This window comes from Desulfonatronum lacustre DSM 10312, from assembly GCF_000519265.1.
Lineage (GTDB): Bacteria > Desulfobacterota > Desulfovibrionia > Desulfovibrionales > Desulfonatronaceae > Desulfonatronum > Desulfonatronum lacustre.
Window position 1 is genome coordinate 2,709,707 of the sequence record NZ_KI912608.1, and the last position, 229,166, is coordinate 2,938,872.

At 59.4% G+C, this 229,166-nt stretch carries 220 protein-coding genes and 2 pseudogenes (2 of these 222 running past the window's edge); 103 read left to right on the forward strand and 119 right to left on the reverse strand.

Going from position 1 to position 229,166, the window contains the following annotated elements; translation table 11 throughout:
* From DESLA_RS0112765 to DESLA_RS0112780, 4 genes are all read right to left on the reverse strand, one after another.
* Positions 1-282, reverse strand: partial view of a cysteine synthase gene (locus DESLA_RS0112765; RefSeq protein ID WP_028572753.1) — the 5' portion only. The gene continues 2,082 nt to the left of window position 1, outside the view; 282 of the gene's 2,364 nt are visible here — the first part of the coding sequence; the start codon lies at positions 280-282; the stop codon falls past the left edge of the window.
* Between the two features lie 48 nt (positions 283-330).
* On the reverse strand, positions 331-573 hold the full coding sequence (locus DESLA_RS0112770; RefSeq protein ID WP_028572754.1) for a hypothetical protein: 243 nt from the start codon (positions 571-573) through the stop codon (positions 331-333).
* On the reverse strand, positions 570-1,013 hold the full coding sequence (gene rsfS / locus DESLA_RS0112775; RefSeq protein ID WP_245590060.1) for a ribosome silencing factor: 444 nt from the start codon (positions 1,011-1,013) through the stop codon (positions 570-572). Before rsfS ends, DESLA_RS0112770 begins: the two co-directional genes overlap by 4 nt.
* A gap of 171 nt (positions 1,014-1,184) precedes the next feature.
* A complete protein-coding gene (locus DESLA_RS0112780) occupies positions 1,185-1,391 on the reverse strand; it encodes a twin-arginine translocase TatA/TatE family subunit (protein WP_028572756.1) in 207 nt (68 codons plus the stop codon).
* 190 nt (positions 1,392-1,581) lie between these two features.
* Here DESLA_RS0112780 and DESLA_RS22960 point away from each other — a divergent pair, with 190 nt between their 5' ends.
* The 11 genes from DESLA_RS22960 (at position 1,582) to DESLA_RS0112840 (ending at position 11,688) form a co-directional block, all read left to right on the forward strand.
* Entirely contained in the window at positions 1,582-1,989 is a 408-nt protein-coding gene (locus DESLA_RS22960; RefSeq protein ID WP_156932956.1) for a hypothetical protein, read from the forward strand.
* 2 nt (positions 1,990-1,991) lie between these two features.
* Complete coding sequence (locus DESLA_RS0112795) at positions 1,992-2,972, forward strand: hypothetical protein (RefSeq protein ID WP_156932957.1); 981 nt, start codon at positions 1,992-1,994, stop codon at positions 2,970-2,972.
* Complete coding sequence (locus DESLA_RS0112800; protein ID WP_028572760.1) at positions 2,969-3,619, forward strand: HAD family hydrolase; 651 nt, start codon at positions 2,969-2,971, stop codon at positions 3,617-3,619. The genes DESLA_RS0112795 and DESLA_RS0112800 overlap by 4 nt, the downstream gene beginning before the upstream one ends.
* A 37-nt stretch (positions 3,620-3,656) precedes the next feature.
* Entirely contained in the window at positions 3,657-3,956 is a 300-nt protein-coding gene (locus DESLA_RS0112805; RefSeq protein ID WP_028572761.1) for a YggT family protein, read from the forward strand.
* A 5-nt stretch (positions 3,957-3,961) separates the two neighbouring features.
* On the forward strand, positions 3,962-4,297 hold the full coding sequence (locus DESLA_RS0112810; protein ID WP_156932958.1) for a DUF167 domain-containing protein: 336 nt from the start codon (positions 3,962-3,964) through the stop codon (positions 4,295-4,297).
* Between the two features lie 5 nt (positions 4,298-4,302).
* On the forward strand, positions 4,303-4,533 hold the full coding sequence (locus DESLA_RS0112815) for a DUF465 domain-containing protein (RefSeq protein WP_028572763.1): 231 nt from the start codon (positions 4,303-4,305) through the stop codon (positions 4,531-4,533).
* A gap of 2 nt (positions 4,534-4,535) precedes the next feature.
* The gene (gene ilvB / locus DESLA_RS0112820) at positions 4,536-6,230 is read left to right on the forward strand and encodes a biosynthetic-type acetolactate synthase large subunit (RefSeq protein ID WP_028572764.1); all 1,695 of its coding nucleotides are present in this window, start codon (positions 4,536-4,538) and stop codon (positions 6,228-6,230) included.
* Positions 6,231-6,243: 13 nt separating this feature from the next.
* Positions 6,244-6,729 (forward strand): acetolactate synthase small subunit, encoded by a 486-nt coding sequence (gene ilvN / locus DESLA_RS0112825; RefSeq protein WP_028572765.1) that lies wholly within the window; start codon positions 6,244-6,246, stop codon positions 6,727-6,729.
* A gap of 134 nt (positions 6,730-6,863) precedes the next feature.
* A complete protein-coding gene (ilvC, locus tag DESLA_RS0112830) occupies positions 6,864-7,853 on the forward strand; it encodes a ketol-acid reductoisomerase (protein WP_028572766.1) in 990 nt (329 codons plus the stop codon).
* Positions 7,854-8,000: 147 nt separating this feature from the next.
* Positions 8,001-9,410, forward strand: a complete 1,410-nt coding sequence (locus DESLA_RS0112835; protein ID WP_028572767.1) for a sigma-54-dependent transcriptional regulator — start codon at positions 8,001-8,003, stop codon at positions 9,408-9,410.
* Positions 9,411-9,414: 4 nt separating this feature from the next.
* The gene (locus DESLA_RS0112840; protein ID WP_084032056.1) at positions 9,415-11,688 is read left to right on the forward strand and encodes a GspE/PulE family protein; all 2,274 of its coding nucleotides are present in this window, start codon (positions 9,415-9,417) and stop codon (positions 11,686-11,688) included.
* 136 nt (positions 11,689-11,824) lie between these two features.
* Here DESLA_RS0112840 and DESLA_RS0112845 read toward each other — a convergent pair whose 3' ends face one another.
* From DESLA_RS0112845 to DESLA_RS0112905, 13 genes are all read right to left on the reverse strand, one after another.
* Positions 11,825-12,232, reverse strand: a complete 408-nt coding sequence (locus DESLA_RS0112845; protein WP_028572769.1) for a F0F1 ATP synthase subunit epsilon — start codon at positions 12,230-12,232, stop codon at positions 11,825-11,827.
* An 18-nt stretch (positions 12,233-12,250) separates the two neighbouring features.
* Complete coding sequence (atpD, locus tag DESLA_RS0112850) at positions 12,251-13,657, reverse strand: F0F1 ATP synthase subunit beta (RefSeq protein ID WP_028572770.1); 1,407 nt, start codon at positions 13,655-13,657, stop codon at positions 12,251-12,253.
* A gap of 16 nt (positions 13,658-13,673) precedes the next feature.
* Positions 13,674-14,555: a F0F1 ATP synthase subunit gamma gene (locus DESLA_RS0112855; RefSeq protein ID WP_028572771.1), complete on the reverse strand. Its 882-nt coding sequence runs from the start codon at positions 14,553-14,555 to the stop codon at positions 13,674-13,676.
* A 17-nt stretch (positions 14,556-14,572) separates the two neighbouring features.
* The gene (atpA, locus tag DESLA_RS0112860) at positions 14,573-16,084 is read right to left on the reverse strand and encodes a F0F1 ATP synthase subunit alpha (protein WP_028572772.1); all 1,512 of its coding nucleotides are present in this window, start codon (positions 16,082-16,084) and stop codon (positions 14,573-14,575) included.
* A 5-nt stretch (positions 16,085-16,089) separates the two neighbouring features.
* On the reverse strand, positions 16,090-16,641 hold the full coding sequence (gene atpH / locus DESLA_RS0112865) for an ATP synthase F1 subunit delta (RefSeq protein WP_028572773.1): 552 nt from the start codon (positions 16,639-16,641) through the stop codon (positions 16,090-16,092).
* Complete coding sequence (gene atpF / locus DESLA_RS0112870) at positions 16,638-17,117, reverse strand: F0F1 ATP synthase subunit B (protein WP_156932959.1); 480 nt, start codon at positions 17,115-17,117, stop codon at positions 16,638-16,640. Before atpF ends, atpH begins: the two co-directional genes overlap by 4 nt.
* 116 nt (positions 17,118-17,233) lie before the next feature.
* Positions 17,234-17,659, reverse strand: coding sequence for a F0F1 ATP synthase subunit B (locus tag DESLA_RS0112875; protein ID WP_028572775.1), 426 nt, complete (start codon positions 17,657-17,659; stop codon positions 17,234-17,236).
* A 110-nt stretch (positions 17,660-17,769) separates the two neighbouring features.
* Positions 17,770-18,156 (reverse strand): bactofilin family protein, encoded by a 387-nt coding sequence (locus DESLA_RS0112880; RefSeq protein WP_028572776.1) that lies wholly within the window; start codon positions 18,154-18,156, stop codon positions 17,770-17,772.
* Positions 18,157-18,223: 67 nt separating this feature from the next.
* Entirely contained in the window at positions 18,224-19,336 is a 1,113-nt protein-coding gene (gene rodA, locus DESLA_RS0112885; RefSeq protein ID WP_028572777.1) for a rod shape-determining protein RodA, read from the reverse strand.
* Positions 19,323-21,140, reverse strand: coding sequence for a penicillin-binding protein 2 (gene mrdA / locus DESLA_RS20385; RefSeq protein WP_035261805.1), 1,818 nt, complete (start codon positions 21,138-21,140; stop codon positions 19,323-19,325). The genes rodA and mrdA overlap by 14 nt, the downstream gene beginning before the upstream one ends.
* Positions 21,124-21,609: a hypothetical protein gene (locus DESLA_RS20390; RefSeq protein WP_051434661.1), complete on the reverse strand. Its 486-nt coding sequence runs from the start codon at positions 21,607-21,609 to the stop codon at positions 21,124-21,126. Before DESLA_RS20390 ends, mrdA begins: the two co-directional genes overlap by 17 nt.
* 2 nt (positions 21,610-21,611) lie before the next feature.
* A complete protein-coding gene (gene mreC / locus DESLA_RS20395; RefSeq protein WP_051434662.1) occupies positions 21,612-22,415 on the reverse strand; it encodes a rod shape-determining protein MreC in 804 nt (267 codons plus the stop codon).
* 37 nt (positions 22,416-22,452) lie between these two features.
* Entirely contained in the window at positions 22,453-23,493 is a 1,041-nt protein-coding gene (locus DESLA_RS0112905; RefSeq protein WP_028572778.1) for a rod shape-determining protein, read from the reverse strand.
* Positions 23,494-23,634: 141 nt separating this feature from the next.
* On the opposite strand from DESLA_RS0112905, the gene mnmL reads away from it, so the two are divergent.
* The 4 genes from mnmL to DESLA_RS21855 are packed head-to-tail and all read left to right on the forward strand — an operon-like array spanning position 23,635 to position 26,835.
* The gene (gene mnmL, locus DESLA_RS0112910) at positions 23,635-24,552 is read left to right on the forward strand and encodes a tRNA modification radical SAM protein MnmL/YtqA (protein ID WP_035261807.1); all 918 of its coding nucleotides are present in this window, start codon (positions 23,635-23,637) and stop codon (positions 24,550-24,552) included.
* Between the two features lie 33 nt (positions 24,553-24,585).
* The gene (locus tag DESLA_RS20400) at positions 24,586-25,089 is read left to right on the forward strand and encodes a methylated-DNA--[protein]-cysteine S-methyltransferase (RefSeq protein ID WP_035261810.1); all 504 of its coding nucleotides are present in this window, start codon (positions 24,586-24,588) and stop codon (positions 25,087-25,089) included.
* 28 nt (positions 25,090-25,117) lie between these two features.
* Entirely contained in the window at positions 25,118-26,050 is a 933-nt protein-coding gene (locus DESLA_RS0112920; protein ID WP_028572780.1) for a TIGR01777 family oxidoreductase, read from the forward strand.
* The gene (locus DESLA_RS21855; RefSeq protein ID WP_051434663.1) at positions 26,047-26,835 is read left to right on the forward strand and encodes an acyl-[acyl-carrier-protein] thioesterase; all 789 of its coding nucleotides are present in this window, start codon (positions 26,047-26,049) and stop codon (positions 26,833-26,835) included. The genes DESLA_RS0112920 and DESLA_RS21855 overlap by 4 nt, the downstream gene beginning before the upstream one ends.
* Before the next feature lie 2 nt (positions 26,836-26,837).
* On the opposite strand, the gene DESLA_RS0112930 is transcribed toward DESLA_RS21855, so the two are convergent.
* The 20 genes from DESLA_RS0112930 to DESLA_RS0113025 all read right to left on the reverse strand — a co-directional run bounded on the left by DESLA_RS0112930 (position 26,838) and on the right by DESLA_RS0113025 (position 48,130).
* A complete protein-coding gene (locus DESLA_RS0112930) occupies positions 26,838-28,754 on the reverse strand; it encodes a sulfatase-like hydrolase/transferase (RefSeq protein ID WP_028572781.1) in 1,917 nt (638 codons plus the stop codon).
* 212 nt (positions 28,755-28,966) lie between these two features.
* The gene (locus DESLA_RS20410) at positions 28,967-29,485 is read right to left on the reverse strand and encodes a DUF2062 domain-containing protein (RefSeq protein WP_051434664.1); all 519 of its coding nucleotides are present in this window, start codon (positions 29,483-29,485) and stop codon (positions 28,967-28,969) included.
* Between the two features lie 19 nt (positions 29,486-29,504).
* Positions 29,505-32,204, reverse strand: coding sequence for a glycosyltransferase (locus DESLA_RS20415; RefSeq protein WP_051434665.1), 2,700 nt, complete (start codon positions 32,202-32,204; stop codon positions 29,505-29,507).
* Between the two features lie 117 nt (positions 32,205-32,321).
* On the reverse strand, positions 32,322-32,465 hold the full coding sequence (locus DESLA_RS22965; RefSeq protein ID WP_156932960.1) for a hypothetical protein: 144 nt from the start codon (positions 32,463-32,465) through the stop codon (positions 32,322-32,324).
* 114 nt (positions 32,466-32,579) lie between these two features.
* Complete coding sequence (locus tag DESLA_RS0112950) at positions 32,580-34,340, reverse strand: histone deacetylase family protein (protein WP_028572782.1); 1,761 nt, start codon at positions 34,338-34,340, stop codon at positions 32,580-32,582.
* A 5-nt stretch (positions 34,341-34,345) separates the two neighbouring features.
* Complete coding sequence (locus DESLA_RS0112955) at positions 34,346-35,371, reverse strand: TIGR03943 family putative permease subunit (protein ID WP_028572783.1); 1,026 nt, start codon at positions 35,369-35,371, stop codon at positions 34,346-34,348.
* Between the two features lie 13 nt (positions 35,372-35,384).
* Positions 35,385-36,326 (reverse strand): permease, encoded by a 942-nt coding sequence (locus DESLA_RS20420; protein WP_051434666.1) that lies wholly within the window; start codon positions 36,324-36,326, stop codon positions 35,385-35,387.
* A 101-nt stretch (positions 36,327-36,427) separates the two neighbouring features.
* Positions 36,428-36,667 (reverse strand): hypothetical protein, encoded by a 240-nt coding sequence (locus tag DESLA_RS0112965; RefSeq protein WP_156932961.1) that lies wholly within the window; start codon positions 36,665-36,667, stop codon positions 36,428-36,430.
* A gap of 68 nt (positions 36,668-36,735) precedes the next feature.
* Positions 36,736-37,548 (reverse strand): class II fructose-bisphosphate aldolase, encoded by an 813-nt coding sequence (locus DESLA_RS20425; RefSeq protein WP_156932962.1) that lies wholly within the window; start codon positions 37,546-37,548, stop codon positions 36,736-36,738.
* 111 nt (positions 37,549-37,659) lie between these two features.
* Positions 37,660-37,941: a type II toxin-antitoxin system ParD family antitoxin gene (locus DESLA_RS0112975; RefSeq protein WP_028572785.1), complete on the reverse strand. Its 282-nt coding sequence runs from the start codon at positions 37,939-37,941 to the stop codon at positions 37,660-37,662.
* Positions 37,942-38,130: 189 nt separating this feature from the next.
* Positions 38,131-39,291: a UxaA family hydrolase gene (locus DESLA_RS0112980; protein ID WP_028572786.1), complete on the reverse strand. Its 1,161-nt coding sequence runs from the start codon at positions 39,289-39,291 to the stop codon at positions 38,131-38,133.
* A gap of 3 nt (positions 39,292-39,294) precedes the next feature.
* Positions 39,295-39,579: a UxaA family hydrolase gene (locus tag DESLA_RS0112985; RefSeq protein ID WP_028572787.1), complete on the reverse strand. Its 285-nt coding sequence runs from the start codon at positions 39,577-39,579 to the stop codon at positions 39,295-39,297.
* Between the two features lie 343 nt (positions 39,580-39,922).
* Complete coding sequence (locus DESLA_RS0112990; protein ID WP_028572788.1) at positions 39,923-40,720, reverse strand: HesA/MoeB/ThiF family protein; 798 nt, start codon at positions 40,718-40,720, stop codon at positions 39,923-39,925.
* Between the two features lie 4 nt (positions 40,721-40,724).
* Positions 40,725-41,999, reverse strand: coding sequence for a nickel-dependent malate racemase, LarAH5 family (gene larAH5, locus DESLA_RS0112995; protein ID WP_028572789.1), 1,275 nt, complete (start codon positions 41,997-41,999; stop codon positions 40,725-40,727).
* Positions 42,000-42,003: 4 nt separating this feature from the next.
* Positions 42,004-42,279: a MoaD/ThiS family protein gene (locus DESLA_RS0113000; protein WP_051434668.1), complete on the reverse strand. Its 276-nt coding sequence runs from the start codon at positions 42,277-42,279 to the stop codon at positions 42,004-42,006.
* Between the two features lie 94 nt (positions 42,280-42,373).
* Positions 42,374-44,245: an aldehyde ferredoxin oxidoreductase family protein gene (locus tag DESLA_RS0113005; protein WP_028572791.1), complete on the reverse strand. Its 1,872-nt coding sequence runs from the start codon at positions 44,243-44,245 to the stop codon at positions 42,374-42,376.
* A gap of 48 nt (positions 44,246-44,293) precedes the next feature.
* Entirely contained in the window at positions 44,294-45,604 is a 1,311-nt protein-coding gene (locus DESLA_RS0113010; RefSeq protein ID WP_211239055.1) for a TRAP transporter large permease, read from the reverse strand.
* 19 nt (positions 45,605-45,623) lie between these two features.
* Entirely contained in the window at positions 45,624-46,130 is a 507-nt protein-coding gene (locus DESLA_RS0113015) for a TRAP transporter small permease (RefSeq protein ID WP_028572793.1), read from the reverse strand.
* Positions 46,131-46,165: 35 nt separating this feature from the next.
* On the reverse strand, positions 46,166-47,164 hold the full coding sequence (locus DESLA_RS0113020) for a TRAP transporter substrate-binding protein (protein ID WP_028572794.1): 999 nt from the start codon (positions 47,162-47,164) through the stop codon (positions 46,166-46,168).
* 105 nt (positions 47,165-47,269) lie between these two features.
* A complete protein-coding gene (locus DESLA_RS0113025; RefSeq protein ID WP_028572795.1) occupies positions 47,270-48,130 on the reverse strand; it encodes an NAD(P)-dependent oxidoreductase in 861 nt (286 codons plus the stop codon).
* A gap of 282 nt (positions 48,131-48,412) precedes the next feature.
* Here DESLA_RS0113025 and DESLA_RS0113030 point away from each other — a divergent pair, with 282 nt between their 5' ends.
* The 13 genes from DESLA_RS0113030 to minE all read left to right on the forward strand — a co-directional run bounded on the left by DESLA_RS0113030 (position 48,413) and on the right by minE (position 62,330).
* Positions 48,413-50,032 (forward strand): sigma-54-dependent Fis family transcriptional regulator, encoded by a 1,620-nt coding sequence (locus DESLA_RS0113030; RefSeq protein WP_028572796.1) that lies wholly within the window; start codon positions 48,413-48,415, stop codon positions 50,030-50,032.
* Positions 50,033-50,215: 183 nt separating this feature from the next.
* Positions 50,216-51,625, forward strand: a complete 1,410-nt coding sequence (gene kamA / locus DESLA_RS0113035) for a lysine 2,3-aminomutase (protein WP_028572797.1) — start codon at positions 50,216-50,218, stop codon at positions 51,623-51,625.
* Positions 51,615-52,562, forward strand: a complete 948-nt coding sequence (gene ablB / locus DESLA_RS20430) for a putative beta-lysine N-acetyltransferase (protein WP_051434669.1) — start codon at positions 51,615-51,617, stop codon at positions 52,560-52,562. The genes kamA and ablB overlap by 11 nt, the downstream gene beginning before the upstream one ends.
* Entirely contained in the window at positions 52,559-53,422 is an 864-nt protein-coding gene (locus tag DESLA_RS0113045) for an ABC transporter permease (RefSeq protein ID WP_028572798.1), read from the forward strand. The genes ablB and DESLA_RS0113045 overlap by 4 nt, the downstream gene beginning before the upstream one ends.
* Positions 53,423-53,426: 4 nt before the next feature.
* The gene (locus DESLA_RS0113050) at positions 53,427-54,218 is read left to right on the forward strand and encodes an ABC transporter permease (RefSeq protein WP_028572799.1); all 792 of its coding nucleotides are present in this window, start codon (positions 53,427-53,429) and stop codon (positions 54,216-54,218) included.
* Between the two features lie 30 nt (positions 54,219-54,248).
* A complete protein-coding gene (locus DESLA_RS0113055) occupies positions 54,249-55,394 on the forward strand; it encodes an extracellular solute-binding protein (protein ID WP_035261813.1) in 1,146 nt (381 codons plus the stop codon).
* Positions 55,395-55,468: 74 nt separating this feature from the next.
* Complete coding sequence (locus tag DESLA_RS20435; RefSeq protein WP_035261815.1) at positions 55,469-56,584, forward strand: ABC transporter ATP-binding protein; 1,116 nt, start codon at positions 55,469-55,471, stop codon at positions 56,582-56,584.
* An 8-nt stretch (positions 56,585-56,592) separates the two neighbouring features.
* Entirely contained in the window at positions 56,593-57,687 is a 1,095-nt protein-coding gene (locus tag DESLA_RS0113065; protein ID WP_211239056.1) for a proline racemase family protein, read from the forward strand.
* Between the two features lie 219 nt (positions 57,688-57,906).
* A complete protein-coding gene (locus DESLA_RS0113070) occupies positions 57,907-59,523 on the forward strand; it encodes an amidohydrolase (RefSeq protein ID WP_028572802.1) in 1,617 nt (538 codons plus the stop codon).
* A 64-nt stretch (positions 59,524-59,587) separates the two neighbouring features.
* Complete coding sequence (larB, locus tag DESLA_RS0113075) at positions 59,588-60,349, forward strand: nickel pincer cofactor biosynthesis protein LarB (protein WP_028572803.1); 762 nt, start codon at positions 59,588-59,590, stop codon at positions 60,347-60,349.
* Between the two features lie 168 nt (positions 60,350-60,517).
* Positions 60,518-61,201 carry a septum site-determining protein MinC gene (minC, locus tag DESLA_RS0113080; RefSeq protein ID WP_028572804.1) on the forward strand — a complete coding sequence of 228 codons (684 nt, stop codon included), beginning with the start codon at positions 60,518-60,520 and terminating at the stop codon, positions 61,199-61,201.
* Positions 61,202-61,267: 66 nt separating this feature from the next.
* The gene (gene minD / locus DESLA_RS0113085; RefSeq protein ID WP_028572805.1) at positions 61,268-62,074 is read left to right on the forward strand and encodes a septum site-determining protein MinD; all 807 of its coding nucleotides are present in this window, start codon (positions 61,268-61,270) and stop codon (positions 62,072-62,074) included.
* 1 nt (position 62,075) lies between these two features.
* Positions 62,076-62,330, forward strand: coding sequence for a cell division topological specificity factor MinE (minE, locus tag DESLA_RS0113090; protein WP_028572806.1), 255 nt, complete (start codon positions 62,076-62,078; stop codon positions 62,328-62,330).
* Between the two features lie 287 nt (positions 62,331-62,617).
* Here minE and DESLA_RS0113095 read toward each other — a convergent pair whose 3' ends face one another.
* Genes DESLA_RS0113095 through DESLA_RS23215 form a run of 3 tightly spaced genes read right to left on the reverse strand, consistent with a single transcriptional unit; the run spans position 62,618 to position 66,026 of the window.
* Positions 62,618-63,985, reverse strand: coding sequence for a sigma-54-dependent transcriptional regulator (locus DESLA_RS0113095; protein ID WP_028572807.1), 1,368 nt, complete (start codon positions 63,983-63,985; stop codon positions 62,618-62,620).
* A complete protein-coding gene (locus DESLA_RS0113100; RefSeq protein ID WP_028572808.1) occupies positions 63,982-64,587 on the reverse strand; it encodes a hypothetical protein in 606 nt (201 codons plus the stop codon). Before DESLA_RS0113100 ends, DESLA_RS0113095 begins: the two co-directional genes overlap by 4 nt.
* 5 nt (positions 64,588-64,592) lie before the next feature.
* A complete protein-coding gene (locus DESLA_RS23215) occupies positions 64,593-66,026 on the reverse strand; it encodes an ATP-binding protein (RefSeq protein WP_028572809.1) in 1,434 nt (477 codons plus the stop codon).
* A 351-nt stretch (positions 66,027-66,377) separates the two neighbouring features.
* On the opposite strand from DESLA_RS23215, the gene DESLA_RS0113110 reads away from it, so the two are divergent.
* The 3 genes from DESLA_RS0113110 (at position 66,378) to DESLA_RS21860 (ending at position 68,789) form a co-directional block, all read left to right on the forward strand.
* A complete protein-coding gene (locus DESLA_RS0113110; RefSeq protein ID WP_028572810.1) occupies positions 66,378-66,623 on the forward strand; it encodes a hypothetical protein in 246 nt (81 codons plus the stop codon).
* Positions 66,624-67,112: 489 nt separating this feature from the next.
* On the forward strand, positions 67,113-67,784 hold the full coding sequence (locus DESLA_RS0113120; RefSeq protein WP_028572812.1) for a TIGR04211 family SH3 domain-containing protein: 672 nt from the start codon (positions 67,113-67,115) through the stop codon (positions 67,782-67,784).
* A gap of 138 nt (positions 67,785-67,922) precedes the next feature.
* The gene (locus DESLA_RS21860; protein WP_051434670.1) at positions 67,923-68,789 is read left to right on the forward strand and encodes an N-acyl amino acid synthase FeeM domain-containing protein; all 867 of its coding nucleotides are present in this window, start codon (positions 67,923-67,925) and stop codon (positions 68,787-68,789) included.
* 98 nt (positions 68,790-68,887) lie between these two features.
* On the opposite strand, the gene DESLA_RS0113130 is transcribed toward DESLA_RS21860, so the two are convergent.
* From DESLA_RS0113130 to cbiE, 3 genes are read right to left on the reverse strand one after another with little or no spacing between them, the layout of a single operon-like run.
* On the reverse strand, positions 68,888-69,859 hold the full coding sequence (locus DESLA_RS0113130) for a GDP-L-fucose synthase family protein (protein WP_028572813.1): 972 nt from the start codon (positions 69,857-69,859) through the stop codon (positions 68,888-68,890).
* A 12-nt stretch (positions 69,860-69,871) separates the two neighbouring features.
* Positions 69,872-70,657, reverse strand: coding sequence for a precorrin-4 C(11)-methyltransferase (gene cobM / locus DESLA_RS0113135; protein WP_028572814.1), 786 nt, complete (start codon positions 70,655-70,657; stop codon positions 69,872-69,874).
* Positions 70,654-71,997, reverse strand: a complete 1,344-nt coding sequence (gene cbiE, locus DESLA_RS0113140) for a precorrin-6y C5,15-methyltransferase (decarboxylating) subunit CbiE (RefSeq protein WP_028572815.1) — start codon at positions 71,995-71,997, stop codon at positions 70,654-70,656. The genes cobM and cbiE overlap by 4 nt, the downstream gene beginning before the upstream one ends.
* Before the next feature lie 174 nt (positions 71,998-72,171).
* Here cbiE and DESLA_RS0113145 point away from each other — a divergent pair, with 174 nt between their 5' ends.
* From DESLA_RS0113145 to DESLA_RS21865, 3 genes are all read left to right on the forward strand, one after another.
* Positions 72,172-72,741 (forward strand): helix-turn-helix domain-containing protein, encoded by a 570-nt coding sequence (locus tag DESLA_RS0113145; RefSeq protein ID WP_028572816.1) that lies wholly within the window; start codon positions 72,172-72,174, stop codon positions 72,739-72,741.
* A 231-nt stretch (positions 72,742-72,972) separates the two neighbouring features.
* The gene (locus DESLA_RS0113150) at positions 72,973-74,625 is read left to right on the forward strand and encodes an AMP-binding protein (RefSeq protein WP_028572817.1); all 1,653 of its coding nucleotides are present in this window, start codon (positions 72,973-72,975) and stop codon (positions 74,623-74,625) included.
* Positions 74,626-74,673: 48 nt separating this feature from the next.
* Positions 74,674-75,234 (forward strand): 3D domain-containing protein, encoded by a 561-nt coding sequence (locus tag DESLA_RS21865; protein ID WP_051434671.1) that lies wholly within the window; start codon positions 74,674-74,676, stop codon positions 75,232-75,234.
* A 215-nt stretch (positions 75,235-75,449) separates the two neighbouring features.
* Here the strand turns inward: DESLA_RS21865 and DESLA_RS0113160 are convergent, their stop codons facing one another.
* The gene (locus tag DESLA_RS0113160; RefSeq protein ID WP_028572818.1) at positions 75,450-76,481 is read right to left on the reverse strand and encodes a glycosyltransferase family protein; all 1,032 of its coding nucleotides are present in this window, start codon (positions 76,479-76,481) and stop codon (positions 75,450-75,452) included.
* 10 nt (positions 76,482-76,491) lie between these two features.
* Entirely contained in the window at positions 76,492-77,169 is a 678-nt protein-coding gene (locus tag DESLA_RS0113165; protein ID WP_028572819.1) for a phosphoadenosine phosphosulfate reductase family protein, read from the reverse strand.
* 403 nt (positions 77,170-77,572) lie between these two features.
* On the opposite strand from DESLA_RS0113165, the gene DESLA_RS23780 reads away from it, so the two are divergent.
* The 4 genes from DESLA_RS23780 to DESLA_RS0113190 all read left to right on the forward strand — a co-directional run bounded on the left by DESLA_RS23780 (position 77,573) and on the right by DESLA_RS0113190 (position 80,441).
* Positions 77,573-78,022: a flavodoxin family protein gene (locus DESLA_RS23780; RefSeq protein ID WP_051434672.1), complete on the forward strand. Its 450-nt coding sequence runs from the start codon at positions 77,573-77,575 to the stop codon at positions 78,020-78,022.
* 353 nt (positions 78,023-78,375) lie between these two features.
* A complete protein-coding gene (locus DESLA_RS0113180; RefSeq protein ID WP_028572820.1) occupies positions 78,376-78,942 on the forward strand; it encodes a hypothetical protein in 567 nt (188 codons plus the stop codon).
* Positions 78,943-79,132: 190 nt separating this feature from the next.
* Positions 79,133-79,615 carry a YbaK/EbsC family protein gene (locus DESLA_RS0113185; RefSeq protein WP_028572821.1) on the forward strand — a complete coding sequence of 161 codons (483 nt, stop codon included), beginning with the start codon at positions 79,133-79,135 and terminating at the stop codon, positions 79,613-79,615.
* Between the two features lie 202 nt (positions 79,616-79,817).
* Positions 79,818-80,441 carry an NAD(P)H-dependent oxidoreductase gene (locus DESLA_RS0113190; RefSeq protein WP_028572822.1) on the forward strand — a complete coding sequence of 208 codons (624 nt, stop codon included), beginning with the start codon at positions 79,818-79,820 and terminating at the stop codon, positions 80,439-80,441.
* A 42-nt stretch (positions 80,442-80,483) separates the two neighbouring features.
* On the opposite strand, the gene DESLA_RS0113195 is transcribed toward DESLA_RS0113190, so the two are convergent.
* Both DESLA_RS0113195 and DESLA_RS0113200 read right to left on the reverse strand, forming a co-directional pair.
* On the reverse strand, positions 80,484-83,123 hold the full coding sequence (locus tag DESLA_RS0113195; RefSeq protein ID WP_051434673.1) for an ABC transporter permease: 2,640 nt from the start codon (positions 83,121-83,123) through the stop codon (positions 80,484-80,486).
* The gene (locus DESLA_RS0113200) at positions 83,120-83,839 is read right to left on the reverse strand and encodes an ABC transporter ATP-binding protein (RefSeq protein WP_051434674.1); all 720 of its coding nucleotides are present in this window, start codon (positions 83,837-83,839) and stop codon (positions 83,120-83,122) included. Before DESLA_RS0113200 ends, DESLA_RS0113195 begins: the two co-directional genes overlap by 4 nt.
* Here DESLA_RS0113200 and DESLA_RS0113205 point away from each other — a divergent pair.
* The 3 genes from DESLA_RS0113205 to DESLA_RS0113215 all read left to right on the forward strand — a co-directional run bounded on the left by DESLA_RS0113205 (position 83,813) and on the right by DESLA_RS0113215 (position 85,200).
* The gene (locus tag DESLA_RS0113205; RefSeq protein ID WP_028572825.1) at positions 83,813-84,511 is read left to right on the forward strand and encodes an arylesterase; all 699 of its coding nucleotides are present in this window, start codon (positions 83,813-83,815) and stop codon (positions 84,509-84,511) included. The two genes, DESLA_RS0113200 and DESLA_RS0113205, sit on opposite strands and share 27 nt — an antisense overlap.
* 165 nt (positions 84,512-84,676) lie before the next feature.
* Positions 84,677-84,880 carry a hypothetical protein gene (locus tag DESLA_RS0113210; RefSeq protein ID WP_028572826.1) on the forward strand — a complete coding sequence of 68 codons (204 nt, stop codon included), beginning with the start codon at positions 84,677-84,679 and terminating at the stop codon, positions 84,878-84,880.
* Positions 84,862-85,200: a type II toxin-antitoxin system PemK/MazF family toxin gene (locus DESLA_RS0113215; RefSeq protein WP_035261820.1), complete on the forward strand. Its 339-nt coding sequence runs from the start codon at positions 84,862-84,864 to the stop codon at positions 85,198-85,200. Before DESLA_RS0113210 ends, DESLA_RS0113215 begins: the two co-directional genes overlap by 19 nt.
* Positions 85,201-85,229: 29 nt before the next feature.
* Here DESLA_RS0113215 and DESLA_RS22490 read toward each other — a convergent pair whose 3' ends face one another.
* Positions 85,230-85,460 carry a hypothetical protein gene (locus DESLA_RS22490; protein ID WP_245590063.1) on the reverse strand — a complete coding sequence of 77 codons (231 nt, stop codon included), beginning with the start codon at positions 85,458-85,460 and terminating at the stop codon, positions 85,230-85,232.
* Between DESLA_RS22490 and DESLA_RS0113225 the strand changes: the two genes are divergently transcribed.
* Entirely contained in the window at positions 85,452-85,679 is a 228-nt protein-coding gene (locus DESLA_RS0113225) for a hypothetical protein (protein WP_084032064.1), read from the forward strand. The two genes, DESLA_RS22490 and DESLA_RS0113225, sit on opposite strands and share 9 nt — an antisense overlap.
* The gene (locus DESLA_RS0113230; protein WP_169732631.1) at positions 85,676-86,083 is read left to right on the forward strand and encodes a type II toxin-antitoxin system VapC family toxin; all 408 of its coding nucleotides are present in this window, start codon (positions 85,676-85,678) and stop codon (positions 86,081-86,083) included. The genes DESLA_RS0113225 and DESLA_RS0113230 overlap by 4 nt, the downstream gene beginning before the upstream one ends.
* Before the next feature lie 137 nt (positions 86,084-86,220).
* Here DESLA_RS0113230 and DESLA_RS0113235 read toward each other — a convergent pair whose 3' ends face one another.
* The 3 genes from DESLA_RS0113235 to DESLA_RS0113245 are packed head-to-tail and all read right to left on the reverse strand — an operon-like array spanning position 86,221 to position 89,842.
* Positions 86,221-87,051 carry an FAD binding domain-containing protein gene (locus DESLA_RS0113235; RefSeq protein WP_028572830.1) on the reverse strand — a complete coding sequence of 277 codons (831 nt, stop codon included), beginning with the start codon at positions 87,049-87,051 and terminating at the stop codon, positions 86,221-86,223.
* A complete protein-coding gene (locus DESLA_RS0113240; protein WP_028572831.1) occupies positions 87,048-87,533 on the reverse strand; it encodes a (2Fe-2S)-binding protein in 486 nt (161 codons plus the stop codon). The genes DESLA_RS0113235 and DESLA_RS0113240 overlap by 4 nt, the downstream gene beginning before the upstream one ends.
* Positions 87,530-89,842: a xanthine dehydrogenase family protein molybdopterin-binding subunit gene (locus tag DESLA_RS0113245; protein ID WP_035261823.1), complete on the reverse strand. Its 2,313-nt coding sequence runs from the start codon at positions 89,840-89,842 to the stop codon at positions 87,530-87,532. The genes DESLA_RS0113240 and DESLA_RS0113245 overlap by 4 nt, the downstream gene beginning before the upstream one ends.
* 386 nt (positions 89,843-90,228) lie before the next feature.
* Between DESLA_RS0113245 and DESLA_RS20455 the strand changes: the two genes are divergently transcribed.
* On the forward strand, positions 90,229-91,452 hold the full coding sequence (locus tag DESLA_RS20455) for an MFS transporter (RefSeq protein WP_051434676.1): 1,224 nt from the start codon (positions 90,229-90,231) through the stop codon (positions 91,450-91,452).
* A 282-nt stretch (positions 91,453-91,734) separates the two neighbouring features.
* Here the strand turns inward: DESLA_RS20455 and DESLA_RS20460 are convergent, their stop codons facing one another.
* From DESLA_RS20460 to DESLA_RS0113265, 3 genes are read right to left on the reverse strand one after another with little or no spacing between them, the layout of a single operon-like run.
* A complete protein-coding gene (locus tag DESLA_RS20460) occupies positions 91,735-92,808 on the reverse strand; it encodes a hypothetical protein (RefSeq protein ID WP_051434677.1) in 1,074 nt (357 codons plus the stop codon).
* 17 nt (positions 92,809-92,825) lie between these two features.
* Entirely contained in the window at positions 92,826-96,878 is a 4,053-nt protein-coding gene (locus DESLA_RS22495) for an aromatic amino acid lyase (RefSeq protein ID WP_084032065.1), read from the reverse strand.
* A gap of 43 nt (positions 96,879-96,921) precedes the next feature.
* A complete protein-coding gene (locus tag DESLA_RS0113265) occupies positions 96,922-97,965 on the reverse strand; it encodes a hypothetical protein (RefSeq protein WP_035261825.1) in 1,044 nt (347 codons plus the stop codon).
* Positions 97,966-98,751: 786 nt separating this feature from the next.
* Here DESLA_RS0113265 and DESLA_RS0113270 point away from each other — a divergent pair.
* The 9 genes from DESLA_RS0113270 to DESLA_RS0113310 all read left to right on the forward strand — a co-directional run bounded on the left by DESLA_RS0113270 (position 98,752) and on the right by DESLA_RS0113310 (position 108,260).
* Positions 98,752-99,801: a hypothetical protein gene (locus DESLA_RS0113270; RefSeq protein ID WP_028572835.1), complete on the forward strand. Its 1,050-nt coding sequence runs from the start codon at positions 98,752-98,754 to the stop codon at positions 99,799-99,801.
* A 107-nt stretch (positions 99,802-99,908) separates the two neighbouring features.
* The gene (locus DESLA_RS0113275) at positions 99,909-101,453 is read left to right on the forward strand and encodes a P-loop ATPase, Sll1717 family (RefSeq protein ID WP_028572836.1); all 1,545 of its coding nucleotides are present in this window, start codon (positions 99,909-99,911) and stop codon (positions 101,451-101,453) included.
* Between the two features lie 177 nt (positions 101,454-101,630).
* A complete protein-coding gene (locus tag DESLA_RS0113280; protein ID WP_028572837.1) occupies positions 101,631-102,566 on the forward strand; it encodes a hypothetical protein in 936 nt (311 codons plus the stop codon).
* A 413-nt stretch (positions 102,567-102,979) separates the two neighbouring features.
* Entirely contained in the window at positions 102,980-103,903 is a 924-nt protein-coding gene (locus tag DESLA_RS0113285; protein WP_084032066.1) for a transposase, read from the forward strand.
* A 605-nt stretch (positions 103,904-104,508) separates the two neighbouring features.
* The gene (locus tag DESLA_RS23335; RefSeq protein ID WP_051434678.1) at positions 104,509-104,964 is read left to right on the forward strand and encodes a hypothetical protein; all 456 of its coding nucleotides are present in this window, start codon (positions 104,509-104,511) and stop codon (positions 104,962-104,964) included.
* Between the two features lie 215 nt (positions 104,965-105,179).
* Positions 105,180-105,638, forward strand: coding sequence for an Lcl C-terminal domain-containing protein (locus DESLA_RS21880; RefSeq protein WP_051434679.1), 459 nt, complete (start codon positions 105,180-105,182; stop codon positions 105,636-105,638).
* A 408-nt stretch (positions 105,639-106,046) separates the two neighbouring features.
* Positions 106,047-106,358, forward strand: a complete 312-nt coding sequence (locus tag DESLA_RS23340) for a transposase (RefSeq protein WP_245590107.1) — start codon at positions 106,047-106,049, stop codon at positions 106,356-106,358.
* 24 nt (positions 106,359-106,382) lie between these two features.
* Entirely contained in the window at positions 106,383-106,811 is a 429-nt protein-coding gene (locus DESLA_RS23345) for a hypothetical protein (protein ID WP_211239058.1), read from the forward strand.
* Positions 106,812-106,958: 147 nt separating this feature from the next.
* Positions 106,959-108,260: a C10 family peptidase gene (locus DESLA_RS0113310; RefSeq protein ID WP_169732632.1), complete on the forward strand. Its 1,302-nt coding sequence runs from the start codon at positions 106,959-106,961 to the stop codon at positions 108,258-108,260.
* Positions 108,261-108,759: 499 nt separating this feature from the next.
* Here DESLA_RS0113310 and DESLA_RS0113315 read toward each other — a convergent pair whose 3' ends face one another.
* Positions 108,760-109,791, reverse strand: a complete 1,032-nt coding sequence (locus DESLA_RS0113315; protein WP_028572840.1) for an IS110 family RNA-guided transposase — start codon at positions 109,789-109,791, stop codon at positions 108,760-108,762.
* A gap of 371 nt (positions 109,792-110,162) precedes the next feature.
* On the opposite strand from DESLA_RS0113315, the gene DESLA_RS0113320 reads away from it, so the two are divergent.
* From DESLA_RS0113320 to DESLA_RS0113330, 3 genes are all read left to right on the forward strand, one after another.
* Positions 110,163-111,668 carry a GH1 family beta-glucosidase gene (locus DESLA_RS0113320; RefSeq protein ID WP_084032069.1) on the forward strand — a complete coding sequence of 502 codons (1,506 nt, stop codon included), beginning with the start codon at positions 110,163-110,165 and terminating at the stop codon, positions 111,666-111,668.
* A 47-nt stretch (positions 111,669-111,715) separates the two neighbouring features.
* Positions 111,716-113,284 carry a tannase/feruloyl esterase family alpha/beta hydrolase gene (locus DESLA_RS0113325; protein WP_028572842.1) on the forward strand — a complete coding sequence of 523 codons (1,569 nt, stop codon included), beginning with the start codon at positions 111,716-111,718 and terminating at the stop codon, positions 113,282-113,284.
* Positions 113,285-114,095: 811 nt separating this feature from the next.
* Entirely contained in the window at positions 114,096-115,439 is a 1,344-nt protein-coding gene (locus tag DESLA_RS0113330) for a phenylacetate--CoA ligase family protein (protein WP_028572843.1), read from the forward strand.
* A 231-nt stretch (positions 115,440-115,670) separates the two neighbouring features.
* Here DESLA_RS0113330 and DESLA_RS22970 read toward each other — a convergent pair whose 3' ends face one another.
* Positions 115,671-115,946 (reverse strand): hypothetical protein, encoded by a 276-nt coding sequence (locus tag DESLA_RS22970; protein WP_156932964.1) that lies wholly within the window; start codon positions 115,944-115,946, stop codon positions 115,671-115,673.
* On the opposite strand from DESLA_RS22970, the gene DESLA_RS20480 reads away from it, so the two are divergent.
* Both DESLA_RS20480 and DESLA_RS0113340 read left to right on the forward strand, forming a co-directional pair.
* A complete protein-coding gene (locus DESLA_RS20480) occupies positions 115,917-116,180 on the forward strand; it encodes a transposase (RefSeq protein ID WP_245590108.1) in 264 nt (87 codons plus the stop codon). The genes DESLA_RS22970 and DESLA_RS20480 overlap by 30 nt on opposite strands.
* A gap of 62 nt (positions 116,181-116,242) precedes the next feature.
* Positions 116,243-117,187 (forward strand): DMT family transporter, encoded by a 945-nt coding sequence (locus DESLA_RS0113340; RefSeq protein WP_084032071.1) that lies wholly within the window; start codon positions 116,243-116,245, stop codon positions 117,185-117,187.
* Between the two features lie 269 nt (positions 117,188-117,456).
* On the opposite strand, the gene DESLA_RS0113345 is transcribed toward DESLA_RS0113340, so the two are convergent.
* From DESLA_RS0113345 to DESLA_RS20485, 5 genes are all read right to left on the reverse strand, one after another.
* Positions 117,457-117,750 (reverse strand): helix-turn-helix domain-containing protein, encoded by a 294-nt coding sequence (locus tag DESLA_RS0113345; protein ID WP_035261827.1) that lies wholly within the window; start codon positions 117,748-117,750, stop codon positions 117,457-117,459.
* 32 nt (positions 117,751-117,782) lie between these two features.
* Entirely contained in the window at positions 117,783-118,148 is a 366-nt protein-coding gene (locus tag DESLA_RS23705) for a type II toxin-antitoxin system RelE/ParE family toxin (RefSeq protein WP_353740157.1), read from the reverse strand.
* A gap of 4 nt (positions 118,149-118,152) precedes the next feature.
* On the reverse strand, positions 118,153-119,265 hold the full coding sequence (locus DESLA_RS0113350) for a pyridoxal phosphate-dependent aminotransferase (RefSeq protein WP_028572847.1): 1,113 nt from the start codon (positions 119,263-119,265) through the stop codon (positions 118,153-118,155).
* Positions 119,246-120,580 carry a hypothetical protein gene (locus DESLA_RS0113355; RefSeq protein WP_028572848.1) on the reverse strand — a complete coding sequence of 445 codons (1,335 nt, stop codon included), beginning with the start codon at positions 120,578-120,580 and terminating at the stop codon, positions 119,246-119,248. The genes DESLA_RS0113350 and DESLA_RS0113355 overlap by 20 nt, the downstream gene beginning before the upstream one ends.
* Positions 120,581-120,824: 244 nt before the next feature.
* Positions 120,825-121,358, reverse strand: a complete 534-nt coding sequence (locus DESLA_RS20485) for a hypothetical protein (RefSeq protein ID WP_051434680.1) — start codon at positions 121,356-121,358, stop codon at positions 120,825-120,827.
* Positions 121,359-121,758: 400 nt separating this feature from the next.
* On the opposite strand from DESLA_RS20485, the gene DESLA_RS0113365 reads away from it, so the two are divergent.
* On the forward strand, positions 121,759-122,481 hold the full coding sequence (locus DESLA_RS0113365; protein ID WP_028572849.1) for an OmpA family protein: 723 nt from the start codon (positions 121,759-121,761) through the stop codon (positions 122,479-122,481).
* A gap of 93 nt (positions 122,482-122,574) precedes the next feature.
* Positions 122,575-123,426, forward strand: a complete 852-nt coding sequence (locus DESLA_RS20490) for a motility protein A (RefSeq protein ID WP_051434681.1) — start codon at positions 122,575-122,577, stop codon at positions 123,424-123,426.
* 81 nt (positions 123,427-123,507) lie between these two features.
* Here DESLA_RS20490 and DESLA_RS0113375 read toward each other — a convergent pair whose 3' ends face one another.
* The 4 genes from DESLA_RS0113375 to DESLA_RS0113390 form a co-directional block, all read right to left on the reverse strand.
* Complete coding sequence (locus tag DESLA_RS0113375; protein ID WP_028572850.1) at positions 123,508-123,927, reverse strand: HI0074 family nucleotidyltransferase substrate-binding subunit; 420 nt, start codon at positions 123,925-123,927, stop codon at positions 123,508-123,510.
* Positions 123,903-124,205: a nucleotidyltransferase family protein gene (locus tag DESLA_RS0113380; protein WP_028572851.1), complete on the reverse strand. Its 303-nt coding sequence runs from the start codon at positions 124,203-124,205 to the stop codon at positions 123,903-123,905. Before DESLA_RS0113380 ends, DESLA_RS0113375 begins: the two co-directional genes overlap by 25 nt.
* A 116-nt stretch (positions 124,206-124,321) precedes the next feature.
* Complete coding sequence (locus DESLA_RS0113385; RefSeq protein WP_035263208.1) at positions 124,322-125,527, reverse strand: pyridoxal phosphate-dependent aminotransferase; 1,206 nt, start codon at positions 125,525-125,527, stop codon at positions 124,322-124,324.
* 19 nt (positions 125,528-125,546) lie between these two features.
* Positions 125,547-127,064, reverse strand: coding sequence for a sigma-54-dependent transcriptional regulator (locus tag DESLA_RS0113390; protein WP_028572853.1), 1,518 nt, complete (start codon positions 127,062-127,064; stop codon positions 125,547-125,549).
* Positions 127,065-127,192: 128 nt separating this feature from the next.
* Here DESLA_RS0113390 and pgl point away from each other — a divergent pair, with 128 nt between their 5' ends.
* The 3 genes from pgl to DESLA_RS0113405 all read left to right on the forward strand — a co-directional run bounded on the left by pgl (position 127,193) and on the right by DESLA_RS0113405 (position 130,787).
* Positions 127,193-127,933 carry a 6-phosphogluconolactonase gene (pgl, locus tag DESLA_RS0113395; RefSeq protein ID WP_028572854.1) on the forward strand — a complete coding sequence of 247 codons (741 nt, stop codon included), beginning with the start codon at positions 127,193-127,195 and terminating at the stop codon, positions 127,931-127,933.
* Between the two features lie 177 nt (positions 127,934-128,110).
* Complete coding sequence (locus DESLA_RS0113400) at positions 128,111-130,357, forward strand: NADP-dependent isocitrate dehydrogenase (protein WP_028572855.1); 2,247 nt, start codon at positions 128,111-128,113, stop codon at positions 130,355-130,357.
* Positions 130,358-130,439: 82 nt separating this feature from the next.
* Positions 130,440-130,787: a DUF4258 domain-containing protein gene (locus DESLA_RS0113405; RefSeq protein ID WP_051434682.1), complete on the forward strand. Its 348-nt coding sequence runs from the start codon at positions 130,440-130,442 to the stop codon at positions 130,785-130,787.
* Positions 130,788-130,919: 132 nt separating this feature from the next.
* On the opposite strand, the pseudogene DESLA_RS23710 reads toward DESLA_RS0113405, so the two are convergent.
* A pseudogene (locus DESLA_RS23710) lies at positions 130,920-130,976 on the reverse strand (cupin domain-containing protein); the annotation flags it as partial.
* 221 nt (positions 130,977-131,197) lie between these two features.
* On the opposite strand from DESLA_RS23710, the gene DESLA_RS20495 reads away from it, so the two are divergent.
* Positions 131,198-131,524: a type II toxin-antitoxin system PrlF family antitoxin gene (locus DESLA_RS20495; RefSeq protein ID WP_245590064.1), complete on the forward strand. Its 327-nt coding sequence runs from the start codon at positions 131,198-131,200 to the stop codon at positions 131,522-131,524.
* Positions 131,525-131,986, forward strand: a complete 462-nt coding sequence (locus tag DESLA_RS0113415; protein ID WP_028572857.1) for a type II toxin-antitoxin system YhaV family toxin — start codon at positions 131,525-131,527, stop codon at positions 131,984-131,986.
* A 24-nt stretch (positions 131,987-132,010) separates the two neighbouring features.
* Here DESLA_RS0113415 and DESLA_RS0113420 read toward each other — a convergent pair whose 3' ends face one another.
* The 16 genes from DESLA_RS0113420 to glpA all read right to left on the reverse strand — a co-directional run bounded on the left by DESLA_RS0113420 (position 132,011) and on the right by glpA (position 149,828).
* A complete protein-coding gene (locus DESLA_RS0113420) occupies positions 132,011-132,358 on the reverse strand; it encodes a DMT family protein (RefSeq protein WP_028572858.1) in 348 nt (115 codons plus the stop codon).
* Between the two features lie 58 nt (positions 132,359-132,416).
* A complete protein-coding gene (locus DESLA_RS20500) occupies positions 132,417-132,920 on the reverse strand; it encodes a GNAT family N-acetyltransferase (RefSeq protein WP_051434683.1) in 504 nt (167 codons plus the stop codon).
* Entirely contained in the window at positions 132,917-133,951 is a 1,035-nt protein-coding gene (locus DESLA_RS0113430; protein ID WP_028572859.1) for a D-alanine--D-alanine ligase family protein, read from the reverse strand. The genes DESLA_RS20500 and DESLA_RS0113430 overlap by 4 nt, the downstream gene beginning before the upstream one ends.
* Positions 133,948-135,093 carry a D-alanine--D-alanine ligase family protein gene (locus DESLA_RS20505; protein ID WP_084032073.1) on the reverse strand — a complete coding sequence of 382 codons (1,146 nt, stop codon included), beginning with the start codon at positions 135,091-135,093 and terminating at the stop codon, positions 133,948-133,950. Before DESLA_RS20505 ends, DESLA_RS0113430 begins: the two co-directional genes overlap by 4 nt.
* The gene (locus DESLA_RS20510) at positions 135,090-136,469 is read right to left on the reverse strand and encodes a KamA family radical SAM protein (RefSeq protein WP_051434684.1); all 1,380 of its coding nucleotides are present in this window, start codon (positions 136,467-136,469) and stop codon (positions 135,090-135,092) included. Before DESLA_RS20510 ends, DESLA_RS20505 begins: the two co-directional genes overlap by 4 nt.
* A gap of 526 nt (positions 136,470-136,995) precedes the next feature.
* Positions 136,996-138,189 (reverse strand): ABC transporter ATP-binding protein, encoded by a 1,194-nt coding sequence (locus DESLA_RS20515; RefSeq protein ID WP_035261833.1) that lies wholly within the window; start codon positions 138,187-138,189, stop codon positions 136,996-136,998.
* A gap of 22 nt (positions 138,190-138,211) precedes the next feature.
* The gene (serS, locus tag DESLA_RS0113450) at positions 138,212-139,495 is read right to left on the reverse strand and encodes a serine--tRNA ligase (protein ID WP_028572860.1); all 1,284 of its coding nucleotides are present in this window, start codon (positions 139,493-139,495) and stop codon (positions 138,212-138,214) included.
* 107 nt (positions 139,496-139,602) lie between these two features.
* A complete protein-coding gene (locus DESLA_RS0113455) occupies positions 139,603-140,853 on the reverse strand; it encodes an MFS transporter (RefSeq protein WP_035261836.1) in 1,251 nt (416 codons plus the stop codon).
* 200 nt (positions 140,854-141,053) lie between these two features.
* Complete coding sequence (gene fba / locus DESLA_RS0113460) at positions 141,054-142,118, reverse strand: class II fructose-bisphosphate aldolase (RefSeq protein ID WP_028572862.1); 1,065 nt, start codon at positions 142,116-142,118, stop codon at positions 141,054-141,056.
* 334 nt (positions 142,119-142,452) lie between these two features.
* A complete protein-coding gene (locus tag DESLA_RS0113470; RefSeq protein WP_028572863.1) occupies positions 142,453-143,253 on the reverse strand; it encodes an HAD-IIB family hydrolase in 801 nt (266 codons plus the stop codon).
* 3 nt (positions 143,254-143,256) lie between these two features.
* Positions 143,257-144,048: a phosphonate ABC transporter, permease protein PhnE gene (gene phnE / locus DESLA_RS0113475; protein WP_028572864.1), complete on the reverse strand. Its 792-nt coding sequence runs from the start codon at positions 144,046-144,048 to the stop codon at positions 143,257-143,259.
* Positions 144,041-144,826 (reverse strand): phosphonate ABC transporter, permease protein PhnE, encoded by a 786-nt coding sequence (phnE, locus tag DESLA_RS0113480; protein WP_028572865.1) that lies wholly within the window; start codon positions 144,824-144,826, stop codon positions 144,041-144,043. The genes phnE (DESLA_RS0113475) and phnE (DESLA_RS0113480) overlap by 8 nt, the downstream gene beginning before the upstream one ends.
* A complete protein-coding gene (gene phnC / locus DESLA_RS0113485) occupies positions 144,823-145,617 on the reverse strand; it encodes a phosphonate ABC transporter ATP-binding protein (RefSeq protein ID WP_028572866.1) in 795 nt (264 codons plus the stop codon). The genes phnE (DESLA_RS0113480) and phnC overlap by 4 nt, the downstream gene beginning before the upstream one ends.
* 129 nt (positions 145,618-145,746) lie before the next feature.
* Positions 145,747-146,697 carry a phosphate/phosphite/phosphonate ABC transporter substrate-binding protein gene (gene phnD / locus DESLA_RS20520; protein ID WP_084032074.1) on the reverse strand — a complete coding sequence of 317 codons (951 nt, stop codon included), beginning with the start codon at positions 146,695-146,697 and terminating at the stop codon, positions 145,747-145,749.
* Positions 146,698-146,935: 238 nt separating this feature from the next.
* Positions 146,936-148,225 (reverse strand): glycerol-3-phosphate dehydrogenase subunit GlpB, encoded by a 1,290-nt coding sequence (gene glpB / locus DESLA_RS0113495; protein WP_028572867.1) that lies wholly within the window; start codon positions 148,223-148,225, stop codon positions 146,936-146,938.
* On the reverse strand, positions 148,218-149,828 hold the full coding sequence (glpA, locus tag DESLA_RS0113500) for an anaerobic glycerol-3-phosphate dehydrogenase subunit A (protein WP_028572868.1): 1,611 nt from the start codon (positions 149,826-149,828) through the stop codon (positions 148,218-148,220). The genes glpB and glpA overlap by 8 nt, the downstream gene beginning before the upstream one ends.
* 185 nt (positions 149,829-150,013) lie before the next feature.
* On the opposite strand from glpA, the gene DESLA_RS22515 reads away from it, so the two are divergent.
* Complete coding sequence (locus DESLA_RS22515) at positions 150,014-151,324, forward strand: (Fe-S)-binding protein (RefSeq protein WP_084032075.1); 1,311 nt, start codon at positions 150,014-150,016, stop codon at positions 151,322-151,324.
* Here DESLA_RS22515 and DESLA_RS23560 read toward each other — a convergent pair.
* The 14 genes from DESLA_RS23560 to bamJ form a co-directional block, all read right to left on the reverse strand.
* Positions 151,315-152,976, reverse strand: coding sequence for a response regulator (locus tag DESLA_RS23560; protein WP_051434685.1), 1,662 nt, complete (start codon positions 152,974-152,976; stop codon positions 151,315-151,317). The two genes, DESLA_RS22515 and DESLA_RS23560, sit on opposite strands and share 10 nt — an antisense overlap.
* Positions 152,977-153,006: 30 nt before the next feature.
* Positions 153,007-155,631, reverse strand: a complete 2,625-nt coding sequence (locus DESLA_RS0113520; protein WP_028572871.1) for an ATP-binding protein — start codon at positions 155,629-155,631, stop codon at positions 153,007-153,009.
* Positions 155,632-155,645: 14 nt separating this feature from the next.
* Entirely contained in the window at positions 155,646-156,470 is an 825-nt protein-coding gene (locus tag DESLA_RS0113525) for a CheR family methyltransferase (protein ID WP_028572872.1), read from the reverse strand.
* A 92-nt stretch (positions 156,471-156,562) separates the two neighbouring features.
* Positions 156,563-157,018: a hypothetical protein gene (locus DESLA_RS22980; protein WP_156932967.1), complete on the reverse strand. Its 456-nt coding sequence runs from the start codon at positions 157,016-157,018 to the stop codon at positions 156,563-156,565.
* A gap of 316 nt (positions 157,019-157,334) precedes the next feature.
* Positions 157,335-157,607 (reverse strand): hypothetical protein, encoded by a 273-nt coding sequence (locus DESLA_RS22985; RefSeq protein WP_156932968.1) that lies wholly within the window; start codon positions 157,605-157,607, stop codon positions 157,335-157,337.
* Between the two features lies 1 nt (position 157,608).
* Positions 157,609-159,285: a hypothetical protein gene (locus tag DESLA_RS0113530; RefSeq protein ID WP_028572873.1), complete on the reverse strand. Its 1,677-nt coding sequence runs from the start codon at positions 159,283-159,285 to the stop codon at positions 157,609-157,611.
* Positions 159,286-159,348: 63 nt separating this feature from the next.
* Entirely contained in the window at positions 159,349-161,133 is a 1,785-nt protein-coding gene (locus tag DESLA_RS0113535; RefSeq protein WP_028572874.1) for an ATP-dependent nuclease, read from the reverse strand.
* A 635-nt stretch (positions 161,134-161,768) separates the two neighbouring features.
* Positions 161,769-162,554, reverse strand: coding sequence for a hypothetical protein (locus DESLA_RS21885; protein WP_028572875.1), 786 nt, complete (start codon positions 162,552-162,554; stop codon positions 161,769-161,771).
* Positions 162,551-162,895, reverse strand: a complete 345-nt coding sequence (locus tag DESLA_RS23715) for an ATP-binding protein (protein ID WP_353740158.1) — start codon at positions 162,893-162,895, stop codon at positions 162,551-162,553. The genes DESLA_RS21885 and DESLA_RS23715 overlap by 4 nt, the downstream gene beginning before the upstream one ends.
* A complete protein-coding gene (locus DESLA_RS0113545; protein WP_028572876.1) occupies positions 162,810-164,135 on the reverse strand; it encodes a type II toxin-antitoxin system HipA family toxin in 1,326 nt (441 codons plus the stop codon). The genes DESLA_RS23715 and DESLA_RS0113545 overlap by 86 nt, the downstream gene beginning before the upstream one ends.
* On the reverse strand, positions 164,122-164,472 hold the full coding sequence (locus DESLA_RS0113550) for a helix-turn-helix transcriptional regulator (RefSeq protein ID WP_051434686.1): 351 nt from the start codon (positions 164,470-164,472) through the stop codon (positions 164,122-164,124). Before DESLA_RS0113550 ends, DESLA_RS0113545 begins: the two co-directional genes overlap by 14 nt.
* Positions 164,473-164,573: 101 nt before the next feature.
* Positions 164,574-166,085: a glycerol kinase GlpK gene (glpK, locus tag DESLA_RS0113555; protein ID WP_028572878.1), complete on the reverse strand. Its 1,512-nt coding sequence runs from the start codon at positions 166,083-166,085 to the stop codon at positions 164,574-164,576.
* 285 nt (positions 166,086-166,370) lie between these two features.
* Positions 166,371-166,850 (reverse strand): hypothetical protein, encoded by a 480-nt coding sequence (locus DESLA_RS20535; protein WP_051434687.1) that lies wholly within the window; start codon positions 166,848-166,850, stop codon positions 166,371-166,373.
* Between the two features lie 249 nt (positions 166,851-167,099).
* Positions 167,100-167,879, reverse strand: coding sequence for a BamJ family beta-barrel-assembly machinery protein (bamJ, locus tag DESLA_RS0113565; RefSeq protein WP_035261842.1), 780 nt, complete (start codon positions 167,877-167,879; stop codon positions 167,100-167,102).
* A gap of 464 nt (positions 167,880-168,343) precedes the next feature.
* Here bamJ and DESLA_RS0113570 point away from each other — a divergent pair, with 464 nt between their 5' ends.
* The 19 genes from DESLA_RS0113570 to DESLA_RS0113655 all read left to right on the forward strand — a co-directional run bounded on the left by DESLA_RS0113570 (position 168,344) and on the right by DESLA_RS0113655 (position 185,473).
* Positions 168,344-169,498 (forward strand): ABC transporter substrate-binding protein, encoded by a 1,155-nt coding sequence (locus DESLA_RS0113570; protein ID WP_028572880.1) that lies wholly within the window; start codon positions 168,344-168,346, stop codon positions 169,496-169,498.
* 95 nt (positions 169,499-169,593) lie between these two features.
* Entirely contained in the window at positions 169,594-170,481 is an 888-nt protein-coding gene (locus DESLA_RS0113575; RefSeq protein ID WP_028572881.1) for a branched-chain amino acid ABC transporter permease, read from the forward strand.
* A 216-nt stretch (positions 170,482-170,697) separates the two neighbouring features.
* Entirely contained in the window at positions 170,698-171,750 is a 1,053-nt protein-coding gene (locus DESLA_RS20540) for a branched-chain amino acid ABC transporter permease (RefSeq protein WP_051434688.1), read from the forward strand.
* On the forward strand, positions 171,734-172,519 hold the full coding sequence (locus DESLA_RS0113585; RefSeq protein WP_028572882.1) for an ABC transporter ATP-binding protein: 786 nt from the start codon (positions 171,734-171,736) through the stop codon (positions 172,517-172,519). Before DESLA_RS20540 ends, DESLA_RS0113585 begins: the two co-directional genes overlap by 17 nt.
* Positions 172,512-173,219 (forward strand): ABC transporter ATP-binding protein, encoded by a 708-nt coding sequence (locus tag DESLA_RS0113590; RefSeq protein ID WP_028572883.1) that lies wholly within the window; start codon positions 172,512-172,514, stop codon positions 173,217-173,219. The genes DESLA_RS0113585 and DESLA_RS0113590 overlap by 8 nt, the downstream gene beginning before the upstream one ends.
* A gap of 34 nt (positions 173,220-173,253) precedes the next feature.
* Positions 173,254-173,457: a hypothetical protein gene (locus tag DESLA_RS0113595; protein ID WP_035261844.1), complete on the forward strand. Its 204-nt coding sequence runs from the start codon at positions 173,254-173,256 to the stop codon at positions 173,455-173,457.
* A complete protein-coding gene (locus DESLA_RS23720; protein WP_084032076.1) occupies positions 173,451-173,780 on the forward strand; it encodes a type II toxin-antitoxin system RelE/ParE family toxin in 330 nt (109 codons plus the stop codon). Before DESLA_RS0113595 ends, DESLA_RS23720 begins: the two co-directional genes overlap by 7 nt.
* A gap of 26 nt (positions 173,781-173,806) precedes the next feature.
* Positions 173,807-175,273 carry an IMP dehydrogenase gene (gene guaB / locus DESLA_RS0113600; RefSeq protein WP_028572885.1) on the forward strand — a complete coding sequence of 489 codons (1,467 nt, stop codon included), beginning with the start codon at positions 173,807-173,809 and terminating at the stop codon, positions 175,271-175,273.
* Positions 175,270-176,820 carry a glutamine-hydrolyzing GMP synthase gene (gene guaA / locus DESLA_RS0113605; RefSeq protein ID WP_028572886.1) on the forward strand — a complete coding sequence of 517 codons (1,551 nt, stop codon included), beginning with the start codon at positions 175,270-175,272 and terminating at the stop codon, positions 176,818-176,820. Before guaB ends, guaA begins: the two co-directional genes overlap by 4 nt.
* 4 nt (positions 176,821-176,824) lie before the next feature.
* Positions 176,825-177,418: a Sec-independent protein translocase protein TatB gene (gene tatB / locus DESLA_RS22525; protein WP_084032077.1), complete on the forward strand. Its 594-nt coding sequence runs from the start codon at positions 176,825-176,827 to the stop codon at positions 177,416-177,418.
* A gap of 56 nt (positions 177,419-177,474) precedes the next feature.
* Entirely contained in the window at positions 177,475-178,221 is a 747-nt protein-coding gene (tatC, locus tag DESLA_RS0113615) for a twin-arginine translocase subunit TatC (RefSeq protein ID WP_028572887.1), read from the forward strand.
* On the forward strand, positions 178,218-179,135 hold the full coding sequence (locus tag DESLA_RS0113620; RefSeq protein ID WP_028572888.1) for a YicC/YloC family endoribonuclease: 918 nt from the start codon (positions 178,218-178,220) through the stop codon (positions 179,133-179,135). The genes tatC and DESLA_RS0113620 overlap by 4 nt, the downstream gene beginning before the upstream one ends.
* 37 nt (positions 179,136-179,172) lie before the next feature.
* Complete coding sequence (locus tag DESLA_RS0113625; RefSeq protein WP_028572889.1) at positions 179,173-179,442, forward strand: DUF370 domain-containing protein; 270 nt, start codon at positions 179,173-179,175, stop codon at positions 179,440-179,442.
* A gap of 1 nt (position 179,443) precedes the next feature.
* The gene (gene gmk, locus DESLA_RS0113630) at positions 179,444-180,070 is read left to right on the forward strand and encodes a guanylate kinase (RefSeq protein WP_028572890.1); all 627 of its coding nucleotides are present in this window, start codon (positions 179,444-179,446) and stop codon (positions 180,068-180,070) included.
* Positions 180,071-180,085: 15 nt separating this feature from the next.
* Positions 180,086-180,853: an orotidine-5'-phosphate decarboxylase gene (gene pyrF / locus DESLA_RS0113635; protein ID WP_028572891.1), complete on the forward strand. Its 768-nt coding sequence runs from the start codon at positions 180,086-180,088 to the stop codon at positions 180,851-180,853.
* Positions 180,835-181,617 (forward strand): tetratricopeptide repeat protein, encoded by a 783-nt coding sequence (locus DESLA_RS20550; RefSeq protein ID WP_051434689.1) that lies wholly within the window; start codon positions 180,835-180,837, stop codon positions 181,615-181,617. Before pyrF ends, DESLA_RS20550 begins: the two co-directional genes overlap by 19 nt.
* Positions 181,618-181,693: 76 nt before the next feature.
* Positions 181,694-182,572 carry an HDOD domain-containing protein gene (locus tag DESLA_RS20555; protein WP_028572892.1) on the forward strand — a complete coding sequence of 293 codons (879 nt, stop codon included), beginning with the start codon at positions 181,694-181,696 and terminating at the stop codon, positions 182,570-182,572.
* Between the two features lie 95 nt (positions 182,573-182,667).
* Positions 182,668-184,338, forward strand: coding sequence for a single-stranded-DNA-specific exonuclease RecJ (gene recJ / locus DESLA_RS0113650; protein ID WP_028572893.1), 1,671 nt, complete (start codon positions 182,668-182,670; stop codon positions 184,336-184,338).
* Between the two features lie 4 nt (positions 184,339-184,342).
* The gene (locus DESLA_RS0113655; RefSeq protein WP_028572894.1) at positions 184,343-185,473 is read left to right on the forward strand and encodes a glycosyltransferase; all 1,131 of its coding nucleotides are present in this window, start codon (positions 184,343-184,345) and stop codon (positions 185,471-185,473) included.
* Here the strand turns inward: DESLA_RS0113655 and DESLA_RS0113660 are convergent.
* Genes DESLA_RS0113660 through DESLA_RS0113675 form a run of 4 tightly spaced genes read right to left on the reverse strand, consistent with a single transcriptional unit; the run spans position 185,449 to position 191,750 of the window.
* The gene (locus DESLA_RS0113660) at positions 185,449-186,717 is read right to left on the reverse strand and encodes a M48 family metallopeptidase (RefSeq protein ID WP_028572895.1); all 1,269 of its coding nucleotides are present in this window, start codon (positions 186,715-186,717) and stop codon (positions 185,449-185,451) included. The two genes, DESLA_RS0113655 and DESLA_RS0113660, sit on opposite strands and share 25 nt — an antisense overlap.
* 36 nt (positions 186,718-186,753) lie before the next feature.
* On the reverse strand, positions 186,754-188,655 hold the full coding sequence (locus DESLA_RS0113665; protein ID WP_028572896.1) for a GTPase domain-containing protein: 1,902 nt from the start codon (positions 188,653-188,655) through the stop codon (positions 186,754-186,756).
* The gene (locus DESLA_RS0113670; RefSeq protein ID WP_028572897.1) at positions 188,652-190,532 is read right to left on the reverse strand and encodes a hypothetical protein; all 1,881 of its coding nucleotides are present in this window, start codon (positions 190,530-190,532) and stop codon (positions 188,652-188,654) included. Before DESLA_RS0113670 ends, DESLA_RS0113665 begins: the two co-directional genes overlap by 4 nt.
* A gap of 54 nt (positions 190,533-190,586) precedes the next feature.
* Positions 190,587-191,750 (reverse strand): pyridoxal phosphate-dependent aminotransferase, encoded by a 1,164-nt coding sequence (locus tag DESLA_RS0113675; RefSeq protein ID WP_028572898.1) that lies wholly within the window; start codon positions 191,748-191,750, stop codon positions 190,587-190,589.
* Positions 191,751-191,849: 99 nt separating this feature from the next.
* Here DESLA_RS0113675 and DESLA_RS0113680 point away from each other — a divergent pair, with 99 nt between their 5' ends.
* The 4 genes from DESLA_RS0113680 to gyrA all read left to right on the forward strand — a co-directional run bounded on the left by DESLA_RS0113680 (position 191,850) and on the right by gyrA (position 198,705).
* Positions 191,850-192,326, forward strand: a complete 477-nt coding sequence (locus DESLA_RS0113680; RefSeq protein WP_028572899.1) for a hypothetical protein — start codon at positions 191,850-191,852, stop codon at positions 192,324-192,326.
* Between the two features lie 254 nt (positions 192,327-192,580).
* Positions 192,581-193,744, forward strand: a complete 1,164-nt coding sequence (gene dnaN, locus DESLA_RS0113685) for a DNA polymerase III subunit beta (protein WP_035261848.1) — start codon at positions 192,581-192,583, stop codon at positions 193,742-193,744.
* Positions 193,745-193,805: 61 nt separating this feature from the next.
* Complete coding sequence (gene gyrB / locus DESLA_RS0113690) at positions 193,806-196,184, forward strand: DNA topoisomerase (ATP-hydrolyzing) subunit B (protein WP_028572901.1); 2,379 nt, start codon at positions 193,806-193,808, stop codon at positions 196,182-196,184.
* Between the two features lie 76 nt (positions 196,185-196,260).
* Positions 196,261-198,705, forward strand: coding sequence for a DNA gyrase subunit A (gene gyrA, locus DESLA_RS0113695; protein ID WP_035263228.1), 2,445 nt, complete (start codon positions 196,261-196,263; stop codon positions 198,703-198,705).
* An 11-nt stretch (positions 198,706-198,716) separates the two neighbouring features.
* Here the strand turns inward: gyrA and DESLA_RS0113700 are convergent, their stop codons facing one another.
* Positions 198,717-200,318 (reverse strand): sigma 54-interacting transcriptional regulator, encoded by a 1,602-nt coding sequence (locus DESLA_RS0113700; protein WP_028572903.1) that lies wholly within the window; start codon positions 200,316-200,318, stop codon positions 198,717-198,719.
* 209 nt (positions 200,319-200,527) lie between these two features.
* On the opposite strand from DESLA_RS0113700, the gene DESLA_RS0113705 reads away from it, so the two are divergent.
* From DESLA_RS0113705 to DESLA_RS0113720, 4 genes are all read left to right on the forward strand, one after another.
* Positions 200,528-200,815, forward strand: a complete 288-nt coding sequence (locus DESLA_RS0113705; RefSeq protein WP_028572904.1) for a hypothetical protein — start codon at positions 200,528-200,530, stop codon at positions 200,813-200,815.
* 22 nt (positions 200,816-200,837) lie between these two features.
* The gene (locus DESLA_RS0113710; RefSeq protein ID WP_028572905.1) at positions 200,838-201,110 is read left to right on the forward strand and encodes a hypothetical protein; all 273 of its coding nucleotides are present in this window, start codon (positions 200,838-200,840) and stop codon (positions 201,108-201,110) included.
* A gap of 110 nt (positions 201,111-201,220) precedes the next feature.
* The gene (locus DESLA_RS20560; RefSeq protein ID WP_156932969.1) at positions 201,221-202,420 is read left to right on the forward strand and encodes an efflux RND transporter periplasmic adaptor subunit; all 1,200 of its coding nucleotides are present in this window, start codon (positions 201,221-201,223) and stop codon (positions 202,418-202,420) included.
* Positions 202,420-205,557, forward strand: a complete 3,138-nt coding sequence (locus DESLA_RS0113720; RefSeq protein WP_028572906.1) for an efflux RND transporter permease subunit — start codon at positions 202,420-202,422, stop codon at positions 205,555-205,557. Before DESLA_RS20560 ends, DESLA_RS0113720 begins: the two co-directional genes overlap by 1 nt.
* 405 nt (positions 205,558-205,962) lie before the next feature.
* Here DESLA_RS0113720 and glnQ read toward each other — a convergent pair whose 3' ends face one another.
* The 3 genes from glnQ to glnH form a co-directional block, all read right to left on the reverse strand.
* The gene (glnQ, locus tag DESLA_RS0113725; RefSeq protein WP_028572907.1) at positions 205,963-206,685 is read right to left on the reverse strand and encodes a glutamine ABC transporter ATP-binding protein GlnQ; all 723 of its coding nucleotides are present in this window, start codon (positions 206,683-206,685) and stop codon (positions 205,963-205,965) included.
* A 2-nt stretch (positions 206,686-206,687) separates the two neighbouring features.
* The gene (gene glnP, locus DESLA_RS0113730) at positions 206,688-207,344 is read right to left on the reverse strand and encodes a glutamine ABC transporter permease GlnP (RefSeq protein ID WP_028572908.1); all 657 of its coding nucleotides are present in this window, start codon (positions 207,342-207,344) and stop codon (positions 206,688-206,690) included.
* Positions 207,345-207,476: 132 nt separating this feature from the next.
* Positions 207,477-208,232, reverse strand: coding sequence for a glutamine ABC transporter substrate-binding protein GlnH (gene glnH / locus DESLA_RS0113735; protein ID WP_028572909.1), 756 nt, complete (start codon positions 208,230-208,232; stop codon positions 207,477-207,479).
* 431 nt (positions 208,233-208,663) lie between these two features.
* Here glnH and DESLA_RS20565 point away from each other — a divergent pair, with 431 nt between their 5' ends.
* From DESLA_RS20565 to selB, 9 genes and pseudogenes are all read left to right on the forward strand, one after another.
* On the forward strand, positions 208,664-209,680 hold the full coding sequence (locus DESLA_RS20565; protein WP_051434690.1) for a 4Fe-4S dicluster domain-containing protein: 1,017 nt from the start codon (positions 208,664-208,666) through the stop codon (positions 209,678-209,680).
* Positions 209,673-210,149 (forward strand): hypothetical protein, encoded by a 477-nt coding sequence (locus DESLA_RS23220; protein WP_035261850.1) that lies wholly within the window; start codon positions 209,673-209,675, stop codon positions 210,147-210,149. Before DESLA_RS20565 ends, DESLA_RS23220 begins: the two co-directional genes overlap by 8 nt.
* A 192-nt stretch (positions 210,150-210,341) precedes the next feature.
* Positions 210,342-210,638: a secondary thiamine-phosphate synthase enzyme YjbQ gene (locus DESLA_RS23600; protein WP_492207365.1), complete on the forward strand. Its 297-nt coding sequence runs from the start codon at positions 210,342-210,344 to the stop codon at positions 210,636-210,638.
* Positions 210,604-210,750, forward strand: a pseudogene (locus tag DESLA_RS23605) (YjbQ family protein); the annotation flags it as partial. The gene DESLA_RS23600 and the pseudogene DESLA_RS23605, both read left to right, overlap by 35 nt.
* 24 nt (positions 210,751-210,774) lie before the next feature.
* On the forward strand, positions 210,775-211,665 hold the full coding sequence (locus tag DESLA_RS21890; RefSeq protein WP_051434691.1) for a hypothetical protein: 891 nt from the start codon (positions 210,775-210,777) through the stop codon (positions 211,663-211,665).
* Positions 211,653-212,057, forward strand: coding sequence for a JDVT-CTERM system glutamic-type intramembrane protease MrtJ (gene mrtJ / locus DESLA_RS20580; RefSeq protein WP_156932970.1), 405 nt, complete (start codon positions 211,653-211,655; stop codon positions 212,055-212,057). The genes DESLA_RS21890 and mrtJ overlap by 13 nt, the downstream gene beginning before the upstream one ends.
* Positions 212,058-212,078: 21 nt before the next feature.
* Positions 212,079-212,885 (forward strand): glutaminyl-peptide cyclotransferase, encoded by an 807-nt coding sequence (locus DESLA_RS0113765; RefSeq protein WP_051434693.1) that lies wholly within the window; start codon positions 212,079-212,081, stop codon positions 212,883-212,885.
* Between the two features lie 2 nt (positions 212,886-212,887).
* Positions 212,888-213,352 carry a metallophosphoesterase family protein gene (locus tag DESLA_RS0113770; RefSeq protein ID WP_028572912.1) on the forward strand — a complete coding sequence of 155 codons (465 nt, stop codon included), beginning with the start codon at positions 212,888-212,890 and terminating at the stop codon, positions 213,350-213,352.
* Between the two features lie 47 nt (positions 213,353-213,399).
* Positions 213,400-215,301 (forward strand): selenocysteine-specific translation elongation factor, encoded by a 1,902-nt coding sequence (gene selB, locus DESLA_RS0113775; protein WP_028572913.1) that lies wholly within the window; start codon positions 213,400-213,402, stop codon positions 215,299-215,301.
* 162 nt (positions 215,302-215,463) lie between these two features.
* Here selB and DESLA_RS20585 read toward each other — a convergent pair whose 3' ends face one another.
* The 15 genes from DESLA_RS20585 to DESLA_RS0113855 all read right to left on the reverse strand — a co-directional run bounded on the left by DESLA_RS20585 (position 215,464) and on the right by DESLA_RS0113855 (position 228,829).
* Positions 215,464-216,021: a hypothetical protein gene (locus tag DESLA_RS20585; RefSeq protein WP_051434694.1), complete on the reverse strand. Its 558-nt coding sequence runs from the start codon at positions 216,019-216,021 to the stop codon at positions 215,464-215,466.
* A 107-nt stretch (positions 216,022-216,128) separates the two neighbouring features.
* Entirely contained in the window at positions 216,129-217,376 is a 1,248-nt protein-coding gene (locus tag DESLA_RS0113785; RefSeq protein WP_156932971.1) for a PAS domain S-box protein, read from the reverse strand.
* Positions 217,377-217,483: 107 nt separating this feature from the next.
* A complete protein-coding gene (locus DESLA_RS20590) occupies positions 217,484-218,170 on the reverse strand; it encodes a Vat family streptogramin A O-acetyltransferase (protein ID WP_084032082.1) in 687 nt (228 codons plus the stop codon).
* Between the two features lie 68 nt (positions 218,171-218,238).
* Complete coding sequence (locus tag DESLA_RS0113795; protein WP_051434696.1) at positions 218,239-219,135, reverse strand: alpha/beta fold hydrolase; 897 nt, start codon at positions 219,133-219,135, stop codon at positions 218,239-218,241.
* Between the two features lie 658 nt (positions 219,136-219,793).
* Positions 219,794-220,066 carry a type II toxin-antitoxin system YafQ family toxin gene (locus DESLA_RS0113810; RefSeq protein WP_028572916.1) on the reverse strand — a complete coding sequence of 91 codons (273 nt, stop codon included), beginning with the start codon at positions 220,064-220,066 and terminating at the stop codon, positions 219,794-219,796.
* A complete protein-coding gene (locus tag DESLA_RS0113815; protein WP_028572917.1) occupies positions 220,066-220,326 on the reverse strand; it encodes a type II toxin-antitoxin system RelB/DinJ family antitoxin in 261 nt (86 codons plus the stop codon). The genes DESLA_RS0113810 and DESLA_RS0113815 overlap by 1 nt, the downstream gene beginning before the upstream one ends.
* Before the next feature lie 412 nt (positions 220,327-220,738).
* Entirely contained in the window at positions 220,739-220,927 is a 189-nt protein-coding gene (locus DESLA_RS0113820; protein WP_028572918.1) for a hypothetical protein, read from the reverse strand.
* Between the two features lie 78 nt (positions 220,928-221,005).
* Positions 221,006-221,569 carry a recombinase family protein gene (locus DESLA_RS0113825; protein WP_028572919.1) on the reverse strand — a complete coding sequence of 188 codons (564 nt, stop codon included), beginning with the start codon at positions 221,567-221,569 and terminating at the stop codon, positions 221,006-221,008.
* A 258-nt stretch (positions 221,570-221,827) separates the two neighbouring features.
* Positions 221,828-222,283, reverse strand: a complete 456-nt coding sequence (locus tag DESLA_RS0113830) for an Lcl C-terminal domain-containing protein (RefSeq protein ID WP_028572920.1) — start codon at positions 222,281-222,283, stop codon at positions 221,828-221,830.
* A gap of 778 nt (positions 222,284-223,061) precedes the next feature.
* Positions 223,062-223,298, reverse strand: a complete 237-nt coding sequence (locus DESLA_RS23725; protein WP_211239059.1) for a UPF0175 family protein — start codon at positions 223,296-223,298, stop codon at positions 223,062-223,064.
* A gap of 52 nt (positions 223,299-223,350) precedes the next feature.
* Entirely contained in the window at positions 223,351-223,686 is a 336-nt protein-coding gene (locus tag DESLA_RS0113835; RefSeq protein WP_028572921.1) for an addiction module antidote protein, read from the reverse strand.
* Entirely contained in the window at positions 223,673-223,909 is a 237-nt protein-coding gene (locus DESLA_RS20595; protein ID WP_281172417.1) for a type II toxin-antitoxin system RelE/ParE family toxin, read from the reverse strand. Before DESLA_RS20595 ends, DESLA_RS0113835 begins: the two co-directional genes overlap by 14 nt.
* A gap of 164 nt (positions 223,910-224,073) precedes the next feature.
* Positions 224,074-226,554, reverse strand: coding sequence for a radical SAM protein (locus DESLA_RS0113845; protein WP_028572922.1), 2,481 nt, complete (start codon positions 226,552-226,554; stop codon positions 224,074-224,076).
* A gap of 536 nt (positions 226,555-227,090) precedes the next feature.
* Positions 227,091-228,314, reverse strand: coding sequence for an MFS transporter (locus DESLA_RS20600; protein ID WP_051434697.1), 1,224 nt, complete (start codon positions 228,312-228,314; stop codon positions 227,091-227,093).
* Between the two features lie 125 nt (positions 228,315-228,439).
* Entirely contained in the window at positions 228,440-228,829 is a 390-nt protein-coding gene (locus tag DESLA_RS0113855; protein ID WP_028572923.1) for a hypothetical protein, read from the reverse strand.
* Positions 228,830-229,068: 239 nt separating this feature from the next.
* Between DESLA_RS0113855 and DESLA_RS0113860 the strand changes: the two genes are divergently transcribed.
* Positions 229,069-229,166: the 5' end (the start) of a hypothetical protein gene (locus DESLA_RS0113860; protein WP_028572924.1), read on the forward strand. The gene runs 325 nt beyond the window's last position; the window shows 98 of its 423 coding nt (coding positions 1-98); its start codon is at positions 229,069-229,071; the stop codon falls past the right edge of the window.

Below are 229,166 nucleotides of genomic sequence, written 5' to 3' on the forward strand. Positions count from 1 at the left end.
GGGCATGAGCAGCATCAGTTTGTACCCCTTGACCGCGCAGACCATGGCCAGGCCGATGCCGGTATTGCCGGAGGTGGCTTCGATGATCACCTTGTCCGGGGTCAGGATACCGGATGCTTCGGCCTGTTCGATCATGGCCAGGGCCACCCGGTCCTTGATGGAGCCGCCGGGATTGAACTCTTCGATCTTGGCCGCGATCCGGACCCCGGGAAAGGGGTTCAGCTTGCGCAAGGCCACCAGGGGGGTCTTGCCGATGAGCGAGAGAACATGGTCGTGAATCATGGCGATCCGGTGGGGCGTTGGGAAGCGGTTCGGCGAATGGCGCGATGATTAGAGATAGTCCTGGTCAATAGCGGCCTTGCCGTCCGCGTTGACCAGTTTCAGAAAGCGGGTCATCCGTTCGTCCACGGGAACGATGGGAAATTGGTTCTTGCAGACGTCGCATTGCGCCAGGGACGCCTGGGTCGGGGAGGACAGGGGCAGTTCGCGTCCGCAAAACGGACACGGATAGAGATAAATGATTTCCATGCGCGCCGGCTTGACCGGCAACAGGGCTTTTTGCCTGGCGTTCATGGCTTATCCGCGGGCGGTTCGGGGGTCGGAGCGTCGAGCAGGTGACGGGCCCGGGACCAGAGGCCGTCCAGGTTGTAGAATTCCCGGGCTTCTTCCTGGAAGATGTGCACCAGAACGTCGTTGCCGTCCACGAGAATCCATCGTCCTTCGGTATAGCCTTCCATGCCCAGATAGCCGATGCCCTGCTCGGCATAGCGTTCCAGAAGCCAGTCCGCCAGGGCTTGGGCGTGCCGGGCGCCTTGCGCCGAGCAGATGACCATCACGTCGGCCACGGCGGAAAAAGGGGTGACGTCCAGAACGGAGACGTCTTGGGCCTTTTTTTCTTCCAACCACCCGGCCACGGCCAGGGCCTTGCTTCGCGTGTCCTCGCTCAGGGCGCCGGGCATCTCGCGAGGTGTCGCTGCCAGGGTTTGCTCTTTTGTCGTGGGGCGTGTCTTCATGGGTGCGATTTTGGGCAATGTTGCGGTTTTGCGTGGTGTTGAAGTGGTGAATCAGGTATTGAGGATGCACGAAAAAAAACGGGCAATCCCCCGATTTCCGAGGAGGATTGCCCGGGAGTTTTGATTTCAGAGTGATTGGTCGGAGTCAATGGTAACTCTTGGGAGAAACTCTTAGGATTCTTTCGCGGTTTCCTTGGATTCCGTCGTCTCCTTTTGCTTCGCCGAAACCTCGATTTCCTCGGGTTCGGTGGTCGCCTTCTTGAAATTCTTGATGGCCCGGCCCATGCCGGAGCCGATTTCCGGGAGCTTGTTGGCTCCGAAGATGATCAGGATGATCACCAGCACCACAATGAGTTCTGTCATGCCTATTCCAAACATGCGATTTCCTCCTTGAGAAACATGGATGATCCCTACTCCGCCTTGGCCGAGAGGTCAATGATTCCGACCGGGAAAACATGCTTGGCCATCCGAGCGCGTTGTGGTAATTTGTATTCTTTCATTTCTTGCAAGAATGCCAGTTCGCGCCCGGCATGTGTTTGGCTTGAGCTTGGCTTGCATCTGATCCGTCATGTTGCCCGCATCTCCCAAGATTCTTCACTTTCCAGCTCGGTCGTGCCGCTTCTCCGTCCGGGATCGCTGCCTCAAGGCCTGGGCATGGCACCCTCTGGGGTCCGACCGGATGCAATGCCGGGTGGTTTCCATCTGGGAAGACGCCCATGATCGGGTCGTGGAGCAGGCCGACCAGTTGGCCTTGTCCATGGCCGACGCAGACGGGCTGCTCGCGGAGGTTGTCGCTCATCGACTCCAACCGGGCCTGCTTTGTCACGCGCACCGTCCGGCGGGGACGAGGACGGATTTGGATTGCATCTTTTTGCATGGACATTTATGTATGCGGCAAATGCCGCTGTGCACCGGTTCGTGTCCGAGTTACGCGACGCGCCCCGCCAGATCGTCCGAACAACCGGAGTCCGTTTGAACATGCCCCACATCCAAGAGGGTTCGCCCGAGCCTCTTGAGTCTCTTGATCACGCCCCCGGCGTTGCCGCGCCGTCGACTCAACCCGACCAGCCCCACGAGAACACCCAGCCGTTGATGCTCGTCGTTCCGTGGCTCCATCCGGAGATGGAGCCGGTTACGCTCCCGGCCGAAGCGCGTTTTTTCGACCCCGGCACCAGCCCAACGAGTGTCCCGGTGGGCACTCCGGGCAGATGGCTCCCGGCCGACGCACCGCTTTCCGAAGCCATGGCCGCGGCGTTTCTGCGCGAGTCCGCCGCGTTCGCCCTGGAGCGTGGTGGAAGCCGAGGCGCGCTGAACGTCAATGCTCTGACCGGCAATGATTTTTATGCCGGCTCGGCCCTTTCCATCCAGTCCGAACTGACCGGAGGAGCGCGGCGTCGAGACGATCCGGCGGTGCGGTGTCAGCAGCTTTTGCTGCTGGCTTGGCAGGTGGAGGAACAAGCATTGGAACTTCGAAGCTTGGACCAACATGTTCAAGCTGGATGGCGGGAACTGGACGAGGCGCTGGGCGTGGACGACACGGACGAGATTGAGGATCTTTCCGGAGAGCGCTTCGCGTTGGTTCCCGGAGATCGGGAGTCGATCCCGTCTTGGCGGCTGGTGCTGGAGGCCATGCTCTTTTTTGTTCCGCAAGGGACACTGCTGATGACGTCGCATCGGGAGATTATCGAAACCCTGGCCGACGAGCCGGATTGCTCCCTCGCCGATTGTTCCGGGAACGAGTCGAGCGATCTCGAAAGATTGCTCGCCAGCGTTCAGACCGAGGTGGCCAGGACCGTTCACGCGCCCGGCTGGAAGCTGGTCGGTGCGACGCGCTGTCCGACGGATAAACCGTGGCTGGAGCGGGAACACTTTTTGATCTGTCTTGGCCCCGATGTTTCCGGAACCCAAGGTCGTTCAGGGGCAAGCCCAAGAATGAACCCAGGAGCAAACCTGAAATGAGGACCGGTCCAAGCCAAGTCGCCGACCCTCGGCTCAAGGGCATCGTCCTGGACTGCGACGGCGTGATCCTGGACTCCTTTCAGGCCAATACGGTGTTCTACAACGCGCTGCGTCGCGGGGTGGGGCTTCCGGCCATGAACTCCGAGGAGGCGGCGTTCGTGCACAGCCATTCGGTGCATGAATCCCTGCTCCGGATCATTCCCGCCGACCGCTGGAACGAACTGGAAGCCGTCAAAAAGACAATTCGCTACCTGGACCTGATGCCTTATCTCCAACTGGAGCCGGGTCTGGAGCGGTTCCTGAAGACGGCCCGGTCCAAGGGGTTGCGTTTGGCCATCTGCACCAACCGGACCGACACCATGGGGGCGATTTTGGACCATTATCACCTGTCCGGCTTCTTCCACCCCGTGGAGACGGCGGCAACGGTGACCTTTCCCAAGCCGCATCCGGAGGGACTGAACAAGATTCTCGGCAAGTGGGGGCTACGTCGCTCGGAAATCGCCTTTATCGGCGACTCCGCTGTGGACGAACAGACCGCGGCCTCGGCCAGTGTCCGGTTTTGGGCCTACAAGAACGAACGGTTGCGCGGCGACGTCCTGATTCCGAACTTTGACATGCTTAGCCGGTGGCTGCTCAAGCGCGGCTGAGCCAACAAAAAACAAGCCAGCACCTCAAGGAGGTTGAATGGGTCTCACGGCCAACTTTATCTTTGCGGTGGCGTTCGTCTTGAACTCGATCCTGACCGTCTATTTCTGGATCGTGATCATTTCCGCCCTGATGTCCTGGATCAACCCCGATCCGTACAATCCAATCGTCCGCGCCTTGCGCTCGCTCACCGAGCCGGTCTTTCACAAGATCAGGAGCGTGATACCGTTCGTCATGGTCGGCGGGCTGGATCTCTCACCCATCGCGGTGCTGTTGGGGATCAAGTTCCTGCAAATTTTCCTGGTACAGTCCCTGTATCAATTCGCTGCCGGATTCTAGCCGCCGTGACCAAGGCCGTGGACCGGATTCTTCGCGACGACGGGCAGGGGTGGTTGCTGCCCGTCTGGGTGCAGCCCGGAGCCAAACGGGATCAGGTGTCCGGGATCGTCGACGGGCGGCTGAAGTTGCGGATCACCGCCCCGGCGGTGGACAACAAGGCGAATACGGCCTTAGCCGCGTATATCGCCGGACAGTTGGGGCTGCGTCGGAATCAGGTGGCGTTGGTCGCCGGGACCACCGGCAGAAAAAAAACGTTGCGCATTGTCGCGGAACAGGAACCCGACTGGGAGCGCTTGGCTCCCGCGGGCACGGAGCAACATGTACGAACAACCAAGGAGTAATGCCCATGGAACAGCATGAAATGGAACTCATTACCCGACTGGTGCCGGAAAACCCGGAGCTCGCCGAACTGTGGAACGATCACCAGGAATATGAAAAACAGCTGGCCAGGTTCGAGGGCAAGCCCTATCTTTCACCGTCGGAGGATGCCGAACTGAAGCTTTTGAAGAAGACGAAATTGGCCGGTAAGACGAAAATCCAGGTCATCCTGGACAAGCATCGAAAATCGGAGGCGTAATCATGGAACGGACGGGGGCGCAAGTCCTTCTGGAGTGTCTGCTCCAGGAGGGTGTGGAGTCAATCTTCGGGTTTCCAGGCGGCGCGGTCATCGATATCTACCACCATCTGCCGGAATACCCCGCGTTGCGGCATTTTCTGGTCCGCCACGAACAGGGGGCCATTCATGCCGCGGACGGGTACGCCCGAGCCACGGGCCGGGTCGGGGTCTGCCTGGTCACCAGTGGCCCGGGCGCGACCAACACGGTCACCGGCATTGCCACCGCCTACATGGACTCCATCCCCGTCGTGATTATCACCGGCCAGGTCCCCACGCCCTTGATCGGCAACGACGCATTCCAGGAAGTGGACATCGTCGGCATCTCAAGACCGTGCGTGAAGCACAATTATCTGGTCAAGGACGTGAAGGACCTGGCCTGGATCATCAAGCAGGCTTTCTACCTGGCCCGCACCGGGAGGCCCGGACCGGTACTGGTGGATCTGCCCAAGGACGTGCTCCAGGCCAAGACCGTTTTCGAATATCCGGAATCCATCTCCATGCGTAGCTATAATCCCAACCTCGCCCCCAACCGTCGCCAGGTGCGCAAGGTCACGGAACTGTTGCGGCGAAGCAGGCGGCCTCTGGTCTATTCCGGCGGCGGGGTGATTTCCTCGGACGCCGGCGAGGAGCTGACGTGGCTGTGCCGGACCCTGCGCATTCCGGTGACCTCCACGTTGATGGGCTTGGGCGCGTTTCCCGGCGACGATCCGCTCTGGCTGGGCATGCTGGGCATGCATGGGACCTACGCCGCGAACATGGCCGTGGGGCATACGGACCTGCTTCTGGCCGTGGGGGCGCGCTTCGACGACCGGGTGACCGGGAAAATCAGTTCTTTCGCCCCATCGGCCCAGGTGGTGCATATCGACGTGGACCCCACCTCGATTCGGAAAAACGTCAATGTGGACGTGCCCATCGTGGCCGATTGCCGCCAAGCCCTGCGCGGGATTCGCGAGGAATTGGAAATCTGCCCTGATCTGCCGGACTGGAGCGAGGCGCACCAGCCCTGGCTGGAGCAGGTCGGAGAATGGCAACGCGACCACCCCCTGCGGTACACGTTCAGCGAAGAACCGATCAAGCCGCAATTCGTGGTGGAAAAGATCTACGAATTGACCAAGGGCGAGGCGATCATCACCACGGAAGTTGGGCAAAACCAGATGTGGGCTGCCCAATTTTCCAAATTTCACCGTCCTCGCACCTTCCTCACCTCCGGCGGATTGGGGACCATGGGCTACGGCTTTCCCGCGGCCATCGGAGCCCAGGTGGCCTTTCCGGACAAGCTGGTGATCGACATCGCCGGCGACGGTTCCATCCAGATGAACATCCAGGAAATGGCCACCGCGGTGAGCTACAACATCCCGGTGAAGATCGTGATTTTGAACAACGGTTACCTGGGGATGGTCCGGCAGTGGCAGGAGCTGTTTTACGCCAAGAACTACTGTTCCACCTGCATGCATCTCAATCCGGACTTCGTGAAACTGGCCGAGGCCTACGGCGCGGCCGGGTTCCGGGTGACAAGGGCCGCGGATGTGGAACGGGTGCTCAAGGAAGCCTTCGCGGTCCCCGGACCGGCCATCGTGGACGTGGTCGTGGAACCCGAGGAAAACGTTTATCCCATGGTTCCGGCCGGCGCCGCGCTGACCGACATGCTGCTGGTGTAAAGGAGGCCCTTCCATGCGTCATGTGCTGTCCGTACTTGTTGAAAATGAACCCGGAGTGCTGTCCCGGGTGGTCGGTCTGTTCAGCGGCCGCGGCTTCAACATCGAAACCCTGAATGTCGGTCCGACGTTGGAGGACGGTCTTTCCCTGATGACCATCACCACCTCCGGCGAAGAACAGATCATTGAGCAGATCACCAAGCAGCTGCGCAAGCTGGTGACCGTGGTCAAGGTCGTTGATTTAACCCACCTGCAGTCCGTGGAACGGGAAATGGTGCTGATCAAGGTTAACGCCGAGGACGAACGCCGGGCTGAAGTGCTGCGGATCGCGGACATCTTCCGTTGCAAGGTCGTTGACGTCAGCGGCAACGACCTGACCCTGGAAATCACCGGTGATCAGGGCAAAATCAGGGCCATCGTCAGCCTGTTGCAACGATTCGGCATCAAGGAGTTCGCCCGCACCGGCACCGTGGCCATGCGCCGCAGTATGCAGGTGGACTGATTTTTATACTATTTTTTCGGCAAGATACCATTGAGAATCGGCTCAGATCATTCGCGAATTCAAGTTCGTCGCTTTGGCGATTGCCTTGTTGTCGCGGGACACAGGTACGCATTATGAACAGAAAAGGAGAAGGAATGCGCGTATATTACGAACAGGACGCCCCATTGGAGCCGTTGATCGGCAAAACCGTGGCCATCATCGGATATGGCAGTCAGGGACATGCCCATGCCCAGAATCTGCGGGATTCCGGCTGCAACGTGGTCATCGGGCAGCGGCCCGGCGGAGAGAACTGGCGTTTGGCCAAGGAGCACGGTTTCGAGCCCATGAGCGCCGCGGACGCGGCCAAGACCGCCGACGTGATCCAGATCCTGGTCCAGGACCAGTATCAGCCCAAGGTTTACCAGGAGGAAGTTCTGCCGAACCTTACGGCCGGCAAGACCCTGGTTTTCGCTCACGGGTTCAATATCCATTTCAATCAGATCCTGCCTCCCAAAGACGTGGACGTGGTCATGGTCGCCCCCAAGGGGCCGGGACACTTAGTGCGCCGGGAGTATGAACGCGGAGGCGGCGTACCGGCCCTGGTGGCCGTGCATCAGGACGCCACGGGTCAAGCCCTGGCAATGGCCCTGGCCTATGCCCGGGGTATCGGTTCAACCCGTTCCGGGGTCTTGCAGACCACCTTCCAGGAAGAAACCGAGACCGATCTTTTCGGCGAACAGGCCGTGCTCTGCGGTGGGGTGAGCGCCCTGATCCGGGCTGGCTACGAAACCTTGATCGAGGCCGGGTACCAGCCCGAGGTGGCTTATTTTGAATGCATGCACGAACTGAAGCTGATCGTGGACCTGCTGTACGAGGGCGGGTTCAAGAAGATGCATCACTCCATCAGCGATACCGCTGAATACGGCGACCTGACCCGCGGACCGCGTTTGGTGGACGGACGGGTCAAGCAGGAAATGAAGCGGGTTCTGGAGGAGATCCAGCAAGGCCGGTTCGCCAAGGAGTGGATACTGGAGAACCAGGCTGGTCGTCCCGCCTTTTACGCGCTGCGCAGACAGGTGGAGGAGCATCCCATCGAGGAAGTCGGCGATCGGTTGCGGGGCATGATGGCCTGGCTGCAAAAGTAGCCTGTTGCGCACAGCGTAAACGGCTTCCGCCGTGCCCCATCCATCCGTCCCGCCTTCGCCCTGGTTCGAAGGCGGGATTTTTTTTATCACGCCCTTTGCCGGTATCCCCCCATGCCCCACACGTCCCCTACCTCCCATACTTCCCCAATGCCCCCCGCCAAGCCCGTTGTCCTGGTGATCGACGATGAACCCGGCCATCGGCTGATGATCCGCGCCGTTTTGGAGGACGTTGGCTGGGCGGTGCTGGAGGCCGCGGACGGTGGCGAAGGCCTGGAAGCGTGCAGCGGGAAGGCGAACCTGGATGCCGTCCTTTTGGACATCCGCCTGCCGGACCGGGACGGCATCGCGATTCTTCAGGAGATCAAGGCCCTGCATCCGCGATTGCCCGTGATCATGCTCACGGCCTTCGGCAGCGTCGGTTCGGCCGTGGAAGCCATGAAGTTGGGAGCGTTCGACTACCTGACCAAGCCGGCGGACAATGAAGAACTGAAGGCTGTTCTGCTTAAGGCCCGCGATTACCTGGGCCTGGTCCGGGAAAACCAGGACTTGCGCCGGGCCCTGGGGGAGGAGGATGGGAGCCCCAGACTGGTGGGCCAGAGCCCGGCCATGCAGCGGGTCCTTGATTTGATCCATCAGGTCGGGCCCACCGAGGCCACGGTCCTGGTTCTGGGCGAATCCGGCACCGGCAAGGAATTGGTAGTCAAGGCGATCCACGCATCCAGCCTGCGGCATGCCGGCCCGTTGGTGGAAATCAACTGCGCGGCCTTGCCCGGCGAACTCCTGGAGAGCGAGCTGTTCGGCTACGTCAAGGGCGCTTTTACCGGAGCGGTGAGTAACAAGCCCGGTCGGTTTCAACTGGCCGAAAAGGGGACCTTGTTCCTGGATGAAGTTGGTGACATGCCCCCATCCCTGCAAGCCAAATTATTGCGGGCGCTCCAGGAGCGCACCGTGGAGCCGTTGGGGGGGACCCAGACCGTACAGGTGGACGTGCGCATCATTGCCGCGACCCACCAGGATCTGCCCAAGCTGGTGTCCTCCGGGGCGTTCCGCGAAGATTTATACTTCCGGTTGAACGTCCTGGAGATCAAACTGCCTCCGCTTCGAGAACGGCTTGAGGATCTCCCCCTGTTGACCCGCCATCTTTTGCACAAATTGTCCTTGAAAAATCGCAAACCTTTTCGAGACATGGGGCCGGGATTTTTGGAAATCCTCACGGCCTACCTCTGGCCCGGCAACGTCCGCGAACTGGAAAACGTGCTGGAACGGGCCTTGATTCTGGCCCGCTCGGACATGCTGACGCCGGACTTGTTGCCGGATCATGTCCGGGAGACCGAAAAACCATCTCCGCTTTCCGCCGTATCTACCCAAAAATCCATCCAGCATGCCCGCTTCGAGGGTGTTGCCGATGAACCTTCATTCGACGCCGCTGAACGCCAGGTACTGGTTTCCGCCTTGGAAGCGCAGGGCGGCCATCGGGGCAAAACGGCCGAGGCGTTGGGGATAAGCCGCAGAACATTACAATACAAGCTGAACAAACACGGACTGACGTCACGGTGAAAACATGAGCGAGAATTCTCTCTCCAAGACCGCCCAAAGCCCGCAATCCGGGTGCGATGCCCAGGTCCTGTTCAATTCCGTGGTGGAGCGGATTTATCTGGCGGACCGCTTCCACGACCTGCTTCCAGATATCGAAGCCTCTTTGCTGCACTTATTGCGGGCCGAACGTTTGACGGTCTATCAGCGCTTGCGCGCCGACCAGGTGATCGTCTCCAAGTTCAAAAGCGGGGATGAGATCAAGGAGATTCGCGTCCCGCTCTCCCCCACCTCCATTGCCGGATACGTGGCATTGAATCAGGCCCACTTGTTGATCCGGGATGTATACGACGCCGATGAACTGCAACGGATCCATCCCGCCTTGCGCTTCAACATGGGCTTTGATCAGCGGACCGGTTTCCGGAGTCGGTCCATGGTTGTAGTTCCCATCACTCACAAAGGCGTCGGGCTCGGCGTGATGCAGCTTCTGAACTGCACGGCCGGGCCGTCATTTTGTGAGGTCGATCTACGCAACGCGGTCAAGCTGGCGACGATCCTTGGACAAAAATTCTCCGCGGAGTTTCAGGGCACGAACGGGCCTTTCGAATATCTTCTACTCAAGAACCGGATATCCAGGGAGCAAGTCGAGCAGGTACGTCGTCGCGTCGAGGAGGAGGGCGGAGATGTCTGCACGCTGCTGATCAACGAGGCCGGTCTGCGGCCCGACGAAGTGGGGCACTCCCTGGAACGGTTCTACCAAGTGCCCTTTCATGCCCATGATCCGAACCTGACCCCGGCCCTGGACTTGGTTCGCCACGTTTCCGTGGACTATCTGCGCAACCAGAACTGGATTCCCCTGTCCGGGAACGCGGACGAGGTCGTGATTCTGATCGACAATCCGTCGGACATGCAGCGGATCACGGAAATCCAGAAGATCGTCAAAGCCGAACGGTACGTCTTCCGTATTGGGCTGCCCGAAGACATTCAGCGTTACCTTGGGCAGGATCTGCGGGCCAAGGATGAGGCGGACATCTCGGACTTGGTTGTCCGCCTGGAGGAAGAGGGTGGGGCCTGTGAGCTGACGGAAGACGTGGACGACACCCTCAGCGAGAACACGGCCACGGTGATTCAATTGGTCAACAAACTGATCCTGGAAGCCCACCGCCAGAATGCCTCGGACATCCACATTGAACCGGAAAAAGGGGCTGCTCCGGCCCTGGTCCGGTACCGCGTGGACGGCTTGTGTCGTCCGACCTTGCGGATACCGGCCAGCCACGTCCGGGCGGTCATCGCCCGGATTAAGGTCATGTCCGGGTTGGATATTTCCGAGCGCCGCAAGCCACAGGACGGAAAATGTCTGGTCCGTCTGGCCGACACTCCTCTGGAGCTGCGCGTGGTGACCATGCCCACGGTGAACGGGGAGAGCGCCGTATTGCGGCTCTTGGCCGCAAGCCGGGCCCTGCCTCTGGAGAAACTGGCCTTGTCTCCAGGGAACATGGACCGAACCCTGGAACTGATTTCACGACCCCACGGCATCTTCCTGGTGGTCGGCCCCACCGGTTCGGGCAAGACCACGACCCTGCACGCGGTTCTTGGGCATATCAACAAACCGGACCGGAAAATCTGGGCCGCCGAAGACCCGGTGGAGATCACCCAGCCGGGGTTGCAGCAGCTTCAAGTCCAGCCCAAGATCGGGATGACCTTTGCCTCGGCGCTGCGCTCTTTCCTGCGAGCCGACCCGGACGTGATCATGATCGGCGAAATGCGGGACGCGGAAACGGCCCAAGCAGGGGTGGAAGCGTCGCTCACCGGGCACCTGGTCTTCTCAACCCTGCACACGAATTCCGCCCCCGAAACCCTGGTTCGACTTCTGGACATGGGCATTGAACCCATCATTTTTTCCGACGCCGTACTGGGCGTTCTGGCCCAACGTTTGCTGCGCACACTCTGCGAAAAGTGCAAGACGCCCTACACGCCGTCTTCCGATGAACTGGAAGCGATCGTGCATCAATACGGCGAAGAGTATGTCGACGAGTTGGGTTTGGCCGACGGCCCGCCGCCCCTGTATCGAGCGGTGGGTTGCCCTGCGTGCGGAAATTCCGGATACAAAGGGCGCATGGGAGTCCATGAGCTCCTGGTGGGTACCCCTGAAATCCGTGCCCTCATAGCAGGCAAGGCCGGGGCCGCGGAACTGCGTCGGCAAGCCATGGCGCAAGGCATGCGGACGCTGATGCAGGACGGGATTCAAAAAGTCCTGAGGGGCTGGAGCGATTTTGAGCAGGTCCGGAGAATCGCCGTGTGACCGACATCGCTCTGGTTTAGGATGAGCGATGGGGACGCCCAAAAAAAACGAAAGCGGATCAATTGATCCGCTTTCGTCATATCCGGCTTCCACTGTCATTATTGACGCCGGTTTTGGTTCATTTTGGCTGAAGAGACTAGACAGCCAGGTTGCGTGTCTTCATTCGCGCCAGGGCGCGTTGGAGTGCGGCCTGGGATCTGGCAAAGTCGATCTGGGCCTTTTGTTCGACAAGCCGATTTTCGGCTCGCTCCCTGGCCTTTCTGGCCCGTTCCAGGTCGATCTCCTCGGCCCGCTCGGCCACTTCCGCCAGGACGCTTATCTTGTTCGAGGAAACTTCGGCAAAGCCGCCGGAGAGAAAAATCCAGTGCTTTCGTCCGTCCTTGTTGTAGTGCAGACTGCCGACGCCCAGGGCCGACAGAAAGGGCGCGTGGTCCGGCAGGATGCCGAACTCGCCGTTGTACCCCGGAGCACCGACAAACTCGACGTCCTCACTGAGCAGCTTCCGGTCGGGAGTGACGATTTCCAAGTGTATGGTCTTGGCCATAATCTGCCACCTTCCAGCTTAGAAGTTCTTCGCGTTTTCCAACGCTTCCTCAATGGTGCCGACCATGTAGAAGGCCTGTTCAGAGATATCGTCGTGCTTACCTTCGATGATTTCCTTGAATCCGCGAATGGTATCCTCCAGCTTCACATAACGGCCTTCCTTGCCGGTGAACTGCGCGGCGACGAAGAAGGGCTGGGACAGGAAGCGCTGGATTTTCCGGGCGCGGGACACGGTGAGCTTATCATCGTCGGACAGTTCGTCCATGCCCAGAATAGCGATGATGTCCTGCAGATCCTTGTACTTCTGAAGGATCATCTGCAACTGCCGAGCGGTATCGTAGTGCTCGTTGCCCAGAACAAGCGGGTCCAGAATGCTGGACGTGGAGTCCAGCGGGTCCACCGCCGGATAAATGCCCAACTCCGCGATCTGTCGCGAAAGAACGATGGTTCCGTTCAAGTGGGCAAAGGTGGTGGCCGGCGCGGGGTCGGTCAAGTCGTCGGCGGGAACGTATACGGCCTGCACCGATGTGATGGACCCCTTGGTGGTGGAGGTGATCCGTTCCTGGAGTTCACCAAGGTCCGTGCCCAAAGTCGGCTGATACCCCACCGCGGAGGGCATACGGCCCAGAAGCGCGGAGACCTCGGAACCTGCCTGGGTGAACCGGAAGATGTTGTCCACGAAGAGCAGCACGTCCTGGCCTTCCTCGTCGCGGAAGTATTCCGCGGAAGCCAGAGCGGTCAGCGCGACGCGGGCCCGGGCTCCTGGAGGCTCGTTCATCTGGCCGTAGATCAACACGGCTTTTTCGATAACCCCGGCGTCTTTCATTTCGTGGTACAGGTCGTTCCCTTCACGAGTCCGTTCGCCAACACCGGCAAACACGGAAATACCGCCGTGCTGCTTGGCGATGTTATTGATCATCTCCATCAAGATAACGGTCTTTCCCACGCCGGCGCCGCCGAACATGCCGATCTTGCCGCCCTTGGGAAAGGGGATCAGCAAGTCGATGACCTTTACACCGGTTTCCAGCAGTTCAACCTTGGTGCTCTGCTCGGTGAAGCTGGGTGCCGCCCGGTGGATGGGCATCATTTTCGTGGAGTCGATGGGACCGAGTTCATCCACGGGACGACCGACCACGTTCATGATGCGACCAAGAGCGGGCTTGCCGACGGGAATCATGATCGGCTTGCCGGTGGCCTTGGCCACGTTGCCCCGAACCAGACCGTCCGTGGCGTCCATGGCAATGCAGCGGACCAGGTTGTTTCCAAGGTGCTGCGCCACTTCGACCACCAGGTCGGGAGCGTCTTCATTGTTGGTGTTGTTGATTTCCAACGCACTTAAAATGTTGGGCAACTTTCCTTCCGGAAAGGCCACGTCCACGACTGGCCCAATGACTTGCGCCACCTTTCCTTCCATAAGTTCACTCATCTACTACGCCCCCTCTTTAGGCTGATTTCAGAGCTTCAGCGCCGCCGACGATATCCATCAGCTCTGTGGTAATGGCGCTTTGCCTGGCCTTGTTATAGACCAACGTCAAAGATTTCGACAATTCGTCACAATTTTTCGTCGCGTTGTCCATGGCCCGCATCCGAGCGGCATGTTCGCTGGCGTTCGTATCCAGAAGCCCTCTGTAGATCTGCACGTTTACGAAACGAGGCAGCAATTCGGCGAGAATGCCTTCCACCGACGGTTCGTAAATGTACTCGCTGGCGGGTCCCTGAACTTCCTCCACCTCGGCTGCTTCCGAAGCGATGGGCAGAACACGCAGGGAGACGACCTCCTGCTTGGCGAAACTGATGAATTTTCCGAAGACGATGATCACTTCATCGAACTCGTGGTTCAAATATCCGTTCATCAGGCTTGTGCCCAGTTCCGTGCCCAGGGTGAAGTCGAAGGTGTTCATCACGTTGACGTGATCAGCACGGATGGGCCACGGCTGCTTGCGCATCACGTCCCGTCCCTTTTTTCCGACGCAGACGATCTCCACTTCTTTGCCGACGGCTTCTTTCTCCGCCGCCAGCTTACGGGCCTTGGTGATCAGGTTGACGTTAAAGCTGCCGCACAATCCGCGGTCCGCGGTGACCAGGACGATCACGACTTTTTTGATTGCCTCGCGCACCTCAAGCAACGGGTGAGCCGAGGTGTCCGTGCGGCCGCTCAAATCCGTGAGCATCTCGTATAACTTGTCCGCATATGGTCTGAACTGCTCAATGCGTTGCTGAGCCTTGCGCAATTTCGCCGAGGCCACCATGTTCATGGCCTTGGTGATCTGCTTGGTTTTCTTGACCCCGCCGATCTTGCGCTGAATGTCCTTCAAAGAAGCCATTGTACTCTCCTCAATGGTTATTCAGCCTGAAAGGTCTTCTTCATCGTCTCGATGGCTTCACGCAGCTTGGCTTCAAGATCCGCGTCCAGGGCCTGCTTGGTCTTGATGTCGTCCAGAATATCGGGACGCTGGTTGCGCATGTACTCTTGCAGTTCGGTCTCAAACTTGAACACTGCGGACACCGGGAGGTCGTCCATCAGGCCGCGGGTTCCGGCGTACAAGGAAATGACCTGTTCAGCCACGGTCATGGGCTGATACTGAGGCTGCTTCAGAAGTTCAACCAGTCGCATGCCGCGATTGAGGCGCTGCTGGGTGGACTTGTCCAGGTCGGAACCGAACTGGGCGAAGGCGGCCAGTTCGCGGTACTGGGCCAAATCCAGGCGCAAGGTTCCGGCGACCTGCTTCATGGCCTTGATCTGGGCGGCGCCGCCCACGCGGGAGACGGACAACCCGACGTTGATGGCCGGACGAACACCGGCGTAGAACAGACTGGGTTCCAGGTAGACCTGACCGTCGGTGATGGAGATGACGTTGGTCGGAATGTAAGCGGAGACGTCGCCGGCCTGGGTTTCGATGATCGGCAGGGCGGTGAGGGAACCGGCGCCCATGGCGTCGTTGACCTTGGCGGAGCGCTCCAGCAGGCGGGAGTGGTTGTAGAAGATGTCGCCGGGGAAGGCTTCACGTCCCGGAGGACGACGCAGCAGCAGGGACATCTGGCGGTAGGCCACGGCCTGCTTGGAAAGGTCATCGTAAATAATCAGGGAGTGCTTGCCGCTGTCCCGGTAGTATTCGGCCATGGTGCAGCCGGAGTAGGCCGCGATGTACTGCAGGGAGGCCGGTTCGGAAGCCGTGGCGGAGATGACCGTGGTGTATTCCATGGCACCGTATTTGCGCAGGGTGTCCACGACCAGGGCGACGGTGGACTTCTTCTGGCCGATGGCCACGTAAAAGCAGTGGATGTCGCTTTCCTTCTGGGCCAGGATGGCGTCCAGGCAGAGAGCTGTTTTCCCGATCTGACGGTCGCCGATGACCAGTTCGCGCTGTCCGCGACCGATGGGGGTCATGGCGTCGATGGCCTTCAGCCCGGTGTACATGGGCTCGTGAACGGACTTCCTGGCCACGATGCCGGGAGCCTTGATTTCAACTTTCCGGATTTCCTTGGCTTCGATGGGTCCTAGACCGTCCAGGGGATTTCCCAAGGGGTCGATGACCCGGCCGACCACCGCGTCGCCTACGGGCACGGAGAAAATCCGTCCGGTCCGCTTGACCGTGTCGCCTTCCTTGATGTTCGTGACTTCGCCCAACAGCGCGACGCCGACGTTGTCCTCTTCGAGGTTCAATACCATGCCGTAGACGCCGCCGGGGAATTCCAGCAGCTCCATGGCCATGGCGTTTTCAACGCCGTAGACGCGAGCGATTCCGTCGCCAACGGAGAGGACGACGCCGGTTTCGCTCATTTCCACGCGCTGTTCGTAATTCTGAATCTGGCTCTCAATAATTTTGCTGATTTCATCTGCTTTGATCTGCATGGCCGTTACTCACCCCTCTTGATGGTTTCTTTCATCGCGACCAGTTGGGCCCGAAGGCTGGCATCCAGTACCCTGTCCCCAATCTTCAACACGAGTCCCCCCAAAATTTGCGGGTCCACGGCATAATCGAGAATCAACTGGCGGCTGGTCTTTTCCTCCAGCGATTTCTTGAGCTTTTTTTGAATTTCCGGCTCCAGGTTGATGGCCGTGATCATTCGGCCTCGGGCCACGCCTTGGTGCTCGTCCAGCAACTCAGCATAGTAGGCCTGGATGTCCGCCAGAAATCCCAGTCTGTTGTTGTCCGCCAGCAGATGACAGAAGTTGACGACCATCTGCTTGGCTTTGATCTTTGAAAGAATCGCGTTGACCACAGCCTTCTTTTCTTCCACCTTGAAGACGGGATTGCGGAATATGCGGTCCAACTGCGGCGACTCGTTCAATGCCTTGGCCAACCCGGAGAGGTCCTTGCCGTAGGCGACAAGTTCCGCGTCCCCCTGGGGCACGCCCAAGGAGAAGAGAGCCCGGGCGTATCTGCGCGCCACGATGTTTCCAATCAATGCAGCACCACCCTTGTTAAGGATTGTTGGATCAATTTTTCATGGCCTTCCTTGGTCAACTGGCTTTGGATCATTTTCTCGGCTGTTTCCACAACCATGTCGGCCAGCTCCTCGCGGAGTCGTTCCGTGGCCAGCTTGTATTCCTGGGTTGCGGCCGTTTCGGCCTGGGCCTTGATCTGCGCCGCTTTTTCATGTGCTTGGGCGATGATGGTTCGCTTCAGCGTCTCTCCCTGGCTCTGGAAGTCGGCAAGCACCCGTTCGCGCTCGGCGTCCAGGTCCTTGATCTGGGCTTCGACTTCCCGCAATTTTTTATCGGCATCAATGCGGCGTTGATCCATGTCGATGAGATCGTCCCGAATTTTTTCCCGCCGGGAGGTGAGCATCTGGCCGATGCGCTTTCCGGCTGCCCAATAGAGAATCCCGACGAAGATGATGAAGTTGATGATTCGCCAAGCAAGATCTTTCCATTTCGCCATTGCGTCCACACCAGCGGATGCCCAAAACAAACCAATGCTTATCAGCACCAGGACAGCCGTGATTAAAATAGCCACGTTGCGTTTCAACTCCAAGCCCTCCTTACAATTGATTACGGTTACACGGCCCAGCTAACGACTTTTTCCGTGACCTGCCGGGCGAACCCGTCGACTCGGGATGTCAGGGTCTTCTTGCCGGCGCGCACCTGCGCCGCGGCGTCCTCGCGAGCCGCCTTCAATTCTTGAGCCGCTGACTTGTTGGCCCCGTCCAGCAACGTGGCCTCTTCTTGGTATCCTTCGGCCTTGAACTGGGAACGGATTTCCACGCCCTGTTGCTGGGCAACGGTCAGAGCGCCGGTATAGGCCGCCATTTTTTCTTGAGCTTGAGCCGTGAAGTTCTCCACGTCACGCAGCTGCTCCGACAAACGTTGGGCGCGCTTCTTGATGACCGCCCGGATCGGTCGATAGAGGATCGCGTTGAGCACAGCCAGAACAATGAAGAAATTGATCAGCTGAATGAGCATGGAAATGTTGACATCAATCATAGTCTGCCCTCCGGGTGAGTATGTGAATTTTAGTGCAAGCCAAACGGCCTCTACCGAATTTTACGTTCTCTGTCAAAAGGTTTTCATTTTTTTCACGTACTCTGTTTGACTCAAGAAGATGATTCGGAATCTTCTCGAGGCATTGGGAGTTCGGCGACGGTCTCGGTGGCGGTTGCGGACATCACCACGTCGCCGTCCAGGACCGCTCCTTCCTCGATGATCAGGGTCGGAGCACGTACCGAACCTTGCAGCCGGGCCGTCTTGTGCAGGACGATTTTGTCCTCCGCCGTGACGCGTCCCTTCAGCAGGCCGCTGAGGATCAGACTGCCCACGGCGACTTCGCCGTCGATCTTGGCGTCCTGTCCGACGATCAGGGTGCCTTGCGAATCGATTCTTCCGAGAAAGGCCCCGTCGATGCGTACCGCCCCTTGAAAGTGAAGTTTTCCTTCGTACGACGTTCCAGAGCCCAGGAAGGCGTTGATCTCGTCTTTGGCCATGGCTGGAGTTCCTTTATTGGTGTCTTTTGAAAAGAGCGCACACATGGATTGATGCTCTCCGGGTTGATCATTTTTTGAAAAAAAAGCGACGCATGGAGACATTGAGCACGAGACCGATCAAGCAGAAGCTGGTCAAGGTCGACGTGCCGCCGTAGCTGATCAGCGGAAGGGGAATGCCCACCACGGGCATCAACCCCAGTACCATGCCCATGTTGACGACTATTTGCCAGAAAAAATAGAAAAAGATGCCCACGGCCAGATAACAGCCGAACCCGTCCTTGGCCTCGGCCGCGGTTCGGATGATGCTCAACAGGAACAGGGAAATCAGCATCAAGAGGACCAGACAACCGATAAACCCCCATTCCTCTCCAAACACGGCCAACGCGAAGTCAGTATGCTTTTCCGGCAAAAATCGCAATTGACTTTGGGTCCCCTCCAAAAAGCCCCGACCCCACAGCTGCCCGGAGCCCACCGCGATCTGCGACTGGATAATATGGTATCCGGCACCCAGCGGATCATTACCTGGGTCGAGGAAGCCGAGAATGCGCTGACGCTGATAGTCGTGCAGCAGATACCAGCCCAGGGGGAGGGACGCCGGAACAAGCAGGGCCGCCACTTTGAGCACCGAGCCGCGAACTCCGCGGAACAGGGCCATGCCGCCCAGGATCAGCAGCAGGGTGACGGCCGAGCCGAGATCCGGCTGCTTGATCACCAGGAGTGCCGGCACAAGGCCGATGCCGCCGAGAATCAGAAGCCGACCCCAGTCAAGCTTGCCCTGGTCCCGGGAAAGCAGTTTGGCGGCGAGGATCAGCAGAGAAATTTTGGCGAATTCACTGGATTGGAAGTTGAAAAGACCCAAATCCAGCCAACGCCGGGCCCCCATGATGGTCTTGCCCCAAAGCAAGGTCGCGACCAGGGCGACCACGGTGGCCACGAACAGCGGCCAGGCCAGCATCCGCAAGTGACGATAATCGAAGACCAGGAAGGCGATCATTCCGGCCAGGCCGATCATGCCCCAGTAAAGTTGCTTGCGATAAAAGGAGGTCAGGGTGATGCCCTCCTCCATCCGAAACCCGCTGGCGGAGTAGAGATTGACGACTCCCAGGGCGAACAGGGCCATGGCGAAGCCGGCCAAGGCCCAGTCGAAGTGAGTGATCAGGCGGCGATCAATCAGGGTCACGGGCTTCTTCCACCTTTTGGGGGTCAGGGAACAGGTAGTCGTAAATGGATTTGATGATTGGTCCGGCGGTGGAACCTCCGCCTCCGCCGTGTTCGACCATGGCCACGATGACGTAGTTGCGTCCGTCCCGCTGGCCGAAAGAGTTCATCCAGGCATGGTCGCGGAGATGGTACGGGATATCCTTGAGCTTGGCCCGCTCGAACTCGCTCATCAGTCGAACCACCTGGGCCGTGCCGGTCTTGGCCCCGAGGCGCACGCCGGGCTTGGCGATCCGTCTCGCCGTGCCTCTCGAACCTTCGACGGTGTTGACCATGGTCTGGACAAGAAATTCCCGGTGTCCGGCCTGCAAGGGCAGCTCTCCCCGCACATCCGGGGACGCGCTGGCCAGGAGTTGGGGCTTGAGCAGTTTTCCGCCGTTGATCAGGGCCGCGGTGTATCTGGCCAGTTGGAGCGGCGTGGCCAGCATGTAGCCCTGTCCGATGGACATATTCAAGTTTTCTCCTCCATGCCAGGGTTCATTGAAGCGGCGGCGCTTCCAATCGCGGCTGGGGACCAAGCCCATGGACTCGTGGGGCAGGTCGATCCCGGTGCGCACGCCGAACCCGCTCTCCACGGCATAGGGGTGCATCCGGTCCACGCCCAGTTTGTCCCCGAGGGTGTAGAAGTAAACGTCGCAGGATTGGACCAGCCCTTGGTTCATGTCCATCCAGCCGTGCCCGCGTCGTTCCCAGCAGCGGAACAAGCGGTTGCCCAGCCGGAGTCCGCCGGAGCAGAAGACCCGGTCCGTGGGCACGGCGATGCGGTGCGTCAGAGCGGCCCCGGCTATGACCAGCTTGAAGACCGAGCCCGGAGGGTACGCGCTCTGGATGGCCCGGTTCTGCAACGGATGGGCTGGGTTGTCCCGGAGCAGGGCCCAATCCGCGTGGCTTAACCCAGAGACGAACATATTGTTGTCGAAGGCCGGTTTGCTGACCAGGGCCAACACCTGGCCGGTGTCGGCTTCCATGACGATCACCGAGCCGACATGCTCGCCCAAGGTCTGGTCGACGAATTCCTGCAGCTCCAGGTCGATGCTCAGCCGAACGTCGCCTCCGGCTTCAGGAGGGACCAACAACGCGGTCCCCAACTGGCGCCCGGCGGCGTCCACGTCTACCTGGCGCAGCCCCTTTTGACCCCGCAGAACCGTTTCCATGGTGAACTCGATCCCTTTCTTGCCGACGCTGTCGCCCAGGGTCAGGTCCGGATCGACGTTCATTTCCTGTTCGTTGGCCTCGGCCACGTACCCGATGACGTGGGCCAACAACGGACCCTGAGGATAAGATCGTCTCGGCTTGGTGACGATTTTCAGTTCCGGCCAGGTCATGGTGTTGGCTTCGATGGTGGCCAGTTGCTCGAAGGTCAGAGAGTGGACCAGGATTTGTGGCTCGAACCGCCGGATTCTCGGGCGTCCCTTTTCAAAAGTCTCCTGGAGATGGTCCAGGTCCAGGTCCAGCCAATCGCTGATTCGTCGGAGGGCCGCGGGGATGTCCTGGGAGTCCTCGCGAACGATGGCCAGGGCGTAGGCCGGTTCGTTCACGGCCAACAACGCTCCGCTCCGGTCCCTGATCAGGCCGCGTGGAGCGTAAACCTGCTGCTGGCGGATGCGGTTGTTTTCGGCCCGGTCCGCGAACTCCTGGCCCCGATGCAGTTGCAGATACCAGAAGCGTAGGGCGAAGACGACGAATATTCCCAGCACCAGCAGCTGGAGAAACAGCAGGCCGTTCTTCGGAAACTGCTGAGGCTCGGCGTCACGATTGAGATGCATGGCGGGAGATGAAACGGTAAACGGCGTCTAGAAACCACCAGCCTAGTACGGTCGTCGCGAACATGGTCAAACTTTCCAAGAATAGGCGCTGTCCTTGGATGTTCATGGACTGGAGGCCGGCCATGGTATGCAGGATGATCATCTGCGCGAGGGCAAAGGCGGCGGCCAGCAGCAGGATGAAGACCGGACTGCGGGCTTCGAACAGACCGCGCCCGATCAGGAACATGCCGACCAGGCCCCCGTACCGCAGGAGCCCGGCCCCGAACACCAGAGCTCCCGCGCCTTCCTGGATCAAAAGCGCCGGGAGGATCAGCGCGAGGACATGCCTGAATCGTTCACGCTGCAGGCAGAGAATGATGCCGGACACGAAAAAGTCCGTTCCGGGGAAAAACAGTTGAAGCCAAACCGCCAAAACGAAGAAGACGACCCAAAAAATGCGAATCGGGGTCACGCCGATGACGGAAAGCACGTCTATTCTTCGATGACCGGGGTAAGGTTCAGCACCAGGAATACTTCCTCCAGGTTGCGCAAGTCCACGAGCGGCGCGGCCTCCACTACTTGGAACAAAGAGGTGCTGGGCCGTTCGATGCGCTGGACCCGGGCCACGGGCAATCCCTTGGGAAAAACGCCGTCCATGCCGGAGGTGACGAGGATTTCACCCTCCTGGAGCAGGTCGTTCAACGGGACGTACTGCATTTGCAGTTCCCGTTGCGGCCCATTGCCCACCAGGATGCCCTGCGTGCGGTGGTCGCGGCCCATGATCGCCACTTTACTGTTGGGATCGGTGATCAAGAGTACGTTGGAAAAGGTGGGGGATCCGCGCAGCACCCGCCCCACGACTCCCAGGGGGGTGATCACGGGGGTGTTTTCGACCACGCCGACCCGGGTTCCCTTGTCCACCAGCAAGGATTCCACCACGGCGTGCGGTCCGAATCTCGCGGCCACCACCCGTCCGCCTTCCAGAGTCCAGTCATCGGGCGGCTGAAAATCGTGCAGGGCGCGCAGGCGGTTGACCTCGGCGGCCTCCTCATGCAACCGGGACAATTGCAGATAGAGATCGGTGACCTTGGCCCACAGCCGTTCATTCTCCTGGCGCACCTCTCCCAAGTTGACGTAGGAATCCCAAGAGGAACGGACCTGTTCCCCGGTCCATCGCAGGGGAAACGAAACCCAGGCCACGATTTCCAGGCCGGTCTTTCCCGTGATCCCATCCAGGACGCCGGTACGCCAGTTCCAGGTATAAATGCTCAGAAGCAGAAAGATGATCAGGAGCAAAAAAGCTATGAATCGCTTGGAGCGGACGGGAAATAGGCTAATCGATGGTTACCTCTCGCAAAATATCCAGGCTGTCCAGTGCTTTGCCCGAGCCCAGCACCACCGCGGAAAGCGGGTCGTCGACAACGGTGATGGGCAACGAGGTCTCTTCGCGCAGCAGGTTGTCCAGCCCGCGGAGCAGGGCGCCGCCTCCGGTCAAAACAATGCCGCGGTCGACGATGTCCGCGGCAAGCTCGGGAGGGGTCTGCTCAAGGGCGATGCGCACCGCCTGGACGATGACGTCCACCTGGTCGGCCAAGGCTTTGCGGACCTCCTCGGACGTGATCAAAATATTCTGGGGAATGCCCGTGACCAGATCCCGTCCCTTGACCTCCATTTCTTCTTCCTTGTCCAGCGGATAGGCCGAGCCGAGGCGCATCTTGATCTGCTCCGCCGAACTTTCTCCGATGAGCATGTTATATTTACGCTTCAGGTGCTGCATGATGGACTCGTCCATCTTGTCCCCGCCCATGCGCACGGACTTGCTGTACACCACGCCGGAGAGAGAAATGACGGCCACTTCGGTGGTGCCGCCGCCGATGTCCACGACCATGTTGGAAGTCGGCTCGGTGACGGGCAGGTTGGCGCCGATGGCCGCGGCCATCGGCTCCTCGATCAGGTAGACTTCCCGTGCTCCGGCGCTTTGCGCGGATTCACGCACGGCTCGTTTTTCCACCTGGGTGATGCCCGTGGGCACGCAGACGATGATCCGCGGCCGCACCAGATGACGACGGTTATGAACCTTGGAAATGAAGTGGCGGAGCATGGCCTCGGTGATTTCGAAGTCCGCGATGACCCCGTCCTTCATGGGACGAATGGCCTCGATGTTCCCGGGGGTCCTGCCGAGCATCCGTTTGGCCTCGGCCCCCACGGCCAAGACCTTGTTCTGGCCGCGGTTGTCCTTCTTCACGGCGACCACGGAGGGTTCGCGGAGCACGATGCCCTTGCCCTTGACGTAGACGCAGGTGTTGGCGGTGCCCAAATCAATCGCCAGATCGCTGGAAAACGGACCCAGCAGGATATCCAGAATTCTCGACATAGACCCTCGCTTGGGGATAATATAGGATGACGTCGCGACGAGCGCGCAAAGTCAGAGAATCTAGCAAATATGGTGGGTGCAAGCAAGGCGGCGAGTCGGCTTCGCGCCCTCCCCGCGAAATCTTCCCAAATCGATCCCGCTGTGCTCTCCTTCCGCTACAACTCCCTTTCCGCCTATTTACGGACAAAATACGGCGTCCGAGTGCGAAAAATTCCCCTGGACGCCGGTTCCACCTGCCCGAACCGAGACGGTCTTCTTTCTCGAAGCGGCTGCGTGTTCTGCAATCCATCCGGCTCGGGCACCGGCCTGTTTGATCGCGGCCTGTCCCTGGCCGAGCAATGGATTTCCTTAACCCGGCGCTTGGGGCAAAAATACAAGACGGACGCTTTTTGGGCCTATCTGCAATCCTTTTCCAACACGTATGGTCCGTTGAGCCGGGTCCGGCGGTTGATGGACGAGTTGGCCGACCTGCCCGGAGTTCGTCTGGTCGGTCTGGGAACCCGTCCGGATTGTTTGGATGATGAAAAACTGCGATACATCGCGGACTGTGGCTTTGCCGAAGTCTGGCTGGACATCGGGCTGCAATCCGCCAATGATCGAACCTTACGGCGCATCAATCGCGGCCACGACTTTGCCTGCTTCGCCCGGTGCGTGGGCCGGACCCACGCCCGGGGGCTGTCGGTCTGCGCCCACGTCATGCATGGGCTGCCCGGGGAAAACGATGTCGACTTTTTGGAAACCATCCGCCAGGTGAATCGATTGCCAGTCGCCGGCATCAAGTTTCACAATCTTTTCGTGGCCGCGGGCAGCTCACTGGAGACGATCTGGCGAAACGGCGGCTACATCCCGCCGACAAAAGATGCCTACGTTCAGTCCGTGATCGCGGGGCTGGAACTGCTCAGACCGGACATCATCGTGCATCGTCTGAACGCGGACCCTTTGTCCGACGAACTCCTGGCTCCGCAATGGGCCGGGGACAAGCGGGACGTCCTGGATACGCTGCGCCGACGCATGGAATCCGAGGACGCGCGGCAAGGTCGGAACTTTCCGAGTTCCTGACGGGCGAGACTTTTGCGACAAGGAGAATTCATCATGCCAACACGGGACAGCATCCGGGTCGATCCGTTTTTTCTTAATCTGACGTGGCGGGGGGACCGTCTGGAATCCATATCCCTGGAATGGTCGGAGAGGTCGGGTGCCGGGCCGCGATCCGCCTTGACCACCCCTTGGGCCGAGCCGTTCCGGAACAGTCTGGCCCGCTACCTGGCCAAGGAGGAGCCGGCTTGGCCGGAAGTTCCGCTGGCCGGAGACGGTTTGAGCGACTTCGCCTGGAAGGTTTTACGGCGCTTGCGCGCCTTGCCGACCGGAGCTTGGCTCAGCTACGGCCGATTGGCGGCGGAATGCGGGCATCCCAAGGCCGCCAGGGCCGTAGGGCGAGTCATGGCCCGTAACCCGTGGCCCTTGCTGTTTCCCTGCCACAGGGTGCTGGGACGCTCCGGCCAATTGACGGGCTTTGGCCCTGGTTTGGATATGAAACAATACCTGCTGGCCCACGAAGGTATTCCCCATGCTCCGGTGAGCCGGGCTGCCTTGTAATCAGAAACCAACAGATACTGGAGGATTCATGCGTTTTTTCATTCTGGGCGGAACCGGTTTCGTCGGCAAGCATTTGATCAACTCGTTATTGCAACAAGGTCATGACGTGGAAGTCCTGGGACGAAGTGCGAAAAGCTTGGAACGAATCCCTTCCGAATGCCGGACCGTCATTAACGACCCGATGCGGCCCGGAGACTGGCAGGGCCGGGCCGGCCAGGCGGACGTGGTGATCAACCTGGTTGGCCGGTCGATCATGACCCGCTGGAACGACGTGACTAAAAAGGAGATTCTGGAATCCAGGGTTCAGTCCACGCGCATGGCCGTGCAGGCACTGGCCGGAGATCACGGCAAGGGCAAGGTTCTGATCAACGCCAACGCCGTAGGGTACTACCCGTTGGACTCCAAAGCCGAGTATGCCGAGGACGGGCCGCGAGGCACGGGATTTCTGGCCGATGTGGCTCAGGCATGGCAAGAAGAAGCGGAAAAGGCCCGCGGGTTCGGGGTCCGGGTGGTCATTGCCCGGTTCGGGACCGTGCTGGGACCGGACGGCGGCGCCATGGCCCAACTGCTTCCGATTTTCCGCAAGGGTCTGGGCGGGCGCCTGGGTAGCGGAGAGCAGTGGTTCCCGTGGATTCACGTGCTTGATCTGTGCCGGGCCTTGGAGTTCATGGCCCGGCACGACGAGTTGGACGGTCCGGTGAACTGCTGCGCGCCCCAGGCCGCCACGAATACCTATTTTACAAGGGCGCTGGGAGGGCTATTGCGTCGGCCGACGATTTTCCCGGTTCCGGCTTTCGCCGTGAAACTAGCCATGGGAGAGGTCGCCCAGGTCGTGTTGCAAGGGGCAAAAATCGTTCCCAAGGTCCTGACCGACGCCGGATTTGATTTTCGATTCGGCATGCTGGAGGGAGCTTTGAAGGACATCCTCGCCCAGAAGCAAACTCAGGCGGAGTCCAAGTGAGCCGATCGGTCTGGACGGAATCCTTCCGGGTGCGGACCAGCGAGGCGGACATGTTCGGCCTGGCTCGCCTGGACGCCCTGTTCGGTTGTTTTCAGGAGGCTGCCGGGCATCACGCCCGGGATCTCGGCGTGGGTCGGGAACACCTGGACGCGCAAGGATGCTTCTGGGTGCTTTCGCGCTGCTGGATGCGCATCCGGCGGTATCCGGCCTGGGGACAAGAACTTGTGGTCCGCACTTGGCCCCAGGGGGTGCACCGGCTTTTCGCGCTGCGCCACTTTCGCCTTCTGGATCCGGGTGGCGAAGAATTCGGCTCGGGCATTTCTGCCTGGGTGATTCTGGATGCGGCAAAGCATCGACCGGTCCGTCCAGGTCCGTTTCTGGAGCACCTCGTCCTGCCCGACGAGCCGGACGTGGAGGGTGACGTCTTGGGAAAACAATCCGCCGTTTCCGATGTGTCGGAACTGTGCCGGGTGGTCGTGCCGTACAGCGACCTGGACGTCAACCGGCATGTCAACAACGCGGCCTACGTGCGCTGGATTCTGGACAGTTTCGATCAAGAGCACCATGAACGCCACCAACTCCGCTCCATCCGCATCGACTATCTCGCCGAAACCTTGCTTGGCGAAACCATTTCGATACAAAGCCACAGTGATTTTGAGAACAATGCCCAAGCTGTCGTCGGTCTGCGCGAGACGGAGGGTGCCCCCCTGGCTTCATCAACGCTACCTCCTGTTTTTCAAGCCAAAGTTGTCTGGGGTGAGCGAGCTCCCTGCTTCAGGCAATGATCTCAGGAATCGAGACAACCAACTTCATTCAGTCGATCTATACGCCGATCCGTAACCCAAGGCGTTGCTGGCCATTTCAAAAACTGGCCCAGCAACTCCATCGAGATATGCAACTCATCGGTTATGGGCGTTACAAACGGCTTTTCATCGTCGACCTTGCCCAAGTAAACACAAAATGAATCCTCTTCGAACTCCAAGTCCGGGCCTGTGAAATTCTGACAGAAATCGACCCAGACAACGATGTCGTCGTGTTGCATTCGCGCGAAGTAGGATGCCAGTTTCTCGGAGTAGTCAAAAAGTTGGTATTCGAAGAACACGTCAAGAATTTCACCGCCTTCACCCAAATGCAAAAGTGTCGGCAGCTGAAAAACCCGTTCATCGACATGCAACCGACGCTGCGAAACATTTATATGCATACCCTCCTGAACTACGGGGTACCCCCAAAGCAGGGCGAGCTCAGATCGCAAGCTGCTCAACGTCTGCTTTAAATCAGCCTCTTGCTCGACTAAGGTGGGCTCGACGCTGAGAAGGCCGCGGCCCAGACCAAATAAGGGCACTTCGAAGCCGAGCAATGAAAGGACGGTTGGGGCAATGTCCAGGGTCGTCCCCGGTTTGTCGATCGTCGTTCCGTTTCCGTGATCTGCATCAATAACCATGAACATGTTTTTCCGGTTCCCCTGATCTAAAAGATGGGTGGCTGTATTGCCCATGGCCAGATGATCCGAGGCGATGACGATCAGCGTGTTTTCCCAATGGGGAGAGCGCATCACGTCGCGGACGAATTTGGAAAGCAGATAGTCCGAGCATTTTACGGCATTGAGTACGGGGTTGTCGCCGGTCTGGTAGCGCATGCCGTCGCATTTCCTGGAAAGATGGCCCCTGGGATGATGGGTGTCCATGGTCAGAAGAACCAGGGCGAACGGACTGGACGCCTGGGACAGTTGTTCAAAGCGTTTAAAGGCATATTCCAGCAACACGTCGTCATACAGTCCCCACTCGTTCACGTAAGCCGGATCTTCCAACATGCTTTGCAGTTCGGATTTGCCCATAATTTCCGAGAATCCGTGGGTGGCATAAAACTTGCCTTTTCCGGCAAATTCCAGATCTGCTCCTCCAAGAAAGGTCAGAGCGTATCCCTGGGCTTGCAGCACGTCGCCCAGACAGGTTGCGCCGGGCAAAAATCGATCAATGCCGGACATGGAATTTCCCCCGGAAGCTGTAACCAACGGGATGCCGCACTGGCTGGCGACCATGCCGGCAATCGTCCAATGAGTGCCGCTGATCTGTTCCACCCCAGTGAAAGACAGGGCTTCTTGCTCCATCTCCCGGAGCCCCTGAATCAACCCGGGAAACAGGGACTCGTCGAAGTAGGTCCGTTCCAGGCTTTCGGCGTAAATGTAGACAAGGTTTTTTGGCTGCCCTGTCCCCGGGGCAATATGTGGTACATGGTAGAGGTCGAAAAAACGGTTTTTGTCCGAAGTCTGCTTCAGAGGCTGGGTCGCCAGCCTGGAAATGTCCTGGATGCCTGGATTGACCAGGAACGCCGCACCCAGCATCAGGGGAGCGGTCCAGCTTCTGGGATGTGCTGTTTTGCCCGGAATCGGCCGGAGCCTCCAGGCCGAGAGAAAGCCTACCGCGGTTGCGAGAGAAAGCATGGCCATCCCGGCGTATACGCTGCCGGAGTATTCCCCGAAGCCGGCTCCGGCAAGACCGAATCGGAGGTGATAGGTCACGGACTCATCGATCCCCACCGTGGTGAAGGAGTCGGCAATCAGAAAAACGCCTGTAGCCAGAATCAGACAGAAGCCGCTGAGCCCGAATCCGTAGCGGACCGGACGCACCCGGAGGCATCCGGAGAGCAGCCGTGCACTGATGGCGTAGCAAACCAGGGAGAGAAGAATCTGTTGCGCCGGGGTCATGAGTGGGTTGGTGAGGATATCCAGGGAAGGGTCACACTTCGTTTTTCTGGGATCGGTTTACCAGTCCGTTGAAAAACTCCCAATTGCTGCGTCGCTGCAAAAAGTTCAAACTCTCACGTATGAATAAATACGCTTCGACCTTGAACTTTTTTTGCTCCTTGCACTTGGGGTTTTTGAACGGACTGCCGGATAAGGACTTTTTCAACACTCAGTTACGGCACCCTGGCAAAGAAACCGACCTGCGCCCGCAGGGCTGCCAGGTAGCCAAAAACAGCCAAGGGAAAGGCCATGATCAGGCTGCCAAGGGCCGTGAACAGCAAATCATCGCCCACGTCCCAGGCTTGCGGGGCGAGAGAAGAGGCTGCGAACACCGGAAGGGTCTGAAAACAGGCTTCACCCAGGGCGTGGAAGCTCCAGTAGAGCGGGACGATGGTCAGGGGGTTGCAGACCCAGGACGCGGCCAGGGCAGTGCAGACATTCCCGCGCAACAGGATGCAGCCGGCAACGATGAGCGCGGTCTGCACGCCGAAGGTCGGGGTCAGGCCGATGAACAGGCCCACGGCCACACCCCGGGCCAGGGCTTCGGGATCAGTCCGTAGCGCACCGCTTTGGTTCAGGAGCCTGGCGACCCGGGGATGCCGAGCCAGCCAGCCCTGAAACCGGACGGAAACGTTCGGTTGTCGAATCCGCTCAGAGAGCCGTTGGGAAAAACTGATCGTGAAAGCAGTCATCAATATTCCTTTTCTCTCCTTATTTTGCCTTCAGCAACAGACTTGTCGCCAGTCGGGCCGCTGACCGATGACGCAGCCGCAATAGGGAGCTTGACGGGACTGGAATGGCGCTCCACTGCAGGTCGTCGTCCGATTGTGTCGATAGAGCGTTGGCCAGGGCCACGGCCACGGCGGCCAGATAGGGCGAGGACTGCATGACCAGTACGGCCATCCATAAATTGACATCCCCGTCCGCGAATCCACGGCTGAGGGCCAGCCCGCCGGCCGCCATCCAGAGCAGGAGTGCCAGGAGCGCCTCCTGGCGGACCATGGACACTCCCCGGAGCAGACCGGACGCCGTCTCGCTCTTGGGAGTACGCAGAAACGGCTTGTCCGAGGTTGTCAGTCCCGAAAGCACGGCCTTGCCGATGGTGTGCATCAGGGCGGTTCCGGCCAGGGCCGCGCCCAGAATGCGCGGCAGACCGCAGCGCACCCGGACTTGGTAGAGCCAGATGAACTGTAGCAGGCGGAAGCCGAAAGCGGCCACAACCGGCAGCAGGAAAACGGACATCGGGGTGCCGATCCAGTTCGGGACAAGCAGCATTCCCGAAGCCCAGAAAAGACTGGCCGTGACGCAGATCAGGTGCGCCGCATCCGCGAACCAGGGCAGCCAGCCGGTCAGGAAATGGTACTTCTGGGCGGGGGTCAGGCCGCTGTTCCGGTCCCAGGGCAGCAACCGCCGCCAATGCCGTTTCAATATCTGGACGGCGCCGTAGGCCCACCGGAACCGCTGACTACAGTAGCTGGAAAAGGTGTCCGGGGTCAGTCCCCACCCGAAGCTCTGGGGCACATAGAGGGTCCGGTGACCTGCCGCCATCAACCGCAGACCCAGCTCGGCGTCCTCGCAGATGCACCAGGTCGACCAGCCACCGGCAGCGCGCAAGGCTTCATGGCGGATCAGGGACATGGTGCCGTGCTGAATGATGGCGTTGTCCTCGTTGCGGTGAACCATGCCGATCTGGAAAAAACCGGCGTATTCCCAGTTGCACATGGTTTTGAACGTGTTTTTCTCCCATCCGCGGTGGTCCTGGGGAGCCTGGACCAGGGCCAGCTCCGGATCCTGGGCAAAAGAGGGCACAAGGGTGCGCAGCCAGTCCGGGCGGACAATGTAGTCGCTGTCCACGATGCCGACTATACCGGTGTCCGGATGGGTGCGGGACAACGCGAAATTCAGGGCGCCGGCCTTAAACCCCTTGCATTTCCGCAAATGGAAGAACCGGAACCTGTGGCCCCGGGCCCTGCAGAATTCCTGGACCGGACGCCACACAGCGGATGAGGTGGTGTTGTTGTCCACCACCAGCACCTCGAAGTCCGGATAATCCAAGGCATCCAGGCTGCTCAACGTTTCCAGAACCATGCCCACCGGCTCGTTGCAGATGGCCACATGCAAAGAGACTTTGGGCGGAACGGCAAGAGGGTCCACGAACGCTGACGGACCACGAAGGGGTCTTCCCGGGGTCAGCAGCCGTTCCATTTCCAAGCCGTTGGTCAGGACGACCGTGAGCAAGGCCAGATTCAGCGGGAACAGGCCCAGCCAGACGACCAGTTCCAGGCGGGAGAATGCCTCCCCCAGCGGCGCGCCCGCGTACCAGACCAACGTGGCTGCCGCGGCCTGGAGCAGTAGGCCGAAAGGGAGAATCATCATTGCCGAAGCATTGGAACGGCGACGCAGATAAACGGTCAGCATCAGCACGCCTAAAAGTGAGGCCGCGCCACATTCCAGGCCCCATGTCGCGGAGCGGACGATGGGTCCGGTCCAGGCGAACTTGGGCTGGCGGTTCTGGTCGAAGATGCCCCAGTGTCCTCCCACCAAACCTTCCATGGGCTGTTTCCAGGGTTGGTCAAAGGCCTCCATCACATAGTACTCGATGCCGAGCTTTTGAGCCGCGGGCAGGAACTCGCGAAGAAACCCGGCCTGCCTGTCCTGGCCGGGTTTGGCCGGGCCGTTGCGTTCGCCGTGACTGGGCCAGCCCACTTCGGCAACCAGAATCCGTTTGTCGGGAAAGGCGCCCGCCACGTCGGCGTAACGGTCCAGAGCCCACTGCACGGCCATGTCCGCCGGAATATCCTCCCAGTAGGGCAGGATATGGACGGCAATGAAGTCCACCTGCGCGGCAAGCTCAGGGTGGTCCATCCAGACATGCCAGGGCTCGGCGGTGCTCAGGGGCTTGGTGGTCCGCTCCCTGGCCTCCCGGAGGTAGCGTCCCAGTTCCGCCATGGTCAGATCCCCGCGCAACAGGCTTTCGTTGCCCAGGATCAACTGTTTCACATTGGCGTGGGCCTCGGCGTTGCGCAGCAGATTGCGAAGTTCCAGAACATTGTTTGATCGGTTTGCATCCAGCCAGGCCCCGGCGGTGACAGCCAGCCCGAATTCCGCGGCCAGGGCCGGGATCTGTTCCAGGCCATTGGTGGAACCGTAGGAGCGAATCTCCCGGACCTTTCCCTGGAGCAGCCGAAGGTCGGCGCGCAGATCCTGGGCACTGGGGTGGATGTCGAGAAACGGGTCCTGCCCTGACTGGTAGGGGCTGAAGGATACGCCATGAATTGGCCCCAGCCAGTCCTGCTGCTGGGTGATCGGGCGGTTGAAAAACCACCAGATTCCAGAATGAATGGCCAGAATGGTCAAGATGACTGCCAGATTCGTCGTGGCCTGGCCTGCTGGCAAATAGGATTTGGGCATGTGAAATGCTCGCTCGCATCCAGAGAGGATGCGCGACATAGAGGAATGGGCGTACGCCTGGGAAAAAACAGCGAAAAGAGACGGAGGCTCCGTCGATGTCCGGGTGCGACGGGATGTCTAGGGGGAGGAAAGGTCGTTGATGATCTTGTTCGAGCGGACGTGGTGGTCGCCTGACTGCGAGAATATCAGAATCATCACGGAGTGATGGTGATGCCCGGTGGGTTGGGCAGTGATGCGGAGCTGAGCGGGGTTGACAGGCATGGCCGAAGCTACCTTAGTGGTTGGGTAAGTGGAATTGCGGCTGAGCCATTGAGACTTTTTTCAGCGGATGTCAAGAGCTGGTCACGATTCGCGGCAAAGAGGAAAGGAGTCCGCCTAGCGACTGAAGAGCCCGGCGGCCAAGCCGACGAAAAAGTGCCTGGCGTTGGTTCCAAGGGAGCGGATGCGGTAGCCGCCCTCCTGGACCACCAGGGTCGGCAGGCGCAGTTCGCCGACCATCCGGCCGTTGCGCTCGAAATCCCTGGCCGTCAGCCCCCAGGTCCCGGTGGGATCGCCCTTGGCCGGATCCAGTCCAAAGGCGATCACCAAGGTCCGGGGGGCGAACTTGCTGATCCGACGCAGAGCCGCGGAAAGGGCCTCGCGGTACTCCTCGCCGCCGAGCCTTTCCGGCAGGGCAAAGTTCAGATTGAAGCCGACGCCCGGTCCTGCTCCTTTTTCCTCTTCATATCCGCTGAAATACGGGTAGGCGAAGCGGGGGTGTCCGTGCAGGGAAACGGTGAGCACGTCCGGGCGATGGTAGAAGATGTCCTGGGTGCCGTTGCCGTGATGGTAGTCGATGTCCAGCACCGCCACCCGACCGTGTCGGCTCAGGCTCTGAGCGGCCGCAGCGGCTGAGTTGAAGTAGCAGAACCCTCCGAAAACACGACGCTCCGCATGGTGTCCCGGAGGCCGCACCAGGGCGTAGGCGGCGCGGTAGCCCTCGCGCAGGGCCTGGGCCGCCGTCAGGGCGCAATCCACGGCCCGTTTAGCCGCCAGAAAGGCGTTACGGTTGATGGGCGTGAAGGTGTCGATGCAGAAATATCCGGCCCGAACCGGCAGCTCCTTGGGCGGTTTGGCCTGGTTGCGGATCGGAAAAACGTAGGGGTAGACCGACTCGCCCGGCTTGAGCCGCGCCGAGGCCCGTTTCAAATACTCCACCAGTTTCCGGTCGTGGACGGCCAGGATGTGCTCCTCGCCGAAGTGCCGGACGTTGATGCGCTGAAACAGTCCCGAAGGTTCGATTTTCTTGAGAATAGAATCGATACGCACCGGCGCTTCCACGTATCCCCGTTCATGGACGTGATGGATGTCGTGCCGATCGTTGACCACCAGGGCGATGCTTTTGTCCTGCTGCAGCACGGCCCCTTCCGGCCACGTCGGTGATGCTGGCCGATCCACATCCGCCGCGACGTATCGCGGATCGCGGATGCGCACCGGATCGTCCTCGAAAGATGCCACGACCATGTCCACGTATCCCGGCGGACAGCTTGCGGCGTATTTGCGCTCCAGGATGGCCTGGACAATCTTTCGCGCGTCCCGGCGGCGCAATGGCTTATTCCGGCCCAGGAGGTCGACCACCAGATACGGCGGACAGGTGTCCTCGGGTTTGAGGGGCGTCTCATAAGCCGTGCCCACGATGGGCCTGGCCCCGAAGCGTTCGTAAAAACGCAATCGGGCTTTGTTCTGGCGCACGATGGCCGGATCGGCGCACAAGGCCGGATCATCGGGCAGGCACTCGAAGAACACTCCCGTCAACTCCAAGGCTTTGGCCTCTTCCCGGACCCTGGCGTACAGCGCCCCGCCCACGCCCGCTCCGGTCTGCATGGTGGCCGCGGACATGAAATCCAGGTACCCGAAGCGCAGATCCGGGGCGTGCATGAACAGGGCAAAGCCCTTCAGTCGATTGTCCGATCCCTCCGCGGCGAAAAGGATGGTCCGGAAACGAAATTTCAGCGGATTGAGTAATTGCTCCGGCAATTTGGCCACGTCCTCGGGCCCAAGCAACGGAAACTGCTCGCGCAGAATTTCCTGGACCTGGGCGATGACCCGGGCGTCGCCCGGCCACGTAGCGTCCTGAACGCGACGAATGCGGAACATAATCGTCAGCTTCCGTCCTCGAAAACGTAGCTGGAATAGAGGCGGGGATAGACGTAGGGCTGGTCCGGGGCCGGGATGATTTCCAGGCGGTCGGCCAGAATCATCGGGATGTCCTCTTCCATGAACCGCGTCGCGCCGATCCGCCCATGAACCCGGACCCAGGAATCATTGGGCGGAAGCGGCTGCTCCGCTTGGACCAGCAGGCCGTAGACCGTGGCGTCGGCCAGACAGCAGGTAATGGAGATCCGGGCCACGGCCAGTTCGTTTTCCGCCATGGTCCCGTCGTGGTACACAAACCCGGTAAATACCACCGCTCGGCCCTGGAAGCGATCCAGGTAAGCGGAGATGATCAGCATGGCGTCCAGGAAGTCTTCATCGGTGACGCGCAAGGTTTCCCGGGCCAGGAGATCCTCGGTCAGTTCCTGGTAGATTTCGCGGTCATACCAGATGCCCAGTTCTTCTCGGAGCAGAGCCTGTTCTTCTTCCAGGTCCGTTCCCGTCGGCTCGTAATCCATGGCCTGTCCACTGTCCCAGGGCGTTTCCTCCTGGAAGAACAGATGGTTTTCCGGAGGCAGGCCGGGAATCCGTTCCGGACCAAAGACGCTCGGAGCCGGTGAACGGCTCAGCGCAATGCCTTTCTTTTCAGCCACCCTGCTGTCCAGAATCTGATGCGGCAAAAAAAAGCCAGTAATCAGGACCAGTCCGAACAAGACCGCCATGGCGATCTTGCCGACCGGGGACGGTTCATGGTCGTGGCTGCAACCGCACCGGGCGTCAGCCCCGGCCTTTGGAACCAGCAAAACCCAAAGACCGTGCAAAGCCATCACCAGGAACGCCGCGGTGGAAAAAATCACGAATGGTTGCATTTTCGGGGCCTGGTAGAGATGGATGGCCCCGCTGAACAACAAAACGGCTTGCAGGGCGGCCAAGCCCAAAAGCAACAAGACTTGGAACACCTCAAAAGAAAGCCCATGCCGTTCATGGTCGCGGTCTGGGCCGGCATCACGGGAGCGGCGTTTCACGGTGGTCATGCTTGGTAATATCTCACTGGACGCCCAGAAAATGCAAGCCCATCACCAAAAGAAAAACGGTCAGGGTTCCACTGAGAATGAACACGGCCACGAACCGGGCCGGGAAATAGCCCACGAGCATCGCCGTGTTTTTGAGATCCAGCATGGGGCCGAAGACCAGAAAGGCCAGCAGCGAGGGCAGGGTGAAGGCCGCGCCGAAGGATGCCGCCACGAAGGCGTCCGCCGCTGAGCACAGGGACAAGAGGTAGGCCAGGATCATCATCACCACGGTGGAGGACCACGGCGCGGAACCGATGTCCAGAAGCACGGCCTGGTGCAGAAAGGTCTGGAACAGGGAGGCGATCAGCGCACCGAAGATGAAATAGCAGCCCACGGTGAAAAATTCGGACGAGGTGTGCCGGGCGATCTCATGCCACGTCGCGGCCCGCCGCAGACTCTTGGGCGCATGGCCGTGGTCCATGGGCAGTTCACGGGGGAAGTCCTTCTCCAATCTACCGCGCAGCAGGCAGACCACCGAGCCGACAAGCAGGGCCGCCACGGCCGACAGGGCCAGCCGCAGGATAAGCACGTCCGGGTTCAGGCCAAAAGCGAACAAGGTGGACGCCGCCACCACCGGGTTGAGCACCGGCGCGGCCACCAGGAAGACCGCCCCGGCGGCCAACGGCATGCCCTTGCGCACCAGGCTGCGGATCACCGGAATAATGGCGCACTCGCAGATGGGAAACAGGGCGCTGAGCAGTACCGCCGGGAGCAGGGACAACCAGGGATTCTCCGGCAGCCAACGCCGGAAAAAATGTTCCGGAATGAGTACCAGCACCAGGGAGGAAAACAACGCTCCCAGGAGAATGAAGGGAAAGGATTCAAAGACGATGCTCAGAAAGATCATCTTGGCGTGTAACAGGGCGTCGAGCATGGGGCTGGGAGGGTTGTTGGTAAAGGAGAAAAGCGGAATCATCCTGGGAAGTACGGGGATGGCTCAGTATTGGTTGACAAATCGCAACGCCTTCTTTCCGTCATCCGCTTGGTGTAGGGGCGACCGGCCGGTCGCCCCTACGGCTATCGCCCCCTGAACAAAGCCGCGACGGGAATCAAGTCGACGTTGTCCACAGTGGCATAGTCTTCACCCGTGTAGAACAGGACACGTAGGACTTTCAATCCCTTGGGCGAGGAAAACTCATTCAGGTTTCTGACGTCCCTGGCGTCGGGACGGCTGGCGGCCTTGACTTCCACCGCATACAGCACCTCGCCCGCTTCAAATACCAAGCCGATTGAGTGGCTGTCGACGGCAATCACCACATAAAGCGTGGAAGCTTCGTCAACTCTTGCTCGGATGGCTTGGGTTAGTGGAACGAGTACAAGAGAAATCAAAGGGTGGACGACACAATTCCGGAATAGAACCGGATACGCTCGCGCACCACGCTTTGGACTTCCTCAGCGGCCGCTTCCAGCCAAACCAGGGGATTCTCCGCGCTCTCCCGGCGCTGTCCCTGCTGAATCCCCCGAGCCAGGGCGCGCAGGATTTCCGTATGCACGTTGATCTTGCGCACCCCGTGCCGCAGGGCTTGTTGCAACACGGGAACCGGCAAGCGGCTGGCCCCGTGCAGCACCAGGGGGACGGATGTCCTGACGGTCAGTTCGGCCAGCAGGGCGATGCGCTCGGCATATTCGGAATGAGGCAGCCCCTTGGGGACCGAAAAGGCCAGGAAGTCGACTCCGGTCCGCTCCAGAAAATCCAGCACTGGATCCATATCCTTGAATTGGACGAGGAGCGGGCCGTATTCGCCTTCGATCTCGGCCCCGGCTTCATGGGCCAGTTCACAAGCTTCACGGGTCAGGCGGATATTTTCTTCCAGGGCCAGACCGGAACCGTCGAACATCACCGACGGCAGCCCCAGTTCCAGGGCTTCGCGGATTCCGGCCAAAGACCGCCCGTGGTTCAGATGCACGGTCATGGGCACGTCCGCTCTCCGGGCCACGAACAAGGCGGCTTGGGCCAGAGGACCGAGTTTCCCGTCCCCCAGATCACTCTCATCCAAGGAAACGACGGCGGGCTTGCCCTCCGCCTCCGCCGCAGCCACCACGGCCAGCAGGCTTTCCAGGTTGGAGACGCTGAAACAGCCCACTGCCGCTTTCGAGGGGAGGGCGTTCAGGCATTGGGTGAGATTGCAAAGCGGCATGAGGGGGCTAAATCTGGGCTTGGCCCAGGCCAAAGTGCTCGGCAGTCCAGGCGAAAATTTCGGCAACGTCCTGCTCTGCCTTCCGGGCAAGTCGTATTGTCCAGGACGGCATCAGCAGGACTTTTCAGCATGCGCAAACAGCTCGGCAAAGTGAGCCTGTAAATCGTCCGCGGATGAAAAGGAGGTAAACAGCCCGGATTCAATATCGGCAATACCGACAGCAACGGCTTCACGCAAAGCTTGCAGACGCAAACCTTGTTCCTGTTCACGCCGTTCAACCAAGCGCAGTCCTTCCCGCAGCACCTCGCTGGCGTTTTGATAGCGGCCCGACGTGACGAGCTGTTCCACGAATTGAGTTTGATGGTCTGTCAGGACGACATTCCGTGTTGGCATGGCAACCTCCCGAAAAATGTTGGCGTATTCTGCCAACATGCCGACAAAGTTGCAATGGGGTCGATCTTTTTAAATATCTCTTACTTGATGTGCCACAAGGGAGGGAGACCCTCCCTTGTGGCATGTTCCGCCTAGTGCGGTTACTGCCCAGGAACAGAAGCGATTCTGGGCGAAGGCAGCGACAACGAACTATGCGCTCTCGTACAGCCGGGTGAAGATGAATTCCCGGTGTCCCAGGGCTTCGGCGGCGGTCAGGCGGCCGTTGGCCGTGCGCAGGGTCATGTCAATGAGTTTGTCGCCGGCCTGATCCAGGTTGATCTCCCGGCGCACCAGGCCGGACACGTCCACGTCGAAGTGTTCGCTCATGGTCCGCAGGGTCCGGGGGTTGGCGCAGAGCTTGATCACCGGGAGGATCGGGTTGCCGATGATGTTGCCCTGGCCCGTGGGGAAGTGATGGACCACGAAGCCGGCGGCGGCGCACAGGGTGACCATTTCCGCGGCCGCAGAGGAGGAGTCCATGAACCAGAGGCCGGGGCCGGTGGGCGTTTCGGCCTTGTCCAGGCAGCCGACCACCGGGGCCTTGGTCCCGATCTTCTGGATGTTGCCCAGGGCCTTTTCCTCGATGGTGGTCAGGCCGCCCTCGATGTTGCCCTTGGTGGGCTGGGAGTCGGACAGATCGCTGGTCTTGTTGTCGTCCACGACTTTGGCGTAGCGGTCGAAGTAGAACTGGAACTGTTTGCGCACCTCGTCATTGACGCAGCGCTCCAGCACCAGGTGCTCACCGCCGGTCAGCTCCGTGGTCTCACCGAAGAGCAGGGTCGATCCTTGCTCGTAGAGTTTATCGTAGGCATTGCCCACGGTGGGATTGGTGGCGATACCGGATGTGGTGTCGGACTCACCGCACTTGGTGGAGATCCACAGTTCCTTCACGTCGCACTCGGTGCGCTGGATTTCGCTGGCCCACTGCACGTATTCCATGGCCTTGCGGGACGCGGCGCAGATGGTGTTGAAATCCCCGTTCTGCTCAATGGCGAACCCGGTCACGGGTTTGCCGGTCTTGGCAATGCCTTCCACAACCCGGTTGGTCCACTGGGGCTCGATGCCGATGACCACCACGGCGGCCACGTTGGGGTTGGAGCCGGTGCCGATCAGGGTGCGGAAATGCAGCTCCAGATCCTCGCCGAACTGCAACCGTCCATAGGCGTGGGGTAGGGCCAGCGTGCCCTTGACATTGTTGCCCACGGCCTCGCAGGCCGAGTTGGACAGGTCGTCCAGGGGCAGGATGATCACATGGTTGCGCACTCCCACGCGGCCGTTTTCACGACGATATCCGAGAAACTTGGTCTCCATGACTTACCACCTTTTGGTTTTGATGTTGTGAACGTGGGCATGTTCGCCTTTCTTGATGGGCGCGACCACTTTTCCGATATCCGTGTTGTACTTGATGACCGTGTCGCCCGCGGCGAAATCCTTCAGGGCCAGCTTGTGACCAATGGGGATGTCGTTGAGGACCGTTGTCTTGACGGTCTGGTCTTCCTTCATCACCCAGCCGGTAATCTCCTGACCGGCCTTCACTCCCTCCACCACAACGACGCCCACGCCGTCTGCGGCCTCGTGCACAAGATAATCAATAGCCATACTGGCCTCCTTCAAGTGGTTGATACGTAATTACCCTGAGCAGGACCTCCATCCTGCCCCCTTGCCGGCCATCCGGCCCAAACCTTACCATAATGTTCCAACGCCCCACTCTCTCCGGTGAGGCCGCGTCGTCGAGCGACGCCCTTGGTCAGATCCCGGGCTTGACCAAGGAAATATCGTAACTGCTCAAAAAAGCCGGGCATAATATGAAAGTTCCCTTGCTCCCTGGATTCCCGCCTGCGCGGGAATGACTTGGAGAGACACGTTTTGCCAAGCTCATCATGCCCGCGCAGGCGGGCATCCAGGCCAAGCTCGCCACAAGTTTTTGAGCAGTTACGAAATATCAACCGTCCCGCGTGTGCAGACTGACCGTAGAGAATCGCATCTCAACCAGGTCGACCATCAGCAGGTTCCCGCGCAAGGCGGAGGGAATCCCGAGCAGGATGTGAATCAACTCCGTGGCTTGCAGAGATGCGGCCAGGGCCACCGTGGAGCAGGGATTGCCCTGAAGCTGTTCCGCCGAAGGCCCGGCACCGTTGCTCATGAACTCGCCCAGCCCCGGCTCTCCGGGCCACGCGCTGCCCACCAGCACGTTCCAGCCGGAGACAGCTGCGGAAACCAGGGGGATTCCGGCCTGGGCGGCCATGGTTTGCAGGCCGCGGCGATGCAACGCTCCTCCCAGACAATCGGCCACGACCTGAGCCCCGTGCAGCCGATCCAGGATCACTTCCTCGGCCACGGCCGTCACTTCGACCAGGGGATTGATCTCACCGGCCCGGGCCTGGGCCGCCTGGGCCTTGGAACGGCCCATGGTTCGCGTGGTGGCCAAGAGCTGGCGGTTGGCGTTGCTCGGTTCAAAGACGTCCGGATCGCAGGCCGTGATCCGGCCCACTCCGGTCCGGACCAAGGACTCCAGGACGTGCCCGCCAAGTCCGCCGCATCCGACCAAAACCACGTGCGCCCGGGCCAGGATGGCCTGATCCGAAGGACTCAGGCACTGGCCGTTGCGCTGGTAGCGCAGGGGCATTTCGCCGTGCTCCAGGGCCAGCAACACCTCCTGGCGAATCGTTCGACCGGACTCACGAGCACGCTCCAGAATCTCGCTGTCAGTAAGATGGGTTTGCGCCGAGGGCTGGGTCATAAGATCACCTCCGCCCTTCCGTGGGCCGATAGAAATAGGTGGTATTGGCGTTGGGCACCACGGCGATACGCGGACGTCCGTTCTCTGGGTACGTCGCCAGCCATGCGTCCAGGGTGGCTTGTGCATCTCCCTTGGTCAGATGGCACTGGGCCAGGGATCGGGCATCCATTTCCGAATCCACCACCACGGTGAACCTGGTCAGGGTCCGGCTGAACAGAAACGCTTTGTGCGCGCCCATCCGAAACCCCTGCTCCGCGAACTCCCGCATCTGTTCCACCGGACACGAAAACCGCCGGACATAGTTCTCGTAGTGCGGATCACCCACCCCTTGGCCGCAGGCCGCCAGAAGCAGGATTTTTCCGCCCTCTTCCGCGCACTGGGAAGCCATGTTCAATCCTTTCTGGGCCTGATACAGACAGATATCCTTGGGATCTCCGCCACAGGAGGCGATGACCATCTCAAAGGGCCGGTCCAAAGGCAGGCCGTAAACCTGCTCCGTAACCGCGGCTCCGGCCCGCAGCGCGGCCTCCGGCTCGCCCACGAACAAGCCCACGGCCTGTTTGCCCGGATTCAGGCAGACGTTCACGGCCAAATCAATGTCGATCATCCGCCCGGCCTCGTTCAAATCCAACCGGGTCGGATTGTCCGCGATGTTCCCGACCCGGGCCGCGGGATCGGCCATCAGGGAATGGTTGCGCTCGATCATGGCCTTGGATGCGCAGCCGATGGTGATGCCCTTGGAGCCGCCGGTCATGCCCTGGAACTGGTGCGGATCCACCATGCCCACCACGATCTTCAGATCCGCCTCGCCGATGGCCGCGTTGACCTCCACCGGCGTCCCCCGTGAGGTCGTCCCGAAGGAGGTCATGGGCGAGGTCAGGGCATCGTGGGCCACGACGGCGCAGCCGTGCAGGTCATCCGGCAGGATGCGGGCCATCTGGGCCGCGTCCGGGGCCGGATGCAGCCCGCCGCCCACCACCACGGCAACCTTCTCCGGACGCAGCTCCGGCCACGCCCGGAAAATGCGCTTGAGCAGCACCGGAAGCAGTCGTTTCAACGGCGCGGGCCGGGTCTCATCCGGAACGGCTATGGCCACACTTGAGGGCATGGACCGTTGCTCCAGGGGCAGGGCGTCCATTGGGGCGTCCAAGGCTTCATGCAGGGCTCCGGACAAATCCCCGATGACCGGCAGATCCCTGGGCGTCATCACCACCACCTCGACCCGGTCCGGCAGGCGAAGCATTCTGGTTCCTTTTCCATACTTGAGCAGAATTTCCATGATCTCATCCGCCGCAAATGAACGGGCAAAGCGAAACCGAAGCCTTGTCCGGAAGTCTGGTTTGCAATGTGGCCATGTGACCGTTGACAAAGGCGAACATCACCTGATCCTCACGCAGTCCCAACAACTGAATCAGCTCCGCCAGGGTGCAGTTCTCCGGAACTGGATACGCTTCCGGATTCGCCGGTGCATGTTCCGCCAGAATGGACTCCAGCCGCACCCTGACCGTCACCTCCGCCTCCCCGGCTCGTCCTGTTCCTTGACCCGTATCGCCCATCATTTTTTTCCCTTCGCGAGGGCGCACTTCGTACGCCCCCGCGCCTTCTGGCTCCTGAATTCCGGCTCCTGAATACTAACGCATGAACTCTCTCCCCTCACACCAGCCAATCCAAACTCAGCCTGTACAGCGTCCCCTTGTTCGGAACGCCGTTCTCGTCCCAGCCCATCATGGCATAGTAGAGATCCACGGCCTGCTGGAAGGAATCCGGGTCAATGGTCCGGCCCTTGAGCACGCCGTCGGGCAGCGGCTCGAACATCCGCCGGAAGAGCTTGTCGTCCTTGCTGGTCATGCCCTCGCGGACATTGAACATCCGGGCCAGGACAATGGAGCGCTCAGCCACCAGCATCAGTTCATGCAGGCTGGTGCGCCAGCCGGTGATGGCCTCCACGGCCTCGCCCAGCTTGTCGTAGGTCATGGAAAACAGGGGGGCGACCACGAAATTGCACAGGCCCAGGGTGTTGTTCATGGCCCAGGTCTTTTCCCCGGCAATGAAGTAGCGGACCTTGTCCGGCCCGTTATCCAGGGCCTGAGGCGCGACGAAGATGCCCAGCGGGTTGACCAGCTTCACTCCCTCGCCCTGAAAGGGCACTTCATGGGGAGCCTCGATATGGTCCGCGCCCGTGGGGGACAGGGCAAAGCCCAGGCCCACGCCGGTCTTGCCCCGGGGGTCGTGAAAAGCCGGTTCCTGGCCCTTGACGTGGAAGGCGTATTCCTCCGCGCCCTTGCCGATGCGCTGGGCCGCACGCTTGACGCCTTCGGCCAAAGTGTCGCCAATGCCGTCACGGGCCGCGATCTTCTCCACCAACTCCAGCATGCCGGGGCCGTCGCCAAAGGTAATCGCTCTGCCGCCCAGATCTTCGGCGGTAAGGATGCCCTTCTCCGCCAGTTCCATGGCCATGGCCACCACCGCGCCGGTGCCCACGGAGTCCAGCCCCAGGGCGTTGCAGCGCTCATGACCCTTGCAGACCGCGTCCAGGTCGCCCACGCCGCACATGGAGCCCAAGGCGGCCAAGGTTTCGTACTCCGGACCTCCGTAGCGCTTCTCCGATGTGTTATTCACCTTGCGCTTGCAGGCCACGGAGCATTTGTAGCAGGTGTGCGTCCCGTCCTGGATCTTCTCGTAGCCGTCCCAGCCCAGCTTGGCCGCATCCTCGAACTGACAGTCCTTCCAGTTACGGGTGGGCAGAATGCCGGAATTCTGCTGGGCCATCAGGTGCTGAACCGTGCCGAACTTGCGCATGTTCACCGAGGGCATGTGCTCGCCGATGCGCGCCCGGTGCCATTTGTTCAGCTCCTTGAGGGCCTCCGGATCGGCCAGGGTCATGCTTTCCGCATCCCCGCGAACAACCACGGCCTTCAGATTTTTTGAGCCCATCACCGCGCCCATGCCGCAGCGGCCGTTGGCATGGGCCAGCTCGTTGATCACGCAGGCCAGACGGACCATATTTTCCCCGGCCGGCCCGATGGAAGCGATGCGGACCTTCTTGCCTTCCGATGCTTCTTGGAGCTCCTCACGGATGGCGTCCAGGGCCGGAGCGTTTTCCAGCCCCCAGATCCCAGCGGCGTCCCGCAGCTCCACCTGGCCCTTGTTGATCCACAAATAAACCGGCTTGGGGGCCTTGCCGGTGAAGACCACGGCGTCAAATCCGGCATGCTTCAGTTCCGGTCCGAAATACCCCGCTGCCTCGGATTCACCGAAACCGTTGGTCAAGGGATTCATGGCCGCGACGGTGTAGCGGTTGAAACCCGACAGGCCGGAGCCGCAAAGCACGGAAGCGGCAAAGACCAGGACGTTGTCCGGACCCAGGGGATCGGCTTTGGGCGGAATATGCTTGAGCATGTACCAGGAGGCCAGGGCTCCGCCGCCCCAGTAGGTGCGGTACCAAGCCTCGTCGTGTTCATCCACGGACCAGGTTTGATTGGTCAGATCCACGATAAGAATTTTCCCATTGTAACCAAACGGCATGTGCGGACTCCTTGAGTGTTTTTTTCGTTTCCTATGCGCCGCGCAATGTTAGCGGGCGACGTACCCCAGGAAGATTTCGGGCAAAATGGTGGAGATTTTCGGGAAAAAGGAGATCAACAAAATACAGGCGAACAGAGCCACCAGATACGGCAGCACTCCCACCGCTATCCGCTCCACCGAAACATTGGCTATTCGCGAGGCCACAAAGAGGTTCACCCCGAGCGGCGGCGTGGACAGGGCCACCTGGTTGGTCAGCACGAGGACCACGCCGAAGTGAATCGGATCGATGCCCAGCATGTGGATCATGGGCATGAGTACCGGCACGAGGATGATGATCGTGGACAGGGTTTCCATGAACATGCCCAGAATGACCAGCACGCCGACTATCATCATCAGCACCATGAACGGATCCTCGGAAACCCCCAGGACCAATGCGGCAAGACGCTGCGGCGCCTCTTCGAAGGTCAGGATGCGTCCGAACAGGGTGGAAGTGCCCACGATGAGCAGTACCGCGCCGCAGATCAACGAGCCTTCCAGCAGGGATTTGTAGACCCCGGAGAGCGTCAAAGCGCGGTTGATCACGAATCCGACGAACAGGGCCCAGGCAATGGCCAGTACGGAAGCTTCCACCGGCGTGGCTAGGCCGGTGTAGATGGAACCCAGGATGATCACCGGCGTAATCAGGGAGAAAAAGCTTTTCAGGCAGCAGCGTAGAAAATTGCCCATACAAAAAGGCTCGATTTCTTCACTTAAGCCGAATCCTTTCTGTCGGGCCACCAGCCAGGCGGTCATGCACATGGAGAAACCGACGATGAACCCGGGCAGAAAGCCCGCGGTGAACATGGCCGTGACCGAGACGTTGCCCAGAATGGCGTAGATGATCATCGGATTGCTGGGCGGGATCAACAGGCCGATGGTTCCTCCCGAGGATGCCACGGATGCGGCGTAGTCCTTGCTGTACCCGGTACGGATCATGGCCGGGACCAGGATGGTGCCCACCGCGGCCACGGTGCCCGGGCCGGACCCGGATATGGCCGCGAAAAAGGTGCAGGCCAAGATCGTGGTCACGCCCAGGCCGCCGTGCATCCGGCCCACCAGTTGCTTGACAACGTTGACAATCTGGTTGGTGATGTTGCCGTACTCCATCAAGGTTCCGGCGATCACGAAGCAGGGAATGGCCAGCAGGGGGAAAATATTCAGGCCGTCAAAAATAGAGTTGTGAATTACGGACATGGGCAGATAGCCGCCGTAAACCAGGGCCACGGCCGAGGCCACGGCCAGGCTCATGAACACGGGCATGCCCAGCAGGAACATGGCTCCCAGGGACAGGAGGACCATTGCCAAGACACTGATTTCCATGTCGTCTCCTCCTTGGTCCTTATTGAACCTGTTCCACGAGTTGCAGAAGCGTACCTTGCAGCCATCGCCGGATGTACCCTTCGACGATTCTCCAGCTCATCAGTACGAAGCCGAAGGGAATGATCATTTCCACGTAGGCCCGGACGATGCCCAGGACCGGCGAAAGTTCCGGAAACAGCAGATTGCTCTGGATCACGTTCCAGCTCAGCCAGGCAATATAAAGGTTGAAACAGACCCAGAGCAGGTCCGTGAACATCCGAAACCCCAGACGGACTTTCAGGGGCATGAGCAGGTACTGGGCCGTAATCCGCACATGGGTTCCGTGCTTGGCCACCAAAGCCGCGCCGACAAATACGGTCCACAAAAAAGAATACCGGCTGAGTTCCTCTGTCCAGGCCATGCCGGAGCCGGTGGCCCAGCGCACCCCGACCTGAATCATCAGACAGGCGACCATGGTCCCCACGCTTAGTGCGCAGAATACTTCCTCGAAATTGTCATAGACATAACGTAGGCTTTTCAAAAACATGGCCGCCTGCCTCCTTGTTCAACGTTTTTTTTGAATTAGTCGGCCATGACCGCCAGGGCCTCGTTGATCACTTCCTCGCCACCCACCTGTTCATGGAACTTGGGCCACAAACCACGGGCGCGCTCCATCCAAACGTCCTCGTCTTCCAACTCATGGAATTCCATGCCGTTATCCAGGCACGCCTGCAACGCGATCTGGTCCTGTTCCGCGGCCCATTCCCACTCATAGCGAGCCGCCTCAGTGGCGGCCTTGGTGATCAGGTCTTTCACGGGTTGATCCAGACGCTGAAACCAGGGCTCGCTGACCAGCATCGGGCCCACCCAAAGCAGATAGTGCAACTGAGTGATGTACTTCTGGACTTCCCAGAACTTCTGGTCCCGGTTCACGGCATGGGGATTTTCCTGACCGTCGATGACTCCCTGCTGCAAGGCGTTGAACGTCTCGGTCCAGGCCAGGGGGTGCGGTTCCACGCCCCAGGAGCGGAAGCTCTCCATCTGGATTTCCACCGGGGGGGTGCGAATCTTCAAGCCCTGAAGGTCACCGATGGTGGTTACGGGCCGGACGGAATTGGTCAGGTGCCGGTAGCCGCCGATCAGCCAGGACAAGGGCCGGGTGCCGCTCTGCTGGGCGATCTTGTCGGCCATCTTGGCGTTGAAGGCCTCGTCGCTGAGCAGGGTGTAGGCCGTGTCGATGCCCGGAAACATGTAGGGCAGGTAGTAGATGTTGGCCTGGGGCGCGAAGGGCGTCAGGTTGCCCACGGCCAGCACGGCCAGGTGGATTTCCTGGGTGCGCAGCTGGCGGACGTTGGCCTGCTCGTCGCCCATGGAGCCGCCGTAAAAGGTTTGGACGCGGATCTTGCCGTCGGACTCGGCCTCCACGATTTCCTTGAATTTGTTGATGGCCGTCACATGCAGGCTGCCGTCAGGGTTGGCCGTGGCCGCCCGGATGGTCATGCTCGGATAGTCGGCCGCGGACGCGGGGAATGCGCCAAACAACAGGGCCAGGGACACGATGGTCAGAAGCACTCGTTTCATTCCGTCTCTCCTTCGGTTGGGGGTTGGTATGCCTTTTCACCGGATCAGCACGTGCCGATCAAGGATTTCGCCATTGTCAACACGAGACAGGAGCGGAGCAGGGCCCTACTTGCCGACGGCCTTGATCACCGCGTTGCAGTCCTCTTTGCCGAATCCCGCGGCGCTGGCCTCCTTGTAGTATTCCAGGGCCGCTTCCATGGCCTTCGGATCCAGGCCCCAGGCCCGGGCCATTTCCAGGCCGAGACGAACGTCCTTCAGGGCCAGATCCAGGCCGAAGCGCGGCGCGTAGTCGTCATTGGCGATCCACGGGCCGCGAACGTCCATCTGAAAGCTGCGCGCCCCGGTGTCCGTAAGCAGTTCCAGCAACAGCTTGCGGTCCAGTCCGGCCTTGTCCCCGACCCGGATGCCTTCGGCCAAAACGGCCAGGTTGGTCATCCCGATCATGTTGGAAATCAGCTTCACGGCGCAGGCCGCGTCAACGGAGCCCACGTAGTTGGGAATGCCGATGATCTTGAAAATGTCGCCCAGTTTGTCCACCAAGATCTTGTCTCCGCCGATGAACATGGGCTCCTCGGCCTTTTCGGCATGGGCCGGAGTCTTGCCCAGGGTGCACTGGATGTATCCCAGGCCGAGCTTCTCAGCCGCGGCCTTCAACTCGTTGGATGTGCCGGGGTCGATGGTGGAAAGCTCAATGTGCGTGGCCCCTTTTTTCATCTTGGCGTACAGGCCGCCGTCTCCGAGCATTACGCCCGTGACGTGTTGGGGCAGGGGCAGACTGGAGAAGACCGCATCGCAGCCCGCCAAATCGGGAAGAGCCTTGGCGGCCTTTCCCGTGGTCCCGGCATCCAGGGTCCGCTGAACGGCTTCCGCGCTCAGGTCATACACCAGGACGTCCTTCCCGGCGCGAATCAGGTTCCTGGCCAGGGGGCCCCCCATAAGGCCGGCACCGATGAATCCAATCTGCATGATACTCTCCTTTGTCTGATGAAATGGTTTATTTCCGTGATAAGCGCACTGGACTCCGGGCGTCCACGTCGCATGCATTCACGAAAGCAGTAGAGCAAAGACCATTCCAAGTTGAACCATTTTGTATATTTCAACTTAACAAATTGATATAATGAAATTAAAATAGTTGCCAACACAACAATTCTTTTCTTTTTATGCCCACATATGGACATTGTCGCCCACTTTCCGGTACACATGGGCACCACTTCAGGATGATCCACCACAGTGCAGTAAAGAGGCAGCATGCAGAAAAGCAAAACCCAGCGTCTGGTCGTTTCCCACATCTTGAGCAAGGAACTGGTCATGGAACTCTCCCGGGCCACGTCCCGGTCGACCTTTTTTCAATCCCTCTCCCGCCTGCTCCAACAGCAGTTCGCCTTCGACCGCCTGTGCATCAACCTTTACGACCCCAACAGCGAGATGCTCAGTTATTTTTCCGCGGCCGAGGGCACGGTGGTCAGCTCCCTGTCTCCGGTGCGCAAAGCCGAGCAGAACACCGTGGCCGGACACGTCATCGCCACGCGCAAGCCGGTGGTGATCACGGACATTGCCCAGCATTTCGCCGAATCCGTGCTGCACCCCATGGCCGAGGCCGGACTGACCACGACCATGGCTTTTCCCTTGATCCTTAACGATGAGATCGTCGGCACCCTGCACTGCTCGTTTGTGCGCAAGCCGGACAATCTTTACGGAATCATGGAGTTGTTTCTGGAACTCAGCCCATATGTGGCCGTCTGCCTGGGGGCTCTGCTGGCCTTGGAACACCTGGAACAGGGAGGAGCGCCAAGTTCCTTGCAATTGTCCTGTGCGCTTCCCGAAGCCAATGAGACCTTCATTTTCGAGAGTCCAAAGATGCGGCGATTCATGGCCATGGTGAACAAGGTCGCCCGACTGGACATCCCGGTGTTGTTGCTGGGTGAAACCGGGACCGGAAAAACCCATCTGGCCCGGTACATCCATGCTGTCGGCAAGCGCGCCACGCAGAATTTCGTCCGGGTCAACTGCCCGGCCCTGTCCACGAGCCTGTTTGAAAGCGAGATTTTCGGGCATGCCAAGGGAGCGTTCACCGGAGCGTCCACCAAACGAATCGGTCGGATCGAGCTGGCCCACGACGGGACCCTGTTTCTGGATGAAATCGCGGAATTGAGCCAGGAGATGCAGAGCAAGCTCCTGCATGTTCTGGATGAGCAGTGCTTCGAACGGGTGGGGGAAAGCGTGTCGCTGTCCGTGGACGCGCGCCTGGTGACCGCGACCAACGTGGACGTCCAGCAGGCCATGGCCCAGGGCAAACTGCGCCGGGATTTCTATTATCGGCTCTCGGCGTGCACGCTGGAACTTCCTCCGTTGCGTGAACGCCCGGAGGACATCCCGGTGCTGGCCAACTTTTTCATCAATCAGCTTTGCCCCCAGCACGGACTGCCCAAGCCGCGCTTGACTTCGGAGATGACGAACCGCCTGCTCGACCACCACTGGCCGGGCAATATCCGCGAACTGCGCAACGTCCTGAGCAAGATCCTGCTCAAGAACTGTATTTCCGGAGAATTGACCACCGATGACATCCGCGAGGTCCTGAACAAAGAGGGTGACGACATTCAGAAGCTGGAAAGCCTCCAGCCCGCCCCCGGAGAAGCCGCTTTCGAACACGATTCGGCCCGGACGACATCGAAGCCTGCTCGCTCCACGTCAGATGGTCCGCCACGGCTGGAGGACCTGGAGCGCCAACATATCCTGGAAACCCTGCGCCGAACCCGCGGCGTGGTCTCCGGCCCCAAAGGCGCCGCCGCCCTGCTCGGCCTCCCCCGCTCCACGCTCCAACACCGGATGCGCAAGCTGGGGATTGATTGGAAGAAAGAAGCGTGGTGACGCAGAGGCATTGCAAGTCACTCGCTTTGTCGGTGGTTGCTGTCCTTTCACATCGGGTAGACGCGCATACCCGAAAAATGCCCATTCTCCCCCCTTGCCTCCGGCCCCCAAGCCTGTTTTAGTCCCATGCTGGTAAAGAGGGACGGACAGCCCCGTCCTCTGAATGTATAACCAGGGAGGAGAATGTTTCAGTTAAGCGGGCGGCAACGCAGCGTCGCCAAGAAGATGACCACCGACCTGGCGGCCCGGAAGGCCAAGGCAGCGATCCAGCTCAAACCGCGGGTACTCAAAGCCGATCCGGACAGCCAGAATCTTGAAAAAACGACGGATTGGAAATCCCAATGGACCGATTGGAAATGGCATGTCCGTAATTCCATTCGAGACCTGGATACCTTTGAACGCCTGCTCGGGGTCCGCTTTCCGGACTTGCAACGCAAGGCCTTCGCCCGGACCACGGACAAGTTCCCCATGTCCGTCACGCCCTACTATCTCTCCTTGATCGATCCCGAGGACTACGCCGAAGACCCGGTCTTCCTGCAGGCCTTTCCATCGCCCAAGGAACTGATGGTCGGACGCAACGACATGAGCGACCCCCTGCACGAAGACGAGGACAGTCCTGCCCCGGGGATCACCCACCGTTACCCTGACCGGGTGCTCTTCCACATCAGCAACGTCTGCTCCATGTACTGCCGCCACTGCACCCGCAAACGCAAGGTGGGGGACCAGGACACCGAGGCCATGGCCGGAAAGCGGGAACTGCTCCAAGGGCTGGACTACATCCGCAAGACCCCCCAGGTCCGGGACGTGCTGCTTTCCGGCGGGGACCCGCTGATGCTCTCCGACGAGCGCCTGGACTGGATTCTGGGCGAATTGCGGACCATCGACCATGTGGAGGTGGTGCGCATCGGCACCCGGATGCCCGTGGTCCTGCCCTACCGGATCACCGACGACCTAGTGCGGATGCTCAAAACGCATCACCCGTTGTGGCTGAACACCCATTTCAATCATCCCCGGGAAATCACGTCCACGTCCAAGGCCGCTCTGGCCCGCCTGGCCGACGCCGGAATCCCCCTGGGCAACCAGTCCGTGCTGCTGGCCGGGGTCAACGACTGCCACCGCCTGATCCGCACCCTGAACCAGAAGCTGGTCAAGAACCGGGTACGGCCCTACTACCTTTACCAGTGCGACCTGTCCGAGGGATTGGAGCATTTTCGGACCCCGGTGGGCAAGGGCATCGAGATTATCGAAAGCCTGCGCGGTCATACCAGCGGCTTCTCCGTACCCACCTACGTTGTGGACGCCCCGGGAGGCGGCGGAAAGATCCCGATCATGCCCAACTACGTGGTTTCCTGGGGTGCGAACAAGGTCGTGCTGCGCAACTTCGAGGGCGTGATCACCACCTACGCCGAGCCGGAAAGCTACGAGGCCCGGTTTTGCGACCGCAAGTGCGATGCCTGCAATCTCCAGCTCAAGGAAGACGACGCCGTGGAGCAGTGCGTGGGCATCGAGAAGCTCCTGTCGGATTGGGACGACACGTGCAGCCTGACCCCCAGCGACAATGCCAGAATGGAGCGTCGCAACAATGTTGCCTAGCACCGCTTCCAGCGGAGATTTCAGGCCTTCCGCGGACAAGCTGGAGCGCATCGGCGCTTCCCTGGTCCAGCACGGGCCGTTGAATGCCAGGGCCTACCTGATGCATCTGGCCCCGCCCGAGGAACCGACCATCGTGCCCACCCTGGAAAAACTGGCGCGCGCGCACGGATACACCAAGATCTTCGCCAAGGTGCCCGAAGGCGCGGCGGCCCGGTTCACCAAGGCCGGATACGCGGCCGAGGCCGTGGTTCCCGGGCTGTATAACGGCCGCGAGGCCGGCGTGTTCATGGGCCGGTATTTCGCGGACTGGCGCAGAGAACCGGCCAATCCCCATGCATTGCGCGACGTCCTGTCGGTTGCCCGGAATAAGGCGGCCCAGGCCGGAACCTCCGCGGCTTCCGCGTCCCGTCCGGCCTCGTCTCCTTCCCTGCCTCGGGACGCACGCATCGTGCCCTTGGGGCCGGACCAGGCCGAGGACATGGCCAAGGTCTACCGCGCCGTGTTCGACTCCTATCCCTTTCCGATCTTTGATCCAGCCTATCTGCGCAACTCCATGACCGGGACCACGCGCTTCTACGGCGTCCTGATCCAGGACCGGCTGGCGGCCCTGGCCTCCGCGGAGGTGGACCCGGAAACCGGGTCAGCGGAAATGACCGACTTCGCCACCCTGCCTGAATTCCGGGGCCGAAAACTGGCCGGAATCCTCCTGGCGCACATGACCGAACGGATGCGGGACCTGGGGCTGAGCACCTTGTACACCATCGCCCGTGCCGAATCCTACGCCATGAACGTCACCTTTGCCCGAGCCGGATACGTCTTCGGCGGAACCCTGCCCAACAACACGCACATCGGCGGAGGATTGGAGTCCATGAACGTCTGGCACCTTGCTTTGCGTGAGGACCTTTCCCAACCCTTCACCCGGAACCCGAAAACATGAAAGAAAGCCGCTGGCGGCCATGGCTGTTGCTTTCGCCGTCCCTGACCGCCATCTTCTTCCTGCTGGTCGTCCCGGTGCTCTTCGTCGTGGTCTACAGCTTCTGGCTGCGCGCGCCCACCGGGGCGGCCATCCCGGCATTTCAGTTCGGCAACTATGCCCGCTTTTTCGAAGACCTGTTCTATCCGACCATCCTCTTCCGCACCCTGCGGGTCTCGGTGATCTGCGTCCTTTTGTGCCTGGTCATGGGCTACATCCCGGCCTATTTTTTCTACCGCAGCAAATCCCGCTACCGCCAGGCCCTGATCCTGCTGATCATGGTCCCGTTCTGGATCAGCTTCATCATCCGAACCATGAGCTGGATCAACATCCTCGGGGCCAACGGATTTTTGAACTATACCCTGATGCGCTTCGGGATCATCACTGAACCGCTCTCCCTGCTGTACAACGAAGCGGCCGTGCTCATGGGGCTGATCCAGTATTTGTTGCCGTTCATGATCCTGAACATCTACGTCAGCCTGGAGGCCATCGACAAAAATCTGCTGGAAGCGGCCCGGAGCATGGGCTGCAACGAGTGGCAGGCCTTCAGGGAGGTCACTTTGCCGCTGAGTCTGCCCGGAGTCAGCGCCGGATGTCTGCTGGTCTTCGTGCTTACCGCGGGCACTTACCTGCCGCCGATGATCCTGGGCGGACCTGGCAACGAAATGATCGCCAACCTGATCTTCAACCGGGTCATCGGCACCCTTGATTGGCCCTTCGGATCGGCCATCAGCGTGATCCTGCTGCTGCTTCTGGGATGCATCGTCTGGACCTACAACCGCTATCTGGGCATCAATACGCTGTTCAAGGCGTTCAAGAGCTAAGGCCATGAAACTTCCCTTTTCCGGCTGGTCCCTGATCCGACTGTACACCATCCTGGTGTACCTGTTCATGTTTTTGCCCATCGTGGTGGTGATCGTCCTCTCCTTCAACCCGCAGCAGTTCGCCAGTTTCCCGATGCAGGGCTTCAGCCTGAAGTGGTATGTCCAGCTGGCCCAGAACGAGGCCATTTTGCGGGCTTTCAAGAATTCCCTCGTCCTGGGCACCCTCACCGCGTTGATCGCCTCGGCCATCGCCGTGCCCGCGGCCATGGCCTTTGTCCGCTACAGCTTCAGGGGCAAGAACACCCTGAACACCCTGCTGCTCGCGCCGATCATGATCCCGGAAGTGGTCCTGGGCGTGGCCTTGCTACTGTTTATCCGCTGGCTGCAACAACCCAAGAGCTTCGCCCTGCTCCTGGCCGGACACGTGATCCTGACCCTGCCCTACGTGCTGCTCATCGTGCAGGCCCGGATGGTGAGCATCAAGCGGGTTTACGAGGAAGCCGCCTTGTCCTTGGGCGCAAGCCCGTTCCAGACCTTCAGGGAGGTCACGCTTCCGTTGCTCATGCCTGCGGTCCTGGCCGGAATGCTCTTCTCCTTCACCATTTCCTTCGACGACATCACGGCCACCCTGTTCTGGGCCACGGCGGAGCACCAGACCGTGCCCGTGCGTATCTTCGGCATGCTCCGCCATTCCATCAGTCCGGAAATCAACGCCCTGGGCACGGTGATGATCGTGTTCACGATCATGACCCCGCTTTTGGCCGGGTATTGCATCCGAAGATTTTCGAAGAATTGAACCACGAACCCATAACCCCTGGAGGGAACCATGCAGAAACAACTCAATGACGTTCGTGAACGGTACGTGTCCGGGGATCTGTCCCGGCGGGACTTCGTCAAGTACTGCGCCGTGGCCGGCGTGGCCGCGGGATTGGTGGGCGGGCCGTTCGGTCTGGCGCGCCAGGCCCTGGCCCAAGGCAGCATCCGCTTCGACGGCTGGGGCGGAACCACCTCCCAGGCATTCCGCCGCTATGCCTTCGAGCCCTTTAGCCAGGCCACGGGCGTGCGCGTGATCGACGGCGAGTTCGGGGACATGGACACCTACCTGACCCGGGTCATCGCCTCCTTTCCCCCTGGCGGCGAGTTCAACCTGGCCCACTTAAGCGGCGTGTTCGACTATGCCCGCTACGTGGGGCTGGAGTTCAACTCCGCCCTGGACGAGTCCAAGATCCCGAATCTGGCCCTGGTCATGGAATCCATGATCACGCCCTACCGCAAGCTCACCCCGGAGGCTCTGTCCGCCGTGCCCTACAACCTGGGCCAGACCGGCATCGCCTACAATACCAAGTACATTTCCAAGGATAAGGCCGAGGAACTGGGCGCTTCCCTGCTCTGGGACGAAAGCGTGCGCGGCAATCTGGGCAGCTGGGGCGACTGGCGGACGAACATCTGGTACGCGGCCCTGCATACCGGACAGAACCCCAACGACATCCAGGACATGAACGCGGTCTGGGACGCCCTGCGCGCCCAGGTGCCCATGGTCAAGAAGTACTGGGGCTCGGGCGCGGAACTGATGAGCCTGTTGGCCGGCGAGGAAATCTACGCCACCGTGGCCTGGTCCGGGCGCATCGCCCACCTGCAAAACGACGGCTATCCCATCGGCTTCCTGGCGCCGAAGAACTGCTATTCCTGGCAGGAATGCATTTTCGTGATGAAGGGCACGGACCTGGACGTGGCCCAGCAGCTGCTGGACTTCATGCTCGCCCCGGAAGCCTCCATTGCCGTGGCCGAAGGCCAGATGTATCCGCCCAGCCTGGATCCCACCAAGGTGGACCTGCCGGAGAGCATCCAAAAGCTGCCGGCCTTCGACCCCACCGGCAAACTGGACGGTTACCTCTTCGCCGATCCGCTGTACTGGAACGGCAACCAGATGGAATGGGCCGAGCGCTGGGATCGCATTCGAGCGACGAGCTAACGGATTCGGTAGGGTCGAACCTGCGGGTTCGACCCTACACTTCCACCTAACCACAACCCCAACAGGCGACCACCGTGACGACCACCCCAGAATACGCTGTTCAACTCAAAGGCCTTTCCAAACATTTCGGCAAGGTTCAGGCCGTAAAACCCATTGATCTGAACATCGAGCAAGGCTCCCTGGTGACGCTGCTCGGGCCCTCGGGGTGCGGCAAGACCACTATTTTGCGGATGATCGCCGGTTTGGAGCATCCCACCAGCGGAGACATCTTCATCAAGGGCCGACGGGTCAACGAGGTGCCCATCCACAGGCGCAACCTGGGCATGATCTTCCAGAACTACGCCCTGTTTCCGCACAAGACCATTTTCGACAACGTGGCCTTTGGCCTGAAGTATCGAAGCGTGCCCAAGGACGAAATTCGGGAAAAGGTCCGTCAGGCCCTGGAACTGGTCCGCCTGCCGGACGTGGAAAAGCGCCATCCGGCCCAGCTCTCCGGGGGTCAGCAGCAGCGCATCGCCCTGGCCAGGGCCATTGTCATCGAGCCGGACGTCCTGCTCATGGACGAGCCCCTTTCCGCCCTGGACGAGAATTTGCGCGAGGAAATGCGCCGGGAGATCGACAATCTCCAGCAGATGATCGGCGTGACCACCATTTTCGTGACCCATGACCAGCGCGAGGCTCTGAGCATGTCGGACAAGATCGTGGTCATGCACGACGGGGTCTTGCAGCAGGAAGGCCCGCCGGAAGAGGTCTACAACCATCCCGTGAACCGGACCGTGGCCGACTTTCTGGGCACGTCCACCTTTTTCCCGGCAACGGTCCTGGGCCGGGAAGACGGCTTGTATAAAGTCCGCCTGGACGACGGGACGCTCTTTCTGGTCAAGAACGGTCGCGATTGGGCCGACCAGAGCCGGGTGGAACTGGTGATCCGAGCCCAAAAGCCGAACATCGTTCCGGCCGGGGACGACGAGGCCATGGACCAGCCGAACCACTTTTCCGGGAAGATCAAGGACCGCAGCTACATGGGCGGCGAAGTCAGCTACTTCGTGGAGCTGAAGAACGGTCTGGAGTTGCACGTGGTCACCCTGGGCGACCAGCAGCCCATGAAAATCGGCCGTAAAGTGGACGTGCACATTCCCCCGGACCACTGCGGCCTGCTTCCCGCGTCTTCCCCCTCTATCGGTTCATGAACCTGCCCTTGCGAGCCGAAGACGTCGCCCGAGTCTTCTTCGCCAGGCACCCTCGCCGCGTCCAGACCGTGGACTCCCATACCTGCGGCGAGGCCACCCGCCTGATCGTCTCCGGAACAGGTCCAATCCCGGGACGGTCCATGGCTGAAAAGCGGCGCTGGTTTCAGGATAACCTGGACCCCCTCCGGCTGCGCCTGACCCGGGAGCCGCGCGGCCACCGGGACATGGTGGCCGCGGCCCTGACCGAGCCGGTCTCGCCGGGCGCGGCCTTCGGCCTGATCTACATGGACGCCTGCCGCTACCCCCACCTCTGCGGCCACGCCACCATCGGCGCGGTGACCTCCATGCTGGAACTGGGGCTGCTTGGTCCTGGCAGTGGCCCGGACAACACTCGGATTCAGCCGGCCCCCGAAGATCCGCTTGCCCTGACCCTCGTCGTGGACACGCCCTCAGGTCCCCTGCACGTCGAGGCCCGACTGGACCCAACGGACACGTCCCGCGTGTCCAGCGTGACCCTGACCTCGGTCCCGGCCTTCGTGTTCGCCGAAAACGTGTTCCTGGACGTCCCGTCCCGGCTCTTCGGTCTGGAACGACTGCGCGTCGATCTGGTCTGCGTCGGCGGCTTCTTCGCCATGGTGGACCTGGATCAGCCGGGGCTGGAGATCGACACGGCCTCCCCGCGCCGGATCATCGAATTGGGCATGGAAGTCATCCGGCTGGCCAACGATCAAATCCGCGTCCATCACCCCCTGCGCCCGGACGTCGCCACCGTGGACGTGACCGAGTTTTACCGGCACACTGGGTGCCGCGAAGGGCACGGTTTCGTGGTTTACGGCGAAAGCCACCTGGACCGCTCGCCCTGCGGCACCGGGACTACGGCCAAACTGACTTTGCTGTTCCACAAGGGGCTGCTCACGGACGACGCGGAGTACGTGAACCACGGCCCGCTGCGGACCGCGTTCACGGCGTGTATCCATGAACAGACAACGGTGGGGGAGTATCCTGCGGTCACCGTGCGCTTCACCGGCAGCGCGCACCTTACCGGGCTGCACGAATTCGTCCTGGATCCCGATGACCCTTTTCCGGAGGGGTATCTTCTTTGAATAATGTCATTTCTAGTCCAAATCTTCTTTTTCGGTGTCGGAATCGGTATCGGTATCGGAATCGGTATCGGAATCGGAATCGGAATCGATACTGTTTGTGCGTCAAGGATTCTAATTCGATCCCGATACCGATGCCGACGCCGACTCCGATGACAGCATTTTCTCGAGCGAAAAACGCATTGCCGAAGCAGAATTGGTATGACATCCTCGCGAGGACCAATGACCCAACCTGATCTGATTCTGGAAAACGCCCGGATACGGACCATGGACCCGGCCATGCCCTGGGCCGCCTCCCTGGCCATGCATGCCGGACGTATTGTTTCCGTTTCTCCGGAACGGAGGCACCCCGAACCGGCCTTTGCCAAGGCCCGCCGGATCGACCTGGAGGGGCGGCTGGTGCTGCCCGGCTTCTGGGATTCCCATTTTCATTACTACCAGTGGGCCATGGGCCGACAGGGCGCGGCCCTGGACCAGGCCCGAAACTTCGGCCACTGCATGGAACTCCTGCGGGAGTTGGCCGAGCGCCCCGGGGAAAGCTACTGGATCCAGGGACAGGGCTTCAATGAGTCCGACTGGCCGGAAAACCGCCTGCCCTTGCGCGGGGACCTGGACCAGGCCTGTCCGGATCGGCCCGTGTTGATCTGGCGCTGCGATCTGCACCTGGCCGTGGCCAGCTCCAAGGCCCTGGAACTGGCGGGGGTGGACGAGGCGGTGGCGGACCGGCATGCGGGGTTGATCGAGCGGGACCAGCAGGGCCGCCTGACCGGCATCCTGCGCGAGGAGGCCGTGAACTGCGTCAAACGGGCCATCCCTGAACCCACCTTCGCCCACACGCGGGAGATCATGGACCGAGCCCAGGCCGGGCTGCACGCCCTGGGCATCACCGGGGTGCACGACGTGCGCCTGGCCGGGAACATCTCCGAGTCCGCGCTGACCTTCCGGGTCTGGCAGGCCCTGCGCCAGGAGAAGCGGCTGCAACTGCGCTGCTGGACCAGCCTGCCCGGGGAGAACCGGGCCGCGGCCGCGGAAATCGGCCTGCGCACCGGGCTGGGGGACGAATACTTGCGATTGGGCCACCTGAAGTATTTCATGGACGGCGGCATGGGCGCCCGAACGGCCTGGATGCTGGAGCCGTACACGGACACCGGGAACACCGGGCTGTGCCTGATCCCGCCCGAGGAAATGCTTCAGGAGGTCCTCCTGGCCGAAGAGGCCGGGCTGGCCGTGATGGTCCACGCCATCGGAGACCGGGCCGGGCATGAGCTGGTGAGCGTTTTCGAGGAAGTTCAACGCCGCCGCCCCCCCTCGGCCATGCCCCTGGCCCTGGAGCACCGCATCGAGCACGTCCAGGTGCTCCGGGAGGAGGACATCCGCCGCCTGGCGGCCCTGAACATGCCGGTCACGGCCCAGCCGCCGAACATGATCCTGGACATCAACATGATCAACCAGTGCGCCGGAGACGTCGGACGCAACGCCTACGCCTTCCGCTCCATGCTGGACGCCGGGCTGTGCCTCCTGTTCAGCTCGGACTGCCCGGTCTGCGACCCCAACCCCCTGGTGGGCATCCAGGCCGCCGTAACCCGGGCCCGGGCCGACGGGACGCCCGAGGGCGGGTGGCATCCGGAGTTGAAAATCAGCCTGGACCAGGCCGTGGCCGCCTACACCAGTTCCCCGGCCAGGGCCTACAACCTCGCCCACCGACACGGCGCGATCAAACCCGGCGCGGCCGCGGACCTTGTGGTCCTGGACCGGGACATCTATACTTGCGACCCCGCCGACATCGCCGCCATCCCGGTGGCCATGACCGTCTTCAACGGCCGCATCGTCCACGAGTAATGCCCCCTCCTCGGCTGACCTTGCTGATGCAGACGCCCGGCGAGAGAAATGCGAGAGGATCATCATGATAAAGAACGAGATGCACCGCCTGCTGGACGACGTGGCCCAGGGAAGGACCACGCCGGACAAGGCCCTGGAACGCCTGCGCTACGCCCCTTTTTTGGAGGTTGGGTGCGGCGTGAACCTGGACACCCACCGAGCCTTGCGCACGGGCCACGGAGAAACGGTTTTCGGTCAGGGCAAGGACCCCGAACAGATGGTCAAGGCCGTGGGCGGCTTGGCCGCTTCCGGGCAGCCGGTGCTGGCCACCAGGGTGAATCGGGAACAGTCCGAAGCGCTGTGCGCGGCCTACCCGCAGGGCGTGTACTGGCCCCGGGCCCGGCTTTTCAGCCTGGGCGCGGAACTCCCCGTAAACGAGCCCTGGCCGAATCAGGGCAGGGTGGTCGTGGCCTGCGCCGGGGCCGCGGATATTCCCGTGGCCCTGGAAGCCTTCGGCACGGCCGCGTTTCTGGGGCTGGACACGGGACTCATCAGCGACGTGGGCGTGGCCGGACTGCACCGCCTGCAACCGCACATGGAGGCCCTGTTCCAGGCCAAACTGCTGATCGTGGTCGCCGGCATGGAGGGGGCCCTGCCCAGCGTGCTGGCCGGACTGACCGGAAAGCCGATCCTCGCCGTGCCCACTTCCGTGGGATACGGGGCAAGCTTCCAGGGGCTGGCCGCGTTGATGGCCATGCTCAACTCCTGCGCCCCGGGCATCGCGGTCCTGAACATCGACAACGGGTACGGGGCCGCCTGCATGGCCGCGAAAATCTTGGCCCAGTAGGGTCGCGACCGTCATATAGTCCCGACTCCCCACGTGCCTCCCTCTGGACTTGTCTTCAAACGCATCCCGCTGTAAACCTTGCCGCCATGACCAAGCACGACCCGCGCCCCTTTCAACCGCCCTCACGCCTGACTGGAAATCTCACCGGCATGCGTCGGAGACAGACGGGTGTCGGCTTTTGAGATCCGGGGCAAAGTCGCCCCGTGCACGCTGTTTCGCCCCTTGACGCCGAACCTGGAAGAACTGACCGCCGACGTGGACAGCCGTCTGAGCCGGACGCCGGAGTTCTTTCGCAACATGGCCGTCATCGTGGATCTGAGCGGGCTGGGGGAGTTACGCGAAAGCATCAATTTGCAGGCCCTGGTCCGGACCTTGCGCGAAAAAGGGCTGACGCCCGTGGGCATCCAGGGCGGGAACGAATATCAGGAGCGCCTTGCCCCGACCCTGTACCTGGGGGTTTTCCCCGCCGGGAAACAAGCCTCTTCGCCAGTGCAGACGGAACAGCCCGCCTGCCCGTCCCAGGAGAAGCAGGCCATGCTGGTGGAAAAACCGGTCCGGTCCGGACAGCAAATCTATGCCAAGGGCCGCGACCTGATCGTCCTGGCCCCGGTCGGGCCGGGGGCCGAAGTCATCGCCGACGGCAACGTCCACATCTACGCTCCGTTGCGCGGACGGGCCCTGGCCGGGGTAATGGGCAATGAAAACGCGCGTATCTTTTGCAAGGAACTGCGCGCGGATTTGATTTCCGTGGCCGGATTTTATCAGGTCAGCGAAGACCTGCCCGAGGACCTGCTCGGCCGACAGGTTCAGGTCAGACTGGTCGGACATCAATTGCTGGTCGAGGCGATCTGATCCGTCCGCCGCCAAGACTCGAAACACATTCAACACCCTGAACAGCGTTCTTGATCAGGAGGAACCGTGGGAAAAATTATCGTTGTCACGTCCGGAAAGGGAGGAGTCGGCAAAACCACCTCCAGCGCATCGCTGGCCACCGGCCTGGCACGGCGTGGTTTTCAAACCGCCGTCCTGGATTTCGACGTCGGCCTGCGCAACCTGGATCTGATCATGGGCTGCGAGCGGCGGGTGGTCTATGACTTCGTGAACGTCATCCAGGGCGACGCCACGTTGAACCAGGCCCTGATCCGCGACAAGCGCGTGGAAAACCTCTATATCCTGCCGGCCTCCCAGACCAAGGACAAGGAAGCCCTGCACCAGGACGGGGTGGCCAAGGTTCTGGAGGACCTGAATTCGCGCTTCGACTTCATCATCTGCGACTCCCCGGCCGGAATCGAACACGGCGCCCTGATGGCCATGCATTTCGCGGACGAGGCCATCGTGGTCACCAACCCCGAAGTATCCTCGGTGCGCGATTCAGACCGTATTCTGGGACTGTTGCAAAGCAAGACCGTCAAGGCCAAGAACGGCGAAGTGATCAAGGAACACCTGCTGCTGACCCGTTACGACCCCGAACGCGTCCAACGCGGGGACATGCTCAGCGTGGAGGACGTTCAGGAAATCCTGGCCATTCCCCTGCTCGGGGTCATCCCGGAATCCAAGTCCGTCCTGACCGCATCCAACTCCGGTGAACCCGTTATCCTGGACGAAGCCAGCGACGCCGGACAGGCCTATGCCGACGCGGTCTCCAGGCTGCTCGGGGAAGACGTCGCTCACCGCTTCATCCAGCCGGTCAAGAAGGGATTCTTCTCGCGGTTGCTGGGGGGTTGAGATGGGTATTTTCAGCTATTTTCGGTCCAAGAAGTCCACGGCCCAGGTCGCCAAGAACCGCCTGCAGATCATCGTCGCCCACGAACGCGCCCAGAACTCTGGCTATGATTTCCTGCCCAGACTGCGCCAGGAAATCCTGCTCGTGGTCCAGAAGTACGTCCATGTGGAACTGGAACACATCAACGTGGACGTGAACCGCGACGGGGACTGCGAAGTCCTGGAGTTCAACGTCACCTTGCCGGACAGCAAGTCATAGCTCGTGGCAACTATTCAGCACATCCTGGGTAACGTCTCCTTCCAACGCTGGATTTCCGCCTTCCCGGGATGTCGTTTTTTTCCCTGCCGTCCCGAATCAAAGTCATACCCGCGAAGGCGGGTATCCAGTCCGCTATCGCACGGATGAGCTGAGTAGTTCGCCCGTGAACCCTTTGCGCGTGAATCGCGCCTTCTGGGCATCCGCTTTGGTCAGCGATTGCCGTCTTTTGTCTCTTGCTCGCTGCAGCCCGATCTCCCTTGCCAATTTCCGAAACATTTGATGGCGGCTCAGACTTCTTCCCCCCGCTTGGGAATTTCAATCTGATATTTCCGCACCTTGTAATGCATCGCTCTTCGGCTGATGCCCAGCAGGTCGGCGGCATCCTTTTGCACCCAGTTCACGTGTTTGAGGGCTCGAACAATCGCGTTGCGCTCGCTTTCGTCCAGGGAAAGCACCGAGGCGTCAGGCTGCTGCGTGGATGGCTCCAGGAGTAGATTCTCGGCGGAGAGCACCGGATTGTCCGACAAAAGGGCGGACACCTCCAATACATGACGCAACTCCCGGACATTCCCCGGCCATGGATACTTCTCCAAGCGAAGCAGGGCGGCTTTCGAAAGGGAGGGGCAAGGCATGTTGGACTGTTCACAGAAGGATTTTAGAAAAAAATCCGCCAGAGCAGGGATATCCTCCCGACGATCCCGCAATGGCGGGACGTGTACCCGAACGACCTTCAGGCGGTAGTACAGGTCCTCCCGAAACGTCCCTTGCCCCACCATGGCCGCCAGGTCGGCATTAGTGGCCGCGACAACCCGGCAGTTGACCTTGGCGACATGAACATCACCAAGCCTGCGCACGGTCTTTTCCTGTAGAAAACGAAGCAACCTGGTCTGCATCTCCATGGATATATTGCCGATTTCATCCAGAAACAACGTGCCTTCATTCGCCGCTTGGATCAACCCCTGCTTTTCCCGCAGGGCATGGGTGAATGCGCCCTTGATGTGACCGAAGAGTTCGCTCTCCAGCAATGTCGGCTGCGTTGACCCGCAATCAACCACCACCAGCGGCCCGTTTGCTCGTCTGCTCATCCGGTGCAGCAACCGGGCGACAAGTTCCTTGCCTGTTCCGGATTCTCCTTCAACGAGCACGGTGACGTCACTTGGGGCAACACGCTTGATCAACGTCAACAGCTTGGCCATGGCCGGGCTTTGTCCCGTCACCAGCCCGATATCCCTCATGCCGGAAGGGACAGGACTCGTCTTTGGTGTGCTCGGCCTTCCGGCAAGCACCTCCTTGACCTTGGCAACGAGCTCCCGCCCATCGAACGGCTTGGTCAAATAGTCGGCTGCTCCCTGCTGAACGGACGCCACAGCCTCGGGGATGCGTCCGTAGGCCGTCAGCAAAATAACCGGCAATCCGGGCCATCCCTTCTGAACTTCTTTCAACAGTTCCTGCCCGTTCAGTCCGGGCATCCGGATATCGGAAAGAACCAGATCCACGGCCTGGTCGTGCAATTGCGCCAAAGCATCATGACCGTCCTGGGCGGTCAGCACGGAGAATCCAGCGGAAACCAACCTTGTTTTCAGAAGGTGGAGAATATTCGGGTCGTCATCCACTACCAGAACACAGTTTTCAACGAGATCTTCTACTTGGCTCAATTAACGACTCCAGGCGCGGAGAGTTGACGTTTTTGTTGCTCCAAAAATTGAAACAAGGCCTCCAGTTCCTCGACCTGGCTCCGCAGCAGGGAGACCTCTTTCTGTAACACCTCGGCCTGCCTGGATTTCTCCTCGTATTCCGCGCGTACCACCCGACTATCCTGCCGCACTGTGTGGAAATCCAAGACAACCTGGAGCACAGGGCGCATCAGGACCGGGGTAAGGGGCACATCTCCATCCTTGAGTCTCGGGGTGAAATTATCAAAATCGTGCAAATGCCGTGCGACCTCGTCCATATCCTCAGCGGACAGCAAGCCGGAAAGAGCCGCTCCCAGCATCGCTCTGTCCAAAATATCCACCGTATCCGTCTCCAGGGCAACCCTGAGGAACAGTGAGCGCGCCTCGACATAGTCCTCACGCTGGTAGGCGCTCAGCGCCCGCGCCAGCCGATCCTGACCCAGGCTCCAGTCCTCCTCGCCCAACGCAGGCCGAAACAAGGCCTGCTCCAGTCTCCACGGAGTCCCACCGGTGGTGCAGCCCAAGAACGCCGTGGCCAGCAAGACCGCCAAGACGAAAGCAATTGTACGAAACAGTCGCTGCATGAACCTTACGCCCTGCGGTCCGAGACCAGGGGGAGCGTGAAACAGAACGCGCTTCCGGTTGATGACGTATCCTCCAACCATATCTCTCCTGAATGCGCCTCGATGATCTGCCGGGAAATGCTCAATCCCAGCCCAGCTCCATCGGAAATTTTTTGTACGCCTTCTCCACGGTAGAAACGCTGAAAAACATACTTTCGTTCTCCCGGGGGGATTCCCGGACCTTGATCCATGACACAGGTCTTCACCATGTTGGATGCCTCCAGTACCGTGACGCTGATTGCGACCAATGAATCGCACGGGGCGAATTTCAGGGCATTTCCCAGCAGGTTGAAGAGCACCTGTTGGATATGTTCCTTGTCGGCTAAAACCCAAATCACTTCCCCTAGCCGAGGTGCCTCGACGGTGATGGATTTTTTCACGGCAATGGGTTGGATCCGCTGGACGGCTTCACGGACCAGATCCAGGAAGGGCAGGGCTTGCACATGGAGCTCGATCCGCTTTGAACCCAGGTTGGATATCTGCATCAATTTCGCAAGTAGATCGGAAAGCCTGTGCGCCTCTTTTTGCGCTATGTCCAGGTAGGCTGACTGTCTTTGATCAACCGCTCCCAGGACCCCGTCCTGGACAAGACTGACGGCCTCCCGGATGCTCGTCAACGGAGTGCGGATTTCGTGGCTGAGCATGGATATGAACTCCGCGCGCATCTGGGCTTCCACATCTAGGCGCTCGGCCATTTCGTTGAACGCCTCAGCCAGTTCCCCCAGTTCATCCGTGGAATTCGTCCGGATCGGCTGGAATTCTTCATCATTAGCCATTCTGCTGATGCCCAGACGAATTTCCCGTAGCGAACGGTTCAAATGCAGGGCGATTCCCAGGCTCGCTGCTACACCAAAAAAAGTCGCTGCCGCGAGCCCCACAAGACCCCAACGGTATGCGGCCTCTCCTCTGGCGTAAATCTCCTGAACGCTCCCATTGATCCTTTCAAAAAGATTCAGGCGATCCATCGAAATCAGGGTGATCCACCGCTCAGTACGTTCTTCGTCAGGAAGTTCGGCATGATCCCCATTGTGGAGATATTTTGCAAGGTCCGCCTGTAAGAAAGAAATTCCAGGAGAAGGATCACCTTGAGTGACAAATCCGTCTACCAGGAGACGGAGGGTTTCCAGGTGATCCCAAGAGGCCGAAAGATACTCCTCCCGACCCAAAATCTGGTACTTCCGAAGATTTTCAAGATAACTCAAAAGAGTACTCATGACTTGATCGGATCTCGCGACCATGGCGAAATCGTCATTGACGATCCGTCCCGATGTGGAGACGACGTCCTTGATTCCCAAGAAAAGGGAAAAGATTATGACGTAGAAGATCGTAATCAGAGCGAGACTCCATACCAGGAGTTTCGTCGTTACTCCGATGCGCAACGGAATCGATGCTCTCTCCATTATCCCTCCCACTCCGGTGTTGCTCCACGGCCCTTCGCTCCGGCTCTATCATGTCAGGCCACTTCACGGATCACAACCGCGTGATTTGACGATTCTCACCCCCCTGTCTTCTGTCAGACGCGGATCACTTGATGCCTCCGGCTTTCAAGCAAGAGGGGGCGCAAAAAATGAAACCTGAGTACCGAAACTGCACGACAACCCACAGGGGGACTCCAGCAAAACCATTTAAATTCAAACTGTTGAGTATGGCACGCGGATTGCTTTTTTGAGATTGTCTCCGATCATCGAGGTCTGGAGGTTTATTCCAAACCGTCACGTCATCATGGCGTGGCCTAATCAGGTGGAGGTTGTATGAGAGGCTTTCTGACTGGAATCGTTTTGGGCTTCGTTTTTATGGTTCCTTTTGCGCTGGTCGCTGGAACGTTCGAAAAAGGGCAGGATATGATTGTTTGCATTCATGAAGGAAGCATGAGCATCGTTATGACGGAAGCAGAGTGCCCAGGCGAAACCCGTGCGGGTACTCTGGTCGAAGTGTCAAGCGAACATGTCGATGTTCAGGTTGATGAGGAAGTGTTTCGCGTGCCTTTGACTCAATAACGGGAATTGGGTTCCGAGAGACGTTGTTTTCGTGGAACCATGTGCCAGAGCAGGAGGTTGCCGTAAAAATTGTCCTCACCTGGAAGAAGGGCATATTCACCGCAAGCAGTGCAATAGCACTGAAGGGTGCTCGCTTGGGAATGACCTGATTCGGAAGTCGGTGATAATTTGCGGCGACCTCCTGAAACTGCTCAAGAAGAACGCAATATCTTTCTCGATAATATTATCTTGGTTGCGTAACGAGAAAAGGAAGATAAAAAAATGCTTGTTCATAATGTCATTGGTATGAGCCTTGTGTTCCTTGCATGCATGATCATTGCAATGCATTCGCTCTTCCGATCAAACAAAAAACATCTCGGAAGAGCTACGCTTGCCGACAAGCGTTGACAACTCACGTTTCAGTCCGATGAAAATACGTCTCGGCTTCAAACCCTCGAAGCCTGCCTAGAAAAAAAACGTATAATCAAACAAGATGGAATCAAAAACACCATGAAGATGCTTTCACGGCTAGCCGCTCTTCTATTCCTATCGCTCCTACTGAACGCAGACGATCTGTTCGCCAGGTCGGTATACGTCGCGGAATTGCAGCAGATCACTCAACGGACCGGCACATCCACTGACCATCGGATCGTGAAGATGCTGCCCTCCGGAGCGTTGCTGACCGTCCTGGAAGAAAGTGATGGGTGGCTGCGCGTGCGGGATGCGGATGGCAGCACTGGGTGGGTACTGCAACGGTTCACTACAACCGAACTGCCTGCGCGGCTGCAACTGGAACAACTCCGGCAAGAACATGAGAACCTTCGAGAGACATCCGGCGGAGCTGTGGGCCGGATCGCCGAGCTGGAAGCGGCAAAGAATCAACTGGAGAGCGCCCTTTCTGAAACAATCAGGAACTATGATGTCTTGGAGCGGGAACACACGACGCTGCTCTCGGAAGCAGCCCATGTCGTGGAACTTCGGGAGCGCCACGATTCCACCATGGCGCAACTGGAGCAAGCGCAAGACCAAGTTCGAAGACTCAGTTCCGACAACGAGGAACTCCGAACATCGGAGCGTCTTCGTTGGTTTTTATCCGGTGGCGGGATCGTTTTCACGGCCTGGTTTTTCGGCTTCTTGAGCGGACGGGTGCAACGAAAACGTCGCGCCGGTCTGCAATACTGATCCCCGCCGGAAAGCTATCTCTCAACTATGCAACTATTTCAGTACATCGGTGCATGGCCATACACCTATTCTGGATTCCATTTAAAATTAGAAGGTTATACATGCGCACGATAACCATGCACGCAGGTTGGTAAAGAAATGTACCGACCCAAGCAAAGATGGCTGCCCTTTTCCAACGAATCGTTTCCGGAAACCATGTGCCGGCACACCCCGGATGATATTGACTACGTATTCAAAATCGCGGACGATTCGAACGAGCTTTGCCAAGCTTATCACCTTCTCTACAAGGAGTACCTGAACGCCGGCTACACTCAAGAAAGTCCACGAGAACTTCTGTTTACGCCACACCATCTGCTCCCCACAACCACGGTCTTCTTGGCCAAGGCCAAGGAAACCGTCTTGTCCACCGCCACCCTTGTCTACGATTCCAAGCCGTCCGGCCTGCCCATGGACGCCTTGTTCCACGCTGAATTGAATACATTGCGCAAAAAAAACCGAAGAATCCTGGAAGTCTGCTCTCTGGCCTCCAAGAGCTGCGTTTTTTCGCGGCGTGGCATCCAAAATTTCACAAAGCTGATTTTCCTATATTGCGTTTTTTTAGACATCGACGACGTCTGCATCATGGTCAATCCGAGACACGTCCACCTGTACAAAAACAGATGCGACTTCGAGATCTTCTCGGAAGAAAAATATTATCCAAAGGTCAATGCCATAGCCGTGGCTTTGCGTGCCGATGTGCACAAGGTAAGAGAAAAGCTCGGTCGAGTATTCTTAAAATTTTCCTACCAATATAAACTCTTCTCCTACTATCTTTCCTTGAGTATCGCCATTGACGCCAATATTTTCAGGGGAATCGACGACTCTCAATCCTCGAAAACTTGCCGCAATCCCCTGGACGCAAACCTTATCAACCGGATTATGGATAACAAGGGAGATGTCCTGTCAGAGCTTCCCTTGGCATTTAAAAAACTGCTCTATGAGACCTACCCCGGGATATGCATCTGAAAGCCGGCCGTGGATAGATGACGTTGAACAAGATACATAAGAAGCTTGTAGATGACTTCGCACGAGGCCGGTCTGTTTTCGGCCCTTTGTGCATCACTTTATTCACCATTCGATGATTGGTTGGAGAGGAAATCCCGGTAGGTCAGAGCCAATCCCTCCCGCAAACCCAGGGTGGGTCGCCAGCCCAAAGCTCTCATTTTCCCCACGTCCAGCAGCTTGCGCGGAGTGCCGTCCGGCTTGTCCGTGTCCCAGACGATCCTTCCTTCGTACCCGACTGTCTCGCGGACTATCAGGGCCAATTCCTTGATGGTCTGGTCCTCGCCGGAGCCGATGTTCAGCAGCGGCGCGATGTCCTCCTTCAGCAGCCCGGCATAGTCCTCCTCGGGCGAATCCATCAGGTACACACAGGCTCGGGCCAAGTCGTCCACGTGCAGAAATTCCCGGCGCGGCGCGCCCGTGCCCCAGAGCGTGACATGCGGCGCGCCGGAGGCCTTGGCTTCGTGGAACTTGCGGATCATGGCCGGGATGACGTGGCTGCCGGCCAAGTCATAGTTGTCATTGGGGCCGTAGAGGTTCGTGGGCATCACGGCCAGAAAGCGGGTCCCGTACTCCCGGTTGTAGGCCCAGCACATCTCGATGCCCGCGATCTTGGCCACGGCGTAGGGTCTGTTGGTGGGCTCCAGGGGACCCGTGAGCAGATACTTCTCTTTCATGGGCTGCGGGCAGTCCCTGGGAAAGATGCAGGACGACCCCAGAAAGAGCAGCCGTCGCGTTCCGCAACGCCACGCCTCGTGGATCACGTTGGTCTGGATGGCCAGATTGACGTGAATGAACTGGGCCGGATAGGTGTTGTTGGCCAGAATTCCGCCCACCTTGGCCGCTGCCAGAAAGACGGAGTCCGGACGTTCCTGCTCAAAAAACCGGCGCACGGCCCCTTGATCGGTCAAATCCAGCTCCGCGCTGGTCCGCTGAAGAACGTTCCGGCACCCCTTGGCTTCCAAAGTCCGCACCAGGGCCGAACCCACCAGGCCGCGATGGCCGGCTACGTAGATTTTTGCGTTGTTTTGCATGGCGATGTGTTTTTACAGGGTTTGGTTCTCTTCGTTTTTTCGAAACCCGTGTTCAAACTCCGGGGCGTAGAGTCTGGAGGTGGTGGCCAGTTCCTGGCTGGGGAGGACGAGAAAGATGGTCTGGCGCTCCCAGAGCGGTTTTGCCTCGGTCGTGGCCAGTTTGTCCAGGGTCAGGCGCTGGATGTTTTCTTCCGGCCAGCCGACGCGGTGAGCGGCGATGATCGTGGTGTCCGGGGGGTAGCCGCCGGCGAGCAGTTCCTGGGCCAGCTTTAGGTGGCTGGGGCCGCTGAGGTAGACGGCCAGGGCCGCCTGGTGGACGGCCAGCCCCCGGAGCTGTTCCAGCTCCGGGACCCGGGTCCGGCCGTCCAGGCGGGTCAGGATCAAGGTCTGGCACATCTTGGGGATGGTGAAGGATACGCTGGCCGCGGCCGCCGCGGCCATGGCCGCGGTCACGCCGGGGACCACGGCGTAGAAAATCCCCTCCGCGTCCAGGAGCCGAGCCTGTTCGCGCACCGCGCCGTACAGGCCGGGGTCGCCGGTATGCAGCCGGACCACCCGTCGGCCCGCATGGACCGCCTCGCGGATCAGTTCGTGGGTCTGGTCCAGGGTCAGTCCGGAGGAATCCACGATCCGGCATCCGGGCCTGGCTCCTTCCAGCGTGGCCATTGGAACCAGGGAGCCGGCGTAGATGATCAGGTCCGCTTCGCGGATCAGCCGTTGGGCCTTGAGGGTCAGCAGTTCCGGGTCACCAGGACCCGCGCCGACGAAGAAGACGTTGGGAGAAGGCGTTGAACTCATGGCTTGGGCTTGTGACTGCTGAGCAGAAAGACGGGGTTTTGGGCGCTGATGCGCAGGTCGTCGGCCAGAGGAACGCCGTGCCCGGCCTGGATCTGAACGATTTCCAGATCAAGGCCGCGGCGCTCCAGGAATGTTTTGGCCCGGTGCATGCTTCCCAGAAGCACGGTCGCGGCCACCAGCTTCCCACCGGGTTTGAGCCTGCCCCAGGCTGTTTCCAAAATATCCTGCGGAACATCATCCGGGCCGCTTTCCTGGGTGTTGCCCAAGCTGCTTTTGGGGCTGCTTTTTAGGCTGCTTTTTGAGCTGCTTTCCGGGCTGCATACTAAACTGCTTCCGAGGCCGCCGCCGAGGAAAATCCGATCCGGGTCGGGTAACGCTTCCAGACATCCGGGCATCAGCCCGTGGGCCACCTGGACCCAGAAGGCGTTGGTCCGCCGGACGTTCTCCCGAATCATCGCGGCGCGGCGCTCCTCACGTTCCACGGCCACCACGCCACCCCGGGACAGCAGCAGGCCAGCCTCAATGCCCACGGAACCGCATCCGGCCCCCAAATCCCAAAGCAGATGATCCGGCTCCAGGGCCAGGGCCGCCAGGGCCGCGGCCCGAACCGTCGGCTTGGTGATCAGGCCGCGCTCGTGAACGTAACTCTCAACGGCCATGCCCAGGGTCAAGGTGACTTCCGACTCCTGAACGCGCTCCAGAAGGACGAGGTTCAACGGAGAGAAGGCACGTTCGACGGCCTGTTCCAAGGTGTACGCATCCCAGTTCTGGCTGGGCAGTCCCAGGTCCTCGAAAACCCACATTCGGAAGCTGTCCGCCCCGCGTTCCAGGAGCATCCCGGCCAGGACCGCCGGGGTATGCCGCTCGTCCGTATACACGGCCACCCGCTGTTCGCGGCCCAGGGCCGCGAACAGCGGCGTGGTTCGATCCCGACCGTGCAGGGAGACCGCCGGGACGTCCTGCCAGGCGATGCCCAGCAGTGCCGCGGCGGCCTGGAGCGTGGTGGTTCCGGGATGCAGGCGAACGTTTTCACGTCCCAAACGGCGGACCAGAAGCGGACCGATCCCGTAAAAGCAGGGGTCCCCGCCCACCAGCACCACCACGCGGCGTCCGGCTTCCCAAGCCTGGTCCAATCGCTCCAGCGGCGAGGCCAGGGGAGCCTTGAGCACAACTCGTTGGCCGTGAAAATCCGTGTATTGATTCAAGATCCGTTCCCCGGCCAGCAAGAGATCGGCCTCCTGGATCAAGTGATCCAGCTCCGTACGGTCATGACGCGGGCTTTGCCCCAGTCCGAGGACTTCCACGGGGTGGCGGATCGGTTGGGCGGGATGAAGGGACATGGTTCGGGCCTGAGGGTTGCGCGAGGGCTGGATGCTGAATATGACAACCTTTCTTGACGGCTGGAGAACGTCTTGCCGGGGCGAAGGACCGTTTGCCAAAAATCCTTCACGACAAGGCGAAATATGTTTTCAACCGGACCGCCGCGGCGGTCATGCTTACCAAAGGTTCGGATCATGAGCAAAGAAAACGTCGGCGACAGAATCCGCAAGCTGCGGGAGGAGCGGGAAATCAGCCGGGAGCAGCTGGCCGAGCGCACTGGCTTGGCTCCGGAATTCATCGCCCGCATGGAAGACTCCGGAGACGTCCCTTCCCTCGGCCCGTTGTTGAAGGTCGCCCGAGGGCTGGGCGTGCGCTTGGGCACGTTTCTGGACGATCAGGTCAGCCGCGATCCGCTGATCGTGCGCCTTGAAGAGCGCCAGGCCGGACTGAACATGCACAAGGACCACGGCGGCCCGCTGGCCCTGCGCTTCTTCCCCTTGGGCCTGGGCAAGACCGACCGCCACATGGAGCCCTTTTTCATCCAGGTGCTCCCTGACCCGGCCCAGGAGAACCCTCTCTCCGCCCATGAAGGCGAGGAATTCATCGTGGTCGCCTCCGGAGAGATCGAACTCCGCTACGGTCAGGAGGTCCAGCGGCTCAAGGCCGGAGATTCGGTCTATTACAATTCCGCGGTTCCGCATCATGTGGGCGCGGTGGGCCCGGAATCCGCGGAGATCTACGCGGTATTGTACATCCCGGAGTAACGTTCAGCCTAAACCAGTATCACTACAGTGACACTTCCTTTTCCATCGTCTGATCAGGATTTTTAACCACGGGGCACACGGGGAACACAGGGAAAAAAGTTATGGATTGACGGAATACCTTCCCCCTGTCCCCCGTGGTTTAATCATCAGCGGCGGCAGAGGGTGCATCAACATGTCGAAGTAGTGATATATTTTGAGATCAACGAAATAAACGCCTCTCACGGAGCATTCGTGGACAAGCCAATCCTTCGAGAAATCACCCTGGGCCGGCTTCTGGACGAGGCCGTCAGGGATTATCCGGACAATGACGCCGTGGTCTACGTGGACCGCAACTTCCGCCTCACCTATCAGGAGTTCGGGGAGGTGGTGGATCAACTGGCCAGGGGCCTGATGCACCTGGGGGTGCAAAAAGGGGAGAAAGTGGCGATCTGGGCCACCAACGTGCCCTACTGGGTGGCGCTGCAGTTCGCCACGGCCAAAATCGGCGCGGTGCTTCTGACCGTGAACACCAACTACAAATCCAGCGAACTGGCCTACCTTCTGGAGCAGTCCGAGGCGGAAAACATCTTTCTGATCGACGGGTTCCGGGACACGGACTACGTGGCCACGGTCAACGAGCTGGTCCCCGAATTGCGCGTCGACCCTCGCGGCCATCTGCGCAGCAAGCGGTTTCCGCATCTGAAGCGTGTTTTTTTTCTGGGGCCGGAAAAGCACCGGGGCATGTACTCCATTCCCGAACTGCTGGCCCTGGGGCACATGGTCTCCCAGGCCGACTACCTGGCCCGCCAGACCACGCTGGATCCCCACGACGTGGTGAACATGCAGTACACATCCGGGACCACCGGCTTTCCCAAGGGGGTGATGCTCACCCACTACAACATCGCCAACAACGGCTTCTGGATCGGCGAAAACCAGCTCTTCACCCACAAGGACCGAATCTGCCTGCCGGTGCCGCTGTTTCACTGCTTCGGCTGCGTGCTGGGCGTGCTGGCCGCGATCAGCCACGGCAGCACCCTGGTGATCCTGGAAGGATTCAACCCGGTGCATGTGATGGCCTCGGTGGAGCAGGAGCGCTGCACGGCCCTCTACGGCGTGCCGACCATGTTCATCGCCGTGCTGGAACACCGCCTGTTTCCCAAGTTCGACTTCAGCTCCCTGCGCACCGGAATCATGGCCGGATCGCCCTGCCCGGTGCGGGTGATGCGCCAGGTCATGGACAAGATGTACATGCGCGACATCACCATCTGCTACGGCTTGACCGAGACCTCGCCGGTGATGACCCAGACCCGGGTGGACGACGACGTCAACCGCCGGGTGGCCAGCGTGGGACGGGCCATGCCGGCCATCGAGGTCCGGGTGGTGGACCCGGAAACCAACCAGCCCGTGCCGCCGGGCGTCCAGGGCGAGGTCTGCTGCCGGGGCTACAACGTGATGAAGGGCTACTACAACATGCCCGAGGCCACGGCCCAGACCATCGACGCGGACGGCTGGCTCCATTCCGGAGATCTGGGCGTGATGGACGACGACGGCTACCTGGCCATCACCGGACGGATCAAGGACATGATCATCCGGGGCGGGGAGAACGTTTATCCCCGGGAGATCGAGGAGTTCCTGTACACCATGGAGGGCATATCCGACGTCCAGGTCGTGGGCGTGCCCAGCCGCAAGTACGGTGAGGAAGTGGGGGCGTTCATCATTCCCAAGCCCGGCGTGACGCTCACTCCGGAAGAGGTCAAGGACTTTTGTCGAGGCAAGATCGCTCGTTACAAAACGCCGAAATACATCGCCTTCGTGGAGTCCTACCCCATGACCGCCAGCGGCAAGATCCAGAAATACAAGCTGCGCGAAACCGCGGGCAAGCTGTTTCCCGAGGCCATGCGCTGACCCGGCGCGACGGCCTTGTCCGCAGTCTGCTCCACCAGGGACCATTTCATGCGTTTCTCCCTTCCGATCATTGTCGTCCTTGCCCTGACGAACATCTACCTTCTGGCTCAGTCAGGCGCGCCCGTGCGGGATATGGAGCCGGTTTCGGGCGAGGAACGCTTGGTGAGCGCCGAGCATCAGCTGGAACTGCTCAAGGCCCAGGACAAGATCACGATTCTCAAGCTGATGCTGGACCGCTACCGCGAGGCCAATACCCACCGGCTGCGCCTGACCGCCTACACGGCCAGACCGGAGGAAACCAACGAAGATGTGGACAACACCGCGATCATGCAAACCCCGCGACCCGGGTGGACGGTGGCGGTCTCCCACGACCTGCGGGGCTGGCTGGGCAAACGGGTCTACGTGGAGGGCTTCGGAGTACGGTTTGTCGGGGACCTGATGAATCCCAGATTCACCAAATCCATCGACGTCCTGGTGGCGGACGTGGACGAGGCCCTGGCCATCGGCGTGATCCAGGACGTCTTCGTGACCCTGATCGAGCCTCTTCTTCCGGAGCACTACGACGGCGACTTCGATATCACGGCCGTGTTCAACTGGAATCGGGAATAACGGATCAATCCCGAAAGGGTTGTGTGTCCGCTCTTGCTCCGGCAATCGGGGTCGGTATCGGTGTCGGAACAGGAAGTAATATTGAACGCCTCCCGGCTTTTTCGATCCCGATTCCGACTCCGACCCCGACCCCGGCAACAGCATTACTCTGTGCTGAGTCGTTACGAGATTTGAGCCGCGACGCAACAATTGGAGTTTTTCTTCGGACTATTCGGTTATCCGAACGTCTCCAGGCAGGCGTCCCGAGCCATTTCGGCATAAAAATGACGATGTTCCAGGGGCAGGGGCAAGGCCTTGTCCGTGGCCAGGGAGGCGTAGGTCTTGAGCAGATGTTCGCGGACCAGCCTCATGCCGTTTTTGCGTCGGGTTCCGGCTCCGGAAGCCAGGAGTTCCTCGACCAGCTGGATAATTTCCCGGGCCCGGATCGTGGCGCTGTGATCCCGCTGCACCCGACGCTTGCCGCGCCGGGCGATTTCTCCCAGCCGTTCCGGATCGGCCAGGGCCTCGTGAGCGATGCAGGCCGCGGCTGAGGCATCGTTGCTGGGATAGATCAGGATTTCCTCACCAGGGACAAACGCATCGCGCAGGCCGTTTTCCACGTCCTCGGTGAGCACCGCCGCGCCGCAGGCCGCGGCCTGGAACAGGCGAAAATTCAACTCCCCCACCACGCTCTGGTTGATCACGATCCGACTGCGCCCGAAGATCGGGGCGTACGCGCCCTGCTGGACAATGGTCGGGCAAGTCTGACGGAACCGGCGCAGAAACGGCCCTCGATTTGGATTCAGCGGTGGATTCAGCGTCCCCACGAAACTGACCGGAATGTCCCGCTCCACGCCGGGATCCCGGTCCACGTCCAAACGACAGTAGAGCGGAAACCAACGGCATTCCCGCCAGGCCCGAGGGTCCCAAAACAGCTTCAGATAATCCTTCTGGGCCACCAGGAACAGGTCGAAGGCCCAGCTGTACGGCACATGCCAGGGGTTGCAGTACTGGTCGATGGAATACCCCACCACCACCCCCGGCAGTCGTTCCAGGCCAAAGACCTCCAGCGGTCGACAGCGGTCCACCCAGACGGTCAGCTCCGGCCGGAAATCCCGGGCCGAAAGAATCTCCCACAGTTCACGCGGACCGATGAGATGCTCCAGGGTTACGTCATGCCCCGCCCCCTTGCCCATGGTCAGAACGTGGTGCCCCATGTTCCTCCAGGCCGGGACGAAGTCCGTTCCGCCAACACTCAGAATGCGCATGCTTCGTGCCTCAGAAGTATCCCAGACTCCGCAGTGTTTCCATTTGCCGTTCCTTATCCTGATCCCTGCCGGCCCGCTCCCCCCCTCCCGCGGCCTGATCCGGCATCGCGGTACAGGGAATGCAACCCAGGGAGCGGTAGCCTTGGGTGTAGAGCGTGCAATACGGCAGCCCTTGTTCCATGATGCAGGCCCAAATGTCCATTTCCGTCCAGTCCAGGATCGGGTTGACCTGGAGATAGTCCGGGGCTTCGCGAAGCTCCATGGGCTTGCGCCCGCTTCGGCTGGCCGATTCGTCCCGGCGCAGCCCGGTGAGCAGGGCGGACAGGCCGAGATCGCCGACGGCCCGCTGTAAAGGGAAAATTTTCAGATCACGGCAACAGGCCAGCTTGTCTTGGGCCACGGGATAACCATCCAAAGGGATGTCCGGGCGCTGCACGTGCAGGTCAACATCCCACTCCCGGGCCACCTGATCGCGCAAGGCCAGCACCTCGGGAAACTTCAGCCCGGTATCCAGATTCACGGCCCGGCAGGGAGCCATGCCACGCTCCTGAAGCAAAGAACGCCACAGCCAGAGGACCACGGTGGAATCCTTTCCCCCGGTCCAGGCCACGGCGGTCCGTTCAGGACCGTGTCCGGCCAGAACCTGTTCAAGGATGTGCCGGGATTGGAGAATTTTTTCGTGAAGCATGGTGTTTCGCCGCAGTTTCATTCATTCTGTTGTATGGCTCCGGGCTTGAGGTGGCCGAGCCAAAATCCGGACGGGCCGCGTGGAGCTCCGTTGCCGGATAAACAGTCCACGGGGTGAGAACATGCCCAGGACGAAATCCGTTGTCCAGGTATAAGGTGGATCTGCTTTTGACCTTAACAGTTGAAAAATCCCCAATTGCTGCGTCGCTGCAAAAAATTCAAACTCTCACGTATGAATAAGTACGCTTCGATCTTAAGTTTTTTTTTGCTCCTTGCACTTGGGGTTTTTGAACGGACTGTGAATAGGGACTTTTTCAGCACTCAGTCAAAGACCGTACTTTTCAAAAACGTACGTATCTGCTCTATTCATCGCGGACGGCAACCATCAACGCAAAGAGAATAATATGTACGCCATCGCAGTCAACGGTAGCCCTCGCAAGGGCGGCAACACGGAATTCCTCTTGAATCGCGTCCTCGAACCCCTGGCCAAGGCAGGCTGGGAGACGGAATTAGTCCAGGTCGACGGGCAAAATATCCCCGGCTCGGTCTACAGAAACATGGGCTCTGGTCGGGACAAGGGCGAGGTGGAAAAGGACGCCGAGGGGCTTGGCAACATGAAGAATCTTGGTCAGGTTATCGCCTGGCTGGGTCAGGCGATACAACCGCATGTGGGCAGCTTCCCGGCCCTGGCCGTCTGTCCGGAAATCCGGGCCACCCTGCGCATCCCGGACGATCACGCCATCGGCTACGCCTTGCTCTTCGGACGCCCGGCGGTGCAATACCACCGCCCCGTCAAGCGGAGGCCGGCCAGGGTCAACATGCTTGGGTTAGGAGACCCTTCAAAATCATTTTGAACGGCCTCCCCATCCCCCTGAACGACATCGCCGGGGCGCCCAGCGCCCCGGCGCTCACCTCAACGCAAAAACTTTCATGGACACACAACCAGCATCATTCTTGCCCGGTTCCTTGAATGTGATTCGCCTCGTTTTTTTGACTCTTCGACCACTCCGCATAATACTGACCTCGGGAGGGGCAAAAAGGTGGTTTCAACGACTGAGAAGGTTGGTCCTGGGCAGCTAAATGTCATGAAAAGTAAGGCATTGTGCGCGGCCAGGTTTGTGTCCGAATAGGGTTTTGACAATCCGTGGCGAGGAGAGGTGGCTTTTTGCGAAGTCAGGATAATCATACTGTTAGGCTGCATAATCACATGCAAGAACATCTGGCTTCGGCGAACGCGAGAGCGGCTCAACTGATCTCAATAGCCGAGCAGTTGTTCGGCCCCATGAGCTCACCTTGGACGTACGCTGGAGTCACGTTTCGCGATCAGCCTCCGCATCTGTACTACTTTCCGGAGGCAACTTCGGTTCAAATCGCATTAAGTCTGCGTGCTGTTGGGGATGATCTGCAGCGAGACTTTCAGCTTTCTCACGAGGTATGTCATCTCCTGTATCCGTCGATCGACCCTATTCAGCCCGACGAGCCAAGAACAATCGTCCTGAATGAAGGTATATCGGCCTACTTTTCCGTGATTGTCGTCGCCACTGACTATGGCGACGAAGCTGCGGGGATCGCCCTCGAAAACCTGGCCACGCACTCACCCAATTACTTCAGGGCATTCAAGCTCGTGTTAGCGTTGATGCAGCGCGATAGAGACGCAATAAAGAAGTTAAGAGCCATTCAACCGATGATCAATGAGACTGTCACGCAAGACCTGCTTGCAGCGGACCTTGGACTGACGCAGGAAGAAGCCGAAGATCTGGTTGCAATATGCTGAGGTCAACGACATCTAAGGAGTTGATGGCTGCCGCGGTGCCGCCTAACAAATCGTTCGAGAGGGACGCTACGTCGGCAAGCCGACTTCGCGCCCCTCAACTCAAATGTTCCACACCCGAGAACAGCATGTCCCTGAAACTGGATGAACCACCGTTGACACCCGAACCCATTCAGATTGAAGGAAGCACCTCGTGAAGCCTCTGACTCCCAAAGATGTCCAGGCGGCGCTGGACGCCCTCGGATTGAACATCCGCGTACAACGCTTCAACGCCTCCACCGCCACGTCGCAGCAAGCCGCTGACGCCGTCGGCACTGAGCTTGGCAGTATCGTCAAGAGCCTCTGCTTCTTCATCGGCGAGGAGCCGGTCATCGTGCTCGGTTCCGGGGACCAGCGCATGGACGAGCGCAAGATTGCCGCGCTTCGAGGCGTGAGCCGCAAGAGGGTCAGAATGGCCACTGCGGCGCAGTCGGTGGAAGTGAGCGGCTACGCGCCCGGCGGTGTGCCGCCGTTGGGCCATCGGAACCGGCTGCCGATTTACATTGACGACATGCTGACGCGCTACGAAACCGTGTACGCGGCCGCGGGCGCGCCTGACGCCATCTTCCCGATCACGTTCAAGACGCTGGTGGAGGCGACCGGCGGCGCGGTGGCGGACATTGCGAAGAAAGACTGAGGCACGTCGTCCGTTCAACACCCAACGTCATCTTGCCCATCAGATCGACGACATTAAAAAACCGTCAAGGTCATTTGAATGGGGACGCGCTACGAGTAGGAGTGCCCCATAGCTGCGTGTCGATAAATCCGAATCCGCCGGCTCGCTTCCGTGTTCGCGGTTGATACGCTGGCCGCTGAGAATGGGAGGAACACAGACAATCATGAACATTTCGATCATTCTTGCTCATCCTGACAAGGCAAGCTTCAACCATGCAATCGCGGCGACCGTTGTCAAGCAGATCGAAAGCAATGGACACGCCGTGTCTTTTCACGACCTCTATGCGGAGAATTTTGATCCTTTGCTTGTTTGCGGGGAGATTCCGAAGCATGCCGTATTGCCGGAGTCGGTCAAAAGCCATTGCGAGGAAATCCGACAAGCCGACGGCATTGTTGTCATCCATCCCAACTGGTGGGGGCAGCCCCCGGCAGTCCTGAAGGGCTGGATCGACCGGGTGATCCGGCCGGGGATTGCTTACGAGTTCCTGGAAGGGGATTCCGGCGAAGGCGTTCCCAGGGGCCTGTTGAAAGCTCAAGTCGCCGTCGTCTTCAACACGTCAAACACCACGCCGGAGAGGGAAAGACAGGTCTTTGGCGACCCCCTTGAGACCATCTGGCGAAACTGCGTCTTCGGCCTGTGCGGGGTCGGCGAATTTCACCGCCGTACGTTCGGCATGGTCGTGACCAGCACGGAGAGCGAGCGGAAAGCATGGCTTGAAGAGGCAAGATCATTGCTCGACGGGATATTTCCGAAAACAGCAAGTTCAGATTTGCCTGCTCGGCAATAGTTCCATCTTTCCGCCGTGCCGGAACCACGGTCAATCCATCGTTCATTCATTCCGCAGCAAGACCCAGGGCCGGGCGGACAGGACCGAGCGCATTCCGGCCAGGCCGCAGCCCAGAACCACCAATAATCCCAGGGCCAGCACCGTCAGCAGGGTGCCGGGGAGAAACGTCCAGGGGTCGTCCAGGACGCGGCGCACGAACCACCAGGCAAGGCCCGTGCCCAGTCCGGCGGCCAGGGAGGCGGCCACGCCGCCCAGGAGCAGGAACTCCAGCCCCAGGGTGGTGACCACGTCCCGGCGGGTGGCCCCGCAGACCTTGAAGATCGCGGCTTCGTAGCGCCGCCGATCCAGCCCGGCCCGGACCACTCCGGCCAGCACCACGACCCCGGCCAGCAGGGTCATGGCCGCGATGGCCCGCACGCCCAGGCCGACCTGGTCCGTGACCCTGGCCACGTCTTCCAGGACGTCCCGGACATCCACGGCCACCACTCGGCTGAAATCCTCGGACAGGGCGGTCAGCAGGGCCGCCCGCCGCTCCTCCGGCGTTTCCGGCGCCAGGGAGACGGTGGCGATATGCGTGTACGGCGCGCCGTCCAGGATGCCGGGGGAAAAGATGATCGAGTGATTCAGGGCCAAGGATTCCCAGTCCACCTCCCGCAAACAGGTAATCTCGGCCTGGATTTCCCGGCCCAGAATGTTCATCATCAGGGTGTCGCCCAGTCCGGCGCTCAGGCCGCGGGCAATGCCCTCGTCCATGCAGACCCGAGCCGGGCCGCGATAGTCCTCCGGCCACCAGGCCCCGCCTACGATCCGGACGTCTTCCATGGGCCGGGCGGCAAAGCTCACCCCGCGTTCGCCGCGAATGGCCCATTCCACGGCAGGGTCCCGCAGGGCCTCTTCCGGGGTCAGGCCGCCGATGGCCGTGATTCGACCGCGAATGGATGGTTGATCCTTCCATTCCAGCAGCTCCGGCCAGGACCGCGCCGTCTCACGCAACGCCTCGACCCGATTCCGGGGAATGTCCACGAAAAAGAAGTCCGGCGCGTTCCGGGGCAGTTGACGGAGGAGCCGATCCTGAAAAGAGCCGTCCACCAGGGCCACGGTCACCAGCATGGTCAGCCCCAGGCCCAGGGAAAAGATCACGCTGGCGGTCATGGCTCCGGGTCGGTGCAGGTTGGCCACGGCCTGGCGCACCAGAGGGCCCGCCCAACGGGGACTGTGCCTGGCCCAATGACCACTGATCTTGGCAGCTCCCCATCCGGCGAGCCGGGCAGCCCCGTAAAACAGCACCACGCTGACCAGGGCGGCGCTGAAAAAAGCGAGCACGGTCCGGCCGTCGTCCACGGCCGCGGCCATCAACCCGGCCAAAACCAGCCATGTCACGCCGATCATGGCCCGTTCCCGGAAGCGCAAGGGCCGCGGAACGGGTTGGACATATCCACGGAACAGCTCCGCCGGGCGAAACCGCAGGGCGAGATACAGAGGCCGGAGCACGAAGGCCAGGGTGGTACACAGCCCCAGGATCAGGGCCGTGGCCAGCACTTTAGGGTACAGGCCCAAAACCGCTTGCAGGCCAAGACCCCGGGCCAGGGCCGCAGCCCCGAGGTTGGCCAGCCCGACGCCCAGGACCAGCCCCGCGAGGCCGCCGAGCAGGGCCATCACCAGGACCTGGGTCAGGCAGAAGATGAAGAGGGTCCGGGAGGTGGCTCCCAGGCAACGCATGGTTGCCAGGGTCGTTCGACGGCCCTCGAAATAGGCCTGAACGCTTCCAGCCACCCCCAACCCGCCGATGAGCAGGGCGGCCAGGCCCACGAGATTGAGGTATTTGGACAGATTTTCAATGGCCCGGGTCAGCCCTCTGGCCGCGGAGCCGTGCTCCCGGATCTGCCAGGAGGCTTCGGGAAAAGCGGTCTCCAGCTCGCCGCGCACGGTCCGCGCGGCTGCGGTCCGGTCGCCTTCAGGCGGCAAGGCCAGGCGCACCGCGTACCGGATCAGGCTGCCGGGCTGGACCAGTCCGGTGGCCTCCAGGTCGTCCAGGGAAATCATCAACCGGGGCCCCAGGCCGAAGAATCCCGCGGCCTTGTCCGGTTCCCGCTCCAGCACGTCCACCACCCGGAAGGCCGCATCCCCAACGACTATCAGGTCTCCCACCCCGGCCCCGATCCGCGCCAGCAGCCCGGCTTCGGCCACGGCCATGGGCTCGGCTTCCGGTTCGTGTTCCCTTGTGGCCAACACGGCCTGGAGGTCTGCCCCGGAACGGAGCCGGGCTTGGCCGTACAATGGATAGCCCTCATCCACGGCCTTGAGTTCGGTCAGGGTCGAGGCCCCGCCCGGTCCACGAGCCATGGCCCGGAGGGAGGCGACCCGGGACGTTGCCCCGAATGCCCGGAACGCTTCCACGGCAATGTCCGGAATGGGCGCATGGGCCTGGCGCAGTTCCAGGTCCCCGCCGAGAATGGCCCGGGTATTGTTCCGGATCCCGGCGTCCAGGGCCGCGGACAAGGTCCCGATCCCGGCCACGGCCCCTACGCCGAGGACCAGACAGAGCAGAAAGATCCCGAACCCCTTGGGCCGGTTGCGGATCTCCCGTAAGGCCAGGCCCAAGGTGGTGCTCAGCGGAGTCTCCGTTTCCACGGGATTCTCTTCATCCGCCTTGCCAAGGATGTTTCGAGCAATGTCGGTCATGGTCCGCCGTCCGCGCCGGGCTCCAGGCGACCGTCCCGCATCACCAGACGCCGTTTGCATTGCCCGGCCAGCGCGGCGTCGTGGGTCACCAGCACCAGGGCCGCGCCGTGCTCGTGTTGCAAGGCGAACATCCGGCGCATCACCTCGGACCCGGTGGCCGCGTCCAGGTTTCCGGTGGGCTCGTCGGCCAGCACGATCCGGGGAGCGTCGGCAAAGGCCCGGGCCAGGGCCACCCGCTGCTGTTCCCCGCCGGACAGTTGGGCCGGATAATGCCGCAACCGTTCACCCAGGCCGACCCGCTCCAGGGACTCCCCGGCCTTGCGCCGCGCATCCGACGTTCCGGCCAGCTCCAGGGGCAGCCGGACGTTTTCCAGCGCGGTCATGGTGGGCACGAGATGAAACCCCTGAAACACGATGCCGATCCGCCCGCGACGCAACCGGGCTAGGGCGTCCTCATCCATGCGGGTCACGTCCCGGCCCAGAATGTGGATTTCACCGGAGCTGGCCGCTTCCAGACCGGCCATGACCATCAGCAGCGAGGTCTTGCCGGAACCGGACGGGCCGGTCACGGCCACGGTTTCACCGGAGGCCACGCGAAGGTTCACGCCGCGCAGAATCTTGACCGTGCTCCCGCCCGCGTCTAGGTTCAGCCGCACGTCGCGCAACCCGATCACCGGATGATCCTCAACATGACTTCCCTCGTTTTCCGTCCGCATCACATTCTCGCCTTCCTGGTGGTGTTCATGACCTTCGCAACATCGCATACGCTTTCCGCTCCATCCACCGGCCACGCCGCTCCCGGCAACGAGGCCGTGCTCCTGGCCTTCGGCGACAGTCTTACCGCCGGATTCGGGCTGGCCGAGCAGGACGCCTTCCCCGCCGTGCTCGAAGCCCGCCTGCGCGGGCAAGGCTATCCCGTCCGGGTGGTCAACGCCGGGGCTTCCGGGGATACCACGGCCGACGGCTTGGATCGGCTGGAATGGGTGCTGGCCGGGTTATCGGCGGATCGCCAAATTTTGGCAATTCTTGAATTAGGCGCCAACGACGCCCTGCGCGGCGTAAACCCGGACATCACCCGCCGCAATCTTTCCTCCATCCTGAAAATTTTCCAGGAACGCGGCATCCCGGTCTTCCTGGCCGGCATGCTCTCGCCCCTGAACCTGGGCCGGGACTTCACCGCGCGGTTCAATGCCATCTTTCCAGACCTGGCCGAAACATTCGACCTGCCCCTCTACCCCTTCTTCCTGGAAGGCGTCGTCGGCAACCCGGCCCTGAACCTCGACGACGGCATCCATCCCAACGAGCAGGGCATCATCGTCATCGCGGAGAACATCCTGCCCCTGATCGCCGACTTCCTGCGGACCCACGATGTTGAGCCCGTTCCATAGCACAACTTGCCGGAAAAGGGCCGGATTGTCCTTGGCTTGTCGCCATCCGGGTTATGTTTTACTGTCACGGTGAGGCAATATCTTCGGCTTATTACTCCCAGTGGGTCCGGAAGAAAAATCCATACTTCGGAACTGAAAGTCTCTTCTTTTTGAGGAGGTTGCACCATGCTCAAATCAATAGAAGCCACTATCGATGTAAACGGGGAAGTACGCTTGCGGGAGCCCGTTCGAGTCGGGCATCCTTGCCGTGCCATCGTTACGATACTTGACGATCCGGCTATTCCCGAAACAGCCTTGTTGAGTGAAGAAAATCTGGCACGGGACTGGCAAAAACCGGAGGAGGATGCGGCATGGTCGCACCTTCAGTAGGAGATGTCGTCCTTGTCAAATTCCCCTTCTCCGATTTGTCCGCCAGCAAGTTGCGCCCCGCGGTCATCCTTGCCGCGGTTGACAAGAACGACTGGATTCTCTGCCAGGTCACCAGTAATCCCTATTCTGACGGAAGAGCCGTTGAGATCGCCGAGTCGGATTTCGATTCCGGCAGCTTGTCGCGAACAAGCTTCGCCCGACCCGGCAAGCTGTTCTCTGCCAACACGTCCATTATGCAACGTGTCATTGGCAGTCTGGCATCCTGGAAGCGGAAGGTCATCGTGGATGCAGTGGTGGCCATTCTTTGTCCGAAAAAGTAGAGCGTCCGTCTGAAGGACAACCCCCCGCGTCAGCCCAGGCGCAGCAGGAAATTTCCGGCGACTTGGCGGCGGTAGTCGGCCGAGGCGCGGATGTCGTCGATGGAGCTGACCGCTACGCGGATCAGGCGGGCTGCCTGGGTGAGGGCGCTTGGGCTTTCATTGACCTGGTGGAGTCGGACACATAGTTTGTAGTCAGTTTGATTACAAAGGGGGCGATCATGCAGATGACAATCCGCATACCTGAAGAATACATGACTCAAGTCCACGATATTTCGTTACGAACCGGTCTGAAGAAGTCAGACATCGCCAGATTGGCCATCAAGGACTTTCTCGAACGTTTCGACGTCGTCCCTGGACAGGAGGATAAACCCATCAACAAGGCGTCGGACCTGATCGGCGTTGTCAACAGCGGAATTCCTGATCTGGGCCGTAACCACCGTCGCTACATTCTCAAGGGAATCAAGGGCCACGAATCGTGAATGCATTGTTGGATACCGGACCCTGGGTTGCGCTGATCGACGCAAGTGAAACCTCTCATGGGGCGTGCGTTGAGTGGTTTGGTTCGTTTTCCGGCAAGCTTTACTCGACGGAGCCCGTGCTGACGGAAGTCCTGTATCTTCTGAACTTTTCCCTGAAAGCTCAGCAAGCTGCCCTGGATTATGTCCTTCGAGGCATTGTCACGCTCGTTCCAACTGATATTCAGTCACTGGAATCCGCCAAGACGCTCATGGGCAAATATGCCGACCTGCCCATGGATTTCGCTGATGCCAGCCTCGTTGTTCTGGCCTCGGAATCTCGGATATTGAATGTCGTGACCCTGGATGAGCGGGATTTCAAAGTGTATCGGACTCAGGACAAAAAGGCTTTTGCCATTTTTCCATGAGCATCATGATCAAGTTGCTCCCTGGGAATTGGATTTGCGGGGATGCTCGTCATTACCTGAACCATTGTCGAAATGCTGCGCGGCCGCGCCGTGAGTGAGGAAACATGAAGCGCCCGTCTGAAGGACAACCGCCCGCGTCAGCCCAGGCGCAATAGGAGGTTTCCGGCCACCTGGCGGCGGTAGTCGGCCGTGGCGCGGATGTCGTCGATGGGGCTGACCGCTTCGCGGATCAGGCGGGCGGCCTGGGTGAGGGCGCTTGGGCTGAGCTTGCGACCGACCAGGGCCTTTTCCGCCTCGATTGGACGAACCACCGTGGGGCCGACGCTGCCCAGGGCCAGCCGCGCTTCTTGGACGATTCCCCGCGGCCCGGTGCGGACCAGCGCGGCCAGGCTGACCACGGCAATGGCCAGGGCGTTGCGCCGGCCGACTTTCTCGAAGTGCTGGACCTGAAAACCCTCAGCCAAGGGGATTCGGACCTCGGCCAGAATTTCGCCGGGCCGCAGCGCTATCCGCCCTGGGCCGAGGATGAATTCAGCCAGGGACAGCCGACGTTCAGCGTCTTTGGAGTGCAGCGTGATCTCGGCTTCCAGGGCGTACAATGGGGGCAGGCCGTCCCCGGCCGGCGAGGCGGTGCAGATGTTGCCGCCAAGGGTGGCCATGTTCCGGATCTGCGGCCCGCCCAGATGGGCCAGGGCCCGGACCAGGATCGGCGCGTGTTCGCGGACCAGGGGCGAGTCCAGGCAGGCCCGGTGCGTGACGCAGGCCCCGATGCACAGCATGCCGCGCTCCACGCGGATGGTTTGCAGTTCGGGCAAGCGCTCCAGACAGATCGCGGTGTCGAATCGCTCCAGGCCCTTCCTGAGGCGGACCAGCAGATCGGTCCCCCCGGCCATCAGCGCCGCGCCGGGATTGTCCGCCAGCATGGCCCACAACTCGTTCATTTCGCGGGGCAACAGAACAGCTTTCATGCCTTTTCCTCCGGTTCGACCCGGTCTTGGTCACGGGCCACGGACTCCACCGCGTCCACGATTTTTTGGTACCCGGTGCAGCGGCAGAGGTTGCCGGAAAGGGCTTCGCGAATGGCCTGGCGGTCCGGACAGGGCTTTCGGGCCAGCAGATCCGCGGCCGTTACGACCATCCCGGGCGTGCAGTAACCGCATTGCACGGCCCCGTGTTCGGCAAAGGCACGCTGGACCGGATGTGGGTCCGTGCCCGACCCCAGCCCCTCCACTGTGACGATGGATCGTCCCTCCAACTGGACCGCGAACATCAGACAGGACAGCTTGGGCACGCCGTCAACCAGCATTGTACACGTCCCGCATTCCCCACTGCCGCAGCCTTCCTTGGTTCCCAACAGTCCGAGATCTTCGCGCAGCAGATCCACCACCCGCCGGTCGGGTTCGGTTTCCAGTTCCAATGGCCGACCGTTAAGAATGCAGCGCACGATCATTTCTTCCTCCGTTTCATGGCCTTCAGCACGCGTTCCGGGGTCAGCGGGGCCTGGCGCACGTCAGCACCGCACGCCGCGTGCACGGCATTGGCCACCGCGGGCAGGGGGCCGCTCATCCCCACTTCGCCCACGCCCTTCATCCCAAAGGGGCCGCTGGGTTCTTCCACGTCGCAGGCCGGCGAAACCATGTCCGGCACGTCCAGGGCAGTGGGAATAATGTATGTCGTCAGGGTGTCCGCCCGCACCCGGCCTTCCTGGATATGCATGTCCTCGCTCAGAGCGTAGCCCAGCCCTTGGGCCACGGCCCCGTGGACCTGCTGCTCAAAGGCCTGGGGATTGAGTACCCGCCCGGCCTCGGTCACGGCCAGATACCGGCAGACCTCCACCGCGCCGGTCAGCTCGTCCACTTCCACGAACGCCGCGTGAGCCGCATGAGCGAACAGCAGGTGCGGGAAACCGATCCGGAATTCCCGTCCGCCGCTGACGGCATCCGGGGCCACGGGCATGAACGCCTCGGCCACGGCCTGGCGGTCGGCCTGGGAAAAGAAGGCCCCCAGCCTGGTCAGGGGCAGGTCCCGGCCCGTGGGCAGATGGCGGATCAGCCCGGGCAGCAGGGCCAGGTCCCTGGGTTCCTCCAGAAAAAAGAACATCGCGGCCCGGGCCAGGAGCTTGGCCTTCAGGTCCTCACAGGCCGGAATCAGAGCCTTGCCAAAGGTGTATGTGGTCCGTCCGGCGGAAGAGGATCCCGACGGGTGGCAACGGCTGGTATCGGGTTGCACCATCTCCAACCGGGAAGCGTCCTGGCCGAGGATTTGTCCGGCGATCTGGGCATAGGCCGTGGCATTGCCCTGGCCCATGTCCGCTACCCCGCTGAAGATGCGGAACATGCCCTCCGGCGTCAGCTCGACCTTGGCTATGGCCGAGTCCGGCAGACCCCGGCCGTAGCCCATGGCATTGTGCACCGCGGCCAGGCCCACGCCCCGGCGCTTGAAACGCGGGGCCTGGGCCACCCAGGTTTCACGTTCGCGCCACAGGGAATGCTCGGCAACCTTGTCCAGGCAGTCCCTGATGCCGGTCGACCCGGTCACGGTCACGCCGCAGGCGTTGCGATCCCCCCGGTTCAGGGCGTTTTTGCGCCGCAAATCCAGGGGATCCATACCCAGTCGGTTCGCCAGGCGATCCATGATCCGTTCCATGCCGAAGCTGACCTGGGCCACGCCAAAACCGCGCATGGCTCCGGCCACCGGATTATTCGTGTATGCAGCCCGACCTTCGATCTGGACGTTGGGCACGCGGTACGGCCCGGCGGCATGTTCCAAACCCAGGGCCAGCACCTCCCCGCCCAGATGGGCGTAGGCCCCGGTATCCAGCAGCAGGCGGCAGTGCAGGGCCAGCAGGGTTCCGTCCTTGTCCGCACCCAGTTCATAGTTCATCCGGGCCGCATGGCGGGTGTATCCGGCCAGAAAGCTTTCCTCCCGGTCCCAGCACATCTTCACGGGGCGACCTTTGGCGTGCATTGCGGCCAGGACCAGCAGACACTGCACCGTGGCCCCGTCCTTGCCGCCGAAACCACCGCCGAGATAGGGCGCGACGACCCGGATCCGGGTGGGATCCAGGCCCAGGGCGTGGCCGATCTCGAAGCGATCCCGAAACGGGGCCTGGGTGGAGACGACCAGGTGCAATATGCCTTCCTCGTCCTGCCAGGCCACTCCGTTTTCCGGTTCCAGATAGGCGTGGCGCTGGGCCGGAACCGCATACCCGCCGCGCACCCGTACCGGACAGTCGGCCAGGGCCGCCTTGCCCCGGCCCGTGATGATGGACGAGCCGACCAGCAGATTGCCCTCGTCCCGCCCGTCATGCACCAATGGCGCGCCTTTTCGCAGGGCCGATTCCGGGTCGAACACCGCGGGCAAGGGCTCCAGGTCGACGCGGATCGCAGCCAGGGCCTCGGCCAGCGCGCTCTTGGTCTCCGCCAGGACCAGGGCCACGGGATCCCCGCAATGGCGGACCTTGGTTCCGGCCAGCACGGGCTGGTCCTTGTGCAGGATGCCCTGGCGGTTGGTTCCGGGCACGTCTTGGCGGGTCAGGATACGGATGATTCCGGGCAAGGACTCGGCCCGGGAGATGTCAACGCTTCGTATCCGGGCATGGGGAACCCCGGCGCGGCGAGCCCCTGCCCAGAGCAGGTTCGGCGGATACTCATCCACGGCGTAGCGTTCCGTCCCGCAAGCCTTGGCCAGGCCGTCGATGCGCGGCACGGAACGTCCGATTTCCAGCTGGGGAGCGGGCGCAAGGTGATTGAAGCTCATGAATGGGATTCCTGGTTGACGTTCAAACAGGCAAGGCATACCAAACGCAAACACGTCGTTGTCCATGATGCCTGCATGCAGCTTTGGCTACTGATTCCGTGATCTGTCAAGTGCCGGACCGGGAAGAATTTTCGGGATGATGCCCATGCATCCATTCGCGACGTGGGTTAACAGTCCGTTGAAAAATCCCCAAGTGCTGCGGCTGCAAAAAGATCAAATTCTCACGTATGACTAAATACGCTTCGATCTTGATCTTTTTTTACTCCTTGCACTTGGGGTTTTTGAACGGACTGTGGAGTAGGACTTTTTCAACTTTCAGGTAACACATAAATGTGCTGTAGGCCGGTGGTGCATGCCGGCACGACCTCCAGCATTCAGGCTGCATCATGTCCATGAACACCGCCGCCGAATCGCCGGATTCCCTGTTCAGCTTTGAATTCGTCGCCTTGAGCGCCATAAGCTTTCTGGCGTTCTGCAATCTGTCCCTGTTCTACGGCTTCAACGCCTACCTGGAGGGGCTTGGGGTGGCGGCGGCGTGGCGCGGCGTCCTGATCGGCCTGGAACCAGCCACGGCCTTTGTCCTGCGACCGATCATCAGCCCATGGCTCACGCCCCGCAACAGCGTCCAGATCATCGGCGTGGGCCTGGTCCTGATCATGCTTGCTCTGCTCGGGTACTCCCAGGCTGAAAATCTGTGGACCCTGGGCCTGATCCGGATGCTGCACGGCGCCGGCTTCGTGGTGATGATTTCGGCCTGTGTGAGCGTGCTCGTTCTTTTCATTCCTGAAGGTCGCAGCGGACAAGGGTTCGGGGTGTTCTCCATCACCACCCTCCTGCCGTACGCGGTGCTGCCGCCCCTTGTGGAGCCGCTGCTGGTCGCGTTCGGCGACGCCTCACGGGTTTACTCCCTGTTTTCGCCCTTGTTCGTGCCGGCACTGTTTCTGCTGCCGGCCGTAGGTCGCGGGGTCCGCCGCCGCGTGGCCGACCTGCCGGACAAGGCCATGCAACGTCCACGGCTCAAGGACCTTGTCGAGGATCTCCGCACGCCAGGTATTGCCAGGCTGCTGACGGCCAACCTGCTGTTGTTCATCGCCACCACCACGGTCTTCTTCTACATGAAGGATCATCTGTCGGCCCTGGGTGGCGGCAACCCAGGTTTTTTCTTCAGCATCTCCACCGGTGCGACCATTCTGGTGCGCATCGCCTGCGGCAAGCTTCTGGACAGGGTCAACCGGGCGGCCATGCTCGGGCTGTTTCTGCTGGCGCTGGCCGTGTGTTTTCTTCTCTTCAGCCTGGCTGAAACCCCGGACAATATCCTGATCCTGGCCGGACTGTACGGCGTTTGTCTGGGGTTTGTCATGCCCCAGCTCAACGCCGCCATGTTCGTCATCTCGCCGCGACATCTGCGCGGGTTGAACACGAACATGATGCTTTTCACCATGGACGCCGGCTTCTGGATGGGGCCGATGCTGGCGGGAACGCTGCTGGCCATGGGTGTGGCCTATGCGGAATTATTCCTGGCTTTCGCGGTTCTGCCCCTGGCTGGATCCGTGATCGCCTGGAGCATGGTCGGACTGCTGCGGGTCACGCAACACAACGCGGAAAAATGATCCGGGGGAGACGCTTTCCTGGTGCGTGGCCGCGTCAACCTTGGGGGAGAGGGGCTCAGGGCAATTTTGTTCTCACCAAATTTTTCCTGCAAAGACGGCTGGTTTGCCCTGTTTGGAACGGCTCGAAACTCCATCATCGGCCTCGTACCATCAAGCCGTTGCGCTTTAATAACAAGATGTTGTGCTCGCTGCGATGGGCAACGGCTTGATGAACGATTCCTGGTTCAGTCAGACAGTCGATCCGTCCCAAACAGGGCAAACCAGCCTCATAACTTCAGGTAGTTACGTGAGAACAAATTTGCCCTGGAGAGGGGCTGTTTTTTCCTGCTCCGCCCTGATCCGCTCCAGCAGGGCCCGGGCCTTGTCATTATGCAGCCTGATGGCGGCATAGTCCGGCCGCTCCAGGATCTTCTGCATCAGCAGACCGTCGCTGTCGAACCAGCGCGGCAGGTAGCCGCCCAGGAACCATCCCCCGGCGCACAGCCGTTCGACGGCCCCGCCCACCTCCGCCTGCCCCAGGTTCAGGAACGCCTGGAGCGTCACGCACCCTTCCCGCAGGGCCTCGCTTTCCAGCCCTTCCAGAACACGGGGAAAATCCGCGCCCAGTGAGGGGAACTGGAACCGGGCCGTGCCCGTGCCGGGAAAGGCCTGCACTTGGTGAACGGTCTGGCCGCCGGCCGGCAGGGTATTGGACGCCTCGGCAAACGTGCGCTGGAAATCCCGGTCCGCCAGGATGAAATCCAGAATATCCCGGTGCCTCTCAGGCAGGTGGACCCTGTGCGGTCGATCTCGGACGGTCTTGAACTGCAGGATGCAGGACATCCGGCCCGAGGCCCCGTCCCAGCCCTGGCTCGGGGGCAGCAGGCCCAGCTCCAGGGCGTAGTCGGCCATCTTCGCCTGGACGCCGAAGAGCTGGGTCACGATGTGATTGGTCACGGCCTCGGCGTAAATCCCTTCCACGGGCAGGCTTTCCGCCAAGGGTCCGTGGACGTACGTGTTGATCATATCGGCGATGTTTCGCCTCCGGTGGCTTTTCAGCACCAGATACTGCCCCACTTCCAGCAGCCCGGCAAAGGGCGGCGAGCTGCGGTAGAGCGCTCCGTGGGCGACAATCACCCCGTCCGCGGTCTTGCAGACCACGGAGCTGAGCTGTTGCTCCTGGTTCAATTCCAGAATCCGCCGCGGAATATAGTAGTCCTCCACGGGATAGGCGTCGCCGTACACCGCGTGGTAGAGCCGGGCCACGCCGGTTTCGTCCCCCGGGGCGAACAGGCTGAGCGCAACCTCCTGCTCCACGTCCGCCGTCAGCGGGTCGGCCGCGAAGCGTTCGACGAAATACTGCTTGTCTTCGGGCATGATCCATCTCCTTCCGGTCAGTGCAGGGCCGCGACAACGCCGCCCACCGCCTGCACGGTCCGGCCTTCAGCGGCAATGTCCCGGGTCAGTTTTTCCACCAGAACTTCCAGGGACTGCTCGTCGTCGTTCCAGATCAGGGGGCGGGAATCCTGCTGGGTATGGCCCAGGACATCCAGCACCGCCTGGTACAGGCCCGCGCCGGCGGGTGAGAGCAGGGGGCGCGGGTCGTGGCTGCCGGACATCCGGGCCGCGCGCAGGGACACGGCCTGGACCCCGAAGATCAGGGCCATGGCGGTGTAGGATTGCAGGGAGCGGATGGATGTGCGGGCCAGGACCGCGGAGTTGAAGCCCTGGCTGTTGATGTTCTGGTTGAACTGCTCGGCGTGGGTCGGGAAGCGGTCGGCAATGGGCGCGCCGTGGTAGGACAACAGGGGCATGATGGAGTTGGCCGCGATCTGCAGGCCCTTGAGCCCCATGTTCACCTTGCGCTCCGGGTTGCCCACCAGGGAGGCAGGCAGGCCGGCGTTGAATTCCGGAGCCGCGAGCAGGGCGATCTGGGTGTCCATGTGCTTGGCCGCCAGACCCAGGTAGTAGCGCAGATGGTCCATCCACACGGCCACGTACTGGCCGAGGAAGTTCCCGCTGTGCAGGCTCAGGCAGTTGTCGCCGTCAATGAGCGGGTTGTCGTTGGCCGAATTCATCTCGGTTTCCACGGCCGCGGCGGCCAGGCGCAGCCCGTCCAGCACCGGGCCCACGAACTGGGGCAGGCAGCGCAGGGAATAGCGGTCCTGGGCCGGCTGCCCGTCCAGCACCTCGTGGTGGCCGTCCAACTCGTTGCGGCACATGGCTGACCCGTCCAGGAGCCGGAGCATCAGCTCCGCGGCCAGGACCTGGCCGGGATGCGGCTTGAGCTTCTGGATGAAGGGATGAAAGGACTGGTTGGTGCCGCGCAGGGCCTGGATGACCAGGGCGTGAAAGCTCAGGCACAGGGCCGTCAGGCGGCGGGCGTCGTAAAGGCAGTTGGCCGCGATCCCGGTCATCACCGAGGTGCCGTTGACCATGCCCAGGCCCTCCTTGGGCCCCAGGGTGAAGGGCTTCAGGCCAAGGCGCTCCAGGGCCGTCAGACAGCTCACGGTTTCACCGCGCATGTCCACCTGGAAGCAGGGATCAGCCCCGACCAGGGCCCCGGCGATGGTGGCCAGGGGCGCCAGATCCCCGCTGGCCCCGATGGAGCCCATGTCCCGGACCAGGGGCGTCACGCCGTTGTTCAGAAAGAGCACGGACCGGTCAATGAGTTCCCGGCGCACGCCCGAGGCCCCGCGCAAGTGGGAATTGACCCGCAGGAGCATGGCCGCGCGCACGTCCTCCAGGGGGAGATATTCTCCGGCGCAGACGTTCAAAAAGCGCAGCAGGTTGTTTTGCAGGGCGCAGAGGTCGCTTTCGGGGATGGTCACGTCGGCCATGCCGCCGAACCCGGTGTTCACCCCGTAGATGGGTTCGCCGGTGCGCACGGCCCATTCGATGAACGAGGCCGAGGCCTCGACCCGGTCCATCACGGACCGGTCCGTGGTCAGCCGGACCGGCCTGGCGTGCCGGGCCCCGGCCACCACTTCATCCACGGTCAGCCCTTCGCCGGACAGAACCACTTCCTCGATCCGGGCGGCCTGGAGCCATTCCCGGTCCAGGGCCGCGGCCTTGGCCTGGGCGGGCCGCTTCAGCGCGGAGACACAGGCCGGATTGGACTCGATGTCGCGCAGGATCAGATCCAGGATGCGGTGCGCCCGCTGGGAATAGAGCTTGATGGAATCAGGCCCGGGCATGTCCAGGACCTTTTGCATCAGCAGGCCGTCGGTCTCGAACCAGCCCGGCAGCAGCCCGCCCAGGAAATAGCCCTGCTCGCGCAGGGCGGTCACGGCCTGGCCGCACCAGGACTCGCCGAGATTGACGAACACCTGGAGCACCCGGGCCCCGGACTTGCCGGTTCCGGCTCGGGAATCCGCGGCCAGGGCCTGGGACTCGAAACCGGCCAGGCTGCGCTCGAAATCCGGTCCCAGGGTCAGGACATGCATCCGGGCCACCTGGGCAAAGGCGAAGTATTCCGTGGAAACCCGGGTGGCGATGCCCGCCGGGGACTCGTCGTCGCCCGGCAGCACGAGGCGGTCCAGCCGGGCGTCCTGCAGCAGATAATCAACAGCTTCCTGGTAAACGGCCGGGACATGCAGCCGACGCTGTTCATCACGGGTGCGGCCGAACAGCAGGAGCGTGGAAACGCGGTCGTCCGGATGCTCCGTGGTCCCATAGGCGGCCGCGGGCATCAGCCCGATTTCCAGGGCCGTTTCCACCAGCCCGCACATGGCCGCGAACTTCTGGGTGACCACCTGATGGCAGGGGGCCTCGCTGAAAAAGACCTCCACGCCGTGCCGGGGAATGAGCGCGTCGCGGATGAACTCCTGCAGGGCCAGGGGAACCTGGGTGCCGCGGTAGGCCGGATGGATCACGTGGGAGCCGATTTCATAGACGCCGTGATGGGGCGCGGAGCTGCGGAACAGACTGCCGTAGCCGACGATGTCGCCGCCAGGGGTGCGGGCCACGGCGCTGTGGACCAGGCCCAGCCGGTTCTCCTCCAGCAGCCGCTCCGGGATGTAATAGGTCTCAAAGGGAAAGGAGCCGCCGAACACTTCGTAAAAGAGCCCGGCCACGCCCCAGGCGTCGTCCATGTCGTCGCCCATGTCGCCGTCCATGCCGCCGTCCATGCTTCCTTTTGAGCGCAGCCCGTCCACGGTGAATTTCTGGCCGGGTTCGATTGTCCGGGCTTCGGCTTGCAGCCTGGACAGGGCCTGGTCCAGGGTCATGGCCACCTGCCTGGTGTCAACGGTCCAGTCGGCCAGCTTGCCCATTTCGTTCTTGGGCAGTTCCGGGCCAAAGGTGACGGCGCCCGGCTGCTCGACCCGGTACAGCCGACCGGCCAGATGGACGCGCAACGCGTCGCGCATTGCCGGGCCCGGCGTGAACCCGTCCTTGAGCACCACGAAGGCCTTCAGCCGGTCGCCCTCCTCCCGGCGCATCAGCCGCACCGCGCAGTCGGCCACGGCCTCATGGGCCAGCAGCGCCTCCCGGACCCGGGCCGGATAGACGTTGATCCCGGCCACCTGGACCGCGCTGTCCAGGCGCTTCTTGACGAAAAACCGGGTCTCGTCCACCCATTCCAGGGCGTCCTGGAAGGCAAAGGGCTCGGACTGGCCGCCGTCTTCCAGATCGCGCACGAACTGGTCCTCTCCGAAGCGCTTCCAGGTGGCCATCAGGGTCAGCGGATCGTCGGGATTGGAGCGGTGGCCCATGGCCCCGCTTTCCGAGGATCCGTAGATCTCGAACATCACCTGCAGCCCTTGGCGCTTGAGGGTGCGGATGATTTCCGGCGGACACGGTCCGGTGGACGTGACCCCGATCACCCCGGCCGGAAAACGCTCCTTGGTTTCGGAACACAGCCTCCAGATGTGCGGGAACCCGATCAACGCATCGCCCGGGGCCAGATCCTTGATGATTCGCGCGGGCCGCTTGAAGCGCAGGTCGCGGAGTTGCGCCCCCAGAACCTTGGGAATCAGAACCGTGTAGATGAAGCCGTAAATATGGTGCGGCGGGACGAGGCCCAGAATCCGTTTGGTCCCCTGGAGCATTTCGGCCAGATGCAGGGCGTCCTGCTCCAGGAAGTAATAGTCCCGTACAATGGGCTTGGGCTCGCCGGTACTGCCCGAGGTGTAAAAGGTGATCACCTGGGGCCTGGGCCCGACCTGTTCCAGCAGATGCCCGGCCCACTGGCCCAGGGTGGCCAGCCCGCCCAGCCCGGCGTCAACCTCCCCGGTCAGTCCAAAAAATCCGCCCACCCGGGAAGCGATCAAAGCCAGCTGGTCCGGCGATGTGGCCAAAGGGTCCTGGGCCAGGGCGCTGTCCGGAGTGAGCAGCAACTCATCCCCGAACACGTCGGACGTTTTGCGCAGCTTCTTCAGTTCGGCATAGACAACGGCCCGCGTGAGATGAAAATAGTCGTCCAGGTCAAGAGATATCTGCCCCATGGCGAGGGTCCTCCGAGGTGAGTGGATGTGAGGGTGAACGGGGTTACTGGTTTTTTGCCGGACGGTCGCGGTCCGTGCGGATCAGCTCCAGAAGCATCCGCGCCTCTTCAGGGTAGAGTTTGATTCTGGAAAAGTCCGGTTCTCCGGCGACTTTTTGCAGCAGCAACCCATCCTGATCATACCAGAGCGGCAACAATCCGCCCAGGAAATACCCCTTGGTCCGGGCCGCGTCCACTGCCCCGGTGCAGCCCGGTCGCTCCAGGGGCAGCACGATCTGATAGACGTGACGCTCCGGGAAGTCCTGTTCCATCCGGGCCAGGACGGCGCCGAAGTCAGGCCCGATCCGGTCCACGGTCATTTTGACCAGATCAGCCTTGTCCATGGGCTGGATCGCGGCCTCGGTGGAACCGGTCGGGCCGGGATCGTCCCGGAATTCGCGATCCAGGTTACGGCTGGCGTAGAGGGCGCGCAAGACGTCGGCGTAGAGACGGGGAAGATGCACGGCGTGGGGCCGGTCCCGCAGGATGATGAACCCGTCCAGCAGGCTGATCCGGCCTGAGCCCGGTCCGGCGTGTTCTTCGGGCCTGGGCGGCATGGCCTCGATTTCCAGGGCGCCGTAGAAGCTGTTGTATTTGATGCCCATTTTCTGGGTGGTGACATGGTCGCAGACGGTCTGCCCGTAAATGACGTCCACTCCCAGGCGCTCGGGCGGGGCGGTATTAATCCTGGCGGCCAGACGCATGGCCAGGGAAGAGGTGCGGTAGGCCGGATGCACGATCCAGGATCCGGCCTCCATGATCCTGTGTCCCGGAGGGTTGCGGAACAGGGCGTACAGGCCGACGATATCGCCCTTGTCCGTGCGCCCGAGCACCTGGTACAGATCCGGCCCGGCATTCAGCCGGACCAGCTCCTCCGGATCATAGACATAATCCACCGGAAACATCTCGCCGTACACGGCGTGGAACAGCCGGGCCACGCCAAGTCCGTCTTCGGGCCGGAACTCGTCCACCACGAACTTTTGGCCGGGTTCGATGACATGGGGCGCGGCGCGCATGGCCGCGAGGCATTCTTCCCTGGATTTGGGCATGGGGTTCTTCCTTTTCAGTGCGATGGGCGATTGGCTGCGAGGCGAAAGCTTTTGGTAATTGCTCAAAAGGGCCGGGCAAACCCCCAAATTGCCTCTGCCCCTGGATTCCCGCCTGCGCGGGAATGACTGAAATGGCACGTTCTCTCAAGCTCGTCATGCCCGCGCAGGCGGGAATCCAGGTCATTTTGAGAAGTTACAGCTTTCGCCATGAACATGCCGGTTTCCGGAGGGGAAGCGGGAGTTCAATGTAATCATGCATCATCAGAAGCCGCAAGCCCCGCGACAAGTTCATACGGACTTTTGATTCCGATGCAACGGTTCTTGACTGATGGCGAAACGATCAGGAGCCAGATACGATTGCTTCCACCCCAAATGTCGTTTAAAGGCTTCAACATTTGGTACGTTATCGGTTTCCTGAAGCCAGTACCGGATTTGACGATGCGTGATAACGTTCCGGTGGGACACTGGCCTTCAAGACCTTCGCCCATTCGGCAAAAGTGATCACGGTGTATCCATCATTTCCTCCGAGGTTGGCTTTATGCCCCGCTCTTGTGGTGAGTATTTGGCTGCCGCATAAAGCTGACTTCAGCACGAAGCATGAAGCTGACCTCGGAGTCAAGATGGATTTGGCAGACACAACTCAAGGCGCTGAAATAACGTGGAAAATTCGGACTATTCTTTCAAAAAATACTTGCCGAATCAGCAGGTGTTAAGGCCGGGAATTTGGAGGGGCGGATTTTTGCGAGTTCCGTATAATAACACTGTTAGACAGGGGAGAAACAAGAAATGCCGAATGTTCCGACGTTCATCAAGCCGTCTCGGACTGTGGACGAGGTTCAACCGCTGTCACAGGCCGTCACAATCTTGAACAGCTTGCGTGGCGTCGAAACATCGGTGGTTCTTGACCTGAATATCCTAAACATGATGCGCAGTGTGATGTCGGGGGACAGCACACTGGACGAAGAGAATCTCTCTGGCCTTGTCGATTTCTTCAACAGCAATCCCGTTAGCATCACGCCGGGCTTCGCGTTCGGAGAAACTGACAAGGAGTATGTCACGGGACTCCGTGCTGACTACGAGAAGTTTATGTCGCGGTATTGTCCCGGATACATCGACACTCCTAACTGCACGCACGATTTCGGGAAACGAGCCAGGAGCAGAGAGTTCAAGAGGCTTGGCCGAGGCGACCGATACACTCTCGTAATAATGTACACGGCCATGTTGGCGATCCAAGTGATCAGCAAGGAGTCCCAGGGGGCGTCGCCGGAGCAAAAGTTCTCGGCATACTTGGATTTCATGAGAACCGACGCAGATATGGTTTCTGCCATTGAGGCTGAGGTGGCCAAGTACTGGTTCTTCGACAGAACCCGCGTCAGAGACGAGTCCTTCAGGTCTCGATGCAAAATAATACGCGACAACTTCAATAAAGGCGGAAAAGGGCGTGGGCGGCTGCAGTACACGTTGAACTACGCGAGAGATTTGGCCTATTACCGCTTCACGGCGCTTCAGGATGGCAAGCCGTTAGATGGCGTCGTTCAGGACTGCTGGCTCGTGACCGCTGATCAAGCTCTCATAGAAGTCGCGAAGTCGATTTACTTCTATCCTTGCGAGGGTGAGGCCGCGAAGTTTGTTGCGCTAGCGCGTAACGAGGAGCAAGAGCACAGTGATTACTGGATATACTGTGACGAACTTTTTCAAAGCGCTGTGGTAAGGCGGCAGAGGTCGGGGAAAGCTCTCGCCCCGATGACGAAGAAGTCTTGGGAAAAGTTGTTTTCATCCCAGCGGCGCCTCGAAAATAAGGTCCTCGAATATTGGCCTGAAGAAGAAAATGTCTAACAAAGCCATGGAGCGCGACGGCTGCTTCGCAGCCGCGGCTCATGGCTGGCGTTGTGCTTAAAACAAAAGTTTGACAATAATCTTAAATTTAAGGAACATCACAAAATATGTTGAAGCTAAAAGATATTTATGTCGGTGACGTTGATGCTAAGAATGAGTTAATTGAAGCATCAGATAGTGAAGCACTAAGATTTATCAAATCATTTACTGTCAATGATGGCATAGATATAGATGACTACTTCAGCGGAAAAATGTTTTTTATTACAGGATTAAAAGGGACAGGAAAAACAGCATTCCTGAGGTATCTTTCGCTATTGGCAAAAAGAAAACATATGAACTCCTTGTTTGTACTATTTAAAAGTAACATTAAGGAAACAGACAGAGCCAAGTTAAGTAAAAATTCTGATACAATTGTTATAGAGGAAAAGGGAAGCATAAAATATATTCAAGATTATGAAAAAATTTGGATGCTTTTTTTACACAAAACAATACTTAATCTTTTAGAAAAAACAGATCAACCTGTATTTATACATGATGATAATTGGAAGAAATATAAATATGCTGTTTTAGGGGCTGATTATGGAAACAAGGCATTAGGTGTACTTCGCTATTTCCCAACAATATCAAAGGGAATGATCAATTTTTTTATTCCAGAAGAATACAAAGATTACTTTCAAATTGATTTAGGGGAAAATAATGCAGGTCAGGTAAATTTTTCATTACTCGTTAATACAATAAATGAATTTTTCTCAAATCTTACACCATCCGAAGGAAAAGTTTTTCTTTTTGTGGATGAATTAGAATTGAATTTAGGAAGCCAAGAGCAATACAAAAGAGATATACTCTTAATTCGGGATCTAATTATCGCGGTTGAACATTTAAATAGAGAGATGGCTATTAAAAATTTCCCTGTCAAAATTTTTTGTGCTGCAAGAAGGGAGGTCATTACAGCTGTAGATGGTATCGGAAAAGAAATTGCTAAACCAACCGAAGACTTTGGTGTTGAGTTGATTTGGAATTCAAGAATTGGTAGCGAGAACGAATCATTTGATCACCCATTAATCCAGTTAATCGCAAAAAAAATAAATGTTTCTGAAGAAATTAAAGGAATTCAATCTGATTTTGAATGTGAAGAATTAATATATAAATATTTCCCCCAATCTATCAATGGTATTCACATTACCAAATACTTGTTAGATCGATCATGGTTCCGTCCAAGAGATTTTTCGAGAATGTTAAGACAGATTACGAAACAATATGGAAAAATGGATAAGGGGTTTACACAAGCCTGTTTCGAAGGAACGCAAAAAGCCTATGCTACAAGTAGTTGGACAGAAATCGCTGAAGAATTAGCGGCTAAATATAAAAAGGGAACGATTCGATCTGTAGAAAAACTATTCAGTGGTGTACCAAAACAATTTTCGTTTGAGGATATTCAAAAAATTGCTAAAACCAAATCAAAACACAGTAGGGATTTAGATGAATTTATCGATTCAAGAAACCTTTCCGAGCTTTTAGCAGATTTGTTTCAAATCGGATTTATTGGCAATTCAAACCCTTTCCGATTTCATTTTAGGGGGGATGCAAATCTTAATCTTGAAGCCGATATGGTAGTGCATCGAGCTCTTTGGCCCTATTTTTCGATTATTTAATTGAAAATTATCCTTGTCCAAAGTTTTGTAGCCAATTGAGTACATGTGTTATCTATCCGCAGAGTTAGAAAATTAATATACTATCGGACAAAATTGTACAACAAACGGGTCAACGCGGACTCGCTTAAGCTCGCCGGTTACCCTACACGTTAGCGCTCAACATACAGGGAGTCTTGGTTGATCGATTTCATTCTGGAAAATAAAGAATGGTTATTCTCCGGTGCAGGAGTGACTGCCATATTGGTAGTTGGAGGCTGGCTATTTAAGCATTCAAGATCGACGCCAACTGCATCCCAGCCAAACCTAACGTCAGCGGTGCGGGTCGCTCTCGTTCAAGCCCAGCTTCCACCTGCAAAAAACATTCTACCGAACTCCGAGGTCGCGAGCATCGTTATGAGGTTTAATCAGGTTCTCGATCTGATGAACGAGAAGAGAACTTATGGTAAATACACCATTGCTGGCTTGGCACAGCTGATGAAAATTCACTCCGTTGGCGAGCTGGAAAGTGTGTTTCTTGGTAGTCAAGAACCATCATTTGAATTTATTGACCATTTCTGCGATACATTTGGGGTTAATAGGAACTGGCTTATCGAGGGAAAGAGTGCACCTTTTACAGGGCTTGAAGAAACACATTACGATCCGCTGGAATATTTGGAAGAAATCGAGACTCTGGCGCCAAACAGAATCTACTTCATTAGGTCGGCATCGGAGATGGGGGAAGTCTTTCTGCTACTTAAGTTTTTCGATCATAAGTACAGGATTGTTGACCGAGTCTGGCACATTAGTGACCATGTTGGCGCTGGCGGTCAAAGTCAGATATTCGGAATGTATCGGCTAATATTGGCGCTTCAAAAGAGTGGACTCAACACCACCTGTGGCGGGAGAATTCTGCCGAAAGATAAGTTCAACGATCTTCTCAGTGGCAAGGTGTTTCCAGGATCGATAATCGATTTTCCAGCGCAAGAAAATCCATGGTGGGATGATTTCGTTGATGTTCACCATAAATATCCGATTTCATCAAGCTATGAGTCCCGGTACGGAAAGGGGTTCATGGCCGCCCAATCAATAGTTCGCTGGAAACTAAAGGAGAAGGGCAAAAAGGGACATCCATGATAAGAAAGTCAAGTGGGAAGATGGAGATTCCCTGAACATCCCGGTTTGAGAATTCCGGGTGTTATGAAATGTTGCCCGCAGCCGACGATTTTTTCTCTAGCTTGGGTCGAGTTTGGTTACCGACCAGACATCCATTTGCAGCATGAGGCTGGGAGATATGGCTCTATGCCCCTCCCTTGCGGAAATAGCCTTCGCTGAAGAGTAAGTTTGGGTTAACCCTGCCGGCCTCGAAACAGGCTTACAGAAGCATCATGGCAAGTGCCATTCGCATAGGCAAAAAGGGCAAAAAGGGACATCCATGATAAGCAAGTCAAAAGGGGAAAAAAGGGACAGGCTAAATATGCTTGACAGGCGCGGATATTCACGTTTACTTTCACTTTCACCTGCCAACTCAAGACCTCCCGGAGGAGAGCATGGGACGCATAGCCAGATTTGTACGAGATGACCGACCTACCATCTATCACGTCATGTCCAGAACGGCCTTGGACGGCTTTCCATTGCAGGACGTCGAGAAGGACCGCCTCATGGCCATTGTGGCCAGGCTTTGCAAATTCTATTTTGTGGATTTGCTTGGGTTTTGCCTGATGGGCAATCATTTTCATCTGGTGGTCAGGATGCACACCGAGGAAGCGGCTACGGATGCGGAAATCGTGAAGCGATTCAAGAAGCAGTTCGGGGAGGATGCCGTAATCTTGCCGCACCAAGTACAGGACTATCGGCGGCGGCTGGTTAATTTGGGGGCCTTCATGAAGGATATCAAGCAGGGTTTCACCCGGTATTTCAACAAACGCAGAAACAGAAAAGGCTTTTTCTGGGGCGATCGGTTCAAGAGTCTGATTGTCCAAGAGGGCGCCAGCCTGGTCAATTTGCTGGCCTATGTGGACCTTAATCCCGTCCGGGCCGGTTTGGTGCAGAAGCCCGAGGACTACCGCTGGTCCGGCCTGGGATATCTGGTGCAGCGAGGGAACCGGGACGGTCTGCTTGATCTGGACCTGGGTTTGAAGGAGTGGAATGAGCTTGAGCCGAAGGAGATCGTCCGAAAATATCGACAGTTCGTCTATGAAACCGGAGCTATGGACACCGGCAAGGGCAAGCAGCTCAATCCGGAAATTGTCAAACGCGAACGGAAGAAGGGCTACAAGCTAAGCCGCACCGACGTCTTCCGCCACCGCTGTCGATATTTTACTGATTCCGGCATCATCGGCTCCAAAGAGTTCGTGTCCGAGGTGTTCGACGGGGTAAAGCACCTGCTGGATTCCAAGGATGAGAGGAGGTTCACGCCGGTTGGCGGGATGGATGGGGTGTATTCGATGAAGCGGTTGGGGGCTGGGGGGTAATTGTTATCAGCTATTCGTTGCTTGGGAAGAGCAGGAAGGGACAGACTCAACTCTTTACTCTAAGATTCCCTCTGCTGAGAACTGACTGCACTGCCAATGCCAAGAGCCAATCGATACTTTGTTCCAGGTCATGTTTGGCACATTACCCACCGGTATCATAACAGTCCGTTGAAAAACTCCCAAGTGCTGCGTTGCCGCAAAAAGTTCAAACTCTCACGTATGAACAAATACGCTTCAACCTTGAACTTTTTTTGCTCCTTGCACTTGGGGTTTTTGAACGAACTGCCGGATAAGGACAATTCCAACACTCAGTAAGCGGGAGTTACTCCTCAAATTTTCCCGGGACAGGCAAAATTGGATCAATTGGCTTTTTGAGGCCAGGAAGCGATACCAGCTTCAGATCCTCAACGACACCGTCACCTCGAATCACATTCGCCTCTTGGTTTTCAGCGAGGAAGACATCACGGCCCTGCCCAGGTCAATCCAGTTGGTTGCCGGCAGAACCGCCCAGAAGTACAACCAGCGTAAAAGGTCGTAAGGGTGCGTTTTGGGAAGACCGCTACCATGCCACAGCCGTGGATACGGATAAGCATCTACTCAAGTGCATGCTGTACATCGATCTGAACATGGTCCGGGCCGGGATTGTGGAACATCCCCGACAATGGCATTTCACCGGATATCACGAAATCACTTCACCACCTGAGAGGTACCGACGCATCAACCGTGGCAAACTGCTCGAACTCCTGGAGGGCACGGACGAAGCCACTCTGACCCGTGATTATGCAACTTGGGTCGATGATGCACTTGGTTGCGGCGAAAGACGGGAACCGGACTGGACAAACAGCATTGCCGTGGGGACCAGGGCATTTGTGGAGAGGTTTCAGGCAAAGCTGGGATTCAAGGCGGTTGGGAGAAAAATTGTTGAGAACGGTAAAAGCTCTGGATCGGTGCTTCGCGAGACAACAGACTCTTACAATGCCCATTTTAATGATGAAATTGGGGTTCTAAGGCAAAATAACAGTCTTAGATGGAACGTATCATCAGAAAATTCAAATGATTAACTCGGTCCGACCCCGTCTGGTCCTTGACAGCTTCCGGACTACTCTCGGATCGCCACGAATTCTGGCAGTGCCAACCAAGTGGGCGCAAACAGTGCGGCTTTAAGCGGTTGGCGTTTTTTGTAATATATTGGATTTCTACAGTTTTACTCATGGCATGAATAGTGCTATAAGAGATGCAAGACCATAACGGTCCAACCTCAACAGGAGAAAAAATCATGAAAAAGCTTTACGCGGTTGCAACCATGGCTTTCGTACTCTGCCTGACCGGGCTGGTCCTTTCAGGCACGGCCTTTGCCGACAGGTGCGTGGACAATGGAGACGGAACAGTAACGGATAACGGAACCGGCCTGATGTGGCAGAAAGCAACGGCTGGACCAATGAACTGGGATGCGGCCATGAGCTATGCATCCGGCCTTTCATTGGCTGGGCGTTCCGACTGGAGGTTGCCGGGCAGAGATCGACTAGAAGAGCTGTACCATTCTCCCTGTAAAGGTATGATTGAATTGTCCTTCCCGGCCTACTGGTCGTCTACTACCAACGCCAACAATACGAACAACGCGTGGCACGTCAACTTCAACAACGGAAACGTGAACAACAACAATAAGTCGAATAGCAGCTACGTTCGTGCCGTGCGTGATGCACATTCAAATACCAAGGTTATAAGAAAATATTAATTACTGGATGTTCCTCCGCAGGCTGATTTGGAGCCTCGACACTTGCCTGGAGTATCTTTGTCCCTGGGTCAACTTATCTCCCCCCTGCTCAACGCCGCCTGTCCCTTTCGGGATGGGCGGTTTTTTTCTGGATCGTGATTATCACAAAAGCCGACGCCACTCTCCAGACTTTGGTCAGGAAGAAAGGACGGAGGCGGCCCGTCGCCCAGGCGCTTGCTGAGCTTGGTGTGGCGGGCTTGAGGGCGGTGCATCCTGGGAAATCGGGGTCAGGTCTTGTATTTTAATTTTCCTTCAGGGAAGGCGTTAGCATGACCAGACCGCTACGGTTGAGTTTCCCGGCGCCCTCTATCATGTGACTGCCCGGGGGAACGCTCGATCAGAGATCTTTCTGGGGGAAACGACCGGTTGTTGTTTCTCTCCATCCTTGCCGATCTGGTTGAGCGGTACAACTGGATCTGCCATGGATATTGCCTTATGGGCAATCACTATCACCTCTTGATCGAGACACCGGATGGAAACCTCTCGGAGGGCATGCGGCAGCTGAACGGAATCTACACGCAAAAATTCAACCGGAGCCACGCAAGGGTGGGGCATGTCTTTCAGGGACGTTTCAAATCCATTGTGGTCGAGAAGGACTCCCACCTGTTGGAGTTGTGCCGCTATGTCGTTCTTAATCCGGTCCGGGCCGGGATGGCTCGGCATCCCAAGGATTACCCGTGATCCAGTTATTGCGGCACTGCCGGGTTGAAAAAGAAGCTGGCCTTCCTCTCCGCGGACTGGACCCTTGCCCAGTTCGGGAATGACCGGAAGCATGCGCAACGAGAATACCGAAGGTTTGTCCTTGCGGGGATGGGTGAGGAGTCCCCCTGGAAGAAGCTTGTTGGGCAATGCCTCTTGGGGGAGGAGGCTTTCCTGGAAAAGCTCTTTCCATTTCTCCAGAAGAAAGCCGGATTCACTGAAATCCCTCGGGTTCAACGCTTTGCGCTGCGACCTCCACTGGGGAAGGTATTCCCTGGAGGGCAGTCAAAAACGAGCCGGAACAAGGCCATTGCAACCGCACACATTGAGCACGGCTACTCCCAGCAGTCTCTTGCCGCGCACCTCGGGCTTCATTATGCCACTGTCAGCAGGATCATCAAAAAAGAACAAGATAAGTTAAAAAACAAGACCTGACCCTATGTCAGATGTCAGGGAATCCATTGACACCAATTATCCAGCTATGCGAATTATCGAAAAATTCATTACTAACTTTATGGAAGTTTGCTCTGGAAATTTAAAGCCGCAGGGTGTGGCTAGCCATATGGTGCCATGATAGTATGCTTGAAAATTCTATCAACAGACAAGGAGAAGAAAGTAATGCTTGCATGTGACGGCATTTGTAAAAAAATCGGTTTGGTGGCGGCATCGTTTATTTTGGCACTGCTTATGGTTCAGACCTCCTTGGCCGCGGCTGTGGATCGTGATCTGGCCTTGAAGGTTGCTGGCAATTACCTTGAGTACTTGGTGCAGACCTTTGACCGCTGGCCGGAAGCGGACCCGTTTATCGAGTCCCTAACCCCGGTGTTTTATAAAGAAACCAAGGTTTTTTGGCATGTAGATGTGAGCCCTTCCGGTTTCCTCCTGATTTCCTCCCGTGACGAGTTGTCGCCAATAAAGCTCTACTCCGAAACCGGACAATTCGATCCCGATCGGGCCACCAAGCAGGGGGCTCCGGAGTCCTGGATCATTCCGGAACAATTCTTAAGCGTGGTCGCGGTTTCCTTCGCCACGAAGATCAGGGCACCTCTACAGGGCGATGAGGGCGTTAGCCGCCAAATCCGACAGGCTTGGGATCTGTTTGGCCAACCTCGGGCATGGAAGACCCTTTCCAAGACCTCCGCCCATCCCCCGCGCACTGTCGGTCCGCTTGTCACGGCCCGTTGGGGCCAGGCCCCCCCCTACAACCGGCGTACCCCGAAGGTCGAAGGGGAGAATACGAGGGTGGGATGCGTGGCTACAGCTTGGTCCATGCTTCTCCGGCACTGGCAATGGCCGAAGCGCGGACGGGGCGTGAAGACCCATGTCTGGCAAGGTCAGGAACTCACTGTGGACTTCGGAGCCCAGACTTGGAACTGGGACGTCATGCCCGACGTACTCACGACGGATTCGTCCCCGAAGGCCATCGGAAGTGTTGCTTTACTTGGTTATCAGGTGGGCGTGGCTGCGGAAATGAACTGGGGGCTTGAGACTTCAGGATCTGATCTGTATGCCAACGAGGTTTTACATCTGTATTTCCGCTACCGCGACGGGATGCGACAACTGCAACGCGGAGAGTTTTCAGCCGAGGACTGGTTCGCCGCATTTCGCGAAGAGTTCGATGCCCCGACTCCCCGGCCCATTATCATGTCCATTTTCGATGATAACGGCGGCCACGAAGTCCTGGCGGACGGTTACCAGACCGGACCAACCAACATGGTGCATTTGAACATGGGATGGGACGGCATGCAGAATGCGTGGTACGATGTGACCAGCGACTTCGTCACTGGCGAATGGTCCTGGAAAGGGATACGTTCGGTGATCGTGACTGGAATCGAGCCGGACAGATCCAATAATTGGGTGACTCCCGCGATCAACTTATACTGAATAATTATAATCAGGGGCAAAAAGGGACATCCATGATAAGAAAGTCAAGGGGGAAGACGGAGTTTCCCCGATCATCCCGGTTTGAGTAAACGGGTGCCTTGATTTTGCTCTCCTGCCGACCTTTTGACTCGCTTCTTTGGGTCGAGTTTGGTTACCGACCAGACATCCATTTGTCGCATCAGGCCGGGTGATATGGCTCTATGCCCCACCCTTTGTAAAATGGCCTTTGCGGAAGAGTAAGTTTGGGTTAACCCTGCCGGCCTCGAAACAGGCATACAGAAGCATCACGGTTTTGAGCCGTTCGCGTAGTCCCTTATTATGCGAGGAACGGCAGGGTGTCGGCAAAGCTTTTGGTCTTGATCCCGGTGTACGCCGTTGAACCTGGCTTGATCTGATTTGCTGCTGTTGCCTATTGCATTCTCATCGTTACGCCACAAACAAATTCGGCAACAGCGGCGAATCGGATCAAGCCAGGGCCGGGATTGTGTCGCAATGTCTTTTATGCTGCCATCTGCTGCTCCCTGTAGGCAAAGGGCTTTTCGCTTTTATCTACGGCCAGCAGGTAGGCCACCAGTTTTCTAGCCACGGCCAGGGTAGCGGTATTTCGATGTGCCTTGACCAACATGGCTTTGTGGACCTCGGCCAATTGCTCGTTCCAGAGAGGAGCGATCTTGGCGGCTTCGATCAAAATGCACTGCAGGTGTTTGTTGCGTTTCTTGGAAATTGGGCCGCGCGAGGATTTCCCCGCGGATTCTTTTTGGGCGCTGCACAATCCACAATAGCTGACCGCCTGGGTTACATTGGAGAAACGATTGTGATCGCCAATTTCCAATACCCAGGTCAGGGCCAAGATCTCACCGACTCCAGGAATGGTCATCAAGCGTTCAACACGTTCCCTGATGGCTGTGTGCCCACGCAACACGGAGATCAATCTTTTCTGGGCAGCCTTGAATAATTCCAAATTTGCTCTGCTCATTTTCAGCAGGTTGATCACGGATTCCGGCACCTCCTCAACTTTTTCGAGGTACTGGTGAAAATACTTTTTTCCGTGAATCCGCTGTTTGTCGTATTGGGCGCCGACTTCCATCAACAGACCTGAAATTTTGTTTTTGGTTTTTACGCCCATACGCATGACAAAATTGCGGTAACGCATGATTCTGCGCAACTCCCGTGTTTGTTGAGGAAGCATATAGCATTCCGGCAACAAATTGGTTCGGAGCAAATCGGCAAGTATTGCGGCATCCACCCGGTCGTTTTTCTTTTTTCCGGCAATTATGGCCTTGAGCATCTCAGGGTGGGCAACCTTGAGCTCAACTGCATGAGGTTTGAGATGGTCATAAATCCATCCTGTAAACATGGTGGCCTCCATTGCCCCGATCCAAGGCGTCGTAAATGTCTTCACCCAATCATTGATTGATTTTCTCTGAGAGGGAATAAAACCTTCCTTGATAATCTTCCCGGCAACGTCTTTGATGCAATAGGCGATTTTCCTCTTGTGAACGTCGAGTCCGATATAGTACAAGTTTTCCATGGAAGCCCTCCTCTGGTTGTGATTCTGGGCGAGCATGTTCTCGTCCCAGCAGAGCCTTGAGCCATTTCATACCACGGGGGCTTCTTTCCTCCAAGTACCTGTTCTTATACATTTAAACAGGCTAAATATGCTTGCTACTCGCTACGAAAAACTAGCTGCCACTTTTCTCGCGATGGTACAATCGCATCGCGCATCTGTGGCTGATAATTTTGAAACAGGCTCTAAAAGAGAATGCTCGAACAAATGTATGTAGATTAAGCTGTATTACAAGGAGCTGCTGCCGGACAATTTTCGCGCTATGCTACAAAATTGCCGCAGAGCGCGACGTTCGGCGCCATCATCACATCACCGATCCAACAGTGGAGGTTAGGTTGTCCATCAAGAAAGACAGCAAAGAGTTTCTGAAGAAGGCAAGCATTGCGAGTCTTGGATTGGCAGGATCATCGCCGAGCACAGTCATCCAGGGAGACACGGGTACGCACTCGCTGCCGAACCCCGCACTGCAGACTTTCCCACCAGGGTTCCTCTGGGGCGTCGCCACGGCGTCCTACCAGATAGAAGGATCCCCCGATGCGGATGGCAAAGGCAAGTCAATCTGGGATACCTATGCGCATACCCCCGGAAAGATGAAGAATGAGGACACGGGTGACGTCGCGATCGATCACTACCGCCGGTACAGGGATGACGTGCTGCTGATGAAGGACATGGGAGTCAACGCCTACCGGTTCTCCATCTCCTGGCCTCGCATCTTCCCGACAGGATGCGGTAGGCCCAACCCCGGGGGGCTCGATTTCTACAGCCGCCTGGTGGATGAACTGCTCAAGGCAGATATCAAACCGTTCGCCACGCTCTATCACTGGGACCTGCCACAGGCGCTGCAGGACAAGGGTGGTTGGCAGTCGCGGGTAACGTCGATGAACTTCGCAGACTATGCGGGGTTAGTGGCCGAGAAGTTGGGCGACCGGATCAAAAACTTCTTCACGCTCAACGAGTTGCAAAACTTCGTGGACATGGGTCACCGCGGTACCGAACTCACAGTCCAAGGCAAGCCTGTGCGAATTGAGCTTGCGCCGGGTCTTGCTCTGCCGATTGGTGCGCTGAATCAGGTGGCCCACCACGCCGTGCTTGCGCATGGGCTTGCGGTGCAGGCCATCCGGGCGCGGGGCTCTGCGGACATCAAGGTCGGCCCGGCTGATGTACTGTTCTCCGCCGTGCCCCTGATTGACGCGCCAAACCACGTGGCCGCCGCGAAGGCTGCGACACGGTCCTACAACTGGCGGTTTCTGGACGTGATGCTCTCGGGCCGCTATAGCGACGACTACCTTGTTTCAGCCGGGCCCGATGCGCCGCGCTTCAGCGATGAGGACCTGCGCGCCATCGCTTCACCGAACGATTTCGTGGGTATCAACATCTACGTGCTCAAGAACTACGTTCTGGCTTCGGACGTTGAGCCTGGGTGGCAGGAGATACCAACGAGTATCTCGCACCCCAAGATGTTCTCGCCCTGGCACAGCTTTTCGCCTGAGGTGCTCTACTGGGGGCCGCGCCTGCTCAACGAAATCTGGAAACCGAAGGCGATCTACATCACGGAAAGCGGCTGCGCCGCTGCCGATACGGTCACCTCCGATGGTCAGGTATATGACACGGACCGCATCATGTATCTGCGCGCTGTCATGGGAAACCTCCATCGGGCGATGGCCGAAGGAGCGCCCGTCAAGGGCAATTTCGTGTGGAGTGCTTTCGACAATCTGGAATGGACTAGCGGTTACGGCACCCGCTTTGGTCTTGTGCATGTGGACTTCAAGACCCAGAAGCGCACGCCGAAACTTAGTGCCGCCTGGTTCAGAGAGACGGCCCGGCGCAACACGATAGTGTAGTGGCAAGATACAAGGGGGCAGGGAAGGGGACGAAAAAGGGAATATAAATGAAAGCAAAAATAATTCAATTTCTAATGGTTTTAGTTTGGACAAGTTTCCTTCTGGTTGGCTGCGGGGGCAATTCGGCAACACCATCCATTCCGCTTGCGACAACCTGCGCTAATTTGAATGGCACAAGTATTGATGATGTCACCATTACGTCCACGAAGTGGTACGAAGCCTCAGGCGATCATCCTGCCTTCTGCCAGGTGAATGCAACCCGGCCGCCCTATCTGGACATGGAAATCGATCTACCGGCAAACTGGTCCGGCAGGCTCTGGCAGCAAGGTGGAGGCGGCTTCGACGGGAGAATCACTTCAGCCATCACCACGGATGCAACGACAGGCGCTATCACCAGCATGAGTATCGCCTTGAAAGAAGGGCTTGCAGTATATGCCGCATCGAATGGCGGAAATCGCGCAACAGCTCCAGCCCAGGCGGCGCCACTGGTCTGGTCGGATGGAACGCAAGACGGCGTCACGTCGGCCAGAGACTATGCCTATACGGCATTAAGCACGACCCGTGAATTCGCCCGGGCCGTCACTCTGAAATTCTACGGAAGATCTCCAAGTCATACTTACTTTAACGGCTGTTCCAACGGCGGTCGCAATGCCTACATAGCCGCCGATCGCTGGCCTGAAGACTATGACGGTATCGTGTCGGGCTGCATGGTCATGGACATTACAGGACAAACAGTTGCCTGGATGGATTTAGGTGCAAAGTCAGGCACAGAAACGATGCCCTCGGCAGCGCAGTGGCAAGCGGTGACGGCGGCTTCCATGGCGGCCTGCGATGCACTAGATGGCGTTACCGACGGCATGATTGCCAATCAGGCTGCCTGTGATTTCGATGCGGCCACGTTGCAGTGTGGTGAACCGACAGCGGATCCCGATCCTGCTATCTGTTTGACTGCCGAGCAGGTGCAGACTGTAAAAGACGTCACATCCGATCTGAAACTCGGGGACGGTACGACGGTCTATTCCGGCTACAATTGGACAGACTGGTATTCACATGTCGTTTATTATGGTCTTCTGGGCGGGGGAAATGCCTTGCTGGCGACGGGAGATGCGGCATGGTTCAGTGATTTGGCAAAACGGCAATCCTTCATCCTGGATCATGATTACCCGATATTTCAATATGGTTTGCGCATCATCGGAGCCAATCCCGATAAAAGCAGGGTCGCGGCTTTTGTAGCGTCGGGTCGGAAATTGATATCCTGGCACGCTGGATCGGACAACCTGAGCTCGTTTAACGATCATGTTCGCAATTATTCAACCATGATGAACTTGGCCGTGGGGCAGGGCCTCACCGATCCGGAAACCCATACCCGTTTCTTTGTCGTGCCCGGAGGAAGCCACACAGACGGCGAGGACTTGACGGAGATCAACTGGTTTAATGCCATCACTCAATGGGTTGAAATGGATATCGCTCCAGAACAATTGCTTTATAACAAACGCGATAAAACAACGGGAGAACTGCTGCGCACGCTACCCGTTTGTCGCCATCCCCAGTATCCAAGATATAACGGGGCAGGCGATGTGAATGACGCGGCAAATTATACCTGTACGACGCCCTAAAAGGTATCACTTCCCCAACCAATAAATAATTTGACAGGGCAAAAAGGGAAATATGATTGACAGGCGCGGATATTCACGTTTACGTTCACTTTCACCTGCCAACTCAAGACCTCCCGGAGGAGAGCATGGGACGCATAGCCAGATTTGTACGAGATGACCGACCTACGAGGGACAAAAGGGCTAATATGCTTGTTTATGAGTAACCGATTCTACCACACCCATGCCAGAGATTACTTCAATCAGACCATAGAGTCGATCCTTCCTCATTTCTTTCTCCCATGTCCGATATCCGACGTCTGATGTCCGACCACTGGCCACTGACCACTGACTACTGACCTCTGATCCCTGCCTACTGACACCTGATCACTGCCCTCTGCCCTCTGATCACTGATTATGGCTTGATTTGTGTGGGTTATTCTGTTCACTTCGCTTGTGAGAAAAAGTGATACCTGGATGAGTTTTGTTCTGTTCTGCACAGGCAGGTCTGTTTGTTTCTGGAAACCGGCTTGAACCCAAAGCATGTTCTGCCTGGTCAGGGATTAGAAAAATACTGATATACCTCCATAGTGATGTAATGAGCTTCAAGTTAACTCCTTTACAGCATATTGTATGAGTACCAAGGGCTATCGATATTCTAAGGCGGGCTGTGCCCGCAACCCAAGCAGCAAGAAAAGAATGCTGCACCACTGAGCTTGTCCAAGGACTTGATCATTTGCAAGTCCCGAACGGATAGGATCGGCTCAGCCCGAACGGATAGGATGGGCGCGTGCTATCAGAATAAAAAAGGAAATACAAAACAAATAAGTTTGAAATGAAAACAATTACCTTACTTACTCAGCTTCTTAAATTCAAAAACGATTCAAAACTAACTGCTCAGAAAGTACAGGAATTGTCTCGTCAAAGGTTTACATCTTTACTGGAAACGACCTATCACGCTTCGGTTTTTTACCGGGACCTTTACAGTTCTCACGGAATTAAACCCAGTGACCTGAGAGACATTACCCCTAAAGATCTTCCCATTATTTCCAGAACAATGGTGTTGGATAACTTTGATGCTTTGATTACCGACCCATCCATTACCCGTAAATCGGTCGAGGAATTCCTCAGCAATGACACCAATCCGCAAAACAGATTCAGAGGTAATACGGTGATGCATACATCCGGAACTACCGGTGTTCCAGGAATATTTTTATACTCAAAAAAGGAATGGAGTTTTATAGCGGCCCTTGTAGTTGCCCGGATTTCACAGCCTGTTTTTAGGCCTTTCAATAAACTCCGGCTTGCTTTTCTTGGAAAAACCGGGGGACATTATGGAGGAGTTACACTCACCAGTGATGCACCAAAACTTCTTTACAATACCAGTTTTTTTAACCCGGAGGATATTCAAAGCTTGATTTCCGGTTTAAATGAGTTTCAACCTGATATCATTTCAGGATATGCAGGCACAATATATCAGCTGGCACTGGCAAAAGCAGATGGCCGGTTAAAAATTAAGCCGGAGCGTTTACAATCCTCAGGAGAAGTGCTCACAGATAATATGCGGCAGGCAATTGAAAGAGCGTTCAACCAGGATGTAATTGACTTGTATGCCTGTTGTGAATCCATTGTAATGGGTATTCAAAAAAGTGGCAGTGAGCCTTTTCACCTTTTTAATGACTGGCACCACTTCGAAGTTATTGATGAAAAAGACAACTTAGTTCCGGAAGGTACGCAAGGGTCTTTGTTGGTCACGCCTCTCTACAAAACATTGCAACCACTTACTAGATACCGTTTGTCGGACACCATGGCAATTAAAACAACTGAGCCATTCATTACGTTAAACAGATTTTCAGGAAGAACCGGAGATACGCTCACATATATAGATCCACAAGGCATCAAACATACCATTCATCCTTATGATATGTTAGCGTTTTATGTTCCTGGATTGCGGCAATTTCAGTTTGAGCAAACCTCTCCCAACACCTTACTGCTTCGTATTTCTGTCCATGATGGTTATAGCGATACCAAACAGGTCGCAGAAAAAAAACTACAGGACATTCTTGTGAAGGTAAATATCCAAAAGTTCGTTACGGCAAAAGTAGAGCTTGTCGAAACGATAGGCGTGAATCCCAAAACAGGGAAATTCAAAACCGTAATACCATATCTTAGCAGCTAATCATGCGATAATAATTCCATTTTACGTGAGCCCACGGGGTCGGACCGAGCCAACCCTTTGATTAATTGAAGCAAATAGTTCAAATATGCTTGTTTTTCTCCTTAGAATGCCAATTTTGCCTTCAAAAATGCCATTCCAAGACTCCCTCTGCTGAAAACTGATTTCACTGCCAATTCCAAGAGCCAATCGATACTTTGTTCCAGGTCATGTTTGGCACATAACCCATCGGTGTCATAACAGTCCGTTGAAAAACTCCCAAGTGCTGCGTTGCCGCAAAAAGTTCAAACTCTCACGTATGAATAAATACGCTTCAACCTTGCCCTTTTTTTTGCTCCTTGCACTTGAGGTTTTTGAACGAACTGCCGGATAAGGACAATTCCAACACTCAGTAAGCTGGAGTTTCTCATCAAATTTTCCCGTGACAGGCAAAATTGGATCAATTGGCTTTTTGAGGCCAGGAAGCGATACCAGCTGAAGATCCTCAACTACACCGTCACCTCGAATCATACTCACCTCTTGGTTTTCAGCGAGGAAGGCGTCACGGCCCTGCCCAGGTCAATCCAGTTGGTTGCCGGCAGAACCGCCCAGGAGTACAACCAGCGCAAAAGTCGCAAAGGTGCGTTTTGGGAAGACCGCTACCATGCCACAGCCGTGGATACGGACAAGCATCTGCTCAAGTGCATGCCGTACATCGATCTGAACATGGTCCGGGCTGGGGTTGTGGAACATCTCCGGGAATAGCATTTCACCGGATCTAAATAACTACTTGACTTCCTTCCCAAAATAAAAAAGCTCGTTTCCGGGTGGAAACGAACAACTCCAAAGAGGTTATTATTATCAAACAGAATGGTGGGGTGAGTACGTCTTTCGTGGCACTTGCAGCGTTATGCTGGGGACTATCAGGCGGGATTGCCGGCATTCTCACGGCCCAGGGCTGGGATCCGGTTGTGGTGTCGTTCTACTGGGGCGCCATCGGGTTTTTGGTCGTTATCGTATGGCTATCGATTCGTCCGCGCGGCAGTGGACTAACAAGTCGTCGACTGTGGTTCTGGTCGGCGATTGCCGGTGTGGGCGTAGCTGGCAACCTGGGATTTTATTTAGTGAGCATCGCGCAGGGCAGTGTCGCGGTTGCGGTGACCCTGATGTACTGTGCGCCCGTGTTCGTCTATCTCGTTTCCTTCACACTCAAACTCGAAAGACCGGCTCTGTTCAAGTGGGCTGCTATCGCTCTGGTAATGTTTGGCGTGGTGCTGCTCACTGGCATCTATGAGGGCGAAGCGGGTGAGGTCACACCCATCGCCGCCGGTGCCGGGTTGCTTTCTGGCCTGTTTTATGCGGTATTCATCTTTGGATTTAAGTATGCGGCACCCCACGGCAGCCCACAAGCAATTCTTGTGATAGCCCTAGCTGTTCTTACAATCATACTGATGTGGCTGAGCGATGCCGATCAAGCCCTGGCAGTACTGAAAGCGCCGAGTTGGCCACTGTTCGTGGTCTTAGGGGTACTCGGCACCGGCTTGTCGTTTATTCTCTATATCGTCGGCTTGAACCATACTACACCGACGGTAGCGTCTATTGTGGCAATGGTCGAGCCGGCAACCGCTTCGCTATTCGGCGTGGTGATTTTAAATGAAACCCTGGCCTCACAGCAGATATTCGGCATGGGACTGATTTTGGTCACTGTTACTGCCCTGAGTGTATATTCGAGCGCTCAAAACGAGCCTCTTACGACTAAACCGCTTGCTTAACTCGGTCCGACCCCGAACCAACCGTGATCTTGGTTTTCGTCGTAGCGCATGTTTCTGACCTTTGCCGTTACTGAAACAGAACCCACGTTGGGATTGGAGATGGAGACAAGCCGACCGCGCCATCCTGACTTCGTCTTCCTCACCCGCGCCCCCGCGCCCCGGCGTTTCCCGCGTCCGCATTACCGAAATCGTGGAAACCTGGCCGCACTTGGTTCGGCCCGTGAGGTGGAGGAGGTAAGGTTTATCGGGCAGTTGGTAGCGGCACTGGGCTATCCAATAGCTCTCCCGATTTCTTGTCTCGAGGAACCGAGACCGATAAGGGCCCTCATCATCATTTCCAGTGAAACGGAAGGATCTCCATGCTCGACTTTGGCAATCCGAGACTGGCTTGAACCGATTGCTTCGGCCAATTTCGCCTGAGTCATCTTTAGTGCCTTCCGCTTTTGAACAATGGTATCGGCCAAAGCCAGCTTCATATCAATAATAGCCAAGTCAGCCTGATCAAGATCAAGAAACTCATCCACGTCTCCGACAACCCAGCCCTTTGATTGCAGATTCTTCATTTTTTTTTTGCTTCCATCACACCCTCCATCATTCAGTCGTCATAAGCGGCGAGCCTGGCTTTGCAGAGATCAATCGTCGCCTTGAGCGTTCTTCGTGTTTTCTTTTGTTCCCAGTGGATCAGCACAATGCAGTCTGCATCGATCCGATAGAAAAACCTCCAAGTGACATCTTCATCAACAATCCGTAGTTCATGACACCGCTTGCCGATTGAAGGCATTGGCCTGCTGTGAGGCAGGGACAAACTTTGTCCGGATTGAAGCGCCGAGGCAATGGCTGATACACCCGTTGTTTTAGTAGCCGGTCCTCGCGCACTTCCGTCTTCTGACCTCTGACCACTGACACTGGCCACTGACGGGCGAGAAATAACTTTTTGCACCCGACTCAGCCCATCCCGCACGACCTCACCCGCGCACAACCTCTTCCAGCGCCCGACAAAACTCCTCCATCACCGGCCGTTGCACCAGGCTGACCCGGATCCAGCCGGGAAAGCGAAACCCGGTCATGGTCCGGACCATGACGCCTTTGTGGGCCAGCTTGCGATAGAGCAGGGTGTCGGAGACCGGAGTGCGGATCATCATGAAATTTCCCTCGTGGCAGACATATTCCAATCCCAGCCTGGCGCATACGCCGCGCAGCAGTTCCTTGGCCTCGCCTACCATGGCCCTGGTGTCGGCGATGAACGGGCCGTCGTGCTCCAGGGCCGCGGTTGCCGCGATCTGGCCCAGGCTGTTCACGGAATAGACCACGTGGGTGCGGCGGATGATGTCCACCACCTCGGGTGAGCCGCACAAATAGCCCACGCGCAGCCCGGCCAGGGCGTACATCTTGGAGAAGGTCCGGAAGACCACGAGATTCGGAAACTCGCGCATCAACTCCATCCCGTCGGGGTAATCCTCCCGGTCCACGTACTCAAAATAGGCCTCGTCCAGAACCACGATCCGCTCGCCACCCACGGCCTCCAGAAAGCCGCGCATGGTCGCCGCGTCCCAGTACGTGCCCGTGGGGTTGTTGGGGTTGCAGACGAAAAAGATTTTGGTCCGCTCGTCAGCCGCGTCCAGCATGGCCTGGGGATCAAAGGCCAAATCCTTTAGCGGCGTCAGCCGGGCCTGGAAGCCGGAAAACTCGGCCACCCATTCGTACACGGCAAAGGTCTTGTCCGCGGTGACGATATTGTCCCCGCGCTCGCAAAAGGCCTTGATCACGCTGGCGATGACCTCGCAGGAGCCGTTGCCCACCAGGAACTGATCGGCGGACTTGTCGAATTTCGCGGCCAGAGCCTGGCGCAGATCATAGCAGTCCCCGCTGGGATAGATCGGCGTGCGTCCAGCCTCGAAATCTTCGATGGCCTGGCGGGCCGATGGCGGAGGCCCCAGCGCATTCTCGTTGTTGTTCAGGCGATGGAGATGATCCACCCCGAACAGTCGTCGCAGCTCGTGATCCGGCCGACTGGGGGTGTAGGGCTCAAAGGCCTGGATATAGGCGGGGACCAGACGGTCAAGGGGCAGTGTGGACATATTCCATCAGCAGCACGTCGGAGCGGTCGGCCTGCGGCAGAACCAGACTTGGTCTGCATCCCTGTTCCAGCAAATCGCCGCACAGCGCGGCCTGCCAGCCTTCGGCCAAATCAATGCGAAAAAGAATGCGCTGGTATCCTTCGCCGCGGAGCACGCGCAGATGCCGGGCAATGTTCTCGGCGTTGTCCGCGCCGTCCAGGAGCGGGCGGAGCACTATCTCCCCCAGTTCCCGGTTCATGGCCGCGGCGAACAGCGAACGGTCCCGGGCGTGGCTTTGGGGGCGGCCCACGGCATCAAGAGCCGGTAAAATGGTTCGCGGCAGAAACACCCGCTGGTAGGTTTCTTCCAGAAAGGGGATGCATCCGGGATGGGCCCAAACCTGCAACCCCTCGTCCTCCCGCAAATGCCGGAACCAGACCGGAATCCGCTGATCGCCGTCCTGTTCGGTCCGCGTGATCGTTGCCAGCAACTCGAAGCCATGCTTGGACAAGTCCAGTCCTGAAGGCGTGCCGTCCGGATTGCTGAACAGGCAGGAAACTTTGCTCCGGGCCAGGGCCAGAAGCATATGCTCCAGCAGGGGCGCAAGGCCCTGGTCGCAGGCGTCCAGCAGCCAGGGGCCGCTGAACGTCACGCTTTTTTCGGACATGTACTCCCAAAAGAGGAGGCCTCGCACCCGGTCCGCATCGTCCAGGGCCACGCTGACCTGGAATTTTCCAGCCGCGATCCTGTCCGTGATTTTGCCGGGAAAAGCAATCCAGGGCGGCAGCTCCCGGACATGGTAGCGCCCCATAATCCGGGCGCAGCCGTGGGCGATACGGTGATAATCCGTGGCGGCCTCCACCCGTACCGGGGCGCAGGGCAGGCCCTCGTCACCCTGCTGGGAGGATATCCGTGCATACACGTGATCCTGGCGCAAGGTCAGAAACAGTTGTCCGCCAACCCTGGAAACATGCAGGCCGTCGCTCATCCGCGAGGCCAGCAGCAGAGGCAAGGCATGATCATCTTCTTCGCCTGGATCGGCTCCGGCCACGATATTCATGGCCGAGAGGTCCAGGCTGTCGGCGGCCACGGAAAAAGTGGCCGATACCGCGCCGGGGGCCTGTCCCAGCAAGATCTGCACGGCCTCGCCGGGAAGCACCCGGGCCAGATACAGGAGCACTTCCTCCATGGACATGGCCAGGCGCAGTCCCTTTTCCCGGGCCAGCCCGAAAATCCGTGCCGCGTTTTCAGCTGCGGATTGCAGCAGGGGGACCCAGTCCGGCTCGGCGGGCACGGTCACGGTTATGGATGATTTGTTTTGTTGGGTGGCGGTCATGGTGGCAAGCCCCTTGGAAAAATAGTCTCAACCAGCCACTGCTTGCCATAAAACCTGCAACTTGCAAAGATAAGAGGCTGGGCTACCCTGGGATAATTTTAAGAAATTCAATCGACCCAACGGGGCTCCGTAAAACGCCCTAGCGCATGTTTTTCGGTGCGCGTCCGACCGGACGTCACGGCCCCGGTTTTTGACGGACCCCGTCCTGTGCAACGAACCCGGGATGAATCAGGGTTGTCGCCGCTCACTCCAGCAGATATCCGTACCGCCCCCTGACCCGATCCGTTTCCGCGACCAGCACCTCGGCCTCCTGGGCCACCACGTCCGCGTCCACGAACCCCAGGCGGTCGTTCAGATAGTAGGCCAGCACCTCCCTGGATTCCACGTACCGCCAGACCAGCACGTAGGCCGAGCCGAGATACGGCCGCTCCGCGAACTGGGGCCGGGTGACCAGGCGCAGGCTGAGATGCTTTTCATCCGGTTCGGCCAGCCGGAACAGAGCGGACTTCTGAAACGTCTCCTTGAGGTGCAGGGCCAGCCGCATGCCCACCGGGTCGGTCCCCTGGTGCTCCACCAACACGGGGATGCCTTGCTCCTTTGCCGCCTCCAGCGCCGGTTCCGCCACCGACTCCTCCTCAGGGACCACCTGTATGGGCTGGGCCGTGGGTTGTTCGACCACGGTTTCGCCCTGATCCTGGGCACCGGCCGTACCAAAGGCAACCAGCATCACCAACAGCCCCACCATCAGCAATACTCCGAAAAATGATTTGCTTCTCATCACTTCGGTCCCTCCCTGGGATATGAAGAGTTTCAACCATAATGTAACTACTCAGCACAGAGTAATTCTGTTGCCGGGGTCGGAATCGGAATCGGGATCGGGATCGAAAACGCTGGGATGCGTTCTAAATTCTTCCTGTTTCGATTCCGAATCCGATAGCGAAGCGCCGACCCCGACCCCGATTGCCGGAGCAAGATCGGACACAAAATGTACTGAGTAGTTACGAATTTCAAATAGCGATCGTCCGACCCGCTACGTTCCGCCACTTTCCCGAGCCCTGTCAACTCTTGGCGCACGTTCCCGCAAGCTGATGGCAAGAATTGCCGCCTGGACGGAAGCGAGGCCAGCAGAATCTTGGGCATTGAACTTGCAAGATATCAGCAAAAACAAGCGAGCTTCTATGCCCCAGCAAAATACTCCCATGGACAGCCAGTTGATCGGCCACCAGCACCCCTTGAACATCCCGGATTTCGCCCTGGAACGGGGGGAACAGCGGTCCGTGACCTGGGCCGTGCCCTGGTCCGACCTGATGATGGTCATGTTTATTCTGTTCCTGGTGCTTTTCGTCTTTTCCCTGCGCGAAAAGGATCGGATGGTGATCGGCCATCGCACTCCGGCGAGCATCCAGACCGTTTCCTCCTCTCCGGCCCAATTGAACATGCTCCCGCTCTACGAGGCGCTCCGGGACCGCCTGCTCGGCCACGAGCGTTCCGTGAACATCGCTCTTCTGGACGACGCCTCCATCGTCATTTCCCTGTTCGGCGAGAACCTTTTTCCGCCCCTGTCCCACGAGTTGGATTTTCGCTCCAGGCCCTTGCTGTCAAAAATCGGACACACGGTTGCCCTGGCCCAGGGCAACGTGGTGATCACCGGCTTTGCCGACGACGCCCGGACATCCTCGGAAGTGGCCGTCCCCTCCTCCGACGGTCGCGCCCGACACCCCGGCACTTGGGAGGTCGCGGCTCTGCGGGCCGCCGCGGTGGCCGAACACTTCGTGCGGGAAACCGGCCTGAATCCGGACATGCTGATCATCCAGGCCACCGGAGCTGAACGCCCCCTGACGCCACGACTGTCCGGACGGGAGCATTTCCAACGCCGCGTGGAGATCCGCATCGAGCCCTGATCGGCCCGGCACCTCGCCAACAAACGTGACATCCAGTCCTCTTTAACCAGTCCTCTTCAACCAGCGCAAATCGCTCCGGCCAAGGAGTTCATCATGAAAAGCAGAACCCTGATTACAGCGGCAATATGCTTCGCCGGCTTCATCGCCGTATTTTTCTTTTCCGGTCAGGCCCAGGTCTACTTCAACCTCACGGCCCTGCTCGTGGTGTTCACCGGAACCCTGGGTTCGGCGCTTCTGGGCAGCGGCCCGGACGGGCTGCGCCGGGCCTGGCGCTGCGTGCGTGCGGCCTATGCTGAAAACACGGTGCCGGAGCGAATCCTGGTCAAGGAACTGCTGCGCACGGCCCACGTCTACAAACGCACCCGTCGGCTCGCCCTGGAAGAAAACGCCCCGGACTACCCCCCGTTACGTCGCGGCGTGGAAATGCTGGAAGACGGCTATACCGAGGCGGAGATTCGGGAGGTTTTTCAGGCCGAAGCCAAGGCCTTCGTGCAGTACCGGGAGGAAATGGAGCGCATTTTTCGAAACATGGCCATCTACGCCCCGTCCTTCGGCGTGGCCGGAAGCGTCATCGGGCTGGTGGGCATGCTGGTGGGGCTGGGGGACACGACGCTGATTCTGAAGAGCATCCCGGTCACACTGATCTCCACGCTCTACGGCATCGTCCTGGCCAACTTCCTGCTGCTGCCCCTGGCCGAAAAGCTCCGGGAGAACACCCGCGAGGAACTGGCCCTGCGCCGCATCGTACTCGGCGGAATGGTGGGGATGATCCGGGGAACGGACTTCCTGAAGCTGCAAACCCTGCTTAACGCCATCACCACCAAGCACGGCGCCCAGGTGGACGGCCTCCAGGTCATCCGCGAAATCAAGGCCAACCTGTCCAGACCGACTCAGCCGACCGGGACAGGTCATCTGGAACTGGCTCCGGCGGTGAAGCGGCCTTGAAACAGCTCAAGTGCTAATTTCCCGGAATTTTTGCTAAAAGCCAAGGCTTGGACGCTGTGCGAAAATTCTTGCTGGAGGCAATTATGGTTTTGAGTTCGTTGGGTCGCATGGACTGTGGCGTTTCATCTCCTTGAGGCAGAAGTCCATCAGTTCGGCATAGCCGACCAGTTTTTCGTAAATCCCCTTCGCCAGTCCCTCATGATAGGTGTGCGTCGTCAGGTTGCGGTCATCCACCATTTCCAGGCCGAACGTTGTTTTCTCGTCATCAAGCAGCCCCACTGCGCGCAATTCCCGCAAAACCTTTTTGGGCGAGGCCGCGTCAATGCCTTCCACCTCCAGCAGGTAGGATCGCCCGGCCTTCCAAACAGCCTCGAAGGTATACTCGAACCTTTGAATGGCCGCGTCCCGCTCAACCGTGTCCACTGGATTCCGTCCGATCAGCTCCGTCAGGGTGACCAGGGCCTTTTCAGCGGTTGCTATGCGCCGTGGGTGGTTATCCATAGCTTGCCGTCCTTCTTGACCTGTTCGTGGAAAGCAGCGGAAGTCGAGGACAAATCCACCACGTCAATAGGAAAGGGAATGGTGCTTTCCTCCAGACGTTCCCGAAGCGAGGCCAATAGCCCTGCCGGAAGTTCTCGCAACGGCTCAATCCCCACATCGCAGTCCGAACCGTCCCGGAACCTTCCTGTAGCCATGGAGCCAAAGAGATAGACCCTGGACGGGTGGCCCTGGAGGTGGTTCTGAAGAATTGAATGGAGTTGGTTGAGGTACGGGTTCATCTCTGATTTTCCCAGGCCAGGATGATCGTAAAAGAGTAGTGGTATCCGCAGCTCACAGCGAATCTTGGGATATAAAGATGCGACTACTCTCCAGAACCGCTTCCTTTCACCGTGCCTTACTTGAACTTCGCCGCGGCCCGCTTGAATCCTTCGGCGGAGCGGCGGATGACGGTTTCGTCCACGCAAAAGGCCAGGCGGAAGTAGCCGGGGGTGCCGAAGCCGCGGCCGGGGACGGCCAGGATCAGTTCTTCCTGGAGGGCCTGGACAAAGGCCACGTCGTCGCCGCCGGGGGCCTTGGGGAAGAAGTAGAACGCGCCCTGGGGCTTGAAAAAGGGGATGTTCGCGCCTTCCAGGACTTCAGCCATGGCCGTGCGTCGTTGGGCGTAGAGCTGTACGTCGACCTGTGCGCCCAGGGCCTTTTGCATCAGGCGCTGTCCGATGGCCGGGGCGTTGACGAAGCCCAGGATGCGGTTGGTCAGGGTCAGACCGGCCAGCAGTTCCGCCTTGCCGGGCATGGTCGGATTGACCAGAGCGTAGCCGATGCGCTCGCCGGCCAGGGCCAGGCTCTTGGAAAAAGAGCTGACCACCACGGTGTGCGGGTACAGGGGCAGGAGCGAGGGCACGGGATGGCCGTCAAAGGTCAGGAAGCGGTAGGGCTCGTCCGAAAGCAGATAGATGGTCCGCCCCGTTTCCCGGCTCTTGGACCGCAGCAGTTCGGCCAGGGCGTGCAGTTCGGATTGGGCGTAGACCCGTCCGGAAGGATTGTTCGGGGTGTTGATCAGCACGACGCGGGTCTTGGGGCCGACGGCCGCGGCCACGGCGTCCAGGTCCAGACTGAAATCGTCCGGGTTCGTGGGCACGGGGTGGAGCTTGCCGCCGTGATTTTCGGCGTAAAAGCCGTATTCCACAAAGAACGGAGACGGACAGAGCACTTCATCCCCCGGCTCCAGAACGGCCCGGAAAAAGCTGTTCAGCGCCCCGGCCGCGCCGCAGGTCAGGATCACGTCCTGATCCGAGACGGGTACGCCCTGTTCCTGGGACAGAAAGGCGGCCAGAGCGGCCCGGGCTTCGGGATACCCGGCGTTGGGCATGTATCCGAAGCGCTGGTCCCGGCGGGCCAAATCTTCCAGGGCCTCGAACACCGCGTCCGGCGGGGAGAGGTCCGGGTTGCCCAGGCTGAAGTCGCAGACCGCGTCCACGCCGTGCCGGGCCTTGAGTTCCGCGCCGGTCTCGAACATTTTGCGGATCCAGGAGGACCGTTGGAGATAAGCCTGGATTTGCGGAGCCAGGGCGCTGGACTCTGTTGTCGTCGCTTCGGGCATGCTGTTTTCCTCCATCCGTTCAGGGGACCTGGAGTCCCATTTTTCGATATTCGTTGAGTTTGTTGCGCAAGGTGCGCACGGACACCCCCAGCAGCAGGGCCGCCTGGGTCCGATTGCCGGCGGTGTGGTCCAGGCTTTTGAAGATCAGTTGCCGTTCCACCTCGTGCAGCGGCAAAATCGGCCGCTGGGCGTCGGAAATGTCCAGAGTCGTCGCGTCCGAGGATCTGTCCACTCCGGCGGTTCCAGCATCTCCGACTTCGACTTCCATTTCGGTATCGTCCTCGTATTCGGCCTCGGCACTGGGCTCGCTTCGCGGCTCTTCAGCGCAAAAGCTCCTCAGGTCATTCCCGACGGCTTGCTCCTGCCAATCGCCGCTTTCATCCAGAAGAAAGTGCCTCGGCTCAATGGCCGCGCCGCCGCAGAGCAGCGCGGCCCGTTCCATCAGGTTCTGGAGTTCGCGGACATTGCCCGGCCAGTCGTGTTCCGTGAGCCACTGGCGGGCTTCCGGGCTGATGCTGATATCGCCCAGGGAGTACATTTTGGCGAATCGGCCGACGAAAAAATCGGCCAAAAGCTGGATGTCCTCCCCGCGTTCGCGCAAGGGCGGCAAACGCAAGGGGATGACGTTCAGACGGTAGTAGAGATCCTGGCGGAACTCCTTGGCCTCCACGGAAGCGGCCAGGTTACGGTTGGTGGTGGCCAGGACCCGCACGTCCACGGGAACCGTTTCGCTGCCGCCAACCCGGTCCAGTTCGCCTTCCTGCAAGACCCGGAGCAGCTTGGCCTGCAAGCCCAGGTCCATCTCCGAGATTTCATCCAAAAGAATCGTCCCGCCGTGGGCCAGCTCGAACTTGCCCAGCTTGCGGGTGATCGCCCCGGTGAAGGCCCCTTTTTCGTGGCCGAACAGTTCGCTTTCCAGAAGGTGTTCCGGCAGGGCCGCGCAGTTCACGGCAATAAAAGGCTGGGCCGAACGGTCGCTGAAGTTGTGCAGGAACCTGGCGAACATTTCCTTACCCGTTCCGGATTCGCCGGAAATCAGGATGGTCGCCTTGGAACGAGCTACCTGGCGGGCCAGGGCCAGGGCCCGCTTCATGGTGGGATGCCCGCCGATGATCGCGGTTTCCGGGTCGGACCGAGACGCATCAGGAGCTGATTTCTGGGCCTCTTTGGGCTTGGCCTCGGACGGAGCCGTGAGCAGGGTGCGAACCTTGTCCCAGAGCAGTGGCTCCAGCCAATAGTCCCTGGCCCCCAGATCCATGAACCGCTTGGCGTCCTCCGCCGAACCGTTGTCCGTGAAAATGATCACCGGCGGCATGGGTTCGCCGGCGTGTTGCATGGCTCGCAGCAGGTCCTCGGCTTGAAAGCCGGTCAGCCGGTCCCGGCAGAAGATCAGAATCGGCTGCTGGCGCTGGATGAACTTCAGTGCTCCGGGGATGGTTTCGGCCATTCCCACGTCCAGACCGGCGCGTTTGATGGGCTGAAAGAGCGGGGTGACCACGGAAGTGGGCGCCAAAAAGAGGATGCTCGCTACTGGCATGGCTTCATCTAACTGGAAGACGATTGTTTTTCAATCGTTTCGTGTTGATGCTCCAGTGCAAAGCGGATATTTGACCAAAGACGGACGACGAATCGAACACGCACGGTATGAAGCCATGAGGAGGACGGATGATTTCCCGAGACACGATCCATGATTTCCCGAACGTCGAAGCAGCCTACGCCCATGCGGCCCGGCGCATCGCCACCGCGCTACGCGTGCCCGGCTCACAACGGATCACCATTGCTTTGAGCGGAGGGCGCTCGCCCATCAAGCTCTTCGAATTGCTCCGCTCCGGCTCCGAGGGCCTTTCCAAAGACATTCCCTGGGAGCGGGTGGTCGTCTGCTGGGTGGACGAGCGGTTTGTCCCCATGGATCACCCGGAGAGCAACTTTGGTTTGGCCCGGAAATGGCTGCTGTCCAGCCTGCCCATTCCCGAGGAGCAAATTTTCCCCATGCCCACGGACCGCCCCTCGCCGGAACAATCGGCCCAGGACTATGAACAGACCCTGCGTGGACTGTTCGCCTCGGAGGTGGAGTCAGCCGCCGCGAACTTCCCCCGCTTCGACCTCGTGCTCCTGGGCATGGGCCCGGACGGCCACGTGGCCTCCCTGTTTCCGGGCAAACCGGCCCTGGACGAGCGCAAGCGCTGGGTCACCCACGTGCCCGAGCCGGGCATGGAGCCGAACATCCCGCGCATCACCCTGACCCTGCCCGTGCTCAACCACGCCCGCTCCACCGTGGCCCTGGTCACCGGGAGCAAAAAACAGCCCGCGTTTCAGGAAGCCCTGACCAACCCCCGAAGCGCCCTCCCCGCGGCCCTGCTCGCCCCCCAGGGGGACATGGCCTGGGTGACCTGCTTCACGGACTGAGCGAGTGACGAAACATCACGCTGCGCTCGACACCGCGACCTTTCAACTTTCCAACCGCCTCCCGGTCATGTACATCCGGCCCTTTGCGACGGAACCGATAGAGCGTCCCCGTCGCGACTTTTTTCTTCATCGCCCAGTCGAAGCACGTCAAAACGAATCTATTCAGGAGTACGGAATATGACGGAAAAACCAGCAACAGCAACGATCATCTACACCCTTGTCGACGAGGCCCCGGGGTTGGCCACGCGCTCCTTCCTGCCCGTGGTCACGGCCTATGCCGGGGCGGCCGGAATCGGCGTGGAAACACGGGATATTTCCCTGTCGGGCAGGATCATCGCCAAGTTTCCGGAGCGGCTGACGTCCGAGCAGCGCATCCCCGACGATCTGGCCGAGTTGGGCGCCCTGGTGCGCAAGCCCGAGGCCAACGTGATCAAGCTGCCGAACATCAGCGCCTCGATCCCCCAGCTCAAGGCCGCGATCAAGGAGCTGCAAGGCCAGGGCTACGACCTGCCGGACTATCCGGAGGAGCCGAAGACGGACGAGGAAGTTGAGATCAAGGCGCGGTACGACGCGGTCAAGGGCAGCGCGGTGAACCCGGTGCTCCGGGAGGGCAATTCAGACCGCCGGGCCCCGGATTCGGTCAAGAACTACGCCCGGAAGCATCCCCACTCCATGGGCGCGTGGTCCGCGGATTCCCGGTCCCATGTGGCCACCATGCAGCAAGGGGACCTGTGCTCCAGCGAGAAATCAACGACCATCTCCGAGGAAACGGCCGGGAAGGCCCGGATCGAATTCGTGTCCCCCAACGGCGGGGCGACGACCTTGAAGGCCGAGACGGCCCTGGCCGTGGGGGACATCGTGGACGCCGCGGTGATGCGCCGCAACGCTTTGCGAGCGTTCCTCGCGGAGCAGATCGCCGACGCCAGGGACCAGGACCTGCTCTTTTCCGTGCACCTGAAGGCCACGATGATGAAGGTCTCGGACCCGGTGATCTTCGGCCACGTGGTTTCCGTCTTTTTCCAGGAGGTCTTTGCTAAGCACGCCGAGACCCTCGCGGCCTTGCGCGTGGCTCCGGACAACGGCCTGGGCGACCTTCTGGCCAAGGTGGCCACCCTGCCGGAAGACCAGCGGGCGGCCATCGAAGCGGATATCCGGGAAGCCCTGGCCAAAGGGCCGAAGCTGGCCATGGTGGACTCGGACAAGGGCATCACCAACCTGCACGTACCCAGCGACGTGATCATCGACGCCTCCATGCCCGCGGCCATCCGCACCTCGGGCCGGATGTGGGGCCCGGACGGCAAGCCGCACGACACCAAGTTCGTCATTCCGGACAGCAGCTACGCCGGGGTCTACCAGGCCGTGATCGACGACTGCAAGGCCCACGGAGCCCTTGATCCCACGACCATGGGCACGGTGCCCAATGTCGGTCTGATGGCTCAAAAGGCCGAGGAATATGGAAGCCATGACAAGACCTTCCTGGCCCCCGGAGAGGGCCTGATCCGGATCGTCGCCGCCTCCGGCCAGGTGCTCCTGGAGCAGGAGGTGGAACAGGGGGATATCTGGCGGGCCTGCCAGACCAAGGACGTTCCGATCCGCGACTGGGTCAAGCTGGCCGTGACCCGGGCCCGGGCCACGGGCTGGCCCGCGGTCTTCTGGCTGGACGACCGGCGGGCCCACGACCGCGAACTCATCGCCAAGATCCGGGACTATCTGCCCGAATACGACACCACCGGCCTGGACATCCGGATCATGGCCCCGACCCGGGCCGCCAAGCTCAGCGTGGAGCGGATGCGGGCCGGGGAGAACACCATTTCCGTGACCGGCAACGTGCTCCGGGACTACCTCACGGACCTGTTCCCGATTCTGGAAGTGGGCACCAGCGCGAAAATGCTCTCCATCGTGCCGTTGATCAACGGCGGCGGCCTGTTCGAGACCGGGGCCGGGGGGTCCGCGCCCAAGCATGTCCAGCAGTTTCTGGCCGAGAGCCATCTGCGCTGGGATTCCCTGGGCGAGTTCCTGGCCCTGGCCGCGTCCCTGGAGCATCTGGGCCACGCGGCGGGCCATCCCGGAGCCAAAATCTTGGCGCACACCCTGGACAGGGCCAACGGCCGCTTCCTGGAAAGCAACAAATCGCCTTCCCGCAAAAGCGGCGAGATCGACACCCGGGGAAGCCATTTTTACCTGGCCCTGTACTGGGCCGAGGAACTGGCCCGGCACCAGGAAGACGCGGCCCTTGGGGCCGTATTCGCTCCCCTGGCCGCGAAGTTGAAGGAGAATGAATCTCGGATCACCGAAGAACTGCTGGCGGCTCAGGGCCGCCCCGTGGACATCGGCGGGTATTACCGCCCGGACGATGACCTGGCGAACGCGGCCATGCGCCCGAGCCGGACCTTCAACGCCCTGCTGGACTTGCTCGCTGGGTAGGCTTTTTTGAGCACAATCCTTGCATGGTTGAGGGTGCAGGCTGAACACGAAATGCCCACCCTCAACCATGAAGGAGGCGCTCATGCGACAGCCAACCCTCAACCGTCCCTCCCGACAGGACTCCCGCGCCCCTCAGGCATCCCGGGCCCCGCTGACCCGGCACGCCTGGCAGCGGATGACCGCCAGGGGCATCCCTTCCGACGCCGTGGAAGCCGCCTTGCAGTACGGGCGGATCGTCCACACCCGCGGCGCGGCCATCAGCGTCATCGGCCGCAAGGAAGTCGAGCAGTGCCACAAACACGGCATCAACCTCTCCGCCTACGAAGGCGTCCAGGTCGTCTGCTCCCCTGACGGGGCAGTGATGACCACCTACCGCAACCGGGATTTCCGTGGACTGCGCACACCAGGCCGCAAGAAGTCCCGGCGTTGATTTGCGAAAGTGCATCCCGGCATGACAAGCCCCAGCTCTAGCCGAACCGGTAGTGCTTCCGGCGTCCTTGAAGATCTTCCACTGACAGGACATGCCCTGGGGAAACGTGATCAGATCGCCGGCCCGGATGCGCACGGGCCGGCCGCCGTCCGGCGTGACCTCCACCTCTCCCTCCAGCAGATAACACATTTCCCGCTCGTCATAGCTCCAGGGAAACTCCGAAGCCTCCTTGGTCCAGATCGCCAGGAACGAACCCCAAGCTGAGCAAGGTTTTCCTCGGTGGGATTGGACGTGACCAGAGTTTCAGATTCCATGCGCGACCACCTTTGGCTTGAGTGTTGTTCGCGTCGAGATAGCCATCAATCTTTGACGCGGCTAGGAATTTTTCGTAGTTTTTTGAAAAAACGGAGATGACCATGGAAACCATATGTGAAGTCGCCACCATGACCACCAGGGGCCAGGTTACCCTTCCCAAAACAATCCGTCAGGCACTGGGGCTTGACGCTGGCACCAAGCTGTCTTTTACCCTTCGAGACAGTGAAATCATGGTTTCGCGTGTCGGGGCCGAAGAGCATAAGGATCCTGCAATCGGGGCATTTCTGCGCCTTCTGGAACAAGACGTCGCCCAAGGGTGCAACATTTCAGGGCCATCAAAGGCACTCACCGCGAGCCTGATCGCGGCGCTTGAGCCTACGCAAGAATCCACGGGGAACATTTCCGGGGATGTGGCCCTGTAAATGCAGCGCCACGGATGGACCTTGCTCTTTCATGACTGCCTGCTCCGGCAACTGGAACGTCTTTCGAAAGCCTGTGAGCGGGCCAGGGCGGCGAACCCCACGGACTGGCAGGATAATGCCAACACCAAGCTTTTCCGCGCACTCTCACGGCTGATGCTGGAAACCATCCCAAGCGACCCAAGCCGCCCTGCCTACCGTCAGGGCACAACCCTGGGCAAGGCTCATCGCCACTGGCGCAGGGCCAAGATCGGCAGACGCTTTCGTCTGTTCTTCCGCTACGACTCCACCGCGAAAATCATCGTCTATGCCTGGGTTAACGACGAAAAGACCATGCGGCAGGCCCATGGGAAAACCGACCCGTACGCTGTCTTTCAGAAGATGCTTGCCCAAGGCAATCCCCCCGATTCCTGGAACCAGCTCATCACCGATTCCAGGTCCGGCCGTCAATTCGATTTTGATTGAATTGCATTGGAGTCATGGAAAAAGCTACTGCACCGGACCGCCGCCCCGGAACATGAAGTACACCGCGCCCACCAGGCACAGGGCGGCCCAGAGATAGTCCAGGCGCAGCGGCTCCTTCATGTACACGAAGGCAAAAGCGGCGAACACGCTCAGGCTGATCACCTCCTGCATCACCCGTAACTGTCCCAGGGTGTAGAAGTTGATGCCGATGCGGTTGGCCGGAATCATCAGGGTGTATTCGAACAGGGCGATGCCCCAGCTGAACAGGATCGCCAGGACCAGAGGCTTGGCGGCCATGTGCTTGAGATGGCCGTACCAGGCGAAGGTCATGAATATGTTGGAGAAGAAGAGCAGGATGATGGGTTTGAGCATGGCGGATGCTTCATGAAGGAAAGGGTCGAAGCCAGACCGATAGGTATTGGCCGACGGATCAGACGCGGATCGCGGGGAGGGATTTGCAATAAATCAATTTGTCGTCCGCCGGAGCGTAAAAGTCCTTGAGCACGGCTACCTGGGCGTAGCCGCACCGTTCATAGAACCGCTGCGTGGGTTGGTAGAGCTCGCGGGAGGACGTCTCAATGTAGACCCTGGTTCCGCCCAGGGCCGGGATTTCGGCTTCGGTCGCCTGGATCAGGCGCCGACCCAGGCCGTGACCCTGGCGACGCGGATCGACGATGATCCAGTAGAGGTCAAAGCTGGAAATCGTGCAGGGAATGAGGCCGAAGCAGGCGTAGCCCAGAAGACCGTTCGCCGCGTCCTCGGCGAACAGAAAATGATACCCGCTGGCCGGGCCTTTGTTCAGGCGTTCCTCGGCCAGTTCCGCGGCCACGGCCACCTCCTCGGCGGTGAAGAAGCCCGTGGCCTCGGCCATGTGCGCAATGGCCGGGATGTCCGCGGCCCGGACCCCGCGGCGGAGCGTGACGAGGTCGCTCATGCGGCCTCCTTTGGAACCGCGGCGGTCCGGAAGATACGGTCCACCGCAGCGTCGAAGGTCAGGCCCGAGGCCGACAGCGCGGCCTGAAACCCGGCGTCCGGAGACAGACAGGGGTTGGCGTTGACGTCGATGATCCACGGACGCCCTCTCTTATCTACCCGAAAGTCCACCCGAAAATCGATTCGGGCGTACCCCGCAAGGCCGAAGGCCCGCCAGCAGTCCAGAGCCAGCCCGCTCAGTTCGGCCAGCAGTGGCGCGTCCCGTTCTGGAAATTCCAACTCCCGCACAGTGTTCCGGTACTCGAAGCTCTGCTCCAGCCATTTGGCCCGAAAGCCCACCACCTGGGGCTGGTCCTCCGGGAAGTCCAGAAAGCGGATCTCCGCCGGGGCCAGAACCTGAACCGGCGTTTCGTTCACGTCGGGGTCAGCCAGCAGGGCCAGATTGAATTCCCGGCCCGGAACATAGGCCTCGGCGAACCATTCCCCGCCCGGATTTCGTTGTCGTTCACCCATGGCGGCCCTGAGTTCCTCCGGACCGTTGACGGTCAGGACGTTGTCCGCATCCAGGCCGTGAGAGGCGTGTTCCCAGACGGATTTGACGATGTACGTGCCGGGAAAAACCGCGTTGCCTCGGCCCTGGTGGTCCAGCCAGACCGGCGTGGGCAGTCCGGCCTCCGCCAGATCGATTTTGGCCAGCAGCTTGCTGGTGGAGCGCTCCAGGGCCCTGGCCGGGCTGCCCGTGCTGGGCAGACCGTGCCGGGCCAGGACGGCCGGGACGTGATGCACGTGCCGGGCCGAGCCCTGAATGCTCTCCACCAGATTGACGACCAGATCCGCCGCGACGTCCGGGAATGGGCCAGGGCCATTGGAAAAAGCGCCGGGCGTGAGCGCGAGGTCGGGCCAGGGCCGGACCTGCACGTGATGGCCCAGCCGGGTCGCGGCCTCGGCCAGGGCCCGGACCTGGGCCAAAACATCCGCGTCGTCCAGCGAGGCCGCCTCTTTCAGCGGGCTGTGCGCCACCAGGATTTTCATGCGACCCGGACCAGCGGCTGATCGTACTCTCCCATATCCACTTCTGGTGCGTCACCAAGTTCCCGGGGATGGAAAGAGTCCGGCGCGAGCCGGACAGTGGATACGATCCCTTGGCCCGGGTCTTGGCCCAGAACTTGGCCCAGAACGTGGCCGGACGCCTCTTTTTGCACCTCCAGCCGCTCCAGGGCCGACTCCATGATCATCCGGATCAGATCCCGGTGGGCGATGCCTTGGAAGCCGCACAGAATGGACAGATCCGAGCGTATGGGATGCAGGCCGGGCAACGGGTTGATTTCCAGAATATTGGCTATGCCGTGTTCGTCCAGGCGGATGTCCACCCGCCCGCCGTCCCGGGCTCCCAGTCCGCGCCAGGCTTCCAGGGCCAGCAGGGACAACGAGATTCCTTCCTCGCCTCCCACCAGCCTGTAGCGGACCCGCTCCTCGTACTCTTCCTTGTTATCCTGGGAGTAGATCAACCGGTCCGCGCCTTCCAGAAGCAGCACTTCCATCACTCCCAGGGACTTGGCCCGCTTCCCCGTGCCGACAATGCCCACGGTGAACTCCCGGCCGGACAGAAAGCGCTCCACCAGCACCGGCTGGTCAAAGCGACGCAGCAGGTCCGCGCAGGTCCGGAACAGCTCTTCCCGTGTGTGAATCAGGCTGGAGCACTCCACGCCCTTGCTGGTGCCTTCGGCCACGGGCTTGGCGAACAAGGGAAACGCCAGGTTCACGGACTCCAGATCGGCCAATGACTCCACCAGAGCAAAATCCGGCGTGGGCAGCTTCAGGTCCCGAAGCACCCGTTTGGTCATGGCCTTGTGCAGGCACAGGCCCAGCAGCAGCGGATCAGAGAAAGTGCACCCAATCCCGTTCGCCTCCAGCAGGGCCGGAACCTGGGCCTCACGGCTGAAACCACGTAGCCCCTCGGCGATATTGAACACCAAATCCCAGCGCCGCCCAGCGGTCAGGGCGCGCATCACCTCGTCCAGATTGCCGACTCGCTCGGTTTCCAGGCCCATGGAATGAATCCCGGCCTCAATGGCCTCAATGGTCTCCGGGCTGTCGAACTCCGCGGTCTGTTCCAGCGTATAGCCCTGGGCCAGATAGTCCCGGCGCAGATCGTAGGTCAGGCCGATTTTCATGCCGCTCCTCCTGTTTCCCGCGAGACCAACGGCTCCGGATCATGCACGCGGAACGTCGCCCCTTCGAAGTTCTTGAACACCAGGTCCTCCCCGTCCCGTCCCCGGAGATACTCCGGACACAGCGGCGTCTTGCCTCCGCCGCCGGGCAGGTCCACCACGAAATGGGGCACGGCGTAGCCCGAAGTGTGGCCGCGCAGACCCTGAATCATTTCCAGGCCTTTGGTTACCGGGGTCCGGAAGTGACTCGTGCCCACCACCTGGTCGCACTGGTAGAGGTAATAGGGCCGGACGCGGTTGCGCAGCAGGCCTTGAAACAAGCCGGTCAGCGCGGGCACGGAGTCGTTCACCCCCTGGAGCAGCACGGTTTGCCCGCCCAGGGGGATGCCGGCATCGGCCAACCGGCCGCAGGCCACGGCCGCCTCCGGGGTCAGCTCGTCGGCGTGGGTGCAGTGGATGCTCACGAAAAGCGGGTGGTAGCGTTTGAGCATCTGAACCAGGGCGGTGGTGATCCGCTGAGGTAGAACCATGGGGACCTTCGTCCCGACGCGGATGATCTCCACGTGCGGGATGGCCCGCAGCCGCTGGAGCAGGTACTCCAGGGCGTGGTCCGTCATGGTCAGGGGATCGCCGCCGGAAATCAGCACGTCGCGCACCACGGGATTGCGGGCGATGTAGCGCAAGGCCGGTTCCCAGCGGTCCGGGCCCAGATCCGTCCCCTGGCCCTGAATTCGGCACCGGGTTTGGCACCGAGCTTGGCCGTGCTCCGTCCCTTGTCCGACGCGCCGGGAGCGGGTGCAGTACCGGCAGTAGGTGGAGCAAAAGTCCGTGGCCAGGAAGAGCACCCGGTCCGGATAGCGATGGACCAGCCCCGGCGCTGGACTGTCGTGCTCCTCGGCCAGCGGATCGCCCTGCTCGCAAGAAAGGACATGATGTTCGGCCATGGTCGGGATCACGCAGCGCCGCAAGGGGTCGGCGGCGTCCCGGGCATCCGCCAGGCTGAGGTAGTAGGGCGTCACGGCCATGGGCAGCATGCTCCCACCCGGGCGCAGAGCCTCGCGCTCCGCGTCGGAAAGCACGAGCTTCCGCTCCAGTTCCTCAAGAGAGGTGACCCGCTGCTTCAACTGCCAGCGCCAGTCGTTCCACTGGCCGGGCATGGTATGAGGGTAATGTTTGGCCAGAAAAGCCGCGGAGCGAGGATTAAGGGGGAAGGAAGGTTTTGTGGATTTGCGTGTTGCAAATCCACCCCAGGAACGGCCGAATGTTTGGCCGATCACGCCGTCCAGCAGTCCGGTGAACCCGGACTCCGGTCCAGAGCCGATGCCCGCGTCGCGCAATAGAGCGGGAGGCTCGCTGTCCATCTCCATGATTTCTTCCATGAGTTGGCCTCGTGATTCTCCGGAAGATCGTCCCGGAATAAAAGTGCCGAACGCTCGACACCCAAAAGACAACCACCTGTCATTCAAGGGGTCTTGACGTCGCCACACGCGACGTCCGAGGGAGTCGAAAAGGAGAAGCCATTTGAAACGAAATTTCGAAAAACACAAGAGGGGAGGACGGAATGAAGGGGGTGGCTGTCCGTGTCGTGAATGGACATCAACTCGTAGCAATCAGAAATAAAAGAAGAAAAATATCGCAACCAGGTAAAAAACAAGCCCGCGCGACCATGATCCAAGGACGATCAGGAGGGGAAAAACGCAAGATGCGGTGTCTTTTGGAAGCAAAAAAACAAACCCAAAAGGACCGAATGAGAACGTCTACAGCATTTAAGGTTCTGTTTTACAAAGAGAATCGACTTCAAACATTACCTTGAAGTCGTCGCCAACAGCACCAGCGATTTCCCGAAACCCGATTTTTTTGATTCGAGGCCTGCAATGGCGGAAAAGACTCGGTAAAGTCGGTGGTTCATCCGTCCGCCGCTTCCGGTTCCAGCCGCCACTCCGTGTTCAAATGCACCAAACCCGGCGATTCGCTGGCGTCCCGGATGACGAAGGGATACCAGTCCTCCCGGCGATGGAACTGGGTGGCGTGGTCCCAGGAGTGGATGGAGAGGGAAAGAAAAAAGTTGCCTCTTTTCAGGGTCAACGGCGCGATACGCAGACGCATCGTTCCGCGGCCGTCGATAAAATCGATGGACGTCTTGGAAATTTGGGTGTTGGAGCCGAAGACGTAGATTCCGTTGCCGGTCTTGATGTTGAAGCCGAAGACCGGCTTGTCGATCCGCTTTTTGGCCTTGTAGTGCATTTCAATGACCATCTCCCTGCCGGCCTCGAAGATATTCGTCTCCGTGCCGGTATCGTCCAGAAGCAGGGTTTCCTCGATCTCCACGTCCCTGGTGCCGTGCTCCTCCACGTTGAGCATCCCGATGCGCACCATGTAGGATTTCAGGTAGCTGAGGATCACGGTGGATGGGTCGCCCTGGTCCAATAGTTGACCCTCGTGGATCAGCATCACATCGTCGCAGAACTCGCCCACGGTTTCCAGGGCGTGGGAGACCAGAAACAGGGTCTTGCCCTTTTTCTGAAACTGCCGGACCCGGTCCAGGCACTTCATCTGAAAGGCCGCGTCCCCCACGGCCAGGACCTCGTCGATGAGCAGGATGTCCGGGTCCATTTCCACGGCCACGGCAAAGCCCAAGCGCACGTACATGCCGCTGGAGTAGTGCTTCACCGGGGTGTCGATGAAATCCCGCAACCCGGCGAAATCCACGATGTGGTCGAAGCGCTTCTGGATATAGTCCCGGGGGATGCCCAGGATCGAGGCGTTGAGATAGACGTTTTCCCGGCCGGAGAGGTCGGGGTGAAACCCGGCGCCCAGTTCCAGAAGCGAAGAAATCCGGCCATGAGTGCGAAGTATGCCCTCGGTGGGGGTGATGGTTCCGGCTACAAGGCCCAGAAGGGTGCTCTTGCCCGAGCCGTTGGGACCGACCACGCCCACGGTCTTGCCCTTGGGGATCTTGAAGTTCAGGTTGCGCAGAGCCCAGAACTCCTGCTTGGCCCCCCCGCTGAACACCCCGGACAGGGTGCTGAACAGGGTCTGCTGGCCCACGCCCTGGACATAATAGCGTTTGCCCACGTTTTCAGCTTCAATGGCGTACATGTCTACCTTTCATGTCCTCTGTTCACGATGTCCTCGGCTCCACGATTTCCAGCCCACCCATATAGGGCCGGAGCGCGGACGGAATGACCAGGCTGCCGTCTTGTTGCTGGCAGTTCTCCAGAATGGCCACCAGGGTCCGGCCCACGGCCAGGCCCGAGCCGTTGAGGGTGTGCACGAACCGGGGCTTGCCGCCGGTGGTCGGCTTGAAGCGGATGTCCGCCCGTCGGGCCTGGAAATCCTCGAAATTGGAGCAGGAGGAGATTTCCCGGTAGGTGTTCTGGCCCGGCAGCCAGACTTCGATGTCATAGGTCTTGGCCGCGGAAAAGCCCATATCACCGGTGCAGAGGGTGATCACCCGGTAGGGCAGTTCCAGCAGCTGCAAAATCCGTTCGGCATGACCCAGAAGCAGCTCCAGCTCCTCGTAGGAGGCGTCCGGGTGGACGAAGCGGACGAGTTCCACCTTGTTGAATTGGTGCTGGCGGATCAGGCCCCTGGTGTCCCTGCCGTGGGAACCGGCCTCGGAACGGAAGCAGGGCGTGTAGGCGGCATAAGCCAGGGGCAGGGCGTCCTCAGTGAGGATTTCGTCGCGGTGGATGTTGGTCACCGGCACTTCGGCCGTGGGGATCAGGAAAAAGTCCGTCCCTTCGAGCTTAAACAGATCATCGGCGAATTTCGGCAAATTGCCGGTGCCGGTCAAGCTGTCCCGGTTGACGATGAATGGCGGCAGGCATTCCAGGTAGCCGTGCTGCCCGGTGTGCTGATCCAGCATGAAGTTGATCAGGGCCCGTTCCAGTCTGGCGGCCCAGCCGGTGAGCAGGGCGAACCGGGCTCCGGTGATCTTGGCGGCGCGTTCAAAGTCCAGACCGCCCAAACGCAGTCCCAGATCCCAGTGCTCCAGGGGCGGGAAGTCCGGACGCGCGGGCTCCCCCCAGGTGCGCAACACAGGGTTGTCCGCCTCGGATCGGCCAAAGGGGACGGAATCGTGGGGCACGTTGGGCACGCCCAGCAGCCAGTCCTGGACGCGCTGATCCAATTCCTTGAGTTCAGCGTCCAGAGACTTGACCCGGTCGGACAGGACGGACAGCTCATTGATCAGGGCCGAGGCGTCCTCCTTGGCCCGCTTGAGCCTGGCCACCTCGCCCGAAGCCTGGTTGCGTCGGGCCTTGAGCGCTTCCACTTCCTGCAAGAGCTTGCGACGTTGCTCTTCCAGGGCCAGAAAGGTCTCCAGATCAACCCCGGCCCCCCGGTCCTCCAGGGCCTTGCGCACTCGCTCCGGAGTTTGACGGATCATTTTTACATCAAGCATGGACTATCCTCATAACGGTCTTGTGATCACGGGAAAGACCCAGCATCTACCACCCCGGGCCCCGTGCCGCAACCGCGCCGCCCCTCATGTTCGCGGCTTCAACGCGGTCACGCTTCCCCCGTTTTTCGCCCTTCCAACCAGGCCCCCATTCTGGCCAGCAACGCGGCAAGTACTGCGCATCCGGCCAGCCACAGCGCCAGAGTCGCGATCCCAACATGCTTATCCAGAAAGAATCCCAGTAAAATCGGGGATACCGCCGTGGACACGACCATGACCGCCTGGTTCATGGAGCGGATCGCGCCCAGGTGGAGAATGCCGTAGCGCTCCGCCCAGATCGCGCCGGAAGCCGTGGCGCTCAGCCCCTGGGTGGCCCCGACCATTCCCAGATAGGCATAAACGATCAAGGGGGAGGGAACCGAGGCCAGCAGCACCAGGCCGGTGACGATCGGGGCCAGGGCCAAGGGCAGGGCTCGGGCCGCGCCCAGGCGGTCCACCAACGGCCCGGCGATGAACAACGCACCGAGGTGGCAGGCCGCGTAGACGGAAAACCCGGCGGCCAGCAGTTCCAGGGACCAGCCGAGTTCCTCGGCAAAGGCCATCTGGTGAAAAAACAGGGCCGTGACCGTGAACGGGGTCAGCAGCGTAGCGGGTAGGATCAGGTAGTAGCCAGGGTCGCCAAGCACGTCCCGGCGGCTGAACCGGCTGCGATCCGTACCGGGGTTAGTCCCCGAGTGGTTCTTGGACGCGATTTCATGGGGCGGCGGCGCTCCTCGGGATAAAAGGATCAGCACCGGCAGAATCAGCAGACACAGCAGCCCCGCGCCCACGACCCAGGGCACCCGCCAGCCGACCCAGAGCAGAAGCAGCGCGGCTCCGGCCGGCAACAACGCTTCAGCCAAGGGAAAACCCATGGCGGCCAAGGCCACGGCCCGGCCTCGATGGGCCGTAAAGTACCGGGCCGCCGTGGTCATCCCGATATGCGAAATCATGCCTTGCCCGCCGAAGCGAATGCAAACGAACCCCGCGGCCAGCACCAGGGCTCCCGGAGCAAATCCGACCAGCAGACACCCTCCGGCCAAAACCCCGATGGCCAAGGCCGTCACCCTGGGCAAAGTCCATGTGTCCACCAGACCGCCGAACCGAAACAGCAACAGCGCACTGCACAGCGTGGCCCCGCTGTACAGGCTGCCGTAGGCCGTATGGGTCAGGTCAAAGGCCTGTCGGATTTCAGCGCCAAAAAGCGAGACGAAAAACGTCTGGCCGAACCCGGAAGCCGCCATGGCCCCCAGAGCGAACAGGGCCAGCCGAGGATTGACTCGCAAGACGGCTGGAAGGTGGCGGGAGAGAAACTGGAACATGCTGAAAACCTGTATGCTTGGCCGGACAAAGCGATTTCTCAAAAACGACAAACGCCGCGCAAACCTTCGTTTGCGCGGCGTTGAAGACTACTCGGATGGAACGTGAAGGTCTATCCGCGACGGGAGGTCTGCATCCGGCAGACCTCGTCCCATTCCGGGCAGTCGGTGCGAACCGTGTATGTGCTCATACACATGTCTCCTTACCGAACCAGCGCGGCCAACTCACCCTTGAGATAGCGCTCTTCCATGACTTCCATGGACATCGGCTTGATCTTGGAGGCGTAGCCTTCGGTGCCGAAAGCCCGGAGGCGGTCCAGACAAATCTGTTTCATGGCCTCCCTGGCCACGCCGAGGTACTTGCGCGGGTCGAAATCCTTGGGCTTCTGGGCCATGTGCCGCCGGATCGCCCCGGTGGAGGCCAGGCGCAGGTCCGTGTCGATATTCACCTTGCGGACCCCGAACTTGATACCCTGCTGGATTTCCTCCACCGGCACGCCGTAGGTCTGGCCCAGATCGCCGCCGTATTCATTGACGATGGCCAGCCAGTCCTGGGGCACGGAGGAAGAGCCGTGCATGACCAAGTGGGTGTTCGGAATCCGCTCGTGGATTTCCTTGATCCGGCTGATGGCCAGAACTTCTCCGCTGGGCGGGCGAGTAAACTTGTAGGCTCCATGGCTGGTGCCGATGGCAATGGCCAGGGCGTCCACCCCGGTCTTCTTCACGAAGTCCGCGGCCTGCTCCGGATCCGTGAGCATCTGCTCCCGGGACAGCTTGCCTTCCGCGCCCACGCCATCTTCTTTGCCCGCGATTCCGGTCTCCAGGGACCCCAAAACGCCCAGCTCGCCTTCCACGGACACGCCGCAGGCATGGGCCATCTCCACAACACGGGCCGTGACCTGAACGTTGTACTCGTAGGTGGAGGGCGTCTTGCCGTCGTCCATCAGTGAGCCGTCCATCATCACCGAGGAAAAACCGGACTGGATGGACCGGGCGCACACCGCCGGAGAAGCGCCGTGGTCCTGGTGCAGACACAGCGGAATATGCGGCCATTCTTCAAGGGCCGCCTGGATCAGGTGGCGGATGAACACGGACCCGGCGTATTTCCTCGCCCCGGCGGAGCTTTGCAGGATCACCGGGCTGTTGGTCTCGTTGGCCGCGTACATAATGGCCTGGACCTGCTCCAGATTGTTCACGTTGAAGGCAGGAACGCCGTAGCCGTGCTCCGCCGCGTGGTCCAACAACTGCCGTAATGTGATCAATGCCATGAGATACCTCCAAAAGGAAAAAAGTTCGGATCAAACCGCCGTGCCGGATTCCGAGCCGATGATGTTTGGTTACGGACCTTGTCGATCCTACGTCGGTGGGCGGTTAAAGTAAATGCAGGCTGATATTTTCTATCAGGACGGATATGCTCCCGCAGCATATCTGGTCTCCAAATCGAAATCGTGATCGAAATCGAAATCGATCTTGAACAAGCATGACCCCAAGACATAGTCAAACAGCATTTTTTCGATTTCGATTGCGATTTCGATTTCGATTCGGTTGAAGCTGGCCGGTCTTGGGCAAAGGCGGGGATACGACTCAGAGCTACGGAGGGGGTCAGTCGCGACGGGCCTGAAGCAGAACCTCGGTCAACTCGACGAAGCCCGCGCCGCCCCGGGACGGCGTGACCCAGGCCGGTTCGGCTTCCAGTTCTCCGGCGAAATCGAGAACATTGGCCACGCCCACGGCATGGGGGAAAAAGGCGAACATCGGGGCGTCGTTGGGCGAGTCCCCGGAAAAGACGATCCGGGAAGCCATGGCGTCCAGGTCCATGCCGAAGACTTCGGCCAGAAGCCGTCGGGTCATGGTCAACTTGTCCCAATCCCCGAACCAGCCGTTGACGTGGATGGAGCTGACCTTGGCCCGGGCCCCGGCCTGTTCGAACAGGGCCTTGATCCGTCGCACGTCTTCCGGCGGCAAGGGAGGAACGTCCTCGCAAAAATCAATGGCCAGGTCCGCTTCCCGGTAGGCCTGGTCCGCGGACAACCCGGCCCCGGGGACCTGGGCCAGGATCATGTCCCGCAGTTCGGCCAGACGCTTCCGATCCACGGCCCGCTCCGGCTCGCTCTTGAAAAACCGTCGGATCATGGTTCGTTTTTCCCGGTCATACCGAAAATAAAAGGCCCCGTTTTCCCCCACCACCGCGTCCACGGGCCACATCCTGGCGATCTGATCGCACCAACCCGCGGGACGTCCTGTTATGGGCACGACGATCAGCCCGGCGGCCTGGAGCCGCTCAAGGGCAGCATAAGCGGCAGCGCCCAGACGTCCATCGTCGGTCAGGGTATCGTCGATGTCCGTAAGCACGACCTGGACGGCCCGGGCCGCGTCGCGAGGCATGTGGTTCAGGGGGCGCATGGCTTAAATAATGCGCTGGCGAATCTTGGTCACTACGATTTCCGCGACGATCACGATGGCGAAGATGCACAAGAGGATCAAGGCCACCTGGTTCCATCGGAACAGGTTGATGGCCGTGTCCAGGGCCATGCCGATGCCGCCCGCGCCCACCAGGCCGATAACCGCGGATTCGCGGACGTTGATGTCCCAGCGAAACAGGCTGATGCCCCAGAAGGCCGGGGCCACCTGGGGCCAGTAGCCCTTGAGAATGATGCTCGTCCAGGGCGCGCCCGCGGCCTTGAGCGCCTCGATGGGGCCGGGGTTGCACTCTTCCAGGGCCTCGCCCAAAAGCTTCCCGCAAAAGCCGATGGACCGGAAACCAATGGCGATGGTTCCGGCCAGGGCCCCGGGACCGAAGACCGCCACGAACAAAATGGCCCAGACCAGGGTGTTCACCGAACGGGAGGAGACCAGGATCAGCTTGGCCAGCCAGTTCAGGGCCGGGACAGGCGTGATGTTCCTGGCCGCCATCAGCGCCACGGGCAGGGCCAGGATCAGGGCCAGAATGGTACCCATCCCGGCGATGTGCATGGTCTCCACCAGGGAGCTGTGCACGCCGGTCCAGTAATACCCCGTATCCGGCGGCCACATCCGGGAGAACATGTCCGCCATCTGCGTCGGGGCGTCGTACAGAAACTCCGGCACGACGTGCACCGTGCGCAGGGACACGGCCAGGGCGATCCCGGCCGCCAGAAAGACGCTGAACCGGGCCAGACGCTGCAAGGGGGTGAAGCGCTCCCATTTGCGGCTAGTCATTGAACACCGCCTTGACAATGGAGGCCAGATACTCGCCGAGCATGACCAGGGCGATGATGGAAAGCAGAATGGCCGCCAGGAAATCGTAGTCAAAGCGCTGGAACGCCGCGAACAGGGTTCCGCCGATGCCGCCCGCGCCCACGATCCCGACCATGGTCGAATTGCGCAGGTTCGCGTCGAACTGGTAGGTGGCAAACCCGATGAACCGGTTCAGGACCTGGGGCAGAACGGCCATGAAGATCACGCTCATGAAGGGCGCTCCCGCGGCCCGGCAGGCTTCCACGGGCTTCAGGGAGATCTCCTCAATGGCCTCGGCGAACAGCTTGCCGATGAAGCCGATGGAAGCGAAGACCAGGGTGATGATGCCCGCCAAGGGCCCGAATCCCACGGCCTTGACGAAAAGGATGGCGAAAATCACCGGATGGAAGGAGCGGCAGATGGCGATCAACGTGCGCGCCGGCCAGGTGGCCCAGGTCGGCATCAGGTTCCGGGCCGCGACCAGGCCGATGGGCAGGGAAAAGGCCACGCCGAAGGCCGAGGCGATCACGGCGATTTCCAAGGTCTCGATCAGGTTGTCCACCAGCATGCGCCACCGCGTGAACTCCGGAGGAAACATGGCCCCCAGAAACCTCGCCCCGTTGTCCAACCCGGACACGAAGCGAGCCCAACTGAAATCCAGGGACCACGTGGCGTAAACGCAGTACAGGGCCAGCAGGACCCAGCCGATGCGCGCGCCCCAGTTGGCCTTGAAGGGTCTTCGGACCGCGGCCGCGCTCATGTCAGCCAGCCCTCGCCGCCGTAAATTTGTTGCAGATGGGTGTCGCTCAGTTCCTTGGGCGGCCCGTCGAAAATGATCGCCCCCTGGGACATGCCGATGACCCGGTCCGCGAAGCGTTTGGCCAGGTTCACGTCATGGATGTTGATCAGCACCGGAATGCCCTGGGAACTGGAAAAGTCGTTGAGCAGTTCCATGATTTCCACGGAGGTCTTCGGGTCCAGGGACGACGTGGGTTCGTCGGCCATGAGCAGGGCCGGGTTCTGCATCACAGCCCGGGCAATGCCCACCCGTTGGCGCTGGCCTCCGGAGAGGGCGTCGGCCCGGGTGGTGGCGAAGTCCGTCAACCCGACCTTGTCGATCAGCTCAAAGGCCCGGTCGATGTCGGCCTGCTCGAACTTGCGCAAAAAGGCCCTCCAGACCGGCACGAAGCCCAACCGGCCGCACAGCACGTTTTCAATCACCGTCAGTCGTTCAACCAGATTGAACTCCTGAAAAACCATCCCGATATGGCGGCGCGCCTCGCGCAGGGCCCTGCCGGACAGCCTGGACAGCTCGAGGCCGGCCACGCTGATGGTCCCTCCGGTGGGATCAATCAGGCGGTTGATGCACCGCAACAACGTGGACTTCCCGGTGCCGGACGGCCCGATGATGGCCACCGTGGTTTGCCCGCCGACCGAGAACGAAACGTCGTTCAGGACCGGCTTGCCCGGAACGTATGCCTTGACCAGGTTGGAAACAATCAAGGAAGCTGGGGCCTTGCCCCCGCTTCCTTTCGTGGGTTGCTCCGTCACATTGTCCCCTGCGCGAATTTGCGCCGGGAGGCGTTGGCGGGCATTCCGCCAACGCCTCCCGGCGGCAAGAGTTGATGGGTTTGAGTAGGGGCGGTTCGCGAACCGCCCCTGCAATTTCGAGAACCGTCCCTACTTCAGCTCCTCGCCCAGAGCCTCGTTGATCGTGCGAATGATGCCCCAGTCCACCTTGTAGGTCACGGGATAGAACCGGTCCGCGCCGTCAAAGGCTTCCTTCATCTTGTCGGTATAGCGGTACGTGTGAAAGGCGCCGACGATCTTCTGAACCAGTTCCGGACAGAGTTCGCTGGAATAGCCGAAGGAGGAGGTGGGGAAGCGCTCGCTGGTGTAGATGGCCCGCAGTTCGCCTTCCTGCACCCGACCGGCGCGGAGCATCCGTTCGTAGACGTCGGAAGCCACCGGAGCGGCCTCATAGTCGCCATGGGCCACGCCAAGCACGGACTGGTCGTGCTTGCCGGAGTAGACGACCTTATAGTCTTCTTCCGGGGTGAGGCCCAATTCCGGGAACAGCACCCGGGGCGCCAGGTTGCCGGAGTTGGAGGAGGCCGAAGTGTGCGCCACGGTCTTGCCTTTCAGGTCTTCCATGGTCTGGATGGGGCTGTCCTTTTTGACCAGCATGACCAGATTGTAGCCCTGAAATCCCTCGGGGCCGCCCTTGACCGCGATGGGCACGTAGCCGGCCAGATTCACGGCAAAGACGGTCGGGCCGGTGGAAAAACCGGCCACGTGCAGCCGACCGGAACGCATGGCTTCCACCTGGGCCGCGTTGGAATGCACGGTATAGTAAATGACCTTCTTGCCGGTGGCCTTCTCCAGGTAGCTCATGAAGTCGGCGAACACGTCCTGGTACACCGCGGGATCTTCCACCGGGGTGTAGGTGAAGACCAGGGTGGAGGGGTCCTTGCACTGCCCGGCGGGCAACAAATCAGCGACCAGGTCCTTGTCGTTGTCGCAGAACCGTTCGTCCAGATTGCCGCGGTGCTCGCAGACCTGGGCAAAACCGGGCTGGGCCAGGGCCAGAATCAGGACCATCGCCAAAAAGCCGAACAACTTTCGCATCATGTTCACTCCTTGTTGGGGGGTTGTCGTCAACTACTATGTCCGCTCTTGCTCCGACAATCGGTGTCGGGGTCGGTATCGGAGTCGGTATCGAAGCAGGAAAAAATGAGAACGCATCCCGGCGTTTTCGATCCCGATCCCGATTCCGACCCCGACAACAGCATTACTCCGTGCCAAGTAGTTACTCTCGTTGATGACCGTCCCCCTCTAACCGGAATTCAGGCTCAGGTCATCATTTTTTTCACCGGCTCCGCCGCAGGGCTTCCACGGCCTTGTAGGCCGTGGCAATGGCCACTCCGGCGCCGCACTTCATCCGAATCCAGTCCTGATGCGCCAGGATCGAACCGGCGGCATACAGACCAGAATGGACCGGACGCCCGTCCTCGGCCAAAGGACGAAACATCCGGTCAACGACCAGGCCCGTCCTGTGCACCGGGTGGCCGCGTGGATCAAAATAATCCGGATGGTGCCATCCGGAACGGCTCTCCGGCTGCCGGACCGCGAGGTCGAAGACGGTTTCCACGATGCCGCGGTCCCGGCGGGCCGCAAGCCCGCCTCCCAGAAACCGGCCCGAGCAGAGCAACACCTTGGCGGCGCGTACCTGGCGCTCCACGGGCTGCCCGGTGATCCGCAGGACAAACGGGTCGTCCGGTCCCGGCACGATGCCGGACATTTTTTGCTGGCAAAACAGGGCCACCCCGCGCTCCGGCAAGGCGCTCTCAAAGGCTTCCTTCAGCCGGATTCCGGGCACTCCCGGGGGCATGGTCGGGATTTCGAACACCGGAACGGCCAACCGTTCGGCCAGGTCACGGGTCACATCTCCGGGTCGGTGCATGCCCAGTACTGCCGGAAACCCCACGGCTTTCACGCCGTGGACGTGCGGCGCCACCACTTCGGCCAGGGCTTTGCGTGCCGAAGCCGTCTCCAGCATCCGGGCCGCCTGCTCCGGATACAGCTCGCCCCCCGTGTGGCCGGGCATGGAGACGGACACGGCCTGAAGCCCCGGCCAGACTTCGGCGAGGTTCGCGGCGATCTGCCTGGACGAAAAGCCCTTCAAGCCATGCAGGGCGACGATCAAGGCAGGCTGCTTGCTCTCCAGGGCCAGACAGCCGGCCAGGGCTGTTTCCGGAACGCACCAGGAGTGCTTGATCGTGCCGGCGGGGGTCGGCAGGCTGAAATTTTTCTCTCCACCCGTTTGATACGGCAAACCGATGTCCGCGAGAAATGCCAGCGTTTCCGCAAAGGCGGCCCGAATCTCCTCGGGATGCAGCCCCGCATAGGGATGGCCGGGCTCGATCCGCAACAGATCGTTCAGCGCGGCAAAGGGCCGACGGACCACAGTGGGTCGTCCGTCCGCCGTCTCCGAGGGCAAGGCTCCGAGGACGTCGAAGACGCCGCTGGTATAGGCAACAGCTCCGGTGCTTCCGGCCTGGACCACGGACAGTCCCCGGTTGGCGGCGAAAAGAGCGGCGGCCATCCCCCCGATGCCCGTTCCAATAATGGCAAGATCGCAGTGCATCATGTCATTCATGTGACAATTCAGCCTCCGGGTCCTCCAGGGCCTCTGGCGCTGGGAATTCCAGGCCCAGCAAACCGCAATGCAGGGCTTCGGCCAATTCCGACTGCACCAGCTGCGCCCCCCAGAGAATCGGACGTTGCCCTTTGAAGCGCTCCTGAAAAAAATCGCGCACGGTTTCAAGCCCGCGCCGTGAGGACAGTGCTCCGGTGTCGTACAAATGCGAGGCCACGCGCAAACCGCAAAACGCACCCTGACAGGCTCCCTTGCCCACCCGGCTGCGCTTGCCCAGGGGCTGGAGTTCAGGGTCGGGAAAGTTGCCCCGGCAATCGTCCAAAAGGTCGTCCACCGCGCTGGCCGAAACCATTTCGCACTCGCAAAGGATCTCGTCGTCCGTGGCATGGCCCATGACCCAGACTTTGGCGGAGCGTCCCGGTTCGGTCCAGGCGCAGCGGTCAATGGAAGGCAGCGACACCTCTCGTGTCCGGCATGGTGCGGCATTGCCCAGACGACGGCAAACCAGATCGACGGTCTGCTCGGCCATCAGTCGAAAGGTGGTCAGCTTGCCGCCAACCACGGAGCAAAAATTGGTCAGTCCGTCACGTTCATGGTCAAAGAGCAGGAAACCCCGGCTCACGGCTCGCCCATCCTGGCCCGAATCCGAAGAACCCGCGGCAAGAAGAGGGCGCACACCGCAATAGGCCCGGATATACCTGACACCGGCCAAAGCCGGGACCATTTCCGCGCCGTGGACCACGTTGACGTCCGCCTCCCGGACCGTGGGCCTGGCCAGGTCGGGGTCGGCGATGGTCACGCTGGTGGTGCCCAGGATGGAAACCGTGCCTCCGGGAACGAGAATGTCGCCGTCTCCGGGAGGCCTGAGGCGATGCACGACCCGTTCGGCCAGGCGGTCATGGGTCACCAGCAGGGTCCCCTGGGAGCAAAGCAGAGGGATCACTGCTCCCGCGAGACCGGCCACGCGCCCGGCCCAGGCCCCGGCGGCGTTGATCACCTGGGAGACGACGACGGTCCGGGTTTCTCCTTGGGTCATATCCTTCAAGCGCACCCGGACAATCCGGCCGCGATCCAGTTCAAAGCCGTGAACCGCGGTCCGGGTCAGCAGGGTGCTCCCGGCCAGGGCCTTGGCATGGGCCAGGTTTTCCAGGGAAAGGCGGAACGGGTCCAGAGAGGCGTCGGGCAGGGTGTAGGCGGCGATGAGGTTTTCGCTCAGAGCGGGCTCCATGCTCCGGGCATCGGCCAAAGCGACGCTTTGCGCCTGAATCCCCGCAGCCTGGCACCATCCTGGAAAATCCGCGATGTATTGCTCGTCGTCCCCGGCCACGGCCACGTAAAGTCCTCCACATTCCTCGATGCATTGAGGGGCCAGACGTTTCAACAGCTCGTTCTCTTCCCGACACTCCCGAGCGGAATGAACGTCCCCGGCCACGTACCGCCCCCCGCTGTGCAGCAACCCGTGATTGCCCCCGGAGGCCCCGGAATTGATATCCCCGCGTTCGACGACCACGGAAGAAACTCCCCGCAAGGCCAGATCCCGGGCAATCCCCGTGCCCACGGCGCCCGCGCCGATGATCAGTACATCCGTTTGCATCTGTTGCATGGCTCTGATTATCGTGATGTTGAGGTGTTGGTGTTGAAATGAGCCGTGTGTATCCGAGCCGGGGAATATGCACAACCATTGCTTCAGGAAAAGGCCTGGGCTAAATTTGCGGGCTGGAGACGCCCGGCGGAATGACGTTCTTCCGTCGAGATACAACGCAATTCTTTAACCGTGAACGGTGAACCATGAATCCGGACCCCTCGCCCGAGATCACCTCCTCCGTCTTTCGACGCCGGGCCCACGACCTCCTTCCCCGGGACGGCAACTACACCATGTGTCTGAGCTGCGGCCTGTGCTCCTCCGGATGCCCGGCATCCGGCCTGGCGGATATGGATCCCCGCAAATTCGTCCGCATGGCCGCCCTGGGTCTGGGCGGAGAACTGCTCAAGACTCCCTGGGTCTGGATGTGCACCCTGTGCAAACGCTGCCAGCACGTCTGCCCAATGAACATCGACATCCCCAGCCTGATCTACCACGCCCGGACCTGCTGGCCCCGGGAGCAACGGCCCAAAGGCGTGGTCGCCTCCTGCGACCAGTCCCTGCGCACGAAAACCGGCTCAGCCATGGGAGCCAGCCCCGAAGATTTCGAGTTCGTCGTCGATGATGTCCTGGAAGAGGTCCATGCGGTTCAAAAAGGCTTTGAACTGTTGCGGGCCCCCATGAACAAGCCGGATTCCTTTTTCTTCCTGAATCAGAATTCCCGGGAACCCATGACCGAGCCGGATGAAATGGTCCCGCTCTGGAAAATCCTGGACCATGTCGGCGCGGACTGGACGTACGGTTCTTTGGGCTGGGCCGCGGAAAACTACTGCATGTTCGCGGCGGATGACGCAGCCTGGGAGCGGATTGTCCGGGAGAAGGTCAAGGCCGTGGAGGATCTGGGAGCCAAGGTCTGGCTGAACACGGAGTGAGGCCACGAATTCTACGCGGTCCGGGTCGGGCTGCAAAAATTCGGCATCACCCCGAACTTTCGCCTGGAAAGCATCATCACCTGGTACGCTCGCTGGATCCGGGAGGGCAAGCTGCCCGTGACCAGCGACTGGAACCGCGACCTGGGGATCAAGTTCACCGTGCAGGACCCGTGTCAATTGGTCCGCAAATCCCTGGGCGACGACATCGCCAACGATCTGCGCTTCGTGGTCAAAAGCGTGGTCGGCCCCGAAAACTTCGTGGAAATGTATCCCTGCAAGTCCAACAATTATTGCTGCGGAGGCGGAGGCGGCGCGCTCCAGGCAGGCTTTCCCGAAGCCCGCAGGGCCTACGGACTCCGCAAGCGGGATCAGATCCTGGCCACCGGAGCCACCTACTGCATCGCCCCCTGCCACAACTGCCACTCCCAGATCCACGACCTGGCCGACCACTTCGGCCACAACTGGCACACCGTCCACCTCTGGACCCTGATCTGCCTCTCCCTGGGCATGCTCGGCGAAAACGAGCGGACGTATCTTGGGGGGGATTTGAAGGGGCTGGCGGTGCGTCATGCCCTTCATGACTGACTGGGCGTACAGCGCTCCAGCACCATCTGCAGATCCTCCCTGCGCAAGGGCTTGGCCAGGTAGTCGTCCATGCCCGCTTCCAGGAACTTCTCCCGATCCCCGGTCATGGCGTAGGCTGTCACGGCGATGATGGGGATTGCGGCATTCTTTTCTGATCTGATCTCTCGTGTCGCCTGCACCCCGTCCATGACCGGCATCTGCACGTCCATCAAGATGCAGTCAAAGCAGTGGGGCTTCATCAACAGGTCCAGGACCTGTCGGCCATTCTCCGCCAGGGTGACCGTGTGTCCATCTTTTTCCAGTAGCCGTTGCATGGGGATCTGATTGGAGGGGTCGTCCTCGGCCAGCAGGATGTTCAGGCCTGATTCGGGACGCGGCGCTTTACGGACTGCGGAGCGCGGACTCTCCTCCTCCGGGTCCGCCAGCCCCACGGGCAGGATGACCCGCACGGTGGTCCCCTGGCCCACGGTGCTTTCAATGGCGGTCGTTCCGTCCAGCAGGTCCACCAGCCTGCGAACGATGGCCAGGCCGAGTCCGGCGCCCTGATATTTTCGGGTGTAGGACCCTTCGGCCTGGACAAAGGGGTCGAAGATGGCTTTCAGTCGGTCCTGAGGGATGCCGATGCCCGTGTCTTCCACGGTCAGGAGCAGGGGCACGACGTTTCCGGACGCGGGATAGGCCAGAGCAAGGGTCATTTTGACCTTGCCCTGGTCCGTGTACTTCAGAGCGTTGCCCACGAGATTGAAAAGAATCTGACGCAGCCGTACCTCATCCGTGTTGAGCAGCCTGGGCAGGGCCGGGTCGATGACGCATTGCAGGGCCAGTCCTCTCTCTCGGGCCGTGAGGGCGAAAAGATCGGTCACGGCGTCGCAGGTTTCCTGGATGTCGAAGTTGACCTTATTGATTTCCATTTTTCCCGACTCCATGCGGGAAAGGTCCAGGATGTCCGAGAGCAGGCGGGTCAGGCGGTGGGCTGAATTCATCGACAGTTCCACAAAGCGCTGCTGCTCGCCGGTCAGGTCCGTGGTCTGCAGAAGCTGCATCATGCCCATGATGCCGTTCAGCGGAGTGCGGATTTCGTGGCTCATGTTGGCCAGGAATTCGGACTTGGCCTGGTTGGCCGTCTCGGCCTGCTCCTTGGCCCGGCGCAAGGCCTGCTCGACCAGGCCGCGGCGGGCCAGTTCCTGTTCCAGTTCCTGGGTGCGTTCCAGCACCAGCGCGGCCAGTCGCTCCTGGTCCCGGCGCTTGGCGTTGTTGGCCGCCTTGATCTTGGCCATGGCCCTGATCTGGGCGCTCAGTTCCACCTCGTCGATGGGCTTGGGCAGGAAGCCCTCCGCACCGACGCGCAAGGCCTTGATGCGGCTTTCCCGGCCGGTCTTCAGGGCGGTCAGAAAGACCACGGGGATGTCCCGGGTGTGTTCGTCGTCCTTCAGCCGACGGCAGACCTCGAAGCCGTCCATCCCAGGCATCACGATATCCAGAAGGATCACGTCCGGATCCCGGGAGCGGGCCAGCTCAATGCCTTGCCGACCGTCCAGGGCGGTGAGCAGCACGCTGTCCGGGAATGCGTCCCGGACCACGGCCCGCAGCGTGATCAGGTTGTCCTGGTGGTCGTCAACAGCCAGCAGCGTCAATTTTTCAGCATTTTCCACGCAAGATCTCCTGAATGGTTCAACGGACTGCTAAGGGTGTTCCTGGTCTTGCCTGACGGCACCGGTCGTCAGCGCGCCGGTCGTGGGCGCGACCATGTTCGCCACGGCGGCCAGGAGGTGTTTCCTGTTGATGTCGCCCTTGCGGATCAACTGATGGATGTTGTTGCCGGTAAGAAAATGCAGTTCTTCCCGGGTGACGTGCTTGGCCGTAAGAATCAGCACGGGCAGAAGCCTGGTCCGATCCTGTCCGCGGATGGCGCGGAGCACGGCAAAACCGTCCACTCCCGGCATCATCAGGTCCAGGATCACCGCGTCGGGTACGGCTCTGTTGATTTCATCCAGAGCTTCCTTGCCGTTGCGGGCCGTCCGGATATCGTATCCCTGCTCTTCGAGCATGTCCCGAAGCTGGATAACCGCCGGTTCGCTGTCTTCCACCAGGAGTATGGACTTCCCTCGGCCGTCCTCCTCAGACAGAAGTCCTCGTCCTCGGGTGCGGGATCGGGTGCGGAAAAGGTCCGCCGGTTCTCGTCCTCCCGTGCCGATCTTGTCCGCGGAAAGGATCAGGGGCAGGGTCACGGTGAAGGTCGTACCCTGACCGGGAACGCTGCGCACGGCAATGTCTCCTCCCAGCATTTCGGCGTAGCGCCTGGCGATGGACAGCCCGAGGCCGGTGCCGCCGTAATTTTTGGAGGTGCTTTCGTCGGCCTGCCGGAATTCATCGAAGATCACGGACAGGCGATCCTCGGGGATGCCGATGCCCGTGTCCGTCACGGTGATGACCATTGCCTCCCCGTCCTGTTCGGCGGCAATCTCCACCTGCCCTTGTTCCGTGAACTTGACCGCATTGGCCGCGATGTTCTGGAGAATGTGCCGACACTTGGAGAAGTCGCTGGCCAGGGGGGGCAGGTTTCGGCCCATGCGCACGACCAGGGCGATGCCCTTTTCCCTCGCCTGGGGTTCAAGCACTTCCACGACCTGGTCCACCAGGTCCTTGAGCGGGAAGCGTTCAATGGCGACGTCCTCCTTGCCGGCCTCGATCCGCGCGAGGTCCAGAATGTCGTTGATCAGGGCCAGCAGGTGTCTGCCGTTCCGTTTGATCACACCCAGGTAATCGTATTCCTCCTCGGGCACGGCTCCTTGCAACCTGCGTTCAAGCACGCCGGCCAGGGCGATCACCGAATTCAGCGGGGTGCGCAGCTCGTGGCTCATGTTGGCCAGGAAGGTGTTCTTCAGCCGGTTGGCCTGTTCCAGCTGCCGTTTCTGCATGTCCAGTTCGATGTTCTGCTCGGTCAGCTCGTCGGCCTGCACGCCCAGCTCCTTTTTCTGGGCCTCCAGCTCGCGGTTCCAGTGCGCCAGCCTATCAGCCAGGGTCCGCGCCTCGCGAAAGGCCAGGACCCCCTCCATGCGCGCGGTGAGCACGCTCCAGACGTCCTGTACCAGACGCATGGTCGCGTCGTCGTACCCATGGATGGAGGACAGGGAGATCATGGCCATGACCTGGTGATCCGACCCCACGGGGATGGTCAGGATTTCCCGGGGGGAGAGTTCCCCGCTCACGGCGATGAAGGCGAAACGGGTGTCGTCGGGAATGTCCGTGATGCGCTGGATGCGGCGGGTGGCCAGGGCCGCGCCCAGTTCGCCCTCCAGATCCGCGGCGGAGAAGGCGGCGCGGGCTTTTTCGCCCAGGCCGATGGAAACCGAGTGCTCGTAGGCGGTCTTGGCCTCGTTCAGAAAATAGATCGCGCCCGCCTGGGACCCGGTCTGTTCGAGCAGGACCTTGAGCAGTTCGCGACAAAAGGAGCGGACTTCATTTTCCCGGAGCATGGTCTCGGAGAGCAGGGCCGCCTTGGCGTGGATCTGCATCTGGGTCTGGATCCCGGCGGCCATGACGTTGAAGGAGGCGGACAAGGCGCCCATTTCGTTGGCGGAGCGGTAGTCGCTGCGGGCGTTCATGTCTCCCTGATGAAAGCGATCCGTCGCGGCCACGAGCGTCTTCAGCGGCTCCCTGATTCCACGCAGCAGGAACCAGGCCACGGCCATGGAGCCGAGGATGATCGCGGCAATAGCGAAGGCCAGTTGGCCGTTCAGCGAATTGTGCAGGCTTCGCGCATCCTGGTAAAAAGCCTCGGCTTTCAAGCTGGCGAAATCGTCGATCACCTGGACGTGCCCCATCATTTCATTCAGATGATCGCTGCCCAGCCCCGTGGATGTATGGATGTCAATCGCCCGGGCCTGGGCCGACCTGTTGCCCAAGATCAGGCGCCGGACTTCTTCCCGGTTGGTCTTGCATTCCCTGTAGACCTGCTCCAGGCGGTCGATATCCGCACGCGGCCCGAGATAACGCTCGTAGAGAATGGCGAACTGCCTCTCGACGCTGGCTTCATGGTTCTGGATGAGGCGGGCGAGACGCAGTTCATCCGCCGCGGTTCGCGCTTCGTGCTGCTCTTCCGCGGCCCAGTGAATAACCAGAATGTCCACCTTCAGTTCGCTCAAGGCCCGGCGGACGGTCAAGGGATGGTCGTACAGGCCTTCGGTCTGCCGCCAGAGCAGGTCGGAATGGACCCAGGCCAGGGCGGCCAGTCCGACCACCAGAAGCAGGATGAGTCCCAGGCCGAGGCGCAGTTGCCTGCTGATTTTCATGTCTTCAAAACGCATGGGCGGCCTTTTTGTTATTTTTTTCGGAACACGGGCGCGGGCGTGAGGGTTGTTTGAAAGGCTCCGTACTGCTCCACCAGGGACCGTTCCGCTTCGCCCGTGACCAGGTAGCCGCCGGGCTTCAGGCAGCCGTGGAGCTTGTCCAGTATCCGAGCGCGGATTGCAGGGTTGTAGTAGTAGAGCAGGTTGCCGACGAAGACCAGATCAAAGTCCCCGTAGATGCTCATGGGCGGGCAGACCGAGTCCTGGGCGAGCAGGTCGTACACGGAAAAATCAACCCGCTCCCTGATCCTGGAGGCAAGGCTGTAGCGCCGGCCATGCTGAAAGAAACAGGCATGGATGTACTTCAGCGGCACGTTGCGTACCGCGGCGAGATCATAGCTGCCGGCCCGGGCCGCGGCCAGCTCCGTCTCGTCGATGTCCGTGGCGAAAATGCGAAAATGCGCGACGTCTTTTTGATCCGCGGTCAGCTCGTCCAGAAGGATGGCCAGGGAGTAAACCTCCTGACCGGCGGCGCAGGCGCAGGACCAGATCCGGATCTCCCCGCGCCCGCGTTTTCCGGCCCGATCCAGAAGACCCGGCAGGACAACCTGCTCAAGCAAGGCGAAGGTCAAAGGGTTGCGAAAAAATTCGCTGTACGTGATCCGCAGGGCCGCGCACAAGGCTTGCGCCTCAACCACGTCCAGCTCCAGTCGGCGACAATAGGCGTCCGGATTCAGTCCCGCGACCTCCAATCTGGAAGAAAGGGTTTTCTCCAGAAAGGAGTGGTCGAAACAGGAAACATCCAGCCCGATCGTCCGCTGCATGGTGTCGATCAGTTGCCTGAGATGCTGATCCATGAAAAAGCCTTTAATTGCAACAAACGGAATGCAGTCAGCGGGTTTTGAGCATCAATAGAAAAAAAGCGTCGTTGCGAATCATGATCCCTGATTCATTGCTTATTTTTGAATGAAAAATTTGACGGCTCTAACTTGAATAAGGTTTTTGATATCTCAAATGGAGCGATTTCTTTCCAGTCACATCCAAGACTTTTTCTGATTTTGAAGCACAGCCTCTTGAAAGATTGTAGCTCGCTCTCTTTTTCAAGTGTTCCTCCTTGCTCCCAAAATCTTGTTAATTCTTCTACAACGTCCTTATCGCCGCATATGCATATTCTAGCTTTAGCGTCATTTAGAACTGCAAGGCCTTCTAATTCATTTGTTTCTACACCGAGTCTCCTTGATGCAGCCAACCTTGTTGTCGCATTGATAAAATCAATATATGCTTTCAACCGTGTTTCTGCTAACTCATTTTTCCTTTCTCTTGCAGCTGTAAAAAAATGGCCTAAGATAGCAACGATTATAGCTGTAAAAAATGCGATTATAGATGATGTGAGTACGGATATCATTTCTTTCCAATATTAATCATTTATTGATGTCCCTCCTGCATTCCTTCGCGTGGCAGCCAGTGCAAAGTGAGCATGGTTGTGGGATTAAATAACTTGTTGAGGTTGGCGTGCCAAGGTCAATGTGGATGCCGAATATGATATCAATCCACGGGCTTTATTTCTTAAGCAAACCATTCCGTCAAGTAGCGGTACATTTCAACCGGCATTCTAACGCTTTCGAGATTCTCCCCGCGCTCATGAACGCGGTAAGAGCTGAATGTAGATATTACACCAACAAGTTCCCCAATGCTGCAGAACAGCGGCTGAAGTTGCTTTTTCAAAGGAACCCAAGGGCTGACCATTGTGTTGGAATGAGATTGGTTTGGAAGGGCGGCTCTGAGTCGTCTGTTGCGGCTTTTTCGTTATTATCATTCAGCAGAGCCGAAATTACAGCATGATGCTTCAAAAAGGATGTCTGGTTGTCGCACCAAACTCGACCCAAGCGAGAGAGTAAAACGCCGGCTGCGAGCAACACTTCATAGCCGGATTTCTCAAACCGGGAATTAGAGAAATTTTTAGCTTGACCCTTTTTGCTGCCTTTGGCAGCCACATCACAGGATCTCGAACATCCCTGGATGCACTCCGTAAATCTGTTCAAAATGACGGTCTGCATAGTTCTTCATATCAGCCTGTGTTCCTGACGATGTAAGCCAGCGATAATCATATTCAAAAGGCCCAGTTCTTGTGATCCATTGTCGTGTCATGTCGTAGCTGACATTAGTGGCATAGAAATTCTCAAATGTCGCTTGGATCAGTGTCTGGCTCTTGCCAGAAATTAGACGTGGATAAATTCCCCCGTCGTCTGCTTTGTCGATAAACGGTGCTGAGTGGCGCTCAAATAACCTACCAGTTTCAAGGGATACTCGCTCCTCGGTCATCCACACACCCGGCCAACAGAAAAATTCTGGTCTCGAAAGCTTGTCTTTGTTAAACTCTAAAAAATGTGAAAATAGGAAGTGTACGGGTAGATTGATTGTGGAGTAATCAAAATTTGCATACTCGGCAGCTAGAGACTCAAGAGCTTGGCTGGCGCCTATCCATCGAGTTACTGTTGCAGCTACAGTGTGTGGTGAGTCGATTAAAAGCATACTAGAGAGCGTCTCGCTCACCTCGATGTATTCAGCCTTTGAATATCGCTGAATTGTGCGTGCGAGATCTGGACGCCGCGCGATTGTGCGGCAGAGCGAAAAAAAACGAAAACCCGGATCAATATCTTTTATGAACGTTGTGAAGACCTGCAGAGGCATCGGAAATCCTGCACCCGGATTCAGCGCGATGTCACAGACCAATAAGAAGAGAGCGACAACGGGATGATCAATGTTTCGCGGCCAGTCAAGCTCGGTTAATTGTAGAAAAGATTCGAATGCATCCCCGTAGATTCCCTTGATCATCCTTTTGGAGCGTACATCATCCCAGGTGAACTTTCCACCCGAAGCGAAATATAGAAACTGCAATTGCGCAAACCGGGCCTGCCCTTCAAATATCTCATCAGCTCCGATTTGCGTAATTGCCACATCAGACCCCCAGTAGTATCCCTTCTCCTTCCGAGCTCGCATTGTGGCAAATTCCTTCTCCCACCCTCTGGGATCAGGGAATACGCATAAGGTTGGGTCGAGTGTGGAAGCGAGGACAAGGATGACATTTCCATAAGCGATTTCACACGAGTGACCAACGCAATCAAAGAGCGGGTGTTCGACAATTTGCCGAATTAATCGTGGATTCTTGGTGATGAGCCTAAAAAATTCAATGTCTAATTGGTTGTTAACAATGACGTTCGCCATTCCGACAGGCGTTTCTGGATCTCCCCCCGGAGCATTTGCCCCCTCAACCAAACGAAGGATTGATTTCTTTGGCCCAATACGCCTCGTAAGTTCTTTGAGATTATCGTAGTTCAGGTGCGCCTGGGCTGGATAGCTGAGGCTTAGCATCAAGCCTGTTGTTGACCCAACATGTTGCCACCAGTGGATCGTTTCATGAACGTAGGTCGAATACGCCTGTATATTGTCGAAGTCGATCCCGCCACCTACGATCCCTTTAGGCATTGCGGCGATTTTGTGGTGGATTACAGAGGATAGGCGCAACACGCACTGAAAAAAATTATAGAGTCCGTGTGCATTTAGGCATGCATTGAGGTCAATAGGTGAATCAATCATGCCAATGGAATTATCGAGCAAACCAGCATTCCATTCGATGTGTCGAAGCTTACCGTCACTCGAATTTTGCTGCACTCTTTTGCTCCATTGGCTGGCAGGGACTTGTCTGACACTACCTACAATTCAAGAACGGCACCCTTAAAGACTCCTGATCCAGTCAAAGCACGCCTTGAGGGCGGGCATCTGTTCTTCAATCTCGGCCGCACTCATGGCGCGCAGCCGCTGTTCCTGTTCAATAATGGCGTCTTCGCCCTTGTCGTCCGTATTGGTGATCTGCTCGATACAGCCTTGCGGCCAAACCCACACCCGTGTCGCCTTCAGTGCCTCATGACTGCTTTGGGCGATCGCGCCACCCTCGTCGTCCGCCGCAAAGCAGGCCCAGACATCGGCAGCCAGCCACCCTGCCTGCTTGTCAGTTTGTGGTAGCCCGTTACCGTTGAGCCTAAATCCATGCTCAGGTTGCAAGCGGGCAAGTACTTGTGTTGCGGCCTGAATGTCTGACCCGTCGCACTCCAGCAGCCCGCTTCGTCGCGCATTGGTATATGCAAAATCCAGGTCTGCCACAGCGCAGGCTCGAATCCCCATGGCCGCCAGCACCAACAACGCCTTGGGTATATCGGCGCAAGACCCCATCGAGACAAATGCGATATGATCTAGCTCCGGTGGCAGCCCGTTTAGCTGCTCGTAGGCCAGCGGCAGCAAGCGGCGGTCAGTCTTACCCTCGCAGAGCACAACCCGGTCGGCAAAGTAGATCTCGGCCAGATTGCTAAGTTCAAACAAGGTGCGTGACTGGCTCTCGGCACTTTCGATGGCCTCTTCTACTGCTTGCCGCAAGGGCTTCCGGACTGTTACGCCCTCCCCGGCGGTCTTGCCAACAATCACGGTGTAGGCTGCATTGTCGCGGCTGAGCATTAACGGCGAATGTGTGGAGAACACTACTTGAAAACCAGCACTGGAAAGATGCGCCAGTGCCTGCCGCAAGCGCCGCACCCCTTGCGGATGCAGATAAAGCTCTGGCTCGTCTATCAACAGCAACCGACGTGAAGGGCTGCCATTATCTTCCTTTCGCGTTTCAGCCAGGTAGCGGATCAACGCCATTTGAATCGCTCGCTGCGCACCGGTACCCATCTGATCAAAACGCCGCCGGTCACCTGTCAACTTGTCGGTCACATGCAGGTCTCCCGCCTTGAAAAACTCCTTAACGTCCACCATCTGCAGATCCAGCTCAAGGGCTAAGCCAGGAAAAAAGTGAGCAAGCGCATCAGTGGCGTCGGTATCGAATTGTTGCAAGTGATCGGATCGTTGGTCCCCGTTCGCTGTCAGGATGCTGCGGATCGTATCCAGTGCTCCATTAAGCTCGGCGTGTGCTTCAAGTAATGGCTCCATGATTTCGTCAAGCAGGTTCTTGATCGTCGTGCCCGCCTTGGCCTTTCCAAGGTCTTCGCCTATATCGTGCATTGCTTGAACTATCAGCGGTTCAGGCAAGAGAACGGAAACCGCCTGCGGGAGCCCTGTGGGGTAGTTTCGCCAACGGTCAGGGTAGTTACGATCCACACATTGCTCAATATCCCAAACTTCCTTTTTGAGTCCCTTCGCGGACGTGCCCTCTGCTGTTGCCCGAATCCACAATCGGCCACCACGACAATAGGGCTCTATGGCAGTTCGGTGCCTTTGTTCGGAAATGCGACTCAGAACCTCGTCCGTGATACCGTCAACACACGCGATGACTTCCACTGGCTGACTTGGATCATAATAATCCTGCTTTGAGAGCGCAGTTGGCTTCAGAACCCACCCAATAGCTTGCAGAATCGTTGATTTTCCAGTGTTGTTCTGGCCTACCAAAGGGGTATAGCCTTCAAGCGGTAATGAGACTTCACGGCAGGCACGGAAATTTTTAATTATCAAATGGTTGACACAATGCATTCAGGTTCCTTGATCCCTTTCGGAAGTAGGCGGATATGGATGTGGTAGATATCGTCGTCTATGCTCGGTAAAGGCCAGTTGTTTGGCCTCCAACCCAGTTATTTTCTGGAGTTATCACAGATTGTGATTGCAAGGCAGCAACCTCCTCTCGTTCAACTCAAATGAAACCTGCGGAAAATCTGGCAAGTTTTTTTACCGCCTGCTCGAGGGCGCGGGTTTCAGCGCATCCTGGGTTTAGCCAAATTCGAACTGGATTCCCGCCCTCGTGGGAATGACTTGTTTTCCATGTCGCCCCGAACCAATCATACCGCGAAGTCTGTCGTCATGCAGACGGGGAGCGCGTTATCCAGTCTGCTATTCTACGAATTAACTAATTAGATTCCCGAATGTTACCAATATTGGCTTGTGCCGTAGCCCAGAGCGGCTGCTTTTGCAAGCACTGTGATCATTAGTGTGTACATTGACGCCAGACGCGTCAGGCGGGGTCAGTGTAATGAAAAGGCCCGATTCCGCAGGCTGTTCAAAAAACCCGATGGAAAGCGCCAAAAGTTATCCGGACACTTCCTGTGTCCGGCCCTACGGGCTGTGGCTTCGCCACATCAACTTCTGCCTTCCGACTACCGACATCCCATCCGTCACCTGATCGTCCGGCTTCTTTCTTCTGAATTTGTCAGCCGGACAAATTCAACACTTTTCCCCAGGCGCCGATACGGTTCCAGATCCATAAGCTCGTAATCATCCGGAGCCAGCACATCCCGCACGCCAAACTTTGCCATGTCTTCAACGGAAAGCAGAAAAAAACTCCAGACACCGTACTCCTCGTTCCCCACTCGGCAGATGTACTCGTCGACGCCGATTTTTTCAAAAAAACGAGCTTGATTGGCCTTGCTGTTCTCCATGTATTCGCGCGTCTGTTGGATGGTTTGCGCGAGCAGAGCTTCCAGGTCAAATTTGTTTTTCGCCTGTTCATCAAGTTGATCGTAGGCTTGGATTATCTCTGCCCGCACATCCGCTTCGGACATTCCTTCCTTCTGCAACGCATTGCCATGCCACCCCACAATGGCGTTCGCGCGGATGATTTTGCGCCGCCCTGCCGTGAAGACGTAATTGGCGCAGGACGACATACACATCTTCTCGACCACGACATCCGCCTGATTGTCGAAGACCCACTCTCCCAGCCGCATGCCCGCATTGATTTCGCCGCCCCCGGAAGCGATGACCAGCGTCTCCACCACGCGCCCTTCGACCGAATCCAAAAATTTGGCCACATTCAGGTCGGTAATACTGCCGACAAAGGTCGCTGTCGTCCCTTCCAAGCTCATAGAGGCTTCTTCCGCGGAAGGATCGTAAACCGATCGCCCGAAAACCTGGGTCTGACTGAGCGCGAATAAAACCAAGGACATCATCAAAATATTTCTCATGGTTCACATTCCTTCATGGGTTCAGATCTTTTGCTTGGCTGCCGCCGATTGGAAGATGACTGATGCCGTGGCTCGCCCGCTGACTTGGGTCTCGACTTCCCTGACTCAGACTTTTTTCGCCGAATCGTCAACACGAAAAAACCACCGTCAATTCTGATTTCAGGTTCCGGAAGCCCTGCCTTCCCGCATCGCCGAATCATGTCGCGGATACCGGTTCCCATGCGTTCAACCCAAGTTGGCTGGGGCAAGTTTGCGTCAGCCCTGCCCGTGCGGAGTGTTGCGGACGTCTTCGGCAAGCTCGCGGATCCAGGAGCGCGATCCGCGTAGGTCTTCGAAGGCAAAAGGGTTCAGGAACTGGCGGCCCCACATCATTTTTTCATCCATCACGCCGCAGCCCGCCTCGTCGCACACAGTCCGCCAATGGCTGCCGATGGCTTTGATCTGCCCTCCGATCAGATTACAGGCACTGGCCTCGGACAGCAGAAAAAGGTGCGCGGCATCCAGACAGAGGGAGAGCTTGCTCAGCCGTTGGTTGCCCTGGATGAGCATGGCTTGGGAAGCTTCCTGGACCGTCCGGCCTTGAGGACAGATGTCGTAGGCCGGGGTGAGGGTAAGCATCCGGCCATCCCAGAAGGCTGAATGGTTGCGGGCGTGGTCGTCGGTATTGCCGACCAGGATGTTGAAGGTCAGTCGGCCGAAGAGTTCGCGCAAGGTTGCCGAGGCGTTCGTAAAACGGTGTCGGATCAGTTCGGCGAATTGCTCATAGGAGGCATACCGGGCCATCATCTCATCCAGTTCGAGCATGGTCAGGGCCGTGACCATGGCTTTGCGCCGCCAGCCGTCGGGGCCAAAGTCCCGGTCAAAGCGATCAATGAGCAGGACGTCCTTGTTCGCGGCCCGGGTCATGCGCACCGCCGCGACGTCCAATCCGCAAAAACGGGCCAGGCGCATGGCGATGAACTCGGCCTTGAGCACGGCGTAGAGGTCCGTGGAAGAGGCGAACTTGGCGATGCGTTTTGCGTCCGCATCTTCCACCAGAGCCTTGGGACGCGCTCCGCCGATGGACGTGCCGTGGTGCAGGGCCTGGTCAAGGTCCGGGGTGAGGGCGAGGCCTTTTTCCACGCGTTCGGCAGCTTCCAGAAGTTCCTCCAGGGAAACCGTTCCGGAGGATCGAGGTTCAAACAACGTGGCCGAATGTTGAAAATCCAGCGCACCGATTCGGTCGGAGCCGGAATGCAGCAGATAGGTCAGTTCATCCGCCTGTCCGGTATCCGTGGTCGTGCCGGACATCCCGAACAATCGCCCGAGAGTGACCTTTCGCCCCCAGGCGTCCGGTGAGGCGTCACGGATGCAGCCGGGCATGCGCATGCCCGGACGCGGCGACAAGCGACCGGATTGCAGGGACAGTTCCGGGGCGTAGAGAGAGATGGCATTTTCGCGAGCCAGGTAGCTCCGTCCGTAATTGAAGACCAGGGTTTCGCCCTGGACGCCGAGCCGTCCGGCGACCACGGGTTCCGTCTCGTCTGGAAGCCAGGTCCAGACAAAAGCTTCCGTGAACGTGCCGTGCCTAGAAATCGTCATGGACGTCACCTGACCCCAGGCGCACGGATTGTGGCAAGAGCGCGATCCTGGCCTCGATGTGCTCCCGCAGGTCATGCGGCGATTGGGACGTGTTCGCGAACAGGGGGACGCCGACCAAAGCCGCGACCTCGAACACGAGACCAATTTCACACTTCATGTCCCCGGATTCGATCTTGCGCAGCGTGGTCCGGGAGATCCCGGCCCGGTCCGCCAAATCCTTGGTCGGCATCCTGCGTTCAATCCGGTGCAGGCGGATCAGCCGCCCCAGGAGGCTCGCGGCTTCCTTACTATACAGCGAATAGGCCCTTGGAATCCGTCGCGTGCCTTGCGTGACCATTATACTGTCCTTAAAGTTGATTCAAGATCATTCTAATGATCACTACCTGGGGCACTGCGTCCTGTCAAACCACGGCGCAATGGGGCGTGGCCTGCCCGGGCTCATTCCACCCAATTATACGTCCGTTCCACGGCTTTCAACCAGCCTTTATACCCGGCCTCGCGGTCCGTCGCCGACATCCCGGGCTCCCAGACCTTGTCCACGGACCAGTTCCGGCACAGCTCCTCCTTGCTCTGCCAGTAGCCCACGGCCAGTCCGGCGGCGTAGGCCGCGCCCAGGCAGGTGGTTTCCGTGACCATGGGCCTGATCACCGGGACGTCCAGGACGTCGGCCTGGAACTGCATGAGCTGCTCGTTGGCGACCATGCCGCCGTCCACCTTGAGCTTTTTCAGGTCCACCCCGGAATCCTTGTTCATGGCCTGGACGATGTCCTTGGTCTGGTAGGCGCAGGCTTCGAGCACGGCCCGGGCCAGGTGATACTTGTTCACGTAGCGGGTCAGGCCGACGATCGCACCCCGGGCGTCGGGCCGCCAATAGGGCGCGAACAGGCCGGAAAAGGCCGGGACGATGTACACCCCGCCGTTGTCCACGGCGTGCTTGGCCAGGCGTTCGATATCCCGGGCCTGCTCGATCAACCCCAGATTGTCCCGGAACCACTGGACCAGCGACCCGGCCACGGCAATGGACCCTTCCAGGCAGTACACCGGCTTCTCCGCGCCGATCTGGTAGGCCAGGGTCGTCACCAGGCCGTGCTGGGAGGGCACGGGGGTCTGTCCGGTGTTCAGCAGCAGGAAGCACCCCGTGCCGTAGGTGTTCTTGGCCTCGCCCACTTCAAAGCAGGCCTGCCCCACCAGGGCGGCCTGCTGATCTCCCAGGGCCCCGCAGACCGGCACCCTGTCCCCCAACGGCCCGTCTTCCATGGTCGGCCCCCAGGACTCGGCCGCGCTGCTGGGCACGATCCGGGGCAGGCCCTGGCGGGGAATGCCCAGGACGGACAGGATTTCGTCGTCCCATTCCAGGGTGGCCAGGTCCATGAGCATGGTCCGGGAGGCATTGGTCACGTCGGTGACGTGCGCCCCTCCCATGGGCCCCCCGGTCAGCCACCAGATGATCCAGGTCTCCATGGTTCCGAACATGATCCGATCCCGATCCACGGCCTCGCGGGCCTCGGGAACGTTGTCCAGGATCCACTTGATCTTCGGGCCGCTGAAATACGTGGCCACGGGCAAACCGGTCCTGCTCCGAAACCGGTCCACGCCGCCGTCCGCGGAGAGTTCCTTGCAGATCTCGTGCGACCTGGTGCACTGCCAGACAATGGCGTTGTAAAACGGCTCACCGGTTCGTCGGTCCCAGGCCACCACGGTTTCGCGTTGATTGGTGATGCCCAGGCCAGCCAGGTCCCTGCCCCGGATTCCGGCCTTGCGCAGCGCCCCGGCGATCACGTCCTGGGTGTTGGTCCAGATCTCCAGGGGATCATGCTCCACCCATCCCGGTTTGGGGAAGATCTGGGCGTGCTCCTTCTGATCCATGGCCACGATTTCCCCATTCCTGTTGAAAATGATGAACCTGGATGACGTGGTCCCCTGGTCCACGGCGCCGATATACTTGCTCATTGCGGACTCCTCTTGCCGATGGCGGTGTTTGCTGTCACTGGTTGCCATTCGGAACTCATTTCTGGCGCGAAGGCCGCGTGCGCCAGACGCACCGACAACCAGGCAGTAACAATAAAGGGGCCGGGAGAATTCTCCCGGCCCCTTTATTTTACTATCAAAATTCGGGCTATGCAGACCGGCTGGTTCGACGACTCAGACGCTCCGCAAGGTGGAGTTGGGTTCGATCACCGACCCGGCCTGTTGCGGGCCATAGGCCGAAACAACGGAGACGACCATCTCGTTTTCTTACGCAGCCCGTTGGTATTCGTACTTATTCATGCGCATTTCCAGGGTTTGCACCTGCTGCCGCAACACCGCATGCTCCGTTCTGCCGACGATGACTTGTTGCAAACCGTCGATCCGCTTGTTGGTTTCGTCCATGCGCAGCGTCAGATCGGTGCGGACCTGGTCGATACGTTCGGTCAATTCGGTGCGAACCATGTCGATACGTTCGGTAAGATCGGTGCGGACCATGTCTATACGTTCGGTCAGATCGGTGCGAACCATGTCGATACGCCCGGTCAATTCGGTGCGGACCTGGTCGATGCGTTTGTTGGTGTCATCAATACGCCGGCTCTGGTCGACCAAGACCTGGAACATGTCGTCCAGGCGTTTATTGGTCATATCCATTTTTGATCGGAGTTCGGCGTTTTCCAGATGAATTTTTTCCAGTTCCGGAACGATCCATTCCTTGATCAATGAACGGAGGGCTTCTTTGACTTCCATGGCTGACCTCGCTTGAAGAGCTTGGTGAGGGAAAGAGTCACGATCGCCGACGAATGGCCTGGGCAAACGGCGGGGTGGCGCTTCCCCTCAGGACGGCTCCAGGGAAAATGCTCGATAATCACACAGCACGAACTGTTGAGAATTCCCCGCGCCATGTCAAGGGTCTTCTTTCCAAGGCCCCGTGCTCCAGAAACAAAGCCCCCGCCATGCATGGCGGGGGCTTTGTCGTTTTCAGCACGAGGAGAGCGTCTACTCCGCGCCCTGCTCTTGTTCGGAAGCTTCGGCCCGGATGACGTCCAGCAATTCGATCTCAAAGACCAGGGTGGAGTTGGGCTCGATCACTGGTCCGGCTTGTTGCGGGCCATAGGCCAGATCAGCGGGGATGACCACTTCCCATTTCGCGCCCTGGGGCATGAGCTGCAGGATTTCGGTCCAGCCGGGAATCACGCCCTGCAAGGGGAAGGTGGCCGGTTCGCCGCGGTCCACGGAACTGTCGAACACCGTTCCGTCCACCAGAGTACCGGTATAGTGCACCGTGACGATGTCCTCGGCCAGCGGGGTTTCTCCTTCGCCGTCCGCGATTACCTGGTACAGGATTCCGCTGTCCGTGGCCTGGACCCCGTCCCGCTCCCGGAACTCGGCCATGAAAGCCTCGCCCTTGGCGATGTTTTCCTCGGATTGCTTTTGAACCATCTCCATCTGCTTTTGCATCAGTTCCTGCTGCAAGGTCATCAGCACCTGCTGCTGCTCTTCCTGGGTCATCAGCGGTTCCCCGCCCAAACCCAATCCGTCGCGCAGTCCCTGGGCCAGCGCGTCCACGTCCACCTCAAGCTCGCCCATGGCGATATTGGTCCCGATATCCAGACCAATGGCGTAACTGGTCTTTTGGACCTGTGTATCCAGGCTCCGCACCGCGGTGGGTTCGGAAGCGGTCTGGGGCGCAGAAGCCTGTTGCTGGCCGCAGCCCAGGATGACCAGAGTCAAACCAACACCAAGACAAGACGCGATTGTCGTTTTTCGGAAGCTCATGCAATCTCCTTGAATCAAAAGAAAGTTTAATGTTAAAATGCCAGTATAGGATAGCCGTTCCTGCTTGTCCATGAGACATCCATGAACTGAAGCGGGAAGCCGGCGGGGTTCCTTGGTGGCGCAACCATCGCCGACACCCTTCAAAATACGGCAATTATTGCAATAAACTAAGGCTTTCCTTGCAAATTCCATTGACAGCGCTGTTTTGTTCATGGCATTGGCTTCTTTGTTCCATTCAAGGATTCGATCTCTGGTCGAGGCGATTCCTTATCGGGAGCCGCTTTTACCGAAACGTCATTTCAGGGTCCATGGTCAACCTAAACGAGGCTTGATTTGGTCATGCCCCTCGACGTTCGCCCGACGTTCGCCCATGTCCGGAAGGTCCTCGGGAACTGTTTTTTTGCTGTATTATTCGACTCTGTTCGGTTCAAAACCCCCAATCAACATCAACGTGGAGGAATGCAATGCGTGCAAAAAATTGGACCAAGGCCGTCCTGGCCGCCTGTCTGCTGGTTCTCGTCTGTTCCCCGGCCTGGGCGCAGAAGATCAAGATCGCCGTGGCCGCTCCCCTGACCGGCCCCGCCGCGTCCTACGGCGAAAACATCAAGTCCGGCGTGGAGACCAAGGTTGAGGAAATCAACGCCGCCGGCGGCATCAACGGCGTGATGGTCGAAGTCGCCTATTTCGACGAACTGTGCGAACCCCGCGAAGCCGCGGTCGTTGCTCCGCGGATCGTCGGCGACAAGGACATCGTCGGCGTGGTCGGCCACGTCTGCTCCTCGGCCCACCTGGCCGCCCTGCCCACCTACGTGCGCATGGGCATGCCGGTGATTTCCCCCACGGCCACCAACGTGACCATCAGCCAGCAGAACAAGGACAACCAGGGCCGCGTCTGGTCCTTCCGCAACGTGTATCTGGACGACTACCAGGGCTACTTCCTGGCCCATTACGTCAAGGAGATCCTCGGCCTGGAGCGCATCGCCGTGTTCTATGAAAACAACGACTACGGCATCGGCCTGAAGAACGCCTTCGTGGCCGAAGCCAAGAACGTCGGCCTGGCCATCGTCGGCGAGGAAGGCTACGTCAAGGGCGCCACGGACTTCGCCCCGCAACTGACCCGCCTGCGCGGCGGCAATCCGGACGGCCTGTTCATCTCCGGCTATTACAATGAAGGCGCGCTCATCGCGGCCCAGGCCGAGAACCTGGGCATGAACGTGGCCAAGTTCGGCGCGGACGGTCTGGACAACGTGGACTACATCAATCTGGGAGGCGCGGCCGCCAACAACACCTACATGACCGTGCCCTTCCTGGCCGAGGCCGCCCCGGAGCAGGCCCAGGACTTCATCAAGAAGTTCGAGGAAAAGTATCAGCGCGACCTGGACTGGATGAGCGCCAATGCCTATGACGCCGCCGGCAAGTTCGCCGCCGCCGTGGCCGCCGTGGGCACGGACCGGACCGCGATCCGCGACTACCTGGCCGGTATCAATTCCATGGAAAACGCCTACATCGGCATCACCGGAGCTACCTATTTCAGCGAAATCGGTGATCCGGAAAAGAGCGCCTTCGTGAAGATGGTCAAGGACGGCGCCTTCACCGCCGCCCCCAAGCAGATGCAATAAAGATCAAAATAACAACGAAACGGAAACAGGCCGGGCGCTCCCGGCCTGTTTCCGTTTCATCCAGCCCTTCCCCACCTCGCCGGCAGGAGTCCCACTTGCTTGAACAACAACTGATCAACGGTTTGACACTGGGCCTGATTTATGCCCTGATCGCCGTAGGCTACACCATGGTCTACGGAGTGATTCAGCTCATCAATTTCGCCCACGGTGAAATCTACATGCTCGGGGCCTTTTTCTGCGTGACCTTCATTACCGCGGCGGGCCTGCCTTTTTACGCGGCCATTCTGATGGCCATTCTCTGCTGCATGCTTTGCGGCATCCTGTTGGACATCATCGCCTACCGCCCCTTGCGCAAAGCCCCGCGCCTGGCCGCGCTGATCACGGCCATCGGCATGTCCATCTTTCTCCAAAATGTGGCCCTGATCATCTGGGGCAGCCGTTCCCGGCCCTTTCCGCAGTCGGCCCTGCCGCCCTTTTTCCGGGAAAAGGCCCTGGTAATAGGCGACGTCAGCCTGACCTGGCTGCAACTGTTCATCTTCGCCGTGGCCATCATCATGATGATCGGTCTGTATTTGACCATCAACAAGACCCGGATCGGCACGGCCATGCGCGCCCTGGCCCAAAACAAGACCGCCGCGTCCCTGATGGGCATCAACGTCAACTACGTCATCTCCTTCACCTTTGCCCTGGGTTCGGCCATGGGAGCGGTGGCCGGGATTCTCGTCTCGGTCTACTACAACACCCTGTACCCGACCATGGGCTACACCGCCGGGGTCAAGGCCTTTGCCGCGGCCGTGCTCGGCGGCATCGGCTCGGTTCCAGGGGCCATGGTCGGCGGGGTGGTCCTGGGCGTGGCCGAGGCCTTGGGCGCGGGTTACGTCTCGTCTCTGTACCGTGATGGAGTGGCCTACGCGGTGATGATCGCCGTGATCATCTTCCGGCCTTCGGGCATTTTGGGACGATCCGTGGTGGACAAGGCGTAACGTTGAAAAACTCCCAATTGCTGCGTCGCTGCAAAGAGTTCAAACGCTCACGTATCAGTAAATACGCTTCGACCTTTCACTTTGCTTGCTCCTTGCACTTGTGGTTTTTGGACGAACTGTCGACTTTAGGACTTTCAACACTCAGGTAATCCTTATCAAGATGCTTCTCGTCGCCAACAACGCACCTCATATACAGCTAATATTTCGGGGAATTTCGTGAATATCGGAAAATCACTCACCCTTCTGATCGTCGCCGCGGCGCTGACCTATCCTCTGGTGCCGCAATCCAGCGACTACATCATCCACGTGATGACCTTGGCCATGGTGTACATGATCCTGGCCATGGGTCTGAACATCGTGCCCGGATTCTGCGGCCTGCTGGACCTGGGCTACGTCGGCTTTTACGGCATCGGGGCCTATACCGCCGGCCTGCTGACCATTCACTACGACATGTCCTTCTGGGTGATCGTGCCCTTGGCCGCCCTGAACGGAGCCTTGTGGGGCGCGTTGCTCGGCGCGCCGACCCTGCGTCTGACCGGGGACTACTTCGCCATCGTCACTTTCGGCTTTTCCGAACTGGTGGTGCTCTTTCTGACCAATGAAATCTGGTTGACCCGCGGCCCCCTGGGGCTGCCCGGCATCCAGCCCATCACCGTGAACCTGACCTGGCTCAACGAGGCCTGGTACTTTCAGTTCTACGACAAGACCCCCAACTTTTATGTCGTGGCCCTGCTGGTGGGTCTGGTCTTCTTCATCATGCGCCGAATGGAGGACTCCCGCCTGGGCCGGGCTTGGTACGCCATCCGGGAAGACCCCCTGGCCGCGGCCAGTTGCGGAGTGAACATCCTCAATTACAAGGTCATCGCCTTTGCCATTTCCGCGGCCATCGGCGCGGTGGGCGGCTGTTTCTACGCCCGTTGGTCCATGTTTCTCTCCCCGGACATGTTCAAATTCTGGGAATCCTTCCTGGTTCTGTGCATGGTCGTGTTGGGCGGCTTGGGCAACATCAAGGGCGCGCTGATCGGCGCGGTGATCCTGGTCTGCCTGGGCGAGGTGCTCCGGGAAGTACTCACTTCCTTCGGCCTGCCGCCGGAGACCCGGTTCATGGCCTACGGCTTGATCATGGTCCTGATCATGCGCTTCAAGCCGGCCGGCTTTTTTCCGGCCATCGCCTCCAGCGGCCGATCAAACCCACTGCTGCTCGACCTGCAAAAGCGCTTGACCGCCCGAAACGCTCCCAAGGAAGAACCCCGTGACGCCGCTGCTTGAAATCGACGGAATCAGCAAACGTTTCGGCGGGCTTCTGGCCCTGACCGACGTCTCGTTCAACGTGATCGAAGGTGAGATCCTCGGCCTGATCGGTCCCAACGGGGCCGGAAAGACGACCATGTTCAACTGCATCGCCGGAGTGTACAAGCCCACGTCCGGCAATCTGGTCTTCACCCGGGACGGAAAATCCCTGCGCACCAACGGCCGCAAGCCTGAAAAGATGACGGAGTTGGGCATTGCCCGCACCTTCCAGAACATCCGTCTGTTCAGCGCCCTGACCGTCCTGGACAACGTGCGCATCGCCCGCCACTGCCGGACCACGTCCAACTTTTTTCGCTCCGTATTGCGCACGAAATTTCAACGGGCCGAAGAGAAGGACATCGTCGACGCATCCATGCGCTGGCTGGATTTCGTCGGCTTGGGCCATCAAGCCCTGGCCGACGCCAGCAGCTTGTCCTACGGCGATCAGCGCCGCCTGGAGATCGCCCGGGCCTTGGCCACGGAGCCGAAGCTGCTCCTGCTGGATGAACCGGCCGCGGGCATGAACCCCAGGGAAACCCGGATGCTCGTGGATCTGATCCACGCCATTTTGGACGCCGGGGTCTCCGTGATGCTCATTGAGCACGACATGAAACTGGTGATGAGCATCTGCAAACGACTGGTGGTCCTGGATCACGGCACACTGATCGCCGAGGGCGGCCCCAAGGAAGTCCGGGAAAATCCCCAGGTCATCGAGGCGTATCTGGGAAGGGGGGCGGCCCATGCTTGAGTTGCGGGACGTACAGGCCTACTATGGCAACATCCAGGCCTTGAAGGGCATCAGCCTGAATGTCCGGGCCGGCGAGATCGTCACCCTGGTCGGGTCCAACGGCGCGGGAAAGTCCACCACCCTGATGACCATCTCCTCGGTGGTGCCCGTGCGCTCCGGAAGCATCACCTTCCTGGGCAAGGACATCACCAAGACGGCCACGGACAAAGTCGTGGCCATGGGCATCACCCAGGTTCCGGAAGGCAGAATGATCTTTCCGGCTTTGACGGTGCTGGAAAATCTGCGGATGGGCGGTTATCTGCGCAAGGACAAGGCCGGATTGAAAGAGGACGAGGAGCGGGCTTTCGAAATGTTTCCGATCCTCAAGGAACGCCGCAAGCAATATGGAGGCACGCTTTCCGGAGGCGAGCAGCAGATGCTGGCCATCGGCCGTGCCTTGATGGCCCGGCCCAAGCTGCTCCTGCTGGACGAACCATCCCTGGGACTGGCGCCCATCGTGGTGGAAAACATCTTCGAGGTCATTGTCCAGATCAACAAGGAAGGCACCACGGTCCTCCTGGTGGAACAAAACGCCCAAATGGCCCTCCAGATCGCCCACCGCGGCTACGTCCTGGAAACCGGCCTGGTCACCATGTCCGGAAAAGCCTCGGATCTGTTGGAAGATCCCAAGGTTCAGGCCGCTTATCTTGGTATGGATTGAGAACTTATTATATGCAACAACTAGGTTGGCAATCATGGAAGACACGATCCTGGATGTGAAAGAAGCGTTGCACATCATTGCGGAACAACTTCCAGATGATGCGTCCTGGAATGACGCTCTAGACCGCATTCGTTTTCGCATGGCGATCGCAGAAGGGAAAAGAGCTGCAATTTCTGGAGAATTTGCTACAGATGAGGAAGTCCGTAGAGTTTTTGCAAAATATGGGGTTGAATGTTGATCCTTCGATGGACACTGATAGCTCTAGCAGATTTTGAGCATGCACACGACTATGTAGCGCAAGACAACTCTGAATCCGCGAGACGCATTGCGCAACGCATAATGGATGCGACAAAAAAAATATTACGTTTTCCACGAATAGGTCGAGTTGGCGAAGACGAAGAAACACGTGAATATCTGGTTCCCAAAACACCCTATATGCTCATTTATTCTATCAATGGCGACACTATAGAGCTTCTTCGGGTTTGGCATATGTCACAAAAATCAAAGGACTTCCAGCATCCGCCGCTTGACTCAAAAAGAACGAATCCTCCAAAATCATGACTCAATAACTCAAGGATACCTTTTCCATGCATCATGAATCAGAAATCCCTTTCGGCCTGACCTTTGACGACGTGTTGCTGGTTCCGAGCTATTCGGAGATTTTACCGGACAAGGCGGATGTGCGGACCCGGATCACGCCGGAGATCGAGTTGAATATTCCGTTGGTCAGCGCGGCCATGGACACGGTCACGGACGCGCGGATGGCCATTTCCATGGCCCGGGCCGGAGGCATGGGGATCATTCACAAGAACATGCCCATCGAGCGTCAAAAGATCGAGGTGGAAAAGGTCAAGAAGTCCGAGAGCGGGATGATCATCGACCCGGTGACCATCCATCCGGACGACAGCGTGGCCAAGGTCCTGGAAATGATGGCCGACTACCGGATCTCCGGCCTGCCCGTGGTGGAAAACGACCACCTGGTGGGCATCGTCACCAACCGGGACGTGCGCTTTGTCACGGACATGGAGATCAAGGCGCGGGAGATCATGACCAGCGAGAATCTGGTCACCGTGCCCGTGGGCACGACCCTGGACCAAGCCAAGAACCTGTTGCACGAAAATCGGATCGAAAAACTGCTGGTGGTGGACCACAATCAGAAACTGCGCGGTCTGATCACCATCAAGGACATCGAAAAAGTCAAGAAGTATCCCAACTCCTGCAAGGATTCCGTGGGGCGGCTGCGTGTTGGCTGCGCCGTGGGCGTGGGCGCGGACGGCGAGGCCCGGGTGGCTGCCCTGCTGCAATCCGGGGCTGACTTGTTCGTCGTGGACTCGGCCCATGGGCATACGAAGAACATCCTGGAAGCCGTCCGGAGGATCAAGGGCAGCTTTCCCCATTGCCAGCTGGTTGCCGGAAACGTGGCCACCTACGAGGGCGCCCGGGACCTGATCCGGGCCGGCGCGGACGCGGTCAAAGTGGGCATCGGCCCGGGCTCCATCTGCACCACCCGGATCGTGGCCGGGGTGGGCGTGCCTCAGGTTACGGCGATCATGGAAGCGGTCCGGGCCTGCCGCGAGGCGGACAAATGTCTGGTCGCGGACGGCGGGATCAAATTTTCCGGCGACGTGGTCAAGGCCATCGCCGCGGGCGGGGACTGCGTGATGATCGGTAGCCTGTTCGCCGGAACCGAGGAAAGCCCCGGAGAAACCATTCTGTACCAGGGCCGTTCCTATAAAATCTACCGGGGCATGGGTTCCATCGACGCCATGCGGGACGGCAGTTGCGACCGCTATTTCCAAGAAAAATCCTCCAAACTGGTTCCCGAGGGAATTGTCGGCCGGGTGCCCTTCAAGGGGCCGGTCACGGAAAGTATCTACCAACTCGTGGGCGGCCTGCGCTCCGGCATGGGCTACCTGGGCAGCCCGGACCTGAAGGCCCTCCAAACCCAAGCCAAGTTCATGCGCATTTCCCCGGCCGGGCTGCGGGAAAGCCATGTCCACGACGTCATCATCACCAAGGAAGCCCCCAACTACCGCGTGGAGAATTTTTCATGATCGATACCGACAAGGTCGTCATCCTGGACTATGGTTCCCAGTACACCCAGTTGATCGCCCGCCGGGTGCGCGAGGCCGGAGTCTATTCCGAGATCCACCCCTGCACCATCACCACCGAGGAACTGCGCGCCCTGAACCCCAAGGCGCTGATTCTCTCCGGCGGCCCGGCCAGCGTGATCAACAACGAAGCCCCATCCCTGGACCCGTCAATCCTGAACTGGGGGCTGCCCATTCTCGGGATCTGCTACGGCATGCAGCTTCTGGCGCACATCGGCGGCGGCAAGGTTGTGCCGTCCCAAGACAGGGAATACGGCCGAGCCGAGTTGTTTCTCACCGCGGACTGTCCGCTTTGGGACGGACTGACGATCACGGAAGGCCTCAAGGTCTGGATGTCCCACGGAGACAAGGTCCTGACACCGCCGCCGGGATTCACCCCCCTGGCCCGGACCAGTCGGGTGGACGTGGCGGCCATGGCCGACGTTTCCCGCAAGATCTACGCCCTGCAGTTCCATCCGGAAGTCGTTCACACCGAGGACGGCGACACGATCCTGCGCAATTTCCTGTTCCGGGTGGCCGGCCTGAACCCGACCTGGAACATGGCCTCCTTTCTGGAAGAAAACCTGGCCCGACTGCGCGATCAAATCGGTGACCAGGAACAGGTAATTTGCGCGCTGAGCGGCGGCGTGGATTCAACCGTGGTGGCCGTGATGCTGCACAAGGCCATCGGACGCCGACTGCACTGCGTCCTGGTGGACAACGGCCTGCTGCGCCAGGGCGAGGGCGAGGAAATCGTGGCGTATCTGCGCCAACATTTCGATCTGAACCTGCACTACGCCCAGTCCCAGGATATGTTCCTTTCCCGGCTCAAGGACGTGGAAGACCCGGAGCAGAAACGCAAGATCATCGGCCACACCTTCATCGAAGTTTTTGAACAGGAAGCCAAATCCCTCACCGGCATCAAGTACCTGGCCCAAGGTACCCTGTACCCGGACGTCATTGAAAGCATCTCCTTCAAGGGGCCTTCCGCGGTGATCAAAAGTCACCACAATGTCGGTGGGCTGCCGGAGATAATGAACCTGTCCCTGATCGAACCTTTGCGGGAGTTGTTCAAGGACGAGGTGCGCAAGGTTGCCGTGGAACTCGGCCTGCCGGATTTTATTGTTTGGCGGCACCCGTTCCCGGGCCCGGGGCTGGCCATCCGCATCCTGGGAGAAGTCACCCCGGAACGGCTGCACATCCTGCGGCAGGCCGACAAAATCGTGCACACGGAACTCATGGCCGCGGGTTGGTACTACAAGGTCTGGCAAGGCTTCGCCGTGCTTCTGCCCCTGAAGACCGTCGGCGTGATGGGTGACGAGCGGACCTACGAGCACGTCATCGCCCTGCGCATCGTGGACAGCATCGACGCCATGACCGCGGACTGGTCCCGAGTGCCCTCGGAAATCCTGGGCCAGATATCCAACCGGATCATCAATGAAGTCAAAGGAGTGAACAGGGTTGTCCTGGACATCTCCTCCAAACCGCCCAGCACGATTGAGTGGGAGTAGGCACATGTTCGGCATCGGCACAACGGAATTGCTCATTATCATGCTCGTGGCCCTGATCGTCCTGGGTCCGAAGCAGCTTCCCGGCATTGCCCGTTCCCTGGGCAAGGCCCTGGGAGAATTTCGGCGCGTGACCACGGATGTTCAGCGGACCTTGAATCTGGAAGCGGCGAAGATCGAGGAGGACGAACGGGAACAGAAGAAGGCCGCGACGGCCGTCAAAAAGGCCGAGGAACCTCAGGCGAAATCAGAGCCATTTTCAACGCCTCCTTCGGCTGCCGGCGAGGAGAGTATCCCGCCTTCGAAACACGCGGATTCAAATCCCTATGTCGCCGCGCGGGGCGAAACTTCACCAGAAAAAACTTCACCGGACGAAACTTCACCGGACGAAACTTCACCGGACAAAACACCAGCGGACAAAACACCAGCGGACGAACGTCAACCCCAACCAATGACTTCCCACGCTTCGTCCCAGGAATCGACTGCCTCGACGCAAACTCCCTCTGCTTCCTCCGTGGCGAGGGAGACCTCCCCGGCCGGAGAATCTGAAAAAGAGGCATCTGATTCGTCCGAATCATCACATTCCAAGGCCCAGGCATGAACGCGACGACCCAGAATACGGAGCAGCAAAAGGACGTCGCCGGGGAACTGAAGGAAATGACCCTCATGGACCATCTGGGGGAGTTGCGGTCCCGCCTGACCCGATCCGCGGTGGCCGCTGTCCTGGGCTTTCTGATCTGCTACGCCTTTTCCAAACAGCTCTTCGGGATCATGATGCTGCCGCTGATGGAGGTCATGCCGCCGGAGAGCACCCTGATCTTCACCGGCCTACCCGAAGCCTTCTTCACCTACGTCAAAACGGCCTTTGTGGCCGGTTTGTTTCTGGTCAGTCCGTATATCTTCTACCAGATATGGCAATTCATCGCCCCGGGACTGTACGAGCACGAACGCAAGTACATGATCCCCATCGCCGCGATTTCCGCCTTGTTTTTCATCAGCGGCGCGTTGTTCGGCTACTACATCGTCTTTCCCTTTGGCTTCGAATTCTTCATGGGCTATGCGGACGAAATGATCCGGCCCATGCCCAGCCTCAGGGAGTATTTCAGCTTTTCACTGAAACTGCTCCTGGCCTTTGGGGTGATTTTCGAACTGCCTCTGTTCATCTTCTTTCTGGCCCGGCTGGGCCTGGTCACTCCCGCTTCGCTGCGCAAAAAACGCAAGTACGCCATTCTGCTCTCTTTCGTGGTCGCGGCCATCCTCACTCCGCCGGACGGGATCACTCAGATTCTGATGTCCGGTCCCTTGATCATTCTCTACGAAATCAGCATCTACGTGGCCCACTTCTTCGGCAAGAAAAAGAAGCCCAAGCCCACGGACGACGAAGAAGAGGACGCGAAGCAATGATCACTCCAGGACAGGCCCGAAGCATGACCGGCTTTGGAACGTGCCAAGTCCAAGACGACCATGGACGGCAAAGCTGGGAGATTCGCACGGTCAATTCCCGGTATCTGGAAGTGAAATGGCGGATTCCCGGATACTGTCGCCGTCTGGAAAGCGCTTGGGAGAAAATCGTCCGCGACCACCTGGCCAGGGGCCGGGTGGAGATCAGCCTGGACCTTCGGCTCAGCCGTCCGGACGCCGCTTGCCCTACCCTGGACACGGCCCAGGCCAGGGGCATGGTGGACCAGATGCGCGCCCTGGCGGAACAGACCGATATTCCCTTTCACCCTGACCTGAATCAACTGTTTCATCACAGCGGCTTGTGGCGGGACCCTTCAGGAGATCTGCCCGAGTCATTGGTCGATTCCCTGGTCGCCGGTCTGCGGACCGCGCTGAGGGATGTCCAGGAAACCCGCTCCAGGGAAGGGCGAGCCCTCAGCGTGGATATCCTTGAACGGTTGGAGCACTTGTCGCGGATCTCGACCACTATCCGCGACCAGGTTTCCCAACTCGCCCCAAAACGCATGGAAGTGTTGCGCGAACGGGTCGATGCGTTGCTCCAAGGGTGCAATCAGCACCGGGAGTCGGCACCGCTGGTGTTGGACGAACCCAGGCTGCTGCAGGAATTCGCCCTGCTCGCGGATCGGCTGGACGTCAGCGAGGAACTCACTCGCTTGTCCGCGCATCTGAACGAAGCGGTCAGGATTCTGACCAAGCTCCCTGATCCCGGACGACGCCTGGATTTTCTGTTTCAGGAATGTCTGCGGGAGATCTCCACCTGCGGCAACAAGACCCAGGACGCGGACATCAGCCGCGACGTCGTGGCGTTCAAGGCGGAACTGGAAAAGTGTCGGGAACAGGTCCAAAACCTGGAATAACCGCTCCATCAACTTTCAGCCGAGGAGGAAGAGGTCCATGTCCAAAACAAGCCTGCTGAACATCGGGTACGGCAATTTCGTCGTCAGTTCCAGAATCATCACCATCGTCAACCCGACATCCTCTCCCATGCGCCGACTGCGCGAAGAGGCCAAGGCGGACAAACGACTGATCGACGCCACACAGGGCCGAAAGACGCGCTCCATCGTCATTACGGATTCCAATCACGTCATTCTCTCCGCCATTCAGGCCGAAACAATCGGACAGCGTTACACGGTCCGCGACGACGGCCCGGACGAAGACAAGTAGCATGGCCGGAGAACCAGGACGGTCCCGTCAGGGCATCCTTATGGTGATCAGCGCCCCCTCGGGTACGGGCAAAAGCACGCTGATCAACCGGTTACGCGCCGAATTCCCCCGCCTGGCCTTTTCGGTGTCCTACACGACCCGAGCTCCCAGAGCCGGTGAACAAAACGGACGGGAGTATCATTTCGTCGACATGGAGACGTTTATCCGCCTCCGCGATGCGGACGAACTGGCCGAATGGGCGGAAGTCCACGGCAATTTCTACGGAACCTCCAGACCGGCGGTCCAGGCGATGTTGGAACAGGGTCTGGACGTACTGTTCGACATCGACGTCCAGGGATCCCGGCAACTGCGCCAAGCCTTTGCCCAGGGCGCGTTCATTTTTCTCTTTCCTCCCTCAATGCGGGTTTTGGAACAACGACTGCGCGGCAGAGGCACCGAAACCGAGGAATCCCTGGCCAAACGCCTGGCCAACGCCCGCCGGGAACTGGAACAGGCGGATTTTTTCGATTACTGGATCGTGAACAACGACCTGGAGTCGGCCTATCGGGATCTACGCAGCGTGTACCAGGCCGAAGGCCTGCGCAAGTCGTGCAACGCCGGACTCGTGGAGCAGGTCCTGGCCAACTGATCTCCCGAGGAGCCCATGCCTGAACTGATCGTCGCCCTGGATACGCCGGATCTGAATTCAGCTCTGCATCTCGTCGACCGGCTGCGGCGGCACACGCGCTGGTTCAAGGTCGGTCTGGAACTGTTCTCCGCGGTCGGCCCTCGGGTCGTGGAGACCCTGCGTTCCAGGGACTGCGATGTTTTTCTGGACCTGAAATATCTGGACATCCCGAACACGGTCCAGGCCGCCGCCCGGGTCGCGGCAGGCCTGGGCGTGAACATGCTCACCATCCATTTGTCCGGCGGGCAACGGATGGTTCAGGCCGCCCTGGAGGGCGTCCGCCGAGGAACTCCCTCTTCCGCGTCTGTTCCCTTGGTGGTTGGGGTGACGATGCTCACCAGCCTGAATCAGGAAGATCTTTCCTGGATGGCGAAACCCGGTGACAAAGCCGCTCCCGATCCGGGCGGCCTGGCTCTTGTCTTGGCCGAGCACGCCCGCCGATGGGGCGTGGACGGCGTGGTCTGTTCCGCCCAGGAAGCGGCCGGGATCAAATCCATCACCGACGCGGCCTGTATCTGCGTCACACCGGGAATCCGCATGCCGTCCGACCAACAAACCAAAATCGCGCAGGACGATCAATCCCGGGCCCTCACTCCGGCCGAAGCCGTAGCCGCCGGCAGCGACTATCTGGTGGTGGGCCGCCCCATCACCAGAGCGGACGACCCGGCCCGAGCCGCGGAATCCATTATGCAATCCATGGCAGCGACGATTGAAAGGAGGCATCCATGGCCGAACCTTCCGTGAAAACTCCGTCCAATGAACACAGCCGACAAACCAAGGAGCGAATCAAAGGCGTTTTTTCTTCCCAGGTGCTGACCAAGATCGGTACCGGCACGACGATGCGCAAGAGCATCCAGAAAAGTTATTTTTTCGTCCAGGAACTGGACGACGGGACCATTGAAGTCCAGCCGCTGAACGTAAACTACGTGCCCTCCGGCCCGAAACAGATTTTGTCCAAGGATGAATTTCTGGAAAAATTTTCACCGGAGCCGGAATTCTACACCATTACGGTCATGCCCAAAATGCGGGAGTTGGAGAAGACCATTGCCCGAGGCGACCGGCACCGCAAGCGCGGCGAGACGTTCAGCGCGGAAATGGAATACGGCAGTGCCGTCAGGGTCGACGAAGAAAACGTCCGCGCCAATTTCGGATTGGGATTGACCTACCTGGAGCGTGGGGCCACGGACAAGGCCCAGGATATTTTCGAACGTCTGGTCAAACTGGAAGCGGCGTATGAGTCGGAGCACAAACATCTGTTCAATGAATTCGGCATCAACCTGCGCAAAAACAAGATGATCGACCAAGCCCTGGATTACTATGCCCGAGCCCTGGAGCTTTCGAAGAACGACGAGAACCTTTACTACAATATCGCCCGGGTCTGCCTCGAAAAAAAAGACATCCCAAAAACCGTCGAAATGCTGACCAAAGCCCTGGAGATCAACCCGGAAATGCCGGAAGCCCATAAATTTATGGACTTCCTTAAAAGCAAAGGCTTGGCCAAGACGTAATCCAACGAAACGCAATCTCACGATTCGCTCCGTCGGTCACGTCATGCTTCGAGACCTAACCTCAAAGGGAGTTTCGGTGGCCTTTCACACCAGAGGGCAGGATTTTTTAAACCAAATACCAGAAATCCAACAGGATCTTCCGGTTTCCCCGCAACTGTTCCAGACGCTGTTTTTGCTGACCAGCGAGCAATCCAGTTCGTCGCTGGTGGACATCGCCAAGGTCGTCGAGAAAGATCAGGGACTGACCGTTCGCATTCTGACCATGGCCAATTCGGCCTATTACGGATTGCAGTCCCAAGTCGGCTCCGTGCATCGGGCCGTGATGATCCTGGGACTCCAGGAAGTCCGTAAACTGGTTCTGCTTTTGAACATCCGCTCCCTGGAACAACGCTTGGATGCTACCCTGTTCGACGTTTCGACCCATTGGCGACACCAAGTGGACGTGGCCCATGCCGCCAAAATCATGGCCGGCCACGCTCCGGGCGCGGATCCTGAGGAACTGTTCACCATCGGCCTGCTCCATGACCTGGGCAAGATGATCACCGCCCTGTACCGCCCCGACGACTGGAAAGCCATCCTCGAGCTTCGTTCGACGAAGAATGTTCCGCTGTTCATGGCCGAAGACGCCTATTGGGGGCTGGACCACGCCCTGATCGGCGCGATGACCCTGAAATCCTGGTTTTTGCCCGCTTCCCTGACCGAACCCATCAACTGGCATCATGCCCCTGAGCTGGCCAAGGATTTCGGGATGCAAGCCAGGATGATCCGGCTGGCGGACGTTCTGGTGCTTCATCAGCTTGATCATCATGGACGCGACTGGCCCGAAACAAATCTTCCCGCCAAGGACATTCGCGACCTCCAGCTTCCTGAAGACCTCGAACACAATTTAATTCCCGAAATGCGGGCCTCGGGCCGGACCGATCTGTTCCTGCGGGGCCTGGGAATTGCCGCATAAAGCCCCAAAAATCCTTCTGATCAGCACCGTCCCTTGTCATCATCATGCACACACTCCCCACCTTCCCCGACAAAACGTGGAGGTTTCGCTCCGCTTTGCCCGAACGACGTCACGTCAGGAACCTGGCCGCCGACCTGGATATTTCCCCGCTTCTGGTCAATCTGCTCTGGAGCCGCGGAGTACGCACGACCGAGGAAATGGATTTGTTCCTGTCTCCCGGACTGCGACATCTGGCCCAACCGGAGCAATGGTGCGGCCTGACCGCTGCCGGAGAAACCCTTGCCAAAGCCATCGCCCAAGGCAGGAAACCGGCCATTTGGGGCGACTACGACGTGGACGGGATTACCAGCACCGCGCTCCTGCTGCTTTTTTTCCAGGCCAGAGGCGTCGAGGCGGACCACCATATTCCCCATCGACAGACCGAGGGCTACGGACTGAACATTACCGGTATCGAGGACCTGGCCCGGCGCGGGATCGGCTTGTTGATCACCGTGGACTGCGGCATCAGCCATCTCCGGGAAGTGGCCCGGGCCAAGGAATTGGGCATGACCGTGGTGGTTTCCGACCACCATCTGCCCGGCCCCGACCTTCCGGCCGCGGACGCGATCATGAACCCCAAGATCGGCGACTGCCCGTGCCCCAATCTGGCCGGGGTGGGCGTGGCCTTTCTTCTGGCCGCGGTGCTCAACCGGATGCTTCCCGGCGAACCTCTGGACATGCGTCAATTTCTGGATCTGGTAGCCTTGGGCACTGTGGCGGACATCGTGGAACTGACCGGACAAAACCGGATTCTGGCCAAGAACGGTCTGACCATGCTCAAGGAGGGCAAACGTCCGGGCATCCTGGCCCTGAAGGAAGTCTGCGGATATAAACCAGGCGCGGTGCTGGACGAGGACCGGGTGGGGTTTGGTCTGGCCCCCCGGATCAATGCCGCTGGCCGGCTGGGTCATGCCGAAACCGCCCTGCGCCTGCTGCTGGCCCGAGAGATGACCGAGGCCAGGGAACTGGCCAAGGAATTGGACGGCTACAACACCCACCGCCGGGACATCGGCAAGGAAATCCAGGAGGAAGCCCTGCGCCTGGCCCTGGAGCAAAAAGACCGCTTCGGACTGGTGCTGCACGCCCCGCACTGGCACGAGGGCGTCATCGGGATCATCGCCTCCAAGGTGGCGGAAACCCATTACCGCCCGGCCATCATCCTCACGGACCACGAATCCGGCCACCTCAAGGGGTCCGGGCGGAGCATCCCGGAGTTTTCGCTCTACGAGGGGCTCGTGGCCTGCCAACACCTGCTGGACGGTTTCGGCGGTCACAGCCAGGCCGCCGGGCTACGGCTACGCCGGGACAACCTCGCGGCCTTTCAGGAAGCCTTCAATGCCGCGGCGGCCCGGGCCCTGGACAATACCCCGCCCAAGCCCACCCTGATCCTGGACGCGCCATTGAACTTCGGGGAAATCGACTACGATCTGCTCAAGGAGCTGGAACTCCTGGCCCCTTACGGCGCGGACAACCCAAAGCCGCTGTTTCTCTCCCCTTCGGTGACCGTGCGCAACCGCAAACCAGTGGGCGCGGACCATGTATTCCTGGATCTGCGCGACGACGAGGCCGGGGTGACCATGCGGGCCAAGGCCTGGAATCAGGCCGAAAACCTGCCCCGAAGCGTTGCCGGGAAGTCCATGTTCCTGGCCTACACTCCGAAATTCAACGAATTCAACGGCGTGACCAGCATCGAACTGGCCTTGCGGGACTGGGCGCTTCAGGGATGACGCCGTGCACGTTCATCACCACACGACCTTGCAATCCCAGGGCGGCACGGCCCGTGTCGCCCTCAACCTCATGGACTGGCTTTCCAGGCAAGGGGTCACCAGCTCCCATTCCTTCGAGATCCAGGACGGCGCCGACTCCGGAGAGCGTCTTCAACCATCCGCGGTTGCCGAGCATGTCCGCCATTCAACCAACCTTCCAAGCAGCCAAATCGTCGTCCACCTTCACGGCTCAGGCGACTGGCCCACGTGCCTGGAAGGATTCGCGGCCAACCCTCACGGGCTGGTAATCACCCTCCACGACTGTCGCCTGCTCACCGGAGGCTGCGCCTATCCCCTGGAGTGCGGGTTCTGGAAAACCGGTTGCCGGGAGGCCTGCCCCCAAAACCTGCCCGCTCCCGCCCACCACCATCAGGCCGTTTTCCGGCTGCTGGCAACGCTCCGTCCGCTCCTGATCTCCCCCTCCGCCTGGCTGAGCCGCATGGTCCGGGAAAGCCATCCCCAGGCCCAAATCCAAACCATCCCAAACGCCGTCCCGGAAAAGCCCGGCCCATTGGCAATCAAATCAGCCGCCGTCAAAACGGCCATGAAGCGGGAACTGGGCATCGACGTCGCGGGGAAAGTCGTCCTCTTCGTGGCCCATGGCGGCAAGCAGGCCAGGTACAAAGGTGGACACCTGTGGGACCGGATCTGGAAACACATTAAGAAGGGCGAGCCCCGGGCCGTGGCTCTGGCCGTGGGCGGAGACGCTCTGCGCCGTTCGGGTGACTTTCTCGAGCTGCCCTATCTGGACCAGGAACACCTCTCCCGCTGCATGAACGCGGCGGACGTACTGGTCTATCCCAGCCTGGCGGACAACCACCCCCTGATCATTCTCGAAGCCATGTCCCGCGGCCTGCCCTGCGCGGCCTTTGCCAGCGGCGGCATTCCCGAACAGATCATCCATGAGCACAGCGGATTGCTGGCGCCTTTGGGCGACGTGAACCGCCTGGCCGCCTCGGCCCTGAACATTCTCAGAAATCCACGCCTCGGCAACCAGCTTGCCAAAACCGCCCAGGACCGCTTTATCCGACTGTTCCAAATGGAACACATGGGCCATCGTCACCTTCGGCTCTACGCCGACCTGCCGCGATTCTGACCGGACAGGGCCGCCTCGCGTTCCAACAGCGTGGGGTGGGAATAGTGGAATGCGCTGTACAGGGGGTGGGGGGTCAGGTTGGAGAGGTTCTTCTCACTGAGTTTGCGCAGGGCCCCGATCATCGGGTCGGCGCCCGGTCCTTTTTCCCGGGCGAAACGGTCCGCCTGATATTCATGGTTGCGGGAAAGCCGGTTCATCAGCGGAGAAAGCCAAAACGTGAACAGCCCGGCCACCAGGGCGAAGAGCAGAAAAGCCGGTCCCGCGCCGCTTTGCGCGTGGTGAAACCCGAACGCTTCGATGAACGCCGGGCTTTGCAGCAGCCAGGCCAACAGCGCGAAGGAGACCAGCCCGAATCCGGCGGACAGGGCCAGCATTTTCGGAATATGGCCGAGTTTGTAGTGGCCGATTTCATGGGCCAGCACGGCTTCCAACTCCTCCTCCGACAACTGCTCGATCAAGGTGTCGAAGAGTACGATCCGCCGGAACCGCCCGAACCCGGTGAAAAAGGCGTTGGAATGGCCGGACCGCTTGCTGCCGTCCATGACCTGGATGGTCTTGGCCTTGAACCCGGTCCGGTCCGCCAGGGCCATCAGCCGCTGTCGCAGTTCGCCCTCCGGAAGCGGGGTCAGCGTGTTGAACCAGGGCAGGATCAGCATGGGGTAGAGCACCATCATCACCAACTGAAAGACGAAAAAGACCACAAAGGCCCAGATCCACCACCAAGGTCCGATCCAGTCGATCAGGAATAATATCCCGGCCAGCAGGGGCAGGGCGATGATCACGCCCAGGATCAGCCCCTTGATCTTGTCCGTGATCCACAACCGCATCGTGCTGTTGTTGAATCCGAATCGCTCCTCCAGCCGAAACTGGGCATGGTGATCCAGGGGCAGGCCGGGCAGGGAGAGCAGGATCATCACGGCAACCAGATACAACCCCTCCCGCCAGACCGAAGCCGACGACCCACCGCCGAACAGGTCGTACGCCCACGGCAGCAGCCCGGAAAAAAGCACCGCCACAAGGACCACCGCTCCATACACCTCGCCGAACAGCCCAAACCGGCTTTTGGCCAGGGTGTATTCCACGGACTTGCGATACGTCGCCTCATCCATCACCTCGCGCAAGGCCTTTGGCGGCGCATGCCTCCGGCGGCGTACTTCGCGCATGTTCAAAAGAATCAACCAGCCTTCCCAAATCACCTTGGCGAGCAAGGCGGCCGAAACCACGATGAGAATCAATGTTTGCATCTTTATAAAATCATATATTACAAGTTGGTAAGTTTACTAATCGTTTTTGGCTTCATGAACCACGGCTCCGAAGCGCGACGGATCCAATTCCTGTTGCAGCACTTCCAGATTCACCCGCAGGGCGTCCTCCAGATCCCGGACTTGGTTCAACAGGTCTTCGATTCCTTCGCGCACCCGGCGCAGGGATTCGGTTTCCGCCGGGGCGTCCAGGGCCTGGACCAGTTGCTCCGGCGGGGGGAGGTCGCCGGAGCGGGTCAAGGCGACGGAAACGAGCAGGTATCCCGGAAAAAGGCTGATCAGGAACACCGCCACGGCGGTCAGATAAAAATCAAAGGGCAGCCATTCCCCGGCCAGCCAACCGAGAACCAGGCGCAGGGCGGCATGGCCGAAGACCAGCACCGGCAGGAGATTGCCCGCCAGGGTGTGTGCGAGGCCCAGGCGCTGGACGGCCAGTTGGTCGGCACTGGCAAGCACGGCTTGTTCCAAGCGCTCTTGGAAAATTTCCCGGGTGCGCTGGTCCTGCTCCAAGTGTTCCGACGTCCGGGGCAACACGCCTTGGGAGCGCAGCACGTTCAGGCTTTGATGCAGCAGTCGGGCCGTCCAAAGGGCCTGCTCCGCTTCAGGCGACGAAGCCGGTGGTTCAGGAACTGATGGTTTCGCGCCGTCCAGCCGGTCCAGTCCGAGGTCCTGCAAGGTTCTGCGCGCATCCTGGACGACCTCGGTCAATCGGCGTTCCTCTTCAGCGGAAAACCCTTGCAGGATGGTCCGCATGGGTAAAATCCCCTGCCAGGCGGCCTTGGCCGCGTGCCACCCGGCCCGGAGCATCCTGGTCAGGGACGGCCCGCCCGCGGACATCCTGGCCAGGTGATAGGCCAGGCCGGAAAAGGCCAGCCGCCCGCGCATCCACACCGGCAGGGCCAGGAAGCCGCCCACGCGGCCCGGAGCGGCCCGCCAGGCCTGTTCCCGAATGATCCGGCGCAGCATGTCCCGGCTTTGGGGCGTGGATACGGCTCGCAAAAAGACCGAGCGCACCCGCTGGTCCAATTCCCGCTCATGGGTCAACAGGGTTTGATGCAACGTCTCCAGGTCTCCGCGCGCTGATCCGGAAAGGGCGTGCCGGATCTGGTTGAATGCGTCCTCCACGCGCAGAGCCCGGACCTGCTCCCTGGCCCGGTGGGCGAACAGGGCCGCGCGCAGCCGTTCCAGACGCTCGTTCAACCCATTTGCACCGTTTTGCGCCGCCACCGCACTGACCGCGAAAAAACCGTCCAGGTCCAGGTCAAAGCCCAGTTCCCGCACCCGGCCCAGAAAATCCGCGCACACGGCCTCCCGGTCCTGCTCCGGAATCTGGTCCAGCTTATTCAGCACGAAAAACCAGCGCTTGCGGGCCGCCCAGCGCCGGACCTCGTCCTGGACCCTGAAATTGGCCCGCTTGTCCGGGCTGCCGACGTAGACCACGATGTCCGCCCGTTCCACCAACCGACGGGTGCGCTCCAGATGCACGGACTCCGTGCTGTCCACGTCCGGAGCGTCGATAAGAACCGTTCCGGACAAGCGGTGATCAATGGTCACCACATCCGCTTCGTCCAGAAAGGTGAGATGCTGTTTGTCCGCCGGGGCCGCCGCGACATGGGCGTGAGTGGTCTTGGGGCGAATCGTGGCCGAGGTCGGGCTGAGACCGGGCTTGTCCAGCAGGGCGTTGAACAGTTCGGACTTACCCACCCCGGTCCCCCCCAGCAGCACGATGCACACCGGACGGTCCAGATATCCTTCGAAACCACCAGAACCGGCTGCTTCGCCATCCAGGACGGTCACGGCCCGCTCCAGGCGCAGGGCCATGGTCTGGGCCGCGGAAAGGCGGTCGAATGACCGGACTTCCTGGATCAGCTCCTGAATCCTGGCGACGATCCGCCGGGAAAATAATTGTGGCGCGGTCATGGATGGTCTCCTGGTTCGCCGTGTTTTGGCCAATCCGCCCGAATCGCCTCCGCGGCGGCCAGACAGGCTTCAGGATCGGCCTCATTCAGGGCGCGAATCCGCTCTTGCCAACCCTGCGCAAAAAACGGTTCCGCGAGATGCTCGCGCAGATGGGCCTCCAATTCATCCCGACGCTGGGCCCGCCATTTGGCGTCGGCCTTTTCCAAGATATCCTTGAGTTTGAGTTCCTCGAACATCTTCAACACCGTTCCCGCACCCAGACTCCCGGCCCCTGCGGCCCCGGCCACGCCGAGCTGACCCATAGCGCCAAAGACTCCACCGGACACAGCCAGATCCAAAACCAATGCCGCGCCGCCCAGCAATACCAGCATTTCCGACAACGTTCCCACCAGGGAGCCGTACCAGGGATGCTGTCGTGACCAGTCCCGGACGTCGGCCCGGAGCGCCTCCTTCCAATCGTCGCGCACCGGGGGCGGTTCGTGTTCCTGAAACTGCCGGGCCGCTTCCCGGCAGTTCTGCGCGGAAAACAACTCCGCCTCCGTGGAAAAATCCCGTCGCCAGGCTTCCAAAAGCACGTCCACGGCTTCTTCCAAGCGCCGCTGTTCCAGTTGTCGGCGATCCCGCAACACCGCACGGCCTTCGGTCTTGCGAAACCGTGTGAACAATTTGCGTACGGAAAACAGCATGCCCGCTGCCTGGGCCATGGGAAACGTGACGATCCGCAACCAGCCGGGCCGACTTTCCTTGACCACGTCAATGATCAACTCCACCAACTCCCCGGCGGGAAACTGGGACCCGGCGATCCGCTCGCTGACCTCGACGATTCGCTGATCCGCGGTCTTCAGACGCCCGCGCAGCTCGTCCCGGATCGCCACGGCTTCCCGAGCCAGTCCCTGGGCCGCGGTCAGCCCCTGATCCACGACCTCCAGGAGATTGGACCAGTACACCCCCACGGCGTCCTGGCCCTTGATCAGGGACCAAAAATCCGGACCATCCGAATCCAACGGCCGGATACCCTCCAATTTCGGTAAAGCATCGCGCGGCGCATAATACACCGCCGCCTGTTCCAAAAACGCGCCGATCCGCCGTCCATCCCCTCGCAAATCCTGAAATTCCGGAGCCTGTCGGACATGATTCAAGACATCCTCCCAGATGTCCCGGGCTGCGTCAGCCTCGGCGGGAGCCGACAGCTTGGTGATCACGTAGACCAGATGCCCGGCCCGCCCGGCGGCGATGCGCAACTGCTCCATGACCGCGGCGTCCTTGTACGCTTCGGGATAAACCATGAAGACCACGGTCTCCGCCCGCCCGAGCATGGCCTCGGCCCGGGACCGATTGCCCCGCTCCACGGTATTGAAATCCGGCACGTCCACCAGGATCAACCAGGCCGATTCCGACTGGTGAACTGACTGGCGAACCGGTTGGTGAACCGATTGATAATCCGGGTAATACTGAAAAAAAAGGTCCGTCGCCGGTCGCTTCCCGTCACGGAGCACGTCCATCTCGGTCAACGGATGCATCCGGTAGCCGGGAAAGAGTTCGTCCAGGTCCAGGTCCTCCCGCAACGGTTCCGGAACGCCCACGGTGCAGTTGAAGGTCATGGGCCGCCGCGTTTCCCCGGCAGGCACGGGAATGCCGGTCAGCAGCCGAAAAACCGTGCTTTTCCCGGCTCCGCTGGGCCCGAAAAGCACGCAGACCAGACATACCCTGCCCCCATGAACAAGAATCCGCCCCGGCCTGCCCACCAACTCGGACCACCCAGGCAGACAGTTCAGATCAACATCCTCGCGGCCCATGGCCCGATGCACCCTGGGCACGCAGTCCAGAAGGCGGCTGAGTTGCCGCTGAATGGATGATGAAAATTCGGTTTGCAACATGACGAATCGCTCATCAGCAATATATTAAATTAAAAAACTGCTATTATTGAAAAATTACACGCCATACTGCTCAATATACCCCTCCAGCCGACGCATGCCCTCCTCCAAATTTTCCAGGGAATTGGCGTAAGAAAAGCGCAAAAAGCCTTCGGCGTTGGCGCCGAAGTCGATGCCCGGGGCCACGCCGATCTTGGCCTTGTCCAGGATATCGAAGGCCAGCTTGAGAGAGTCCGCTCCCAGGTGCCGGGCATTGGCCAGGATATAGAAGGCGCCGGTGGGTTCCACGGCGACGCCCAGGCCCAGTTCTCGCAGTCGGCGGACCAGGAACTTGCGCCGCTGATCATAGACGGCCCGCATCCGGGCCACGTCCGGCCCGGCGGATTCCAGGGCAGCGATGCCGGCCCATTGGGCCATGGCGTTGGCGGAAATAAAGAAGTTCTGGTGCAGGATGCGCAGGGTGGGGATGAATTCCCTGGGCGCGATGACGTAGCCCAAGCGCCAGCCGGTCATGGCGTAGGCCTTGGAGAATCCGTTGAAGACGAAGGCCCGATCCGTAAACTCAAGGACGCTGCGCTCCCGGCCCTCATAGACCAGGCCGTGATAGATCTCGTCGGAAAGAATCCAGGGATGCCCTTCCGACTCGGCGCACATTCGGGCAAGGTTTTGCATCCGTTCAGCGCAGAGCAGGGTCCCGGTGGGATTGGACGGGGAGTTGATCAGGAGACCGCGGGTTTTGGGCGTGATTCTGGATCGCACGTCCTCGGGCCGGAACTGGAACCCGTCCTCCTCCAGCGTGGGCACGCACACCGGCACGCCGCCGACAAAACGGATAAAGTTCAGATAACAGGCATAGTGGGGGTCTGAGACGATGATTTCCTCACCCATGGCCAACAAAGCGGAAAAAACCAGGAACATGGCCGGCGAAGTGCCGGCGGTGACGATGATCTGGTCCGGATGGACCTCAACGCCGTAGGTTTCCTGGTAATGGCGGCAGATGGCCTCCCGAAGCTCGATGATCCCCTGACTGTGGGTATAGTGGGTGTGGCCGTCCATCAAGGCCTTACAGGCGGCCTGCTTGATGCACTCCGGGGTGTCGAAGTCCGGCTCGCCGATCTGCATGTGGATCACGTCGTGTCCCTGGCAGGCGATGCTTTGACATTTCTCAAGAACTTCCATTACATAAAACGGCTTCATGCCGGTACAGCGATGTCGACTCATGATGTACGCTCCAATGCGATTTGATCGCGGGTTTCTATCCGGGATTTTGCCCGCGACCGCAATCCCAAACTCTATGCCAGGACGAATGGAAAGAAAAGTTTGACCGACCAGTCTCCCCTCCTTTCAGAATCCGATTTTGCCAGCTATCACCATCAGCACCTGTTTCACGCCGCCGGAGAAGGATATTTCCTGACGTGGTTCGACCGGGATCTGGAACATATTCTGGACCGGGCATGGAATTCTTCGCCCAGTGCGGCATTCGCCCTTCATCAACGAATGACCAGGCGGATCATGGAAACGCTGGTCGCCCATATTCCCCAGGTTCGAGAACACGGGTGCGCTCCGCTGCCGCCCTGGACTCCGATTTTGGATCAGGCCATGGTTTTGCTTGACGTCCGATATCTTCCCGGAGGCCGGTTCAACCGCGCATACGCGGTGTTGACCTTCTGGCCGTGGCGGGCCAGGGGCGGCGGGGGGGCCAGCGGGTGTTTCGGGTGCGCCTTGCGGCAAGGCGATCCAGACACTGGTCAACGGGATTGCCAAGGACGGTTTTTCGATGTTCGCAACTCGATTTGATCATCGCGGTTCAGGCCTGATATATGAATCAAAAAATCTCATTATTTAAACATGATGACAAAGATAGGAAAACCATGGTATATATCTTCGTTTTTTACGAACAGAATATACCTCCACCCATGAACCACCCCCCCAAAGGAACATCGAAGATTCTGTTCCGCACCCTTGAAATGACATTATTTTAATAAAACAAATCAAAGATATACGTTGAATACCAACAAAGTGACAATGCTCATAACAAGAGGAGTATTTATATGAAATTTCTTATACAGAGAGAAGAAATTCTCCCAGCCTTGCAACAGGCCGCCCAGATCACCAGCGTGAAGACCGGAGCCGTGTATCTCCGATCAACGTGGCTCAAGGTGGAAAACGACCAATTGCGGATCATGGCCACGGATTCGAACATCGAGTTTTTCGGCGTCTTCTCTCCACAAGTCAGGGAAGACGGACTGGTGGGCGTCAACGGACGCCATCTGTACGATCTGATCCGTAAACTCCATCCTGGAGAGCTGCAATTTCTCGTGGATGAGAAAGCCAACAACCTGGTGGTCAAGCAAAACAAACGGAAATATGTCTTGCCCATCAATGAGAACTACTGGTTTCAGCCGCTTTCCGTCTTTCCCGAGGAAAACGCCGTTTCCCTGTCTGGAGAGACCCTCTCCACGATCATCGACAAGGTTTCCTATTCCGTGAGCGACGACGACACGTTGCAGGCCTTCAACTGCATGCTTTTGAAATACGCGGCCAAGGACCAAAAAGTCGATTTTTGCGGTCTGAACGGCCATCAGTTGGCCCTGTGCAAACTGGAGCACGAAGGACTGCAAAATCTGTTGCCGGAACAAGGCATTTTGATCAGCAAAAAGTATCTCCACGAACTGAAACGCATGATTCCCTTGAAGGAAATCGAACTGAACATCCAGAACAATCGGTTTTATTGCCGTTCCGTGGATCACAAGGAGAACATCAGTCTTCCCCTCTCCTTGTATGAATATCCGGACTATAACCAGTTGCTGGCCAAACACGCCGCGCCGGATCCCAGCGGGATGGACGTGGATCGCCGGGGTTTGGTGGATGCCCTGGACCGGATTCTGATCTTCAATACGGAAAACAGCATGTGCACGTTTTTCGAGTTTAGCGAAGGCATGGTGCAGATGGATGTCCAATCCGAGGAAAAGGGTGAAGCCAAGGAATTTCTGGATGTCGTGTTTCAGGGGAATTTGAAGAAGATAGCCTTTCCAACACGAGATATGATTGAAATTCTCTCTCACTTCGAAACGGATCAAATCCATTTTCACTTCACCAGCCCGGATGGACCGTGTTTTATCGAAGACATCAATGATCCGGACTATAAAGTGCTGATTATGCCCATGCAGATATCCGAAGAAGTGGTGTACACGGATACGGACACGGAAGCGTAGCGATCAGACTCGATCATGACCTGCTCGCCAGGAAAGAAAGCAACAGAAGGATTTTTCCGCAATGGAACATGAAACAAAATATACCGCCAGCAACATAACGGTGCTGGAGGGCCTTTCCGCGGTCCGGAAACGTCCGTCCATGTATATCGGCAGCACCAGCGCCCAGGGATTGCACCATCTTGTCTATGAAGTCGTGGATAACAGCATCGACGAATCCATGGCCGGGTATTGCTCCAAGATTCAGGTCCAGCTCCATCTGGACAACAGCATCACGGTCACCGACGACGGCCGCGGCATTCCGGTGGATATCCATCCCAAGGAGAAGAAGCCGGCCGTGGAAGTGGTCATGACCGTGCTGCACGCCGGCGGGAAGTTCGACAAGGACACCTACAAGGTCTCCGGCGGCCTGCACGGCGTAGGCGTGTCCGTGGTCAACGCCTTGTCCTCGTCCCTGGAAGTTATCATCAAGCGCGACGGCAAAAAGTATTTTCAACGCTATGAACGAGGCGTCCCGGTCACGCAACTGAAGGAAATCGGCACGTCCCAGAATACGGGAACGATCATCCGCTTTCATCCGGATGAGGATATTTTTGAAACCGTGGAATTCAATCCGAACACGCTCAAAAAGCGGTTCGATGAACTGGCCTACCTGAACAGCAAGATCGAAATCGAATTCATCGACGATTTGAACAACGAGGTCCACACCTTCAAGCACGAAGGGGGCATCGTCTCCTTTGTCGCGGACCTCAACGCCAGTGAGCAGACCATTGGTCAGATCATTTCCGGAACCAGCGAGTCCGGCGGTGTGATCACGGAATTCGCCCTGCAGTACAATACCAATTACAAGGAAAACGTTCACACCTTCGTGAACAACATCTGCACCCATGAAGGCGGATCGCACCTGGCGGGCTTCAAGTCCGCCCTGACCAGGGCCATCAACAATTACGCAACGAACTCGGACGCGGCCAAAAAAAGCAAGGTCAAGATATCCGGAGACGACGTGCGCGAGGGGTTGACCGTGGTGATCAGCCTGAAGCACCCCGATCCCCAGTTCGAGGGCCAAACCAAGACCAAGCTGGGCAACAGCGAAGTCGCCGGAATCGTCTCTTCCTCGGTCTACGAGACGTTGAATCGCTATCTGGAGGAGAACCCCAAGGACGCCAAGGCGATCATCGAGAAGATCGTGGACACGGCCCGGGCCCGGGAGGCTGCGCGCAAGGCCAAGGAACTGGTTCGCAAGGGGCCCCTGGCCGGTTTTTCCCTGCCTGGAAAATTGGCTGACTGCCAGACCAAGAACCCCGAGGAGAGCGAACTGTTCATCGTCGAGGGCGACAGCGCCGGCGGTTCGGCCAAGCAGGGCCGTAATCCAAAGTTTCAGGCTATCCTGCCCCTGCGCGGCAAGATTTTGAACGTGGAAAAGACGCGGATGGACAAGATTTTGTCCAACAAGGAAATCCAGGCCCTGATCACGGCCATGGGCGTGGGCACCGGAGAGGACGACGTGGATTTGAGCCGCTTGCGTTACCACAAGGTGATTATCATGACCGACGCGGACGTGGACGGCTCGCACATCCGCACCCTGCTGCTGACCTTCTTTTTCCGCAAGTTCCGCTCCCTGATCGACCAGGGGCATGTTTATATCGGGCAGCCTCCGTTGTTTCGCATCCACAAGGCCAGTTTCGAGAAATATATCCATGACGCTGATGAAATGGACACTTTTCTTCTGGAAAAGACCGCCAACCAATTCGTCTTGCATGGTGAGGAGGATCTGCGCATTGAAAACAGCAAGCTGCTGTCCCTGCTCAAGGCCGTGAAACGCATCCGTGCCTTTGCCTCGGACGCGCGCAATTTGGGTCTGACTCCGGAGCTTTTTTTCCGTCTGGTTTCCTACCGGTTGCGTTTGGATGAGGATTTGCGGGACATCAATCTGCAGGCTTTTCAGGAGTACATGAAGCTGCACGGCTATTTCACGGACGTGATCCACGAAACGTCGGAGATTGAAACCATCGCTTTCATGCGCTTCACCCATGAAAACGGCTATTACGTCAAGCTCAAGGGCGAGTTCTTCAAGTCCAAGGGGTACATGAAATCCTTTGACCAGATCAGTAAAATCGTGGAAGAACACGGGACGCTGTTTTTCAAGGTGTTCAGGGGCGAGGACAAGGTCGCGGAGATGGACCTGTTCGACTTGTATGCTTTTCTGCTGGCCGAGACCCAAAAAATGTACAATATTCAGCGGTACAAAGGTCTGGGGGAAATGAATCCCGAGCAGCTCTGGTCCACGACCATGAACCCCGAGGCTCGAATCCTGCTCCAGGTCAAGGTGGAGGACGCCGTGGAGGCGGACCAGATTTTCTCCCGGCTGATGGGCGACAACGTGGAGCAGCGCCGGATTTTCATCGAAAAGAACGCCTTGTTCGTGGATCAGCTGGATATTTAATTTATATACGGCCCTTTTCGGGCCTTTCGTTTAGAACGGCTGACGCATGACCAGCCGACCATTTTTCGGAGCCATCGTGAAGAACAACATATTTATTGAAGAGGAAATGCAGCGCTCCTATCTGGAGTACTCCCTGAGCGTGATCATCGGCCGGGCCATCCCCGATGTCCGGGACGGGCTCAAGCCGGTGCACCGGCGAATTCTGTTCGCCATGCATGACCTGGGGAACACTTACAACCGGGCGTACAAGAAATCGGCCCGTATCGTCGGCGATGTGATCGGTAAGTATCACCCCCACGGCGACAGCGCGGTGTACGACGCCATGGTCCGCATGGCCCAGGATTTTTCCATGCGCGAACCCCTGGTGGACGGGCAGGGCAACTTCGGGTCCCTGGACGGAGACGCTCCGGCGGCCATGCGGTACACCGAAGTGCGCATGTCCAGGCTGACGTCGGAGTTTTTGCAGGACATCGACAAGGAAACCGTTCCCTTCCGGCCCAACTACGACAACACCTTGCAGGAGCCGGAAATTCTGCCCACCAAGGTACCCAACCTGCTGCTCAACGGTTCGTCCGGGATCGCGGTGGGCATGGCCACGAACATCCCCCCGCACAATCTCGGCGAGCTGATCGACGGCCTGCTGCTGTTGTTGAGCAAGCCTGAAGCCGAGTTGGCGGACCTGCTGGAATATATCAAGGGTCCGGATTTTCCCACAGCCGGGTTCATCTACGGTCGGCACGGGATCATTGACGCTTACAAGACCGGCAAAGGCTCCATCAAGGTCCGGGGCAAGGTGGATATTGAGGAGCGCTCCAAACAGGCCGAGTCCATCGTGATCACCGAGATTCCGTATGCCTTGAACAAGGCCAATCTCGTGGAAAAGATCGCTCAGATCGTCCATGAAAAAAAGGTGGAGGGGATCAGCGACCTGCGGGACGAATCCGACCGCAATGGGATTCGAATCGTCATGGATCTGAAGAAAAACGCCATCCCGGAAGTGGTGATCAATTCCCTGTACAAATTCACGCCTCTGGAATCCTGGTATCACATCAACACCCTGGCGGTGGTCCACAACCGGCCCCAACTTCTGAAGTTAAAAGACGTTTTGGAGCTGTTCATCGAACACCGCAAGGAAGTGGTCCTGAACCGGACCCGGTATGATTTGAACAAGGCCGAACAGCGGGCGCACATTTTGGAAGGGCTGAAGATCGCCCTGGAAAACATCGATGAGGTCATCGAACTGATAAAGTCCTCCAAGACGCCCGCGGAAGCCAAGCAGAACTTAATAGCCCGTTTCGCCTTCACGGACCTCCAAAGCCAGGCCATCCTGGACATGCGCTTACAGCGCCTGACCAACCTGGAACGGGACAAACTTTTGGCCGAATACCAGGAACTGATCAAGCGAATCGAATATCTGAAGAGCATCCTGCAAAACGTGGAGGTTTTGATCCAGGTCATCCGTGAAGAGTTGGTGGAGATCAAGAAACAATACGCTACCCCGCGACGATCCGTGATCGTGGAGGAAGACGCCGGCAGCATCAATATGGAAGATTTGGTGGGCGACACGGAAGTGGTGGTCACCCTGTCCCAGCGCGGCTACATCAAGCGCACACCCATGGACATCTATCAGCAGCAGAAGCGCGGGGGCCGCGGCATCTACGGCGCTTCCACGGTTTCCGAGGACATCATCGCCCAGATGTTCACCACCACGAATCACAATTTCATCCTGCTGTTCACCAACAAGGGCCGGATGTATCAGATCAAGGCCTATAACATTCCCGAAGGTTCGCGCACGGCCCGGGGCATTCACGCCTCCAACCTGCTGCCCCTGGACAAGGACGAGTTCATCGCCACGGCCATGACCATCAAGGATTTCGCCACGGACAAGGATTTTCTGTTCGCCACCAAAAGGGGCGTGGTGAAGCGCTCCCAGGCTCAGTTGTACGTGAACTGCCGGCAAAGCGGCCTGAAGGCGGTCAATCTCCATCCGGAAGACGAACTGATTACCGTGCGGGAGATTTCCTCCTCTGCCGAGGTGGTCCTGATCAGTAAACACGGCAAGTCCATTCGGTTTTCCTGTTCGGATATCCGCTCTACCGGTCGAGCTACGGCCGGGGTCAAGGGCATGGACCTGAACCACGACGATCAGGTGGTGTCCTGCGTGGTCACGGACGACGACCAGCGCCATGAAGTGCTGACCGTTTCGGCCAACGGTTACGGCAAGCGAACTCTGCTGGAGAACTATCGCAGCCAGTCCCGGGGCGGGAAAGGTGTGATCAACATGCGCGTGACGCCCAAGACCGGCAACGTGGTTGGCTCGGTCCTGGTTCAATCGGAGGACGACCTGTTGATCCTGACCAGCGCCGGAAAGATCATTCGGATGAACGTGGCCGGAATCAGCCGCGTGGGTCGCGACGCCCAGGGCGTGATGCTGGTGCGCATGGACCCGGACACCATGGTGGTCGGCTTCGACAGCATTGACGTTGACGAAAAGGAATTGTTGGACAACGGTGAGGAATAGGAGGTTGAAAATTACGTCCGCCCCCGGCCTCGGGGCGCGGTGATCCCCAGCTTGCGCATTTTGCCCCGCAGGGTGCTGGGGTTCAGGTCCAGCAATTCGGCGGCCCCGCCGGGGCCGATGACCTTGCCGCCCGTGCGTTCCAGGGCCGCGCGGATCAGCCTGGTCACGGCATGGTCAAAGGGGAGCACGTCCTCTTCCGTCGTGGAAGGCTGTTTGCCCTCCGGGGCTGGTCCGCCGGGATGCATCTCCACGCTCAGGATGTCGGAGGCGGGCGAGGCTGCCTGATTCTGACTTTGGACCTGACCCTGGTTCTGACCCTGGCTCTGGCTTTGGATCAGGGAGCGCTCCACCAGGTTCTGCAGCTCCCGCACGTTGCCGGGCCACGGGTGCTGCTTGAGCAGGTCCAGGGCCCCCGGGGCCGGGCGGACCTTACGGGTGATCTTCATCTCCCGGGACTTTTTGGTCAGCAGATGATCCAGCAGGGCGGGAATGTCCTGCGGGCGGTGCCGCAGGGGCGGGATCATGATCGGGAAGACGTTCAGCCGGAACCAGAGGTCCTCGCGAAACGTTCCATCCCGGACCATCTGCTCCAGATTGCGGTGCGTGGCGCTGATGACCCGGACGTCCACCGGGATGGTCCGTGTACCGCCGACCCGTTCGATTTCCTTCTGCTGCAAGACCCGGAGGAGCTTGACCTGAGCGCCAGGAGTCAGCTCGCCGATCTCATCCAAAAAAATCGTGCCTCCTTGGGCGCGCTCAAACCGGCCCCGCTTCTGGGCAATGGCGCCGGTGAACGCCCCTTTTTCATGCCCGAACAGCTCGCTGTCCAGCAGGCTTTCGGGCAATCCCCCGCAATTGACCTTCACAAAGGGCCCGCCCCGCCGAGGAGAAGCCCGGTGCAGGGCGTTGGCCAGAAGTTCCTTGCCCGTGCCGGTTTCTCCAAGAAGCAGGACCGGGCTTTCCAAGGGGGCGACCTGCCGGACCAACAGCATCACCTCTCGGAGTCCCAGATCCGCGCCGATGATCGTATCGCTGGAAGTAATGCCGCGCAGCTCGTTGAACAGATATTGGTTGTCGTCCTCAAGCATTTCCTTGAGCCGGACCACTTCCTGATATTGCAAAGCGTTGGCCAGGGCTACGGCAAAGGGTTCGTTGAGGGTGTTCATTAATCGGGCGTGCCGCTCCGTATAGCGGCCGCGGCCCTCGGCCCCCAAGAGGAGCATCCCGATGCGCTTGTTTTCGAGGTCCAGGTCGGTGCGCAGCAACGAAGTATTATCCGGCCAGGTCATCTTCAGGATGGGTAAAACAGCCGGCTCCGCGTCCTTCCAGTCGTTGATAATGTTGAACGTGGGCGCGGATCGCCACTGTTGCCGCACATAGGCCAGGGAAACGTCCGGCACGGTCAGGGACTCCGGCGACTTCGGCCAATGGTCGGGAAAAATGCGGACGATGGTCCGCCCGATGTTCAGATCCGGATCAAACAAGCCGATAAACAGCCCATCCGCCGGAACAAACTCCCGAATGAACTCCAGGGTCCGCTCCATGGCCCGCCGCAGATTCAGACTGCTGCAAATCCGCAGCGTCGCTTCCCGAAAAAAAATGTTGTCGTCCATCTTGAGTCAATCTTGGTGTGTCATATTTAACGGGTTGTGCTGTAAAGTCATATTTGACGGGCATTATTTAGTCAAATATGACTTTTAAATAATGACCATCATCGCAACATATTAAATTAAAAGTTTTTTATACTTGGCACGACAAATGAAAAGTACTCCTATCCGTCAAAACCGACACTGCTTCGAACATATTGCCCGGAGGCGTGGAAATGCAGGAGTTCAGGGTCAAAAGGACCGGCAGGGACGATCTGGTCTTTCAGGGCGAGGTTATTTTCGCCGTCAGGCTGGAAAAGGTCAAATTCGTTCTCTATCTGACACGGAAAAGGACGTACGTCTTGTCCCGCGAGTACTACTTTCTCAATCTGCGTTATCTCAGAATGGCTCATTGTTTCGACACGTTGAAGGAATTGAACGCCTTCGCGACGTCGGAAAAGGACATGGATGCGGTGCGATTCATCATCAAAAACGACGCTTCGTTTTCCCGGGCAATGAGCTGACCGGCCCCGCCGAGGCGATACCATGCAAAGAATGGAAGTCATCTACGTCTGCCCGCTCAGTCGCGAAGAGGGGTTGCGAGCGAAACAAAGCGCGGAGGAACTGTACCTTTCCGGCGAGGGGGCCGTGAACTGCATTGACGTCTGGGCGTGTCCGGAACGAGAAGGCGACATCGTCATTTTGCTGTATAAAGACCAGGAACCGGGGATGGAGGAGTTGTCTCCGGAAGGAGCCAGAATCGCGGACTTTTTTTCACGGTTCGGCTGGGTTTCGCATACCCGGTGGTCGAGGGTGTGAGGGGGCGGCAATCGATCGATTTCGATTTCGATTTTGAGCATGCACTGAATGGTTGTGTCGTGTTGAATGGAAAACAGAGAGAGAACGGCATGAAGATATGGAGGGTCGGGATGCGAAGGGATGTTTTTTTTGTCCGGTATGGCGCGGCCATGATGGTCGTTTTGTTGTTTGTCCTCGGGCTGGCGGCGTGCGGTGGGTCCTCGGAGCCCCAGGAGCGTCCCGCGCCTCCTCCTCCGCCGGTGACCGTTTTGACCGTGCAGGCGCGGGACGTGGAGGTGGTTCGGGAGTATCCGGCCAGGGTTCACGGTTCGCGTCAGGTTCAGATTCGCTCCAGGGTGGAGGGAATCCTGCGCGAGCGGCTGTATGAGGAAGGCAGGGTGGTCAAGAAGGATGAGCTGCTGTTTCGCATCGATCCGGAACGCTATGAGATCGCCCTGCGGCGGGCCGAGGCCGATCTGGCCGACGCCCGGGCCAACCTGAACCATGCCCAAAGGGAGTGGGACAGGTATTCCCGGCTGTTCGCCGAGGCCGCGGTGAGCGAGCTGGAGCGGGACAAGGCCCTGACCGTCCTGGAAACGGCTCAGGCCCGTTTCGCCCAGGCCCAGGTGGCCGTAACCGACGCCCGGCGCAACCTCGGCTACACGGAAGTCCGCGCCCCGGTGGCCGGAGTGACCGGCCTGGAGAATCTCTCCGAGGGCAATCTGATCGAATGGGGCGGGCTGCTGGCCACCATCACCCAGCATGATCCGGTGCACGTCCGGTTCGCCATGCCGGAAACCGATGCCGCGATGCGTGGCGACGGCCGCTCCCGGCGCGCGGAACTGCTGCTGCCGGAAGGGCTGAAGTATCCCCACCCCGGAGAGATCGACTTCACCGCCAGCGTGATCGACGCCCGGACCGGCACGGTCACGGCGCGGGCCGTTTTTCCCAATCCGGACCAAACGCTGATCCCCGGACAATTCGTCCGAATTCGAGTCGCCCTGCAAAATTTGGAAGGTGTTTTCGCGGTGCCCGAGGCCGCCGTGGGCCAGGGCCGCGAAACGCCGCACCTGTTTGTCCTGGACGACGAGGACGCGGCCGGGATCAGGCCGGTCCGTCTGGGGCCGGTGAGCGACGGTCGACAGATCGTCCTGGAGGGACTGAACAACGGTGACCGGGTCGTTATCAACGGTCAGGTCGCCCTGCGCGACGGCGCGCCCGTGAACGTCGTGGAGACCGTCCATGACGATGCCGTAGGGGACACTCCCGAGGGTGATCAAGTGACCAACGGCCAAATTTCCGGGGAGAATCCGGAGCCGGAGGAACGCTGATGTTTCGCTTCTTCATCGATCGACCGATCTTCGCCTCGGTCATTTCCATCATCATTATTCTGGCCGGAGGGGCCGCCCTGCGCGTGCTGCCCGTGGAGCAGTATCCGAACGTGGTTCCGCCGCAGGTCGTGGTCGCGGCCATGTACCCGGGCGCCAGCTCCGAAGTCATCGCCGCGGCCGTGGCCGCTCCCCTGGAGCAGGAAATCAACGGCGTGGACAACATGATCTACATGGAGTCCAGCGCCACGGACTCCGGGATGCTGCAAATCACGGTCTCCTTTGAAATGGGCACGGACCCGGACCAGGCGGCCATCAACGTGAACAACCGGGTTCAGGCCGCCGCCTCCCGGTTGCCCCAGCGGGTCCGGGATCTGGGGGTGCGCGTGGAGGCCCGTTCCACGAACATCTTGATGGTTCCAGTGCTCTACTCGCCCGACGACAGCCGGGACACGCTGTTCATCAGCAACTACGCCCTGCTCAACGTCCTGGACGAGTTGGTCCGGCTGCCAGGCGTGGGGGAGGCCTCCCTGTTCGGCTCCCAGGACTACTCCATGCGCATCTGGTTGAACCCGGACAAGCTGGCCCAGTACGACCTGACCCCGTCGGACGTGGCCGCCGCCGTCCGGGAGCAGAACGCCCTGTTCGCCGCCGGTCAATTGGGCGCCGAGCCTTCCCCGGCGGACCAGGCCTTTTCCTTTGCCGTGACCACCCGAGGCCAACTGGCCGACGCCCAGGAGTTCGAACGGATCATCCTGCGCTCCTCCGAGGACGGGGGCGTGCTGCGTCTGGGCGACGTGGCCCGGGCCGAGCTGGGCTCTCAGAGTTACGCCTTTTCCGCGACGTACAACGGCCAGTCCGCCGTGCCCATCGGGGTTTATCTCCAGCCCGGGGCCAACGCCCTGGATACGGCCAATCGAATCCACGACACCCTGGAGGCGCTTTCCCAGCGCTTCCCGCCCGGCGTGGCCCATACCGTGGCCTACGACACCACCGAGTTCGTGGAAATCTCCATCCGCGAAGTGATGATCACCCTGGTCATCGCCGTGGTCCTGGTGGTGCTGGTCACCTTCGTCTTCCTGCAGCGCTTCCGGGCCACCCTGGTCCCGGCCGCGGCCATTCCAGTCTCCCTGGTGGGCACCTTTGCCGGGATGCTGGCCATGGGCTTTTCCGTGAACCTGCTGACCCTGTTCGGCCTCGTGCTGTCCATCGGCATTGTGGTGGACAACGCCATCATCGTCCTGGAAAACGTGGACCGGTTGATGCGCGAACAGGGCCTGCGGGCCCGGGAAGCAGCCATCGAGACCATGAAGCAGGTTTCCGGAGCCGTGGTCTCTTCGACCCTGGTTCTTGTGGCGGTATTCGTGCCCGTGGCGTTTCTCGGCGGGATGACCGGCGAACTCTACCGCCAGTTCGCGGTGACCATCTCCGTTTCCGTGGTGGTTTCCGGCGTAGTGGCCCTGACCCTGGCCCCGGCCATGTGCGCTCTGCTTTTGGACCGCAAGGTCCGCAAGACGTCCGGGCCCTTTGCGCTGTTCAACTATTTGTTCGACAAGCTCACCGCCGCCTTTGCCTGGATCGTGGAGAAGATGCTGCGCCACGCCGTGATCAGCATGCTGCTCTTCCTGGCCGTGACCGCCGGGACGGTGTACGCGGTCACGCGCCTGCCCTCGGGCCTGGTCCCCCAGGAAGACCAGGGCGTGGCCATGGTCGTCTTTCAACTACCCCAGGGGTCGGCCCTGCCGCGCACCGAGGCCGCGCGGGAGACCATCACGGGCATGCTCACCGGCCTGGACGAGATTCAGGACTTTACCACCGTGGCCGGGTTCGACATCTTTGACGGAGCCTTGCGCACCAACGCCGGACTGGGCTTCGCCAACCTGACCGACTGGAAGGACCGCCGAGCCCCCGGTCAGGACGCCATGTCCCTGGCCGGACGGATCATGGGCATGGGCATGAGCGTCCCGGAAGCCAACGTGCTTGCCTTCACCCCGCCGCCCATCCAGGGGCTGTCCCTGACCGGAGGCGTGCAAGGCTACCTGGAGGTCCGCGACGGCTCCTCGCCCCGGGAGGTCGAAACCCGGGCCGGACGCTTCATCGCGGCGATCAACGCCCGTCCTGAAGTGACCAACGCCCGGGTCACCCTGGACACCACCATCCCCCGCTACCACGCCGAGGTGGACCGGGAAAAGGCCCGGGCCGCGGGCGTGCCCATCAACCAGATCTTCGAGGCCATGCAGAGCACCTTCGGCGCCCTGTACGTCAATGACTTCACCCTGGCCGGACGCAACTGGCAGGTGAACATGCAGTCCGAGGGCGAATTTCGGAGCCGGCCCGAAGACCTGAACCGGGTCTTCGTACGCTCGGAGCACGGCCAAATGCTGCCCCTGAGCGCCCTGGTCACCCTGGAGCGCCGGCCGGGCCCGGACGTCATCAACCGCTTCAACGGCAACGCGGCGGCCAAATTTTTCGCCGATCCGGCCCCGGGCTTCACCACGGGCCAAGCCAAGGAGGCCATCGAAGAGACGGCCCTGGACGTGCTGGACCAGGCCACGCGGATCGGCTGGGTGGGGGAGGCCTACCAGTTGGACGCCGCAGCCGGGGCCGGAGCTCTGGCCTTCGGGCTGGGCCTCTTGATGGTCTTTTTGATCCTGGCCGCCCAGTATGAACGCTGGTCCCTGCCTTTCGCCGTGGCCTCGGCCGTGCCCTTCGGCGTGCTCGGCGCGGCCCTGTCCGGCCTGTGGCGCGGCTTTCCCAACGACATCTACTTCCAGATCGGCCTGTTGGTGCTCATCGGACTGGCGGCCAAAAACGCCATCCTGATTGTGGAGTTTGCGGCCCAGAACCGGGAACGCGAAGGCCTGTGCGCCTTCGACGCGGCCCTGGCCGCGGCCCGACAGCGCTTCCGGGCGATCATGATGACCGCCCTGACCTTCATCATCGGCTCCCTGCCCCTGGTCTTCGCCACCGGCGCGGGCGCCAACAGCCGTCAGGAGATCGGCACCGTGGTGGTGGGCGGCATGATCCTGGCCAGCTCCCTGGCCCTGCTCTTTGTCCCGGTGTTCTACAAACTGATGGACGACTCCTCGTTTTGGTTCCACAACCGGAAGATGCTCCATCCGGAGAAGGAGTGCTCTTGATGCGCGGATGAATGACCGGCCTGTTTCGAACAGTTACTGGCCAGCTGGCCTTTCGCGGGAATGACGTGTTTTTCAATACGTTTCCGAGTCAGTTATACTCGCAAAGGCGGTATCCATGCTGCTTTTACTCGGAAGAGTGCGAGTAGTTATACCAATTCTACTTCGGCAATGCGTTTTTCGCTTGAGAAAATGCAGTTATCGGGGTCGGCGTCGGTATCGGTATCGGTATCGGTATCGGGATAGATACTGTTTGTTCGCCAATAATTCTAATTCGATCCCGATACCGATACCGAAAGAGAAGCTTTGAATTAGAAATGGTATTACAACCATTTTTTGTTTCGATGGACTTGCCTCTTCCAGGTCCGACATCCTCGTCGCGATTCGGCTGTGCCGGAGAATTGGGATTTACTGAATATGACGCAAAAAATCCCGCAATCGTTCCGAGGGAGGGTTTTCGTAAAGATCTTTGGGCGGTCCGTCGTGGATGATCCGGCCTTCGTCCATGAAGATAAGCCGGGTGCCCACGTTGACGGCGAAATTCATTTCGTGGGAAACGATGACCATGGTCATGCCTTCCTCGGCCAGAGAGCGCATCACGGCGAGCACCTCTCCTTTCAATTCCGGATCCAGGGCCGAGGTGGGCTCGTCGAAAAGCATCAGCTTGGGCTTCACCGCCAAGGCGCGGGCAATGGCCACGCGTTGCTGCTGTCCGCCCGAAAGCTGTGACGGATAGTGGTTCCCACGTTCCTCCAGGCCCACTTTGCGCAACAATTCGGCGGCCAGTTCCCGAGCTTCGGCGCGAGATAAGCCGCGCACCTTGCGCGGTCCGAAGGCCACGTTTTCCATGGCCGTCATCTGAGGAAAAAGGTTGAACTGCTGAAAGACCATGCCCGCCTCCAGCCGGATCAGTCGGACATCGGTTTTGGAATCCGTGACGCTTTTGCCGTCCACCAGCAGCTCTCCGGAGGTGATCTTCTCCAACACGTTGATGCAGCGCAGCAAAGTTGACTTGCCCGAGCCCGAGGGGCCGATGACCACAACCACCTCGCCTTGATCAATGTTCAGGTCGATGTCCCGCAATACCGTTACCTTGCCAAAATTTTTACAGACCTTCCGGCACTCGACCATGCTCATAGGATTTTCATCCTTCGTTCCAGCAGACGCAGGGACAGCGCCAGGGTTGTCGTCATAACCATGTACAGGATGGCCACCGCGGTCCATACTTCCAAGGCCCGAAAGGTGGAAGCCATGATCTCCTGCCCCTGCCGGGTCAGCTCGCCCACGCCGATGACGATGAACAAAGAGGTATCCTTGAGGCTGATGATGAACTGGTTGCCCAATGGAGGAATCATCCGCCGGAAGGCCAGTGGACCGACCACGGACATGATGACTTGCAGCCTGGACAGGCCCAATGCAAGACCGGCGTCCACCAAGCCCTTGTTGATGGAGAGCACGGCCCCGCGGACGATCTCCGCGATATAGGCTCCGGCATTGACGGAGAGCACCATGATCGCCGCGTTCAAGGCGTTCATGCGGATTCCCAGGGCCAGGGGCAAGGCGAAATAGACGAACATGGCCTGGACCACTATGGGTGTTCCGCGAATGAAGGCCACGTAGGTAAAGGCAATCCAGTTCAGCACCGGAACCTTGTAGGCCTGGAACAACCCGGTAAGAATCCCGAGCAGAGTCCCCCCGATTAAACCGTAGAACGTGATTTCGATGGTCAGCTTCACGCCCTTCATCAGTTGGGGCATGGAGTTGAGGACCACGTCGTATTGAAATTCCATTGGATGTATCCTGATGGTTAAAGGTGTCGGCAGGCGTGAAAAAGACCTCGGTGGCGAAACATCAACCGGAGGTCTCCGCGTTGGAGCGCGGTCCAGAGATTGGACCGCGCTCCAACGCGGCGCGAGGACGGATTAACGAGGACTGGGGTCCTGGCCGAACCATTTGCGGTAGATTTTCGCATAACGTCCGTTTTCCACCAACTCCAGAAAGGCGACGTTGACGTCGTTGCGCAGCTTGCTGCCCAGGGGAAAACCGATGCCGTAGGACTGGGCCTGCATCCGGGGGCCCACGGCCTTGACCGCGCCTTCACCAGCGGTGGTGATATAGTACAGCACGTTGGGCGTGTCGTGCATGGCCACGTCCACGCGACCGGTGCGTAATTCCATGTAGGCTTGTTCGATGTTGGGAAACTTGATGATTTCCGACGGATTCAGCGAGGGGGCGTGGTTGTCGCTGGTGGTTCCCGTGCGCACCGCGATCCGTTTTCCGGCCACGTCCTCCGGACCCTTGATCTCCTCATTGTCCGAACGGACCATCAGGGTCAGGCCGCTGTCGTAGTAGGGATGGGAAAAATCCACGACTTTTTCTCGTGCGGAAGTGATGGTGATTCCGGCCAACGCCGCGTCAATGCTTCCGGTTTGCAGGGCCGGGACGATACCCGCAAAATCCATGGGCTGTAGTTCGTACTCCACGCCGAGCTCCTCGGCGATGGCGGCCCAGAGGTCGATGTCGAATCCAGTGTACTCGCCTGTTTTCGGGTCACGAAACTCAAAGGGAACAAAGGCCGTATCCACGGCCACAACAAGCTTTTTTGCCGCCGCCGGGCCTGAAAGAAGACCGAGAGTCAGCAACAGCGCGACCACGACGCATCCAATCAATTTTTTCATAAACACCTCCGGTTAAAGTTTTTACAAGTTCAACAACTCGCCTGTCGGGCGTATACAATACTGGAGACCTATCCAATAAAAACAAGGAGTGTCAATTTTATTCCATGTCTGATCGGCAATTCGGGCCGTAATGTGAAGTGGTCAAAACGTCGCGGACGGCGCATTGACCCGCGCCGCTGTCGATGTGTGATTAATCACGTGTAGATATCGCGAAAAGAAAAAACTCTTTCTCCTGACAGGCAGTTAAAAAGGACCATTTTTTAAGCCGGATGGAAGACAATGTTTTTGTGGCATGATTCATGCTAAGTTTGTGCTGTTAAACAATGTCCGATTCCGCGGACTGCTCACCGAACCTTGACGGCGCATTGAGCAACGTGGCTGACGAGTTTTCAACGGCCCGCCGCGGAAGAGGAGAGCGACCGGGAGGTCTTATGCACAATGGCGACGATGGTGATGGTGCTGTGCCGCGATCCGCAACCCTTTCCAGACGAAATTTCCTGAAAGCCGCAGGGGTGGCCGGCGCGGCCGCGGTTTTGCCCCTGAAAACGAATCCTGGCGGGGCTGCCCAGCGATCCGACCAGCACCCCGAAGAACTGGCCACGGTTCTGGACATCAGCCAGTGCATCAACTGCGGGGCCTGCGTGGAGGCCTGCCGGGAGGTTAACGGGTTCAAGCATCCCAAGCCGGAGAAGCCCTTTCCGGAGATGTTCCCCAAGCGGGTGCAGGCCGAGGACTGGACGGATCGGCGGTTCACGGACGACCGGCTGACCCCGTATAACTGGCTGTACATCCAAACCGCCGCCGGGGAGTGGAACGGCAAGCCTTTTGAGCTGCACATCCCAAGGCGGTGCCTGCACTGCCAAAACCCGCCCTGCGCCAATCTTTGCCCGTGGGGCGCGGCCCTGCGCCAATCCGACGGCATCGTGCGGATCAACGAAAAAATCTGTCTGGGCGGGGGCAAGTGCCGCGACGTCTGTCCGTGGGCGATCCCGCAGCGCCAAACCGGGGTGGGTCTGTATCTGGACCTGATGCCCAGATTCGCCGGGAACGGGGTGATGTACAAATGCGACCGCTGCTACGACCGTGTAGCCCAGGGCGAAGAACCGGCGTGCATCGAAATCTGTCCCATGCGCATCCAGCACATCGGCCCGCGATCCGAAATGCTGGATCTGGCCCGCAAGCTGGCCAAGGACATGGATGGGTACGTGTACGGGGCCGAAGAGAACGGCGGGACGAACACCTTTTATGTTTCCCCGGTTCCGTTTGACGTGCTCAACGGTGCGATGCAGACCGGTCCGGGCCGACCGCATCTGGAGCCGGTCCAGGACGTGATGGCCAAGGCGGAAAACCTGACCTGGGCCCTGGTCGCGGCGCCCCTGGCGGGCATCGCCGCCGGGCTGCTGACCGGCGCACGGGCCGTGATCCAAAAGGAGTCCGGCCATGAATAGCCCGAAACCTCTCATCTCCCCCTGGCAGACCCGGCTCTTCGCGGTCAGCGTGTTCGTGCTGGCCGTTTCCGGACTGGGCCAGATGCCGCTTTTCAAGCGATACTATATCGCGGATATTCCCGGCCTAGCCTGGACCGCGGACTTTTTCGTCCAGCATGTCCTGCACTACGTTGCCGCCGGGATTTTTCTGGCCCTGGTCGCCTATTGGGCCGTAATCCATCTCCGGGTTCTTTCCCGGACATACCGGATCACCCTTTGGGGCCGGTTGCGCATCGCGGCCGTCGCGGCCCTGATCGGATCGGGCTTTTTCCGGGTGCTCAAGAACCTGCCTGAGTGGTCCTTTTCCCCGGAAGCCGTGATGCTCATCGGCTGGTCCCATCTGGCCGCGGCCCTGCTGTTCGGGGTTCTGGCCCTGCTGGCGCGAATCAGCGGAAATTCCGCATACGTGGCTCCCCGTTTCCCTGAGTAACGACTTTCTCGGGCGCGAAACGCTGTTTCGCGCCCCCCTTCTTCCTGTTTTTCCTCTCTGCCCCAACGCTTCGTCTCTCTTGTTTGTTCCCCGGTTTTCTGTCAGTCTTGGCCCTGTTTTTTCGGACTCCGGCCATGCCGGAGCGATCACTCCGGCGACCGAGAATCCCCTGAGCGACAACGGAGGGAGCGCATGCAGGAACTGACCATCCAGACCCCGCAACGCGAAGCCCTGGTGGACGTCACGGCCCAGGTGCAGGACGTCGTCCGCAACCATGAGTTTCTGGACGGCATGCTTGTGCTGTTTTGTCCGCATACCACAGCCGGGCTGACCATCAACGAGAACGCCGATCCCACCGTGCCTCGGGACATTTTAACGACCTTGCGGCGTCTGGGTCCCGCATCAGGGCGACTACCAGCACTCCGAGGGCAACAGCGACGCCCACGTCAAGGCATCGCTGCTCGGCTCGGACTTGCGCGTTCTGGTTGAGGAGGGGCGGTTGCTGCTGGGCCTCTGGCAGGGTGTCTTTCTGGCGGAATTCGACGGTCCGCGTTCCCGCAAAATCTGGCTGAAGTGGTTCCCTTCGCCGGGGTCGGCCTGACCGGCGTTTTACGGGGTTGTCATCGTGCCCACCACGGAGGTTCTTCTGGAAACCATGCCCGATCCCAACCTGTTCCTTCGCAAGTTGCTGATCTGCGTCAGCGAGGATCCGGCCCTGCTCCACGGAGCACGTTTCGTGAGCAATTTTTTTCAACCTGCCGAGGATTTGCTGATCGATCTTGTCCTGACGCCCCAGACCGATCTGGCCGGGGACGACCCGGACCGGCTTTCCTCGCCGGACGCCCTGCACTGGGCCGTGGCCGTGCTGGAGGAAAAGGGCTTCTCGGTAGCAAAAACGTGCCCGGACGCATCCGGCAAGCCGTTTCTCCGCATTTCCGACATCGCCGAAGTGGCGGATCACCACCGTTATGACGCCGTGGTTCTCGGCTGCCGGGGCATTCGTCGCCTGGAAGAGCATCTGAATACCGCGTTCAAGGAAACCGTTTTCGACCAAAACCTGGACTTTCCCTTTTGGATATGTCGGGAGCCGGATCTGACCCGATCCGGCGTCTTGCTCTGCGTGGACGGCTCCAAGCCCGGCCTGTGCGCCGCTGACCATGTGGGCATGATGTGCGCCCCGGAGCCGCGCCATGCCATTTGCGTGGCCTACCTGGCCGACCCGAATCGGCGGGACCATCGGGACGAGGCGTTGATTCTGGACAATGCCGTGCGCATGCTGCGGGCCAACGCCGTTGCCGAGTCACGGATCTCAACAAAGGTGCTAACCGCGGCGGACCATGCTCAAGGAATTCTCGAAGAAGCGGAGCGGGGGCGTTACGCCGCCGTGGCCGTGGGGCGAGCCGGAGCCGGACGGGGGATGATGGCCGATTGGCAGTTCGGTTCGGTCAGCTTGCGGTTGTTCCGCGAATTGTGCGGCGCGAGTCTGTGGGTTTGTGGCTATCCGTGCAAGCTGTAGAACGGAAAGCATGGTTTCGGGACCCCTGGTTCTACGCCGTCCTGGCCCTGGCACCCGCGGCATGGCTTCTACCCGAACCCGCGGTTGCCGTGGCCCTATGGAGGCTGGGGGTGATGGCCCTGGCCGAGGAAGTGGTATTCCGGGGACTGCTGCAAAAGTGGCTTCGCGGGCGTTCTTTTTATTTACGGAGCTGGGGGCCGCTGACCCTGGCCAATCTTGTCGCCTCGATCTGTTTCGCCGCGGCGCACCTGTTCGCCCAGCCTCCGCTCTGGGCCGCGGCCGTGTTTTTTCCCTCCCTGATTTTTGGATGGATCTGGGACAGACACGGACGCATCCTGCCCTGCGTCCTGGTGCATTTCGGCTATAACCTTTTCTTTTTCCACCGATTTTAACGCCCCGCGACCTCGAATACCATGCACAGACGACGGTTTTTAGCCCTGGCCGCCGGCATCGCCACGCTGACGGGCATGGGGGCCCTGAAGCTGTTCCCCTCCCGGCTGCTTGCCCAGCCTGAATTTCCCATCCCTCGCCAAAAAACCTTTCGGGTGATCAACACCTACCCCCACGACCCCGCGGCCTCCACCCAGGGGCTGCTGTTTTATGACGGGCATCTCTACGAAAGCACCGGAGGCTGGGGCACTTCCTCGCTGCGCAAGGCCGAATTGACCACCGGGCGCGTGCTGCGCAAGCGGAACCTTGCGCCGCAGTACTTTGGCGAAGGCCTGGCCCTCTGGGACGACCGGCTGATTCAGGTCACCTGGAAGTCCGGTACCGGCTTCGTCTACGATCTGGATACCTTCGACCAGTTGGAGACCTTCACCTACCCCGGAGAGGGCTGGGGGCTGACCCAGGACGACCAGGGGCTGATCCTCAGTGACGGCACCCATATCTTGCGCCGCCTGGACCCGTACACCTTCCAGGAAACCGGACGGATCGCGGTCCATGACCAGGGTCGGCCCCAGCGCGGCCTGAACGAGTTGGAATACATCGAGGGCGAGATCTGGGCCAAGATTTTTCCCACGGACGAGATGGTCCGCATCGATCCAGACGACGGGCATGTGGTGGCCCGGGTCGATCTGAACGGAATCCTCGGGCCGCGGCGGAGATCTTCGGAAGCCGTGCCCAACGGGATCGCCTACGACTCGGAGCAAGGGCGGATATTCGTGACCGGCAAGCTGTGGCCGGTGTTGTTTGAAATCGAAGTCGTTCCAAGGAGTTGAAAATGAGTCGACTCGTCGGCGTGATATCGGACACCCACGGCCTGCTGCGCCCCAGCGCCCTGGCCGCACTGCAAGGCTGCGACCTGATCCTCCATGCCGGAGATGTCTGCGGCCCGGAGATCATCGCCGCCCTGCAGGGCGTCCAGCGCACCGTGTTCGTCCGGGGCAACATGGACCGGCCCGCTTCGGGCAGCCCGATGCCCAAAACCGAGGCGGTGGAATTCGCCGGAAAGCGCTTTTACGTGCTCCACGACCTGTACGAACTGGACCTGGACCCCAGGGCCGCGGGCGTGGACGCCGTCATCCACGGCCATACTCACACCCCGGACATCACCTACAAGGACGACGTGCTCTATCTCAATCCGGGCAGCATCGGGCCGAAGCGCTTCACCTTGCCGGTTTCCATGGCCGTCATCCGTGTCAAGGATGACGCCATGCATCCGGAACTGATCACGTTGCCGGAGTAACGGGGCGACACGTCAACCAACCGAGTTTTAACGGAGGAAAAATCCGCATGGCGATCATCATGGGCACCGCGGGCCACATCGATCACGGCAAGACCAGTCTGGTCAAGGCTCTGACCGGTATCGACTGCGACCGACTGCAGGAGGAGAAGAAGCGCGGCATTACCATCGAACTGGGCTTTGCGTTTCTGGATCTGCCCGGCGATGTCCGTCTGGGCGTGGTGGACATGCCCGGTCACGAGCGGTTCGTGAAGAACATGGTGGCCGGGGCCGCGGGGATCGACTTCGTGTTGCTGGTGATCGCCGCGGACGAAGGCGTGATGCCTCAGACCCGGGAACACCTGGAAATCTGCACGCTGCTGGGCATCCGACGCGGATTGGTGGCCCTGACCAAGGTGGACATGGTGGAGGAAGAATGGCTGGAATTGGTCCAGGAGGACGTGCGCGCTTTTTTGGAACCCACGTTTTTGGCCGAGGCCCCGTTGATGCCGGTTTCCGCGCACAAGGGGATCGGGCTGGACGATCTGCGGCTGGAAATCGCGGGGCTGGCCGGAGAGTTTCACCGGGAGCCCCGTTCGGACGTGTTCCGGCTGCCCGTGGACCGGATCTTCACCATGCGCGGTCACGGCACCGTGGCCACGGGGACCTTGATTTCCGGGACCCTCAAAGTGGGCGACGACCTGGAGATCGCGCCCAGGGGCCTGAAAAGCAAGGCCCGCGGCCTGCAAGTCCATGGCGACTCCCCGGAACGGGCCGAGGTGGGCCAGCGCACGGCGGTGAACCTGCACGGCCTGGAGGTGGAAGACCTGGAGCGGGGCATGGTCCTGACTCATCCCGGCACTCTGTTTCCCAGCACCACCTGGGACCTGGAGCTGACCTGCCTGCCTTCCACGCCAAAGGCCCTGAAACACCGCACTCAGATCCACTTTCACCACGGCACCCGGGAAATCCTGGCTCGGATCTACTTTTTGGACCGAGACAAGCTGGAACCGGGCGAGACGGCCATGACCCAGGTCCGGTTCGAGGAGCCCATGGTCGGGATGTACGGGGACCGCTGCGTACTGCGCTCGTTCTCGCCGCTACGCACCGTGGCCGGCGGCAAGCTGGTCAATCCCCTGGGCCGCAAGGTCAAGCGCCATTCGGCGACCGTTGGTCGGCTGGGAGAACTGGCCGGGGCTCAGGGAGATCAACGCATCCTGCTCCAGCTCGAACTGGCCGGATTGTCCGGACTGACGTTCGGCCAACTGCGGGCCGTGACCTGCCTGGAAACCAAGGAACTGGAGAAGCAGCTTCAACTCTTGGGCGGTAGGCAAGAGGCCTTTCTGTTCGAGCGGGAAGACCGGACCTATGTCCATGGTCGGCTGGCCCAGGAACTCGGCGCGGGCATCGTGGAGCATGTCGGGGAATTTCACCGCAAGGAGCCCATGAAGCAGGGCGTTTCCCGCGGAGCCCTGGCCTCGGGCTGGGGACGGAAACTGCACCCCAAGCTGTTCCATTTTGTCCTGGAGCGGACCCTGAAGCAGGGTGCCTTGGCCGCGGACGGCGACCTGTTCCGCCTCCCCGGCCACAAGGTATCCCTGGCCTCGGATCAGGCCAAGCTGCGCGAGACGATTCTGCAAGCCTACGACCGGGGCGGCCTGACCCCGCCCAACGTCAAGGACGTCCTGGCCCCCTTAAACCTGGAAATGAAGGAGGCCGCCCCGGTCTTCCGTCTGCTTCAGGAGCAGGGCGAGTTGGTCAAGGTCAAGGAGGACATGTTCTTCACCGCCCAGGCCCTGGAGCGGATCAGGGAGATGGTCAGGGGCTTTTTCCGCGACAACCCGGAAATGGAACCCTCGGATTTTCGAACCGTCACCGGCCTGTCCCGCAAATTCTCCATCCCGCTGTTGGAGTATTTGGACAAGGAGAAGATGACCGTGCGGGTAGGGGACAAGCGGCGGTTGCGGTCCTGACATTCCGTTGAAAAACTCCCAATTGTTGCGTCGCTGCAAAAAAATCAAACTCTCGCGTATCAATAAATACGCTTCGATCTTGATTTTTTATTGCTCCTTGCACTTGGGGTTTTTGAACGGACTGCCGACAAAGCATTTTTTCAGCACTCAGCTAAACGAAGCCTACTGCACTCCCCCGTCTCCGGCCCGCTCGTCTTCGCTGACCGCTTTGGCCAGATAGGTCCGGGTGTGGGCCATGGTGTTGGCAAAGAGCTTGGCTCCGGCCAACACGGCGAAGGGATCGTCCTCGCGGCCGCAGCATCGCGCAAAGGCCGGGCCGATGGCCTGGGTCGGGTCGGCGTCTCCGGTCAGCGCGGTCATGGCCTGAACGTAGGTGTTCAAGCGGGCCTTGATCGCCTCAAAATACTCGATGTCCTTGCCGATGAGCAGGGACGTGGTCTGGGAGAGGTTTTCGGCGAACTCCCGGACGGCTTGCCAATACGGCTCCAGAATTTCATCCTTAAGCGGGTCCTCCTGCAAGAAGTAGGAGATGCCCCAGCCGATGCTCACGATCTTGAGCAATTGCAACTCATACTCCGCCGTATTCGGGTCCACGCCACCCTCTTGAGGCAGCCCTTGTACCAGCCACTTGATGTCCTCGCGCTCCAGGGCGAAGCCGCACAGCCACTGGACATGGCCTTGAGGGCCGCCGGTATCGTGTTGGTCGGTGTTGTTCTCCACGTTACGTTCTCCTTGTTTTTCTTGCTGACTTGCGCGCAACTGCGCCCTCTCCTTCGTAATCTTCGACGTTGGATGTGGAATTGACCTCCAACGTCGAAGAATCACTATTATTCAAAAAAGTTATGCTGTTGGAGGAAGGAGGAAAGAGAAACCCTGCGCCCCTTGAGGGCCAGCTTGCGGCGGATATTTTTGCGGTGGGTCTGGATGGTGTCAAAGGAGGTGTTCAACAGCTCGGCCACCTGCTGGGTGCCCGCGCCCATGCGGATCAGTCGGCAAACTTCGATTTCCCGGGGAGTGAGCTTGAGCAGGAGATTCGCCGATGCGTCGGTTTGGGCGTTCAGGCCGTCGGCGGAACCGGACTCGGAAAAGGCGGTGATGCGTTCCTCGATCATCACCTTGAGGGCGCTGCGCAGCTCCGGGGATTCCTCCCTGGCCATGCGCTCCACGGCCGGCAGTATCGCGGCCCGGACCTCCCGGAGCATGGCCTCCCGGACTTGTTCCTTCTCCTTTTCCGTGGAGCGGACCACGTTGCGCAGAGCCAGGCTCATGCCCTCCACTTCGGCCCGCTTGCGGCGAAGGCCCTTTTCCAGCAGGGCCTGGGCGGTCAGGTCGCGCAATACCATGTGATAGAGAGTGAAGCCCTGCAAATCGATCCGCCAGAGAGCCACCTCCACCGGAAGGGTGTCGCCATCCGGGCGCAGACACGTCCTACGAGACGTCCATCGTCCCCCGTCCTTGATGCGGGCCAACTTTTCAGCGATCACTTCCCGGTCCTCGACCTGGAACAGCGTCGTCACCGAACGCCCGACAAGCCCGTCGCCCCGCGGGTCCAGCAATTTCGCGGCCCGGGGATTGGCGGCGTGGACGACCCGGTCCTGAGCCAAAAGCAGCATGGCGTCCTGAACCCCGTCGAACATGGCCCCGAACAGATGGATCGAGTTCTCCAAAGCCTGAATGTTCTCCCCGATCCGTTCTTTGTATATTTCCCGTAACTGGACGATGGGTCGATTGTCCGTGGCGATGATCACGTAGGCGGGGCGAGTGGACGCGGAAGCAGGGCGAGGGGGCGGGCCGGACTCCGCGGAGGGCCCGGCATGGATGTCGGGTCGAGGCTGTGATTCGAGGGGTGACGGACAACCGGGCAAAGCAATAATCCGCAACGCAAACGTCCCCTTCCCGCCCGGCGCATGAACCTCGTGCACCCGTCCGGGCGGGAATCGCTCCAAGGCCTGCTCCAGACTCCGAACCGGTAGCTTGAGAATATCCCAGAACGTTCCGCCGGCACTTTCACGCGACGAGTCCTCCACTCCGCCCTGACCAACACTCAAAACTCCGCCAGCGGCGTCCGCGAACAATACTCGGTCGTTGAACGCGCGGACAACGGCGGAGAGGTTGCGAGGGCGGCGATGGACTGAGTTTTTGGGGGCGATGGCGGTTGCTCCTTCAGATGCAAGTCACTCAATTAGCCGAGATCATTAAACGTGGCGTGTCCAGTGTCTTCAAGGACTGGGAGCCGGTCATCGCGACAGGCGCGGAGTGCTTCGATGTCCGCCGAAACAATGATGGCCAGATGCTTCGTGATCTGCTCAACGGGCCAGTCCCACCAGGCAATGGCTTCGAGTTCCGCGACGACCTCGGGAGAAAAGCGCCGCCTGATCTGCCTTGCCGGATTTCCTCCGACGACCGTGTACGCGGGAACGTCGGAAGCAACCACGGAGCACGCGGCGATGATCGCGCCGTTGCCGATCTGTACTCCCGGCATGACCAAGCTGTCGTATCCGATCCAAACATCGTTCCCAACCACCGTATCGCCTTTGTACGGCTCGTCGTCCCGGTCCGGTCCCGTGTCCCAGCCGTTGCCGAAAATTTGGAAGGGATACGTGGAGAACCCCGAAAGCTTGTGGTTCGCCCCGTTCATGATGAACTTTACACCACAAGCCAAGGCGCAGAACTTCCCTATGACCAGTCGGTCGCCCATGAACGGGAAATGATAGAGCACGTTGCGCTCAAAGTTCTCCGAATCGTCCGGATCATCGTAATACGTGTAGTCCCCGATGACGATGTTCGGATTCGTCACCGTGTTTTTGATGAAGCAGACCCGCGGAAATCCTTCCATTGGATGTTTTGTTGATGGATGTGGCCCGTTCACGGTGTTTTCCCTTGTTGTGGTTGAGCGTTTTCCAGTTCCGGAATGCTCCCTGGGGCCAGCTGCCTAGGCTACTCCGCTCCCTTCCTCGTCTCAACCATGCCCGCGATCACGCCTTCCAGCTTCCGGTTGAACGCTTCAGGCTCGGCCATGTGCAAAAAGTGGTCGGTCCCTTCAATGATCACTACATCGAAGGAATGGATATGGTGACGGTTGGCCTCCACGTTGGTCGGCCAGAGGTCCGCGTTGATCGCCACGATGGGCAACTCGAACCCGTCGAAGGCGGAAAGCGCGACGCCGCTGACCACGTCCGAAAGCATGTGTTCCATGGCGCTGAGAGCCACTTTCGGCGGCGCGGCCGACATGTCCGCCACCACCCAGTCGCGCAGGACAGGATCCGTCTTCTCGATGAACATCTGCCGCACGAATTGGGCCGCCCCGGCGGGGAAGTCGGGCTGGAGCAATCCCATCCAGGAATCGAATTCCTCCCGCGTCATCGGGTGGGAGACGTCATGAAAGGTATCCACCCCAATGGCCCCGATCACCCTGCCCGGCATCAGCCGAGCTGCCGCCACGCTTACAGGCCCGCCCATGGAATGCCCGATCAGGATCACCTGCTCGGCCCCCACTTCCTCGACCACGGCCTGGACATCCTCGCCAAAGGCGTCCATGGCGTAGTCCTCGCGTCCCAGCCCGGAATGCCCATGTCCCGCCAGGTCGATCACCACGACCCGATGATTTTTCGAGAAGTGCGGGACCTGCATCCGCCAGTAACGCCCATCGCAACTCCAGCCATGCACGAACACCAGAGTCGGTTCGCCGGTCCCATGCACCTCATAGGAGATCGGCACCCCATCGGCTGATCCAACCATGCCCGGCCAAACCGAATCCGCCAGTACCTGGGCGTTCAGCATGGAAAGCAGAAAGCAGGATAAAACGGCACCAAACAGCAAATTCTTGATCTTCATTATGTCCTCCAAATGGATGATTGACGGGTGATTCCGTATCATAGCCCAGGGTTGCGGCGTCCACGCCCCCGCTGACGCTACCCTGGGTCAGGGTCCGGCATTCCACCCACAAACCCGGCAGCTCATATCTGAGTGTTGAAAAAGTCCTTATCCGGCAGTCCGTTCAAAAACCCCAAGTGCAAGGAGCAAAAAAAGTTCAAGGTCGAAGCGTATTTATTCATACGTGAGAGTTTGAACTTTTTGCAGCGACGCAGCAATTGGGAGTTTTTCAACGGACTGATATGTCCGAAACGCATATTGAGCCATCCTTATTTCATTATGGGGGCGTAAAAAAGCCCCTCTGTATCGTTCGCCAGAATGACCGAGGGGCTTTACAGCCAAGGCTCCAAGCCAAGTCCGGAAGGTTGTGATCCAAGTTTACCCGTGGGCGGGCACTTGGATTAATGTGTTGGATCGAACAGGGCCGATTGATTTTGTCCGTGCTTGCCTGGATCGTTGTTTACGGCGCACATGTTCTTCAGCTATCAGTTCAGCCGTCCGCTTTTCAATCCGTTCCCTCCGTTCAGGGGAAAGGCCGACCATCATTTCATCAAGAGTTTTTGCCATGGCTGACATCCTCGTTCAATTCCATCAAGTTCCATGGTTTATCGAAAGCGGCCTACCCCATAAACACATCAGCGTGTTTTCCTGTACGTTCGAATCGCACAACATCTCCGGAAACCTTGTAGATCAGAACCCAGTCTGGCTCAATATGCGCATCCCGAAAACCAATCCACTCTCCTTTCAACGGATGGTCAAGATATGTCGCTGGCAACGGCACGCCTTTAATGAGCAATGCCAGTAATTTTTTAAGTTTTTCCACATCCTTGCCACGCTTCTTTGCCAGCTTTACGTCTCTCTTGAATTGACCTGAATATTCTGGAGTGCGCATTAGATACCGAGTTGCCGGAAAAGGTCTTCAGCATCTTTAGCGCGGTATACATCCTCGCCTCGCTCACTCTTCTCCAGCGTTTTAGCCGTGAGAGCGTTTGGAATACGCATATCAAACGGCAGCGCCTTTTCTTTGGCAACTTTCGTTAACGCAATACGCACCACGTCAGAAACGGTAAGCCCCATTTCTGCTAATACACTGGAAGCCTCATTTTTTATAGTTTCATCAATCCTTGCCCGGACAACTGCTGTTGCAGCCATGGTTCATATCTCCGTTGAAGATTTTTGTAGCCCAATTGGTTTACAATATATAGATGTTCATTGCACGGTCAAGCCGGGATTTCGTGAAAATCACTTTTCATGGTGTCGCTTTTGGGGAGACCTCACGGATCACTTTCGAGAGGCTGGTCCACTACCAACAAACGTGTCGTTTGGGGCAAACTGATTCAACCGTGGCAACTCAGAAAACGGAAAAAATCGTACGCTATGGGTTCACTCCACCAAAATGAAATTTGTGTCCGCTAAGCTCTGGTGGCAAGTACTCCAACAAACAAGAGCCGTTCGCGGGGAAATTAGATGGCGCAAAAAAGCCCCTCTGTATCGTTCACCAGAATGACCGAGGGGCTTTACGGCCAAGGCTCCAAGCCAGGGTCGGAAGGTTGTGTGGTCCCTTTTACCTGTGGGCGGGCACTTGGGTTAATGTGTTGGAGCGAACAGGGCCGGTTGCTTTTGTCCGTGTCTGCTGTGAGCGTTGTTCACGCCGGGCATGTTCTTCGCGGATGATCACCGCTGCCTGGACCTCGATGTCCTTCCGGTCCTCGGGGGAAAATTCCGCGAGCACCTCTCTAAGATTTCTTGCCATGGCTTACCTCCGCTATTTTGTCCAAGTGCCGTTGGTATCATCCGTCAGCTTGCCGGGATTCCGTGAAAGTCATCCCTATCAAATCGAGGCTTGCCCTGCCGGTACCCATCGGTAAAGAGTCGGCACGGAGACATCAAGAGTTTGGGCAACATCCCTGGCGGGCATACCGGAGGACAGTAGTTTCTTCGCGGACTCAACCTTGGTCAGCGTCATCTTTGGCTTGCGGCCACCATATCGGCCAAGTTTACGTGCGGCTTCCAGACCGGCCTTGGTCCGCTCAACGGTCAATTCCCGCTCCATCTCAGCCAGACTGGCCACCATGACGTGGAAGAAGAACCGACCAGCAGGTGTGCCGGTGTCGATGGCGTCAGTAATGCTTTTGAACTCAATTCCGCGTTCCCGCAACGATCCAACCAGGTCAACCAGGTGCTTTACGCCGCGGCCCAGGCGATCCAGTTTCCAGATCACGAGCGTATCGCCCTGACGGAGCATGTCGAGGGCCTTGGCAAGCCCTGGCCGATCCACCTGCGTTCCGCTGACCTTGTCCTCAAAAATTTTCTCGCAACCTACGCTGACAAGGGCTTCCTGTTGCAGGTTCAGGTTTTGATCCGTGGTCGAAACACGTGCGTAGCCGATCAGCATTTGGACACCCCTCTGGTTGTTCTCGAAACTCGTCAGTGATTGTCATTTTGAGAAAAGAGATTCAAGAACTATTTTTGAGAAGGGCGGAGCCTTGATTTTTTGTCAGTCGTGCAGACGACAGCTAACATTCTCATAAACCATCGTTTTTGAGAATTGAAAAGGCTCCTTTCCGCCTAAAAACGGCGAGCAAGGGGCTACCGCCCCCTGCACCCCCCGTTAATGATTGAATTACCCAAATAATCCAAGCTCCAAAGCACCTCACTGTCCGGCGCGGACCGGCCACACGTGGAAGGTGAGGGTCGTGTAGTTGAAGTTCACGTTGATGTTGCTCATGCTCACGCTCCACGCGTTGCCCGGGTAGTCCGCGTCGTGCGTGCTGGACCAGTAGTAGGACGACTGGACCCCGGTAAAGGGATGTCCGCCTTGAATTGCATGCCTAATAGCCACAAGCTCATCCTTGCTCGGCAGCCGCCAGCCGCTAATTCCGCGGATGCTGAAAAAGGTGCACCTTAACATGGCGTCATCCCAATTCAATCTACCGAACGGGTCCGCATCCTTGGTCCACATCAGCCCCGTCGCCGTGTCCGTCACTGTCCCGTCCCCATTGTCCACGAACCTCTGGGCCTGAGCTTCGCCGGACATGACCAGTCCGGTCAGGCAGAGCATGAAGGTCAGGGCCGCTGTTCCGAAAATCATTCTCCACATTTTTCTCATGACGATACTCCTTGGTTGGGTTGAGTGTTGATGTTTCTCAACATTAAGCACGATCCATGCCATTGGTAAAACTACATGAATACAAAATGTTAGGTGAAATCGCCAACCAGCTAAAGCCTTGCTGTTTGCGCCCATTCCGTTGGCACTGCCAAGATACTTGGCGATTCGAGAGGTTCCGGGAAGCTGTTGGTGTCGAGTCCAGAGCACAAGGACAAGGAGGCCAAGGCGAGGTTGCGCTCCTGGGGTTTGATAGCAGTGCGGGCCGGTTGCGGCAATCGGAGGGCGCGGCCTGGACCGGGGCTGTCGCGAATAGGCCCAATCCCAACATTCGTGTCACCAAGTATCAAGTAACTTTTGAGCAGGTAGCTACACGATACGCATCCCCTCCACCTGGACCCACTTCCTGCAGATTCGACGGACAGGTTAGGAATCGAATTCATCTTGCAATCTTCTGTTATTGCTCGACCAAAAAAGACCAAGTCAAGCACGATGTACCGGATTATGCACCAAAAAGCAGGGCTTACCGTACACAAATTTCCGCTTGGTGGAGTGAGTCCACATCGCGCAATCTCTAGTTCGGAGCCTCCGGACAATAATATGGTTTTTAATGCAATTCCTCAGTCAACGTCGAAGGTCCAGAAATGCCTATTCCAAGCCGAGCAATTTGGCCGGGTCCGATGAACCGGGAAGAACGTAGGAGCCCGGCAGCCGGCTCACAGTCGCACGTCCCGGGTTGGGGAGTCGTCTTGTACGACCTCCACTTCAGGCATGTTGTAATTCACTCGCCAAGCTGTCCACATCCACGGAGAAGACTTCGACCTTCTGAGCGGCAAGTGCTTTCCAGAAAGTCGTTCCGATCCAGACCGGCAATCAATGCCCCTTTTTCCATGGATATTTCGCCACGCGCATACCAGTGGATCGCCGTGGCCAATCGCAAATCATGCCCGAAGAGTCGCGGTGGCTGCTTGCGAGCAGAAAAAACCTCGTCCGGGAGTTCCAGGGTAAGTCGAACCATACCTTGCCCTTATTCTTGATTCAGGGCATTCCTGACAGGATGGGAGATCAGATCAGTTGGGGCAAGCAGCCCGTTCATTGCGGCTCTCAGGAGCGATGACCAGACGTAGTCCGACCGCCTTGAGTACAGCCAACAGAGTCTTGAGCGTTGGGTTTCCTTTGGGCGACAAGGCCCTGTAGAGACTTTCACGCTTAATTCCCGCTGCGTTGGCGACATCAGCCATGCCGAAGGCTTCAGAAACATGCCGCAGAGCTATGAGCAATACCGCGGGCTCGTCGGTATCTTCCATGGCAGCCTGGAGATACTCCGCCGCGAAAAGAGGATCCGCACGGAGTTCTTGTACAAGGGCCTCATCATGGCTAACACTGGCGCGATCAGTTTTCTTCATGGCCTTCCCTTCTTTTGAAATCGGCAAGATAGTCGATTGCCCGCTGAATATCGGCTTCCTGTGTCCGTTTATCGCCACCGCATAAAAGCAACACAATCAGCTTTCCCACCCTGCTGAAATAGACGCGATACCCGGGGCCGTAGTCTATCCGCAGTTCCGAGACACCACCCCGGAGTGTTTTGCAATCGCCGAAATTACCAGCTTTCAAGCGGTTGATCGACAATCTTGGCTCGTGCCCGCACATCCCGGAGGTCGGTCAGCCAATCCGCAATGACCTCCCGACCGTTATTAGCACGGTACCGACGAATGATGTTCACGAATTTTTGTAACTTTCAAATCACAGATGGTCAACAGATCTATCTCGCCATTTCGGCAAGTTGTCACCTTTCATCCACGCAGAAAAAAGTCCCGGTTCGTCCGTGCCGTCAGCCCGCGCACCGGCACCACGGGGTGGCCGTCACGTTCCTCGACTCCTTCGGGCCAGTCAAAATCCGGATCAATATCGCGCATGGCTTTTTTGGTCACGCAGAGCAGGCGCATCAGGACGTGGTCGTCGTGGGCGGCGACGATGCGGGCGTTGAGGTTGAAGTCCGCGTCGCCGAGGATGGTACGGACCACGTAGACCGGGACCTCCCGGCCGCTTTCGTGGCGGCGCAGGTGGGTGGCCAGGTCGATCACCGTGGTGGCTTCCACGGGGGTGTCCCGGTTCCATTCCTCCTGCACCGGCAGGCCGGCGACGTAGAGGTTCTGGAGCTCAATGCCGATCTGGCGGCAGTTGTAGCAGATCCGCTTCATTTCCTCCGGGGAGTCGTTGATCCCGGAGAGCAGGGCGATGTTGTTGTACACGGTCACGCCGTGGGCCAGGAGGCGGCGGATGATTTCGCCGTGGACCAGGCGAAACTCGCTGGAATGGACGAACTGGGTTTCCAGTTCCAGGCGGGTCGGGCGGGCGGGGTCGAGGTGGTTCAGGGCGATCAGTTCCTCGATCACGTCGTCGGTGTAGGCCTCGGGCTCGTAGGCGAACATCAGGCTGCGCACCCGCAGGGCGGTGACCTGGGGCAGGGAGCGCAGGGCCTGGGCATAGGCCTGGACCTCGGGCAGGTGGTTGAGGATTTTGTCTTCCGCGGCCAGGACCACGTCCGAAATCTCCGGATTGGCCTGGATGTACTCCAGAATGGCGGGCATCTCCCGGTTCGCGGCCACGTCCACCTCCACCTGGGTGCGGTGAACGCGCTGCAGGGCCTCGATGCCCGTGGGAACGATGCTTTGACGGATGCGTTGGTCTTGGCAGATGAGCTGCTGGACCCGGCCCAGTTCCTGGGGATCAAAGTCCCTGGCCGGCGGCGCGTCCTGGGAAAGGGAGCCGAAAAACAGGGACTCGTCGCCGATCCGGGCCATGAACCGGGAGTCCAGGGTCCCTTCGTGGTTCACGCGGCTTTTCTCCAAGGAAAATTGCGGGGCGAACGACTTGAAGTAGCCTTCGGTGTAGGGGGTGCGGATCCAGATCATATCCGGTTCCTCCCCGCTTTGCTCCACGGCCCAGCCGCTGGTGTTCCAGTCGATCTTCCCGATCTTGGTGGCCGTGCACAGAATGGGCATGGCCCGGTCCGGCAGGTGGCCGCGCAGATGGGCCAGGGCCGTATGACCGGCGGAAATGGGCGTCCAGTAGATATTGTTGCCCTGGATGGGGCTGCACGGGATGTAGATGTAGTGCAACTCGGAGCCCACGGCCCGCAGCTGGGCGTAGAGCTCGGCCAGCTCCGCGCCGGTGTCGTTGCAGTCCTTCAGGAACGGGGTCTGGGTGTAGACGCCGACCCCGCCCCGGACCAGCCGGGAGATGATCTCCAGACTGTAATGGGAGATTTCGTCCGGATGGATGAAGTGGGTGGCGATCTCGATCTTCTTGTTGGTCTTTTGCAGCTCCCGGTTCCGGTCGATCAGGTAGTTCAGCCAGAATTCGTTCTCCGCGAAGAACAGGGACGGGTAATAGGAGATGCACCGGGAGGCGATGCGGATGGTCTGGACGTGGGGAATCCCGGCCAGACCGGCCACTGCCGTGGTCAAGGTGGCCTTGTTCATCAGCGGCTCCCCCCCGGTGAGCACGATCTCCTTGATCTGGGGCGAGGCGGCGATGTGATCCACCGCCTTTTGGACGTCCTCCACCGTGGGCGCGGGGAGGTTGCGGCAGTCCTTGTGTTTGCGGAAGCAGAACCGGCAATACACCGGGCAGCTCATGTGCAGGACGAAAATCGGGCGGTTCTGGTACATCTGTTCCAAAAGCCCCTGGTGAAACTGGCCGATCCAGGTGTTTTTCAGGCCGGTCTGATCCAGCTCCTGGACAAAGGGCATGAACTGATAGGCCACGTGCCGGGACAGGCGGGACTGGCGCAGGACGTGTCGGGACAGCCGCACCGGGTAGGTGTCGATGACCTGTTGCAGGTCTTCGCGCTGGTCCTCCGGAACCGTGATGTTGGTCAACTCCGCGTACTGTTCCACCGAGCGCACCGCCACGAACCCGTCGCCGGGAAGCATCTGCTCCAGGAAGACCAGCAGCAACCGCTTGGGCAGAACAATCCCGGAGACGCGCACCTCCGGACCTTCGTGGTCGTCCATTTCGTGATCCGACTGGTGGTTCGTTTTGGCCAGTTGCCGCAAGACCTCCTGGAAAAACGCCGCCTCGTCCATTCCACAGGCTCGAAGCAGGTTCGCGATCCGGTCGCCATGGCCCAAAAGCGTTCCAAAGTCCGGCCCCAGATAGAACCGCGTGCCCCAGCGCTCCAGAAAATCCACCACAGCCGCCCGCAGCGCGTCGTGGGATATGTTTGCTTCGTTTCCTGAATGACTGAATCGTACGGAATAGGTCTTCATGCCCGCTGCTCCAAAATGTTGTCGTCCTTAACCCCAACAGCGGCAAATATTTAGGCCGGATCGATTCCGGTCGTACCGCGTGTTCGCCCCGGAGAGAGGTGCCGGACACGGGCTTGTTCGTCAATGGTTTTGGGCGGACGGGCGATGGCTTGGCACTACAGCGACACTTCCATTTCCATCGTCTGTCCAGGATGTTCAACCACGGGGCACACGGGGAGCACGGGGAAAGAACTCCTCAATTTGTATTTACTCAGCACATTTTGTGTTCGCCCTTGCTCCGGCAATCGGAGTCGGGGTCGCTATCGGAATCGGAACAGGAAAAATTATGAACGCTTCCAGCGTTTTCGATCCCGATAGCGAAGCGCCGATCCCGACTCCGACCCCGGTAACGGTATTACTCAATGCTGAATAGTTACCTCAATTTTACGAAATATCTTCCCTGTGCTCCCCGTGCTCCCCGTGGTGAAATTTTCAGCAAGATCGGCTGTTGCCCAAAAATGTCGGTGTCGTGTTCGGCTTCGCGAGGCAAAGGCGGATCAGGGCGTGGGCTGATCTTGTGACGGCGACGGCTTGAGGGCCGTGGTCAGGAGCGTGCTGAGCAGGATCGCCGCCCCCAGGAGAATGAAGCCCAGGGCGAAGAGGTCGTGGTCGCCGAAGATGCCAAGTCCGGCCGGAATCAGTCCGCCGCCGGCCAGCACGGCCATGGGCACAACCAGGGAGATGGCCAGGGGCCGGACGGCCGCGGGGTAGACCAGGGAGAGCACGGCGAACCCGGCTGGGAAAAAACAGCCGCCCATGGTCGGCTGGACCAGCACCGCCAGCATGACCCAGCTCCCGGGCAGCAGGCCGAAGGTGATGGTCGCGATGCCGGTCAGGGCCACGAAAATGCGCAGGGCCCGAATGGGACCGAGGCGATCCACGATCATTCCGGCCCAGAAGACCAGAAACAGCCCGGAAACCCGGGACGCGGCCAGGAGGTAGTTGACCCAGTCCGCGGGCAGATCACGAACGCTGACCAGGTACAGCGGCGTTTGGGCGTAGACGCCCTGGGTGGCCCCGATGGCCATGGTGAAGAAGACGGCCAGAATCCAGAAGCGCCGGTCCCCCAGGGCGGTCAGGTAGGCCTTGGGGCGGGGAGGAATGCTTTTTTCCCGGCCCGCGGAACAGTACCGAAGGAACAGAACCAGGGCGACCAGTGCCAGGAGAGCGTTGCCGGTCAACGCCGTCCTCCAGCCCAGCCCCAGACCAATCGTCATTTCCGCCAGCAGCGGGGCCAGGATAAAGCTGAGGTTCGGGGCCAGCTCATGGATGGCCAGGGCCTTGCCCCAGTTGGTGTGCGGGACCATGGACGTGAGCACGGCGAAACCGGACGGAAAGTACAGCCCGCCGAAAAGGCCGACCACGAGCAGGCTCGACCGCAGCCAGAGCAGGTTCGGGCTGAGCGCGGCCATGACCAGGGCCAGGGCGATGCCCACCGCGGAAACCACGATCACATGGCGGTGCTCCAGACGGGAGGAAAGGAGGCCGGAGCAGAGCAGGGCCACGCTGTAGCCCAGGGAGACGATGAAGAACAGCTCCCCGGCCTGGGCCTTGGTCAGATCGAAATCGTCACGGATATGCAGTAAAAACGGAGCAAGGACGACCCGGCTCAGAAAGTTGGCGAAAAAAATGCCCATTAGGCTGAGCAGGCCGGGAACTACGGATCGAAAGGCCGGATAGCCGGCGGCATCCGTGCCGGGAGAGACAAGGGGCGTGGGCATGATCAAGAAAGTGGAGTGAAAGGGAATGCGTCAAGAGGATGGACGAAACACGCCCTGCGAGGGGTGTGTCGCGTACCGTTACGGGTCGCCCGGATCAGGGGCGGGGCCGAATATTGCTCGGTCCGTTACGGGCCCGAAGCCGAAGCTGCTCCGGTTTTCAGCTCATTGGCGTAGAGGATCGCGGGAATGGCGAAGAGGCCGTAGATGACCACCGCCATGCCCAGGTCGATGGGCCAGAACGGCGAAGCGGACTCGTCCAGGGTGGACAGCACCAACAAGACGTGGACCCCGCCCAGGATCAACGTCAGCCGCCCGGGCCAGACCCAGAATGACGGCGAGAAGTGGTGTCGTCCGAAAGCCAACCCATGGCAGGCCAGCAGGCAGAGGGCGAAAAAGGCGATGTCGGCCAGGATTTTCACGGTGAGCGCGGGTTCGCCGGAAATGGCGAGCAGCAACAGCCGCGTGACCGTGGTGGCCAGGAAAAGAATCGCCAGCAGGAAGAAATAAATTTTCATGGGTCAACCCCGAGTGGATGGAAAAGCGCCGGGCGTGCGTCCGCTTTCCACGCACGGTTGTTGAGATGTATTCAGGAACGTTCTGGGATGTATGGGGCTTGGCCGGAAATGTCAAAAGGCAGCGCGGGCGCTGCAATGGTCTCGCCCTTGAACGGCGTTCCGAATTGAGTCAGTATCCAGCCCGCCTTTTGCGGCGAACGCCCATTGTTGTACACCTCAATCAATTATAAGGAGAAAGCATGCTGGAAGTCGTCCAGGCCTATCTGACGAGATGGCAGGCGGACCCGAAGCGAGTCCGTCCTTTTTTCGCGCGCTTGCTGGAAGCGTTGCGCGACCC

What these genes read in the sequence shown, in the direction of transcription:
- DESLA_RS0113765 (WP_051434693.1), top strand. Translation starts at nt 212,079, where the DNA reads ATGCACAGACGACGGTTTTTAGCCCTGGCCGCCGGCATCGCCACGCTG.
- DESLA_RS0113830 (WP_028572920.1), bottom strand. Translation starts at nt 222,283, where the DNA reads ATGAGAAAAATGTGGAGAATGATTTTCGGAACAGCGGCCCTGACCTTC.
- DESLA_RS0113570 (WP_028572880.1), top strand. Translation starts at nt 168,344, where the DNA reads ATGCGTGCAAAAAATTGGACCAAGGCCGTCCTGGCCGCCTGTCTGCTG.
- atpF (WP_156932959.1), bottom strand. Translation starts at nt 17,117, where the DNA reads ATGGCGAAATGGAAAGATCTTGCTTGGCGAATCATCAACTTCATCATC.
- DESLA_RS0112920 (WP_028572780.1), top strand. Translation starts at nt 25,118, where the DNA reads ATGCGTTTTTTCATTCTGGGCGGAACCGGTTTCGTCGGCAAGCATTTG.
- DESLA_RS0113330 (WP_028572843.1), top strand. Translation starts at nt 114,096, where the DNA reads ATGAAAACAATTACCTTACTTACTCAGCTTCTTAAATTCAAAAACGAT.
- DESLA_RS0113240 (WP_028572831.1), bottom strand. Translation starts at nt 87,533, where the DNA reads ATGATCGTGCGCTGCATTCTTAACGGTCGGCCATTGGAACTGGAAACC.
- pgl (WP_028572854.1), top strand. Translation starts at nt 127,193, where the DNA reads ATGATTTCCCGAGACACGATCCATGATTTCCCGAACGTCGAAGCAGCC.
- glpB (WP_028572867.1), bottom strand. Translation starts at nt 148,225, where the DNA reads ATGAATGACATGATGCACTGCGATCTTGCCATTATTGGAACGGGCATC.
- DESLA_RS20410 (WP_051434664.1), bottom strand. Translation starts at nt 29,485, where the DNA reads ATGACTGCTTTCACGATCAGTTTTTCCCAACGGCTCTCTGAGCGGATT.
- DESLA_RS0112880 (WP_028572776.1), bottom strand. Translation starts at nt 18,156, where the DNA reads ATGGCCAAAGACGAGATCAACGCCTTCCTGGGCTCTGGAACGTCGTAC.
- DESLA_RS0113275 (WP_028572836.1), top strand. Translation starts at nt 99,909, where the DNA reads ATGTTGAAGCTAAAAGATATTTATGTCGGTGACGTTGATGCTAAGAAT.
- DESLA_RS0113375 (WP_028572850.1), bottom strand. Translation starts at nt 123,927, where the DNA reads ATGGATAACCACCCACGGCGCATAGCAACCGCTGAAAAGGCCCTGGTC.
- DESLA_RS20415 (WP_051434665.1), bottom strand. Translation starts at nt 32,204, where the DNA reads ATGCCCAAATCCTATTTGCCAGCAGGCCAGGCCACGACGAATCTGGCA.
- DESLA_RS0113670 (WP_028572897.1), bottom strand. Translation starts at nt 190,532, where the DNA reads ATGTTGCAAACCGAATTTTCATCATCCATTCAGCGGCAACTCAGCCGC.
- pyrF (WP_028572891.1), top strand. Translation starts at nt 180,086, where the DNA reads ATGCCTGAACTGATCGTCGCCCTGGATACGCCGGATCTGAATTCAGCT.
- serS (WP_028572860.1), bottom strand. Translation starts at nt 139,495, where the DNA reads ATGCTTGATGTAAAAATGATCCGTCAAACTCCGGAGCGAGTGCGCAAG.
- DESLA_RS0113235 (WP_028572830.1), bottom strand. Translation starts at nt 87,051, where the DNA reads ATGAAAGCTGTTCTGTTGCCCCGCGAAATGAACGAGTTGTGGGCCATG.
- DESLA_RS0113345 (WP_035261827.1), bottom strand. Translation starts at nt 117,750, where the DNA reads ATGAAGAATCTGCAATCAAAGGGCTGGGTTGTCGGAGACGTGGATGAG.
- dnaN (WP_035261848.1), top strand. Translation starts at nt 192,581, where the DNA reads ATGAAATTTCTTATACAGAGAGAAGAAATTCTCCCAGCCTTGCAACAG.
- DESLA_RS0113165 (WP_028572819.1), bottom strand. Translation starts at nt 77,169, where the DNA reads ATGCTTCACGAAAAAATTCTCCAATCCCGGCACATCCTTGAACAGGTT.
- DESLA_RS0112780 (WP_028572756.1), bottom strand. Translation starts at nt 1,391, where the DNA reads ATGTTTGGAATAGGCATGACAGAACTCATTGTGGTGCTGGTGATCATC.
- phnD (WP_084032074.1), bottom strand. Translation starts at nt 146,697, where the DNA reads ATGATGCGAAAGTTGTTCGGCTTTTTGGCGATGGTCCTGATTCTGGCC.
- DESLA_RS21860 (WP_051434670.1), top strand. Translation starts at nt 67,923, where the DNA reads ATGTACCGACCCAAGCAAAGATGGCTGCCCTTTTCCAACGAATCGTTT.
- atpA (WP_028572772.1), bottom strand. Translation starts at nt 16,084, where the DNA reads ATGCAGATCAAAGCAGATGAAATCAGCAAAATTATTGAGAGCCAGATT.
- DESLA_RS0113245 (WP_035261823.1), bottom strand. Translation starts at nt 89,842, where the DNA reads ATGAGCTTCAATCACCTTGCGCCCGCTCCCCAGCTGGAAATCGGACGT.
- DESLA_RS0113700 (WP_028572903.1), bottom strand. Translation starts at nt 200,318, where the DNA reads ATGGACGACAACATTTTTTTTCGGGAAGCGACGCTGCGGATTTGCAGC.
- DESLA_RS0113810 (WP_028572916.1), bottom strand. Translation starts at nt 220,066, where the DNA reads ATGCGCACTCCAGAATATTCAGGTCAATTCAAGAGAGACGTAAAGCTG.
- DESLA_RS0113550 (WP_051434686.1), bottom strand. Translation starts at nt 164,472, where the DNA reads ATGGTCACGCAAGGCACGCGACGGATTCCAAGGGCCTATTCGCTGTAT.
- DESLA_RS23215 (WP_028572809.1), bottom strand. Translation starts at nt 66,026, where the DNA reads ATGGAGAGAGCATCGATTCCGTTGCGCATCGGAGTAACGACGAAACTC.
- DESLA_RS20495 (WP_245590064.1), top strand. Translation starts at nt 131,198, where the DNA reads ATGACCATGGAAACCATATGTGAAGTCGCCACCATGACCACCAGGGGC.
- DESLA_RS0113005 (WP_028572791.1), bottom strand. Translation starts at nt 44,245, where the DNA reads ATGCCGTTTGGTTACAATGGGAAAATTCTTATCGTGGATCTGACCAAT.
- DESLA_RS0113365 (WP_028572849.1), top strand. Translation starts at nt 121,759, where the DNA reads ATGCCCCAGCAAAATACTCCCATGGACAGCCAGTTGATCGGCCACCAG.
- DESLA_RS0113100 (WP_028572808.1), bottom strand. Translation starts at nt 64,587, where the DNA reads ATGCAGCGACTGTTTCGTACAATTGCTTTCGTCTTGGCGGTCTTGCTG.
- DESLA_RS0113415 (WP_028572857.1), top strand. Translation starts at nt 131,525, where the DNA reads ATGCAGCGCCACGGATGGACCTTGCTCTTTCATGACTGCCTGCTCCGG.
- DESLA_RS0113010 (WP_211239055.1), bottom strand. Translation starts at nt 45,604, where the DNA reads ATGGAAATCAGTGTCTTGGCAATGGTCCTCCTGTCCCTGGGAGCCATG.
- DESLA_RS0113620 (WP_028572888.1), top strand. Translation starts at nt 178,218, where the DNA reads ATGATCACTCCAGGACAGGCCCGAAGCATGACCGGCTTTGGAACGTGC.
- DESLA_RS20485 (WP_051434680.1), bottom strand. Translation starts at nt 121,358, where the DNA reads ATGAGAAGCAAATCATTTTTCGGAGTATTGCTGATGGTGGGGCTGTTG.
- DESLA_RS0113110 (WP_028572810.1), top strand. Translation starts at nt 66,378, where the DNA reads ATGAGAGGCTTTCTGACTGGAATCGTTTTGGGCTTCGTTTTTATGGTT.
- glpA (WP_028572868.1), bottom strand. Translation starts at nt 149,828, where the DNA reads ATGCAACAGATGCAAACGGATGTACTGATCATCGGCGCGGGCGCCGTG.
- DESLA_RS0113660 (WP_028572895.1), bottom strand. Translation starts at nt 186,717, where the DNA reads ATGCAAACATTGATTCTCATCGTGGTTTCGGCCGCCTTGCTCGCCAAG.
- DESLA_RS0113380 (WP_028572851.1), bottom strand. Translation starts at nt 124,205, where the DNA reads ATGAACCCGTACCTCAACCAACTCCATTCAATTCTTCAGAACCACCTC.
- DESLA_RS0113420 (WP_028572858.1), bottom strand. Translation starts at nt 132,358, where the DNA reads ATGCTCAAACCCATCATCCTGCTCTTCTTCTCCAACATATTCATGACC.
- DESLA_RS23600 (WP_492207365.1), top strand. Translation starts at nt 210,342, where the DNA reads ATGCAGGAACTGACCATCCAGACCCCGCAACGCGAAGCCCTGGTGGAC.
- DESLA_RS0113195 (WP_051434673.1), bottom strand. Translation starts at nt 83,123, where the DNA reads ATGACCGACATTGCTCGAAACATCCTTGGCAAGGCGGATGAAGAGAAT.
- DESLA_RS0113430 (WP_028572859.1), bottom strand. Translation starts at nt 133,951, where the DNA reads ATGAAAATCCTGGTGGCGCACAGCCCGCTGAAAGAGGCGGCCTCGCTG.
- DESLA_RS0112980 (WP_028572786.1), bottom strand. Translation starts at nt 39,291, where the DNA reads ATGGAGACCAAGTTTCTCGGATATCGTCGTGAAAACGGCCGCGTGGGA.
- DESLA_RS0113225 (WP_084032064.1), top strand. Translation starts at nt 85,452, where the DNA reads ATGACTCAAGTCCACGATATTTCGTTACGAACCGGTCTGAAGAAGTCA.
- DESLA_RS0112985 (WP_028572787.1), bottom strand. Translation starts at nt 39,579, where the DNA reads ATGGCTATTGATTATCTTGTGCACGAGGCCGCAGACGGCGTGGGCGTC.
- selB (WP_028572913.1), top strand. Translation starts at nt 213,400, where the DNA reads ATGGCGATCATCATGGGCACCGCGGGCCACATCGATCACGGCAAGACC.
- DESLA_RS22980 (WP_156932967.1), bottom strand. Translation starts at nt 157,018, where the DNA reads ATGATATCCGTACTCACATCATCTATAATCGCATTTTTTACAGCTATA.
- DESLA_RS0113525 (WP_028572872.1), bottom strand. Translation starts at nt 156,470, where the DNA reads ATGGATCAGCATCTCAGGCAACTGATCGACACCATGCAGCGGACGATC.
- DESLA_RS21885 (WP_028572875.1), bottom strand. Translation starts at nt 162,554, where the DNA reads ATGAGAAATATTTTGATGATGTCCTTGGTTTTATTCGCGCTCAGTCAG.
- DESLA_RS0113405 (WP_051434682.1), top strand. Translation starts at nt 130,440, where the DNA reads ATGCGACAGCCAACCCTCAACCGTCCCTCCCGACAGGACTCCCGCGCC.
- DESLA_RS23725 (WP_211239059.1), bottom strand. Translation starts at nt 223,298, where the DNA reads ATGGTTCGACTTACCCTGGAACTCCCGGACGAGGTTTTTTCTGCTCGC.
- DESLA_RS0112855 (WP_028572771.1), bottom strand. Translation starts at nt 14,555, where the DNA reads ATGGCTTCTTTGAAGGACATTCAGCGCAAGATCGGCGGGGTCAAGAAA.
- DESLA_RS0113030 (WP_028572796.1), top strand. Translation starts at nt 48,413, where the DNA reads ATGCAGAAAAGCAAAACCCAGCGTCTGGTCGTTTCCCACATCTTGAGC.
- DESLA_RS20455 (WP_051434676.1), top strand. Translation starts at nt 90,229, where the DNA reads ATGTCCATGAACACCGCCGCCGAATCGCCGGATTCCCTGTTCAGCTTT.
- atpD (WP_028572770.1), bottom strand. Translation starts at nt 13,657, where the DNA reads ATGAGTGAACTTATGGAAGGAAAGGTGGCGCAAGTCATTGGGCCAGTC.
- cbiE (WP_028572815.1), bottom strand. Translation starts at nt 71,997, where the DNA reads ATGTCCCTTCATCCCGCCCAACCGATCCGCCACCCCGTGGAAGTCCTC.
- tatB (WP_084032077.1), top strand. Translation starts at nt 176,825, where the DNA reads ATGTTCGGCATCGGCACAACGGAATTGCTCATTATCATGCTCGTGGCC.
- DESLA_RS0113180 (WP_028572820.1), top strand. Translation starts at nt 78,376, where the DNA reads ATGCAAGAACATCTGGCTTCGGCGAACGCGAGAGCGGCTCAACTGATC.
- DESLA_RS0112990 (WP_028572788.1), bottom strand. Translation starts at nt 40,720, where the DNA reads ATGACCCAGCCCTCGGCGCAAACCCATCTTACTGACAGCGAGATTCTG.
- DESLA_RS0113050 (WP_028572799.1), top strand. Translation starts at nt 53,427, where the DNA reads ATGAAACTTCCCTTTTCCGGCTGGTCCCTGATCCGACTGTACACCATC.
- glnH (WP_028572909.1), bottom strand. Translation starts at nt 208,232, where the DNA reads ATGAAAAAATTGATTGGATGCGTCGTGGTCGCGCTGTTGCTGACTCTC.
- glpK (WP_028572878.1), bottom strand. Translation starts at nt 166,085, where the DNA reads ATGAGCAAGTATATCGGCGCCGTGGACCAGGGGACCACGTCATCCAGG.
- DESLA_RS0113795 (WP_051434696.1), bottom strand. Translation starts at nt 219,135, where the DNA reads ATGAAGATCAAGAATTTGCTGTTTGGTGCCGTTTTATCCTGCTTTCTG.
- DESLA_RS0112800 (WP_028572760.1), top strand. Translation starts at nt 2,969, where the DNA reads ATGAGGACCGGTCCAAGCCAAGTCGCCGACCCTCGGCTCAAGGGCATC.
- DESLA_RS23220 (WP_035261850.1), top strand. Translation starts at nt 209,673, where the DNA reads ATGAATAGCCCGAAACCTCTCATCTCCCCCTGGCAGACCCGGCTCTTC.
- DESLA_RS0113590 (WP_028572883.1), top strand. Translation starts at nt 172,512, where the DNA reads ATGCTTGAGTTGCGGGACGTACAGGCCTACTATGGCAACATCCAGGCC.
- DESLA_RS20505 (WP_084032073.1), bottom strand. Translation starts at nt 135,093, where the DNA reads ATGAAAATCGGCCTGACCTACGATCTGCGCCGGGACTATCTGGCCCAG.
- DESLA_RS0113665 (WP_028572896.1), bottom strand. Translation starts at nt 188,655, where the DNA reads ATGACCGCGCCACAATTATTTTCCCGGCGGATCGTCGCCAGGATTCAG.
- DESLA_RS0113145 (WP_028572816.1), top strand. Translation starts at nt 72,172, where the DNA reads ATGAGCAAAGAAAACGTCGGCGACAGAATCCGCAAGCTGCGGGAGGAG.
- fba (WP_028572862.1), bottom strand. Translation starts at nt 142,118, where the DNA reads ATGGCATTGATCACATTACGGCAGTTGTTGGACCACGCGGCGGAGCAC.
- DESLA_RS0113455 (WP_035261836.1), bottom strand. Translation starts at nt 140,853, where the DNA reads ATGTTCCAGTTTCTCTCCCGCCACCTTCCAGCCGTCTTGCGAGTCAAT.
- DESLA_RS0113200 (WP_051434674.1), bottom strand. Translation starts at nt 83,839, where the DNA reads ATGCGGACGGAAAACGAGGGAAGTCATGTTGAGGATCATCCGGTGATC.
- DESLA_RS0113545 (WP_028572876.1), bottom strand. Translation starts at nt 164,135, where the DNA reads ATGACGATTTCTAGGCACGGCACGTTCACGGAAGCTTTTGTCTGGACC.
- DESLA_RS0113845 (WP_028572922.1), bottom strand. Translation starts at nt 226,554, where the DNA reads ATGAAGACCTATTCCGTACGATTCAGTCATTCAGGAAACGAAGCAAAC.
- DESLA_RS0113285 (WP_084032066.1), top strand. Translation starts at nt 102,980, where the DNA reads ATGGGACGCATAGCCAGATTTGTACGAGATGACCGACCTACCATCTAT.
- DESLA_RS0113625 (WP_028572889.1), top strand. Translation starts at nt 179,173, where the DNA reads ATGTCCAAAACAAGCCTGCTGAACATCGGGTACGGCAATTTCGTCGTC.
- DESLA_RS0113520 (WP_028572871.1), bottom strand. Translation starts at nt 155,631, where the DNA reads ATGCGTTTTGAAGACATGAAAATCAGCAGGCAACTGCGCCTCGGCCTG.
- DESLA_RS0112840 (WP_084032056.1), top strand. Translation starts at nt 9,415, where the DNA reads ATGAGCGAGAATTCTCTCTCCAAGACCGCCCAAAGCCCGCAATCCGGG.
- DESLA_RS0113855 (WP_028572923.1), bottom strand. Translation starts at nt 228,829, where the DNA reads ATGAAAATTTATTTCTTCCTGCTGGCGATTCTTTTCCTGGCCACCACG.
- DESLA_RS0113470 (WP_028572863.1), bottom strand. Translation starts at nt 143,253, where the DNA reads ATGCGCCCCCTGAACCACATGCCTCGCGACGCGGCCCGGGCCGTCCAG.
- guaB (WP_028572885.1), top strand. Translation starts at nt 173,807, where the DNA reads ATGCATCATGAATCAGAAATCCCTTTCGGCCTGACCTTTGACGACGTG.
- DESLA_RS22495 (WP_084032065.1), bottom strand. Translation starts at nt 96,878, where the DNA reads ATGGGGCAGATATCTCTTGACCTGGACGACTATTTTCATCTCACGCGG.
- mrdA (WP_035261805.1), bottom strand. Translation starts at nt 21,140, where the DNA reads ATGCATCTCAATCGTGACGCCGAGCCTCAGCAGTTTCCGAAGAACGGC.
- DESLA_RS20550 (WP_051434689.1), top strand. Translation starts at nt 180,835, where the DNA reads ATGGCCGAACCTTCCGTGAAAACTCCGTCCAATGAACACAGCCGACAA.
- DESLA_RS0113270 (WP_028572835.1), top strand. Translation starts at nt 98,752, where the DNA reads ATGCCGAATGTTCCGACGTTCATCAAGCCGTCTCGGACTGTGGACGAG.
- DESLA_RS0113355 (WP_028572848.1), bottom strand. Translation starts at nt 120,580, where the DNA reads ATGACCGCCACCCAACAAAACAAATCATCCATAACCGTGACCGTGCCC.
- DESLA_RS0113390 (WP_028572853.1), bottom strand. Translation starts at nt 127,064, where the DNA reads ATGCCAGTAGCGAGCATCCTCTTTTTGGCGCCCACTTCCGTGGTCACC.
- DESLA_RS22960 (WP_156932956.1), top strand. Translation starts at nt 1,582, where the DNA reads ATGTTGCCCGCATCTCCCAAGATTCTTCACTTTCCAGCTCGGTCGTGC.
- DESLA_RS0113710 (WP_028572905.1), top strand. Translation starts at nt 200,838, where the DNA reads ATGCAAAGAATGGAAGTCATCTACGTCTGCCCGCTCAGTCGCGAAGAG.
- DESLA_RS0113675 (WP_028572898.1), bottom strand. Translation starts at nt 191,750, where the DNA reads ATGAGTCGACATCGCTGTACCGGCATGAAGCCGTTTTATGTAATGGAA.
- DESLA_RS0113315 (WP_028572840.1), bottom strand. Translation starts at nt 109,791, where the DNA reads ATGGAAAACTTGTACTATATCGGACTCGACGTTCACAAGAGGAAAATC.
- DESLA_RS20460 (WP_051434677.1), bottom strand. Translation starts at nt 92,808, where the DNA reads ATGCCCGAAGACAAGCAGTATTTCGTCGAACGCTTCGCGGCCGACCCG.
- DESLA_RS20535 (WP_051434687.1), bottom strand. Translation starts at nt 166,850, where the DNA reads ATGGAAGTCAAAGAAGCCCTCCGTTCATTGATCAAGGAATGGATCGTT.
- DESLA_RS0113055 (WP_035261813.1), top strand. Translation starts at nt 54,249, where the DNA reads ATGCAGAAACAACTCAATGACGTTCGTGAACGGTACGTGTCCGGGGAT.
- DESLA_RS0113205 (WP_028572825.1), top strand. Translation starts at nt 83,813, where the DNA reads ATGACTTCCCTCGTTTTCCGTCCGCATCACATTCTCGCCTTCCTGGTG.
- DESLA_RS20565 (WP_051434690.1), top strand. Translation starts at nt 208,664, where the DNA reads ATGCACAATGGCGACGATGGTGATGGTGCTGTGCCGCGATCCGCAACC.
- phnE (WP_028572865.1), bottom strand. Translation starts at nt 144,826, where the DNA reads ATGAGCGCGGCCGCGGTCCGAAGACCCTTCAAGGCCAACTGGGGCGCG.
- bamJ (WP_035261842.1), bottom strand. Translation starts at nt 167,879, where the DNA reads ATGAGCTTCCGAAAAACGACAATCGCGTCTTGTCTTGGTGTTGGTTTG.
- DESLA_RS0113350 (WP_028572847.1), bottom strand. Translation starts at nt 119,265, where the DNA reads ATGTCCACACTGCCCCTTGACCGTCTGGTCCCCGCCTATATCCAGGCC.
- DESLA_RS20500 (WP_051434683.1), bottom strand. Translation starts at nt 132,920, where the DNA reads ATGAGCGACCTCGTCACGCTCCGCCGCGGGGTCCGGGCCGCGGACATC.
- DESLA_RS0112835 (WP_028572767.1), top strand. Translation starts at nt 8,001, where the DNA reads ATGCCCCCCGCCAAGCCCGTTGTCCTGGTGATCGACGATGAACCCGGC.
- DESLA_RS0112955 (WP_028572783.1), bottom strand. Translation starts at nt 35,371, where the DNA reads ATGACCACCGTGAAACGCCGCTCCCGTGATGCCGGCCCAGACCGCGAC.
- DESLA_RS0113815 (WP_028572917.1), bottom strand. Translation starts at nt 220,326, where the DNA reads ATGGCTGCAACAGCAGTTGTCCGGGCAAGGATTGATGAAACTATAAAA.
- DESLA_RS21880 (WP_051434679.1), top strand. Translation starts at nt 105,180, where the DNA reads ATGAAAAAGCTTTACGCGGTTGCAACCATGGCTTTCGTACTCTGCCTG.
- DESLA_RS23780 (WP_051434672.1), top strand. Translation starts at nt 77,573, where the DNA reads ATGTACGCCATCGCAGTCAACGGTAGCCCTCGCAAGGGCGGCAACACG.
- rsfS (WP_245590060.1), bottom strand. Translation starts at nt 1,013, where the DNA reads ATGAAGACACGCCCCACGACAAAAGAGCAAACCCTGGCAGCGACACCT.
- DESLA_RS20560 (WP_156932969.1), top strand. Translation starts at nt 201,221, where the DNA reads ATGCGAAGGGATGTTTTTTTTGTCCGGTATGGCGCGGCCATGATGGTC.
- ilvC (WP_028572766.1), top strand. Translation starts at nt 6,864, where the DNA reads ATGCGCGTATATTACGAACAGGACGCCCCATTGGAGCCGTTGATCGGC.
- DESLA_RS20515 (WP_035261833.1), bottom strand. Translation starts at nt 138,189, where the DNA reads ATGTACGCCATTGAAGCTGAAAACGTGGGCAAACGCTATTATGTCCAG.
- DESLA_RS0113770 (WP_028572912.1), top strand. Translation starts at nt 212,888, where the DNA reads ATGAGTCGACTCGTCGGCGTGATATCGGACACCCACGGCCTGCTGCGC.
- DESLA_RS0113825 (WP_028572919.1), bottom strand. Translation starts at nt 221,569, where the DNA reads ATGCTGATCGGCTACGCACGTGTTTCGACCACGGATCAAAACCTGAAC.
- DESLA_RS0112875 (WP_028572775.1), bottom strand. Translation starts at nt 17,659, where the DNA reads ATGATTGATGTCAACATTTCCATGCTCATTCAGCTGATCAATTTCTTC.
- phnE (WP_028572864.1), bottom strand. Translation starts at nt 144,048, where the DNA reads ATGACTAGCCGCAAATGGGAGCGCTTCACCCCCTTGCAGCGTCTGGCC.
- DESLA_RS22970 (WP_156932964.1), bottom strand. Translation starts at nt 115,946, where the DNA reads ATGATTCGAGGTGACGGTGTAGTTGAGGATCTTCAGCTGGTATCGCTT.
- DESLA_RS0113820 (WP_028572918.1), bottom strand. Translation starts at nt 220,927, where the DNA reads ATGGCAAGAAATCTTAGAGAGGTGCTCGCGGAATTTTCCCCCGAGGAC.
- DESLA_RS0113535 (WP_028572874.1), bottom strand. Translation starts at nt 161,133, where the DNA reads ATGCATTGTGTCAACCATTTGATAATTAAAAATTTCCGTGCCTGCCGT.
- DESLA_RS0112975 (WP_028572785.1), bottom strand. Translation starts at nt 37,941, where the DNA reads ATGCCAACACGGAATGTCGTCCTGACAGACCATCAAACTCAATTCGTG.
- gmk (WP_028572890.1), top strand. Translation starts at nt 179,444, where the DNA reads ATGGCCGGAGAACCAGGACGGTCCCGTCAGGGCATCCTTATGGTGATC.
- DESLA_RS0113045 (WP_028572798.1), top strand. Translation starts at nt 52,559, where the DNA reads ATGAAAGAAAGCCGCTGGCGGCCATGGCTGTTGCTTTCGCCGTCCCTG.
- ilvB (WP_028572764.1), top strand. Translation starts at nt 4,536, where the DNA reads ATGGAACGGACGGGGGCGCAAGTCCTTCTGGAGTGTCTGCTCCAGGAG.
- cobM (WP_028572814.1), bottom strand. Translation starts at nt 70,657, where the DNA reads ATGAGTTCAACGCCTTCTCCCAACGTCTTCTTCGTCGGCGCGGGTCCT.
- DESLA_RS20490 (WP_051434681.1), top strand. Translation starts at nt 122,575, where the DNA reads ATGAAAAGCAGAACCCTGATTACAGCGGCAATATGCTTCGCCGGCTTC.
- gyrB (WP_028572901.1), top strand. Translation starts at nt 193,806, where the DNA reads ATGGAACATGAAACAAAATATACCGCCAGCAACATAACGGTGCTGGAG.
- DESLA_RS20400 (WP_035261810.1), top strand. Translation starts at nt 24,586, where the DNA reads ATGCCAACACGGGACAGCATCCGGGTCGATCCGTTTTTTCTTAATCTG.
- minE (WP_028572806.1), top strand. Translation starts at nt 62,076, where the DNA reads ATGGGTATTTTCAGCTATTTTCGGTCCAAGAAGTCCACGGCCCAGGTC.
- DESLA_RS0113720 (WP_028572906.1), top strand. Translation starts at nt 202,420, where the DNA reads ATGTTTCGCTTCTTCATCGATCGACCGATCTTCGCCTCGGTCATTTCC.
- DESLA_RS0113160 (WP_028572818.1), bottom strand. Translation starts at nt 76,481, where the DNA reads ATGCGCATTCTGAGTGTTGGCGGAACGGACTTCGTCCCGGCCTGGAGG.
- DESLA_RS20510 (WP_051434684.1), bottom strand. Translation starts at nt 136,469, where the DNA reads ATGGAAGAAATCATGGAGATGGACAGCGAGCCTCCCGCTCTATTGCGC.
- DESLA_RS20420 (WP_051434666.1), bottom strand. Translation starts at nt 36,326, where the DNA reads ATGATTCCGCTTTTCTCCTTTACCAACAACCCTCCCAGCCCCATGCTC.
- DESLA_RS0113210 (WP_028572826.1), top strand. Translation starts at nt 84,677, where the DNA reads ATGCTCAAATCAATAGAAGCCACTATCGATGTAAACGGGGAAGTACGC.
- DESLA_RS0112770 (WP_028572754.1), bottom strand. Translation starts at nt 573, where the DNA reads ATGAACGCCAGGCAAAAAGCCCTGTTGCCGGTCAAGCCGGCGCGCATG.
- DESLA_RS0113020 (WP_028572794.1), bottom strand. Translation starts at nt 47,164, where the DNA reads ATGAAACGAGTGCTTCTGACCATCGTGTCCCTGGCCCTGTTGTTTGGC.
- DESLA_RS0113000 (WP_051434668.1), bottom strand. Translation starts at nt 42,279, where the DNA reads ATGATGGGCGATACGGGTCAAGGAACAGGACGAGCCGGGGAGGCGGAG.
- DESLA_RS0113120 (WP_028572812.1), top strand. Translation starts at nt 67,113, where the DNA reads ATGAAGATGCTTTCACGGCTAGCCGCTCTTCTATTCCTATCGCTCCTA.
- DESLA_RS0113070 (WP_028572802.1), top strand. Translation starts at nt 57,907, where the DNA reads ATGACCCAACCTGATCTGATTCTGGAAAACGCCCGGATACGGACCATG.
- DESLA_RS23335 (WP_051434678.1), top strand. Translation starts at nt 104,509, where the DNA reads ATGCTGTACATCGATCTGAACATGGTCCGGGCCGGGATTGTGGAACAT.
- kamA (WP_028572797.1), top strand. Translation starts at nt 50,216, where the DNA reads ATGTTTCAGTTAAGCGGGCGGCAACGCAGCGTCGCCAAGAAGATGACC.
- DESLA_RS20600 (WP_051434697.1), bottom strand. Translation starts at nt 228,314, where the DNA reads ATGCCCACGCCCCTTGTCTCTCCCGGCACGGATGCCGCCGGCTATCCG.
- DESLA_RS0113215 (WP_035261820.1), top strand. Translation starts at nt 84,862, where the DNA reads ATGGTCGCACCTTCAGTAGGAGATGTCGTCCTTGTCAAATTCCCCTTC.
- DESLA_RS0113190 (WP_028572822.1), top strand. Translation starts at nt 79,818, where the DNA reads ATGAACATTTCGATCATTCTTGCTCATCCTGACAAGGCAAGCTTCAAC.
- DESLA_RS22965 (WP_156932960.1), bottom strand. Translation starts at nt 32,465, where the DNA reads ATGCCTGTCAACCCCGCTCAGCTCCGCATCACTGCCCAACCCACCGGG.
- DESLA_RS0112950 (WP_028572782.1), bottom strand. Translation starts at nt 34,340, where the DNA reads ATGTTCCGCATTCGTCGCGTTCAGGACGCTACGTGGCCGGGCGACGCC.
- DESLA_RS0113025 (WP_028572795.1), bottom strand. Translation starts at nt 48,130, where the DNA reads ATGCAGATTGGATTCATCGGTGCCGGCCTTATGGGGGGCCCCCTGGCC.
- larAH5 (WP_028572789.1), bottom strand. Translation starts at nt 41,999, where the DNA reads ATGGAAATTCTGCTCAAGTATGGAAAAGGAACCAGAATGCTTCGCCTG.
- DESLA_RS0112805 (WP_028572761.1), top strand. Translation starts at nt 3,657, where the DNA reads ATGGGTCTCACGGCCAACTTTATCTTTGCGGTGGCGTTCGTCTTGAAC.
- larB (WP_028572803.1), top strand. Translation starts at nt 59,588, where the DNA reads ATGATAAAGAACGAGATGCACCGCCTGCTGGACGACGTGGCCCAGGGA.
- DESLA_RS0113265 (WP_035261825.1), bottom strand. Translation starts at nt 97,965, where the DNA reads ATGCCCAAATCCAGGGAAGAATGCCTCGCGGCCATGCGCGCCGCGCCC.
- DESLA_RS0113130 (WP_028572813.1), bottom strand. Translation starts at nt 69,859, where the DNA reads ATGCAAAACAACGCAAAAATCTACGTAGCCGGCCATCGCGGCCTGGTG.
- glnQ (WP_028572907.1), bottom strand. Translation starts at nt 206,685, where the DNA reads ATGGTCGAGTGCCGGAAGGTCTGTAAAAATTTTGGCAAGGTAACGGTA.
- DESLA_RS0113400 (WP_028572855.1), top strand. Translation starts at nt 128,111, where the DNA reads ATGACGGAAAAACCAGCAACAGCAACGATCATCTACACCCTTGTCGAC.
- tatC (WP_028572887.1), top strand. Translation starts at nt 177,475, where the DNA reads ATGACCCTCATGGACCATCTGGGGGAGTTGCGGTCCCGCCTGACCCGA.
- DESLA_RS0113595 (WP_035261844.1), top strand. Translation starts at nt 173,254, where the DNA reads ATGGAAGACACGATCCTGGATGTGAAAGAAGCGTTGCACATCATTGCG.
- ilvN (WP_028572765.1), top strand. Translation starts at nt 6,244, where the DNA reads ATGCGTCATGTGCTGTCCGTACTTGTTGAAAATGAACCCGGAGTGCTG.
- ablB (WP_051434669.1), top strand. Translation starts at nt 51,615, where the DNA reads ATGTTGCCTAGCACCGCTTCCAGCGGAGATTTCAGGCCTTCCGCGGAC.
- DESLA_RS0113385 (WP_035263208.1), bottom strand. Translation starts at nt 125,527, where the DNA reads ATGCCCGAAGCGACGACAACAGAGTCCAGCGCCCTGGCTCCGCAAATC.
- DESLA_RS0112795 (WP_156932957.1), top strand. Translation starts at nt 1,992, where the DNA reads ATGCCCCACATCCAAGAGGGTTCGCCCGAGCCTCTTGAGTCTCTTGAT.
- DESLA_RS0112930 (WP_028572781.1), bottom strand. Translation starts at nt 28,754, where the DNA reads ATGACCCCGGCGCAACAGATTCTTCTCTCCCTGGTTTGCTACGCCATC.
- DESLA_RS20425 (WP_156932962.1), bottom strand. Translation starts at nt 37,548, where the DNA reads ATGCCGCTTTGCAATCTCACCCAATGCCTGAACGCCCTCCCCTCGAAA.
- DESLA_RS0112905 (WP_028572778.1), bottom strand. Translation starts at nt 23,493, where the DNA reads ATGTCGAGAATTCTGGATATCCTGCTGGGTCCGTTTTCCAGCGATCTG.
- DESLA_RS0113705 (WP_028572904.1), top strand. Translation starts at nt 200,528, where the DNA reads ATGCAGGAGTTCAGGGTCAAAAGGACCGGCAGGGACGATCTGGTCTTT.
- DESLA_RS21865 (WP_051434671.1), top strand. Translation starts at nt 74,674, where the DNA reads ATGCGTTTCTCCCTTCCGATCATTGTCGTCCTTGCCCTGACGAACATC.
- DESLA_RS0112815 (WP_028572763.1), top strand. Translation starts at nt 4,303, where the DNA reads ATGGAACAGCATGAAATGGAACTCATTACCCGACTGGTGCCGGAAAAC.
- DESLA_RS0112845 (WP_028572769.1), bottom strand. Translation starts at nt 12,232, where the DNA reads ATGGCCAAGACCATACACTTGGAAATCGTCACTCCCGACCGGAAGCTG.
- DESLA_RS0113015 (WP_028572793.1), bottom strand. Translation starts at nt 46,130, where the DNA reads ATGTTTTTGAAAAGCCTACGTTATGTCTATGACAATTTCGAGGAAGTA.
- DESLA_RS0113835 (WP_028572921.1), bottom strand. Translation starts at nt 223,686, where the DNA reads ATGAAGAAAACTGATCGCGCCAGTGTTAGCCATGATGAGGCCCTTGTA.
- glnP (WP_028572908.1), bottom strand. Translation starts at nt 207,344, where the DNA reads ATGGAATTTCAATACGACGTGGTCCTCAACTCCATGCCCCAACTGATG.
- DESLA_RS23720 (WP_084032076.1), top strand. Translation starts at nt 173,451, where the DNA reads ATGTTGATCCTTCGATGGACACTGATAGCTCTAGCAGATTTTGAGCAT.
- guaA (WP_028572886.1), top strand. Translation starts at nt 175,270, where the DNA reads ATGATCGATACCGACAAGGTCGTCATCCTGGACTATGGTTCCCAGTAC.
- DESLA_RS0113325 (WP_028572842.1), top strand. Translation starts at nt 111,716, where the DNA reads ATGAAAGCAAAAATAATTCAATTTCTAATGGTTTTAGTTTGGACAAGT.